At 68.8% G+C, this 226,498-nt stretch carries 217 protein-coding genes, 1 tRNA gene, 1 pseudogene and 2 riboswitches (2 of these 221 running past the window's edge); of the genes and pseudogenes, 135 read left to right on the top strand and 84 right to left on the bottom strand.

Annotated elements, in window-relative coordinates:
- Both ACIRG5_RS16650 and ACIRG5_RS16645 read right to left on the bottom strand, forming a co-directional pair.
- A protein-coding gene (locus ACIRG5_RS16650; RefSeq protein ID WP_402905467.1) for an LON peptidase substrate-binding domain-containing protein crosses the window boundary here: on the bottom strand, positions 1–120 show its start. 561 nt of this gene lie to the left of the window's left edge; 120 of the gene's 681 nt are visible here — the first part of the coding sequence; the start codon lies at positions 118–120; its stop codon lies beyond the left edge, outside the window.
- A gap of 10 nt (positions 121–130) precedes the next feature.
- Entirely contained in the window at positions 131–826 is a 696-nt protein-coding gene (locus ACIRG5_RS16645; protein ID WP_402905465.1) for an NUDIX domain-containing protein, read from the bottom strand.
- A 73-nt stretch (positions 827–899) separates the two neighbouring features.
- Here ACIRG5_RS16645 and nadA point away from each other — a divergent pair, with 73 nt between their 5' ends.
- Genes nadA through nadC form a run of 3 tightly spaced genes read left to right on the top strand, consistent with a single transcriptional unit; the run spans position 900 to position 4,365 of the window.
- Positions 900–1,919, top strand: a complete 1,020-nt coding sequence (gene nadA / locus ACIRG5_RS16640; protein WP_093597348.1) for a quinolinate synthase NadA — start codon at positions 900–902, stop codon at positions 1,917–1,919.
- Positions 1,919–3,532, top strand: coding sequence for an L-aspartate oxidase (locus tag ACIRG5_RS16635; RefSeq protein ID WP_402905464.1), 1,614 nt, complete (start codon positions 1,919–1,921; stop codon positions 3,530–3,532). The genes nadA and ACIRG5_RS16635 overlap by 1 nt, the downstream gene beginning before the upstream one ends.
- Positions 3,529–4,365: a carboxylating nicotinate-nucleotide diphosphorylase gene (gene nadC / locus ACIRG5_RS16630; RefSeq protein WP_402905462.1), complete on the top strand. Its 837-nt coding sequence runs from the start codon at positions 3,529–3,531 to the stop codon at positions 4,363–4,365. Before ACIRG5_RS16635 ends, nadC begins: the two co-directional genes overlap by 4 nt.
- On the opposite strand, the gene ACIRG5_RS16625 is transcribed toward nadC, so the two are convergent.
- Positions 4,336–4,761, bottom strand: coding sequence for a hypothetical protein (locus ACIRG5_RS16625; RefSeq protein ID WP_402905460.1), 426 nt, complete (start codon positions 4,759–4,761; stop codon positions 4,336–4,338). The two genes, nadC and ACIRG5_RS16625, sit on opposite strands and share 30 nt — an antisense overlap.
- Positions 4,762–4,784: 23 nt before the next feature.
- On the bottom strand, positions 4,785–5,564 hold the full coding sequence (locus tag ACIRG5_RS16620) for a carbon-nitrogen hydrolase family protein (RefSeq protein ID WP_402905458.1): 780 nt from the start codon (positions 5,562–5,564) through the stop codon (positions 4,785–4,787).
- Positions 5,565–5,587: 23 nt separating this feature from the next.
- Here ACIRG5_RS16620 and ACIRG5_RS16615 point away from each other — a divergent pair, with 23 nt between their 5' ends.
- Positions 5,588–7,087, top strand: coding sequence for an ABC transporter substrate-binding protein (locus tag ACIRG5_RS16615; RefSeq protein ID WP_402905456.1), 1,500 nt, complete (start codon positions 5,588–5,590; stop codon positions 7,085–7,087).
- Here ACIRG5_RS16615 and ACIRG5_RS16610 read toward each other — a convergent pair.
- Entirely contained in the window at positions 7,080–7,571 is a 492-nt protein-coding gene (locus ACIRG5_RS16610) for a hypothetical protein (protein ID WP_402905454.1), read from the bottom strand. The genes ACIRG5_RS16615 and ACIRG5_RS16610 overlap by 8 nt on opposite strands.
- Before the next feature lie 10 nt (positions 7,572–7,581).
- Positions 7,582–8,019: a hypothetical protein gene (locus tag ACIRG5_RS16605; RefSeq protein ID WP_402905452.1), complete on the bottom strand. Its 438-nt coding sequence runs from the start codon at positions 8,017–8,019 to the stop codon at positions 7,582–7,584.
- Positions 8,020–8,097: 78 nt separating this feature from the next.
- On the opposite strand from ACIRG5_RS16605, the gene ACIRG5_RS16600 reads away from it, so the two are divergent.
- On the top strand, positions 8,098–9,219 hold the full coding sequence (locus ACIRG5_RS16600) for an aminotransferase class V-fold PLP-dependent enzyme (RefSeq protein WP_402905450.1): 1,122 nt from the start codon (positions 8,098–8,100) through the stop codon (positions 9,217–9,219).
- On the opposite strand, the gene ACIRG5_RS16595 is transcribed toward ACIRG5_RS16600, so the two are convergent.
- Complete coding sequence (locus ACIRG5_RS16595) at positions 9,203–10,498, bottom strand: M14 family metallopeptidase (protein WP_402905449.1); 1,296 nt, start codon at positions 10,496–10,498, stop codon at positions 9,203–9,205. The genes ACIRG5_RS16600 and ACIRG5_RS16595 overlap by 17 nt on opposite strands.
- Positions 10,499–10,631: 133 nt before the next feature.
- Between ACIRG5_RS16595 and hisD the strand changes: the two genes are divergently transcribed.
- From hisD to ACIRG5_RS16575, 4 genes are read left to right on the top strand one after another with little or no spacing between them, the layout of a single operon-like run.
- The gene (gene hisD / locus ACIRG5_RS16590) at positions 10,632–11,948 is read left to right on the top strand and encodes a histidinol dehydrogenase (protein ID WP_402905448.1); all 1,317 of its coding nucleotides are present in this window, start codon (positions 10,632–10,634) and stop codon (positions 11,946–11,948) included.
- Positions 11,945–13,051 carry a histidinol-phosphate transaminase gene (locus ACIRG5_RS16585; protein WP_402905446.1) on the top strand — a complete coding sequence of 369 codons (1,107 nt, stop codon included), beginning with the start codon at positions 11,945–11,947 and terminating at the stop codon, positions 13,049–13,051. Before hisD ends, ACIRG5_RS16585 begins: the two co-directional genes overlap by 4 nt.
- Positions 13,048–13,647, top strand: a complete 600-nt coding sequence (gene hisB, locus ACIRG5_RS16580; protein WP_053733046.1) for an imidazoleglycerol-phosphate dehydratase HisB — start codon at positions 13,048–13,050, stop codon at positions 13,645–13,647. Before ACIRG5_RS16585 ends, hisB begins: the two co-directional genes overlap by 4 nt.
- A complete protein-coding gene (locus tag ACIRG5_RS16575) occupies positions 13,647–13,802 on the top strand; it encodes a hypothetical protein (protein ID WP_319977279.1) in 156 nt (51 codons plus the stop codon). Before hisB ends, ACIRG5_RS16575 begins: the two co-directional genes overlap by 1 nt.
- On the opposite strand, the gene ACIRG5_RS16570 is transcribed toward ACIRG5_RS16575, so the two are convergent.
- Both ACIRG5_RS16570 and ACIRG5_RS16565 read right to left on the bottom strand, forming a co-directional pair.
- Complete coding sequence (locus ACIRG5_RS16570) at positions 13,799–14,404, bottom strand: class I SAM-dependent methyltransferase (protein ID WP_402905444.1); 606 nt, start codon at positions 14,402–14,404, stop codon at positions 13,799–13,801. The genes ACIRG5_RS16575 and ACIRG5_RS16570 overlap by 4 nt on opposite strands.
- On the bottom strand, positions 14,401–14,925 hold the full coding sequence (locus ACIRG5_RS16565) for an RNA 2'-phosphotransferase (protein WP_319977277.1): 525 nt from the start codon (positions 14,923–14,925) through the stop codon (positions 14,401–14,403). Before ACIRG5_RS16565 ends, ACIRG5_RS16570 begins: the two co-directional genes overlap by 4 nt.
- Positions 14,926–14,979: 54 nt before the next feature.
- Between ACIRG5_RS16565 and ACIRG5_RS16560 the strand changes: the two genes are divergently transcribed.
- Complete coding sequence (locus ACIRG5_RS16560) at positions 14,980–15,855, top strand: alpha/beta fold hydrolase (RefSeq protein WP_402905442.1); 876 nt, start codon at positions 14,980–14,982, stop codon at positions 15,853–15,855.
- Here ACIRG5_RS16560 and soxR read toward each other — a convergent pair.
- Complete coding sequence (soxR, locus tag ACIRG5_RS16555) at positions 15,799–16,245, bottom strand: redox-sensitive transcriptional activator SoxR (protein ID WP_402906177.1); 447 nt, start codon at positions 16,243–16,245, stop codon at positions 15,799–15,801. The genes ACIRG5_RS16560 and soxR overlap by 57 nt on opposite strands.
- 73 nt (positions 16,246–16,318) lie before the next feature.
- Here soxR and ACIRG5_RS16550 point away from each other — a divergent pair, with 73 nt between their 5' ends.
- The 6 genes from ACIRG5_RS16550 to priA all read left to right on the top strand — a co-directional run bounded on the left by ACIRG5_RS16550 (position 16,319) and on the right by priA (position 21,711).
- Positions 16,319–16,981: a thiamine pyrophosphate-dependent enzyme gene (locus ACIRG5_RS16550; RefSeq protein ID WP_402905440.1), complete on the top strand. Its 663-nt coding sequence runs from the start codon at positions 16,319–16,321 to the stop codon at positions 16,979–16,981.
- The gene (locus tag ACIRG5_RS16545) at positions 16,981–17,874 is read left to right on the top strand and encodes a transketolase family protein (protein ID WP_402905438.1); all 894 of its coding nucleotides are present in this window, start codon (positions 16,981–16,983) and stop codon (positions 17,872–17,874) included. Before ACIRG5_RS16550 ends, ACIRG5_RS16545 begins: the two co-directional genes overlap by 1 nt.
- 196 nt (positions 17,875–18,070) lie before the next feature.
- Positions 18,071–18,883, top strand: coding sequence for a hypothetical protein (locus ACIRG5_RS16540; RefSeq protein ID WP_402905436.1), 813 nt, complete (start codon positions 18,071–18,073; stop codon positions 18,881–18,883).
- Positions 18,884–18,893: 10 nt separating this feature from the next.
- Positions 18,894–19,529, top strand: a complete 636-nt coding sequence (gene hisH / locus ACIRG5_RS16535; protein ID WP_402905435.1) for an imidazole glycerol phosphate synthase subunit HisH — start codon at positions 18,894–18,896, stop codon at positions 19,527–19,529.
- The gene (locus ACIRG5_RS16530; protein ID WP_402905433.1) at positions 19,526–20,983 is read left to right on the top strand and encodes a hypothetical protein; all 1,458 of its coding nucleotides are present in this window, start codon (positions 19,526–19,528) and stop codon (positions 20,981–20,983) included. Before hisH ends, ACIRG5_RS16530 begins: the two co-directional genes overlap by 4 nt.
- Positions 20,980–21,711: a bifunctional 1-(5-phosphoribosyl)-5-((5-phosphoribosylamino)methylideneamino)imidazole-4-carboxamide isomerase/phosphoribosylanthranilate isomerase PriA gene (gene priA, locus ACIRG5_RS16525; RefSeq protein WP_319977268.1), complete on the top strand. Its 732-nt coding sequence runs from the start codon at positions 20,980–20,982 to the stop codon at positions 21,709–21,711. Before ACIRG5_RS16530 ends, priA begins: the two co-directional genes overlap by 4 nt.
- On the opposite strand, the gene ACIRG5_RS16520 is transcribed toward priA, so the two are convergent.
- Entirely contained in the window at positions 21,677–22,387 is a 711-nt protein-coding gene (locus ACIRG5_RS16520; RefSeq protein ID WP_402905431.1) for a Clp protease N-terminal domain-containing protein, read from the bottom strand. The genes priA and ACIRG5_RS16520 overlap by 35 nt on opposite strands.
- A 304-nt stretch (positions 22,388–22,691) precedes the next feature.
- Complete coding sequence (locus tag ACIRG5_RS16515; protein WP_402905428.1) at positions 22,692–23,072, bottom strand: PPOX class F420-dependent oxidoreductase; 381 nt, start codon at positions 23,070–23,072, stop codon at positions 22,692–22,694.
- A 45-nt stretch (positions 23,073–23,117) separates the two neighbouring features.
- Between ACIRG5_RS16515 and hisF the strand changes: the two genes are divergently transcribed.
- Genes hisF through hisI form a run of 3 tightly spaced genes read left to right on the top strand, consistent with a single transcriptional unit; the run spans position 23,118 to position 24,579 of the window.
- A complete protein-coding gene (gene hisF / locus ACIRG5_RS16510) occupies positions 23,118–23,876 on the top strand; it encodes an imidazole glycerol phosphate synthase subunit HisF (protein ID WP_319977265.1) in 759 nt (252 codons plus the stop codon).
- The gene (locus tag ACIRG5_RS16505; protein WP_402905426.1) at positions 23,873–24,232 is read left to right on the top strand and encodes a hypothetical protein; all 360 of its coding nucleotides are present in this window, start codon (positions 23,873–23,875) and stop codon (positions 24,230–24,232) included. The genes hisF and ACIRG5_RS16505 overlap by 4 nt, the downstream gene beginning before the upstream one ends.
- Positions 24,229–24,579: a phosphoribosyl-AMP cyclohydrolase gene (gene hisI / locus ACIRG5_RS16500; RefSeq protein WP_402905424.1), complete on the top strand. Its 351-nt coding sequence runs from the start codon at positions 24,229–24,231 to the stop codon at positions 24,577–24,579. The genes ACIRG5_RS16505 and hisI overlap by 4 nt, the downstream gene beginning before the upstream one ends.
- Positions 24,580–24,583: 4 nt before the next feature.
- Here hisI and ACIRG5_RS16495 read toward each other — a convergent pair whose 3' ends face one another.
- Positions 24,584–25,195: a TetR/AcrR family transcriptional regulator gene (locus ACIRG5_RS16495; protein ID WP_402905422.1), complete on the bottom strand. Its 612-nt coding sequence runs from the start codon at positions 25,193–25,195 to the stop codon at positions 24,584–24,586.
- A 38-nt stretch (positions 25,196–25,233) separates the two neighbouring features.
- On the opposite strand from ACIRG5_RS16495, the gene ACIRG5_RS16490 reads away from it, so the two are divergent.
- From ACIRG5_RS16490 to ACIRG5_RS16465, 6 genes are all read left to right on the top strand, one after another.
- Positions 25,234–26,772: an anthranilate synthase component I gene (locus ACIRG5_RS16490; protein WP_402905418.1), complete on the top strand. Its 1,539-nt coding sequence runs from the start codon at positions 25,234–25,236 to the stop codon at positions 26,770–26,772.
- Complete coding sequence (locus ACIRG5_RS16485; protein ID WP_402905416.1) at positions 26,762–27,163, top strand: hypothetical protein; 402 nt, start codon at positions 26,762–26,764, stop codon at positions 27,161–27,163. Before ACIRG5_RS16490 ends, ACIRG5_RS16485 begins: the two co-directional genes overlap by 11 nt.
- A 132-nt stretch (positions 27,164–27,295) precedes the next feature.
- Positions 27,296–28,105, top strand: coding sequence for an indole-3-glycerol phosphate synthase TrpC (gene trpC / locus ACIRG5_RS16480; protein WP_093597267.1), 810 nt, complete (start codon positions 27,296–27,298; stop codon positions 28,103–28,105).
- 35 nt (positions 28,106–28,140) lie between these two features.
- Entirely contained in the window at positions 28,141–29,361 is a 1,221-nt protein-coding gene (trpB, locus tag ACIRG5_RS16475; protein ID WP_319977259.1) for a tryptophan synthase subunit beta, read from the top strand.
- The gene (trpA, locus tag ACIRG5_RS16470) at positions 29,361–30,149 is read left to right on the top strand and encodes a tryptophan synthase subunit alpha (RefSeq protein WP_402905413.1); all 789 of its coding nucleotides are present in this window, start codon (positions 29,361–29,363) and stop codon (positions 30,147–30,149) included. The genes trpB and trpA overlap by 1 nt, the downstream gene beginning before the upstream one ends.
- 248 nt (positions 30,150–30,397) lie before the next feature.
- The gene (locus ACIRG5_RS16465; protein WP_402905412.1) at positions 30,398–30,958 is read left to right on the top strand and encodes a Uma2 family endonuclease; all 561 of its coding nucleotides are present in this window, start codon (positions 30,398–30,400) and stop codon (positions 30,956–30,958) included.
- Here ACIRG5_RS16465 and ACIRG5_RS16460 read toward each other — a convergent pair.
- A complete protein-coding gene (locus ACIRG5_RS16460) occupies positions 30,955–32,103 on the bottom strand; it encodes an FAD-dependent monooxygenase (RefSeq protein ID WP_402905410.1) in 1,149 nt (382 codons plus the stop codon). The genes ACIRG5_RS16465 and ACIRG5_RS16460 overlap by 4 nt on opposite strands.
- 602 nt (positions 32,104–32,705) lie before the next feature.
- Between ACIRG5_RS16460 and lgt the strand changes: the two genes are divergently transcribed.
- The 3 genes from lgt to ACIRG5_RS16445 are packed head-to-tail and all read left to right on the top strand — an operon-like array spanning position 32,706 to position 35,792.
- Positions 32,706–33,704 carry a prolipoprotein diacylglyceryl transferase gene (gene lgt / locus ACIRG5_RS16455; RefSeq protein WP_402906175.1) on the top strand — a complete coding sequence of 333 codons (999 nt, stop codon included), beginning with the start codon at positions 32,706–32,708 and terminating at the stop codon, positions 33,702–33,704.
- A gap of 3 nt (positions 33,705–33,707) precedes the next feature.
- Entirely contained in the window at positions 33,708–34,370 is a 663-nt protein-coding gene (locus ACIRG5_RS16450) for a response regulator transcription factor (protein WP_402905408.1), read from the top strand.
- 48 nt (positions 34,371–34,418) lie between these two features.
- Positions 34,419–35,792 carry an ATP-binding protein gene (locus ACIRG5_RS16445; RefSeq protein WP_402905406.1) on the top strand — a complete coding sequence of 458 codons (1,374 nt, stop codon included), beginning with the start codon at positions 34,419–34,421 and terminating at the stop codon, positions 35,790–35,792.
- Here the strand turns inward: ACIRG5_RS16445 and ACIRG5_RS16440 are convergent.
- Positions 35,761–36,660 carry a TAXI family TRAP transporter solute-binding subunit gene (locus tag ACIRG5_RS16440; protein ID WP_402905404.1) on the bottom strand — a complete coding sequence of 300 codons (900 nt, stop codon included), beginning with the start codon at positions 36,658–36,660 and terminating at the stop codon, positions 35,761–35,763. The genes ACIRG5_RS16445 and ACIRG5_RS16440 overlap by 32 nt on opposite strands.
- Before the next feature lie 111 nt (positions 36,661–36,771).
- On the opposite strand from ACIRG5_RS16440, the gene dctA reads away from it, so the two are divergent.
- The 3 genes from dctA to ACIRG5_RS16425 all read left to right on the top strand — a co-directional run bounded on the left by dctA (position 36,772) and on the right by ACIRG5_RS16425 (position 44,697).
- Positions 36,772–38,133, top strand: coding sequence for a C4-dicarboxylate transporter DctA (gene dctA / locus ACIRG5_RS16435; protein ID WP_402905402.1), 1,362 nt, complete (start codon positions 36,772–36,774; stop codon positions 38,131–38,133).
- Between the two features lie 542 nt (positions 38,134–38,675).
- A complete protein-coding gene (gltB, locus tag ACIRG5_RS16430) occupies positions 38,676–43,199 on the top strand; it encodes a glutamate synthase large subunit (protein WP_402905401.1) in 4,524 nt (1,507 codons plus the stop codon).
- Positions 43,192–44,697 carry a glutamate synthase subunit beta gene (locus ACIRG5_RS16425; RefSeq protein ID WP_402905399.1) on the top strand — a complete coding sequence of 502 codons (1,506 nt, stop codon included), beginning with the start codon at positions 43,192–43,194 and terminating at the stop codon, positions 44,695–44,697. The genes gltB and ACIRG5_RS16425 overlap by 8 nt, the downstream gene beginning before the upstream one ends.
- Positions 44,698–44,766: 69 nt before the next feature.
- Here ACIRG5_RS16425 and ACIRG5_RS16420 read toward each other — a convergent pair whose 3' ends face one another.
- Entirely contained in the window at positions 44,767–46,836 is a 2,070-nt protein-coding gene (locus ACIRG5_RS16420) for a TIR domain-containing protein (protein ID WP_402905397.1), read from the bottom strand.
- A gap of 249 nt (positions 46,837–47,085) precedes the next feature.
- On the opposite strand from ACIRG5_RS16420, the gene ACIRG5_RS16415 reads away from it, so the two are divergent.
- The 3 genes from ACIRG5_RS16415 (at position 47,086) to ACIRG5_RS16405 (ending at position 49,376) form a co-directional block, all read left to right on the top strand.
- Positions 47,086–47,403, top strand: a complete 318-nt coding sequence (locus ACIRG5_RS16415) for a hypothetical protein (protein WP_402905395.1) — start codon at positions 47,086–47,088, stop codon at positions 47,401–47,403.
- Positions 47,404–47,559: 156 nt separating this feature from the next.
- Entirely contained in the window at positions 47,560–48,033 is a 474-nt protein-coding gene (locus ACIRG5_RS16410) for a carbonic anhydrase (protein WP_402905393.1), read from the top strand.
- Positions 48,034–48,047: 14 nt separating this feature from the next.
- The gene (locus tag ACIRG5_RS16405; protein WP_402905391.1) at positions 48,048–49,376 is read left to right on the top strand and encodes a SulP family inorganic anion transporter; all 1,329 of its coding nucleotides are present in this window, start codon (positions 48,048–48,050) and stop codon (positions 49,374–49,376) included.
- 55 nt (positions 49,377–49,431) lie between these two features.
- On the opposite strand, the gene ACIRG5_RS16400 is transcribed toward ACIRG5_RS16405, so the two are convergent.
- Complete coding sequence (locus tag ACIRG5_RS16400; RefSeq protein WP_402905388.1) at positions 49,432–50,667, bottom strand: CHRD domain-containing protein; 1,236 nt, start codon at positions 50,665–50,667, stop codon at positions 49,432–49,434.
- Positions 50,668–50,832: 165 nt separating this feature from the next.
- On the opposite strand from ACIRG5_RS16400, the gene ACIRG5_RS16395 reads away from it, so the two are divergent.
- The gene (locus tag ACIRG5_RS16395) at positions 50,833–51,270 is read left to right on the top strand and encodes a hypothetical protein (protein WP_402905386.1); all 438 of its coding nucleotides are present in this window, start codon (positions 50,833–50,835) and stop codon (positions 51,268–51,270) included.
- Positions 51,271–51,354: 84 nt separating this feature from the next.
- Entirely contained in the window at positions 51,355–52,167 is an 813-nt protein-coding gene (locus ACIRG5_RS16390; RefSeq protein WP_402905384.1) for a DNA/RNA non-specific endonuclease, read from the top strand.
- Positions 52,168–52,185: 18 nt separating this feature from the next.
- Here the strand turns inward: ACIRG5_RS16390 and ACIRG5_RS16385 are convergent, their stop codons facing one another.
- Together ACIRG5_RS16385 and ACIRG5_RS16380 are read right to left on the bottom strand one after the other, a co-directional pair.
- Positions 52,186–55,050: an NACHT domain-containing protein gene (locus tag ACIRG5_RS16385; RefSeq protein WP_402905382.1), complete on the bottom strand. Its 2,865-nt coding sequence runs from the start codon at positions 55,048–55,050 to the stop codon at positions 52,186–52,188.
- A gap of 52 nt (positions 55,051–55,102) precedes the next feature.
- Positions 55,103–57,022: a helicase-associated domain-containing protein gene (locus tag ACIRG5_RS16380; RefSeq protein ID WP_402905380.1), complete on the bottom strand. Its 1,920-nt coding sequence runs from the start codon at positions 57,020–57,022 to the stop codon at positions 55,103–55,105.
- 75 nt (positions 57,023–57,097) lie between these two features.
- Here ACIRG5_RS16380 and ACIRG5_RS16375 point away from each other — a divergent pair, with 75 nt between their 5' ends.
- Positions 57,098–57,748 (top strand): DUF2461 domain-containing protein, encoded by a 651-nt coding sequence (locus ACIRG5_RS16375; protein ID WP_402905379.1) that lies wholly within the window; start codon positions 57,098–57,100, stop codon positions 57,746–57,748.
- On the opposite strand, the gene ACIRG5_RS16370 is transcribed toward ACIRG5_RS16375, so the two are convergent.
- Positions 57,693–58,040: a VanZ family protein gene (locus ACIRG5_RS16370; RefSeq protein WP_319977241.1), complete on the bottom strand. Its 348-nt coding sequence runs from the start codon at positions 58,038–58,040 to the stop codon at positions 57,693–57,695. The two genes, ACIRG5_RS16375 and ACIRG5_RS16370, sit on opposite strands and share 56 nt — an antisense overlap.
- A gap of 64 nt (positions 58,041–58,104) precedes the next feature.
- On the opposite strand from ACIRG5_RS16370, the gene pyk reads away from it, so the two are divergent.
- The gene (pyk, locus tag ACIRG5_RS16365; RefSeq protein WP_402905377.1) at positions 58,105–59,529 is read left to right on the top strand and encodes a pyruvate kinase; all 1,425 of its coding nucleotides are present in this window, start codon (positions 58,105–58,107) and stop codon (positions 59,527–59,529) included.
- Positions 59,530–59,638: 109 nt separating this feature from the next.
- On the top strand, positions 59,639–60,556 hold the full coding sequence (tesB, locus tag ACIRG5_RS16360) for an acyl-CoA thioesterase II (RefSeq protein ID WP_402905375.1): 918 nt from the start codon (positions 59,639–59,641) through the stop codon (positions 60,554–60,556).
- Between the two features lie 143 nt (positions 60,557–60,699).
- On the opposite strand, the gene ACIRG5_RS16355 is transcribed toward tesB, so the two are convergent.
- Positions 60,700–61,206, bottom strand: coding sequence for an Lrp/AsnC family transcriptional regulator (locus ACIRG5_RS16355; protein WP_402905373.1), 507 nt, complete (start codon positions 61,204–61,206; stop codon positions 60,700–60,702).
- 60 nt (positions 61,207–61,266) lie between these two features.
- Between ACIRG5_RS16355 and ACIRG5_RS16350 the strand changes: the two genes are divergently transcribed.
- Positions 61,267–61,860, top strand: coding sequence for a LysE family translocator (locus ACIRG5_RS16350; RefSeq protein WP_402905371.1), 594 nt, complete (start codon positions 61,267–61,269; stop codon positions 61,858–61,860).
- Here ACIRG5_RS16350 and ACIRG5_RS16345 read toward each other — a convergent pair.
- A complete protein-coding gene (locus ACIRG5_RS16345) occupies positions 61,843–62,145 on the bottom strand; it encodes a DUF2218 domain-containing protein (protein WP_330273382.1) in 303 nt (100 codons plus the stop codon). The two genes, ACIRG5_RS16350 and ACIRG5_RS16345, sit on opposite strands and share 18 nt — an antisense overlap.
- 121 nt (positions 62,146–62,266) lie before the next feature.
- Here ACIRG5_RS16345 and gndA point away from each other — a divergent pair, with 121 nt between their 5' ends.
- Positions 62,267–63,697 (top strand): NADP-dependent phosphogluconate dehydrogenase, encoded by a 1,431-nt coding sequence (gene gndA, locus ACIRG5_RS16340; protein ID WP_402905369.1) that lies wholly within the window; start codon positions 62,267–62,269, stop codon positions 63,695–63,697.
- Positions 63,694–65,229, top strand: a complete 1,536-nt coding sequence (dacB, locus tag ACIRG5_RS16335) for a D-alanyl-D-alanine carboxypeptidase/D-alanyl-D-alanine-endopeptidase (RefSeq protein ID WP_402905367.1) — start codon at positions 63,694–63,696, stop codon at positions 65,227–65,229. Before gndA ends, dacB begins: the two co-directional genes overlap by 4 nt.
- A gap of 55 nt (positions 65,230–65,284) precedes the next feature.
- Here the strand turns inward: dacB and ACIRG5_RS16330 are convergent, their stop codons facing one another.
- A complete protein-coding gene (locus ACIRG5_RS16330) occupies positions 65,285–67,498 on the bottom strand; it encodes a SulP family inorganic anion transporter (RefSeq protein ID WP_402905365.1) in 2,214 nt (737 codons plus the stop codon).
- 388 nt (positions 67,499–67,886) lie between these two features.
- The gene (locus tag ACIRG5_RS16325; protein WP_093597178.1) at positions 67,887–68,204 is read right to left on the bottom strand and encodes a hypothetical protein; all 318 of its coding nucleotides are present in this window, start codon (positions 68,202–68,204) and stop codon (positions 67,887–67,889) included.
- A gap of 166 nt (positions 68,205–68,370) precedes the next feature.
- Here ACIRG5_RS16325 and ACIRG5_RS16320 point away from each other — a divergent pair, with 166 nt between their 5' ends.
- The 11 genes from ACIRG5_RS16320 to ACIRG5_RS16270 all read left to right on the top strand — a co-directional run bounded on the left by ACIRG5_RS16320 (position 68,371) and on the right by ACIRG5_RS16270 (position 84,401).
- Positions 68,371–69,216 carry a helix-turn-helix domain-containing protein gene (locus tag ACIRG5_RS16320; protein ID WP_402905363.1) on the top strand — a complete coding sequence of 282 codons (846 nt, stop codon included), beginning with the start codon at positions 68,371–68,373 and terminating at the stop codon, positions 69,214–69,216.
- A gap of 23 nt (positions 69,217–69,239) precedes the next feature.
- Positions 69,240–69,431, top strand: coding sequence for a DUF397 domain-containing protein (locus ACIRG5_RS16315; protein WP_402905361.1), 192 nt, complete (start codon positions 69,240–69,242; stop codon positions 69,429–69,431).
- A 323-nt stretch (positions 69,432–69,754) separates the two neighbouring features.
- Complete coding sequence (locus ACIRG5_RS16310) at positions 69,755–72,589, top strand: AfsR/SARP family transcriptional regulator (RefSeq protein ID WP_402905359.1); 2,835 nt, start codon at positions 69,755–69,757, stop codon at positions 72,587–72,589.
- Between the two features lie 70 nt (positions 72,590–72,659).
- Positions 72,660–72,809 carry a hypothetical protein gene (locus ACIRG5_RS16305; RefSeq protein ID WP_402905357.1) on the top strand — a complete coding sequence of 50 codons (150 nt, stop codon included), beginning with the start codon at positions 72,660–72,662 and terminating at the stop codon, positions 72,807–72,809.
- Positions 72,810–72,826: 17 nt separating this feature from the next.
- Positions 72,827–75,799, top strand: a complete 2,973-nt coding sequence (locus ACIRG5_RS16300) for a helix-turn-helix transcriptional regulator (protein ID WP_402905356.1) — start codon at positions 72,827–72,829, stop codon at positions 75,797–75,799.
- 119 nt (positions 75,800–75,918) lie between these two features.
- The gene (locus ACIRG5_RS16295; protein WP_402905354.1) at positions 75,919–76,671 is read left to right on the top strand and encodes an ABC transporter ATP-binding protein; all 753 of its coding nucleotides are present in this window, start codon (positions 75,919–75,921) and stop codon (positions 76,669–76,671) included.
- Positions 76,672–76,678: 7 nt separating this feature from the next.
- Complete coding sequence (locus ACIRG5_RS16290; RefSeq protein ID WP_402905353.1) at positions 76,679–79,195, top strand: ABC transporter permease; 2,517 nt, start codon at positions 76,679–76,681, stop codon at positions 79,193–79,195.
- 718 nt (positions 79,196–79,913) lie between these two features.
- Positions 79,914–81,176 (top strand): extracellular solute-binding protein, encoded by a 1,263-nt coding sequence (locus ACIRG5_RS16285; protein WP_402905351.1) that lies wholly within the window; start codon positions 79,914–79,916, stop codon positions 81,174–81,176.
- A 74-nt stretch (positions 81,177–81,250) separates the two neighbouring features.
- On the top strand, positions 81,251–82,150 hold the full coding sequence (locus tag ACIRG5_RS16280; protein ID WP_319977842.1) for a sugar ABC transporter permease: 900 nt from the start codon (positions 81,251–81,253) through the stop codon (positions 82,148–82,150).
- A 2-nt stretch (positions 82,151–82,152) separates the two neighbouring features.
- Positions 82,153–82,977, top strand: coding sequence for a carbohydrate ABC transporter permease (locus tag ACIRG5_RS16275; RefSeq protein ID WP_402905350.1), 825 nt, complete (start codon positions 82,153–82,155; stop codon positions 82,975–82,977).
- Positions 82,974–84,401, top strand: a complete 1,428-nt coding sequence (locus tag ACIRG5_RS16270; protein ID WP_402905348.1) for a GH1 family beta-glucosidase — start codon at positions 82,974–82,976, stop codon at positions 84,399–84,401. Before ACIRG5_RS16275 ends, ACIRG5_RS16270 begins: the two co-directional genes overlap by 4 nt.
- A gap of 77 nt (positions 84,402–84,478) precedes the next feature.
- On the opposite strand, the gene ACIRG5_RS16265 is transcribed toward ACIRG5_RS16270, so the two are convergent.
- Positions 84,479–85,678, bottom strand: a complete 1,200-nt coding sequence (locus tag ACIRG5_RS16265; RefSeq protein WP_402905346.1) for an esterase-like activity of phytase family protein — start codon at positions 85,676–85,678, stop codon at positions 84,479–84,481.
- Positions 85,679–85,750: 72 nt separating this feature from the next.
- Between ACIRG5_RS16265 and ACIRG5_RS16260 the strand changes: the two genes are divergently transcribed.
- Both ACIRG5_RS16260 and ACIRG5_RS16255 read left to right on the top strand, forming a co-directional pair.
- Positions 85,751–86,773 carry a GNAT family N-acetyltransferase gene (locus tag ACIRG5_RS16260; protein WP_402905345.1) on the top strand — a complete coding sequence of 341 codons (1,023 nt, stop codon included), beginning with the start codon at positions 85,751–85,753 and terminating at the stop codon, positions 86,771–86,773.
- A 75-nt stretch (positions 86,774–86,848) separates the two neighbouring features.
- Positions 86,849–87,877: a LacI family DNA-binding transcriptional regulator gene (locus ACIRG5_RS16255; protein ID WP_402905344.1), complete on the top strand. Its 1,029-nt coding sequence runs from the start codon at positions 86,849–86,851 to the stop codon at positions 87,875–87,877.
- Between the two features lie 56 nt (positions 87,878–87,933).
- Here ACIRG5_RS16255 and ACIRG5_RS16250 read toward each other — a convergent pair whose 3' ends face one another.
- Together ACIRG5_RS16250 and ACIRG5_RS16245 are read right to left on the bottom strand one after the other, a co-directional pair.
- Positions 87,934–88,326: a hypothetical protein gene (locus tag ACIRG5_RS16250; protein WP_402905342.1), complete on the bottom strand. Its 393-nt coding sequence runs from the start codon at positions 88,324–88,326 to the stop codon at positions 87,934–87,936.
- Between the two features lie 140 nt (positions 88,327–88,466).
- The gene (locus ACIRG5_RS16245; RefSeq protein ID WP_319977219.1) at positions 88,467–88,817 is read right to left on the bottom strand and encodes a hypothetical protein; all 351 of its coding nucleotides are present in this window, start codon (positions 88,815–88,817) and stop codon (positions 88,467–88,469) included.
- 89 nt (positions 88,818–88,906) lie between these two features.
- Between ACIRG5_RS16245 and ACIRG5_RS16240 the strand changes: the two genes are divergently transcribed.
- Together ACIRG5_RS16240 and ACIRG5_RS16235 are read left to right on the top strand one after the other, a co-directional pair.
- Positions 88,907–89,440 carry a DM13 domain-containing protein gene (locus ACIRG5_RS16240; RefSeq protein ID WP_402905340.1) on the top strand — a complete coding sequence of 178 codons (534 nt, stop codon included), beginning with the start codon at positions 88,907–88,909 and terminating at the stop codon, positions 89,438–89,440.
- A 214-nt stretch (positions 89,441–89,654) separates the two neighbouring features.
- Positions 89,655–90,605 (top strand): AraC family transcriptional regulator, encoded by a 951-nt coding sequence (locus tag ACIRG5_RS16235; protein ID WP_402905338.1) that lies wholly within the window; start codon positions 89,655–89,657, stop codon positions 90,603–90,605.
- Position 90,606: 1 nt separating this feature from the next.
- Here ACIRG5_RS16235 and ACIRG5_RS16230 read toward each other — a convergent pair whose 3' ends face one another.
- From ACIRG5_RS16230 to ACIRG5_RS16215, 4 genes are all read right to left on the bottom strand, one after another.
- The gene (locus ACIRG5_RS16230) at positions 90,607–90,735 is read right to left on the bottom strand and encodes a hypothetical protein (RefSeq protein ID WP_319977216.1); all 129 of its coding nucleotides are present in this window, start codon (positions 90,733–90,735) and stop codon (positions 90,607–90,609) included.
- A gap of 60 nt (positions 90,736–90,795) precedes the next feature.
- Positions 90,796–92,775, bottom strand: a complete 1,980-nt coding sequence (locus ACIRG5_RS16225; RefSeq protein WP_402906173.1) for a 3-hydroxyacyl-CoA dehydrogenase NAD-binding domain-containing protein — start codon at positions 92,773–92,775, stop codon at positions 90,796–90,798.
- 66 nt (positions 92,776–92,841) lie between these two features.
- On the bottom strand, positions 92,842–94,044 hold the full coding sequence (locus ACIRG5_RS16220; protein ID WP_319977214.1) for an acetyl-CoA C-acetyltransferase: 1,203 nt from the start codon (positions 94,042–94,044) through the stop codon (positions 92,842–92,844).
- Between the two features lie 55 nt (positions 94,045–94,099).
- Positions 94,100–94,534, bottom strand: a complete 435-nt coding sequence (locus ACIRG5_RS16215; RefSeq protein ID WP_402905335.1) for a GNAT family N-acetyltransferase — start codon at positions 94,532–94,534, stop codon at positions 94,100–94,102.
- Between the two features lie 106 nt (positions 94,535–94,640).
- Here ACIRG5_RS16215 and ACIRG5_RS16210 point away from each other — a divergent pair, with 106 nt between their 5' ends.
- The 8 genes from ACIRG5_RS16210 (at position 94,641) to glyA (ending at position 101,662) form a co-directional block, all read left to right on the top strand.
- On the top strand, positions 94,641–95,777 hold the full coding sequence (locus tag ACIRG5_RS16210) for an acyl-CoA dehydrogenase family protein (RefSeq protein ID WP_402905334.1): 1,137 nt from the start codon (positions 94,641–94,643) through the stop codon (positions 95,775–95,777).
- The gene (locus ACIRG5_RS16205) at positions 95,774–96,898 is read left to right on the top strand and encodes a CaiB/BaiF CoA transferase family protein (protein WP_402905332.1); all 1,125 of its coding nucleotides are present in this window, start codon (positions 95,774–95,776) and stop codon (positions 96,896–96,898) included. Before ACIRG5_RS16210 ends, ACIRG5_RS16205 begins: the two co-directional genes overlap by 4 nt.
- A gap of 337 nt (positions 96,899–97,235) precedes the next feature.
- Positions 97,236–97,415, top strand: a complete 180-nt coding sequence (locus ACIRG5_RS16200) for a hypothetical protein (protein WP_330273407.1) — start codon at positions 97,236–97,238, stop codon at positions 97,413–97,415.
- Between the two features lie 164 nt (positions 97,416–97,579).
- Positions 97,580–98,071, top strand: a complete 492-nt coding sequence (locus ACIRG5_RS16195; RefSeq protein WP_090012227.1) for a transcriptional regulator — start codon at positions 97,580–97,582, stop codon at positions 98,069–98,071.
- 222 nt (positions 98,072–98,293) lie between these two features.
- Positions 98,294–98,647: a hypothetical protein gene (locus ACIRG5_RS16190; protein WP_402905330.1), complete on the top strand. Its 354-nt coding sequence runs from the start codon at positions 98,294–98,296 to the stop codon at positions 98,645–98,647.
- A gap of 14 nt (positions 98,648–98,661) precedes the next feature.
- Positions 98,662–98,964: a DUF3817 domain-containing protein gene (locus ACIRG5_RS16185; RefSeq protein ID WP_093597120.1), complete on the top strand. Its 303-nt coding sequence runs from the start codon at positions 98,662–98,664 to the stop codon at positions 98,962–98,964.
- Between the two features lie 45 nt (positions 98,965–99,009).
- Positions 99,010–99,100: riboswitch (glycine riboswitch) on the top strand.
- Positions 99,101–99,192: riboswitch (glycine riboswitch) on the top strand. It abuts the riboswitch before it with no gap.
- A gap of 96 nt (positions 99,193–99,288) precedes the next feature.
- Positions 99,289–100,383, top strand: coding sequence for a glycine cleavage system aminomethyltransferase GcvT (gene gcvT, locus ACIRG5_RS16180; RefSeq protein WP_402905328.1), 1,095 nt, complete (start codon positions 99,289–99,291; stop codon positions 100,381–100,383).
- Positions 100,384–100,396: 13 nt separating this feature from the next.
- On the top strand, positions 100,397–101,662 hold the full coding sequence (glyA, locus tag ACIRG5_RS16175) for a serine hydroxymethyltransferase (protein WP_360041396.1): 1,266 nt from the start codon (positions 100,397–100,399) through the stop codon (positions 101,660–101,662).
- A 166-nt stretch (positions 101,663–101,828) separates the two neighbouring features.
- Here glyA and ACIRG5_RS16170 read toward each other — a convergent pair whose 3' ends face one another.
- Positions 101,829–102,506 carry a hypothetical protein gene (locus tag ACIRG5_RS16170; protein WP_402905326.1) on the bottom strand — a complete coding sequence of 226 codons (678 nt, stop codon included), beginning with the start codon at positions 102,504–102,506 and terminating at the stop codon, positions 101,829–101,831.
- Between the two features lie 154 nt (positions 102,507–102,660).
- Here ACIRG5_RS16170 and ACIRG5_RS16165 point away from each other — a divergent pair, with 154 nt between their 5' ends.
- The 3 genes from ACIRG5_RS16165 (at position 102,661) to ACIRG5_RS16155 (ending at position 106,988) form a co-directional block, all read left to right on the top strand.
- Positions 102,661–103,887: a class I SAM-dependent methyltransferase gene (locus ACIRG5_RS16165; RefSeq protein ID WP_402906171.1), complete on the top strand. Its 1,227-nt coding sequence runs from the start codon at positions 102,661–102,663 to the stop codon at positions 103,885–103,887.
- Positions 103,884–104,654, top strand: coding sequence for a DUF1295 domain-containing protein (locus ACIRG5_RS16160; RefSeq protein ID WP_402905325.1), 771 nt, complete (start codon positions 103,884–103,886; stop codon positions 104,652–104,654). The genes ACIRG5_RS16165 and ACIRG5_RS16160 overlap by 4 nt, the downstream gene beginning before the upstream one ends.
- Before the next feature lie 285 nt (positions 104,655–104,939).
- The gene (locus ACIRG5_RS16155; RefSeq protein ID WP_402905323.1) at positions 104,940–106,988 is read left to right on the top strand and encodes a prolyl oligopeptidase family serine peptidase; all 2,049 of its coding nucleotides are present in this window, start codon (positions 104,940–104,942) and stop codon (positions 106,986–106,988) included.
- A 58-nt stretch (positions 106,989–107,046) separates the two neighbouring features.
- Here ACIRG5_RS16155 and ACIRG5_RS16150 read toward each other — a convergent pair whose 3' ends face one another.
- The 4 genes from ACIRG5_RS16150 to ACIRG5_RS16135 form a co-directional block, all read right to left on the bottom strand.
- A complete protein-coding gene (locus ACIRG5_RS16150) occupies positions 107,047–107,862 on the bottom strand; it encodes a spermidine synthase (RefSeq protein WP_402906169.1) in 816 nt (271 codons plus the stop codon).
- A 29-nt stretch (positions 107,863–107,891) separates the two neighbouring features.
- Entirely contained in the window at positions 107,892–108,287 is a 396-nt protein-coding gene (gene speD, locus ACIRG5_RS16145) for an adenosylmethionine decarboxylase (RefSeq protein ID WP_319977204.1), read from the bottom strand.
- Between the two features lie 34 nt (positions 108,288–108,321).
- Positions 108,322–109,488 carry a type III PLP-dependent enzyme gene (locus ACIRG5_RS16140; RefSeq protein ID WP_402905321.1) on the bottom strand — a complete coding sequence of 389 codons (1,167 nt, stop codon included), beginning with the start codon at positions 109,486–109,488 and terminating at the stop codon, positions 108,322–108,324.
- A gap of 108 nt (positions 109,489–109,596) precedes the next feature.
- Entirely contained in the window at positions 109,597–110,775 is a 1,179-nt protein-coding gene (locus ACIRG5_RS16135) for a metallophosphoesterase (RefSeq protein WP_402905319.1), read from the bottom strand.
- Between the two features lie 90 nt (positions 110,776–110,865).
- Here ACIRG5_RS16135 and ACIRG5_RS16130 point away from each other — a divergent pair, with 90 nt between their 5' ends.
- The 3 genes from ACIRG5_RS16130 to pabB all read left to right on the top strand — a co-directional run bounded on the left by ACIRG5_RS16130 (position 110,866) and on the right by pabB (position 114,300).
- A complete protein-coding gene (locus tag ACIRG5_RS16130; protein ID WP_402905318.1) occupies positions 110,866–111,363 on the top strand; it encodes a SigE family RNA polymerase sigma factor in 498 nt (165 codons plus the stop codon).
- Entirely contained in the window at positions 111,360–112,220 is an 861-nt protein-coding gene (locus ACIRG5_RS16125) for a hypothetical protein (RefSeq protein ID WP_402905316.1), read from the top strand. The genes ACIRG5_RS16130 and ACIRG5_RS16125 overlap by 4 nt, the downstream gene beginning before the upstream one ends.
- Positions 112,221–112,314: 94 nt before the next feature.
- Positions 112,315–114,300: an aminodeoxychorismate synthase component I gene (gene pabB / locus ACIRG5_RS16120; protein WP_402905314.1), complete on the top strand. Its 1,986-nt coding sequence runs from the start codon at positions 112,315–112,317 to the stop codon at positions 114,298–114,300.
- Positions 114,301–114,410: 110 nt separating this feature from the next.
- On the opposite strand, the gene ACIRG5_RS16115 is transcribed toward pabB, so the two are convergent.
- A complete protein-coding gene (locus ACIRG5_RS16115; protein WP_030476951.1) occupies positions 114,411–114,752 on the bottom strand; it encodes an Lsr2 family protein in 342 nt (113 codons plus the stop codon).
- A gap of 324 nt (positions 114,753–115,076) precedes the next feature.
- On the opposite strand from ACIRG5_RS16115, the gene ACIRG5_RS16110 reads away from it, so the two are divergent.
- The 6 genes and pseudogenes from ACIRG5_RS16110 to ACIRG5_RS16085 all read left to right on the top strand — a co-directional run bounded on the left by ACIRG5_RS16110 (position 115,077) and on the right by ACIRG5_RS16085 (position 119,509).
- Entirely contained in the window at positions 115,077–115,358 is a 282-nt protein-coding gene (locus ACIRG5_RS16110) for a metal-sensitive transcriptional regulator (protein WP_319977198.1), read from the top strand.
- A 53-nt stretch (positions 115,359–115,411) separates the two neighbouring features.
- Positions 115,412–115,485 (top strand) — tRNA-Leu (locus ACIRG5_RS16105).
- Positions 115,486–115,728: 243 nt separating this feature from the next.
- Positions 115,729–116,204: pseudogene (locus ACIRG5_RS16100) on the top strand (PTS system mannose/fructose/N-acetylgalactosamine-transporter subunit IIB).
- A gap of 6 nt (positions 116,205–116,210) precedes the next feature.
- Positions 116,211–117,818, top strand: coding sequence for a PTS system mannose/fructose/sorbose family transporter subunit IID (locus ACIRG5_RS16095; protein WP_402905312.1), 1,608 nt, complete (start codon positions 116,211–116,213; stop codon positions 117,816–117,818).
- 9 nt (positions 117,819–117,827) lie between these two features.
- Positions 117,828–118,214 carry a PTS sugar transporter subunit IIA gene (locus tag ACIRG5_RS16090; protein WP_402905310.1) on the top strand — a complete coding sequence of 129 codons (387 nt, stop codon included), beginning with the start codon at positions 117,828–117,830 and terminating at the stop codon, positions 118,212–118,214.
- The gene (locus tag ACIRG5_RS16085) at positions 118,211–119,509 is read left to right on the top strand and encodes a hypothetical protein (RefSeq protein ID WP_402905308.1); all 1,299 of its coding nucleotides are present in this window, start codon (positions 118,211–118,213) and stop codon (positions 119,507–119,509) included. The genes ACIRG5_RS16090 and ACIRG5_RS16085 overlap by 4 nt, the downstream gene beginning before the upstream one ends.
- On the opposite strand, the gene ACIRG5_RS16080 is transcribed toward ACIRG5_RS16085, so the two are convergent.
- Positions 119,473–120,312, bottom strand: a complete 840-nt coding sequence (locus ACIRG5_RS16080) for a GntR family transcriptional regulator (protein ID WP_402905306.1) — start codon at positions 120,310–120,312, stop codon at positions 119,473–119,475. The two genes, ACIRG5_RS16085 and ACIRG5_RS16080, sit on opposite strands and share 37 nt — an antisense overlap.
- Before the next feature lie 79 nt (positions 120,313–120,391).
- On the opposite strand from ACIRG5_RS16080, the gene ACIRG5_RS16075 reads away from it, so the two are divergent.
- The 6 genes from ACIRG5_RS16075 to ACIRG5_RS16050 all read left to right on the top strand — a co-directional run bounded on the left by ACIRG5_RS16075 (position 120,392) and on the right by ACIRG5_RS16050 (position 124,410).
- Positions 120,392–121,291, top strand: a complete 900-nt coding sequence (locus ACIRG5_RS16075; protein WP_402905304.1) for a cellulose binding domain-containing protein — start codon at positions 120,392–120,394, stop codon at positions 121,289–121,291.
- A gap of 75 nt (positions 121,292–121,366) precedes the next feature.
- Entirely contained in the window at positions 121,367–122,134 is a 768-nt protein-coding gene (locus tag ACIRG5_RS16070; protein WP_402905302.1) for a hypothetical protein, read from the top strand.
- Positions 122,131–122,313 (top strand): hypothetical protein, encoded by a 183-nt coding sequence (locus tag ACIRG5_RS16065; protein ID WP_402905300.1) that lies wholly within the window; start codon positions 122,131–122,133, stop codon positions 122,311–122,313. The genes ACIRG5_RS16070 and ACIRG5_RS16065 overlap by 4 nt, the downstream gene beginning before the upstream one ends.
- Positions 122,310–123,134: an SMP-30/gluconolactonase/LRE family protein gene (locus tag ACIRG5_RS16060; protein WP_402905299.1), complete on the top strand. Its 825-nt coding sequence runs from the start codon at positions 122,310–122,312 to the stop codon at positions 123,132–123,134. The genes ACIRG5_RS16065 and ACIRG5_RS16060 overlap by 4 nt, the downstream gene beginning before the upstream one ends.
- Positions 123,135–123,208: 74 nt before the next feature.
- Positions 123,209–123,823, top strand: coding sequence for a ClpP family protease (locus tag ACIRG5_RS16055; protein ID WP_402905297.1), 615 nt, complete (start codon positions 123,209–123,211; stop codon positions 123,821–123,823).
- On the top strand, positions 123,820–124,410 hold the full coding sequence (locus ACIRG5_RS16050) for a ClpP family protease (protein ID WP_402905295.1): 591 nt from the start codon (positions 123,820–123,822) through the stop codon (positions 124,408–124,410). Before ACIRG5_RS16055 ends, ACIRG5_RS16050 begins: the two co-directional genes overlap by 4 nt.
- On the opposite strand, the gene ACIRG5_RS16045 is transcribed toward ACIRG5_RS16050, so the two are convergent.
- Positions 124,407–124,766 carry a helix-turn-helix domain-containing protein gene (locus tag ACIRG5_RS16045; RefSeq protein ID WP_402905293.1) on the bottom strand — a complete coding sequence of 120 codons (360 nt, stop codon included), beginning with the start codon at positions 124,764–124,766 and terminating at the stop codon, positions 124,407–124,409. The two genes, ACIRG5_RS16050 and ACIRG5_RS16045, sit on opposite strands and share 4 nt — an antisense overlap.
- Positions 124,767–124,913: 147 nt before the next feature.
- Here ACIRG5_RS16045 and ACIRG5_RS16040 point away from each other — a divergent pair, with 147 nt between their 5' ends.
- Positions 124,914–125,717: a calcium-binding protein gene (locus ACIRG5_RS16040; RefSeq protein ID WP_402905291.1), complete on the top strand. Its 804-nt coding sequence runs from the start codon at positions 124,914–124,916 to the stop codon at positions 125,715–125,717.
- Between the two features lie 99 nt (positions 125,718–125,816).
- Positions 125,817–126,548 (top strand): hypothetical protein, encoded by a 732-nt coding sequence (locus ACIRG5_RS16035; protein ID WP_402905289.1) that lies wholly within the window; start codon positions 125,817–125,819, stop codon positions 126,546–126,548.
- Here ACIRG5_RS16035 and ACIRG5_RS16030 read toward each other — a convergent pair.
- A complete protein-coding gene (locus ACIRG5_RS16030; protein WP_402905287.1) occupies positions 126,520–129,504 on the bottom strand; it encodes a BTAD domain-containing putative transcriptional regulator in 2,985 nt (994 codons plus the stop codon). The two genes, ACIRG5_RS16035 and ACIRG5_RS16030, sit on opposite strands and share 29 nt — an antisense overlap.
- A 110-nt stretch (positions 129,505–129,614) precedes the next feature.
- On the opposite strand from ACIRG5_RS16030, the gene ACIRG5_RS16025 reads away from it, so the two are divergent.
- Together ACIRG5_RS16025 and ACIRG5_RS16020 are read left to right on the top strand one after the other, a co-directional pair.
- Positions 129,615–130,406 carry an SDR family NAD(P)-dependent oxidoreductase gene (locus tag ACIRG5_RS16025; RefSeq protein WP_402905285.1) on the top strand — a complete coding sequence of 264 codons (792 nt, stop codon included), beginning with the start codon at positions 129,615–129,617 and terminating at the stop codon, positions 130,404–130,406.
- Positions 130,407–130,416: 10 nt separating this feature from the next.
- Positions 130,417–131,007: a TetR/AcrR family transcriptional regulator gene (locus ACIRG5_RS16020; protein WP_402905283.1), complete on the top strand. Its 591-nt coding sequence runs from the start codon at positions 130,417–130,419 to the stop codon at positions 131,005–131,007.
- Here ACIRG5_RS16020 and ACIRG5_RS16015 read toward each other — a convergent pair.
- The 3 genes from ACIRG5_RS16015 to ACIRG5_RS16005 are packed head-to-tail and all read right to left on the bottom strand — an operon-like array spanning position 131,004 to position 133,955.
- Positions 131,004–132,500 carry a tripartite tricarboxylate transporter permease gene (locus ACIRG5_RS16015; RefSeq protein WP_402905281.1) on the bottom strand — a complete coding sequence of 499 codons (1,497 nt, stop codon included), beginning with the start codon at positions 132,498–132,500 and terminating at the stop codon, positions 131,004–131,006. The genes ACIRG5_RS16020 and ACIRG5_RS16015 overlap by 4 nt on opposite strands.
- Positions 132,493–132,984, bottom strand: a complete 492-nt coding sequence (locus ACIRG5_RS16010) for a tripartite tricarboxylate transporter TctB family protein (RefSeq protein WP_402905279.1) — start codon at positions 132,982–132,984, stop codon at positions 132,493–132,495. The genes ACIRG5_RS16015 and ACIRG5_RS16010 overlap by 8 nt, the downstream gene beginning before the upstream one ends.
- A complete protein-coding gene (locus ACIRG5_RS16005) occupies positions 132,981–133,955 on the bottom strand; it encodes a Bug family tripartite tricarboxylate transporter substrate binding protein (protein ID WP_402905277.1) in 975 nt (324 codons plus the stop codon). Before ACIRG5_RS16005 ends, ACIRG5_RS16010 begins: the two co-directional genes overlap by 4 nt.
- Before the next feature lie 141 nt (positions 133,956–134,096).
- Between ACIRG5_RS16005 and ACIRG5_RS16000 the strand changes: the two genes are divergently transcribed.
- Together ACIRG5_RS16000 and ACIRG5_RS15995 are read left to right on the top strand one after the other, a co-directional pair.
- Positions 134,097–135,668: an ATP-binding protein gene (locus tag ACIRG5_RS16000; protein ID WP_402905275.1), complete on the top strand. Its 1,572-nt coding sequence runs from the start codon at positions 134,097–134,099 to the stop codon at positions 135,666–135,668.
- A complete protein-coding gene (locus tag ACIRG5_RS15995) occupies positions 135,665–136,336 on the top strand; it encodes a response regulator (protein WP_402905273.1) in 672 nt (223 codons plus the stop codon). The genes ACIRG5_RS16000 and ACIRG5_RS15995 overlap by 4 nt, the downstream gene beginning before the upstream one ends.
- Here ACIRG5_RS15995 and ACIRG5_RS15990 read toward each other — a convergent pair.
- Complete coding sequence (locus ACIRG5_RS15990; protein ID WP_402905272.1) at positions 136,321–137,463, bottom strand: FAD-dependent oxidoreductase; 1,143 nt, start codon at positions 137,461–137,463, stop codon at positions 136,321–136,323. The two genes, ACIRG5_RS15995 and ACIRG5_RS15990, sit on opposite strands and share 16 nt — an antisense overlap.
- Complete coding sequence (locus ACIRG5_RS15985; RefSeq protein ID WP_330273438.1) at positions 137,463–138,050, bottom strand: PadR family transcriptional regulator; 588 nt, start codon at positions 138,048–138,050, stop codon at positions 137,463–137,465. The genes ACIRG5_RS15990 and ACIRG5_RS15985 overlap by 1 nt, the downstream gene beginning before the upstream one ends.
- Positions 138,051–138,178: 128 nt before the next feature.
- On the opposite strand from ACIRG5_RS15985, the gene ACIRG5_RS15980 reads away from it, so the two are divergent.
- From ACIRG5_RS15980 to ACIRG5_RS15965, 4 genes are read left to right on the top strand one after another with little or no spacing between them, the layout of a single operon-like run.
- A complete protein-coding gene (locus ACIRG5_RS15980; RefSeq protein ID WP_402905269.1) occupies positions 138,179–138,709 on the top strand; it encodes a DUF4232 domain-containing protein in 531 nt (176 codons plus the stop codon).
- Entirely contained in the window at positions 138,706–139,179 is a 474-nt protein-coding gene (locus tag ACIRG5_RS15975; protein ID WP_402905267.1) for a GNAT family N-acetyltransferase, read from the top strand. Before ACIRG5_RS15980 ends, ACIRG5_RS15975 begins: the two co-directional genes overlap by 4 nt.
- A gap of 58 nt (positions 139,180–139,237) precedes the next feature.
- Positions 139,238–139,846 carry a LysE family translocator gene (locus ACIRG5_RS15970; protein ID WP_402905265.1) on the top strand — a complete coding sequence of 203 codons (609 nt, stop codon included), beginning with the start codon at positions 139,238–139,240 and terminating at the stop codon, positions 139,844–139,846.
- Positions 139,847–139,865: 19 nt separating this feature from the next.
- Positions 139,866–140,474 (top strand): LysE family translocator, encoded by a 609-nt coding sequence (locus ACIRG5_RS15965; RefSeq protein WP_402905263.1) that lies wholly within the window; start codon positions 139,866–139,868, stop codon positions 140,472–140,474.
- Here the strand turns inward: ACIRG5_RS15965 and ACIRG5_RS15960 are convergent.
- The 4 genes from ACIRG5_RS15960 to ACIRG5_RS15945 form a co-directional block, all read right to left on the bottom strand.
- On the bottom strand, positions 140,471–142,633 hold the full coding sequence (locus ACIRG5_RS15960; RefSeq protein ID WP_402905261.1) for an ATP-binding protein: 2,163 nt from the start codon (positions 142,631–142,633) through the stop codon (positions 140,471–140,473). The two genes, ACIRG5_RS15965 and ACIRG5_RS15960, sit on opposite strands and share 4 nt — an antisense overlap.
- Before the next feature lie 64 nt (positions 142,634–142,697).
- Entirely contained in the window at positions 142,698–145,148 is a 2,451-nt protein-coding gene (locus ACIRG5_RS15955; RefSeq protein WP_402905259.1) for a phosphatidylglycerol lysyltransferase domain-containing protein, read from the bottom strand.
- A complete protein-coding gene (locus ACIRG5_RS15950) occupies positions 145,145–146,437 on the bottom strand; it encodes an alpha/beta hydrolase-fold protein (protein WP_402905257.1) in 1,293 nt (430 codons plus the stop codon). The genes ACIRG5_RS15955 and ACIRG5_RS15950 overlap by 4 nt, the downstream gene beginning before the upstream one ends.
- 91 nt (positions 146,438–146,528) lie before the next feature.
- Complete coding sequence (locus tag ACIRG5_RS15945) at positions 146,529–147,467, bottom strand: maleylacetate reductase (protein ID WP_402905255.1); 939 nt, start codon at positions 147,465–147,467, stop codon at positions 146,529–146,531.
- Between the two features lie 101 nt (positions 147,468–147,568).
- On the opposite strand from ACIRG5_RS15945, the gene ACIRG5_RS15940 reads away from it, so the two are divergent.
- On the top strand, positions 147,569–149,419 hold the full coding sequence (locus tag ACIRG5_RS15940) for a Xaa-Pro dipeptidyl-peptidase (protein ID WP_402905253.1): 1,851 nt from the start codon (positions 147,569–147,571) through the stop codon (positions 149,417–149,419).
- A gap of 39 nt (positions 149,420–149,458) precedes the next feature.
- On the top strand, positions 149,459–151,384 hold the full coding sequence (gene recQ, locus ACIRG5_RS15935; RefSeq protein WP_402905251.1) for a DNA helicase RecQ: 1,926 nt from the start codon (positions 149,459–149,461) through the stop codon (positions 151,382–151,384).
- A 5-nt stretch (positions 151,385–151,389) separates the two neighbouring features.
- On the opposite strand, the gene ACIRG5_RS15930 is transcribed toward recQ, so the two are convergent.
- The 3 genes from ACIRG5_RS15930 to ACIRG5_RS15920 all read right to left on the bottom strand — a co-directional run bounded on the left by ACIRG5_RS15930 (position 151,390) and on the right by ACIRG5_RS15920 (position 154,476).
- Positions 151,390–152,088, bottom strand: coding sequence for a hypothetical protein (locus tag ACIRG5_RS15930; protein WP_402905249.1), 699 nt, complete (start codon positions 152,086–152,088; stop codon positions 151,390–151,392).
- A gap of 52 nt (positions 152,089–152,140) precedes the next feature.
- The gene (locus tag ACIRG5_RS15925; RefSeq protein WP_402905247.1) at positions 152,141–154,177 is read right to left on the bottom strand and encodes an NACHT domain-containing protein; all 2,037 of its coding nucleotides are present in this window, start codon (positions 154,175–154,177) and stop codon (positions 152,141–152,143) included.
- 98 nt (positions 154,178–154,275) lie between these two features.
- On the bottom strand, positions 154,276–154,476 hold the full coding sequence (locus ACIRG5_RS15920; RefSeq protein WP_093596979.1) for an antitoxin: 201 nt from the start codon (positions 154,474–154,476) through the stop codon (positions 154,276–154,278).
- Positions 154,477–154,875: 399 nt separating this feature from the next.
- Between ACIRG5_RS15920 and ACIRG5_RS15915 the strand changes: the two genes are divergently transcribed.
- On the top strand, positions 154,876–155,571 hold the full coding sequence (locus ACIRG5_RS15915) for a peptidylprolyl isomerase (RefSeq protein WP_402905245.1): 696 nt from the start codon (positions 154,876–154,878) through the stop codon (positions 155,569–155,571).
- Here the strand turns inward: ACIRG5_RS15915 and ACIRG5_RS15910 are convergent.
- The 6 genes from ACIRG5_RS15910 to ACIRG5_RS15885 form a co-directional block, all read right to left on the bottom strand.
- Positions 155,568–156,110: a TetR/AcrR family transcriptional regulator gene (locus ACIRG5_RS15910; protein ID WP_402905243.1), complete on the bottom strand. Its 543-nt coding sequence runs from the start codon at positions 156,108–156,110 to the stop codon at positions 155,568–155,570. The genes ACIRG5_RS15915 and ACIRG5_RS15910 overlap by 4 nt on opposite strands.
- A gap of 103 nt (positions 156,111–156,213) precedes the next feature.
- The gene (locus ACIRG5_RS15905; protein ID WP_402905242.1) at positions 156,214–157,374 is read right to left on the bottom strand and encodes an acyl-CoA dehydrogenase family protein; all 1,161 of its coding nucleotides are present in this window, start codon (positions 157,372–157,374) and stop codon (positions 156,214–156,216) included.
- Between the two features lies 1 nt (position 157,375).
- Complete coding sequence (locus ACIRG5_RS15900) at positions 157,376–158,461, bottom strand: CaiB/BaiF CoA transferase family protein (RefSeq protein WP_402905241.1); 1,086 nt, start codon at positions 158,459–158,461, stop codon at positions 157,376–157,378.
- Complete coding sequence (locus ACIRG5_RS15895) at positions 158,458–159,576, bottom strand: Glu/Leu/Phe/Val dehydrogenase (protein WP_402905239.1); 1,119 nt, start codon at positions 159,574–159,576, stop codon at positions 158,458–158,460. Before ACIRG5_RS15895 ends, ACIRG5_RS15900 begins: the two co-directional genes overlap by 4 nt.
- A gap of 8 nt (positions 159,577–159,584) precedes the next feature.
- Positions 159,585–160,682 carry an NAD(P)/FAD-dependent oxidoreductase gene (locus tag ACIRG5_RS15890; RefSeq protein WP_402906167.1) on the bottom strand — a complete coding sequence of 366 codons (1,098 nt, stop codon included), beginning with the start codon at positions 160,680–160,682 and terminating at the stop codon, positions 159,585–159,587.
- A 43-nt stretch (positions 160,683–160,725) separates the two neighbouring features.
- Complete coding sequence (locus ACIRG5_RS15885; protein WP_402905237.1) at positions 160,726–162,210, bottom strand: aldehyde dehydrogenase family protein; 1,485 nt, start codon at positions 162,208–162,210, stop codon at positions 160,726–160,728.
- Positions 162,211–162,291: 81 nt separating this feature from the next.
- Here ACIRG5_RS15885 and ACIRG5_RS15880 point away from each other — a divergent pair, with 81 nt between their 5' ends.
- Complete coding sequence (locus tag ACIRG5_RS15880; RefSeq protein WP_402905235.1) at positions 162,292–163,209, top strand: LysR family transcriptional regulator; 918 nt, start codon at positions 162,292–162,294, stop codon at positions 163,207–163,209.
- A gap of 85 nt (positions 163,210–163,294) precedes the next feature.
- Here ACIRG5_RS15880 and ACIRG5_RS15875 read toward each other — a convergent pair whose 3' ends face one another.
- Complete coding sequence (locus tag ACIRG5_RS15875; protein WP_402905233.1) at positions 163,295–163,468, bottom strand: hypothetical protein; 174 nt, start codon at positions 163,466–163,468, stop codon at positions 163,295–163,297.
- 62 nt (positions 163,469–163,530) lie between these two features.
- On the opposite strand from ACIRG5_RS15875, the gene ACIRG5_RS15870 reads away from it, so the two are divergent.
- The 3 genes from ACIRG5_RS15870 to ACIRG5_RS15860 all read left to right on the top strand — a co-directional run bounded on the left by ACIRG5_RS15870 (position 163,531) and on the right by ACIRG5_RS15860 (position 165,745).
- Positions 163,531–164,025 (top strand): RHS repeat domain-containing protein, encoded by a 495-nt coding sequence (locus ACIRG5_RS15870; RefSeq protein WP_402905231.1) that lies wholly within the window; start codon positions 163,531–163,533, stop codon positions 164,023–164,025.
- Complete coding sequence (locus ACIRG5_RS15865) at positions 163,995–165,026, top strand: RHS repeat-associated core domain-containing protein (protein WP_402905229.1); 1,032 nt, start codon at positions 163,995–163,997, stop codon at positions 165,024–165,026. The genes ACIRG5_RS15870 and ACIRG5_RS15865 overlap by 31 nt, the downstream gene beginning before the upstream one ends.
- 65 nt (positions 165,027–165,091) lie before the next feature.
- Positions 165,092–165,745, top strand: a complete 654-nt coding sequence (locus tag ACIRG5_RS15860; RefSeq protein WP_402905227.1) for a hypothetical protein — start codon at positions 165,092–165,094, stop codon at positions 165,743–165,745.
- Positions 165,746–165,749: 4 nt separating this feature from the next.
- On the opposite strand, the gene ACIRG5_RS15855 is transcribed toward ACIRG5_RS15860, so the two are convergent.
- From ACIRG5_RS15855 to ACIRG5_RS15835, 5 genes are all read right to left on the bottom strand, one after another.
- On the bottom strand, positions 165,750–166,235 hold the full coding sequence (locus tag ACIRG5_RS15855) for a DinB family protein (RefSeq protein ID WP_402905225.1): 486 nt from the start codon (positions 166,233–166,235) through the stop codon (positions 165,750–165,752).
- Entirely contained in the window at positions 166,232–166,402 is a 171-nt protein-coding gene (locus ACIRG5_RS15850; RefSeq protein WP_402905223.1) for a DUF397 domain-containing protein, read from the bottom strand. The genes ACIRG5_RS15855 and ACIRG5_RS15850 overlap by 4 nt, the downstream gene beginning before the upstream one ends.
- A gap of 13 nt (positions 166,403–166,415) precedes the next feature.
- Positions 166,416–167,249, bottom strand: coding sequence for a helix-turn-helix domain-containing protein (locus ACIRG5_RS15845; protein WP_402905221.1), 834 nt, complete (start codon positions 167,247–167,249; stop codon positions 166,416–166,418).
- Between the two features lie 110 nt (positions 167,250–167,359).
- Entirely contained in the window at positions 167,360–168,739 is a 1,380-nt protein-coding gene (locus ACIRG5_RS15840; protein WP_402905219.1) for an ArnT family glycosyltransferase, read from the bottom strand.
- 29 nt (positions 168,740–168,768) lie between these two features.
- A complete protein-coding gene (locus tag ACIRG5_RS15835; protein WP_402905217.1) occupies positions 168,769–170,355 on the bottom strand; it encodes a thiamine pyrophosphate-binding protein in 1,587 nt (528 codons plus the stop codon).
- A 484-nt stretch (positions 170,356–170,839) separates the two neighbouring features.
- Here ACIRG5_RS15835 and ACIRG5_RS15830 point away from each other — a divergent pair, with 484 nt between their 5' ends.
- From ACIRG5_RS15830 to ACIRG5_RS15815, 4 genes are all read left to right on the top strand, one after another.
- Positions 170,840–171,196 carry a PLDc N-terminal domain-containing protein gene (locus tag ACIRG5_RS15830; RefSeq protein WP_402906166.1) on the top strand — a complete coding sequence of 119 codons (357 nt, stop codon included), beginning with the start codon at positions 170,840–170,842 and terminating at the stop codon, positions 171,194–171,196.
- Positions 171,197–171,252: 56 nt separating this feature from the next.
- Entirely contained in the window at positions 171,253–171,795 is a 543-nt protein-coding gene (locus ACIRG5_RS15825; RefSeq protein WP_402905215.1) for a hypothetical protein, read from the top strand.
- 203 nt (positions 171,796–171,998) lie between these two features.
- A complete protein-coding gene (locus ACIRG5_RS15820) occupies positions 171,999–172,820 on the top strand; it encodes a hypothetical protein (RefSeq protein WP_402905213.1) in 822 nt (273 codons plus the stop codon).
- Between the two features lie 42 nt (positions 172,821–172,862).
- Entirely contained in the window at positions 172,863–173,474 is a 612-nt protein-coding gene (locus ACIRG5_RS15815; protein ID WP_402905211.1) for an ANTAR domain-containing response regulator, read from the top strand.
- A 49-nt stretch (positions 173,475–173,523) separates the two neighbouring features.
- On the opposite strand, the gene ACIRG5_RS15810 is transcribed toward ACIRG5_RS15815, so the two are convergent.
- Positions 173,524–175,155 carry a hypothetical protein gene (locus tag ACIRG5_RS15810; RefSeq protein WP_402905209.1) on the bottom strand — a complete coding sequence of 544 codons (1,632 nt, stop codon included), beginning with the start codon at positions 175,153–175,155 and terminating at the stop codon, positions 173,524–173,526.
- 225 nt (positions 175,156–175,380) lie between these two features.
- On the opposite strand from ACIRG5_RS15810, the gene ACIRG5_RS15805 reads away from it, so the two are divergent.
- From ACIRG5_RS15805 to ACIRG5_RS15785, 5 genes are all read left to right on the top strand, one after another.
- Entirely contained in the window at positions 175,381–176,607 is a 1,227-nt protein-coding gene (locus ACIRG5_RS15805) for a branched-chain amino acid ABC transporter substrate-binding protein (protein ID WP_402905207.1), read from the top strand.
- A gap of 77 nt (positions 176,608–176,684) precedes the next feature.
- Positions 176,685–177,599: a branched-chain amino acid ABC transporter permease gene (locus tag ACIRG5_RS15800; protein ID WP_402905205.1), complete on the top strand. Its 915-nt coding sequence runs from the start codon at positions 176,685–176,687 to the stop codon at positions 177,597–177,599.
- Positions 177,596–179,308 (top strand): branched-chain amino acid ABC transporter permease, encoded by a 1,713-nt coding sequence (locus ACIRG5_RS15795; protein WP_402905203.1) that lies wholly within the window; start codon positions 177,596–177,598, stop codon positions 179,306–179,308. Before ACIRG5_RS15800 ends, ACIRG5_RS15795 begins: the two co-directional genes overlap by 4 nt.
- Positions 179,305–180,126, top strand: a complete 822-nt coding sequence (locus ACIRG5_RS15790; RefSeq protein WP_402905201.1) for an ABC transporter ATP-binding protein — start codon at positions 179,305–179,307, stop codon at positions 180,124–180,126. The genes ACIRG5_RS15795 and ACIRG5_RS15790 overlap by 4 nt, the downstream gene beginning before the upstream one ends.
- Positions 180,123–180,839, top strand: coding sequence for an ABC transporter ATP-binding protein (locus ACIRG5_RS15785; protein ID WP_093596901.1), 717 nt, complete (start codon positions 180,123–180,125; stop codon positions 180,837–180,839). Before ACIRG5_RS15790 ends, ACIRG5_RS15785 begins: the two co-directional genes overlap by 4 nt.
- 53 nt (positions 180,840–180,892) lie before the next feature.
- Here ACIRG5_RS15785 and ACIRG5_RS15780 read toward each other — a convergent pair whose 3' ends face one another.
- Both ACIRG5_RS15780 and ACIRG5_RS15775 read right to left on the bottom strand, forming a co-directional pair.
- Positions 180,893–182,065: a lipase family protein gene (locus ACIRG5_RS15780; RefSeq protein WP_402905199.1), complete on the bottom strand. Its 1,173-nt coding sequence runs from the start codon at positions 182,063–182,065 to the stop codon at positions 180,893–180,895.
- A 76-nt stretch (positions 182,066–182,141) separates the two neighbouring features.
- Positions 182,142–182,501: a hotdog fold thioesterase gene (locus ACIRG5_RS15775; RefSeq protein ID WP_090067725.1), complete on the bottom strand. Its 360-nt coding sequence runs from the start codon at positions 182,499–182,501 to the stop codon at positions 182,142–182,144.
- 106 nt (positions 182,502–182,607) lie between these two features.
- On the opposite strand from ACIRG5_RS15775, the gene polA reads away from it, so the two are divergent.
- From polA to ACIRG5_RS15755, 4 genes are all read left to right on the top strand, one after another.
- Positions 182,608–185,280 (top strand): DNA polymerase I, encoded by a 2,673-nt coding sequence (gene polA / locus ACIRG5_RS15770; RefSeq protein ID WP_402905197.1) that lies wholly within the window; start codon positions 182,608–182,610, stop codon positions 185,278–185,280.
- A gap of 337 nt (positions 185,281–185,617) precedes the next feature.
- Positions 185,618–186,775: a glycosyltransferase gene (locus ACIRG5_RS15765; protein WP_402905195.1), complete on the top strand. Its 1,158-nt coding sequence runs from the start codon at positions 185,618–185,620 to the stop codon at positions 186,773–186,775.
- A 41-nt stretch (positions 186,776–186,816) separates the two neighbouring features.
- Positions 186,817–187,446 carry a SecDF P1 head subdomain-containing protein gene (locus ACIRG5_RS15760; protein ID WP_402905193.1) on the top strand — a complete coding sequence of 210 codons (630 nt, stop codon included), beginning with the start codon at positions 186,817–186,819 and terminating at the stop codon, positions 187,444–187,446.
- A gap of 191 nt (positions 187,447–187,637) precedes the next feature.
- Positions 187,638–188,702 (top strand): Hsp70 family protein, encoded by a 1,065-nt coding sequence (locus ACIRG5_RS15755; RefSeq protein WP_402905191.1) that lies wholly within the window; start codon positions 187,638–187,640, stop codon positions 188,700–188,702.
- On the opposite strand, the gene ACIRG5_RS15750 is transcribed toward ACIRG5_RS15755, so the two are convergent.
- Together ACIRG5_RS15750 and ACIRG5_RS15745 are read right to left on the bottom strand one after the other, a co-directional pair.
- Positions 188,686–189,900: an aminotransferase class V-fold PLP-dependent enzyme gene (locus ACIRG5_RS15750; protein WP_402905189.1), complete on the bottom strand. Its 1,215-nt coding sequence runs from the start codon at positions 189,898–189,900 to the stop codon at positions 188,686–188,688. The genes ACIRG5_RS15755 and ACIRG5_RS15750 overlap by 17 nt on opposite strands.
- On the bottom strand, positions 189,887–190,333 hold the full coding sequence (locus ACIRG5_RS15745) for a DUF1453 domain-containing protein (RefSeq protein ID WP_402905187.1): 447 nt from the start codon (positions 190,331–190,333) through the stop codon (positions 189,887–189,889). Before ACIRG5_RS15745 ends, ACIRG5_RS15750 begins: the two co-directional genes overlap by 14 nt.
- A 63-nt stretch (positions 190,334–190,396) precedes the next feature.
- Between ACIRG5_RS15745 and ACIRG5_RS15740 the strand changes: the two genes are divergently transcribed.
- Complete coding sequence (locus ACIRG5_RS15740; RefSeq protein ID WP_402905185.1) at positions 190,397–190,999, top strand: TetR/AcrR family transcriptional regulator; 603 nt, start codon at positions 190,397–190,399, stop codon at positions 190,997–190,999.
- Positions 191,000–191,088: 89 nt separating this feature from the next.
- Positions 191,089–194,079 carry an AfsR/SARP family transcriptional regulator gene (locus ACIRG5_RS15735; protein WP_402905183.1) on the top strand — a complete coding sequence of 997 codons (2,991 nt, stop codon included), beginning with the start codon at positions 191,089–191,091 and terminating at the stop codon, positions 194,077–194,079.
- Between the two features lie 4 nt (positions 194,080–194,083).
- On the opposite strand, the gene ACIRG5_RS15730 is transcribed toward ACIRG5_RS15735, so the two are convergent.
- Together ACIRG5_RS15730 and ACIRG5_RS15725 are read right to left on the bottom strand one after the other, a co-directional pair.
- Positions 194,084–195,544, bottom strand: coding sequence for an alkaline phosphatase family protein (locus ACIRG5_RS15730; protein ID WP_402905181.1), 1,461 nt, complete (start codon positions 195,542–195,544; stop codon positions 194,084–194,086).
- Between the two features lie 86 nt (positions 195,545–195,630).
- A complete protein-coding gene (locus ACIRG5_RS15725; RefSeq protein WP_319977087.1) occupies positions 195,631–196,077 on the bottom strand; it encodes a helix-turn-helix domain-containing protein in 447 nt (148 codons plus the stop codon).
- Positions 196,078–196,154: 77 nt separating this feature from the next.
- Here ACIRG5_RS15725 and ACIRG5_RS15720 point away from each other — a divergent pair, with 77 nt between their 5' ends.
- The 3 genes from ACIRG5_RS15720 (at position 196,155) to ACIRG5_RS15710 (ending at position 198,785) form a co-directional block, all read left to right on the top strand.
- Positions 196,155–196,667, top strand: a complete 513-nt coding sequence (locus ACIRG5_RS15720; RefSeq protein ID WP_402905179.1) for a GNAT family N-acetyltransferase — start codon at positions 196,155–196,157, stop codon at positions 196,665–196,667.
- A gap of 24 nt (positions 196,668–196,691) precedes the next feature.
- The gene (locus ACIRG5_RS15715; protein ID WP_402905177.1) at positions 196,692–197,153 is read left to right on the top strand and encodes a hypothetical protein; all 462 of its coding nucleotides are present in this window, start codon (positions 196,692–196,694) and stop codon (positions 197,151–197,153) included.
- A 165-nt stretch (positions 197,154–197,318) separates the two neighbouring features.
- A complete protein-coding gene (locus ACIRG5_RS15710; RefSeq protein ID WP_402905175.1) occupies positions 197,319–198,785 on the top strand; it encodes a hypothetical protein in 1,467 nt (488 codons plus the stop codon).
- On the opposite strand, the gene ACIRG5_RS15705 is transcribed toward ACIRG5_RS15710, so the two are convergent.
- Positions 198,778–199,683, bottom strand: a complete 906-nt coding sequence (locus ACIRG5_RS15705; RefSeq protein ID WP_402905173.1) for a nucleoside hydrolase — start codon at positions 199,681–199,683, stop codon at positions 198,778–198,780. The genes ACIRG5_RS15710 and ACIRG5_RS15705 overlap by 8 nt on opposite strands.
- A 69-nt stretch (positions 199,684–199,752) precedes the next feature.
- On the opposite strand from ACIRG5_RS15705, the gene ACIRG5_RS15700 reads away from it, so the two are divergent.
- The 6 genes from ACIRG5_RS15700 to ACIRG5_RS15675 all read left to right on the top strand — a co-directional run bounded on the left by ACIRG5_RS15700 (position 199,753) and on the right by ACIRG5_RS15675 (position 204,503).
- On the top strand, positions 199,753–201,018 hold the full coding sequence (locus ACIRG5_RS15700; protein WP_402905171.1) for a Gfo/Idh/MocA family protein: 1,266 nt from the start codon (positions 199,753–199,755) through the stop codon (positions 201,016–201,018).
- 331 nt (positions 201,019–201,349) lie between these two features.
- Positions 201,350–202,396: a Gfo/Idh/MocA family protein gene (locus tag ACIRG5_RS15695; RefSeq protein ID WP_402905169.1), complete on the top strand. Its 1,047-nt coding sequence runs from the start codon at positions 201,350–201,352 to the stop codon at positions 202,394–202,396.
- Positions 202,397–202,433: 37 nt separating this feature from the next.
- Positions 202,434–202,949, top strand: coding sequence for a hypothetical protein (locus ACIRG5_RS15690; protein ID WP_402905167.1), 516 nt, complete (start codon positions 202,434–202,436; stop codon positions 202,947–202,949).
- A gap of 181 nt (positions 202,950–203,130) precedes the next feature.
- Positions 203,131–203,334, top strand: a complete 204-nt coding sequence (locus tag ACIRG5_RS15685) for a cold-shock protein (protein WP_086665400.1) — start codon at positions 203,131–203,133, stop codon at positions 203,332–203,334.
- Between the two features lie 87 nt (positions 203,335–203,421).
- Positions 203,422–203,994, top strand: a complete 573-nt coding sequence (locus ACIRG5_RS15680; RefSeq protein WP_402905166.1) for an AAA family ATPase — start codon at positions 203,422–203,424, stop codon at positions 203,992–203,994.
- Positions 203,991–204,503: a hypothetical protein gene (locus ACIRG5_RS15675; RefSeq protein WP_402905164.1), complete on the top strand. Its 513-nt coding sequence runs from the start codon at positions 203,991–203,993 to the stop codon at positions 204,501–204,503. The genes ACIRG5_RS15680 and ACIRG5_RS15675 overlap by 4 nt, the downstream gene beginning before the upstream one ends.
- 4 nt (positions 204,504–204,507) lie before the next feature.
- Here ACIRG5_RS15675 and ACIRG5_RS15670 read toward each other — a convergent pair whose 3' ends face one another.
- Complete coding sequence (locus ACIRG5_RS15670) at positions 204,508–204,975, bottom strand: hypothetical protein (RefSeq protein ID WP_402905162.1); 468 nt, start codon at positions 204,973–204,975, stop codon at positions 204,508–204,510.
- Between the two features lie 120 nt (positions 204,976–205,095).
- On the opposite strand from ACIRG5_RS15670, the gene ACIRG5_RS15665 reads away from it, so the two are divergent.
- Positions 205,096–205,602: a hypothetical protein gene (locus tag ACIRG5_RS15665; protein ID WP_402905160.1), complete on the top strand. Its 507-nt coding sequence runs from the start codon at positions 205,096–205,098 to the stop codon at positions 205,600–205,602.
- On the opposite strand, the gene ACIRG5_RS15660 is transcribed toward ACIRG5_RS15665, so the two are convergent.
- The 5 genes from ACIRG5_RS15660 to ACIRG5_RS15640 form a co-directional block, all read right to left on the bottom strand.
- Positions 205,599–206,174, bottom strand: a complete 576-nt coding sequence (locus ACIRG5_RS15660) for a TetR/AcrR family transcriptional regulator (RefSeq protein WP_285639208.1) — start codon at positions 206,172–206,174, stop codon at positions 205,599–205,601. The genes ACIRG5_RS15665 and ACIRG5_RS15660 overlap by 4 nt on opposite strands.
- On the bottom strand, positions 206,171–208,087 hold the full coding sequence (locus ACIRG5_RS15655) for a YhgE/Pip family protein (RefSeq protein WP_402905158.1): 1,917 nt from the start codon (positions 208,085–208,087) through the stop codon (positions 206,171–206,173). The genes ACIRG5_RS15660 and ACIRG5_RS15655 overlap by 4 nt, the downstream gene beginning before the upstream one ends.
- Positions 208,084–208,713 carry an ABC transporter ATP-binding protein gene (locus ACIRG5_RS15650; protein ID WP_402905156.1) on the bottom strand — a complete coding sequence of 210 codons (630 nt, stop codon included), beginning with the start codon at positions 208,711–208,713 and terminating at the stop codon, positions 208,084–208,086. Before ACIRG5_RS15650 ends, ACIRG5_RS15655 begins: the two co-directional genes overlap by 4 nt.
- Positions 208,714–208,791: 78 nt before the next feature.
- On the bottom strand, positions 208,792–209,712 hold the full coding sequence (locus ACIRG5_RS15645; RefSeq protein ID WP_402905154.1) for a GNAT family N-acetyltransferase: 921 nt from the start codon (positions 209,710–209,712) through the stop codon (positions 208,792–208,794).
- 11 nt (positions 209,713–209,723) lie between these two features.
- Complete coding sequence (locus ACIRG5_RS15640) at positions 209,724–210,557, bottom strand: class I SAM-dependent methyltransferase (protein WP_402905153.1); 834 nt, start codon at positions 210,555–210,557, stop codon at positions 209,724–209,726.
- A gap of 179 nt (positions 210,558–210,736) precedes the next feature.
- Here ACIRG5_RS15640 and rpsA point away from each other — a divergent pair, with 179 nt between their 5' ends.
- The 3 genes from rpsA (at position 210,737) to coaE (ending at position 214,614) form a co-directional block, all read left to right on the top strand.
- Positions 210,737–212,227 carry a 30S ribosomal protein S1 gene (gene rpsA / locus ACIRG5_RS15635; RefSeq protein WP_319977070.1) on the top strand — a complete coding sequence of 497 codons (1,491 nt, stop codon included), beginning with the start codon at positions 210,737–210,739 and terminating at the stop codon, positions 212,225–212,227.
- 772 nt (positions 212,228–212,999) lie between these two features.
- Entirely contained in the window at positions 213,000–213,455 is a 456-nt protein-coding gene (locus ACIRG5_RS15630) for a hypothetical protein (protein ID WP_319977069.1), read from the top strand.
- Between the two features lie 10 nt (positions 213,456–213,465).
- Positions 213,466–214,614, top strand: a complete 1,149-nt coding sequence (gene coaE / locus ACIRG5_RS15625; RefSeq protein ID WP_402905151.1) for a dephospho-CoA kinase — start codon at positions 213,466–213,468, stop codon at positions 214,612–214,614.
- Here coaE and ACIRG5_RS15620 read toward each other — a convergent pair.
- Together ACIRG5_RS15620 and ACIRG5_RS15615 are read right to left on the bottom strand one after the other, a co-directional pair.
- On the bottom strand, positions 214,590–215,108 hold the full coding sequence (locus ACIRG5_RS15620; RefSeq protein WP_093596810.1) for a DUF402 domain-containing protein: 519 nt from the start codon (positions 215,106–215,108) through the stop codon (positions 214,590–214,592). The genes coaE and ACIRG5_RS15620 overlap by 25 nt on opposite strands.
- Positions 215,109–215,196: 88 nt before the next feature.
- Positions 215,197–215,706 carry a DUF402 domain-containing protein gene (locus ACIRG5_RS15615; protein ID WP_402905149.1) on the bottom strand — a complete coding sequence of 170 codons (510 nt, stop codon included), beginning with the start codon at positions 215,704–215,706 and terminating at the stop codon, positions 215,197–215,199.
- A 50-nt stretch (positions 215,707–215,756) separates the two neighbouring features.
- On the opposite strand from ACIRG5_RS15615, the gene ACIRG5_RS15610 reads away from it, so the two are divergent.
- From ACIRG5_RS15610 to ACIRG5_RS15590, 5 genes are all read left to right on the top strand, one after another.
- Complete coding sequence (locus tag ACIRG5_RS15610) at positions 215,757–216,863, top strand: DUF5685 family protein (protein WP_402905147.1); 1,107 nt, start codon at positions 215,757–215,759, stop codon at positions 216,861–216,863.
- Between the two features lie 55 nt (positions 216,864–216,918).
- On the top strand, positions 216,919–219,081 hold the full coding sequence (uvrB, locus tag ACIRG5_RS15605; RefSeq protein WP_402905145.1) for an excinuclease ABC subunit UvrB: 2,163 nt from the start codon (positions 216,919–216,921) through the stop codon (positions 219,079–219,081).
- A gap of 147 nt (positions 219,082–219,228) precedes the next feature.
- On the top strand, positions 219,229–219,786 hold the full coding sequence (locus ACIRG5_RS15600) for a DUF6193 family natural product biosynthesis protein (protein WP_402905143.1): 558 nt from the start codon (positions 219,229–219,231) through the stop codon (positions 219,784–219,786).
- 168 nt (positions 219,787–219,954) lie between these two features.
- Positions 219,955–220,386 carry a MarR family winged helix-turn-helix transcriptional regulator gene (locus tag ACIRG5_RS15595; RefSeq protein WP_319977063.1) on the top strand — a complete coding sequence of 144 codons (432 nt, stop codon included), beginning with the start codon at positions 219,955–219,957 and terminating at the stop codon, positions 220,384–220,386.
- Positions 220,387–220,394: 8 nt separating this feature from the next.
- Positions 220,395–220,742, top strand: a complete 348-nt coding sequence (locus ACIRG5_RS15590; RefSeq protein ID WP_093596799.1) for an MmcQ/YjbR family DNA-binding protein — start codon at positions 220,395–220,397, stop codon at positions 220,740–220,742.
- Here the strand turns inward: ACIRG5_RS15590 and ACIRG5_RS15585 are convergent.
- Complete coding sequence (locus tag ACIRG5_RS15585) at positions 220,739–221,119, bottom strand: VOC family protein (protein WP_319977062.1); 381 nt, start codon at positions 221,117–221,119, stop codon at positions 220,739–220,741. The two genes, ACIRG5_RS15590 and ACIRG5_RS15585, sit on opposite strands and share 4 nt — an antisense overlap.
- A gap of 56 nt (positions 221,120–221,175) precedes the next feature.
- Here ACIRG5_RS15585 and ACIRG5_RS15580 point away from each other — a divergent pair, with 56 nt between their 5' ends.
- Positions 221,176–221,568, top strand: coding sequence for a VOC family protein (locus ACIRG5_RS15580; protein WP_330273506.1), 393 nt, complete (start codon positions 221,176–221,178; stop codon positions 221,566–221,568).
- Between the two features lie 3 nt (positions 221,569–221,571).
- Here ACIRG5_RS15580 and ACIRG5_RS15575 read toward each other — a convergent pair whose 3' ends face one another.
- Genes ACIRG5_RS15575 through ACIRG5_RS15565 form a run of 3 tightly spaced genes read right to left on the bottom strand, consistent with a single transcriptional unit; the run spans position 221,572 to position 225,345 of the window.
- Complete coding sequence (locus tag ACIRG5_RS15575) at positions 221,572–222,498, bottom strand: ABC transporter permease (RefSeq protein ID WP_402905141.1); 927 nt, start codon at positions 222,496–222,498, stop codon at positions 221,572–221,574.
- Positions 222,495–222,683 (bottom strand): hypothetical protein, encoded by a 189-nt coding sequence (locus ACIRG5_RS15570; protein WP_402905139.1) that lies wholly within the window; start codon positions 222,681–222,683, stop codon positions 222,495–222,497. The genes ACIRG5_RS15575 and ACIRG5_RS15570 overlap by 4 nt, the downstream gene beginning before the upstream one ends.
- Positions 222,676–225,345, bottom strand: a complete 2,670-nt coding sequence (locus ACIRG5_RS15565; protein ID WP_402905137.1) for an alpha/beta fold hydrolase — start codon at positions 225,343–225,345, stop codon at positions 222,676–222,678. Before ACIRG5_RS15565 ends, ACIRG5_RS15570 begins: the two co-directional genes overlap by 8 nt.
- Positions 225,346–225,873: 528 nt before the next feature.
- Here ACIRG5_RS15565 and ACIRG5_RS15560 point away from each other — a divergent pair.
- Positions 225,874–226,498, top strand: partial view of a TerC family protein gene (locus ACIRG5_RS15560; protein ID WP_402905135.1) — the 5' portion only. The gene runs 380 nt beyond the window's last position; only the first 625 of its 1,005 coding nucleotides appear in the window; its start codon is at positions 225,874–225,876; the stop codon falls past the right edge of the window.

Genomic DNA, 226,498 nt, shown 5'->3' with positions numbered 1-226,498 from the left:
CGAGCCCGTCATCAGGTCGACGACGAGCTGGCGGTAGCGCGGTTCGAAGATGTGCAACGGCAACGACGCCCCGGGCAGCAGCACGGTGCCCAGCGGGAACAACGGAAGCGTCTCTGCCACGCGCCCAACGTTACGTGGTGCCTCCGCCGCCCGCCGGACGGCCGGATCCAGGTGGTCTGAGCACGGCGAACGGATCGGTGACCAAGATTCCCTTGGCGCTGAACCGGAACAGGGCCGCCGGGCGGCCGCCGGACGGGCCGGGGGGAGCGGTGCCACCCGTGGGCTCCAGCAACAACCGGCGCGAGAGCACGCGTTGCAGGTTCGTGGCGGACACGCGGTAGCCCAGCGCCGCCGAGTAGTGGTCGCGCAGCAGGGAGATCGTGAACTCCGGTGGCGCGAGGGCGAAGCCGATGTTCGTGTACGACAGCTTCGAGCCCAGCCTGTGCCGCGCTCGCTGCACGATGGAGGCGTGGTCGAAGGCCATCAGCGGAAGCTTCTCCACGCAGTGCCACTCGGTGTCCGCCGGTCGCTCCGGATCGACGTCCGAAGGGACCAGTCCGAGGAACGCCGTCGCCACGACACGGGGACCGGGAACGCGGTCCGGGGCGCTGAAAACGGCCAGCTGCTCGACGTGTGACAACTGTCGCACGTCGACTTTTTCCGCCAGCTGACGCCGGATGGAGGACTCGACGTCCTCGTCCACCCGCAGCTCCCCACCGGGCAGCGACCAGCGGTGAGCGTGCGGTTCCCGAGCGCGCTCCCACAGCATGACCTGGAGTGACGCACCTCTCACCCGCAACACAGCGGCCAGAACTTCGTGCCCCACACCTGCCACCTGGCTGATACTATCGGCCACGTTTTCGACCAGTAGGCGAAAACCCCGGATCGAGGAGGCAGTGATGGTCGCTACCGCAACCGTGGAGCGAACCGCGTCGGGTGTGTACGGCGGAGTCGAGCCGAACGCCGCGTGGCGAGACGAGGTGCTGCGCCTCGCCGAGGAGCGCGACGCCGTCATCCTGGCGCACAACTACCAGCTGCCCGAGATCCAGGACATCGCCCACCACACCGGCGACTCCCTCGCGCTCAGCCGGATCGCCGCGCAGTCCGACGCGCAGACGATCATCTTCTGCGGCGTGCACTTCATGGCCGAGACGGCGAAGATCCTCGCGCCGCAGAAGACCGTGCTGATCCCGGACGAGCGCGCGGGCTGCTCGCTCGCCGACTCGATCACCGGCGCGCAGCTGCGCGAGTGGAAGGCCGAGCACCCCGGCGCGGTCGTCGTGTCGTACGTGAACACCACGGCCGAGGTGAAGGCCGAGACGGACATCTGCTGCACGTCCTCGAACGCCGTCGACGTCGTCAGGTCCATCCCGGCGGACCGCGAGGTGCTGTTCTGCCCGGACCAGTTCCTGGGCGCGCACGTCAAGCGCGAGACCGGCCGCGAGAACATGCACATCTGGGCGGGCGAGTGCCACGTCCACGCCGGCATCAACGGCCCCGAACTGGCCGAGCGCGCCGCCGCGAACCCGGAGGCGGACCTCTTCATCCACCCGGAGTGCGGCTGCGCGACGTCGGCGCTCTACCTGAGCGGCGAGGGCATCGTCCCCGCGGAGAAGGTGAAGATCCTCTCGACCGGCGACATGATCACCGCGGCCCGCAGCACGAAGGCCACCAAGGTGCTCGTCGCGACCGAGATCGGCATGCTGCACCAGCTGCGCAAGGCCGCCCCGGAGATCGACTTCCGCGCCGTGAACGACCGCGCGTCCTGCACCTACATGAAGATGATCACGCCGGCCGCGCTGCTGCGGTGCGTGCGTGACGGCCTGGACGAGGTGCACGTGGACCTGGAGACCGCCAAGCGCGCCCAGGGCGCCGTGCAGCGCATGATCGAGATCGGCAAGCCCGGCGGCGGTGAGTGATGGCCGCGCGCTGGGAGGCGCGAGCCGACCTGATCGTGGTCGGCACGGGCGTGGCGGGTCTCACCGCCGCGCTGCGGGCTCGTGAGCTGGGACTTCGGGTCCTGGTCGTCACGAAGGCCGCGGGCGACGACGGCAACACCCGCTGGGCTCAGGGCGGCGTCGCGGTCGTCATGGAGGACCAGCACGATCCCGGCGACTCGGTCGCACGGCACATCGGGGACACGCTGACGGCAGGCGCGGGCCTCTGTGACGACGTGGCCGTCGCGGCGATCATCTCCGACGGTCCCGCGGCCGTCGCCCGGCTGCGCGAGCGCGGCGCCGTGTTCGACGCGAAGCCGGACGGCCTGCTCGAACGCACCCGCGAAGGCGGCCACAGCGCGTTCCGCGTCGTGCACTCCGGTGGCGACGCGACCGGCGCCGAGGTCGAACGGGCGCTGCTCAAGGCCACTGTGGACGGACGGGTTCCCCTGCTGGAGAACCACGTCGCGGTCGATGCCGTGAAGACCCCGCTCGGCGCCGTCGCGGGCCTGCTGGTGCTGGACGGCAACGGCGTACCCGGCGTGCTGACCGCGCCCGCCGTGTTGCTGGCGACCGGTGGCCTCGGCCAGATGTACCAGGCGACCTCGAACCCCTCGGTGGCGACGGGCGACGGACTGGCACTGGCCCTGCGCGCCGGGGCGGTGGCGGCGGACGTCGAGTTCATCCAGTTCCACCCGACCGTCCTCTACACGGGCCGTGGCGCACGTGGCCGCTGCCCGCTCGTCACGGAGGCCGTGCGCGGCGAGGGCGCCGTGCTGATTGACGCGACCGGCGCCCGCGTGATGAAGGGCGTGCACCCGCTGGAAGATCTCGCCCCACGCGACGTCGTGGCGGCCGCGATCACCCGGCACATGGCGCTGGAGCCCGGTGGCGTCGACGACCACGTCTTCCTGGACGCGACGGCGTTGCACGACATGGCGACCCGCTTCCCGACCGTGTTCTCGGCGTGCGTCTCGGTGGGCATCGACCCGGCCGTGGACCCGATTCCCGTTGCCCCGGCGGCACACTTCGCCTGTGGCGGCGTGGTGTCCACCGTCGACGGCCGCACCGGTGTCGCCGGGTTGTACGCGGTCGGCGAGGTCGCCCGCACCGGCCTGCACGGCGCGAACCGCCTGGCCTCCAACAGCCTGCTCGAAGGCCTGGTCTGCGGCACCCGTGCCGCCGAGGCCGTCGCCTCCGACCTCGCTGTCGGCCTGATCGCGCCTGCTCGTGCCGTGGAGATCTCGCTGCCCACCGCGCCGGTGGCGGACCGCGACCTGCTTCAGCGCGTGATGTCCCGCTACGTCGCGATCGGCCGTGACGCGGAGGGTCTGGCCGTCGTCGGCTCGGTCCTCGACGTGTCCACGGTGGACAAGCAGCTGGAGTCGCGCGAACTGGTCGAGGACGCGGCGCTGACCATGGCCGCCCGCGCCCTGATCGCGGCGGCTCAGCAGCGCACCGAGTCGCGTGGCTGTCACGTCCGCACGGACTTCACCGAGCGTTCGGTTGCGTGGCAACGCAGTCAGCTCGTCCGGCTCACCCCGACCGGTCAGCCCGTGCTGGCCGATCCTGTTCTCGCGGAGGGTGTCGCATGACCATCGACTGGGACGACGCGAACAGGGTCATCCAGCTCGCGTTGGAGGAGGACCTCCGCTACGGCCTGGACGCCACGACACTGGCGACCGTGCCGGAGAAGGCGGTCGCGACCGCCGAGATCACTCCTCGCGCGGCCGGCGTGCTGTGCGGGGTTTCCGTGGCACGCACCGCTTTCCAGCGCTACCTGCCCGAGATCGAGGTGCTGTCCGAGGCCGCCGACGGCGACAAGGCGGTTCCCGGCGAACCCGCCCTGGTGCTCACCGGCCCTACCCGCGGCCTGCTCACGGTCGAGCGCACGGCGCTGAACCTGATCTGCCACCTGTCGGGCATCGCCACGCAGACCGCTCGCTGGGTGACCGCGATCGAGGGCACGGGCGCGTTCGTGCGCGACTCGCGGAAGACGTTGCCGGGCCTGCGGTTGTTGCAGAAGTACGCGGTGCGGGCCGGCGGCGGGGTGAACCACCGCATGGGTCTCGGCGACGCGATCCTGATCAAGGACAACCACGTCGCCGCGGCCGGTTCGGTCGGTGCCGCGATCCGGGCGGCCCGTGCGCACGCGCCGGAGCTGCTGATGGAGGTCGAGGTCGACAGCCTGGCGCAGCTCGACGAGGCACTGGCCGAAGGCGCGGAACTGGTGCTGCTGGACAACTTCACGCCCGAGCAGTGCGCTCAGGCCGTGAAGATCCGCCCGGACGGCGTGAAGCTGGAGGCGTCCGGCGGGCTCACGCTGGACGTGGCCCGCCAGTACGCCGAGACCGGCGTGGACTACCTCGCGGTCGGTGGCCTCACGCACTCCAGCCCGTCACTCGACCTCGGCCTGGACCTTCGCTAACGGCCGGAACCGCTCGACGCTCACGTGCTGGACGCCGGGGAAGTTCCGCACCCGGCGCCAGTCGGCCGTCGCCGAGCCGACACCGCCGCCGCTCGACACCGCGTCGACGTGGTCCTCGGCGCTGACCCACTCCGCGTAGTTGATCACACGCCTGCCGTCGTCCCGGATGTGGAAGGCGGCGGAGATGCCGCCGGTGTGCGGGTTCGGCTCGCTGGCGAGCGCGACGAACACCGAGTCGACCCACGCCCGCGCGGTCACCTCGCTGTCGGTGTCGACGGTGACGAGCACGACGCAGCCCGGCTCCCGGCGGTCACGCGGGTCGCCGGAGCGGTAGAGCGTGAAGCCGTCGAGGTTCTTGCGGTCGTGGACGAAGGAGGGCAGTTCGGGAAGCGTCATGCCCTCGATCCTGTGGTCTCGACCTAACTGGAGGTCAAGCGCCGGTTCGCCAGCACGGGCAGGACTTCACGAGCCCGTGCCACGGAGTCGAGATCCAGGTCCACGATCGTGTCGGACGGCTGCTCCGACAACTGCACGACGACGTTCCCGAACGGGTCGGCGACCGTCGAGTACCCGATCCCGGTGGGCGCGGACGACCCGAGATCACCGGGATAAGCCTGTCCACAGGCCACGACGAACGACGTGCAGTCCAGAGCGCGGGCCCGCACCAGCAGTTCCCACTGCTCCTTCTTGCCCGGCCCGGCACCCCACGACGCCCCGACCAGCACGGCCGAAGCGCCCTTGTCGGCCAGCTTCGTGAAGAGTTCGGGGAAGCGGATGTCGTAACAGGTGGCGACGCCCAGAGTGACGCCGTCCACCTCGAACACCACCGGCTCGGCACCCGACGCGACCGTCCGGGACTCCTGGAACCCGAACGCGTCGAACAGGTGAATCTTGTCGTAGCCGACGTGGATGTCCGGCCCGGTCACCAGAAGCGTGTTCGTCACCCGGTCACCGGAAGGCGTGAACATCCCCGCCACCACCACGACGTCGTGCGACGCCGCGATCTCGTGCACCGCCGAGGCCCACGGCCCGTCCAACGGCTCCGCAACGGGCCCGAGAGGCACGCCGAAGCGGCACATCGTCGCCTCAGGCAGCAGAACGACCCGTGCGCCCTCGGCCCTGCGCACCGCGTCGCGGACGAGCTCCAGGTTGGAGCGGGGATCGGTGGTCGAGCTGATCTGACTCACGGCGACGCGCATGGGGATCACTGTAGGGTCCGATCGTGCGTTCCCCACTGCTTCTAGTCGTGTTGCTGGCCGTCGCGGGCTGCACCGAGACCCCTGCACCCCGCCCGGACGGTGGGCAGAACGGCACGTCGATCGTGCTGGCGGACCGCGACGAGCCCACGACGCTGAACCCGCTGCTCGGCTACGGCGCGCAGGGTGTGTCGAAGATCTACGACGGGCTCGTCGAGCACCGCCAGGACGGGTCGCTGACCCCGCGGCTCGCGGCCGATCTGCCGGAGCCCGCGATGGACGGGCTGAGCTGGACGGTGAAGCTGCGCGGCGACGTGAAGTTCACCGACGGCAGCACGTTCGGCGCCGAGGACGTCGTCGCCACGTACACCGCCGCGTTGCAGAACCCGGTCAAGGAGCGGTTCAGCACCCTCAAGGGCGTCGAGCAGGTCGACCCGTCGACGGTCCGCTTCACGCTGACGCAGGTGCACGCCGCGTTCCCGCACCTGCTCGTGCTCGGCGTCCTGCCCAGCGAGCAGGCGAAGCCGGACGGGCAGCCGATCGGCACCGGCCCGTACAAGGTCACGGAGTGGAAGAAGGGCGACCGGCTGCTGCTGGAGTCCAACGACGGCTACTTCGACGGCGCGCCGAAGGTCAAGAAGGTGACGGTCGTCTTCGTCACCGACGACAACCAGCGCGCCCGCCGCATGCAGGACGGCGAGTTCGACGGCACGGTGCTGCCGCCCAAGATCGCCACGCAGTTCGCCGCGAGGTCCGGCCTGCAGGTGAACTACCACCGCAGCGCCGACTACCGCGCTGTGCGGCTGCCCTCGTCCGGACCGGTCACCGGCAACGCCTCCGTCCGGCTCGCGCTGAACTACGCCGCGAACCGCCAGGGCATGATCGACGGCCTCCTCGAGGGCAAGGGCACCCTCGCGTACACACCGGTGCCGGACGCGCTGGCCGAGGAGTTCGACCCGACCGCGAAGTTCCGCTTCGACAAGACCGAGGCGACGCGGCTGCTCGACGTGGGCGGCTGGGTGCCCGGCGCGGACGGCATCCGGGTCCGCGAGGGCGTCGCGGCCCGTTTCACGCTGATGTACCCGCTGGGCGACGACCTGCGCGCCGACCTGGCCACCGCGTTCGCGGCCGACGCCAAGGCCGTGGGCGTCGACGTGCAGCTCGCGGGCCTGTCGTGGGACGCGATCCGGCCGCGGATGGACCAGGACGCGCTGCTCTACGGCGAGGGCTCGCCGTTCGATCCCGACCTGATGCTCTACGACCTGCGCGGCCAGGGCAGCCCCGCTGCCGACGCCGCGCTCGAGAACGGCCGCAGGATCATCGACCCGGCGCAGCGCGCGGTGGCGTACAAGCTCTTCCAGCAGGCTTTCATCGCCACGCCGTCGATGGCGGTGCTGGTCTTCCCCGAGCACGCGTACGTGATGCGCGACTCGTGGAACGGCTACCAGCCCGTGGTCGACCCGAACTCCTACGGCGCGCTGGCCTGGGGCCCGTGGTGGAACCTGGAGAAGTGGGAGCCTAAGTAGTACGGGCGTTGATCTCGCGGACGGCGCGGTCCGGGTCGTCCGCCCAGAACTCGACGCGCTCGACCCGCCGCACACCCGTCTTGCCGAGGTTCACGAGCTGCGGCTCGTGGAACGGCACCGACACGTTCGTCCTGGTCAGCGACTGGATGACGAGCGCGTCACCGATCACCTCGACGCTGCGCTGCCCCTTGTGGGTGCGCTCGGCGACCTGCGCCGCGCCGATGTCCGAGGTCGGCAGGCGCCAGTCGAAGAACCCCAGCTGACGCAGCCGCAGTTCTTCCTCGGACACCGTGTGCGGCTGCTTGGCCAGCACGTAGAGAGCGCCCACGCACACGACCGCGTTCAGCACACCCAGGACGATCAGCGTGATGAGCAGCCACGGGATGTCCAGGGCGAACGCGACCAGCGCGATCCCGACCGCCGTGATGATCAGGAACCGCAGGTACCTCGGCCGCATGCGCTTGCCGTAGGGGATCTCCACCATGCCGGTGAGCCTATTTTCGCAGCGCGCGAACCACGCCATCGGGGTCGTCGGCCCAGAACTCGACCTTCGTCACGTCGTGCGCGCCGCGCCGGCCCAGATCGATCACCTGCGGTTCGCTCAGCGTCAGTGAAACGTTGGTGGAGCCGGAGATCTCCAGCACCAGCGTGCCGTCCACAACGGACCGCGTCCGGTGCGACGTCCGGCTCGTCGTGCCCTGCGTCACGCTTTCGATGGCGTCCAAGGGAATCCTGTATTCGAACTCACGCGCGTACCGCAGCCAGAGGTACCGGTCGTCCACCGAGTGCTTGAACCTGTGGAGCATCCACAGCTGCCATCCGAGCAGCAACGCGCTCAGCACCCCGAACGCGAGCAGCACGGCCCGCAGCCAGAACCACGGCACGATCAGCTCCACGAGCAGGATCTCCAGCGGTGTCACCACGATGAACACCCAGAGAAACGGTCTTATCTGTGCGCTGTAACCGAACGAACGAGCCCCCATGCGTTCGATGGTGGCACAGTGGGGCGGGTGAGCGACCTGATCTTCTTGGACAGCGCCGGTTCCTCGATCCCGTCGGCCGAAGTGGTCGACGAGGTGGTCGGGCACCTCCGCAGGGAGACCGAGATCGGTGGCTACCGGGCCGCCGCGGAACGCCGTGACGACATCGAGGCGGGCTACGGCGTGCTGGCCGCGCTCTTCGGCTGCGAGCCCTCGGAGGTCGCGTTCACCGACAGCGCGACCCGGTCGTGGCTCACGGCCTTCGACGCCGTCCCGCTGGCGAAGGGCGACCGCATCCTGGTCACCGAGGTGGAGTACGGCGGCAACGCGGTGCCGATGCTGCGCCGCGCCGAGGAGACCGGCGCGACCGTCGAGGTGATGCCGTCCGACCGGCACGGGCAGCTCGACGTCGACGCGCTGGAGCTGGACGAGCGGGTCAAGCTGATCTCGCTCGTGCACGTGCCCACGAACGGCGGCCTGGTCAACCCCGTCAACGAGGTCACGGCCAAGGCCCGCGAGGCCGGCGCGCTGGTGCTGCTCGACGCCTGCCAGTCGACCGGCCAGATCGATCTGCGCGCCCACGACTACGACATGCTCGTCTGCACCGGCCGGAAGTGGCTGCGCGGGCCACGCGGAACGGGCGCGCTCGTGGTGCGGAACGAGGTGCGGCGCAGGCTGAAGCCGCGCCTGATGGACCACAGCGCGGCGGAGTGGGTCGCGCCCGACCGCTACCAGCCGCGGGACGACGCGCGGGTGTTCGAGCTGTGGGAGTACAGCGTCGCGGACCGGCTGGGCATGATCGCCGCCGCGAAGTACGCGCTGGCCAAGGGGCTGGACGTCATCGAGGCCGAGGTGGGGGACCGCGCCAAGCGCTTGCGCACGGGTCTCGCGAGCATCCCCGGCATCACCGTTCAGGACCTCGGCGAACGGCAGTCCGGCATCGTCACGTTCACGAGCGACCGGGTGCCGGCGATGGAGCTCAAGGACCGGCTCTGGCAGCGCGACGTCGCCGTCACGGTGTCGCAGAGCGGGTCGACGCTGATCGACATGACGAGGAGGGGCCTGGACGAAGTAGTGCGGGCCTCCCCGCACTACTTCGTCACTCCTGAAGAGATCGATCAGGCGCTGGACCGGATCAGCAGCTCACGTTGATGACGCGCTTCACGCAGTCCGAGTAGCCGACGAACAGGTCGACGGCGCGGTCGTTGCGACTGGTCTGCGCCGCGATGACCGTGTCACGCGGGTAGAAGCTGTCGAGGCCACCGCCGCTCGGGTACATCTCGAAGGTGTACGACCAGATCTTGTGCTGGCCCCACATCCAGTCGTCGATGCTGCCGTCGGTGATGTACAGATCGCTCGCCTGCTCCGGCGAGTAGCCGTTGGTGGCGGCCATCTGCTGGCCGAGCGTGCGGAACGCGCGTTCCTCGGTCGCGTCCAGGCCCGGCGCGGTGTTCGCGGTGGTGTAGCCGAACGGCCACAGCACGAGCTCCGAGAACGAGTGGAAGTCGATGTTCGTCTTGATCTGCTGGACGCCGCCGATGACGCGCGAGTCCACGAAGTTCTTGATGACGGTGGTCTCCGGCGCCGAGAACGCCGCCGTGCCGCGGTAGGTGTCCGACGTGCTGGAACCGCTGGAACCGCCGCAGCAGCCCCACTTGTAGCCCCAGTTGCGGTTGAGGTCGGTGCCGTTGCCCTGGCGGTTCTTGCGCCAGCCGCGGAACGACCCGGTGGCGATGTCGTACTCGACGCCGTCCGGGTTGACCATCGGGACGAACCAGATTTCGCGCGTGTCGACGAGGTTCTTGATCGCCGAGTTCGCGTAGTTGTCGGTGTAGCGCTTGATGATCTGCAGGCACTGCTCGACCGTCAGGTGCTCACGGGCGTGCTGGTTGCAGGTGAAGATCACCTCGGGTTCGTTCTCGTCGGTCGCGACGTTGTCGCTGACCTTGAGCGCCCAGATGTCCCGGTTCTGGTAGCTCTTGCCGATGCTGCGCAGGCTCGCGAGCGTCGGGTGGTCGCGGACGGTCTGCTGCAGCTCCGCGGTCATCTCCGCGAAGTTGTGGTAACCCGTGTACCCGGACGGGAAGTCCTGGGTGCCGACCTGACCCGGCTGCGGGTCGGAGAAGTCGACCTTGCCGAGGCTCTTGAGCTCCTTCTCGAAGTCGCCGACGTACTTGAGCGGCAGACCGGTGGCCTGCAGGGCCCGGTACTGCGCCTTGTCCGCGACGACCGAGATCGTGGTGAGCTTCGTCGCGCCGAGCACGTCGACGCCGATCTGGGCGACCTGGGTGCGTTCGGCGGACGTGTTCGCGGTGACTTCCAGCAGGTAACGGCCGGAGTCGGCGTTGCTGGGTGCCGCCATGCCCGCGACCAGCACGGGCAGACATAGGGCGAGCACTGCGGCGATCTTGCCGCGGCGCTTGGTGAACATGGGTCCTCCATCATCAGCAGGGGTTTGCGACGGAGTGGTGCTCGACCGAGCGTGGCCGTGGTGTCACAGGCTGAGGTAGCGCCGTTCGCGGGCTGACCGTTGACAGATTTCCGCAGGAACTAGGCTGTCGGACATGCTCAGCCGCATCGACCTGCGAGGTCGCACCACGACCCCTGCTCAGCTGCGCGCCGTCGTGCCGCGCGCCGAGGTGGACGTGGACGCGGTTCTGCATCATGTTCGTCCCGTGGTGGAGGCGATCGCGGAGCGCGGCGCCGACGCGGCGCTCGACTACACGGAGAAGTTCGACGGCGTTCGTCCTGCTTCTGTCCGTGTGCCCGCTTCGGAGATTTCATCCGCTTTGTCCTCGCTGGACCCGGCCGTGCGCGAGGCGTTGGAAGAGGTCATCGCGCGCACCCGGCGCGTGCACGCCGACCAGCGCCGCACGGAGACGACCACGCAGGTCGTGCCCGGTGGCACCGTCACGGAGAAGTGGGTGCCGGTCGCGCGCGTCGGCCTGTACGCGCCCGGCGGCCTCGCGGTCTACCCGTCGACGGTCGTCATGAACGTCGTGCCCGCGCAGATCGCCGGCGTGGAGTCGCTGGTGGTGGCCTCGCCGCCGCAGGCGGAGTTCGGTGGCCTGCCGCACCCGACGATCCTCGCCGCCGCCGCGTTGCTCGGCGTCGACGAGGTCTGGGCCGTCGGTGGCGCCCAGGCCGTGGCCCTCCTGGCCCACGGTGGCGTGGACACCGACGGCGGCGAACTGGCCCCGGTCGACATCGTCACCGGCCCCGGCAACATCTACGTGACGGCGGCCAAGCGGCTGCTGCGCGGCCTGATCGGCATCGACTCCGAGGCGGGGCCGACCGAGATCGCGATCCTCGCCGACTCGACGGCCGACCCGGTGCACGTGGCCGCCGACCTGATCAGCCAGGCCGAGCACGACCCGCTCGCGGCGTCGGTGCTGGTGACGGACTCGGAAGAGCTCGCGGACGCCGTGGACGCCGAGCTGGAGGAGCGCGTCGGTGCCACCAAGCACAGCGAGCGCGTGCGCACGGCGTTGAGCGGCAAGCAGTCCGGCATCGTGCTCGTGTCCTCTGTGGACGAAGGTGTGCGGGTCGTCGACGCCTACGCCGCCGAGCACCTGGAGATCCAGACGCGCGACGCACGCGAGGTGGCGGCGCGGATCCGGTCCGCGGGCGCGATCTTCGTCGGTGCGTATGCGCCGGTGTCGCTCGGCGACTACTGCGCCGGCTCGAACCACGTGCTGCCGACCGGTGGCTGCGCGCGGCACTCGTCCGGGCTGTCCGTGCAGACGTTCCTGCGCGGCATCCACGTGATCGACTACTCCGAGGAAGCACTGCGCGAGGTCGCGGACAAGGTCGTCGCGCTCGCCAACGCCGAGGACCTGCCCGCGCACGGGCAGGCTGTCACAGCGAGGTTCTCTCGATGAAGCCAGTCGTAGGCGCACGGGTGGAGCTGTCCGATCTGCCCCTGCGCGAGGATTTGCGCGGCCGCACCCCCTATGGTGCGCCGCAGCTCGACGTCCCGTATCGCTTGAACACCAACGAGAACCCGTACGCGCCGACCGACGCGCTGGCCGCTGACGTCGTGGCGGCGGTGGCCGAGATCGCCGGCGAGCTGCACCGCTACCCGGACCGTGACGCGGTGGCGTTGCGCGAGGACCTGGCGGCGTACCTGACCGAGGCCACCTCGGTGACACTGACGTCCGAGAACGTCTGGGCCGCCAACGGGTCGAACGAGATCCTCCAGCAGATCCTGCAGGCGTTCGGCGGCCCGGGCCGCGTGGCGCTGGGCTTCGAGCCGTCGTACTCGATGCACCCGATCATCGCCGCCGGCACGCGCACCGAGTGGTCGCCGGCCCCGCGCCGTTCGGACTTCTCGCTGGACGTGGAGAAGGCCGCCGCGGTGATCGCCGAGACGCGGCCGGACGTCGTCTTCGTGACGTCGCCGAACAACCCGACCGGCCAGTCGATCCCCCTGGACGATCTGCGCCTGCTGATCGCCTCCACCACCGGCATGATCGTGGTGGACGAGGCGTACGCGGAGTTCTCCCCGCAGGAGAGCGCGATCAAGCTGCTGGACGAGTTCGGTTCGCGCCTGATCGTCTCGCGCACGATGTCGAAGGCCTTCGCGTTCGCCGGCGGCCGTCTCGGCTACCTGGCGGCGGCTCCGGCCGTCGTCGACGCGCTGCAGCTGGTGCGCCTGCCGTACCACCTGTCCGCTCTGACGCAGGCGGCCGCGCGCGCGTCGCTGAGGCACGGCCCGGAGACGCTGGGTTCGGTGGCGCGCCTGTCCGCGGAACGCGACCGGGTGTCCTCGGCGTTGGCGCACATGGGTTTCCAGGTCGTCCCGTCGGACGCGAACTTCGTGCTGTTCGGCTGGTTCGAGGACGCGCGTGAGGTCTGGAAGTCCTATTTGGACCACGGCGTGCTCATCAGGGACGTCGGAATCGCGGGTCACCTGCGGGTGACCATCGGAACGCCCGAGGAGAACGACGCTTTCCTCGCGGCCAGCAAGGAGGTCAGCCGGTGAGTCGTGTCGGCAAGGTGGAACGCACCACCAGGGAGTCGTCGGTCTACGTGGAGATCGACCTGGACGGCACCGGCCAGGTCGAGATCAGCACGGGGGTGCCGTTCTACGACCACATGCTCACCGCGTTCGGGGTGCACGGCTGCTTCGACCTGATCGTCCGCGCCACCGGTGACACGCACATCGACGCCCACCACTCGGTCGAGGACATCGCGATCGTCCTGGGCCAGGCGCTGCGGGAAGCGTTGGGGGACAAGAAGGGCATCCGCCGCTTCGGCGACTGCTGGATCCCGATGGACGAGACCCTCGCGCACGCCGCGGTGGACGTCTCGGGCCGCCCGTACACCGTGCACCGCGGCGAACCGGAGCAGTTCAACAGCTTCGTGATCGGCGGCAACTACCCGTTCGTGCTCAACCGGCACGTCTTCGAGTCGCTCGCCTTCCACGCCCAGATCGCACTGCACGTGCGCGTCGAGTACGGCCGCGACCCGCACCACATCGCGGAAGCCGAGTACAAGGCCATCGCCCGCGCCCTGCGTGCCGCTGTGGAGCCAGACCCGCGCGTCGGCGGCGTCCCGTCGACCAAGGGCGTTCTCTGATGCCGAAGGAAGTCGTCGTCATCGGCCTGCTGGCCCTCGCGGGCTTCCTGGCCGGTGGCGTCTACACCACCTGGAAGACCGCCAAGTTCATGGCGATCATCCTGCTGGTGCTGACCGTCGTGGCGGTGGGCGGCGCCGTTCTCTGGCTCATCTAGCTCTTGCGGGCGAGGACCCAGTGGAACGTCGCCGGGGCCGGCTCGTGCATGGTCACCAGGTCGTCGATGACGATCTCCAGGTGTTGCGCGAGCAGGTCCCGGTTCACGTCGGGTGTGTTGCTGCCGAAGAACATCTCGACGCCGAGCCAGGTCTCGGTGACGTCCGGCGTGCCGACGCCGAGCGAGGCCAGGAACAGGCCGCCGGGCTTGAGCCAGCGCGCGATCTTCGCGATGAGCGCGGGCTGTTCGGCGCGCGGCACGTGCAGGATCGAGTAGAACGCCGCGACGCCGTCGAACTCCCCGTCCGGGAAGTCGAGCGCGGTCATGTCCGCCTTCGTGAACTGTCCGGCCGGCACGTTCGCGCGGGCGAGCTCGACCTGCCGCTGTGACAGGTCGACGCCGAGGACGTCATGCCGTTCGGCGAGCTTCTGACCGCACGGAACGCCCGCGCCGCAGCCGAGTTCGAGGACCTTCGCCCCATCGGGCAACCGCTCGTCGAACTGGGCGAGATAGCGCAGCCGGGGGTCGTCCGCGATCTGCGCGGACCAGTCGAGGTACCGCTGCGCGATGGCGTCGTAGCCGTCCTCGACGGTCCGTTTCACGTCGTGGCCAGGTAGCCGGCCGGAACGTGCTGCGCGAGCCACACCCCGTTGGCGCTGAGGCGGAACTCGTGCCCGTCCGCGTGCATCGCCCTGGCGTCGACGGTCAGGATCAACGGCCGCCCACGCCGGGCCCCGACCCGCCGCGCGGTCTCGCGGTCGGGCGAGAGGTGCACGTCGTGGCGTGACATGGGGCGCAGGCCGTCGCGCATGATGTCGTCGAGGTACTGCGCGACGGTGCCGTGGAACAGCTGGTCCGGCGGGATCGCGGTCGGCAGGCCGAGGTCGACCTCGATGCTGTGGCCCTGGTTCGCGCGGATGCGGTCGCCGTCGATGCTGAAGCGCTTCTTGTCGTTGCGGTCCACGACCTCGCGCAGGTCGGCCTCGGAGATGCCGAGCGCGGTCAGGAGGTCGGCCACCGGCACCCAGCCCGACGGGTCGAGGGTGAGGCCGACGCGCTCGGGCTGGTGCCGGAGCGCTTTGGACATCCGCTTCGAGAGGCGGATCATTCGTTCGTCTTCCATTTCCTGACCAGGAAACCACAGCGCGTCCACCGGTTTTGCGGTTTCATGGGCCGGGTGTGGCGTGAGCGGCGGGTTCCCGGCGAGACCGAGATCTTCGTGGCCTGGCAGGAGGGCACCGGAGACGGGACGTTGCTCGCGATCCACGGCGGCCCCGACTGGGACCACAGCTACCTGCGCGATCCGCTCGACCGGTTGGACTGCCGGCTGCTGATGCCGGACCTGCGCGGGTGTGGCAGGTCAGGGCGAGCGCCGGAGTACCACCCGGACGGCGTGGTGGAAGACCTGGTGCGAGTGCTGGACGCGTTCGAGGTCGAGCGGGCGGACGTCCTCGGCCACTCCTACGGCGGCATGGTTGCGCAACGGTTCGCGATCACTCACCCGGAACGCGTGCGCAGCCTGATCGTGTCGGGCAGCAGCGTGTTGCCGGTGCCGCCGGACGCCTTCGACGGATGGGCGGAGCGGGACGAGGTCCTGGCTGGCCAGGAGGATCCGTGGCAACGCGAGGACCTGACGCCGGAGCAGTGCGTGCGGGCCGACGCGTTCGCGGCCGTGGAGGCCAACGTCCGGCGTGCGCGGCAGGTGCCGGGCTACCTGAAGCGGCTGGGACAGGTGCGGTTCGGCGCGGAGTGGGTGCGCCAGCTGCAGACAGGCGGCCTGACCTCACCGAGGCTTCCCGATGCCGCGCACCGGATCGCCGAGCTGGGCATTCCGGTGCTCCTGCTGCACGGCCGGCAGGACATGACGTTCCCGGTCGGCCTGGTCGAGCCCACCCTCGCACTGATCCCGCGCGCACGTGCCGTGGTGCTCGACGACGCGGGCCACATGTTGCACGTGGACGAGCCCGATGGCTATCTACGTGCGGTGCGGGAGTTCCTAGACGGTGCCGCCTTCGAGGGCGGGCTTGAGCTTCGGAGCCCCCGGCCCGTGTGAGGCCTGCTCGTCGTCGATGTTCTGCAACGCGCAGCTGCGCAACGACAGGCAGCCACACCCGATGCAGCCGGTGAGGCGGTCGCGCAGCCGGTACAGGGCGTCGATGCGGGCATCGAGCTCGGTCTTCCACGAACGGGAGAGGCGTTCCCAGTCGGACTTCGTCGGTGTGCGGCTGTCGGGAAGTTGGGCGAGGGCGTCGCGAACGTCCTCCAGGGTGAGGCCGACGCGTTGCGCGGTGCGGATGAACGCCAGCCGGCGCAGCACCGAGCGCAGGTAGCGCCGCTGGTTGCCCGCGGTGCGGACGGAGGTGATCAGACCCCTGTCCTCGTAGAAGCGCAGGGCGGTGTGGGGGACGCCGCTGCGCTCGGCGACCTGGCCGATGGTCAGCATTTCCGGCAACTTGCTCACCGGATCATGGTAACCGCTTGACCTCCAGCATGGTCGAGGTTGAACAGTTGTCGGCATGCAGCGGCTACCAGAGCTCTTCGCGAGGATGACCGGGGACGAGAAGCACGAGTGGGCGGCGGCTTCCACGATCGACGTGCTCTGGGTCCTCTACGACAAGGTCCTCAACGTCACGCCCGCCACCGTCGCCGATCCAGACCGCGACAGGTTCCTGCTCTCCAAGGGACACGGCCCGATGGCCTACTACGCCGTGCTGGCGGAGAAGGGGTTCATCGGGGAGTCCACTTTGGACGGCTGGACGTCCTGGGACAGCCCGCTCGGCCTGCATCCCGACCGGGTGCTCGTGAACGGCGTGGAGATCAGCAGCGGCTCGCTCGGCCACGGGCTGCCCATCGCGGTGGGCACGGCGATCGGGCAGCGCGTCGCGGGGAGCCGCGGCCGCACGTTCGTGCTGGTCGGCGACGGTGAGCTGGACGAGGGCAGCAACCACGAGGCGATCGCCGTGGCGTCGCGGCTCAGGGTCGCGAACCTCACCACGATCGTGATCGACAACCAGTCCGCGATGTACGGCTGGCCCGGTGGCATCGCCCAGCGCTTCGCCGTCGAGGGCTGGCAGACCGCCGAGATCGACGGCCGCGACCACGAGGCCGTCTTCACCGCACTGACCGCGCCGCACGACCGCCCGTACGCGGTGGTCGCCAAGATCGAGAAGAGCTACTGATGACCACCATGCGCCAGGCCTTCGTGAAGGCGGTCAACGACGAGATCGCCACCGACCCGCGCATCGCCGTGGTGACCGCGGTGATCTCCAGCAACGAGTTCCCTCAAGAGAACGAACGCGTCGTGGACGTCGGGATCCGCGAGCAGACCATGGTGGGCGTGGCGAGCGGTCTGGCGTTGGCGGGGCTACGTCCTGTCGTGCACAGCTACGCGCCGTTCCTCGTCGAACGGCCGTACGAGCAGATCAAGCTCGACATCGGACATCAGGACGTGGGCGCGGTGTTCGTGAGCATCGGCGCGTCCTATGACGACCCGGCGTGGGGCCGCACGCACCAGTCACCGGGCGACGTCGCGTTGTTCGACACGCTGCCCGGCTGGACCGTTCACGTACCTGGGCACCCGGAGGAGGTGACGCCGCTGCTGCAGCAGGCGTTGAAGGACGACAACCGGGTCTACGTGAGGCTTTCGCTGCACGAGAACGCCCAGGCGCATCCGGTGGGGGAGGGGGTCACGGCACTGCGCCACGGAAAGCGCGGCGTGGTGGTCGCCGTCGGGCCGATGCTCGACCGCGTGCTCAAGGCCGTCGAGTCCGAGAACGCCGACGTCACCGTGTTGTACGCGGCCACGGTCCGACCGTTCGACTCGGACGGACTGCGCAAGGCGGTGCAGGACACCGATCACGCCGACGTGATGGTGGTGGAGCCGTACCTGGAGGGAACCTCGTCTCATCTTGTGTCCGAGACACTGCAACAAATCCCGCACCGTGTTCGTTCTATAGGTGTCAAACGACACGCAGAGCTCCGCAACTACGGCACGGCCGAGGACCATGACGCAGCGCATGATCTCGACGTGGTCGGGCTGGGGAGCGCTGTGCGGAGTTTCTTCAGGGGGTGAAGAAACATGTTGGCAGTCATGGGGGATGACTGGACCGGAGCGCCTTCGCGCACGGTGTGATTGTGAGCCGGAAGGGTGCGATCGGGCCGGATGCCCGGCGCACCCTTCCGCCGTTCGCACCCCTGCCCGTCTCGAAACGCGAAAACCTTGGCATGTCTGCACGGACGTGCGAGACGGACCAGGAATGATGTTGAGCGTGAGAATGCTGATCTGGACCCCGTTGAACGCCGCCGAACTGCAGAAGGCCATGCACAGCGGCAACGTGGGCCCCGCGGCACTCGTCCCGGTCCCGTCCGGCACGGTGCTGCTGCCTCCTCCGGCCACCAAGCTCAACGAGGCCGCGTACATGACGAACAGGGTGCGCAAGCTCGGAGGCGGCGCCGCGCTGGCCATCTGGAATGACGACGCCGCGTTGCTCTACATGTTCACCACCACCCTCGGCCGCGCTTCGATGTGGGGCTCGCGCGAGGCGGTGCTGCGGTTGTCGGCGCAGGCGAAGCAGTCGGGGCCCGTCGGACTGGCCTTCGACCGCATGACCGCGGGCATGGTCAACCTGCGGGAGAAGGAGAAGTGGCAGCTCGACGCCATCGACAAGCTCACCGCGCTGTACCCGGCGGCCAGTCGCAAGGGCACGCTCGAACGCATCCGCGACTTCGGGAACGGCCACGCGGCGATCCCTGACTTCTTCCGGGCGGCGGGGCTGCAGGAGGTCGCGCGGGTCGCCGAGCTCACCGAGGAGGGCCGGGCGGACTTCGTGCTGCGGACGCTCGAACCGCCGCGCGCGCAGATGTGGCCGCTCGCGCTGATCTTCCCGTTGATCGTGCTGACGGCGTTGGTGACGGTGCTGCTCAACATCCCGGCGTTCGTGTACTACGTCGTCGGCGGTCTGCTCCTCGTGGTGATGTGCGGGCTGCTGGTCATGCTCAGGCGCCGGCTCGTGCGCACGAAACCGATCAACACGGTGTTGCCGGTCATACCGGTTACGCAGGGTGCGGTCCCGACCGACTAGCCTGGTCGTCGTGGCACGCGTCGTCGTACTTGACTATGGATCCGGCAACCTGCGCTCCGCCGAGCGCGCGCTTCAGCGGGTCGGCGCCCATGTCGAGGTGACGTCGGACCAGAAGGCCGCCCGTGAGGCGGAACTCCTCGTCGTGCCCGGCGTCGGCGCGTACGCGGCGTGCATGGAGGGCCTCAACTCGGTGCGCGGCGCCCGGATCATCGGCGAGCGCCTCGCCGGCGGCCGTCCGGTGCTCGGCATCTGCGTGGGCATGCAGATCCTGTTCGAGCGCGGCATCGAGCACGGCGTGCTGACCGAGGGGTGCGGCGAGTGGCCCGGCACCGTCGAGCGGCTCGAAGCGCCGATCGTGCCGCACATGGGCTGGAACACCGTGCGTGCGCCCGAGGGCTCGAAGCTCTTCGCGGGCCTCGACAAGGACACGCGGTTCTACTTCGTGCACTCCTACGGCGTGCGCCGGTGGGAGCTGGAGCCGGCCGAGCACCTCAAGCCGCCGCTGGTGACGTGGGCGGACCACTCGGGCGACGAGTTCGTCGCGGCCGTCGAGAACGGGCCGCTGTGGGCGACCCAGTTCCACCCGGAGAAGTCCGGCGATGCCGGAGCGCACCTGCTGCAGAACTGGTTGACTAGCTTTTCGTGATCACCCGACTCCTGACGGTAGCCGCGATCGTGGCTGCCGGCGTTGCCGTGTCCGGGGGCGCGCACGCCGCACCGGCACCGTTCCACGACAACTTCGACAACGCCGTGGGCCTCGAACCCACGTACGGCCTGAACGACAACCTCAAGCATCGCCAAGGCACCGGCGCCGTCACGTACAGCCGGGTGTCCGGGCGGACGGACACCGGTGACGTGCCGCCTCCGTCGTCCGCGCGGGCCGGCCAGCCGAAACACCGCGGCAAGCTGTCGCTGCACCTCGGCACGACGGCCGTGCGGCTCGACGCGCCGTCCACCGGCTCCTCGCTCTCGGCTTCGCTGACCCCGGTCGCGGGCGACCGCACGTCCGGCGACTGGTCTTCGATCGCCCTGGCGCGTTCGGCCAACAGCCGGGGTCATGTGTCCAATCAGGACATCGACCTCGGTTTCCTGGTGCGCGCCAACGGAGGCGTGCAGGTCCTTCAGCAGGGCAAGCCCATCGTGACGTTGCCGGCGTTCGCCTCAGCCAAGGACGACGGCTCGTTCGAGGTGACGCTGAAGCTCGCCGGGACCGAGCTCGACGTCACGGTCAACGGCAAACGCAAGACGATCACGCTGGGCACGGAGGTGCCGACCGAACGGCTGTGGGTCTACCTCGGGCGCCAGTCCGGCAACGACAGGTCCGTCAGCCTCGTCGACGACCTCCGCATCGAGCAGCTCAACTCCGACGACCTGCGCAAGTCGCCGGGTTCCCAGCTGCGCTACTACGGTTACCTCGGCGCGCGGCTGGCCGGCTACCTGCCCGTGGTGCGCGGCCGCAGCAACCTGAACTCGGTCCGGATCAGCGACGGCGACCGCGCCGAGGTGCTGCGGGACTGCACGCCCGGCGGCTGCGTCGTCGAGACCGACGGCGAGCGCTGGCAGGTCCTCGCGGAGAAGGTGCGTCCCCATCTCGGCCGCGTCGCCGGGTTCGTGGTGCGCGGCGGGACCTTCGCGGACGTCGAGTCCGCCGCCCAGCAGATCAAGAACACCTTCCCCGCCGAGAAGGTCATGCTGATCGAGGCGGGCGTCCGGGTGGACGACGACTTCCACGTGCCCGCCGCCGTCGACTGGGTCGGCTTCGAGGAGTACTGCGCCGGGTACGACGAGCTGGAGGCGCGCATGACCAAGCTGGAGGAACGCGCGCCGGGCAAGGAGCTGTTCCTGCTGCCGGAGGGCGCGCCGCAGACGGCGTGCGCGGACAAGACCGACGCGGACCTCGAAAGCACCCAGTACCTGTACCTTGCGCTGGCACGGCAGCACCCCGCGTTCGTCGGAATCATGGTCTTCGGTCCGTGGACGGGCGTCGGACCTGCCGCGACGGGGCCTGGCACGCCGGTCCCGTCGAAGTTCCCGCGCGCCACCGAGGCCCAGGAGCGCGTGGCCGCCCTCGTGCTGGGGGACGCTAGGCTGCTCGGGTGACGTTCACACTCCTCCCCGCTGTTGACGTGGCCGACGGTCGTGCCGTCCGGCTCGTGCAGGGCGAAGCCGGTACCGAGACGAACTACGGCGAGCCGCTCGACGCGGCCCTGCAGTGGCAGCGCGACGGAGCGGAGTGGATCCATCTCGTCGACCTCGACGCGGCGTTCGGCCGTGGCTCCAACCGCGAGCTCATCGCCCGCGTCGTCGGCGAGCTCGACGTGAAGGTCGAGCTGTCCGGCGGCATCCGCGACGACGCGTCGCTGGAGGCCGCCCTGGCCACCGGCTGCGCCCGCGTGAACCTCGGCACGGCGGCGCTCGAAGACCCGGAGTGGTGCGCGAAGGCGCTCGCGACGTACGGCGAGAAGATCGCGGTGGGCCTCGACGTCCGCATCACCGAGCAGGGCCACCGGGTCAAGGGCCGCGGCTGGACGTCGGACGGCGGCGACCTCTGGGAGGTCCTCGACCGGCTCGACCGCGACGGCTGCACGCGTTACGTGGTCACCGACGTGTCGAAGGACGGCACGCTGACGGGCCCGAACGTCGAGCTGCTGCGCGAGGTCTGCGCCCGCACCGACGCCCCGGTGATCGCGTCCGGCGGGGTGTCCACTGTGGATGACCTGGTCGCGCTCGCGAAGCTGTCGCGCGACGGCGTCGAGGGCTCGATCATCGGCAAGGCCCTGTACGCCGGCGCCTTCACGCTCCCGGAAGCACTCGCTGCGGTCCGTTGACCACGGTCTCAATGTGAGCGGCCGCGGCCGCGTGCGTCACACCCGTGTTGTGCAGCACGTCGGCCGCGGTCCCATCCGCTTCGAGCAGCACGCCGAGCAGGATGTGCTCGGTCCCGATGAACATGTGGCCCATCCGCAGCGCCTCGCGCACGGCCAGTTCCAGGGCCTTCTTGCAGTGCGTCGTGTACGGCTGCTTCTCGGGCCGCTGCTTGGCCTCGGTGTCGAGCCGGTTGAGGGTCGCGATGCGCGTGCTGCCGTCGCCCGACTCCAGCTTCGCGATCGTCTTGGCCGCGAGCCCCGCCGACTCGTCGAGCAGTCCGAGCAGCAGGTGCTCGGTGCCGATCCGCTCGCTGAACCGCGCGTGGTGCCGGGCCAGCGCGATCACCCGGCGCGACCGCTGGGTGTAGCGCTCCGTCGAGGGCTTGGAGGGCTTGGACAGCTCCGGCGACTCCCTGGGCACGAACCGCTTCTGCGCGGCCTGCTTCGTCACGCCGAGGCTCTCGCCGATCTCCGCCCAGCTCGCCCCGCCGCGACGTGCCTCGTCCACGAAGTGGCCGATCAGGTGGTCGCCGAGTTCGTTGAGCTGACCGCTCAGTTCGACTGCCTTTGTCAGACGCACCAGCGCGTCGTCGGCCTCTCGGGCGACGGTGACGATGAGGTCGGTCAACTGGATCACGCGTCAACTCTAGGTTGACGATCAGCGCTGGGTCAACTTCGGGTTGACGCACTCATGTTGACTCAATGTTGACGTGCTTGATCCACGTTGACTCAACATGGACGCGAGGGAATCAACGTTGACTCGTCCGGTCAACATGCACGGAACGAGCCGAAGACAACGTTGTCATCGGCGTGGACGACATCCACTTCGGGGTTGAGCGGGTCCACTCCACGTTGATCCGGCCGCGTCCACGTTGAGTCAACGTGGACCGGCGCCCGTCAACGTTGATCGGTCGAATCAACGTTGACTCGACGTGGATCGCTCAGCTCGCCGCCGTGATCCGGATGCCCACCGACCCGGTCCGCCCGCGCCGCAGCTTGCTGCCGGCCACGGTGAGCCACCCGAACAATCCGTACTTCTTCGTGATCCGCGACCGCACGTCGTCGCTCGCCTCGTCGTCGAGCAGCGCCGCGTGGGCCTTCACCGAGTCGCCCTTCGGGTTGCCGCGGACGTCGCACGGCCCGATCTCGACGTCACCGCTGCGCCTGATCCGCTTGACCTTGCCGGTGTCCCTGCCGCTCCAGGCGTAGATGACGCCGTCGCTCTCGCCCGGCACGACCCACACCGGCGTGGGCACCGGGGTGCCGTCCTTGCGGAACGTCGTCAGCAGCAGGTACTTGCCTTCGCCGAGTTCGGTGATCATGGCCGCGCAGCGTAGTCCTCGCACGCCCCTTGTAGGCTTTCCCGCATGTCAGTCGCGGTCCGTGTCATCCCCTGTCTCGACGTCGACCGGGGCCGGGTGGTGAAGGGCGTCAACTTCACGAACCTCGTCGACGCGGGCGATCCGGTCGAACTGGCCAGGGCCTACGACGCCGAGGGTGCCGACGAGCTGACGTTCCTCGACGTGACGGCCAGCAGTGGCGACCGCGAGACGACGTTCGACGTGGTCCGCCGCACCGCCGAGCAGGTGTTCATCCCTCTCACGGTCGGTGGCGGCGTGCGCAGCCCCGAGGACGTCGACAAGTTGCTGCGCGCCGGTGCGGACAAGGTCAGCCTCAACACCGCCGCCATCGCACGTCCCGAGCTGCTCAAGGAGTGCTCGGAGCGGTACGGCGCGCAGTGCATCGTGCTGTCGGTCGACGCCCGGCGCGTGCCCGGCGGCACCGGCTTCGAGGTCACCACGCACGGCGGCCGCACCGGCACCGGCATCGACGCCATCGCGTGGGCCGCGAAGGGCCAGGAGCTGGGCGTCGGCGAGATCCTGCTGAACTCGATGGACGCCGACGGCACCAAGGCCGGGTTCGACCTCGAGCTGATCGACCTGGTGCGCCGCGAGGTCGACGTGCCGCTGATCGCGAGCGGCGGCGCCGGCGCGGTCGACCACTTCCCGCCGGCCGTCGCCGCGGGCGCGGACGCCGTGCTGGCCGCGAGCGTCTTCCACTTCGGGCAGCTCCGCATCGGCGAGGTCAAGGACGGCCTGCGCCAGGCGGGTGTCGTGGTGCGATGAAGCCCGTCGAGGTGCGGGTCGCCTCGGCGGTCGCGTTCGGCGGCGCCCTGGTGTTCTTCGTGGTCGGGTTGATCCTGTGGCGCTCGACCGGCGATGCGGACGTGCTGAAGCTGCCGTCGTTCCTCGCGGTCGTGGAACTGCCCGTGGCGGCCGCCCTGTTGCTGCGCCTGCGTTTCGTGCACTACCCGGCGATGATCGTCTTCATCCTCGTCGGGCTGCTGCACCTCGTCATCGTGCTCGCCGAAGGACCGGCGTGGGCCCGCGTCGCGTCCGGGGTGCTGTCCGCCGTGCACATCTACGGAGTGGTCCTGCTCAACACCGGACCTGCTCGTGAACACCTGGGAGGTCCCCGTTGAGCAACGCGCTCGATCCCGCCATCGCCCAACGGCTCAAGCGCACGCCGGACGGCCTGGTGTGCGCGGTCGCCCAGCAGCGCGGCACCGGCGAGGTGCTCATGGTGGCGTGGATGGACGACGAGGCGCTGCACCGCACCCTCACCACCCGCCGCGCGACGTACTACTCGCGCAGCCGCCAGCAACTGTGGGTGAAGGGCGAGACCTCCGGGCACACGCAGTACGTGCACGAGGTGCGGCTCGACTGCGACGGCGACACACTGCTGCTGAGCGTCGACCAGGTGGGCGCGGCCTGCCACACGGGCGACCGCACGTGCTTCGACGCCACGGTGCTGCTCGCCGGCGCGTGACCGGTCAGTCCAGGTCGCCGGTGAGGTAGCGCTGGAGGTTCGGGCCGATCGTCCTGACCACGGTCTCCACGTCGGCCGACGCCAGCGGCTCGAACCGCACGACGTACCGGACGATGCCCAGCCCGACCATCTGGGTCGCGCACAGCGTGGCTCGGAGCTCGCGGTGCTCGGCGCCGATCTCCGTGAGCACGTTCTTGAAGATCGCGTTGATGAGGAACGACTTCAGCGCGCCCGCCACCTCGGGCTGACTGGTGACGCTGCGGATCAGGGCCGCGAACGTGCCGCCGCCGGTCGCGTCCCACACCGTCACGAAGGTGCGGACGATGCGTTCGCCCGCGTCCTCCACCGCGCCGTCGAGCAGGCGTTTGAGGAGCTCGGCCGGATCGAAGGGGAGTTGCAGCACCGCCTGCGCGAACAGGCCTTCCTTGCCGCCGAACCAGTGGTTGACCATGGCGGCGTCCACGCCCGCCTTGGCGGCGATCGCGCGTACCGTGGCACCGTCGTAGCCCTTTTCCACGAACACCTCGCGGGCCGCGGCGACGAGCGCTGCCCTGGTGTCCTCGCCCGCGGCGCGACGGCCTCGGCGTTTCTGGTTCACTTGCTCCACACGGGCCATAGTTCAACAGTTGTTGAATTTATGCAACAATCAACGGCATGGTGAGCGTCATCGGGGCTGTGGCCGCCGCTGGTCTTGGGGCCGTCAGCCCAACGCGTGAGGAGTTCCGCGAGCTCGCGGTCAACCGCCGGGTCATCCCGGTGGTGCGCAAGCTGCTCGCGGACGCGGAGACCCCGGTCGGCCTGTACCGCAAGCTCGGGGCCAATCAGCCGGGCACGTTCCTCTTCGAGTCGGCGGAGAACGGCCGCTCCTGGTCGCGATGGTCGTTCATCGGCGTGCGGTCCACGGCGGCGCTCACGGCGACCGGCGGCGAGGCGTTCTGGACGGGCACGCGGCCCGTCGGCCTGCCCGACGGCGGCGACCCGCTGCAGGCGCTGCGCGAGACCATCGAGGTGCTGCGCACCGACCCGTTGCCCGGCATGCCCCCGCTGACCGGCGGCATGGTCGGCTACATCGGCTACGACGCGGTGCGGCGGCTGGAGCGGCTGCCCGTCATCGCCGAGGACGACCTGAAGATCCCCGAGCTGGTCATGTTCCTGGCGACCGACCTCGCCGCGCTCGACCACCACGAGGGCACCGTCACGCTCATCGCGAACGCGATCAACTGGGACGACTCGTCCGAGCGGGTCGACGCCGCGTACGACGACGCGGTGCGCAGGCTCGACGAGATGACGGCGGCGCTGCACACGCCCGCGCCGCCGACCGCCGCGGTGTTCTCGCGGCCCAAGCCGGAGTTCCGGCGCCGGCGCTCGCAGGCCGAGCACTTCGCGGCCGTCGAGAAGGCCAAGGAGGCCATCCGCGCGGGCGAGGCGTTCCAGATCGTGGTGTCGCAGCGGTTCGAGATCGAGACGGACGCCGACGCGCTCGACATCTACCGGGTGCTGCGCGCGACGAACCCCAGCCCGTACATGTACCTCCTGCGCCTGGACGGGTTCGACATCGTCGGATCCAGCCCGGAGTCGCTGGTCACGGTGCGCGACGGCAAGGCGACCACGCACCCCATCGCGGGCACCCGCTGGCGCAGCGAGGACCCCGAGGAGGACGCCCTGCTCGAGAAGGACCTCCTCGCGGACCACAAGGAACGCGCCGAGCACCTGATGCTCGTCGACCTCGGCCGCAACGACCTGGGCCGCGTCTGCAAGCCGGGTTCGGTGCACGTCGTCGACTTCTTCAAGGTCGAGCGGTACAGCCACGTCATGCACATCGTGTCGACCGTGACCGGTGAGCTGGCCGAGGGCAAGACGGCCTACGACGCGGTCGCCGCGTGCTTCCCGGCCGGAACCCTGTCCGGTGCGCCCAAGCCTCGCGCGATGGAGCTCATCGAGGAACTGGAGCCCACGCGCCGCGGTCTCTACGGCGGCGTCGTCGGCTACTTCGACTTCGCCGGGGACGCCGACACCGCCATCGCCATCCGCACCGCCCTGGTGCGCGAGGGGGTGGCGTACGTGCAGGCCGGCGGCGGCATCGTGGCCGACTCGGACCCGCTGTCCGAGGACAACGAGTGCCTGAACAAGGCGGGCGCGGTGCTGGCCGCGATCGCCACCGCCCAGACGATGGCGCCGGCAGTTGAAAGCTAACTCTCCACTGTGGACCGCCGCGCTCCTGCTCGTGGGCGCGGCGGGAGCCTTCTGGGGCGCCGGCTCGGTGCCCGTCGCGCTGCTGTGCCTCGCGGCCGTCGCGGCGGTCATCGCGCTGAGCGGGGTGGCGCGCCGGGCCCTCGGCGCGTTGCTGATCGTCGTCGGCATCGTGGCGGCGGCCTCCGGCCACTGGCTGGCGGCCGCCGGCGGCGTGCTCCTGGCGGGTTCCGGCGCGCTTCAGGTCGCGCTGGGGGCCCGGATGCCGAAGATCGGGATGGGCGGGCAGAAAGCCCGCACGCAGGACCCCGAGACGGACCTGTGGCGCGCGCTGGAGCGCGGGGACGACCCGACCGACGATAAGACCCCCGGCGGAAGTGCCTCGAACGAGTGAAGATCATTCATCCGCGTTCACGCATGTGACAGGCGCACAGCCTCGGTTAGCTGCGTGGACACTTGAACCCCGGTGGCGGAGGCGTTACTCCGGCGGGGTTAGCATCCCCGTAGCGGGAAGGGGAGCAACACTGTGACGGTTCTCGAGTCGATCCTCGAAGGTGTGCGTGAGGATCTCGCCGCTCGCGAGGCTCAGTTGTCCTTCGAGGTGGTCAAGGAGCGCGCGACCAAGACCGCTCCGCCGCTCGACGTGCTGTCGGTGCTGCGCGGGCCGAACGTGGGTGTCATCGCGGAGGTCAAGCGCCGCAGCCCCTCCAAGGGGGCGCTGGCGGAGATTCCGGAGCCTGCCGACCTCGCGTCCGCGTACGAGGCCGGCGGCGCGTCGGTGATCAGCGTGCTGACCGAGCAGCGCCGCTTCGGCGGGTCGCTGGCGGACTTCGACGCGGTGCGCAGGGCGGTGAAGATCCCGCTGCTGCGCAAGGACTTCATCGTGTCGCCGTACCAGGTGCACGAGGCCCGCATGCACGGAGCGGACCTGGTGCTGCTGATCGTGGCGGCGCTGGAGCAGAACGCGCTCGTGTCGCTGCTCGATCGGGTGGAATCGCTCGGCATGACGGCGCTCGTCGAGGTGCACACCGCGGAAGAGGCGGACCGTGCCCTGGAAGCGGGTTCGTCGGTGATCGGCGTCAACGCGCGCAACCTCCACACGCTGGAGGTCGATAAAGACGTTTTCGGCAGGATCGCTCCGGGACTACCCTTCGAGACGATCAAGATCGCCGAGTCGGGCGTGACCGGGCCCGGCGACCTGATGTCGTACGCCGGCGCCGGTGCCGACGCGGTGCTCGTCGGCGAAAGCCTGGTGACCAGCGGAGACCCCAAGGCCGCCGTGAACAAGCTCGTGACCGCGGGCTCACACCCCGCGTGCCCCCGGCCGAGCCGGTAGGGCACGGTTGATTACAGCGTTAGAGGAGCTACCCGATGGGCCAGTTCACGCCCACACCGCATGATCCAGACGCACGTGGCCACTTCGGCCCGTGGGGCGGCCGGTTCGTCCCGGAGGCCCTGATCGCCGCGGTGGACGAACTGGCCGCCGAGTACGACAAGGCGCGGCTCGACCCGGAGTTCGTGAACGAGTTCCAGCGCCTCCTTCGCGACTTCGCGGGCCGTCCGTCCCTGCTGACCGAGGCTCCGAAGTTCGCGGAGCACGCCGGTACGCAGGTGTGGCTCAAGCGCGAGGACCTCAACCACACGGGTTCGCACAAGATCAACAACGTGCTCGGCCAGGCGTTGCTGACCAAGCGCATGGGCAAGCAGCGCGTCATCGCCGAGACCGGCGCCGGCCAGCACGGCGTGGCGACGGCGACGGCGTGCGCGCTCCTCGGCCTCGACTGCGTCGTCTACATGGGCGAGGTCGACACCGAGCGGCAGGCGCTGAACGTCGCCCGCATGCGTCTGCTGGGCGCCGAGGTCATCCCGGTGAAGTCCGGGTCGCGCACCCTGAAGGACGCGATCAACGAGGCGTTGCGCGACTGGGTCACCAACGTCGACGACACGCACTACCTGCTCGGCACGGCCGCGGGCCCGCACCCGTTCCCGCTGCTGGTCCGCGACTTCCACCGGATCATCGGCATCGAGGCGCGCGAGCAGATCCTCGAGAAGGCCGGCCGCCTGCCCGACGCCGTCGTCGCCTGCGTCGGTGGCGGCTCGAACGCGATCGGCATCTTCCACGGCTTCATCGACGACCTCGACGTCCGTCTCGTCGGTGTCGAGCCCGGCGGCTCCGGTCTCGACAGCGGCAGCCACGGCGCGACGCTGACGGCCGGCACGCCCGGCTCGTTGCACGGAGCGATGTCGTACGTCATGCAGGACGACGACGGCCAGATCACCGAGGCGCACTCGATCTCCGCCGGTCTCGACTACCCCGGCGTGGGCCCCGAGCACTCGCACCTCAAGGACATCGGCCGCGCCGAGTACTTCCCGGTCACCGACGCCGAGGCCATGGAGGCGTTCGCCCTGCTCTCGCGCACCGAGGGCATCATCCCGGCGATCGAGTCCGCGCACGCTCTGGCGGGCGCGCTGAAGCTCGGGCCGTCGCTCGGACCGGACGGACTGCTCGTCGTGAACCTCTCCGGACGTGGCGACAAGGACATGGACACCGCCGTGAAGTACTTCGGCCTCGCTGACGGGGGACAGGCCTGATGTCGTTGTCCGACGTGTTCTCCGCCGCGCGCGCCGAGTCGCGTGCCGCGCTGATCGGCTATCTGCCCGCGGGTTTTCCCACGGTCGAAGGTTCCAAGGACTACCTCCGTTCGATGGTCGAGTCCGGGTGTGACCTGGTCGAGGTCGGCCTGCCGTTCTCCGACCCGGTGATGGACGGCCCGACGATCCAGGCCGCCGCCGAGCAGGCGCGAGCCGCGGGCTTCCGCGTGCGCGACCTGTTCGACGTGGTGTCTGCCGTGACCGACGCCGGTGGGCGTGCGGTCGTGATGACGTACTGGAACCCGGTGCTGCGCTACGGCGTGGACGCGTTCGCACGCGACCTCGCCGCCGCCGGCGGTCTCGGCATCATCACGCCCGACCTCGTTCCGGACGAGGCCGAGGACTGGATGGCCGCTTCCGAGGCGCACGGGCTCGACCGGACCTTCCTGGTGGCACCGTCGTCGACCGAGGAGCGCATCGCGATGACCGCGCGTGCGTCCTCCGGCTTCCTCTACGCCACCGCGGTCATGGGCGTCACGGGCGCCCGTGACGTCGTGTCGTCCGCCGCCCCCGAGCTGGTTGCACGGGTGCGTGAGCACACCTCGTTGCCGATCGGTGTCGGGCTGGGTGTGCGCTCTGGTGCGCAGGCCGCCGAGATCGCCGGGTTCGCGGACGGCGTCATCGTCGGGTCGGCTTTCGTGTCGGCCGTGAACGAGGGCGACGCAGCGGTGCGCGCGCTGGCCGCCGACCTCGCCAAGGGTGTGCGGTCGGCTCCTGCGACCGTCTGAACCTCCTCTGCTCGGTGAAGCCGCTCGGCCTTCTGGCCGGGCGGTTTTGCTTTGCCGGGAAGTCGTTGATGTTCCTCCAAGAGCATGACATGGATTCGAACACCTGATCGAGTGAATCTGCGTCGGTTGGGGCCAAAACCCCGGTTGACTGTCGGTCTGAGCTGCGATCGTGGGCTCATGCACAAGCCAGCCATCCGCTCGGCGTGCCACACTGGTACTCGCCGGGCGGTTTTCGGAGGTGATGCCCAGTGGCAGCTCCAGCAGAGACGGCGCCAGCCCAGTACCTGTTGCCGAGGCACGTGGGCCCTTGGTCGCTCGATGACGTCATGTCGCTGCCCGAGGACAACAGTCAACGCATCGAACTCGTTGACGGGATGCTTCTCGTGAGCCCGCTGGGGTCCTACCGCCACCAGCAACTGGTGGGGCGTGCGTACGGGTCGTTGGTGGGCGCCTGTCCGGCTGATCTCGAAGCGACGATCGAGCTGAACGTCCTGCTCTCCAGCGGACGTTTGGTGATCCCGGATTTCACCGTCGTGCGGCCGAGAGAAGCCGGTGTCATGTTCCCGGTCTCTGATGTCGTGCTCGTCGGTGAGGTGTTCTCACCGAGCACGCGGCTGAACGACGAGGGCCTCAAGCGCGGCCTGTACGCCAGCGCGGGCATTCGGTACTACCTGATGGTCGACCCGAGCCAGCAGGTCGTCGAGGCCACGTTGCTCGAACTCCAGGGCACCGACTACGTCGAGATCGCCACCAGTGAGGACGGCGTGCTGGAGATCGAGCGGCCGTTCCCGGTCACCATCAAGTTCTAGCCGTAGAGCCACTCCAGCCGTTCGTGCAGGTCTGTCGCGGTCCACGACGCGAACATCGCGTCACGGACCGTCGCCGCCTCGCCAGCTGGGTGGTAGACCTCCCGCCCCATCCATCGTGACGCGTGGTGGACGCGCGCGGTCCGCTCCGAGCGGAGCGCCACGTACCGCGCAAAAGAGCCGGCCACGTCACGGGGGTCGAACACGGACGAGAGGCACACGGCGTCCTCCAACGCCTGACAGGCGCCCTGAGCGGCGTACTGCAGCACGGGATGGGCGGCGTCACCGAGCAGCACGACCCGCGAGTCCTGCCAGTTCGTGATCGGCGCGCGGTCGCACAGCACCCATGCCCGCCACTCGTCGGCGAGCTCCATGATCCGGGTCGCGTCGTCGCACAACGGAGTGAAGTGCTTCATCACCTCGGCGTGCTCGACGGGCTTGCCGGTCATGGGGTCCGTGGCGCCGTTGTCCGTAGTGGCCACGAGATTCACGTACCGTCCGCCCGCGATCACGTACCAGACGACGTGATAGCGCGGCCCCGCCCACAGCGTGACGACGTTCTCCTTCAACGACCGCGGCACGTCCTGAGCGGGAATGACCGCGCGGAAGGTCGTGTGCCCGGACACCTGCGGATCCCCGTCGCCCACGAGCTGCCGCCGCACCGCCGACCGCAACCCGTCAGCGCCGATCAACGCCTCCCCGTGCACGAGATCGCCCGACCGCAACACCGCGGTGACCCCGCCCGCGTCCTGCGTGTAGGCCTCGACGCCGCTGCTCACCCGGAGGTCGATCCGCTCGTCGTTCTGGCACGCGTCGAGCAACGGCGTGAGCACGTCGTTGCGATGCACCACCGCATAGGTGCCGAACCGCTCCCGGAAGCCCTCGTCGACGGGCAACCCGGCGATCTGCCGCCCGGACACCCCGCACCGCAACCGCAACTCGTCCACGTGCACGGCGCGAGCCCGCACAGCGCCACCCACACCCACCGAGTCGAGCATGCGAAACCCGTTGGGCCCGACCTGGATGCCCGCGCCGATCTCCTCGAACACCGCCGCGGCCTCCAGCACCGTCACGCGTTGCCCGGCCCGTGCGAGCCCGAGCGCCGTCGCCAGCCCGCCGATACCGCCGCCGACCACCAGGACCGTCATGTCCGACCTTTCGGGAGTCCGCCCAGACCGCGTCCGAGTATCTCGGTTCAGCGATCACGAACCCCCTAAGGTCCCGGGTTCTGGACGTCGCCCGCCCAGGGGGAGAGGCTCGCGCAGCGGAAACCGGTCACGAACATCCTTGAGATCCGCTTCAAGGTGGCGTGCGGCTGTCGGTCGCGGCTGTGCTCCGACGGGCGTTGGCTCAGAGGAGGTGCCTGCTACGCCGACTCGGTCGGGACTGTGCGGTCTCCGCGATCACGAACACCTTCGAGGTTCCGAACCGAACCCGGCGGGGAGCGGAACGGACGAACGGGCACGGCTCCGCTCTCCCGGTGAGCTGGTCACGTCCGGTGCACTCGCTCAGCTGAAGTCATGAGACTCACGTGCCTTTGGCTGCGCCCCCACGCGCCCGACCGGGTACCTCGTTTTCGCTTTCGGCGGCTTCGCCCGGCACGTTGCCGCAAGGCGCCATGCGGAGCGTGAATCACCCCGTCGGTGTACCGAGCACGCCACCGGAGATCGGCACCGACAGGGTTCGGGCCGATAACGATCGCGCGTCCCCACGAGACGCTCACAAGCCGACCGGTACGGTGGGCGCCGTGTTGGACGCCCTCCTGGCCACGATCCCGAGTCCCGACCGCGGTGTTTGGTACCTCGGTCCCCTCCCGCTCAGGGCCTACGCGCTGTGCATCATCGCCGGCATCATCGTCGCCATCTGGTGGGGTGAGCGCCGCTGGGTCGAACGCGGCGGCATCAAGGGCGAGGTCACGGACATCGCCGTGTGGGCCGTGCCGTTCGGCCTCGTCGGCGGACGGCTCTACCACGTCATCACGGACAACCAGAAGTACTTCGGGCCGGGCAAGAACCCGCTCGCGGCGCTGGAGATCTGGAACGGCGGCCTCGGCATCTGGGGCGCCATCGCGCTCGGTGCCGTCGGCGCGTGGATCGGGTGCCGGCGCAAGGGCATCCCGTTGCCCGCGATGGCGGACGCGCTGGCGCCCGGCATCGTCGTGGCGCAGGCCATCGGACGGCTCGGCAACTACTTCAACCAGGAGCTTTACGGCGGCGACACGACGTTGCCGTGGGGTCTGGAGATCTACCGCCGCGTGACGCCGGAAGGGCGTGAGGACGCGCTGGCCGGTATCGCCATCGATCACACGCCGATCCAGGTCGTGCACCCGACGTTCCTCTACGAGCTGCTGTGGAACCTCGGTGTCGCGCTGCTGATCGTGTGGGCGGACCGGAAGTTCCGGCTCGGTCACGGCCGGGTGTTCGCGCTGTACGTCGCGGGCTACACGGCCGGTCGGTTCTGGATCGAGCTGATGCGCACCGACGAGGCGACGCTGATCCTCGGCACGCGGGTGAACGTCTTCGTGTCGGCGCTGGTGTTCTTCGGCGCGATCGCGTACTTCGTCATCGCCAGGTCCCGCGGTGAACGTGAGGACGTTGCCGCGCTGCGAGGCACGACCGAGGTGCCGGGCGAACCCCAGGTAGCCGCTGAAGAAGCGGCAGAGGACAAGAGCGTCACCGAGGACGGCAGCGAAGGTGACGTCGCCGAGAAGGACAAGAAGAACTCCCCGGAGTCCGTCAAACCGGAGTGATCTGTGCGCGTGCTCGTCGTCGAGGATGACGACCGGGTGGCCAGAGGCCTGCTGACCGCACTGCGGCATGCGGGCTACGAGGTGCATCGGGTGGCCACGGCCGCTGACGCGCTGCGTGCCGCACCTGCCGACGTGGTGTTGCTCGACCTCGGCCTGCCCGATGGCGACGGTCTGGACGTGCTGCGCGAGTTGCGGCACCGGCCGGGCACCGCCGTCATCACCGTGACCGCGCGTGGCGAGGAACGCGAACGCGTTCTCGGTCTGCGTGCGGGTGCCGACGACTACGTGGTGAAGCCGTTCGGCACGTCCGAGCTCCTCGCACGGATCGAGGCCGTCCTCAGGAGAACGCGCACGCACCGCGCGGAACCGGAGAGCGAAGGGCCGTTTCGGATCGGGCCGCTGCAGATCAACACGTCGACGCGTGCGGTCACTTTGGACGGTGAGCCGCTCTCGTTGACCCGCAAGGAGTTCGACCTGCTCGCCCTCCTCGCGGCACGCAAGGGCGAGGTCGTGAGCCGCGACTTCATCGTGGACCAGGTGTGGCAGGCGCACTGGGAGGCGCCGTCGCGGACGCTGGACACGCACATCGCGGCGTTGCGCGGGAAGCTCGGCGGTCACGTCAAGATCGAGACGGTCCGGGGCGTGGGTTACCGGCTCGCCACGTGACGAGTCTCCAAGAGACATCCACAGGTGCGTGCGGAACAATCGCAACCGATGCTCCGCCGACTGCTCGTCATCACGGTTCCGCTGCTCGTCGCCCTCGTGGCGTCGCTCGGCATCCCTTTGGCGTCCGCGGTCGTGCAGCGCGAGACGCAGACGACCTATCTCGACCGCCTCGGTGACGCCAGCAGGTTCGCCTCGCTCGGCGAGAGCGCGTTGCAGTCGGACCGGCTGGAAGCACTGAGCCAGGAGATCCAGCGCTACGACACCCTCTACGACATCCCGGTCGCCCTGGTCAGCGCCGACCGGCGGATCCTCATGTCGTCGCGGCAGGGGTTCAACCCCAGCAACGACCCCGAGGTCACGAAGGCCCTCAACACGGCGTTGAACGGTGGCGTGCGGCCCGAGCCCGAGTACACGGGCTGGCCGTGGCGCACGGGGCCGATGGTCGTGGTCGAGCCGGTGGGACGGGACAGCGAGGTGGTGGCCGCCGTCGTCACCATCTCCCAGACGCGCGGCCTGCGCAACGAGGTGCTGCGGCAGTGGGGACTGATGGCGCTGGCCGGTCTCGCGCCGATGCTGGCCGTGGTCGCCGCCGCCTGGCCGATGTCGCGGTGGGTGCTCCGGCCGGTCGGCAGGCTCGACGAGGCCACCGCGGCGGTGGCCCAGGGCAACCTCGACGTGCGGGCGGACGAGGTCGGCGGGCCGCAGGAGCTTCGCCGGCTCGCACGCAGTTTCAACATCATGGTCGACGTCGTCGGCAAGGCCCTGAACAGGCAGAGGGCGTTCGTGGCGGACGCGTCGCACCAGCTGCGGAACCCGCTGGCCAGTCTGCGGCTCGCCGTCGACAACCTCGAACCGCACGTGGACGGCGAGCTCGCGCGGGAAGCGCACCAGATCGCGGTCGAGGAGGCCGAGGAGATGGGACGCGTGCTCGACACGCTGCTCGCAGCGACCCGGCTCGACAGCGCCCGGCAGACCGAGCCCGTCGAGATCGACCAGCTCCTCACGACGCACCGCGCGGCCTGGCAGGCGCTCGCGACCAGGTCCGGGATCACGCTGAAGATCGACGTCCCGGCGGGCCTGACCATGCAGGAACCGCCCGGCGGCCTCGGCAGCGTGCTGGACGAGCTGGTCAGCAACGCCATCAGGCTCGCCAACGCCACCGAGGTCGTGGTCACCGGCAGGCCCGGCGAGCTGCACGTCGTCGACGACGGCGACGGCCTGAGCGCCGAGGAACGCGAACTGGCGCTGCAGCGGTTCTGGCGCGCCACCAAGCACCAGAACGTCCCGGGCACCGGCATGGGGCTCGCGATCTGCGCCGAGCTGATCGAGTCGGCCGGCGGCACGCTCACCCTGCACGACGCGGGCCCGGGCCTGGACGTGAAGGTCGCCCTCAGCGCTTCACGGAACGGAACCAGCGCATAGCGCCGTCGTGCAGCGGCACGAGACCGGTCGCGATGCCGGTGCGGACGTTTATCCGCGACGCCTCCGGGTGCCCCTCCACGATCCGCGCGGTCTCGGTGAACACCGTGCGCGTCACGACCTCCACGACGTCCGCGCTCAGCGACTCGCGCGCCAGCAGCAGGTTCGGCACCGCGAACGTCTGGTTCGCCGCCACGTTCTCGTAGGTGGTGCTGGGGATGGTCGCGGGGATGTACGGGCCCTTGTACTTCTCGGCGAGCTTGATCGCCTCGTCCGGGATGTTGATCAGCCGCACGTTGCCCCGCAGATCGGTTATCGCGGGCGTCGGGATGCCGGTCAGCGCCAGCATCGCGTCCAGCGACCCGTCGGCGACGCGGCGGGAGGCCTCCGCGTGCGCCATGCGTTCGTCCAATGCGGACAGACCGAAGAACTCCAGCATCCGCTTGGCGGTGAACTCCGTGCCGGAACCGATGGGCCCCAACGAGATCCGCTTGCCCGCCAGGTCACCGAAGGTGTGAATCGGGGACGCCGCCGGCACCGCGATCTGCATGAAGCTGTCGTAGAGCCGGCCGACCGCGCGGACGCTCTGCGGGTCGTCGATCGGGTCCAATGAGGACAGCGCGAGCTGGGCTTCACCTGATCGCAACAACTGCAGGTTCTCAACCGATGCGGCTGTGGGGATCGCGGTGACCTTCGTGCCGGGCAGCTGCTCGGCCAGCGCGGCCGCCAGAGCGCCCCCGACCTCGCGGAACACCGCCCCCTCAGGCCCGGTCGCGAGCACCAGCTCAGCAGGCGCCTCGACCCTGCGCGGGGTACACCCGGCGAGAGCCAGTCCGGCCCCTAGCAGAAGCGTGCGACGACGAAGCGACACCGATGAAGCCTAGCTGTTACGTCAGGGCTGTCTGAAGTTTCCTCACGCCGGGTTGTCGGGTCAGGTGGCGCGGCTCACTCTCTCACCCAACACGTAGTTCAAGGAGGAACAGTGGCCACCACGACCACAGGGCGCAAACCGATCTACAAGCACCTCTACTTCTGGGTGCTGGTCTCCATCGTTCTGGGCGCTGCCGTCGGCTTCCTGTTCCCCAAACAGGCGTCCGAGATGAAGTGGCTCGCCGACCTGTTCGTGAACCTCGTCAAGGTCGTCATCGCGCCGACCATCTTCGCGACGATCATCGTCGGCATCGCGGGCCTCGGGAACCTCGCCAAGGCGGGCGGGCTCGCGCTCAAGACGATCCTCTACTTCACCGCGATGACCACGGTGGCGCTCGCCATCGGCCTCATCGTCGTGAACATCGTCCAGCCGGGTCACCACGGTGGTGAGATCACGCTGAACGCGAGCCAGGCCGACGCGACGCTCAAGTCCGCCTCGACCGCGGAGACCGGGGTCACCGGCTTCATCCTGAGCCTGGTGCCGAAGTCGTTCGTCAGCGCGTTCACCGACGGCCAGCTGATCCAGGTGCTCGTGGTCGCCATCCTCGTGGCCGTCGCGGTCGCCGGCATGGGTGAGCGCGGCGCCAAGGTCGTCTCCGCGATGGAGACGCTCTCCAAGGTGATGTTCGGCATCATCAAGATCGTCATGTACATGGCGCCGATCGGTGCCTTCGGCGGCATCGCCTACACCGTCGGCAAGTTCGGCGGCAGCGTGCTCGGCAAGCTGCTCTGGCTGATGGGCTCGTTCTACGCGACCTGCATCGTGTTCGTCGTCGTGGTGCTCGGCCTCGTGGCGAAGTTCGCGGGCTTCAGCCTCTTCAAGTTCCTGCGCTACATCAAGGACGAGATCCTGATCGTGCTCGGCACCTCGTCGTCCGAGTCGGTGCTGCCGCGCATGATGGTCAAGCTGGAGGCGGCGGGCGCCCAGAAGTCGGTCGTGGGCCTCACCATCCCGACCGGGTACTCGTTCAACCTCGACGGCACCTGCATCTACCTGACCATGGGCGCGATCTTCATCGCCCAGGCCACCGGTCACGACGTGTCGATCGGCGTCCAGATCGGCCTGCTGCTGTTCATGCTGATCGCGTCGAAGGGCGCGGCGGGCGTCACCGGCGCCGGCCTCGTCACCCTGGCCGCCTCGCTGCAGGCCTTCGAGGCGCACTCGGCCATCCCCGCGGTCGGCATCGCGCTGATCGTCGGCATCGACCGGTTCATGTCCGAGGCCCGCGCCATCACGAACGTGATCGGCAACGGTGTCGGCTCGCTGGTCGTGGCCGCCTGGCAGAAGGGTCTCGACAAGGACCGCCTGCGCGCGGTGCTCGACGACCCCGACAGCGTCGACGTCGACGACCTGCTGGCCCGGCAGACCGGCGCCGAGGGTGACGGCAAGAAGGAGCCGGTCGCGGCTCACTGAGAACGTCCGTGGCCGGAGGCGTCTCCTCGCCTCCGGCCACGAGACCTCAGACCTCCATGTATGCCGAGGTCCCGCTCTCCCCGCATGCGGCGTGGGGTGAACGGGGCCTCGGTCTCGTTTGGCAGGGAACAGTCACGGTCTGCCCCAGTGGACAGTGGCGCGGTGGCTGTGGCCGGGTTCGAGTGAGCGTCCGCTAACTGGGACGACAATGGCTCGACCAGCGAAAACATCTGGGTACCCAGCTCATCCAGTGGCAAACCGGGAATGTCGCGCAACTCTCATCCAGCTGGCCGAGGTTGAACGTTCGGTTACGCTTACCCGGCTGTAACGAACGCCGACGTTGGCCGCAATGTCGCTCCCCGCCCGGGAATCGTTACACATCCATGACCTAGATCACCCATTGGCGGGTGTCCCTGGGTTTCGCGGCTGTTAAAGTCGCGTCAACACGCGGGCCATCGTCGTCCCGTGCTCCCACCTGTTGGTACGAGGTCTGAGCACGAGGACATTGTTCTTTAGCGAGGACGACGAAGGAGGTCTGCGAAGTGATCTTCTCCGCCATCCCCGGCCCCCAGGGTCTTTACGACCCGGCTGATGAGCGCGACGCGTGCGGCGTCGCCATGGTGGCCGACATCCAGGGCAGGCGTTCCCACGGCATCGTCGTCGATGCCTTGACAGCGCTGGCGAACCTGGAGCACCGGGGTGCCGCGGGCGCCGAACCCACTTCGGGTGACGGTGCTGGCATTCTTTTGCAGCTGCCGGACGAGTTCCTGCGTGCTGTGGTCGACTTCGACCTCCCGGAACGCGACCAGTACGCGGCGGGAATCGCTTTTCTTCCGTTTGAATCCGAAGAACGCGTCACCGCGATGCAGGAGATCGAACGCATCGCGGAAGAGGAGAACCTCGTCGTTCTCGGCTGGCGCGACGTCCCGACCGAACCGGAGAAGGCAGGCGTCGGCCCGACCGCGATGTCGGTGGCGCCGCACTTCGCGCAGCTCTTCGTGAAGGGCACGCGCGAGGAGGCCGGGATCGCCCTGGACCGCCTGGCCTTCTGTCTGCGCAAGCGGGTCGAGCACGAGGGCAGCGTCTACTTCCCTTCCCTGTCGGCGCGCACGATCGTCTACAAGGGAATGCTGACGACCGAGCAGCTGCCGGCGTTCTTCCCCGACCTGCACGACGAGCGCCTCTACTCGGCGATCGCGTTGGTGCACAGTCGTTTCTCCACGAACACCTTCCCGTCGTGGCCGCTCGCGCACCCGTTCCGGTTCGTCGCGCACAACGGTGAGATCAACACCGTCCGCGGCAACCGCAACCGCATGCGTGCCCGCGAGGCGTTGCTGGACAGCGACCTCATCCCCGGCGACCTCGCCAGGCTGTTCCCGATCTGCAACCCGGACGGCTCGGACTCGGCGTCGTTCGACGAGGTGCTGGAACTGCTGCACCTCGGTGGCCGCAGCCTTCCGCACGCGGTGCTGATGATGATCCCGGAGGCGTGGGAGAACCACGCCACGATGGACCCGAAGCGCCGCGCCTTCTACCAGTTCCACGCGAGCCTCATGGAGCCGTGGGACGGCCCGGCCTGTGTCACCTTCACCGACGGTGAGCTCGTCGGCGCGGTCCTCGACCGCAATGGCCTGCGTCCCGCGCGCTGGTGGCAGACCGCCGACGGCCGTGTCGTTCTGGCATCCGAGACCGGTGTGCTCGACGTCCCGTCCGACCAGGTGGTCGCGAAGGGCCGCCTGCAGCCCGGCCGCATGTTCCTCGTGGACACCACCGCGGGTCGCATCATCGACGACGACGAGTTCAAGTCGGCGCTGGCCTCGGAGTCGCCCTACGACGAGTGGCTGCACGCCGGCCTGCTCGACCTGGCCGACCTGTCGGACCGCGAGCACGTGGTGCAGAGCCACGAGTCGGTCGTGCGCCGCCAGCTCACCTTCGGCTACACCGAGGAGGAGCTGCGGATCCTGCTCACGCCCATGTCGATCAACGGCATGGAGCCGCTGGCCTCGATGGGCACGGACACCCCGGTCGCCGCGCTCAGCCAGCGTTCCCGGTTGCTCTACGACTACTTCGTGCAGAACTTCGCACAGGTCACGAACCCGCCGCTGGACGCGATCCGCGAAGAGATCGTCACGTCCGTCAAGCGCGTGATGGGCCCCGAGCAGAACGTGCTCGACCCCGGCCCCGTCTCGTGCCGCCACGTGACGCTCGACTACCCGGTCATCGACAACGACGAGCTCGCCAAGCTCATCCACATCAACGACGACGGCGACCTGCCGGGCTTCGCCTGCACCGTCCTGTCCGGACTGTACGAAGTGGACGGCGGTGGCGAGGCGCTCACCGCGGCGATCGAGCGCGTGCGTCGCGAGGCGTCGGAGGCCATCGCGAACGGTGCTCGGACGCTGGTGCTGAGCGACCGCGACTCCGACCACCGCATGGCGCCGATCCCGTCGCTGCTGCTGGTCTCCTCGGTGCACCACCACCTGGTGCGCACCAAGGAACGCCTGCGGGTCGCGCTGGTCGTCGAGTCCGGTGACTGCCGCGAGGTCCACCACGTCGCGGCCCTGCTGAGCTACGGCGCCGCCGCGGTGAACCCGTACCTCGCGTTCGAGACGATCGAGGACCTGATCAGCCAGGGCGCCATTTCCGGCGTCCGCGCGCACAAGGCCGTGCGCAACTACGTCAAGGCGCTCGTCAAGGGCGTCCTGAAGATCATGTCGAAGATGGGCATCTCGACCGTCGGCGCCTACACCGCGGCGCAGATCTTCGAGGCGGTCGGCCTGTCGAACGACCTGCTGGACGAGTACTTCACCGGCACGCAGTCCAAGCTCGGCGGCGTGCACCTGGACGTGCTGGCCGAGGAGGTGGCGGTGCGTCACCGCCGCGCGTACCCGGACAACCCGACCGACCGCGCGCACCGCAGGCTCGAAGTCGGTGGCGAGTACTCGTACCGCCGCGAAGGTGAACTGCACCTGTTCACACCGGAGACGGTGTTCCTGTTGCAGCACGCCACGAAGACGCGCAAGGAGGACGTCTTCCGCCAGTACACGGCGGAGGTCGAGCGCATCTCCCGGCAGGGCGGCACGTTGCGCGGGCTGTTCAAGTTCCGGGGCGAGGGCCGCACGCCGATCCCGATCGACGAGGTCGAGCCCGTCAGCTCGATCGTCAAGCGCTTCAACACCGGCGCCATGTCCTACGGCTCGATCTCGGCCGAGGCGCACGAAACCCTCGCCATCGCGATGAACCGCCTCGGCGGCCGGTCGAACAGCGGTGAGGGCGGCGAGGACCGCGAGCGCCTGTACGACCCGGAACGGCGTTCCGCGGTCAAGCAGGTCGCGAGTGGACGGTTCGGCGTCACGAGCGAGTACCTCGTGAACTCCACGGACATCCAGATCAAGATGGCGCAGGGCGCGAAGCCCGGCGAGGGCGGCCAGCTGCCCGGCTTCAAGGTCTACCCGTGGGTCGCGCGCACCCGGCACTCCACGCCGGGCGTCGGTCTCATCTCGCCGCCGCCGCACCACGACATCTACTCGATCGAGGATCTGGCGCAACTCATCCACGATCTCAAGAACGCGAACGAGCAGGCTCGGGTTCACGTGAAGCTCGTCTCGTCGATCGGTGTCGGCACGGTCGCGGCCGGTGTGGCCAAGGCGCACGCGGACGTCGTGCTGATCTCCGGCTACGACGGCGGCACCGGCGCCTCGCCGATGAACTCGCTCAAGCACGCCGGAACGCCGTGGGAGATCGGCCTCGCCGAGACCCAGCAGACGTTGCTGCTCAACGGTTTGCGCGACCGCATCACCGTTCAGGTCGACGGCGCGATGCGCACCGGCCGCGATGTCGTGGTCGCCGCGCTGCTCGGTGCCGAGGAGTTCGGCTTCGCCACGGCGCCGCTGATCGTCGCGGGCTGCGTGATGATGCGCGTCTGCCACCTGGACACGTGCCCGGTCGGCGTCGCCACGCAGAACCCGGATCTGCGCGCCCGCTACACCGGTCAGGCCGACCACGTCGTGAACTTCTTCGAGTTCATCGCGCAGGAGGCCCGCGAGATCCTGGCCGAGCTGGGTTTCCGCACGATCGACGAGGCAGTCGGTCACGCGGAGCTGCTCGACAAGGACGAGGCGATCGAGCACTGGAAGACCGCGGGCCTGAACCTGGACCCGGTCTTCGAGGTGCCGGAGACCCCGTACCCGACGGCGAAGCGCAAGATCCGCGACCAGGACCACGGCCTCGACAAGGCCCTGGACCGCACGCTGATCCAGCTCGCCGAGGCGGCGCTGGAGGACGCGCACCAGGTCACCCTGGAGCTGCCCGTCCGCAACGTCAACCGCACGGTCGGCACGCTGCTCGGCGCCGAGGTCACCCGCCGCTACGGTGGCGAGGGCCTGGAGGACGACACGATCCGGGTCAAGCTGACCGGGTCGGCGGGCCAGTCGCTCGGCGCGTTCCTGCCTCGCGGCATCACGCTCGAGATGGTCGGCGACGCCAACGACTACGTCGGCAAGGGCCTGTCCGGCGGGCGGATCATCGTCCGGCCGTTCGAGGACGCGCCGTTCCGCGCCGAGGACCAGGTGATCGCGGGCAACGTGATCGGCTACGGCGCCACGTCCGGTGAGATCTTCCTGCGCGGCCGCGTCGGCGAACGCTTCTGCGTCCGCAACTCCGGCGCGCTGCTGGTGGCGGAGGGCGTGGGCGACCACGCGTTCGAGTACATGACCGGTGGCCGGGCAGTGGTGCTCGGGCCGACCGGGCGCAACGTCGCGGCCGGCATGTCCGGCGGTATCGCGTACGTGCTCGACCTGGATCCCCTGTCGGTGAACCAGGAGATGGTGAATCTGCAGCGCCTCAGCGCCGAGGACCTGCGTTGGCTCAAGGACGCCGTCACCAAGCACCACCTGGCGACGGGTTCCGCCGTCGCCGCGTCGCTGCTCGGTGACTGGACCCGGCGAGCCGGTGCGTTCACGAAGGTCATGCCCGGCGACTACCAGCGCGTTCTCGAGGCCATGCGCCTCGCGCGCGCCGAGGGCCGGGACGTTGACGCGGCTGTCATGGAGGCGTCTCGTGGCTGATCCACAGGGTTTTATGAAGCACACCCGTTCCGACGCGCCCAAGCGCCCGAAGCCGGAACGGTTGCAGGACTGGAACGAGGTCTACCTCCACGAGGATCCAGTCGAGCGCAACAAGGCCGTGCGCACGCAGGCCACGCGGTGCATGGACTGCGGCATTCCCTTCTGCCACAGCGGAACCGCGGGCTGTCCACTCGGGAACCTGATCCCCGAGTGGAACGACCTGGTGCGCCGCGGCGACTGGGAGCTCGCCTCGGACCGCCTGCACGCCACCAACAACTTCCCGGAGTTCACGGGTCGTCTGTGCCCGGCACCGTGTGAAGCGGCCTGCGTGCTGTCGATCTCGCACGACGCCGGCGGTGCCGTCGCGATCAAGCGGGTCGAGGAGACCATCGCGGACGTGTCGTGGGAGAACGGCTACGTGCAGCCTGCCCAGGCGACGGTGTCCTCCGGCAAGCGCGTCGCGATCGTCGGCTCCGGCCCCGCCGGACTCGCCGCCGCGCAGCAGCTGACCCGCGCGGGTCACGAAGTCGTGGTGTACGAACGGGACGACCGGCTCGGTGGCCTGCTGCGGTACGGCATCCCGGAGTTCAAGATGGAGAAGAAGGTCCTCGACCGGCGCCTGTCCCAGCTTCGCCGGGAGGGCACGAAGTTCGTGACCGGCTGCGAGGTCGGCGTCGACATCACGGTCGAGGAGCTGCGTGCGAAGTTCGACTCGGTCGTGCTCGCCGTGGGCGCGCTGCGCGGCCGTGACGACAAGACGACTCCTGGGCGTGAGCTCAAGGGCGTGCACCTCGCGATGGACCACCTGGTGCCCGCGAACCGCGCTGTCGAAGGCGACGGCCCGTCCGCGATCTCGGCCGAGGGCAAGCACGTCATCGTCATCGGCGGTGGCGACACGGGTGCCGACTGCTACGGCACCGCGACCCGCCAGGGCGCGCTGTCCGTGACGCAGCTCGACCAGTACCCGATGCCGCCGTCCGTCCGCGACGACGACCGTTCGCCGTGGCCGGTGTGGCCGCACATCCTGCGCACGTACCCCGCGCACGAGGAGGCCGGCGAACGCCGCTTCACCGTGGCGGTCAAGCGTTTCGTGGGCGACGACGACGGCCACGTGCGGTTCATCGAACTGCAGCAGGTGCGTGTCGAGAAGGACTCGTCCGGCCGCCGTTCCGTGGTGCCGCTGACCGACGAGCTCGAGGTCCTGCCCGCGGACATGGTGCTGCTGGCGATCGGCTTCGAGGGCGTCGAGCACATGCGTCTTCTGGACGACCTGGGCATCTCCCTGTCGGCGCGCGGCACGATCTCGTGCGGCTCCGACTGGCAGACGACCGCGCCCGGCGTGTTCGTCTGCGGGGACGCGCATCGCGGCGCTTCCCTCGTGGTGTGGGCGATCGCCGAGGGGCGGTCCGTGGCGAACGCCGTGGACAGGTTCCTCACGGGTTCCTCGAACCTGCCTTCGCCGGTCATCCCGAACCAGCTTCCGCTCGCTGTGGTCTGACAACGGCGTCAGACCAGCGGAGAGCAGCATGACGCCCCGGCCGACAACGACGTCGGCCGGGGCGTTCGCCTATGCGGCCAGGGCGCAGGTGTCGCGGTAGTCCAGTTCCGGGACGTACTGCTGCCATTCGAGCGGGCTGAGGCCTCCCGCCGCGACTTCGCAGGCGTGGGTGAACAGGTTGGCAGGCTCCCCGGACGACCCGTGCAACGTGGTGGCCAGTTCGGTTCTCGTGTTCTGGCTGGGCGCCAGCGCGTGCGCGGTCAGGCCGAGACGCAACGCCAGCCGTGGCGAGGAGGTGCGCGCGACCTGGGCCTGTGCCACGAGTGCGCGTGCCGTCGCCCTGTCACGGTCGACGCTGGCGTTGTGCCATTGGAAGGCTGCCAGCCCCGCCGCGCCGATGGCGGCCACCAGGAACACCGCCAGCCAGCTGACCGTGCGTCTGCGGTCGCGCCGGCGTTGCCCTCGCAGCGTGTGGATCCGGTTGCGGCTCACGGTGAGGAACCGGCGGGCGTCGGGGGAGAGGTCGTCGTTCGCCACCAGCGGCGCGACGGCGGCGAACGTGTCCTCGTTGAGCAGCAGGTGGTCCGCGCGTTCGCCCTCGATCCACTGCGAGGCGTCCAGCTCGACGGACCTGGCCGCGCGCAGGCCGATCTGCCGTTCCTCGATGGCGCCGCGCAACGGCCGCCACTCGGTGAACAACGCCTCGTGGGCCACACCGATCCAGCGGCCCTGCTTGTCGCCGCTCGCGGTGAGCAGGCGGTGCCGGACGAACACCTCCAGCGCGGCGCGGGCGTACGTGTCCAGCTGGGCCGGGCTGACGCGTTTGCGGGTCGGCCTGCCGGTGTGGTCGAGCGTGGCCAGGGCCGCGAGCCGGGCGAGCAGTTCCTCCTTGCTCATCCCGGTTTCCGCGACGGCGCTGTCGAGCACGTCGTCGGCGTGACGGGCGAGCGCGCCGTGTACGCCACCTAAGTGCTCGTACAGTTCGCTGGAGAGCGTGCCGCCCCTGGGGACGCCCATCGCCAGGTGCTGCAACGTGAACGCGAGCAACGGCAACGCCTCGCCGCTCGCCGTGTCCTCGACCAGCAGCGCGACGAGCTCCGGGTGCACCTTCAGCCCGGCCACGCGGGCGGGGCCGGTGATCACGATGTTGAGCACCTCGCGTGCGAGCGGCGCCAGCACGTAGCTGCCGAGGTGGACGCCGCCCAGTTCGGGCAACGTCCGCAGGTCGTCCAGGAACTCCGACCGCAGCGTCGCGACCACCCGCACGTTGTCCGCGAGCGCGTCCTTGAGCAGGCTCGCGACGATCTGACGGTCCTTCTCGCCGGCACGGGTGAAGAGCTCCTCGGCCTGGTCGATCGTGATCAGCAGTCTGCGGTCCTCGTCCACGAGCTCCTGGGCCACGCCACGCAGCCCGTCGAGGACGAGCCGGTCCTTGGTCTCCCGCAACGTCCAGCCGAGGCCGGCCCTGGCGGCGGTCTTGCGCACCGCGCGGGCGAGCGCGTCGAGCGGGTCGTTGCCCGGCAGCCACGGCGGCATGACGAGCCACCGCGGGTCGTCCGCCAGCTGGGCCAGCAGACCGGCCCTGACCAACGACGACTTGCCGCAGCCGGACGGGCCGACGACGGCGAGCAGGCCGGGGCCGCGGCGCACCTTGCGGGCCAGCGCGCGGGTCTCCGCGTCACGACCGAAGAACACCGCGCTCAACGCCGTGCTGAACGCGTCCAGGCCGGGGAACGGTTCCTGGTCCTTCGCGAGCTTGCGGCCACCGGTGTCGAACCGCCGCAGTGCTTTCTCGAGGTGCCCGCGGGCGGTGGCGTGCGGGATGTGGTTGAGGTGCCCGATCAACGGGTGGATGACGCCGTCGAGCTGCACGGGCAGCAGGAGTGTGCCCAGCGCGTCGGCGATGGCGATCTCGGCGTTGCACCAGCTCGACGTGACCGACGCCTGGCTGACGACGCACACGACGGCGTCCGCCCTGCGCAGCTCGTGGTGCAAACGCTCGCGCCACGCCTCGCCGACCTGAATCCCATCCTCGGGGTGAACCTCCAGGAAAATCTCGTGATCACCTTCGAGCCAGTTGCGGATATGTGTCGCGATCGCCACATTCTGCGTCGCGTGGCTGATGAACACCCTCGCCACGACCGTCTCCTTTGGCATTCCGTCACCGATTGTGCAGAGCTGGCAGGGATCGGCGGCCGGTTGTCCACTAATTGGCGCATCTACAACGCGGCAGGACCACTCTCCGCATACGTACGTTTCCGTGAAATGAGAAGCCCTTTCGGGTGAAACTAGTGTGTGATTCGGTCAAAGTCGGTCTCGTATATCGCGGAACTTGTCCACTTTGGGCGAAACTGATAGTCGTAGATCAACTCGGTCGGGGGTGTGAGCATGCGCAGCGTTCTTCTCGCTGTCGTCGTCGCCCTGTGCGCCGTGCTGACCCCGGCCGTGTCCACCGTGTCGATCGGCGCGCCGCCGCCGAAGTCGAAGACCTCCGTCCCCAAGGAAGAAGCTCCGCGCGAGGAGCGCGAGACGAGCCGCCTGCGCCTGCTGGTCACGTCCGTCGACCGCACGTCCGGCGTGGCCGCTCCGTCCTTCTTCACGGTGTTCACGCCGCGCGCGGTTCCCGGTGTTCTCGCGCTCGTGTCCAACGCCGAACCAATAGTGGTCTGGCGCACACCCCCTGCGCTGCAAGTGTTCCGAAACTGATCGGTCCCCACTCCCCGATCGAACCGAAACACTTTTCCTTAGCAGTGAGGGACTCCCGTGGACTTCCATCGCTTTGTTCAGCATGCCCGCGCACACGCCGCATCGCGTTCCCGCGCACTCGGCCGCAAGCTCGCCGCTGGTCAGCAACCCACCACGATGTTCATCACGTGCGCCGATTCGCGCATCGTGACGGCCGCGATCACGGGCGCCGAACCCGGTTCGCTGTTCGAACTCCGCACCGCGGGCAACGTCATCCCGCCCTACTCGCTGACCGCGCCGTCCAGCGAGATGGCCACGATCGAATTCGCCGTGCTGCAGCTCGGTGTCAGCGAGATCGTCGTCTGCGGCCACTCGCACTGCGGCGCGGTCGGCGCGTTGAACGGCGGCGGCATCGACCACCTGCCCGCGATGCGCGGGTGGCTGCGTCCCGGACGGCCGCGGAAGGCGTCCGATCCGGCGATGCGGACGGAAGGACAGGAACACGTGCGCGCCCAGCTGGAAACCCTGCTGGCGTACCCGTTCGTGGCCGAGAAGGTCGCTTCGGGTTCGTTGCGCGTCCACGGCTGGTTCTACGACATCGAGACCGGCGAGGTCTCCGCGTGTGCCGAGCACGCCTTCCTTCCGCTGTAGGGGTTTCTGACGTGATGAAGAAGTACTGGACCGATCTCGGCGCGTCGGTCGTCGTGTTCCTCGTGGCGCTGCCGCTGTGCGTGGGCGTGGCGGTGGCGTCCGGAGTGCCGGCCGAGCTCGGCATCGTGACCGGCGTGGTCGGCGGCATCGTCGTCGGCCTGCTGCCGGGCAGCACGATGCAGGTGAGCGGACCGGCCGCCGGGCTGACGGTGCTGGTGGCGGACGCCGTGTCCCGGCACGGAATCCAGGCGCTGGGCGTGATCGTCCTCGGCGCCGGCCTGCTGCAGGTGGCGCTGGGCTTAGCCAGGTGCGGACGGTGGTTCCGCGCGATCTCCCCGTCCGTGGTGCAGGGCATGCTCGCGGGCATCGGGCTGGTGCTGATCTTCGGCCAGCTCAGGCACCTGATCGTGTCCCCGGTCGCGCTGGCGCTGGGCCTGCTCACCGTGCTGATCATGTTGCTGTGGCAGCGAACCCCGCTGCGGGTCGTGCCGGGCATCCTGGTCGGCGTGGTCGTCTGCACCGCGCTGGCGGCGGTGTTCGCGTCGGACGTCGAACGCATCACGGTCGGCACGCTGTCCACGGACGTGCACCTGCCGAACTTCTCCCTGCTGGACACCGGAGTCATCGGCACCGCCGTGGTGTTCGCCCTCGTCGCCTCGGCGGAGTCGATGTTCAGCGCGGCCGCCGTCGACCGCATGCACAGCGGCCCGCGCACGCAGTACAACAAGGAACTGGTCGCGCAGGGCGTCGGCAACACGATCTGCGGCCTGCTCGGCGCTTTGCCCATGACGGCGGTGATCGTGCGCAGTGCGGCGAACGTCAACGCCGGGGCCCGCACCAGGGCCTCCAGGGTGCTGCACGGCGTGTGGCTGCTGCTGTTCGTGGTGCTGCTGCCGGGGTTGCTGACGCTGATCCCGGTCGCCGTGCTGGCGGCCGTTCTGGTCCACGCGGGCTGGAAGCTGCTGGGCCTGCGGGAAGTCGTCACGTCGTGGCGCACGGACAGGACCGAGAGCTTCGTCTTCGTGCTGACGGCCGGGCTCATCGTGGCGACCGATCTGCTGACCGGCACCGTGGCCGGTCTGCTGGCCGCGGTGATCAAGACGGCCTGGGACGTGTCCAGGCTGCAGGTGACCGTGACGCCGGAGGGTGTGGCGTTGCGCGGCAACGCGACGTTCCTGAAGCTGCCGGTGTTGCTCGACGAACTGGACCGCGTGGACCGGGAGCACGTCCGGATGGATCTGAGCGGGGTCCGGCACCTCGACCAGGCCTGCGGGCAGGCGATCGACCAGTGGGTGGACGAGTCGCGGCGGGCGGGTAAGACCGTCGACCTCGTCGGCAGGTAGCGGAAGGCGCCGCGACCGTGGGGGTCGCGGTCGCGGCGCCTTTCCATTCAGTTGGCTAGTGAGTGGTGAACTGGCCGCGCACCGCACCACCGGGGAACGCCGCCGTGTGGATGTTGGAGTAGAAGTCCTTCGGGGACTGCTTCAGCGCGTCCAGCGTGGCCTTGTCGGCGGTGGCCGTGCCCGAGACCGCGAAGATGCCGTTCGGGACGGCCGTGCCGAAGAACGTGATCTTCACGGCGCCGTTCACGCCCTTCGCGCCCTGGTGGACGTGGCCGAGCGTCGGCGCGTCGACGTTCACCCACGCCAGCGAGAAGTCGACGCCGGTGGCGGTGGGCCGCACGAACGTGATGGCCTGGCCGTCCGGGTCGCCGACCTTCGGGCCGTCCTGCACCGGCACCTCGTTGCGGCCGTTGGAGAACGCGCGGAGCTTGCCGCCCTTGATGATGTCCAGCGGGTTGATCTGCTTGCTCAGCGGCTTGAGCTGCCCGCGGACCGCGCCACCGGGCTTCTCGGTGCTGTGCAGGTTCACGTAGAAACCGGCCGGGTTCCTGCGGATGTCCTCGGCGAGCTTCGCGTCGATCACGGTCTGACCGGCGGCCGCGCCCAGCGTCTCCGGCATCGCGGTGGTGAAGAGACCGACCTTCACCGCGCCGTTCTGGCCCGCCGCGCCCTGGTGGATGTGGCCGAGGGTGAGCTGGGCCGTCTTCTTCCACTCCAGCGCGAACGTCACGCGGTCGCCGCGCACCTCGACCAGCGCCTTCGCCGAGGCGTCCGCGTCACCCACGGCGGGACCACCGGCGGTCGGGACCTCCTGGCGGCCGTCCAGTTCCGCGGAGAAGAACACGGGCTTGCCGGTGGCGGGCTTGACCGGCGGGGTCTGGTCCGGCGCGGGCGGGGTCGTGTCCTGGCCGCCGTGCCCGGTGCCGTGGTCCTGCGCGCCGCCGGACTTCGTGGCGGTCGGCTTCTGCGCGGAACCACCGGCGTCGATGTTCAGCGTGGGGCCGTCGGCGGTGAAGAACTCGAAGGCAGAGCCGCCGTTCTTCACGACCACGCGGACCTCGATCCGACCACTTCCGGGCTTCACGGTGAAGGTGCGCGACTCGCCCTTCTTGGCGCCGTCGAGGCAACGGCCTTCCAGCTGGTCGGCGGCGCAGAGGCTCGCTTCGTACCCGGCCGTGTTCGTGATCTTCACGGTGACGGTGTCCTGGGCGGCGGACGCCGGTGTCACCACGGCGAGTCCGAGCGTGGCGCCCAGAAGGCATGCGGCAGCGACGTTCTTGTTGACAGACATGGGATGTGCTCCAAGGCTCCGCTGTGGGAGTCGGGGGGTCTGGCGGACCCGACATGACCAACACGGACGTCGATCAGATTCGGTTCAGGGAATCTTCCGATGAACCGAACTGCGTCTCATTACGTGTCAACGTCGGAACAGGACACACCCCGCTAGGAGACGAAGATGCGCGCACGTAAGGGAATTCTGCTGCTGCCGGTGTTTCTCGCCGGACTCGCTGCCTGCGGAAACGAGGCACCGCAACAGGATGCTCCCGCGAAGGTCGAGGTGAAGATCGCGCAGTCCGGCCTGGGCCCGATCCTCGTCGACCAAACGGGACGGACGCTCTACGCCTTCACCAAGGACGAGAACAAGTCCAGCGCGTGCGATGCCGACTGCATCGCCGTGTGGCCCGCGCTCACCGCCGAGTCCAAAGTAGACGCCAAGAACGGCGCCGACGTGCAGCTCGTCTCGCGGCTCGACGAGAGCTCGCAGGTCGTTTACGGAAAGTGGCCGCTCTACTACTACGTGGGAGACCAGGTCGCCGGCGACGTCAACGGCCAGGGTGTCGACGACGAGTGGTTCGCGATCGCCGCGGACGGGAAACTGGTCAAGAAGAGCTGATGAACATTGGGCCGTTCGGGTGTATGAGGCTAACGGCCCCGTGGGAGATGTCGACCCTCAAGATGAACCAGTAGGGGGCGACACATGACCAGCGCAGGCTTCGACTCGAAGTTCCTCGGCACGACCGCCGGGATTCCGGTCCTGACCGACTCGGGAGCGGCCGACGCGGTCGAGCTCGACGGCTCGACCACGATCGACTACACGCACTTCTCGCTCGCGATGAGCAAGTCGCGCAAGTTCGCGAGCTGGGTCGCGTGGAACATCGACGGCGGCGAGATGAAGGCGCTGAGCCGCACCGGCATCCCGTTCGTCAAGGACCCGCGCGTCCCGGCCGAGTTCCAGACCGGCGACGAGCTCTACCGCGACAACCGGCTCGACCGCGGCCACCTCGCCCGCCGCGCCGACCTGTGCTGGGGCACGAAGGCCGAGGCGCAGAAGGCGAACAAGGACTCGTTCTTCTTCACGAACATCACGCCGCAGATGGACGACTTCAACCAGAGCACCAAGGAAGGGCTCTGGGGCCGGCTCGAGGACGCGGTGCTCGCCGACGTCGACGTCGACAACCTCAAGGTCAGCGTCTACGGCGGCCCGGTGTTCAACGCCGACGACAGGGTGTTCCGCAGCGTCGCGATCCCGCGCGAGTTCTACAAGGCGATCGCGTTCGTGGTGGACGGCGAGCTGCGCTGCAGCGCGTTCCTGCTCACCCAGAACATCGTCCTGGCCGAGGCGCTCGACCTGGACGAGTTCCGGGTGTTCCAGGTGTCGCTGACCGAGCTGGAAAAGCGCCTGAGCCTCACCTTCCCGGCCGAGCTGCACGCGGCCGACACCGCGTCGGTGCAGCTGCTGGAAGAGGCGGAGCGCAAGCCGTTGGGCAGCCTCGACGACATTCAGTGGTGATGTCTCCTCAGGCAGCGGTCACGTCGTGATGCGCACCCCGGGCAGCTGACCGCGCAACTCCTCCAGCCGGGCAACCGACTCCGGTTGGTGCACCACCAGGTGTTCCAGCACCGGCAGGAGGCGCAGGTCGTCCGCTGAAGGCACGCCGAACACCTCCAGCGTCGTGATGGTCGGCCACCGCTCCAGCCCCGCCAGCGGGTAGGGCGGGCGGTGGTCGATCGCCAGCTCGCGCAACGCGGGCAGGCCGGGCAGCGCCTCCAGTCCCTCGTCGGTGGCCGAGTCGCGGATCTGCAGACGCCGCAGCGCACCGCCCTCCAGCGACTCCAGCTCCACCCGGCTGAAGTGCAGGTGCAGCTCGTCCAGGTCCCTCATCGGCGACAGATCGATCCGCCCGAGCGGACGGCAGCGGCTCAGGTGCAGCTCCTTCAGCGAGCGCGACCCGGCCAGCGGTGAGAGATCGCGCATCACCTCGTTCTGCCACAGTTCCAGCCGGTGCAGCGACGGCATGGCGCCCAACGGGTCCAGCGGGTTGATGTTGCCGATGCACCGCACGTACCGCAGCTTCTCCAGGTGCATGATGAACTGGATCCGGTGCCAGCCGCGGACGTCCACCCGCCGGTCGCCGAAATCCACTTTGGACAGCACGGACTTCGCGTACTTCTCCGCGTCCGGCGTGTTCCGCCACGCCCGCAGCAACTCGTCGATGACCATCGCGTGGTCGACGGCCACGAACTCCGCGATCCGTTCCCAGGCGGCCTCACCGCCGATGTTCGCCAGCGTCCGCACGATGTACGCGGCCTCCTCGGATGCTTCCGGCCCTGGCAGCAGGTCGACCACGAACGACCCGGCCTCGGACAACGCGTCGGCGTGCGCGAAGCTCTTCGGCGGGATCAGCGCCGCGGCGGCGGCCGTCACCTGGGCCCGCGCGGTCTCCGGTTCGATCACGTCGGCCTGGTCGAGGCACGCCAGCGCGAGCAGCCGCAGCTTGTCCCGCCCGCGTTCGTCCTTGCGCGTGTCGTCGTTGCCCGCCAGCAGGTCCATCAGCACGCGCGCCCGTTCGCGCGGCCGGGCGTGCGCCACCGCCATCACCACGACGTCGTGCCACTCGTCCAGATGTGCCCTGTCCACCAACAGGTTCAGGTCGCCGGCGTCCACGACCTCCTTGGCCGCCAGATAGTCCCGGAACGTCCGGTGCACGAACTGCACGCGTTCGGAAGCGACCTCCCGCAGCAGCCCTGCCCGTTCGAGCAGCCGCTGCATCGCCTCGTCCGGGTCGATGTCGTGCGACCGCAGCCCGCGCATCGCGTTCCCGAGCCGGTGCACGGCCTCCTCGCGGGGCACCATCAGCTCGCGGTTGCGCACCAGCGAGTACGCGAACCGTTGCAGCAGAACGAGCTGCTCCTCCTTGGAGAACGACGGCAGCGCGAGCCCGCGGTCCTCGTCCCACCGGACCAGCAACAGGTCCAGCGCGGCCTCGTACAGCGACCGGCGATCGCGCGGCAGGTGCATGTTCCGGTCCTGGTGCAGCGCGCACAGCAGCCCGGCCAGCAACGGACTCGACGCCAGCCGCCGCAGGTCCGGCCGCTTCGCGAGCGTCGCCACCAGCCGTGCCTCGCACTCGGTCAGCCACACCCGAGCGTCCCGCGTCAGCCCCGGTTCGTCGCGGGCGGCGGTGTGCCAGGCCTCCACGAAGTCGCGCACGCCCTTGTCGCTCAACGGCAACAGGTCGAACGCGCTGAAGCCGACGTCCTCCAGCCAGTCCTCCGGCACCGCGGCCGGCCGGGTCGTGATCGCGTACCGGGCTTCGGGGTAGGCGTTGACCAGCTTCTCCAGCCACAGCCGTGCCTCGGCCCGCCGTTCCCACACGAGCTCGTCCACGCCGTCGACCAGGACGAGCGCCCGCCCCTCCCTGAGCCGCGCGGTGACCCACCCGGACGGCTTCTCCTCCTCGATCATCGAGGCGGTCGGCGAGATGAACTCCTCCGGCTTCGGCAGCGTCGTGTACTGCCGCAACGGCACGAAGAACGGCACCAGCCCGAGCCACTCGTCGCCCGAGGTCCGCGTCTCGCCCAGCGCGTTCATCGCGAGCCAGCGCAGGAACGTCGTCTTGCCCGCGCCCGCGCCGCCCCGGATCAGCACCCGAGGCGTGTCCGCCAGCGCCGCCGCCACCGGCAGCCCGGCCCCGGTCAGCTCGTCGGTGTCCCCGACCCGCGCCACCGCCAGCGACACGTACGAGGTGTCGAACGACTGCCGCCGCGGCGCCCGCCCGCGTGACACCCCGAACAGCTCCAGCCCGCCCAGCGCGTGCGCGACCTGCTCGGCGTAGCGGTCCTCGAAGTCCCGGTGCGACGCCGTCAGCGCGAGTTGCCGCTGGTCCGCGAGCCGCGCCACGGCATCGGCGGTCGCCCGGCCCATCCGGAACATCTCCACCGCGAGTCGCCGCGCGTACTCGGGCTGCGACCACACCAGTTCGACGACCGCGACGCACACCCGCAGCAGCAACGCGTCGTAGACGGCCGTCGCCTGCTCGGACAGCCCCGCCGCGCGCCGGATCTTCTCCGACCCGGACATCACGTGGGCGCGCAACGACTCGGGCGTCAGCATCACCCGCAGCGCTTCCTCGGGGCGCAACGGCAGCGAGGCCTCGATGGACTCGCGCACCGCGTCCACGGCGGCCCGCCACTCGTGCTGCTCGACGGCGCTCAGCTCACCGCGCGCGAGCTCGGAGCTGACCCGCTCGACCAGCGGTCCCGGCCTGGTCAGCTCGCGTTGACGCTTCTTGTCCTTGGCACCCTTGTGCACGACGTCGAAGAGACCGAGCAGCACGCGCTCCAGCACGGTCTCGAGCACCATCAGCAGTCCGGCGGAAAACGGATCGGCCACACCTCCAGTATCGGCAGGTGATCACCGCACGCCGGGGGACTTCACCAGCTGTTCATTCCGGCAGCGCGACCTCGCGGACGTGCCCGATGTCGAACTCCCTGCTCGTGCCGTCCTCGCAGTCCGCGCTCAGGACGCCTTCGAGGTGTTTGGTCGGCACGATCACGTGCGTGTCGGTCCTGCGCGGCCCGGTCGCGTACTTGATCTCGACGCGGCTCCCGTCGACCAGCGCCGACGACAGCAGCACGACCTCCTCGTCGCGCAGGAAGACGTTCTGGTCGCGCAGCATCCGCGCCGCGTTGGCCCGTGGCGCGCCGGGCCCGACGCTCGGCCGTTCCTGCTCCACCAGCCGGACCGCGAGCTGGGTCAGCTCCAGGTCGTTCATCTCGGTGCGCCACCACCGCTCCGGCTTGCGCTCACCGCGGGCGGAGGCCCGCAGCCGGCCGATGCTTTCCACAATGGACTTGTCGCCGGCGTCCAGCCCGGTCGGCGCGTACCCGCACCGGCGCAACGCCGCGAGCGTCTCGGCCATCGGCTGGGCCGACGCCAGCACCGTCGGCGCGAGGAACCGCAGCTTGAGCGACGCGAGCCGCTTCGACCTGGCGATCTCCTGCAGCAGCGTGGGATCCGAGCCCCGCACGCAACTCACCACGTCCGTCACGGTCAGCTGTCCGTGCCGTCGCGCCACGTCCTGCACCTGGTACTCGATCACCTGCGGCAACGGGGCCTCCGACACGGCGTTCAGCCGCGCGAGCACCTCGTCGGCGGACAGTCCGGAGTCCAGCGCACGCCGCACCGACCCGGCGGACAGCCGCCACACCCGTGCGGCGTCGTTGTCCTCCAGGTCCGCCACCAGGTTCAGGGTGGCGCTCAGCTCGGGCGACGGCAGGCCGTTCACCACGGCGGTCATGTCCGTCTGGAACGCGGCTTTCTCCGTCGCCGGGGGCATCAGCTCGCCGGCCGCGGTGTCGACATCGCCGTCGTGCCGCACCGCCACTCCCAGCGGCGTGAGCGCGCCGCCCGCCACCAGTCCCAGCGACTCCATCTCGCTGATCACCGCCATGGTCGCCCTCGGGTCGTGCACGGCGGGGCGTTCCCAGACGAGGTCGTCGACCAGCTCGTTGATGTTCGTGAAGGCCTCCTCCGCCGAGAACCGCTCCAGCGCGCTGCGGCGCAGCAGCAGCCCGGCGGCACCGGTGTAGTCGCGCAACGCCGCGCGCGCCTGGTCCGGTTCCGGCCGCCAGTCCATCCGCCGCCACGCCGCGACCAGCGCCGCGAGCCGCGGACCCGGTTGCGAGTCGAGCCACGCGTCGCCCTGGTTGGTCGGCAGCAGCCGCGACCGTTCCACGCCGACCAGCTGGGCCTCGGCCGCGAGCTCCAGCCACAGCCGCAGCACGCCGTCCGAGACCCGCAGTGCCCGCGCGACCCGCCGGATCTCCACGGTCGCCACGCCACCGGTGTAGCGGGCGTCGAACGTGTCCTGCTCGCAGTACGCCAGCAGCCGCGCCACTCCGTCCACAGTGGACATCGCGGACACGATGGGTGAGACCTGGGACGCCTTGCGCCTGCCCGGGGTCTTCGGCCGCAACGTCAGCTCGCCCTGCGCCGCACCGCTCGTCCGCACCGAGTTCACCGCGATCAGCCGTGACCCCTCCGGCCAGGCCAGTGCCCGTTGCTTCAGCTCACCGAGCGCTCGTTCGAAGTCACCGACCGTGCAGTGCAGTTCGGCGCACACCGTGTCGACGGTGCCGGTGTTGTTCTGCGCCACGATCGCGCCGAGCACGTCGAGCGCGCCCTGGTCCAGCGTGTCCTCGACGGCGTGCACCGAGTCGGAGTCGGTCAGTTGCGTCGCGAGGTCCTTCAACGTCCGGATGAAGCGGTCGGCGACGTCGCGGCGGTACAAGAGTATCGCGGCCACCTCGTCCGGCCCGAGTTGGAGGAGCCAGGTCGCGAGCGCGTTGATACGGCGTGGCATTCACCGGATTATGGCCTGATTGTGTGTTCTCAAACGAATTTTCACGCTCATGGGCGATCCGCCTAGGCTGACTCGGTGACGTTCGACGGTTTCGGCGAGTACGCCATTGACTTCTACGACGGCTTGGTCCTGGACAACTCGAAGGCGTACTGGGACGACAACAAGGAGACCTACCTGCGCGACGTGCGGGCCCCGATGGAGGCGCTGCTGCTCGCACTGGAGAAGGAGTTCGGCGAGGGCAAGGTGTTCCGGCCCTACCGCGACGTGCGGTTCGCCAAGGACAAGACGCCGTACAAGGACCACTGCGGCGCTGTCATCGAGAAGGGACGCGGCGGCGGCGCGTACTACGTGCAGCTCAGTCCCGAGGGCCTGATGACCGGCGGCGGCTCGTTCCACATGCAGTCCGACCAGCTCGCCCGCTACCGTGCCTCGGTCGGCGCGCACGGCGTTCTGCTGCGCAAGATCGTGGACAAGCTGGTCGAGCAGGGCTGGCAGGTGGCGGGCGACGTGATGAAGTCGAAGCCGCGCGGGTTCGACGACGACCACCCGCACCTCGACCTGCTCAAGCACCGGTCGCTCTACGTCCGCAAGGTCTGGGAGCCGGACGACGTGCTGCACGAGCCGGGCTGCCTCGACCGGGTGCGCAAGTCGTGGAGGCAGCTCAAGGACCTCAACGCGTGGTGCGCGGACCACGTCGGCGTGAGCGAGACCACCAGGTCGCGGTAGCCCACCCCAGACCGATCCCGAGGACGTCCACCAGCGCGTCGAGCACGTCGCCGCTGCGGTGAAGAGGCGTGACCAGCTGCTGGAGCACCTCCGAAACGCCTGCGTAGACCACCAGCAGCGGCAAAATGCGAGGAAGTTTCGCGTACAGGCCGGTGAACGCGAGCAGGGCGAACAGCAGCGTGTGGACCACCTTGTCCGTACCAGGTGGCGAGCTCGGCACACCTGACTCGGGGGTGAACAGAACGACGACACTGAGCGACGCCGCGATCACAAAAGGCAGTACTCGACCCATGGTCCGAACATTACTGACTGGTAGTTCGGGATCGGTCCAGGAACGGGGTCTACTCTCTCTACACGTGAGTCGACGCGCAAAGATCGTCTGTACCCTCGGTCCCGCCACTGGCACGCCGGAAAAGGTCCGTGACCTGGTAGCGGCCGGTATGGACGTGGCCAGGATGAACTTCAGCCACGGCAGCCATGCCGACCACAAGCAGGTTTACGACATGGTCCGCGCGGCAGCCGACGAGTCCGGCCGCGCCGTGGGAATCCTCGCCGACCTCCAGGGCCCCAAGATCCGCCTCGGCCGTTTCGCCGCGGGTCCGGTGGACTGGAACACCGGCGACATCGTCCGCATCACCGTCGAGGACGTCGAGGGCACGCACGACCGCGTGTCGACGACGTACAAGGAGCTCGCGAAGGACGCCAAGGTCGGCGACCGCATGCTCGTCGACGACGGCAAGGTCGCGCTCGTGGTCGTCGAGGTCGAAGGCTCCGACGTCGTGGCCGAGGTGACCGAGGGCGGTCCCGTCAGCAACAACAAGGGCCTCTCGCTGCCCGGCATGGACGTCTCCGTGCCCGCCATGTCCGAGAAGGACATCGAGGACCTCGAGTTCGCGCTCTCGCTGGGCGTGGACTTCATCGCCCTGTCGTTCGTCCGCTCGCCGGCCGACATCGACCTGGTCCACCAGGTCATGGACCGCAGCGGCGGCAAGCGCCTCCCGGTGATCGCGAAGATCGAGAAGCCGGAGGCCGTGGACAACCTCGAGGCCATCGTGCTGGCCTTCGACGGCGTCATGGTCGCCCGCGGTGACCTGGGCGTCGAGCTCCCGCTGGAGCACGTGCCGCTGGTGCAGAAGCGCGCGATCCAGATCGCCCGCGAGAACGCCAAGCCGGTCATCGTCGCGACCCAGATGCTCGACTCGATGATCACGAACTCCCGCCCGACCCGTGCCGAGACGTCCGACGTCGCGAACGCGGTGCTCGACGGCGCGGACGCCCTGATGCTGTCCGGCGAGACCTCGGTCGGCCGCTACGCCATCGAGTCCGTGCAGACCATGGGCCGCATCATCGAGGCCGTCGAGACCGAGTCGGTCGTCGTGCCGCCGCTGACGCACGTCCCGCGCACCAAGCGCGGCGTGATCTCGTACGCGGCCCGCGACATCGGCGAGCGCCTCAACGCCAAGGCCCTGGTCGCGTTCACGCAGTCCGGTGACACGGTCCGCCGCCTCGCCCGTCTGCACACGCACCTGCCGCTGCTGGCCTTCACGCCGGAGCCGGCCGTGCGCTCGCAGCTGTCGCTGACGTGGGGCACCGAGACGTTCCTGGTGCCGCGCGTCGAGTCCACCGACGAGATGGTCCGCCAGGTCGACGTGGCCATGATCGAGATCGGCCGCTACTCCGCCGGTGACCTCATGGTCGTCGTCGCCGGATCGCCTCCCGGCACCATCGGGTCGACGAACCTCATCCGGGTGCACCGCCTGGGCGAGGACGACCACGCGTAAGTGCTCTGACTCTCAGTCAGGCCTGTCGTGATGCCGGCCCTGCTCCCGCATACTGGACGTGTGCCGGGAGCAGGGCCGGTGCCTTGCCCAGACCGAGGAGAGTTCCGCAGTGACTGAGGCCGCCCGTGCCGCCGCTTCGAGCCCGTCGGGCCTGAGTGGACAATCCGCAGTGGACGACCTGGTCGCGTTGCTCGACCTGGAACGCATCGAGGAGAACATCTTCCGCGGTGTGTCACCCGCCGAGTCGCCCGTGCGCGTCTTCGGCGGCCAGGTGGCGGGCCAGGCCCTGGTCGCCGCGGGCCGCACCGTCCCGGTCGAACGCAGGGTGCACTCGCTGCACTCGTACTTCATCCGCCCCGGCGACCCGCGCGTGCCGATCGTGTACGAGGTGGACCGCATCCGCGACGGCCGCTCGTTCACCACCCGCCGCGTCGTGGCCGTGCAGCACGGCAAGGCCATCTTCTCGCTGTCCGCATCCTTCCAGCTGGACGAGCAGGGCGTCGAGCACTCGTCGGAGATGCCCGACGTGCCGGACCCCGAGTCGCTGCCGACGTGGAGCGAGTCCGCCAAGAGCTACCCGCTGGTGAACCTGAAGTTCCCGCGCCCCATCGACGTCCGCTACGTGACCGAGCCGCCGTGGGAGTCGCGTGAGGACGGTCCGGGCCGGGCCGCGTCACAGGTGTGGATGAAGGCCGACGGCAAGCTGCCGGACGACCCGATGCTGCAGCTCTGCGTGATGACGTACGCGTCGGACATGACGCTGCTGGACGGGGTTCTGGCGCGGCACGGCGTTTATTGGGGACTGGACAAGGTTCTCGGGGCCTCTCTGGACCACGCCATGTGGTTCCACCGGCCGTTCCGGGCCGACGAGTGGTTGTTGTACGACACGTCTTCGCCTACCGCGTCCGGGAATCGTGGGCTGGCGACCGGTCGGTTCTTCACCCGGGACGGGCAGCTGGTGGCGACCGTGGTGCAGGAAGGGCTGATCCGGGTGATCAAGTCTTCCGGTGACGACGAGCAGGCGTAGTGGTTGACGCCGGTGCTGTGACAGCTCGGTGTGAACAGACGAGTCGGAGCGGTGACGGCAGGACTGCTGGCGTTCCGGACAACACCGCCCTGGAACAGCAGGTGCGTGAGTCGGGCGTGTGGAGGATCGACGACTGCGGCTGATCAGGCCTTGCGTCGCCGGTGCGTCGGACGCAGGGTCGCCGGCGGCGTCAGCGCACGGGTCTCCACCCGCTCCAGCACCACCGAACTGGTCAGGTTCCGCACCTCCGTCCGCGAGGCGATCTTGTCCATCAGGAACGCCTGCAGGTGCGTGGACCCGGCGACGGCGATGTGGATCAGGAAATCGGCCTGCCCGGACACGTGGAAGATCGACCGGGTCTCCGGCTGAGCCATCACGAACGCCCGGAACCCGGCCACCACGGTCCGGGTGTGCGGCCGCACGTTCACCGAGATCACGGCCTCCAGCGGCAGCCCTGTGGTGGCCGGGTCGACGACGGCGTGGCACCCCGTGATCACGCCCAGATCGCGCAGCCGCCGCACCCGCTGCAAACACGACGACGGCGCAAGACCCACGATCTCCGCCAGCGCCCGGTTCGGCAGGGTGGCGTCGTTCTGCAACTCCTCCAGGATGTGCCAGTCGACCGAATCCAGTTCGGCTTGTTCGCGCATAACCGAACATCGTACTGACCTGCTGGAACTCGCACGAACAAACCACGGACGATCTGCGCCATGCACATCGCGTGGACGTCGTTCCTGCTGGCACTCGTGGTGATCACGGTCGTGCCCGGTCCCGACTTCGTACTGGTCATGGGGAACGCGGTCCGGAGCTTCAAGAAGGGCGTCGAGGCGGCGCTCGGTGTGCTCACCGGGCTGCTGATTCACGCGACGCTCGCGACGGTCGGGTTGTCCGCGCTCGTGGCGGCGGCTCCGGCGGCGCTGTTCGTGGTCAAGGCGATCGGCGCGCTCTACCTCGCGTACATCGGCTTCATGACGCTGAGGTCCGCCAGCAAGCCGCTGGCCGAGCAGCCTCAGCAGAAGAACGTGTTCCTGCGCGGCATGTTGTGCGACCTGTTGAACCCCAAGGTGATGCTCACGTTCCTGAGTCTCATCCCGCAGGCGATGGACCCGAACGCCGCGCCCCTTCCGCAGGCGGCCTTGCTGAGCGCCGTCACGGTCGGGGTGTTCGCGGTGTTCTGGGTCATCGTGGTGCCGTCGGCGCGTCAGCTGGGCAGGCTGTTGAGCAGGCCCAGGACGCGCGCAATGTTCGAGAGGGTCTGTGGGACCGCTCTCATCGGACTGGCGGCGTCAGTTCTCGCTACCTGAGTCCCACGTGACGGACAGCTCGTCGCGCGTCCCGAAGCGGACGAGGTGCCGTTCCACGACGTCCTGCAGCCGGGCCACGTCCTCCTCCGAGGTGCAGACCACGCGCATGATCAACGCGTCGTCCGCGGCCTCGAACTCCGCGAGGCCTGCCGAGAAGCGGACGAAGCCGCGGGTGTCCTCCCAGGACCCTTCGAGGTCCTTCGCCGTGAAGTGCTTCACCAGCTGCGATCCGTACCTGGGGGCACGGTCGGTCGCCGAGCGTCCCACGCTCGTGAATTCCGTCATGAAGCCAACTTACGCCTAGCAATACGTACCGGCACGTGACGCGGTTCACCTGGCAAAACGGAGTCTGAGAACACCCTGTGACGTCTCGCGTAAAGGCGCGGAACACGGCAGGCTGTCGCGTATGACGGAAGGCAAAGCACGTATCGCGGTCACCGGTCTTGCCACCATGGGCAGCAACCTCGCGCGGAACCTCGCGCGGCACGGTTTCAAAGTGGCCGTGCACAACCGGACGCCCGCGAAGATGAAGGCTCTGCTCGACGAGCACGGCCACGAGGGCGACTTCGTCGGCGCCGAGACGCTGCAGGATCTGGTCGACAGCCTGCAGACGCCGCGCCAGATCATCATCATGGTCAAGGCGGGTGGCCCGACCGACGCCGTCATCGACGAGCTGAGCGGGATCCTCGAACCCGGCGACATGGTCATCGACGGCGGCAACGCCCACTTCAACGACACGCGTCGCCGTGAGGCCGCGCTGAAGGAGAAGGGGCTGCTGTTCGTCGGCGCCGGCATCTCCGGTGGCGAGGAGGGCGCGCTCAACGGCCCGAGCATCATGCCGGGCGGTCCCGCGGAGTCCTACAAGCACGTCGGGCCGGTCTTCGAGGAGATCGCGGCCAAGGTGGACGGTCAGCCGTGCTGCGTGCACGTCGGGCCGGACGGCGCCGGGCACTTCGTGAAGATGGTGCACAACGGCATCGAGTACGCCGACATGCAGCTGATCGCCGAGGCGTACGACCTGCTGAGCCGCATCGGCGGGCAGACGCCGTCGGAGATCTCCGAGGTCTTCACGCAGTGGAACTCGGGCGACCTGGAGTCGTACCTGGTCGAGATCACCGCCGAGGTCCTCAAGCACGTCGACGCGGACGGCACGCCACTCGTGCAGGTCATCGAGGACGCGGCGGAGCAGAAGGGCACCGGCCGCTGGACCGTGCAGGAGGCGCTGGAACTGGGTGTGCCGGTCACCGGTATCGCCGAGGCCGTGTTCGCGCGCAGCCTGAGCGGCCACACCGACCAGCGCAAGGCCGTGCGCGAGGCGTTCGGCGCCAGCGAGGTCGTCGCGAAGCCGGACGCCGAACTGGTCGACGACGTGCGCCAGGCGCTCTACGCGTCGAAGGTCGTCGCGTACGCGCAGGGCTTCGACATGATGCGCGAGGCGTCGAAGAACTTCGACTGGAACATCGACCTCGGCGCGATGGCGACGATCTGGCGTGGTGGCTGCATCATCCGCGCGCAGTTCCTCAACCGCATCCGCGAGGCGTACGACGCGAACGCGGACATCGAGTCCTTGTTGGTGGACAACTACTTCCGCGACGCGGTGCAGAACGCCGAGGCCGCGTGGCGCCGGGTTGTGGTGCGAGCAGTGGAATCCGGCGTGCCGACGCCGGGGTTCGTGTCCGCTTTGGCCTACTACGACGGACTTCGGTCGGAACGTCTGCCTGCCGCGCTCGTCCAGGGACAGCGGGACTTCTTCGGGGCGCACACCTACAGGCGCATCGACAAGCCCGGTAGCTTCCACACGTTGTGGTCGGGTGATCGATCAGAGGTGGAAGCGTGAAATTAGGTGTTCTGGGGGCGGTCGTCGCTGTGACGGCAGGGTTGACCCTGACGTCCAGCGGCGGCGCCGTGGCGGTCGGCAACGAGGCCCTCACGGCTGATCTCGACACGATCCTGGCCGACAACGCGCTGAAGGGCGCGGATGTCGGCCTGGTCGTGCGGGACGCCAACTCGGGTGAAGTGATCTACACCAGGCAGAGCAGCAGGCGTTCCCAGGTGGCGTCGAACATGAAGCTGCTCACCACGACGGCGGCGCTGGAACTGCTGGGCCCGGACTACCGCTGGAAGACCGAGCTCGTGTCGGCCGGGACGAAGACCGGGACGGCGCTCGACGGCGACCTGGTGCTGCGCGGTGGCGGCGACCCGACGATGTCCCGGCTGCGCTACCAGCAGCTCGCGGACACGTTGAAGTCCAGCGGTGTCACCACGGTGAACGGCGCGCTCGTCATCGACGACACCAAGTTCGACGCGCAGCCGTACGGCACGGGCTGGGCGTGGGACGACGAGCCGTTCTCCTACAGTGCGGAGACGTCGGCGCTCACGCTCTCGCCGGACGCGAAGTTCAGCGCGGGCACCGTGGTCGTGCGCGTCAAGCCGGGCGCCGCGGCGGGCGCCCCGGCTGTCGTGACGACCGAACCGGCGAACGACCACGTGCAGATCGTGTCCACGGCGACCACCGGCAACGGCGGCGTCTCCGTGGAGCGTGAGCACGGCACGAACCGGATCTTCGTCAGCGGTTCCACGACCGTCGAGACCGCCAAGCTCTCGACGGTCAAGGACCCGACCGGCCTGGTGACGTCGGTGTTCCAGAAGGCGTTGCAGGCCAACGGGATCACCGTCACCGGTGGGGTGAAGAGGCAGAAGGCGCCAGCGAACGCCGCCGTCCTCGCGACCGACACGTCGATGAAGCTCAGCGAGCTGATCGTCCCGTTGCTCAAGGACAGCAACAACATGCTGGCCGAGGTGCTGGTCAAGACCGCGGGTGGCTCGTTCACCAACGGCGTCAACCAGCTCAGCACCAAGTGGTCCGGTCTGGGCGTCGACCCGAACGCGGTCGAGGTCTTCGACGGTTCCGGCATGTCCCGGCTCGACCAGTTCTCGCCGGACGACCTCACCTCGGTGCTGGTCAAGGCGAAGACCAAGCCGTGGTTCGCCGCGTGGCAGGCGTCGCTGCCGGTCGCCGGTGTCGACGGCACGCTGGTCAACCGCATGAAGAACACCCCGGCCGCGGGCAATCTGAAGGCCAAGACCGGGTCGCTGTCCGGCGTCTCGGGCCTGTCCGGCTACGTGAAGACGCAGGCGGGCCGGGAACTGGTGTTCTCGGTGGTGCAGAACAACGTCCTGTTGTTCAACAGCCCGAAGAACATCGAGGACAGGATCGCCGTGCGCCTGGCCTCCGACGGCGGCACGCAGCTGGTGTCGCCGCAGGTCCAGTCCGTGCCGCAGCAGCGCAAGGCTCCGGCGCAGGACCGCACCGAGGTTCCCGCGAAGGAGCGCTTCGACGTGGAGTGCTCCTGGATCGGCACCTGCTAGCCAGAAGCGACAAAGGAGCCGCCCCGAGAACTTTTCGGGGCGGCTCCTCGCTTTTCTACGCCGGTGCCGTCACCGGTTCGAGCCCGTTGCGGTCCGGGTCGACCAGGTACACGCGGGCGTTCGAGATGTCGAAGTACATGCCCTTCAACGTGAGCGTGCCCGCCGCGATGGCCTCCCGCACGCTCGGGTGGGAGAGCAGGTTGTCCAGCTGCTGCGCGACGTTCGCGACGGCGAGCCGGTCGGCCACCGGCAGGTCCGTGCAGCCGGGCGACGTCGGCGCGTGGAAACGGATCAACGACGGTTCGGCGTTGCGCAGCCACGAGTGCAGGTGCGAGCCGCGTGACGCGGACCCGTTCACCAGGGCCTTCATCGCACCGCAGTCGGAGTGTCCACACACGACGATCGTGCTGACGTTCAGGATCTCCACGGCGTACTCGATCGCCGCCCCGACCGAGCTGTCGCCCGCCGACGGCATCGGCACCAGGTTGCCGATGTTGCGCACGCAGAACAGGTCGCCCGGTCCGGACGTGGTGATCAGGTTCGGCACCACGCGGGAGTCCGCGCACGTGATGAACAGCTGCTGGGGCCGCTGCCCGTGCACCGCCAGCTCGTGCAGGAACGGCCGCACCAACGGCGCGGAACGACGTTCGAACTCGTGCATCCCGCGCAGCATCGGATCGCCTTCCGCGGACGACCGCTGCTCCGGCAGCGTCACCGGGCCGGGCGTGCCCTGCCAGTGCGACCACGGTGCGAACCAGCGCGGCAGCGGGCCGGGCAACGTCTTGCGCCGCCCCGGTTTGCCCTGGTTCGCCCGGTCGTACCAGGTGTCGTGCACCTCGTCGACCTGAACCCGGCCACCGAGTCGTTCGTAGCCCTCGCGCCAGTCGTTGATCGCCTCGTAGGACGCGTGGTCCAGGTAGTCGACGTGCAGTTCCAGCACGACGGTCTCGCCCTGCGGCATCCTGCGCAGCTCCCGCACGAGTCGCCCGACTCCCAGGAACACCAACGATCCCCGCACGTACACCCGGTTGCTCTCGACCCGCACCGAGCAGTGCGTCAGCCGGTACAACGCGCGCAGCAACGCGATGGCGAGCCCGGCGACCACGCCCTCCAGCAGTCCGAAGAGGACGACGCCGAGCACGGTCGCCGCGTAGACGAGGAACTCCCGGTGCTGCACCAGGTTCCGCATCCGGGCGACCGACACCAGCCGGAGTCCGACGACGAACAGCACACCCGCGAGCGCCGACAACGGGATCAGCTCCAGGGCGGGGGCGAACGCCAGCACCGCCACCGCGATCCACACGCCCTGGAAGATCGCGGCGTAGCGGGTCTTCGCGCCCGCCGCGACGTTCGTGGAACTGCGTGCCAGGCCACCGCTGATCGGGAACCCGCCGAGCGCGCCCGCGAGCACGTTGCCGGTGCCCTGCGCGATGAGCTCCTTGTCCAGCCGGGCGCGCGGCCCGTCGTGCAGCCGGTCCGTGGCGACGGCCGACAACAGCGACTCCATGCTCGCCACCAGCGCGACCGTGACGATCGCCGTGAGCACGGTGCCGACGCTGCCCCGCGGCATCTCGGGGAACACCAGCGCGTGGCTGTCCGGCAGGTCGACCCTGGCGACGTCGAGGCGCAGCACGAACGCCAGCGCGGTGGCCGTGGCGACGGCGACCAGCGGCGCCGGAATCAGCGAGGCACGCGGAACACGGGGCCACAGCAGCAGAACCGCGATCGCCACGGCGCCGGCCAGCACCGGTCCGAGGTGGGCGCCGACCAGTTCTCCCGGCAGCAACGCGAGGTTCGCGGGCGCCGTCGACGCGGCCGTGCCGCCCAGCACCACCACGAGTTGCCCGACGGCGATGGAGATGCCGATGCCCGCGAGCATGCCGTGCACCACTGCGGGGGACAGCGACATCACCAGGCGGCTGATCCCGGTGAGCCCCAACGCGAGTTGCAGCACTCCCGCGGCCAGCGTGATCGCCGCGGTGGCCGCCCACCCGAACTGCGCGACCAGTCCGGCCACGATCACCACGAGCCCGGTTCCCGGCCCGCTGATCTGCAACGGCGCTCCGCTGATCGCGCCGACGACCACGCCGCCGATGACCGCGGAGATGATCCCGGCCATCAGCGGCGCGCCCGTGGCGTGCGCGATGCCGAGCGACAACGGGATCGAGATGAGGAACAGCACGAAGCTCGCGGGCAGGTCGTGCTTGAGGATCAGCGGTGGACCGTGCGGGGTGTGGTCGCCGGTGTTGGACCTGGGCTGATGGTTCACGAGATTTTCCTTTGCTGAATAGCGGCATGGCCCTGTGCGACGGCTGCACAGGGCGGGGAGGGGGAGCGAGTTCAGAAGATGGCGCTCTGGAGGCGCTCTAAAGGCAGCATGCGGCGCGGCCGGACGGCTTCGAGCTCGTCGGCGCGGTCATGCGGGGTCGGCACGGGAACACCTCCGTGTCGGCACAGGCATCATGGGGCGGGATCAGGCCGCGTCGCCCTCAATGATGAGGCCGGAATCGGTGCTGTGACAGATCTTTCAGCCAACCGTGTTGATCTTGGGTGGCGTCGTCACGCGAGGTGATCACGAAGAAGGGCCGGCTCCGGTCGGGGGGTGCGGAGCCGGCCCAAGTCGGGTCGGAACTGAAGAACTATCGAGTTCGGAGAATTCAGCCTACCGAGCGCAGATGCTTGCCGTGCGCAGTCTCCTGGCCGACGACGGTCAGAATCAGCTGCGCCGAGAGATAAGCACGGCACGGTGCGGGCATCCGCCGTGAGAACCAGCCGCGCTTGCAGGTCGCGCACCGGCCGTGCTCGTCGGGCTGGTGCTCGTCGAGCAACGCCTTCACCACCGCGACCACCCTCGGCAACTCAACCCTGGCGAGTACGAGAGCGGTCTGGTCGTCGCCACGTGCGGCGAGGTCGGTGAGTGTGGCCAGGTGGGAGTGCAGCGACTTGTCCAGTTGGCTGAACACCGTGACGGCCATCAGGCTCAGAGCTCCAGTCCTTACGTAAGCAGCCCCAGCAGACTGTCGCGTCGAACCTGCGATCTGCAAGTTGCAGTACACGAATGGATGACGTCTCTTTGCGACGAGCTCCTTTGCTCTCAAACTGGGTACGGCCAGGAGGTGTGGATGCCGTCCAGGAGGAGTCATGCGGGGTAGCAGCCCGACTCTGCGCAAGCGCCGGCTCGTGAGCGAGCTCCGGCGACTGCGCGAAGTGGCAGGGCTGACGATCGAGGAGGTGGGCGAGCGCCTGGAGTGCTCGGCCTCCAAGATCAGCCGCATCGAGACCGGCCGTGTGGGGGTGAGCCCGCGTGACGTGCGGGACATGCTCAACGTTTACGGCGCGGACGCCGCCACCCTCGAGGAACTGGTTCAGCTGGCAAGGGAAGCCCGTCGCAAGGCGTGGTGGGACGAGTTCGGCGACATCGTGCCCGGTCGTTACGTGGGGTACGAGGCCGACGCGGACTCGATCAGGACCTACCAGGGGCTGATGATCCCGGGCCTGCTGCAGTGCGAGTCGTACACGAGGGCGTTGATCTCCCAGGTGCTGCCGGACGCGCGCACCGCCGAGATCGACCGCCGCGTCCGGTTGCGCAAGGCCAGGCAGGCCCTGCTCAGCGAGGACGACCCGTTGCGCCTGCACGTCGTGATCGACGAAGCCGCCCTGCGCAGGCTCGTCGGCGGCGCCGAGGTGATGCGCGTGCAGATGGCGCGTCTTCTCGAAGTCGGTGCGTTTCCGAACGTCACGATGCAGGTCGTGCCGTTCAGCGCCGGAGGTCATGCTGCGATGGACGGCCCGTTCGTCATCCTGAGCTTTCCCGAGCAGCTCGACTCCGACGTCGTCTACATCGAGAGCACCAGAAGCGGCGTCTACCTGGAACAACAGTCGGACGTCCATTCCTACGCCGAGATGTTCGAGCGGCTGGTGAGTTCCGCCCTGACCCCGCGGGAATCGGCAACGTTGATCACCGAGATCGCTCGCACTCTCGCGTGACCGCGAACCGGGGAGTGAACAGAGTGGAAACCTTGCGTTGGCGCAAGAGCAGCAGATCATCGGCCGGTGGGCCCGAGTGCGTCGAGATCGCGCTCGTCCCATCAGGTGCGGCCGTTCGTGACAGCAAGAACGCGGACGGGGCGCGGCTGAGGTTCGGCGGTGCGGGATGGGACACGTTCCTCACCGCCGCGAAGACGGGCTCTTTTGTCAGCTGATCGAAAGACGAGAACGAGGAAGGCCCCGGCTGGATCAACCAGCCGGGGCCTTCTCGCGTAAGGGGACGTGGGCCGGCCGGCGTTCCGCCGCCGCGGGCTGGATGCCCCTTGCACGCCGGCCGACCCACGTCGATCATGGGGAGCAGCGGGTGTTCCGCTGTCCGGTCCAACCTGCTCAGACTCGCTGATCTTCGGTTTCCGTTGATCTCGCGGTCTGTGGTTGGTTGGACACGCTAAGCGTAAGAATGGCTTCTACAGCACGACTGGAGCCCGACTGAAGTGATCTTCAAGCTCCAGGTGGACCACAGGCGAAGGACAGATCGGTGACGCACGGCGAGGAACCCCTTCGGTTCGAGGTTCTCGGCCTTCTCCGAGTCGTTCGCGCAGGTCAAGAGGTTGATCTCGGTGCGGCGAAGCAGCGCGCCGTCCTCGCGGTCCTGCTGCTGGAGCGCAACACACCGGTCAACCGCGGGCAGATCATCGAGGCCGTGTGGGGCGACAACGTGCCCTCGAGTGCAGTGAACCTGGTTCAGACCTACGTCGCCGGACTGCGCAGGGCGCTCGAACCGACCCGTGCGCGCAGGGCTCCCGCCGAGCTGCTGACCTCGGTCGGCGACGGCTACCTGATGCGTGTGGAGCCCGGCGCCCTCGATCTCGACGTGTTCGAACGTCAGGTCCTGCTCGCGAACCGCATGCGCGCCGCCGGTGATCTCGCCGGAGCCGCGGTCGAACTGGACGACGCGCTGGCGCTGTTCCGCGCCGAACCGCTGGGCGGTGTCTCCGGCCTGCACGCCGACGTCGAACGCGGCCGTCTCGTGGAACGCCGGCTGGCGGTGCTGGAGGAACGCGCCGAGCTGGGCCTCGCGATCGGGCAGGGCCCGGAACTGGTCTCGCAGCTCGGGTCGATGGTCGCCGAGCACCCGTTGCGCGAACGCGGCCACGGCCTGCTGATGCGAGCGCTGGTCCAGGCGGGCCGTCAGGCCGAGGCGCTGGCCGCCTACCGGGAGGCCCGCGCCGTGCTGATCGAGGAACTCGGCGTCGAACCGGGTCCCGAACTGCGCCGGGTGCACCAGGCCGTGCTGGCGGGGGACAGCCCCGAGCCGGAACGCGCGCCGGTCCGCGTGCCGCACCAGCCGAGCGCTCCCGAACCCGCGCCGATGACGATCCCCGCCCAGTTGCCGCGCGCTCCGGTCGCGCTGGTCGGCCGGGACCCCGAGCTCGGCCTCATGGACGCGTTGCTGCGCGGCCACGACGGCCCGGTGATGCTGGTGACCGGTCCTGCGGGGGTGGGCAAGACCGCGCTCGCCCTGCACTGGGCGCACCGGGTCCGCGAGGAGTTCCCGGACGGCCAGCTCTACGTCGACGTGCACGGCTACGACCCGAACCGGGAGCCGCTGGAGATCGGCGAGGTGCTCAACCGGTTCCTGCGCGCACTGGGCGTTCCGGCCGGTGACACCCCGGTCTCGGTCGACGAACGCTCGGCGCTGCTGCGCACGTTGCTGGCCGACCGCCGGATGCTCGTGATGCTCGACAACGTCCGCAGCTCGGCCGACCTGCTGCCGTTGCTGCCGGGCGCGCCCTCGTGCGTCGTCGTGACCTCGCGCCGCCGGTTGGTCGGGCTGGTCGCGCAGGTCGAGGCGAAGCTGATCGAACTGGACATGCTCGACCCGGACGCCGCCGTCGACGTGCTCGGCCGCATCGCCGGCCGGACGGACATCGAGGCCGGTGCGCTGCGTGAACTGGCCGAGCTGTGCGACGGCCTGCCGCTGGCGTTGCGGATCGCCGCGGCCCGTCTCGCCGTGTCCCCTCGTCTGCGCGTGGCCGAACTGGTCGAAGAACTGCAGGACGAGCAGGGCCGCCTGGCCGCACTCGGCCTGGAGGACGGTGAGGGCACCGTACGAGCCGCCCTGGACGCCTCACGCCGTGCGTTGCCCGCGGAGCCATCGCGGTTGCTGGCGATCGTCGGCCTGCACCCCGGCGCGGACCTGACCCCGCACGTGGTCGCGGCGATGGGCGACGTGGCGTTGCTGGAGGCCCAACGCGCGCTGGACGCGTTGACCGCCGCGAACCTGCTGTCCGTCAGCGAACCCGGCAGGCACGTCGCCCACGACATCGTCCGCGTCTACACGAAAACGCTGGCCGGAGAGCTGTCCGAACCGGAACGCCGTGCCGCCACCGGCCGGATGCTCGACTACTACCTGCACTGCGCGGACCTCGCCGACGGGTTGTTGCCGATCAACCGCGGCAGCGTCCTGGTCGCGCCCGAGCACCGGCCCGTCCACGTTCCGGCGATCTCCGGTGCCGCGGACGCGACGGCCTGGTTCGACGCCGAGCGCGCCAACCTGATCGCCGCCGCCGAGCTCGCCTCGGGTTCCGGCTGGCACGTCCACGCGTGGCAGCTGCCGTACACGTTGTCGCGGTACCTCTGGCTGCGGACCGAGCGCGAGACCTCCCTGCGCCTCACCGAGGCCGCGTTGCAGGCCGCCATCGCGCTGAACGACGACGACGCCCGGTTCGTCATGCAGTTCAACCTCGGCGTCGCGTTGTTGCAGTTCGAACGCTTCGAAGAGGCTCTGCAGGCTCAGCAGGGAGCGCTGGAAGTGGCCCGCCGCAAGGAGGACGTGCATCAGCAGGCACGTGCCCTGACGACGGTCGCCGGCACGTTGCAGGACCTGGGCCGGGCCGCCGAGGCCGAGGCGCACTACCGCGAGGCCATGGAGATCTCGCGCATCGCGGGCTCGAAGTGGGCCGAGGCCAACGCCCACCACCACCTCGGCCTGTTGTACCTGAGCACCCAGCGCTTCGACGACGCGATGCCGTGGCTGCGCGTGGCGTTGCGGATGTACCACGAGGTCGGCGAGCAGTGCGGGGAAGCGGCCTGTCACGTCGACATCTCCACGGCTCTGCTGGAGACCGGTGACACGGACGGTGCGCTGTCCTCGGCCCGTACGGCGTTGGCAGTGGCGTGCGATGCCGTCTCGCCGTACCACCAGGCGTTGGCGCATGACCGGCTCGCGGCGGTGTTCGAGCAGCTGAACGCGGCGGGGGCGACGGCGCACTGGCAGCGCGCGCTGGCGTTGTTCAGCGAGCTGGGAGCGCCGGAGGCCGACGGGGTAAGGGCTCGGCTGGCTCGCGCACGTGCGGTGACGGTCGGGTAAGGGATCCGGCGGGCAGGACTGCGTGATCGCCCGATGCCTGAGGCGAGGCCTCAGGACGAACCTCAGGTCCATGACCGAATGGACCCCTGAGGCGATCAAGGCAGAAATCGACTACCGACGTGGCACCGCTGTCTGCAACTGGCAGCGTTCGAACCGCGACATGCCGTCGTGGATGAGCCGAGTGATCCACCGCACGACCCGGAAACTCGGCAGCAACTAGCACGGGGCTGTGAAACCATGCCTCTTGTGGCGCGCCTTGGTTCCGGAATTCCGTTGGTCGCACGCGATCGGGAACTGGACCGGTTGCGTGCCGCGCTGGCGCAGGCAGGGGAGGGCACCGCGGGGGCGGTGCTGCTCGCCGGTGACGCCGGTGTGGGCAAGACGCGGCTGATCGACGAACTGGCCGCGAGCGCCGACGACACCCTCGTCCTCATGGGACGGTGTCTGGACGTCGGCGAGACCGGCCTGCCGTACCTGCCGTTCGCCGAGGCGCTGGGCAAGTTGAAGAGCGACGTGGCGAACCGGCCGGCGCTCGCGATGTTGCTGCCGCAGCTGACGTTGCCCGCCGAACGCGAGCCCGGCACCGAGGGCATGATCGCGCCGAGCCTCATTCCAGGCCGCAGGCCCGAGCAGGACGTCGGACAGCTTCAGCTGTTCGACGCCGTGCTCGGGCTTCTCGGCGATCTCTCCGAACGACAGCGCGTGCTGTTCGTGGTCGAGGACCTGCACTGGGCGGACGCGTCCACCCGGTACCTGCTGTCGTTCCTGTTGTCCCGCCTGCGTTCCCAGCGCCTGCTGGTGGTCGGCACCTACCGCGCGGACGACCTGCACCGCAGCCATCCGTTGCGCCCCTTGCTGTCCGAGCTGGTCCGGCTGCCCGCCGTCGACCGCCTGGACCTCTCGCCGTTCAACGCCGCCGACGCCCGCCGGTTCGTCGAGGCCCTGTCCGACGACCTGCCGGAGGACGTCCTCCAGCAGGTCGCGGAACGCTCCGAGGGCAACGCGTTCTTCGCGGAGGAACTGATCGCGGTGGCCACCTGTGACGACGCCAGGTCGCTGCCTTCCGCGCTCGCCGATGTGCTGCTCAGCCGGGTCGAAAGCCTTGGGCCAGAGGCACAACACGTCGTCCGCGTCGCGTCGGTCTGGGGCCGCCGGGTCCGCCACTACCGGCTGCACGAGGTCGCGGGCATGGCGGACATCGCGTTCGACACCGCCCTGCGCGAGCTGATCCAGCACCACCTGCTCGTCGTGAACGACGACGAGGTCTACGCCTTCCGCCACGCCCTGGTCCGGGAGGCGGTCTACGGCGACCTGCTGCCCGGCGAACGGGGCCGGCTGCACGCCGCCTACGCACATCACCTGGCCCAGCGGCCGGACGAACGCGGTGGCGCGGCGGCACTGGCCCACCACGCGTTCGAGAGTCACAACCTGCCGCTGGCCCTGGAGGCCTCGATCAAGGCGTCGAAGGAGGCCGAACGCGCCGGCGCGCCCGCGGAGTCGTTGCGGTACCTGGAGAAGGCGCTCAACCTGTGGAACGCCGTCGCCGAGGCCGACCGTCCGTCCGATGTGGACGAGTCGGTGCTGCTCCGGCGTGCCTCCTGGGTCGCGGGCACGGCCGGGCAGCCGGAACGCGCCGTCGCGTTCGCCCGCAGCGCCACCAAGGCCATCGGCGCCGAGCAGACGCCGGAGGAGGCCGCCGAGGTCTGGCTGCGGCTCTCGCAGGCGCTCTCGATCCTCGACGGCAACGAGGAAGAGCACTTCCTGATCCTCGGCAAGGCGCTCGCCCTGGTGCAGGACCGCGAGCCCAGCCCCACCCGCGCCCGTGTGTTCGCGGGCAAGGCGTCTTCCCTGCGCCAGCAACGCGAGGACGCCAAAGCGCGGGAAGCCGCCGAACTCGCGATCGCGGACGGCCAGACGGCGAACGCGCCGGGTGCGGTCGCGGACGGGCTCGGCACCCTCGCGATCCTCGACGACCACGCCGGCCAGCCGGACGAGGCGAAGGCCAGCTTCGAGCGTGCGATCCAGTGCGCGCGCGAGGTCGGAGCGTTCAACAACGAACTGAGGGCTTGGTACTACTACGGCCTGATGCACTACGACCGCGGCGAACTGGCCGAGGCCGCCCGCGTCTACAACATGGCCGGTGATCGGGCCAAGGAGACCGGCCTGACGTGGAGCATGTACGGCCTGGAGATCCGCATCCTGCAGGTGCTCGTGCACTACTACATCGGCGACTGGGACTACGCGGCGTGGGCCAGCGAACCGCCCGGCATGTCCGTCTCGTCGACGGTGCTGGCCCGGCTGGCGTCGGCGAGCACGCACCTCACCGTCTCGCGCGGCGACCTGGCCGAGTCCGAACGGATGATCACGAAGCTGCGCAGCGACTGGCACCGCGACATCCAGATCGCGCTGATCAACGGCGGCACGGGTGCGGAGCTCGCGTTGTGGCGCGGCCGTCCCGAACTGGCCGTCGAGCGCGTCACAGACGCGTTGGCGTGGGCGCGCAAGCTCGGTGGTCCGTGGATGCTCGCGGGCATCAGGATCGGCGCGATCGGCATCGCGGCGCACGCGGAGATCGCCGCGAAGGCCCGTCGCAAGCGGGACGCCGACGCCGAGAAGAACGCGGTCGCGGCAGGACACGAACTCGCCGAGCACGTGCGGCTGACCGCGGAGAACGGCAAGCCGCGCGCCGGAGTGCTGGGTCCGGAGGGACGTGCCTGGCTGGCTCGCGCGCTCGCCGAGGAGTCCAGGCTGACCGGCGCGGGCGACCCGGAGCTGTGGCAGGCGGCCGTCGACGAGTTCGCCTACGGGGTCGTGTTCGAGCAGGCGCTGTGCCGGTGGCGGCTCGCGGAGGCGTTGCTGGGCGCGGATCGCCGCGAGGAGGCGGCCGAGCAGCTCCGCCTGGCCGACGAGGTGGCGACGAGGCTCAAGGCCGTTCCGCTCGCCGAGGCCGTGGCGTCGTGCGCCAAGCGGGCCCGCATCACCCTCAGGGCTGACGAACCGGTGCGCGAGCAGGTCGATCTCTTCACCCCGCGCGAACGCGACGTGCTCGGCCTGGTGGCCTCGGGACGGACGAACCGCGAGGTCGGCGAGGAGCTCTACATCAGCGAGAAGACCGTTTCCGTGCACCTTTCCCGGATCATGGCCAAGCTCGGTGCCTCGCGGCGCGCGGAGGCCGTGGCCATCGCGTACGACCGGGGTCTGCTGGAATAGCCCTGGTTGTCATACCTCAGGCTGACGCGCAACGCGTCGCCGAGTTGATGTCCGCGCACTCAGCTTCCTCATAGCTTCTTCCTCGTCGAGGAACATCCCCTGTGAGGAAGGCAAGTCACATGTCTGCACTGGTGTCCGAGGTCGGCACCCGGACCGCCGCGGCGGCCCACAACCTGGTGAAGGTCTACGGCAAGGGTGACACCGCGGTGCGGGCGCTCGACGGCGTCAACGTGGCGTTCCAGGCCGGCCGCTTCACCGCGATCATGGGCCCGTCCGGCTCCGGCAAGTCCACGCTGATGCACTGCCTCGCGGGACTGGACACGGTGGACAGCGGCGAGATCCACATCGGACAGACCGAGATCACCAAGCTGAACGACAAGGACCTGACCAAGCTGCGCCGCGACCGCGTCGGCTTCGTGTTCCAGGCCTTCAACCTGCTGCCGACGCTGACCGCCGAGCAGAACATCCTGCTGGGCCTGGAGCTCGCCGGCCGCAAGCCCGACAAGGAATGGTTCGACACGATCGTCAACGTGCTGGGCCTGCGCGACCGTCTCACCCACCGCCCGACCGAGCTGTCCGGTGGCCAGCAGCAGCGCGTGGCCTGTGCCCGTGCCCTGGTCGCCCGTCCCGAGGTCATCTTCGCCGACGAGCCGACCGGCAACCTGGACTCCCGCAGCGGCGCCGAGGTCCTCGACTTCCTGCGCATGTCGGTCCGCAAGATGGGCCAGACCGTGATCATGGTGACGCACGACCCGGTGGCCGCGAGCTACGCGGACCGCGTGGTGCTGCTCGCCGACGGCCGGCTCGCGGGCGAGATCCACCAGCCCACCACCGAGTCCGTCGTCAACGCCCTCACGCACCTGGGGGCGTGAGCTACCGATGCTGAAGACGATCCTTGCGGGCCTGCGAGCCCGCACGGCGAGGCTGGTGCTGTCCAGCATCGCCATCGCGCTCGGCGTCGCGTTCGTGACGGGCACGCTCGTGCTCGGCGACGCCGTCGGGGAACAGACCAGGGACAACTTCGCCCGCAGCGCCCGCAACGTCGACGCGGCCGTGCACATGGGCGAGAACAGCCCGGACCGGGAGAAGGGCATCCCGGCCGACTTCCTGCAGAAGATCCGCAACACCCCCGGTGTCGACGGCGCGGACTCGCGTGAGTTCGGCAGCGCCGCGTTGCTCAGCGGGGAGGGCAAGGCGCGCAGCGCGCTGGTGCAGCCGCTGCCCACGACGGAGAAGCTGCGCGACTTCAACCTCAAGGACGGCAAGTTCCCGGTCAAGGCCGACGAGGCCGCGATCGACACCAAGACCGCCCAGGTCGCCAAGCTCAAGGTCGGCGACAAGCTCAAGCTGCTCGACGAGGAGAACGCCGAGCACGCGTTCACCATCGTCGGCACCTACCAGCAGGGCGCCAGCAGCATCTCGATGTCCGGCAGCGACCACGTCCTGGTCTCGCCGGAGGGCCTGCGCACGGTGATCCCGGAGCAGCGGATCTACGAGATCGTCGCGGTCGCCAAGCCCGGTGTGTCGCAGCAGCAGCTCGTCGACAACGTCACCAAGGCGATCGGCACCGGCTACGAGGTGCAGACCGGTGAGCAGCTGACCCAGGCCACGCTGGCCCAGGTCGGTGACGCCGCGGGCGAGATCAAGACGTTTCTGCTCGCGTTCGCCGCGATCTCGCTCGTCGTCGCGGGCATGGTCATCTACAACACCTTCACGATCCTCGTCGCCCAGCGCACGAAGGAACTCGCGCTGCTGCGCTGTGTCGGCGCGAACCGCTCACAGGTGTTCCGCAGCGTGCTCGCCGAAGCGCTCTTCATGGGTCTCACGGCGTCCGTGCTCGGCCTCCTCGGCGGAGTCGGCGTCTCGGCGGGCCTGCAGGCGTTCATCAGCACCGTGGGCGGTCCCGGCGGCGAGGACGCCCCGATCCGCCTGCCGATCTCGTGGGTGACCATCGCCGCCGGCTTCGGTGTCGGCGTGGTCGTGACCGTGCTCTCGGCCGTGCTGCCCGCCCGTCGTGCCACGAAGGTCGCCCCGGTGGCCGCCCTGCGCTCGCAGCCGGACAGCTCCGACGACGTCGCCCGCACCGGAAAGCTGCGGATCATCATCGCGACGCTGATCGCACTGGCCGGTGGCGCCGCCGTCTACTTCGGACTCCAGCAGGAGAAGGAAGAGCCGGCGATGTTCATCACCGGCGCCGCCACGATGGTGCTGCTGCTGGCGGTGCTGCTGCTCGGCCCGCTCTACGTGCCGCTGGTGAACCGCCTGTTCGGCAAGGCGCTGCGCGGCGTCCCGGCGAAGCTGGCCTCGGCCAACGCGGGCCGCAACCCCAAGCGCACGGCCGCGACGACCGCGGCGTTGATGATCGGCGTGACCATCGTCGCGATGGTGACGGTCGTGGCCGGAAGTGGCCGCGCGACCATGAACGAGCAGGTCGACAAGCGGTTCCCCGCGGACTACGCGGTCAAGTCGAACGTCTACAGCCAGCCGCTCTCGCAGAAGTTCACCGACGACCTCGCCAAGGTGCGCAACGTCGAGATGGTCGCGCCCGAGCTCAGGGCGTACGGCGAGTCGCCGAAGCTCCAGTACGCCGACGTGACCGGCTACCCGGTGAACGCGATCGGGTCCCTGGTGCGCCCGGAGACGACCAGCGGCACGCTCACCGGTCTCAAGGACGGCGAGATCGCCATGCGCGAGAAGGAGGCCAAGGAGGCCGGCGTCGGCATCGGCTCCACCGTCCCGATCAGCGGCAAGGACTTCAAGGTCGTCGCGCTGATCAAGGACAACAGCTACGGCACCGGCCTCGTGACGCTCGCCTCGGCCCAATCGCTGCTCAAGGAGCCCGCGAAGGGCTACCAGAACGTGCTGATCAAGCTCGCGCCCGGCACGGACATCACGGTGGCCCGCGCCGACCTGGAGCGGTTCATCGCGACCTCGCCGGTGGCGGTGCTGGACTCCGCCGCCGAGACCAAGGCGGAGCTGAACGGCCAGATCGACCAGATCCTGATGTTCGTCTGGGCCCTCGTCGGCCTGGCGCTGATCATCGCCTTGTTCGGCATCGCGAACACGCTGACGCTCTCGGTGCTGGAACGGACCCGCGAGTCCGCCCTGCTGCGGGCACTGGGCCTGACCAGGGGCCAGCTGCGGCAGATGCTGGTGGTCGAGTCGATCCTGATGGCGCTGATCGGTGCGGTCGTGGGCGTGCTCCTCGGTGCCGGGTTCGGATGGCTGCTGGTCGAGGCGATCTCCAACTCGGAGTTCAGGATCAGCTTCTCGATCCCGTTCGGCCAGATCGGCATCATGCTCGGCCTGGCAGTGGTCGCGGCGATCATCGCGGCAGCCCTGCCCGCTCGGCGGGCCGCGCGGAACTCCGTGGTCGCGGGCATGGCGGAGGCGTAGGACACCCCGCCTGGCCCCGGCTGTCGGGGGCTGCGGCCAGGCGGGTTCGGGAGTGCGGAACAGGGGCCGCACGACCGGGGGATCGGTGGAGGTCCGGTGCTGTCGGGGCACCGGGCCTCCGCTGCGTTCGCGGTGGGGCGCGCGGTGCCACCCGGCGCCCGCCAACGCAAGGCGACCACGTACGAGTCCTGGCGTGGCGATGCGAAGCGAGCCGTGTGAACCTCTACCGCCTGGGTTGCGGTGAGCCCCAATCGCAACCCCGCACTTCATCACGACCTGATGGACCACTCTCGCAAGGCGACCACCCGCACGGAACGCGACCAACCCCGCTGGAACGCGACTGCCCGCACGCAACGGCCCACAAAAGTCCCAGTCGCGGTTCACCTGCGTGAACAAGCGCCCGCTACCCGTCAGAGAGCCCTCGAACCACGAGTTCGGAAAAAATCTTGGACGGCACGCGTCACTTTTGGCCCGCAACCCCCTCTACCTGGGGTGAGGGACGACCGGAGCGAGGGCCCGGTCGTCCCTCTTCGTCGTTCTCAGGGGCCCTGTGGCCGCCCCATCCGAGACGCTCGGCGTTTCGGTCCAGGTTTTTGTTGCCTGCCACGACAAAGTTACGGAACGATGTCGACCGCTTGACACCCGCGCCTCTCCGGTTGAGTGTGAGAGCGCTCTCATCACAGTTAAGCGCCGCTCACGGCGTCGTCGAGGAGGACGGATGAGCACAAGACTGGTCGGCAGCGTCGCTGCGACCCTCGCGATGGTTCTGGTCGCAGGATGCGGCGGGAGTTCCGGGGCCGACGGCAAGATCGAGCTGTCGCTGGGTCTGTTCTCCGACTTCGGGTACGACAAGCTCATCGAGGAGTACATGGCCTCGCACTCGAACGTCAAGATCGAGCAGCGCAAGGTCAAGATGGAGCAGCACAACACGCAGCTCGCGACTCAGCTCGCGGGTGGCCGTGGTGCCGCGGACATCGTTGCCCTCGAGGAGGGCGTGGTCTCGCAGTTCCGCGCCTCCAAGGACAAGTTCGTGAACCTGGCGGAGTACGGGGCCAAGGATCTGAAGGACCAGTGGGCCGGGTGGAAGTGGAACCAGGGCACGGCCGACGGCGGTGAGTTCGTGCTGGGGCTGGGCACGGACATGGGCAGCCTGGGGCTCTGCTACCGCAGCGACCTGTTCGCGGCGGCCGGTCTGCCCACCGACAGGGCCGAGGTCGCCAAGTTGTGGCCGACGTGGGCCGACTACGCGAAGGCCGCGGACACGTTCACGACCAAGACGCCGAACGTGAAGTTCGTCGACACCGCCCGCAACGTCTACAAGGCGATTCTCGACCAGACCGAGGAGGGCTACTTCGCGAAGGACGACTCGTACATCGCGGAGAAGAACGACAAGGTCAAGACGGCGTTCGACACGGCGGCGGCGCTCGGCACCAAGCAGCAGACCGGTGCCCTGGAGCCGTTCAGCCAGGACTGGAACGTCGCGCTGAAGCAGGGTTCGTTCGCCACCACCACCTGCCCGGCCTGGGCGCTCGCGCTGATCAAGGCGGGTGCCGGCGACGCGGCTGCCGGGAAGTGGGACGTGACGACGGCGCCCGGCGGTGGCGGCAACTGGGGTGGCTCGTTCCTCGCCATCCCGAAGCAGGGCAAGCACCCCAAGGAGGCCTACGAGCTGGCCAAGTGGCTGACGGCACCCGAGCAGCAGAAGCGGATCTTCAAGGAGACCGGCAACCTGCCGAGCCAGCCGAAGGTCTACCAGGACGCCGAGGTGCAGGCCACGGTCAACGACTACTTCAACAAGGCTCCGGTGGGTCAGATCTTCGCCACCTCCGCCGAGTCGTTGAAGCCGACCTACCGCGGCACGAAGGACTCGAAGGTCGGACCGGTGTTCGGCACCGCGCTGACCCGCGTCGAGCAGGGCAAGCAGTCGGCTGCTGACGCCTGGACCCAGGCGCTCAAGGAAGCGACGGACGCCGCCAAGTGACGGTGACGCGTCAGGAGACCGAGACGGCCCCGGCCGTCTCGGTTTCGCCTTCCAAGGAGCCGAAGCCCTTCCGGCTGAGCCACTGGGACGCCAGGTACACGCCGTACCTGATCATCGCGCCGTTCTTCCTGGTGTTCGGGATCTTCGGGCTCTACCCGCTGATCTACACGGCGTGGGTGTCGCTGCACGACTGGCAGCTGATCGACGGCAACCAGGGATTCGTCGGTCTCGCCAACTACGTCGAGCTGTTCGGCGACACCAAGTTCTGGAACGCGCTGTTCAACACGCTGAGCCTGTTCGTGCTCTCGACGGTGCCGCAGCTGCTCGCCGCGCTGGGGCTGGCCGCGCTGCTGGACCGGGGTCTGCGCGGCAGTGCGTTCTGGCGGGCCGGCGTGCTGCTGCCCAACGTCATCTCGGTCGCCGCGGTGGCGCTGGTGTTCGCGCAGTTCTTCGGCCGCGACTTCGGCATCGTGAACTTCCTGCTGGGCTTCGTCGGCATCGACCCGATCGACTGGCGCGCCGAGACCTGGGCCTCGCACCTCGCGGTGTCCACAATGGTCATGTGGCGCTGGACCGGCTACAACGCGCTGCTCTACCTGGCGGCGATGCAGTCGGTGCCCAAGGACATGTACGAGTCGGCCACTCTGGACGGTGCCGGTCGCTGGCGGATGTTCTGGTCGATCACCGTGCCGTCGATCAAGCCGACGATCCTGTTCACCGTCGTCACCTCGACGATCGGCGGTCTGCAGCTGTTCGCCGAGCCCGCGCTGTTCGACCCCGGGTTCGCCGCGAACAACTCGACCGGCGGCTCCGACCGGCAGTTCCAGACGCTGGTGCTCTACATGTACGAGAAGGGCTTCCGGTTGTTCGACGCCGGCTACGCGGCCACCGTCGCGTGGATGTTGTTCCTGGTCGTCCTCGTGGTCGCGGTCATCAACTTCACGCTGACCCGGCGCATCGCGGGCAAGGAGTGACCATGAAGAACGCCAAGGCAGGTCCGCTGCTCTACGGGTTCCTGGTCGCCGTGCTGGCGGCCTCGATCTTCCCGCTGTACTACTCGTTCATCGTCGCGTCGAAGGACAACTCCGTCCTCGGCGAGAAGGTCCCGCCGCTGATCCCCGGCGGCAACCTGGTCGAGAACATCACCCGCGTCTTCGACACCGTCGACTTCTGGCTCGCCATGCAGAACTCGTTCATCGTGGCGGCGAGCGTGGCGATCTCGAACGTCGTGCTGGGCACGCTGGCCGGGTTCGCGTTCTCGCGGCTGCGGTTCAAGGGCCGCGACTCGCTGTTCCTCGTCGTGCTCGGCACCGCGATGGTGCCGACGCAGCTCGGCGTGATCCCGCTGTACATGCTGATGTCCGACCTCGACTGGTACGGGACGCTGCAGGCGGTCATCGTGCCGGTGCTGATCGGGTCGTTCGCCGTGTTCTGGATGCGTCAGGCGTGCGAGGAGACCGTGCCGTACGAGCTGATCGAGGCCGCGCGCGTCGACGGCTGCTCGGTGCTGCGGACGTTCTGGCACGTGGGGTTCCCCGCGGTGCGGCCACAGGCGGCGGTGCTGGGCATGTTCACGTTCATGACGGCGTGGAACGACTTCTTCTGGCCGTTGATCGTGCTCGACCCCAACGACAGCCCGACGGTGCAGGTCGCCCTGTCGACGCTGGCCAGCGGGTACTACACCGACTACTCGTTGATGCTCGCCGGCGCCTCCATCGCGGTGCTGCCGGTGATCGCGATCTTCGTCCTGCTGTCGCGCCAGATCGTCGGCGGAATCATGCAGGGCGCGGTGAAGGGATGAGAATGACGACCGACTCGGACGTCGAGGTCGGGCGGGATGTGCTGACCTTCCCGCCGGACTTCCTCTGGGGAGCGGCGACAGCGGCGTTCCAGATCGAGGGCGCGACCACCGCGGACGGTCGCGGCGCCTCGATCTGGGACACGTTCGCCGCGACGCCCGGCAAGGTGCTGGCCGGCGACACGGGAGACCCGGCCTGCGATCACTACCACCGCTATCAGTCCGATGTGGACCTGATGGAGTCCCTGGGGCTCGCCTCGTACCGGTTCTCCGTCGCGTGGCCGCGGATCCAGCCCAGCGGCAGCGGCCAGGTCGAGGAGCGCGGGCTAGCGTTCTACGACCGGCTGGTGGACTCGTTGCTGGAGAAGAACATCCAGCCGCTGGCGACGCTGTACCACTGGGACCTGCCGCAGGTCCTGGAGGACTTCGGTGGCTGGCGCAACCGCGACACCGCCTACCGCTTCGCCGAGTACGCCGCCATCGTGCACGAACGGCTCGGCGACCGCGTGCAGGCCTGGACGACGCTGAACGAGCCGTGGGTCTCGGCGTTCCTGGGCTACGGCAACGGAATCCACGCGCCGGGCATCACCGACGCGGCGGCGTCCCTGGAGGCGGCGCACCACCTGCTGCTGGCCCACGGGCTCGCCACGCAGGCGTTGCGCGCGCAGGCACCCGACTCGCACCGGCTCTCGATCGTGCTGAACTTCAGCACCATCTGGGGCGACAGCGACTCGGAGGCGTCGAAGGAGGCCGTGCGCAAGGTCGACGGCCTGCAGAACCGCATCCTGCTCGATCCGATCCTCGGCCGCGGCTACCCGCTCGACGTCCTGCAGGACACGTCGTGGCTGGGCGACTGGACGAACGTGGTGCGCGACGGGGACATGGAGACCATCGCGACCCCGGTCGACTGGATCGGCGTGAACTACTACAACCCCACCCGCGTCGCGCCCGCCGATCCCGACTTCGTGCCGGCCGGTCCGCACGCGGGACTGCGCGGCGTGGCGTTGCAGCCGCCGCAGGGTGAGCTCACGGGGTTCGGGTGGGAGCAGAACGCCGACGCGTTCACCGAACTGCTGGTCCGCCTCTCCCGTGACGCGGGCGGGGTGCCGCTGGTGGTCACGGAGAACGGGTCCGCGTTCCCGGACGTCGTCGATTCCGCAGGCCGGGTTCACGACGTGCAGCGGAAGAAGTACCTGGTGGACCACGTTCGCGCGGTGCACAGGGCGATCTCCGAAGGCGCCGACGTCCGCGGCTACCTCGCGTGGTCGCTGCTCGACAACTTCGAGTGGGCGGCCGGATATTCGCAGCGGTTCGGGATCGTGCACGTCGACTTCGAGACGCAGCAGCGGACCGTGAAGGAGAGCGCGGCCGCGTTGTCCCGGATCATCGGGCAGAACGGGCTTCCCGCGCACGGCTACGCCGTGTAGCCGACAGGACGGGCCGAGGGGGCCTCAGCGCTCTCACCTGCGGATACTCGTGTCCACAGGTGAGAGCGCTCTCTTGTTCAGCGCCTGCGCAGGACCCTCGGGTCGGCGTGCAGGTTCTCCGCGAGCCTGATGGTGATGAACTCGTTGTCGTCCGGCTTGCCCGGCGTGCGGCCAGACGACGACGGGAAGTTGTTGTCGTTGAGCACCGCGATCGTGCGGTCGTCGAGGATCGTGACGTCCTCGATCGTGACGAACGGGAACTTGAACGGGTCCGCCTGCCCGCCGACGTGCTTCGGGTTGGCGAGGTTCAGCAGGTCGGCGACCATCGTCTTGTCGAGCTTGCCGTCGGAGTCCCTGTCGCGCTTGTCGGCCAGGTAGACGCGCTTGACGATCGCGTCGGCGCCCTGCGCGCTGTCCCGCTCGATGATCAGCAGCCGGTTGCCGTCGACCGCGATGGCGTCGCCGATGGCGAAGTTCGGGTCCTCCAGCTGGTAGCGCCACGTCGTGCCGGTGAACGAGCCGGACGCGATGTCGAACTCGTTGAGGCGCAGCGTGCCCGGCGTGTCACCGGCGACGGTGCCCTCCAGCAGCGCGTTGATCTTCTTGCCGTCCGGGGAGAGCGTGATGCCCTCGAAGCCCTTGCTGCCGCCCAGGTTCGGGTTGCCGGCGGGGTTCTCCGGAGCCCGCACGCCCGGCAACGGCGCCGGCGGGGCGAGCAGGCGGCCCGCGCGGTCGAAGTGCAGCAGGTACGGGCCGAACTCGTCGCCCATCCAGTAGCTGCCGTCGGCGCCCCTGGTGACCGACTCGATGTCGATGTCGGCGCCGGTGATCACCCGGTCGGGCCTGGTCAGGGGGAACGGGATGTGGCCGTTCGGGTCGGTCAGCGTGATGCCGCCGAGCACGTCGACCCTGCCCGTTCTGAAGTCCGGCGCGATGCGGTTGATGCGCAGGAGCCAGTCGGCGCTGTTGGCCTTCGTGCCGTAGCCGTTGTCGGAGATGGCGTCGAACGTGCCGTCGCTGTTGCGGACGAGGCCGCTGAAGCCCTGGATCGGCTGGTCCGCGAACGGTGGCGTGACCCCGTTGATCGGAGCCGTTCCCAGTGCCGCGCCGCTCGGTTCGCTGCCGGGCAGGAAGGTCAGCGCCGGGAGGAACGCGAAGTTCGTCAGCGTGGCCTGCCGGGGAGGCTTCTGGCCGGCCGTGGCGGGAGCGGCGCTGGTGGGCGTGGCCAGTGCCGTGACGGTGAGCAAAGTGAGGCCTACGGCCAGTGTTCTCCTCATGCGGCGACCCTATGAGAATCGTTTTACCCGTGGTTCGCCTCGCGGCAACAACTTCCATGAACTCTTGACGCCATGACGACGACCTGGCGCCTGCGCTTCGAACTCAGCGACAGCCCCGGCGCGCTCGCGCGCGTCACCGTCCGGCTGGCCGCCGCCGACTGCAATGTTCTCGCCCTGCACGTGATCCCCGTCCCCGGCGGGGTGCTGGACGAGATCGTCGTGCGGGCAGCGGCCGGCGTGCTCCCCGCGGACCTCGTCGAGGCCGTGCGCAGCGAGGGCGCCAAGTGCGTCGGGATCACCCGAGCCGACATCCGGGATCTGGTGGACGAACCGACCGCCGTGCTGCGCGCGGCCCGGATGGCGCTGACCGACCCGGACCAGACCGGGGAGGCGCTCCGCCAGGTGCTGGCCGCCGACTCCGTCACGGTGGGCGAGGCCGGCGACGGCCAGGTCCAGTTGGGAGAGTGGGCGGCCCGGCGCGGCTGGGCCCGGTTCACCCAGGTCGAACTCACCCGCGCCCAGGCGTTGCTCGATCTCGTGGACGCGCCGGCGCCGTCGATGCGAGCACTGCTCACCGATGACGGCGCGGCACTGGTCCTGCGCCCCGGTTCCGCCGCCGACGAGGACGCCGTCGCCGGCCTGCACGCCCGCAGTTCGATGCGGACGATGTTCAACCGCTACCACTCCGGCATGCGCACCGTGCCCCGCCGCTGGCTGCACCGCCTGCTCAGCCCGCCCCGCGGCACCACGATCGTCGGCCAGTGCGGCGATCAGGTCGTGGCGCTCGGTCAGCTCATCCACACCGGCACACCGGACTGCGCCGAGGTCTCGCTGTTGGTCGAGGACGCCTGGCAACGCCGGGGTGTGGGCGCGGCCCTGCTCGACGCGCTGGCGGCGGACGCCCGCGCCGCCGGATTCTCGGAGCTCGTGGCGTGGTGCCTGCCCTCGGAGACCGCTCTCGTCCGGACCGCCGCCCGCGCCGGTCTCGCCACCACGACACGCCGGGAGGACGGTCTGCTGAGGGTGTCGATCACGCCACGCGAGCGTGCTCTGAAGACGCCGATCACGACGGACGTCGCCGAAAAAACACGATGAACAGCGCGGAGACCCTCCTCGGAGATCGCTTGGGGCTAAGCTGCTTAGCGACTCAAAGGTTTTCATCGAGGAGTGGTGGTGCTCGTGTCCAACCACGCGCGTCCGACGTTGGAAGACGTTGCCGCGAGGGCAGGGGTTTCCCGCGCCACGGCGTCACGAGTGCTGAACGCGTCGCCGCGGGTCAGCCCGGAAGCGCTGGAGGCGGTCAACGCGGCCGTGTCGGCACTGGGCTACCAGCCGAACCGCGCCGCGAGGGCGTTGGTCACCCGCCGCACCGGCGCCGTGGCCGTGCTGTTCTCCGAGCCCGAGCCCAAGATCTTCGATGACCCGCACTTCGCGCGCCTGATCCGTGCGGGCGCGCGTGCGCTGGCCGACGTCGACGTGCAGATGGTGCTGATGCTGGTGCACTCGCCGGACGATCAGGCCCGCGCGCACCGGTTCCTGGCGGGCGGCCACGTCGACGGTGCCCTGGTGTTCGCACCGCACCGCAACGACGAGGTCGTCTCCGTCGTGAAGAAGCTGCCGCTGCCGGTGGTGTACGCCGGCAAGCCCTGGGGGTCGTTGCGGGGGATGCACCTCGTGGACAACGACAACGAGGGCGGCGCCGTTCTCGCCACCGAGCACCTGAAGTCGCTGGGGCGCAAGAAGATCGTCCACGTCTCCGGGCCGTTGGACGAGCTGTCGGCCATAGATCGGCTGAACGGGTTCAAGTCCGCCATGTCGTTGGACGACAAGGGGGTCGCCCGGCTCACCGAGGACGGCGGGTTCACCCGCGAGGGCGGGCGGAAGGCCATGTCCTCGTTGCTGGCCAGGGTTCCCGCGCTGGACGCCGTGTTCGTGGCCTCCGACCTCATGGCCGCGGGTGCGCTGGAGTCGTTGCACGAGGCCGGGAAGCGCGTTCCCGAAGACGTCGCCGTCGTCGGGTTCGACGATCACGTGACCATCGCCGAGCACACCTCGCCGCCGCTGACCTCGGTGCGGCAGGACTCGGACGAGCAGGTCAAGCACATGGTCGAGCACCTGATGAAGCTGCTCAGGGACGAGACCGTGAAGCGCAAGCAGCAGATGCTGCCCACCGTGCTGGTGCGGCGCGAGTCCGCCTGAAGGTCCTGACCCCCGTCGCGCACGACGATCAACGCGTGCGCGACGGAGTGCTGGGACTAGTTGCCCATGTTCTTGCAGGTGGGCGGCGGCAGCGGGTTCAGCGGGCTGCACGGCCAGCCGGACGAGGACGGCGGCGTCGTCGTCGTCTGAGCCGGTGCGGGCGGGGCCTCGGCCGGGTTCGTCGCGGCCGGCGGCGGGGTGGTCTTCTTCGGCGTCTGCTGGGTGCTCGGGGTCGAGCTGCTCGGGCTCGATGACGCGCTGCTGCTGTTCGCGGCCGAGCTCTCCGTCGAGCTCGGCGCGGTGCCGGGGGTGGACGAGATCCAGGTGGACGCGGGCGGTCTGCCCGGCGGATCTTCGCCGGCCGCCCCGTGGATCGCCATGCCTACCAGCACGCCGAGCAACGCTGACCCGAGCACAGCGGAACCACCTGCGGCCCACAGTGCGCGCACAGCAGTCCTCCTAGTCAATGCTCACGGTGTGAAGTCGGGCGATCACGCTCCTCGGCAGATTACCGGGTAGCCCGGTCGCAGGAGAACGCTCGCCTGGATGCCTTATCGGCTCCTTGATGCCCCCGGTTGAGTGATCGCCGTCACTGATCTGTTATCCGGGCGAGCACCAAACTGGCCCCGGCAAGGCCTGCCACCAGCACGGTTCCGGTCAGATGCCACGTCGGAGCGTCACCCGAGCAGGTGAACACCTCGGTGAAGCGTTCCGAGGAGCAGGTGACGAACGGGACCGAGGAGAGGGCGATCGAGGAGGCCGCCACCCCGCCCAGCAGTGCCGAGCCGAACGTGCGCATCAGCGGGAACGCGGCGTTGGCCGTGCCCACCGCCGCGATGGCGAAGAGGAGCGGTACGGGTCTCGGGAACAGGCCTGTCAGCGCGCAGCCGACCATCAGGACGCCGAGCACGGCCTGGCCGATCCTCGCCTGTGTCGCCACGGCTAGGGACCCTAACAACTCCGTAAGCTCTTTTCGGTCCGGTTTGGGCCAGTATTTTCGGTATGCGTCATCGCCGATTCCTGATCCCCGTGTCAGTTTTGCTCGTCGTCGCGCTCGGGGTCGGGTTGTACCTGTTCCAGCCGTGGAGGCTGCTCACGGTTCGGGAAACGCACGACGCGTTGCTCGTGCCCCCCGCGCCGACTTCCACGTCCGTCTCGGCGCCGGTCTCCGCACCGGTGTCAGCGCCGGTCTCCACGTCCGTCCCGGCGCCCGTGGAAACGGCGAAAGAGGTCGCGACGGGGCAGTGGCGTTCACTTGAGCACGCGACCACCGGCAAGGCGAGCCTCATCAAGCTGCCGGGTGGCGGGCATTCGGTCCAGTTCGCCGCGCTGGACACGAGCGATGGCCCTGACCTGTACGTTTACCTGTCGCCGCACGCGTCGAACTCGTCGGAGAAGACGTTCGGGCAGGGATTCACGAGCCTCGGCAAGCTGAAGGGGAATCGTGGCGACCAGGTGTACGAAATTCCTTCCGGCGTGGATGTTTCCGGCATTCGGAGTGTCGTGATCTGGTGCCAGCGGTTCAGTGCGGGCTTCGCTGTAGCACCACTGGAACAAGCCTGAAACATCGGCACCCTGGCTGCTCTCTTCGCTCTATTGACTTTCTTGGTCTAGACCACATAGCGTTAACGTCAACGGACACAACGTCCCTTGTCGATGGGCGTGCGGAAGCCCCGTTGGCAAGGAGTACGGCTCACTGGGTGGGCCCGCCGCGGCGGTGACGCGACTCCTGCTCTCCCCGGAGCCGCGCCACCGCCTGTGGCGTTTACTGTGGGTCGTGCACACCAGGACCGTGGCGATCCATTACGTGCGTGCGGCGCTCCGCGCGTGCCCGGAGCCGTCCGCCGTCCTGCACGGCGCGGGCATCCCCTCAAGCCTTCTCGCGGACGACCGTGCGCGCGTGACTCCCGCGCAGTACACGAAGTTCATCCAGACGCTCTGGGAAGTCCTCGACGACGAGTTCATGGGCTTCGGGCCACGGCCGTCGAAGCGCGGCACGTTCGCCATGATGTGCCTGCTCGCCGTGCACTGCCCGGACCTCGAATCGGCCCTCAAACGCGGCCTCGCCTTCTACGCGCTCTTCGACGACCCGCTGGAGCTGTCGCTCGCCGACGGCCGCTTCACGCTCCACATCCCCGGCGACCCCGACCACTTCCTCACCGAGTCGCTCCTCGTGCTGTGGCACCGGTTCTCGTCGTGGCTCATCGGCCGCCGCATTCCGTTGCAGAGCGCCGAGTTCGGTTATCCGGAACCCGCGCACGCCGCCGAGTACCACCTGATCTTCGGCTGCCCGCTGCGGTTCGGCGCGGACGCCACCACGATCGCGTTCGACCCGAAGTTCGTGCGCATGCCGGTCGTGCAGGACGAGGCGGCGCTGAAGCGGTTTCTGCGGCACTCGCCGGCGGAGTTGTTGTCGCGCCGGGACCACGGCGCGGACACGGCGGGGCACGTGCGGCGGCTGCTCGGGCGAGGGGTGTCCGGGCTGGAGGCCGTGGCGGCGCAGCTCGGGGTGTCGGCACCGACGTTGCGCAGGAGGCTGGCGGGCGAGGGGACGTCGTTCCGCGAGGTGCGCGAGCAGCTGCTGCGCGACCAGGCCGTGGCGTCGCTGGTGCGGGGCGGGGAGTCGGTGGAGGAACTGGCGCTGCGCCTCGGGTTCTCCGAGGCGAGCGCCTTCCACCGGGCCTTCAAACGCTGGACCGGCTCGTCGCCGGGCTCCTACCGGGCCTGACTCACCAGTCCCAGGCGTCGCCGGCGGCGACCGTGTCGGTGGCCGGCAGGTACGAGTCGATCGCGGCCGGACCCGCCAGCGCCAGCATCGCGGCCGCGGCGGACACCATCGCAACGAAGAATTTTCTCATGTGAAAGAGAATGCGGCCGCCACGAGGACGGCCGCAAGCACTCCAAAACGTCCCAAAAGGTCAGAACCTGTCGCGCTCCCGCAGCGAGGCGGGCGGCCGGAACCGCTCCCCGTACGTGTCGGCGAGGTAGTCCGCGCGCTCCACGAACGCCTGCACGCCGTAGGAGTTGATGAACTGCAGCGTGCCACCGCTCCACGGCGCGAAGCCGAACCCGAAGATCGAGCCGATGTTCGCGTCCGCCACGGACGTCAGCACACCCTCGTCCAGGCAGCGCACGGTCTCCAGCGACTGCACGAACAGCAGCCGGTCGCGCACGTCCTGCTCGGACACCCCGGCGTCGGCCTTCGCGTACCGGGTGGTGAGCTCGGGCCAGAGGAACTTCCTGCCGCCCTCCGGGTACTCGTAGAAGCCCGCGCCCGTCGACTTTCCGCTACGTCCCAAGGACACCAGCTCGCGGATGAGGTCGTACGCCGGGCTCTCCGACACCAGCGACGGGTCGTCGGCGACGGTCTGGTCGTGGATCTTCAGCTGCAACGACAGCGTCACCTCGTCCGACACCGCCAGCGGGCCGACCGCCATGCCGGACTTCTTCGCCACGTTCTCGATCAACGCCGGCGCCACGCCCTCGGCCAGCATCGTGATCGCCTCGATCACGTACGTGCCGAACGTCCGCGAGGTGTAGAAACCGCGCGAGTCGTTGACCACGATCGGCGTCTTTCCGATCTGCCGCACGTAGTCCAGCGCGCGCTGGAGCGTCTCCTCCGACGTCTTCTCGCCGCGGATGATCTCCACGAGCCGCATCTTCGGCACCGGCGAGAAGAAGTGCAGGCCGATGAACCGCTCCGGCGCCGTCACCGCCGACGCGAGACCGGTGATCGGCAGCGTCGAGGTGTTGGACGCGATCACGGCGTCCGGCAACGCCTTCGCTTCGGCAGCCGGCAGAACCTTGTTCTTCAGCTCGCGGTTCTCGAAGACGGCCTCGATGATCAGGTCGCAGCCCGCGAGGTCGTCGTCGGAGTCGGTCGGCGTGATGCCTTCCAGGCCCTGAGCGCCCTTCTGGGCACCTTCGAGGCTGACGTCCTTCAGGACCACCTCGATGCCGGCCTTCGCGGACACCTCGGCGATTCCGGCGCCCATCATGCCCGCGCCCAGCACGCCGAGCTTGGCCACGCGCTGTCCCGTCGCGGACGCGCGGCCGTTGACCTCGTTGAGGTTGAACCAGAACGCCGTGATCATGTTCTTGGAGACCTGACCGGAGGCCAGTTCCACGAAGTAGCGGCCCTCGATCTGAAGCGCCGTGTCGAAGTCGACGTAGGCGCCCTCGACGGCCGTCGCCATGATCTTCTCCGGCGCCGGGTACACGCCGTGCGACTTCTTGCTCAGCACGGCGGGAGCCGCGGCGAGCAGGCCGTAACTGTTGGGGTCGCCGAACTTCAGGTCCGGCACGCCCGCGCCCTGCACGTCCCACGGCTGCGTCGGAGCCGGGTTCGCCAGGATCCACGCGCGTGCTTCGGAGATCAGCTCCTCGCGGGTGTCCACGACCTGGTGCACGATTCCGGCCTGCAGCGCGCGTTCCGGCCGCAGCTGCTTGCCCTCCATGAGCAACGGCAACGCCTTCTGCACGCCCAGCAGGCGCACCATGCGCGTGACGCCACCGCCGCCGGGCAGCAGACCGAGCGTCGCCTCTGGCAGGCCGACGCGGATGCCGTTGTCGTTCAGCACGATCCGGCGGTGCGAGGCCAGTGCGATCTCGAACCCGCCGCCGAGCGCGGTCCCGTTGATCGCCGCCACGACCGGCTTGCCGAGCTTCTCCAGCCGGCGCAGCTGCGACTTGAGCTCCTCGACGCCTTCCAGCGCCTGCGAGGCGTTCTCCGGCGTGATCGCGATCAGCACGTTGAGGTCGCCGCCCGCGAAGAACGTCTTCTTGGCGGACGTGATGATCACACCGGAGATGTCGTCGCCCTCGAGCTTCGAGACGGCGTCGCCCATCAGCTCGCGGTACTCGTCGTTCATCACGTTGGCGGAGCCGGACATGTCCATCGTCAGGGTGACGATGCCGTCCTCGCCCTTGTCGTAGTGGAACGTGCCAGAAGAGTTCGACACAGCTCAGACCCTCTCGATGATCGTCGCGATTCCCATGCCGCCGCCCACGCACAACGTGGCCAGGCCGCGGCGCAGGTCCCGGCGCTCCAGCTCGTCCAGCAGCGTGCCCAGGATCATGCAGCCGGTGGCGCCCAGCGGGTGGCCCAGCGCGATCGCGCCGCCGTTGACGTTGACCTTGTCCTCGGGGATGTCCATGTCCCGCAGGAACTTCAGCACGACCGACGAGAACGCCTCGTTGACCTCGAACAGGTCGATGTCCTCGACCGAGAGCCCCGCCTTGTCCAGCGCCTTGCGCGCGGACGGCGCCGGTCCGGTGAGCATGATCGTCGGCTCGGTGCCCACGACGGCGACCGAGACGATGCGGGCGCGCGGGGTCAGTCCGAGAGCCTTGCCCGTCGCCGCGGAGCCGATCAGCATCGCGGCGGCGCCGTCGACGATCTGCGAAGAGTTGCCCGGCGTGTGCACGTGGCTGATGCGTTCGACGGTGGGGTAGCGGTCGATCGCGACGGTGTCGTAGCCGAGGTCGCCGTGGAACTGGAAGCTGGGCTTCAACCGGCCCAGGGACTCCACGGTGGACTCGGGACGGATCGTCTCGTCCTCCTTGAGCACCACCGTGCCGTTCTGGTCGACGACCGGCACCACGGACCGCTCGAACCGGCCGTCCTTCTGCGCCTCGAACGCGCGGGCGTGCGACCGGGCGGCCCACGCGTCGACGTCCGTGCGGGAGAAGCCCTCCAGCGTCGCGATCAGGTCGGCCGACACGCCCTGCGGCACGAACGACAGGTCGAAGTTCGTCGCGGGGTCGATCGCCCACGCGCCGCCGTCCGAGCCCATCGGCACGCGCGACATCGACTCGACGCCGCCCGCCACCACCAGGTCCTCGAACCCGGACGCGACCTTGGCCGCGGCGAGGTTCACCGACTCGAGGCCCGACGCGCAGAACCGGTTGAGCTGCACCCCGGCCGGACGCTGGTCCCACCCGGCGGCCAGCACGGCGGTGCGGGCGATGTCACCGCCCTGCTCACCGAGCGGAGACACCACGCCGAACACGACGTCGTCCACCGCGGAGGTGTCGAGAGAGTTGCGTTCGGACAGCGCGCGCAGCACACCGGCGGCCAGATCGACGGGCTTCACGCTGTGCAGCGATCCGCGCTTCCCCTTGCCGCGCGGCGTGCGCACCGCGTCGAAGATCAAGGCTTCGCTCATGACACCACGCTAGGCCCGCGCGCAGGAGCTGGCCATGACCGTGAAGGGTGACCGATTAGCTCACCCGGAACTCCATGTGCTCCGGCTCTTCGACGTCGACGAAGCCCAGGCGTTCGTAGAGACGGCGAGCAGGCAGGTTGTGGTCGTACACCTGCAGCCGCACGACCTTCCAGCCTTCCTCGGCCGCCCACGCCTGCACCGTTCTGACCAGCGCCTCGCCGACGCCCCGGCCGCGGTGGGAGTCGCGCACCCACATCGAGTAGAGGTAGAGGCCCTCTGGCTGCGCGGTGGCGGCGACCAGGGCGACGGGACGGGCGTCGAGCGCCACGAGCTTCAGGCCCTCCGCCGCGCGGTCACGCCACTCGTTCTCGGTGTACGTCCGCTCGCGCGCCAGGGTGGAGCCGAACTCCTCGGGGTCGCTGGCCAGCGCGTCCAGGCGGACGTCACGCCAGAGCTCCCACTCGTCCGGCATGACCTGGTGGATCTGCATGTGAAGCAGTCTGGACGACCGGGGTGGGAATTTCGCTCAGTTTTTCGGGCCCGTGCAGGCGCGGCGGTCATGGCGTGGATCACCGCCCGGTGGTTACGTGGACCGCATGGCAGAGCGTCGATCGCGGTGGATGGACAGCGACCTGGACCAGTTGCGCCAGCTCGCCCGCACGTTCATGGAGAAGGAGGTCGCGCCGCACCAGGAACGCTTCGCCGAGCAGAAGCAGGTCGACCGCGACCTGTGGCGCAAGGCCGGTGAGCTCGGGCTGCTGTGCATCAGCATCCCCGAGGAGTACGGGGGCGGTGGCGGCACGTTCGCCCACGAGGCCGTGTTGCTGGAAGAGCAGGCACGGGCCGGCGACAGCTCGTGGGGCAACAGCGTCCACAGCGGCATCGTGGCGCACTACCTCAACTCCTACGGTTCCGAGGAGCAGAAGCAGCGCTGGCTGCCCAAGCTCGCGTCCGGCGAGTACGTCGGCGCGATCGCGATGACCGAACCCGGCGCGGGCTCCGACCTGCAGGGCATCCGGACGAAGGCGGTCAGGGACGGCGACGAGTACGTCATCAACGGCTCGAAGACGTTCATCACGAACGGCGTGCACGCCGATCTGGTGATCGTCGTGGCCAAGACCGACCCGGCCCAGGGCGCGCAGGGCATCTCGCTGCTCGTCGTGGAGAACGACATCCGGCGCGGCCGCGTGCTCGACAAGGTCGGCATGAAGGGCCAGGACACCGCCGAGCTGTTCTTCGACGACGTCCGCGTGCCCGCCTCCAACCTCCTGGGGGACGCCGAGGGGCTCGGGTTCGTCCAGCTCATGCAGCAGCTCCCGCAGGAACGGCTGATCATCGGCGTCTGCTGCATCGCGGGCATCGAGGCGGCCGTCGACGTGACGCTCAAGTACGTGAAGGAGCGCACGGCGTTCGGCAAGGAGCTGATGAAGTTCCAGAACACCCGCTTCAAGCTCGCCGAGTGCGCCACTGAAGCCGCTGTCACCAGGGCGTTCATCGACGAGTGCGTCGAGAAGCACCTCAAGGGCGAACTCGACATCCCCACGGCCGCGATGGCGAAGTGGTGGGCCAGCGACCGGTTGGGCAAGGTCGTCGACGAGTGCGTGCAGCTCTTCGGCGGCTACGGCTACATGAACGAGTACCCGATCGCGCGTGCCTGGTCCGACGCCCGCGTCCAGCGGATCTACGGCGGGACGAACGAGATCATGAAGGAAATCATCGCGAGGTCCCTGTGACCGGGCCCCTCGCAGGTCTGAAGGTCGTCGAGCTCGCGGGTCTCGCGCCCGCGCCGTTCGGTGCCATGGTGCTGGCCGACCTCGGCGCCGACGTGATCCAGGTGCACAAGCCGGGGAGCGTGCAGACGATCCCCGGCGACTTCCTCGGCCGCAACCGGCGCTCGGTCGCGATCGACACCCGCACGCCAGAGGGCGCTGAGCTGGTTCTCGGCCTGGTCGAACGCTCGGACGTGCTGATCGAGGGCTTCCGGCCGGGGGTGACCGAACGGCTGGGCATCGGGCCCGCGCAGTGCCTCGCCCGCAACCCGCGCCTTGTATATGGACGCATGACCGGGTGGGGCCAGGACGGGCCGCTCGCCGACCGCGCCGGCCACGACATCAACTACATCGCCGTCGCGGGCGCGCTGGAGCCGCTGGGACGTGCCGGGGGGCCGCCGTCGTTCCCCATCAACCTCCTGGGCGACTTCGGCGGGGGAGGGCTGCTGCTGGCGCTGGGCGTGCTCGCCGCGCTGTACGAACGGGAGCGCTCCGGACGCGGCCAGGTCGTGGACGCCGCGATGGTCGACGGGGCGGCGTTGCTGACGACGTTCCTGCACGGGATGCGGTCCGCGGGCATGTGGTCGGGCGGGCGCGGCGAGAACATGCTCGACGGTGGAGTGCCGTTCTACGACGTCTACGAGGCCGCCGACGGGCAGTACGTGGCGGTGGGCGCGCTGGAGGAGCGGTTCTACGCCGACCTGGTGCGCGTGCTCGGCCTGGAGGACGCGCCCTCGCGCAACGATCCGGCGAACTGGCCTGAGCTGCGGGAGCGCATCGCGGCGGCGGTGAAGACCCGGCCGCGGGACGAGTGGGCGGACCTCGCGCGGGACACGGATGCCTGCCTGGCTCCGGTGCTGACCCCCGCCGAAGCGGCGCGGCATCCGTACAACGAGGCGCGTGCCGCGTTCGTGGACGTGTCCGGTGCTCCGCACCCGGCGCCGGCACCTCGGTTCGACCGGACTCCCGCGGCGGTTCCGACGGCCCCGGTTCCCGTCGGGGTGAACACCGGGGAAGTGCTTGCCGACATGGGTGTGGCGGACGGCCGAATTATGGAACTGCGGCGGTCTGGAGTAATTGGATGAATGCTCGGGTGCGCATTAATAGCGCCACGAAGGCGTGACGGTGCGTGATGGGGTGAGTTCGGCATCCGGGTGAGCCCCGGTGCAACAGTCTCTCTTCCAAGCTGTGGGATGCGAGGGAGTCCGTGTTCACCTCGTGCCCAGGACATCGGCGCTGTTGAGGCCTGTCTTTAGCCGCCATTCGGGTGACGTTGGCCGCCCTGCAGGCGTGCGTCCCTGGTGGATCCTGGGACGAGTTGGGCGTGGTCGTTGTTCATCGCAAGGGTGAATGAGGGACCATGACGGGTGACACGGGCGGTCCGCCGCCTGACCGGTGAACCACACGGACGGAGAGGTACCTGTGAACCTCAAGAAGGTGCTAGTGCTGGCGGGCGTCGCGCTGGTGCTGTTCCTCCTGATCACCCGGCCAGAAGAGTCCGCTTCGGCGGTCCAGACGGCTCTCGGCTGGCTGCGGGACGGCGCGGAGTCGATCATCACCTTCGTCAGGAGCCTCTTCGGCACGGCCACCCCTCTCAACTAGTGACGTTCGGTGATCCTCGGCCGTCTGCGTTGAGCCGGATGGGTGGAATGAGGCCAATCACGCACTGGTAACGGGTGTTCTGGGGATTCAGGGTCTGGCGATTGTCAGACCTACCGAATACCTTCCGCTGCAATGGCCGATCCCCGACCGACGAGGAGGCACATATGGTCGAGGACTCCGGGGTCCACGAGCTGTTGCAGCAGTGGGCGGCTGAACGGTCTGACGACGCAGAGATGCAGGAGGTGAACCGGATCAAGAACGCGTGGCTCGCGGAGGCTCCCCCCTCGGCGCCAGGCATCCCCGTGCAGCGGGGAGGCAGGAGCGGGTCGCGTGGCTTGGTCAAGGTCGACTCGGCGGATCCGGCCTACGTGGCCGCGATGCGCAAGCGGGCGCCGGAGGCACCCGAGGCACTGCTCGCCGCCGCGGCGAGCTACTGGCAGCTGGTGGGCGACGTCGCCGAAGCCGAGCAGTGGTGGGACGCGGGCATCAGCCCGTTGGACCAGCGCGCGCTCGACTACCGCGCGGCCGGCCTGTCTCCTGCCGATCTCGGGAGGCGCCTGGGACCGATGACGGTTCTCCAGCACCTTCGCCGCGGTTCTGCCGCAGCCTGGTGCGTTGCTCGTCTGCAGAGGCAGCGCCGGGACGGCGTGGCGTAAGTAGGAACGGGCTGCCGGAGGCGGCAGCCCTACGTCAGCGGTGCGGCGCGCTCGCGGAGCGCGCTCGCCAAAGCTGACTTCGGAGTGTTTTTCGCCGGGGGCGGCCCCCAGACCCCCGGAAGGGCTCCCCAAGTCCCCGGGGCCCCCGCAAGGGCTCCCGGACTCCCGGGACAACTCCCCAGTAGTGTGGAGGTCGTGCGCGGCCTCCTTACCCCCCAACGAGTGCTGATCGCGTTCGCCTGTCTGGCGGCGTTGGTCGCCTGTTGCGGACTCGCGTGGTGGCAGTGGCAGCGCTTCGAGTCCGCCAGCGGCACGTTCCAGAATCTCGGATACGTGCTCCAGTGGCCGCTCTTCGGCCTCTTCCCCCTCTTCATGGTGTGGCGGTTCCGTCGTTTGGCGCGCCAGAACCGTGAGGCGGATCTCGCACCCGAGCCGGTTGCGGCCGCCCCGAAGCCGATGGCTACCGTTGACGCCGTCAAACCCGCGCCTGTCGAGCACTTCGACGACGAAGAAGACGCGGAGCTCGCGGCCTACAACCGCATGCTCGCGAACCTCAACGCGCGGGACGGTCGTTGAGCGAAGGCGGGCAGATGAAGGGTGCGTTGACCCGGTTCAGGGTCATGGCTTACGTGGTCGGAGTCTTCCTGCTGCTCCTGGTCGTGGCCATGGTGCTCAAGTACGCCGCGGACATGGGCGGCGCGATGAAGGTCGTCGGCCCGATCCACGGCTTCCTCTACGCCATCTACCTGGTGATTTCCGTCGACCTGGCGCTCAAGCTCCGCTGGTCGATCAAGGGCACCCTGCTGGTGCTGCTCGCCGGCACGGTCCCGTTCCTGTCGTTCTGGGCGGAGCGCAAGGTGGTCGAGAAGACGGCGCAGGGCGTGCCGCTGTGACGTTTGGCCTGCTAGCGTCTGGGGCTACCAACTGAACACGGCCGTCGATGTCGCGCGGAAGAGACCCCTCCAGCAGGGGCGCCGAAGGAGCAATCCCTCCCCGGAATCTCTCAGGCACAGGTACCGCGCGACGAAGGCAACTCTGGAAAGCAGGCTGCTCGGCAGCCTCGCCCACGGTGCAAGCCACCTCGGTGGTGAAGCTCTCAGGCTCATGACAGAGGGGGAGGCTCGCTCTAGTGAGGAGTCTCCGATGGACCGTGTCATTCTTCTGATGCCTCAGCCGGCCGCGTCCGGCTCTTCGGCGCACCCTGGAGGAGCGTTCTGATGTCCCGCCTCACGCCTCTGAACGCCGAGCACGAGCAGCTCGGCGCGATGTTCACCGACTTCGCGGGCTGGCGGATGCCGCTGCGCTACTCGTCCGAGCTCGCCGAGCACCACGCGGTGCGCACCACCGCGGGCCTGTTCGACCTCACGCACATGGGTGAGATCGTCCTGACCGGACCGCAGGCGGGCGAGGCCCTCGACCACGCGCTGGTCGGCCACATCTCCGCGCTGGCCGTCGGCAAGGCCCGCTACACGATGATCACCCAGGCCGACGGCGGCGTGCTGGACGACCTGATCGCGTACCGCCTGGGCGACCAGGAGTTCATGGTCGTCGCGAACGCTTCCAACGCTCTGGTCGTCGCCGAGGCCCTCGTCGAGCGCGCCGCCGGTTTCGACACCGTCGTCACGGACAGGTCGACCGACTACGCGTTGATCGCGATCCAGGGCCCGAAGTCGGTCGAGATCCTGTCCGGCCTGACCGAGACGGATCTGGCGTCAGTCAAGTACTACGCCTCGTACCCTTCCACCGTGGCCGGTGTCGACGCGTTGCTCGCGCGCACGGGCTACACGGGTGAGGAGGGCTTCGAGCTCTTCGTCGCGCCCGCCGACGCGCCGGCCGTCTGGGCCGCGCTGCTGTCCGCCGGCGAGGCGCACGAGCTCAAGCCGTGCGGTCTCGGTTGCCGCGACACGTTGCGTCTCGAAGCCGGAATGCCCTTGTACGGCAACGAGCTCACGACGTCGCTGACGCCGTACAACGCGAACCTGGGCCGGGTCGTGAAGCTCGACAAGCCCGGCGACTTCGTGGGCCGCGACGCGCTGGCCAAGGTCGCCGAGTCCGGGGTGGACTCGGTCCTGGTCGGACTGAAGACCCCCGAGCGCCGTGCCCCGCGCCACGGTTACGCGGTGCTCAACGGTGACGAGGTCGTGGGCGAGGTGACGTCGGGCGCGCTGTCCCCGACCCTCGGCTACTCCGTCGCCATGGCCTACGTGACCAAGGCCAGTGCCGAGCCGGGCACCCAGTTGCTGGTCGACGTCCGCGGCAAGAAGCAGCCGGTCGAGGTCGTCGCACTTCCGTTCTACAAGCGCGCCAAGTAGGGAGATTCTCCAGATGTCCGACCAGTTCAACGCTTCCCTCGCGGAGTACGACCCCGAGGTCGCCGAAGCCGTTGCGGCCGAGTTGGCGCGCCAGCAGGGCACTCTCGAGATGATCGCCTCGGAGAACTTCACGCCCGTCTCGGTGCTGCAGGCCCAGGGCTCCGTCCTCACCAACAAGTACGCCGAGGGCTACCCCGGCCGTCGCTACTACGGCGGCTGCGAGCACGTGGACGTCGTCGAGCGTCTCGCCATCGAGCGCATCAAGTCGCTCTTCGGCGCGGGCTTCGCGAACGTCCAGCCGCACTCGGGCGCGCAGGCCAACGCGGCCGCGATGTTCGCGCTGCTCCAGCCCGGCGACACGATCCTGGGCCTGGACCTCGCGCACGGCGGTCACCTGACGCACGGCATGCGCATCAACTTCTCCGGCAAGCTCTACAACGTCGTGCCGTACCACGTCGCGGACTCCGACGGCCGCGTCGACATGGCCGAGGTCGAGCGCCTTGCGACCGAGCACCGCCCGAAGCTGATCGTCGCCGGCTGGTCCGCGTACCCGCGCCAGCTGGACTTCGCCGAGTTCCGCCGCATCGCGGACTCGGTCGAGGCCTACCTGATGGTCGACATGGCGCACTTCGCCGGCCTCGTCGCCGCCGACCTGCACCCGTCGCCCGTGCCGCACGCGCACGTCACGACGACCACGACCCACAAGACCCTCGGCGGTCCCCGTGGTGGCGTGATCCTGTCGAACGACGCCGACATCGCGAAGAAGATCAACTCGGCGGTGTTCCCCGGCCAGCAGGGCGGTCCGCTGGAGCACGTCATCGCGGCGAAGGCCGTGGCGTTCAAGCACGCCGCCTCGCCGGAGTTCGCCGACCGTCAGCGTCGCACGCTGGAAGGTTCGCGGATCCTGGCCGAGCGGCTGTCGCAGGCGGACGTCGCCGCGGCCGGCGTGAAGGTGCTGACCGGGGGCACCGACGTGCACCTGGTGCTGGTCGACCTGGTGAACTCCGAGCTGGACGGCAAGCAGGCCGAGGACGTGCTGCACCAGATCGGCATCACGGTCAACCGCAACGCCGTTCCCAACGACCCGCGTCCGCCGATGGTGACGTCCGGTCTGCGGATCGGTACGCCGGCGCTCGCCACCCGCGGGTTCGGCGAGGTGGACTTCACCGAGGTCGCCGACGTGATCGCGGAGGCCCTGAAGCCGGGCGCGGCGATCGACGAACTGCGTGCGCGCGTTGAGGTTCTGGCGGCGAAGCACCCGCTGTACTCCACGCTCTGATCCGAGAAACCGAAGGGGCGCCACCGGAGATTCGGTGGCGCCCCTTCGGCTTTGATGACCCTGGAGCGAAACGACGGGAACCCCGGCCCCTTCCCCAGGGCCGGGGTTTCACCGTGTCAGGGTGATGTGTGTCTCAGATGGACCGTCCTAACGGGATGCTGTGGGGTTACGCGGCCGGCGCCGTCACACCAGGCGGGAGGCACTCGACGTTGCGCTTGCCGTTGGGCTGGATCACGAACCACGTGCCGCCGATGCCCTGGCCGGCCCACTTGCCCGGCGCCGGGTCCTTCGAATACGTGTAGAGAGCCCAGCCGTCGATGGCGACCTGCTTCTTGCCGTCAGCGCGGGTGATCAGCGAGACCAGCTTCGAGTCGACGCCTTCCAGCTGCGGGATCGTGTCCGAGATCATCGGCGGCCACGTCACGGCGCACTGGTCGTTGCAGTTGGACTTGCCTTCAGGCTTCGGGACGTCCTTGTCGAAGCGGTAAAGGGTGCGGCCATCGCCGTCCTGGACGACCTGGCCCATCTTGTCCACGCTCTTGCCGACCAGCCTCAACGTGCTGACCGGGGCTGCTGCGGGGGGCTGCGCCGCAGGGGGCTGCGCGGCCGGAACTTCCGGGGCCTGCTGCTGAACTGGGGCTTCGGGGGCCTGTGCGGGCTCCTGGAGTACCGGGGGCTGACCCACGTCGCCGTAGTCACCGAGGACGCCCAGATCGGTTTCGGTTTGTGCCACCGGCTTGGAGTTCGTGCCACTGCCAGTGGCGCTCCAGACACCCAGACCCAGCACAACTGCCAGTCCCGCGGCGAGCCCGATGGCAATGCGGTTACGTCGGATCACACTCATGTCCTCCTCGTCCATCCGTTCGCTCTATCCAGGCCATACGGCCGGGGTTGCGTCTCGGTTCAGAAACGAACCGAACCTCGTCCTGTCTCGAACGTCTGGCGGAGCCAGGTCACGCAGGAGGTGCAGGGTGGTCGTCGCAGGTCAGCTGGCGGGAATGGCCGAAAGGGTGCTGGGCGCGCCGTTGCCAATCGGATTTCGCGCCTGGGACGGAAGTGTGGCCGGGCCGCAGGACGGCACGGTGCTCGTGATCCGCTCCCGCGACGCGTTGCGGAGGCTCGTCTGGAGTCCGAACGAGCTGGGGCTCGCCCGCGCGTACGTGAGCGGGGAGCTCGATGTGGAGGGTGATCTCGCGACCGGTCTCTCCCAGATCTGGGGGCTCGTCCGGCGGGGAGTGACCCGGCGGCCCCGGCTCTCGGAGGTCGCGAAACTCGCATTGCGACTGAAGGTGCTGGGGCCGAACCCGGACGCGCCGAAGGAGGAGGCACGGCTGCGGGGCGCGCTGCACACGAAGAGCCGCGACCGTGATGCCATTTCGCATCACTACGATCTGAGCAACGACTTCTACCGGCTCGTGCTCGATCCGAGCATGGCCTACTCGTGTGCGTACTTCACGTCCGAGGACGAGTCGGTCGCTCAGGCGCAGCACAACAAGCTGGACCTCGTGTGCCGCAAACTCGACCTGCGGCCGGGCATGCGCCTGCTCGACGTCGGCTGCGGATGGGGTTCGATGATCATCCACGCCGCGAAGCACTACGGCGTGCACGCGACCGGAGTGACGATCTCCGCTCAGCAGCGCGCGCACATCCTCGGCCGCATCGAGGCCGAGGGTCTGACCGGTCGCGTCGAGGTGCGGTTGCAGGACTACCGCGAGGTGAGCGGCGAACCGTTCGACGCGATCTCCACGATCGAGATGGGCGAGCACGTCGGCGAGAGCAACTACCCCGAGTACGCCTCGACGCTGTACCGGTTGCTCAAGCCGGAGGGGCGCCTGCTGCTGCAGCAGATGTCGCGCGGCCACAACGCACCCGGTGGCGGGGCGTTCATCGAGTCGTACGTGGCGCCGGACATGCACATGCGCCCGGTCAGTGCCACTACCGGCTTCCTCGAAGGCGCCGGCCTGGAGATCCGCGATGTGCACGCGTTGCGCGAGCACTACGTTTGGACCGTGCGGGCATGGGCGCAGACGCTCGAAGAGCGGTGGGACGAGGTCGTCGCCCTGGTCGGCGAAGGACAGGCGCGGGTCTGGCGGCTGTACCTCGCGGGCGGCGCGCTGACGTTCGAGGAGGGCAGGATGGGCGTGGACCAGATCCTCGCGGTGCGCAGGAGCGAGAACGGCCGCAGCGGCATGCCGCGAGTGCGTCGTGAGCTGGTGGCCCGATGAGCTTCCTGATCAGCTTCGTCGTGGTCTTGTTGTTGCTCAGCGGCCTGTTCCTGTACGCGGACTCCCGCAAGCGCTACGACCTGATCGACTCCGTGTGGGGCCCGGGATTCGCCGTGATCGCGGTGATCACGCTCCTGTTCGCGGAGGGCGAACCGACTCGGCAGTGGGTGGTCACCGCGCTCACCGTGGTGTGGGGAGTACGCCTGGGCGTGCACATCCACTCCCGCAACCGGGGCAAGGACGAGGACCCGCGCTACCAGGACATCCTGAGGCGTGCCAAGGGAAATCCGCGCCTGCGGATGTACCGCGTCTACCTGCTCCAGGCCGTGCTGATGTGGATCGTGTCGCTGCCGGTCCAGGCCGCACAGCATCTTTCGGCCCCTTTCGGGGTGCTGGATTGGGTGGGCGCTGGCGTGTGGACGGTCGGCTTCGTCTTCGAGGCCGTCGGTGACTGGCAGCTCTCCCGGTTCCGTGCGGACCCGGCGAACAAGGGCGCCGTGATGGACCGCGGATTGTGGCGCTACACAAGGCATCCGAACTACTTCGGCGACTCGGTCGTGTGGTGGGGCCTGTACCTGTTCGCACTGCACTCGTGGCTCGGCGCGCTCACGATCATCGGCCCGGTGATCATGACGTGGCTGCTTGCGAAGGGCAGCGGCAAACCGTTGCTGGAGAAGGACATCGTGTCGCGCCGGCCCGGCTACGCCGAGTACGTGCGGCGCACCAGCGGCTTCTTCCCGTTGCCTCCCAAGAGCAAGGTGGGCTAGGCGGCACGGCGTTCGGCCGCGCTGGGCGGGCATTCCGCTCGGCGCGGTCGGCGTCAGGCTCGCGGCGCACTGCTAGTGCGCCCCGTGCTCCGCGCCACTGACCCGCACCCGCCACCCGTTCGCGTCTCGCACCGTCCGCCCGCAACCCTCGCCACCGTGGCGCGGACAGGAGGCCGCGGCGCACGCCCGGCCATGACGCTCACAACCCCCACCCGATCTGTATCGCACCAGGCAGTGCACGTCACAGCCCCAGTGCGGCACGCGTGCGCGGGTTAGTGTTGGTGGGTGGGCAACGACATCTCCTTCCCGCGCCAACAGGCGCGCACCCAGCGGTTCACCGTCGGAGCACCGAGGACCTTCGCGGTGTCAGCGGACGGCGAACGTGTCTTCTTCCTGCGCCCGGCCACGGCCACCAGCCGTGCGAACGGGCTCTGGGAGCTGAACACGTCCACCGGCGTCGAACGGCTGCTCGCCGACCCGGCGACGCTGCTGTCCGATCCGGAGGATCTGCCCGCGGAGGAGAAGGCACGCCGCGAGCGCACGCGTGAGTCCGGTGCGGGCATCGTCGGCTACGCGCTCTCCCGGGACGCCTCGGTGGCCTCGTTCGCGCTGTCCGGGCGTCTGTTCGTGGCCGACCTGACGGACGGCGCCGTTCGTGAACTGCCGACGCGCGGTGGCGTCATCGATCCGCGCGTCGACCCGACGGGCCGGCGCGTGGCGTACGTCACGCACGGCACTCTGCGGGCGGTCGAGCTGTCCTCGGGCGAGGACTACGCCGTCGCCGAGCCGGACGGCGAGGACGTGACGTTCGGCCTGGCCGAGTTCATCGCGGCCGAGGAGATGTCGCGCTACCGCGGCTACTGGTGGGAGCCGAACGGCGACCGCCTCATCGTCGCGCGCGTGAACAACGCCGAGGTGCGGCGCTGGTACATCGCCGACCCGGCGAACCCCGCCACCGCGGCCACCGAGATCGCCTACCCGGCGGCGGGCACGGCCAACGCCGCGGTGTCGCTGCACGTCGTGTCGCTGGACAGCACCTTCGTGCCGGTCCTGCTCGACTTCGACTACCTCAACGACGTGCACTGGTCGTCCGGCGGCGCTCCGCTGATCACCACGCAGACCCGCGACCAGCGCACCCGCAGGATCTACACGCTGGCCCCCGAGACCGGCGCCGTCACCGAACTCGCGGCCGAGACCGACCCGACGTGGCTCGAGGTCACCGACGGCGCTCCCGCCTGGACGCCGGACGGCCGGCTCGTGCGGATCGTGGAAGAGGGCGACGAGTACGCGCTCCGGGTGGGCGACGACGTCCTGACCTCCGGCCTCCAGGTGCGCCGGGTGCTCGACATCGCCGACGACTCGATCCTGGTCACCGCCTCGGCCGACGACCCGACGCAGGTGCACGTCTACTCCGTCGGCGAGACCGTCGAGCGACTGTCCTCTGAGGACGGTGTGCACTCCGCGGTTCGAGGCGGCAGAACGGTTGTCCTCGTATCGGCCACTTTGGACACTTTCGGCGCGCGGGCGCGAGTCGGCGACCACGTGATCGAGTCGTGGGCGGACACGCCGGTCCTCAAGGCGTCCCCGCGCATGCTGACCCTCGGCGAACGCTCCCTCCGCGCCGCCCTGCTGCTGCCCACCGGCCACGTTCCCGGCACCAAGCTCCCGGTGCTGATGGACCCGTACGGCGGCCCGCACGCCCAGCGCGTCATCTCGGCCCAGAACGCCTTCCTGGCCTCGCAGTGGCTGGCGGACCAGGGTTTCGCGGTCATCGTCGCCGACGGCCGCGGCACGCCGGGCCGAGGCCTCGCCTGGGAACGCGCGATCGCGTTCGACTTCGCGGGCGCCACCCTCGAGGACCAGGTGGACGCGCTCCACGCGGCCGCCACGATCGAGCCGGACCTCGACCTCACGCGAGTGGCGATCCGAGGCTGGTCCTACGGCGGCTACCTGAGCGCCCTGGCGGTCCTGCGCCGCCCGGACGTCTTCCACGCGGGCATCGCGGGCGCCCCGGTGACCGACTGGCGCCTCTACGACACCCACTACACCGAGCGCTACCTCGGCCACCCGGACGACAAGCCCGAGGTCTACGACTCGAACTCCCTCATCGCCGACGCGGACAAGCTCTCCCGCCCGCTGATGATCATCCACGGCCTGGCGGACGACAACGTGGTGGCGGCCCACACGCTGCGCCTGTCCAACGCCCTGCTGGCCGCCGGCCGCCCGCACACCGTGCTGCCGCTGTCCGGCGTCACCCACATGACCCCGCAGGAACAGGTGGCGGAGAACCTGCTCCTCCTGCAGGTCGACTTCCTCAAGCGGTCACTCGCCTAGGAGACAGCGAAAGGGGCGCCTCCCACGAACGGGAAGCGCCCCTCTCGGAAGCCTTCGATCAGGCCAGCGACTGCCGCACCCGGTAGGGCGGAATGCTGTTGCCCACCAGTGCCAGGTCGTCGATCGACTCCGGCTGGTACCCGGCCGTCTTCAGGCGCTCGACCATCAGCGCGGTCGGGTCCTCGACGACGTCCGCGCGGCCGAACAGGTACGCCCACTCGTGCTCGTCGGAGCCGTAGTAGGCGACGGTGTCGAACACCTCGTTGAACCGCTGCCAGGAGCGGATCAGGGTGGTGTTGCGCCACATCGTCTGGCAGCCGGACTGGTTGACGACGACGCCGCCGGGACGCAGCAGCGCCTTGCACATGCGCAGGAAGTCCGCGCCGTACAGGCGGTTGTGCTGCGCCTCCTCCTCGCGCTCGTCGGGCAGGTCCACCAGCACGATGTCGTACTTCTCCGACGTCGTGCGGATGTACTCGAACCCGTCGATGTACTGCACGCGGATCGGGCCGTCACCCTTCTCCGCGGCAGCCAGCTCCGAAGACGTGTAGCCGTACGGCAGGTGCTCCGCGCACAGCTTGACGGCCTGCTCGTCGATGTCGATGTGGTCGACGACCGTAGCGCCGTGCTGCACGGCCATCTGGCACACGACGCCCTCGGAGGAGCCGATGACCAGCACGCGCTCGACGGTGTCGGCCAGCAGCAGCGCCGGCACCATCAGGGCCTCGTGGTAGGTCAGCTGGCTGAACTCCGTCGACTGGCGGTCGTTGTCGCAGAACAGCGACAGACCCTGGGCCGTACGGGCGATCACCAGGTGCTGGAAGTCGGTTTTGGTGTCGACCAGCACCTCGTCCACCTGCCAGTGGCGGGTCATGCCATCGGCGAGCGGCTCGTTGATCGTGTTCACGCGACATGCTCCTTGACGCCACGAGTGACGAGGTCCGTGCTCACGTGAGCAGCGCCCAGAGCGTCAGCGAGTAGTTGGACGGCCAGCGCTGGTTTCGCACGGGTACCGCAGGTGAACACGTCGACGAACACCGAACCCACTTCGGGATAAGTGTGGATCGACGCATGGGATTCCGACAGCAGGGCCAGCACGGTGACTCCTTGGGGATCGAACTTCTTGGAGATCACCTCCAGCACGGTTGCGTCGGCCTGCGTGAGAACCTCACCAAGGGCGTGCCGCAGGAACTGCTCGTCGTCGAGCAGATCCGCGCTCACACCCGAGAGCTCTGCAAGTACGTGCTGTCCCGCGAACAAACCGACGGTCTCCTCGGTCTGACAGGGCGCTTCGGACATCAATCACTCCAAACTATGTGAATTGCGAACAGGCTTAGACGCAGTACGTGGCCAACGGCGGGAAGCCGTTGAAGCACACGGACGAATAGGAGGAGGTGTAGGCGCCCGCGTGGAGGATGTCCACGTGGTCACCCGCCTTCAGGTCGAGCGGCAGGTCGTAGCGGGTGTGCTGGTAGATGACGTCGTCCGCGTCGCACGTCGGACCCGCGAGGACGATCGGGCCGACCGGGCCGCCGTCGCGCGAGGTTCGCAACGCGTAGGCGATCGCCTCGCCCTCGGTCTCGGCCAGGCCCTGGTAGCGGCCGATGTCGACGTACACCCAGCGGCGTTCGTCCGAATAGGACTTCCGCGACACCAGCACGACCGACGAACGGATCATCCCGGCCTCGGCGGAGATCGCGCGGCCGGGCTCGATCATCACCCTGGGACGCACGGCGCCGAAGTGGCGGGCGATCGACGCCTCGATGGCGACGGCGAAATCGTCGAGGGAAGGCGTGGAAGCCTGGTACACGGCGGGAAGCCCGCCGCCCAGGTTCACCGTCGACGTCTCGATGCCTTCCGCACGCAGCTTCGCGGCGATCAACGCCGCGTCGGCGATGCCGGAGTCCCAGCCCTCGATGGAGAGTTGCTGCGAGCCCGCGTGGAACGCGATGCCGAGAGGAACGAGTCCCAGCTGGTGCGCGAGCCGCAAGAGATCCGTCGCCATCTCCGGATCGCAACCGAACTTGTTGCCGAACGGGTAGGTGGAACCCTTGCTGTGGACAAGAATCCGCACCAGTACGGACGAACCGGGCGCGTGCTCGGCGACGAACCGCACGTCCTGCTCGCTGTCCGACACGAACATCCGCACACCACGTGAGTGGGCGTACGCGATGTCAGCGGCCTTCTTGATGGGGTTGCTGTAGGAGATCGACGACGGCGCGGCGCCGCGCGCCAGGCACAGGTCGATCTCCGCCGGTGACGCCACGTCGAAGTGCGAACCCTCCACGACCAGCGTGGCGACCACGTCGGACTCCGGGTTCGACTTGACCGCGTAGAAGATGTCGATGGACGGCAGTGCCGCGCGAATCGCCTGGTAGCGCGCGCGAATCGTCTCGAGGTCGATCACCAGACACGGTGTCGACGGGTTCTCCTGGTCCAGGAAACGCCGAATACGAGCCTCTGCCTCGTAACGCCGGTCGACGGCGAAGCTCTCGGTCATTTCCCCAGGGTTCCCCCTTCATCCGCCTCGCGGTCCGTACGCGGGCACGGCCGACCACTCTACGGCCTTGACACCGCAATCGCGCAATCCAGTACAGCCGAGTGTGATTTAGCCAGCAGAACGCAGCTCGATCATCGTGATGTCCGGGGGCGCGCCCACGCGCACCGGCGGACCCCAGAAACCCGCGCCACGACTGGTGTAGAGCCAGGTGCCGTCCACCTTCGACAGCCCGGCGGTGCTGGGTTGCTGCAGCGGCACAAGGAAGTTGAACGGCGCCATCTGTCCACCGTGTGTATGACCGGACAACTGGAGGTCGACGCCGTGTGAAGACGCGTCGGCGACCTGAACGGGCTGGTGTGACAAGAGGACTACGGGGTTGTTTCGGTTTCGTCCCGCGAGCGCGCGGCCGAAGTCCGGGCCGTCGTCGTAGGACTTCCCGGTCACGTCGTTCACGCCCACGACCTCGATGCCGCCGGCGATGGTCAAACCCTCGTTGCGCAACGGGTTCACGCCGAGCCTGTCCAGCTCCGCGATCCACTGCTCGTGCCCGGAGAAGTACTCGTGGTTACCGGTCACGAAGAAGCTGCCCTGCTTCGACACCAGGTCCCGCAACGGCGCCGCGGCCTCGCCCAGTTCGGCGACGGTGCCGTCCACCAGGTCGCCGACGATCGCGACCATGTCGGCCTGCTGCTCGTTGATCATCCGCACGATCCGCTCGGTGTGCGAACGCCCGAGCAGCGGTCCGAGGTGGATGTCGCTCACGACCGCGATCCGGAAGCCGGACAACGACGACTGCAGCTTGTTCAGCGTCACCGGCACGTTCAGCAGCTGCGGGTCGCCCAGCGCCTGCGTCATGCCGTACCCGACGACACCGCCCGCCGCGACGCCGGAACCGATCGCCACCGAGCGCGCGATGAACAGCCGCCGCGACGGGTCCGGCACGACCTCCACGGGCTCGGCGGGACCGGCGCCGGCGGCCACCGGCGTGAGCGCGGCCCGCTTCAGCAGGATCCGGCGTGGGATCTCCGCGACGCCGAGCGCGATCGCCAGGTAGAACAGCACGGCCAGCCACACGAACCCGGGCCAGGCGAAGAACTTCCCGTACTCCGGCGGCACCCTGCGCGTCACGACCAGGGCGCTCATGAGCGTCACGAACGCACCGACGATCGCCACGGTGCCGATGCGGCGCCCGAGCGTGCGGGGGAGCGTCGTGTCCACGACCAGCCGCCGCCACAGGTACAAATGGCCCAGCGCGACCGGGACGCCGAGGATCAACAGGAAAATCACGACATCAGTATGCGTTTCGCGAACCTCGTGCAACCCGCCAGGCCCCAGGTGGCGTGACTAACCCGGCACCGCAGATTAGGGGGAAACCTGATGAGTGATCGGGACGCCGCGTTCCAGGAGTACTTCGCGGCCCGTTCCGACGTCATGCGCGGCACGGCGTACCTGCTGTGCGGCGATTGGCATCGCGCGGAAGACCTCGTGCAGCAGGCCTTCACCAAGCTGTACCTGGCTTGGCGGCGGATCGAGCGGCACGAGGCGCTGGACGCCTACACCAGGCAGATCGTGGTGAGGACGTTCCTGTCCGAGCGACGGCGCGGGTGGTTCCGGTTCGAGTCGGCGAGTGACGACCTGACCGACTCGGCGGCTCCGCCGGGCGTCTACCCCGAGGAACGGATGGTGCTGCTGGAGGCGCTGGCGAAGGTGCCTCCGAAGCAGCGTGCGTGCCTCGTCCTGCGGTACTGGGAGGACATGTCCGTCGAACAGACGGCCTCCGTTCTCAAGTGTTCGGAAGGAACCGTGAAGAGTCAGGCCGCGCGGGGGCTGCAGACGCTGCGCGGTCTGCTCTCAGAGCAGGAGAGGGTTCGATGAACGAACAGGACCTCAAGCGAGCTTTCCAGGACGTGGTGGTGGCGAGCAGCCCGCCGCCGTCGATGGATCCGGGCGTCGCGCTCGACAGGGCGCACAAGGCCCGGTCCAAGCGGCGGGCGTCCATCACCGGGGCCGCGGTCGCCGTGCTCGTGGTCGGCGTGGGGCTCGGGTCGGCGTTCGCGCTGAACCCGCAGAGCACGAAGGACTACCTGATGGGCGCGGGGCAGAGCAGCAGCTCGAACCCCGGCAAGCCCGGCATGCCGGACACGCAGTGGGGCGAGGAGTGGCCGGCCGGGCAGTCCGACCGGACGGCCACCAACGGGCCGCAGGCCGACCGCGGCACGCAGCTGCTGAACCTGGCCAAGGCGTCCTTGCCCGCCGGGTACGACGCGCCGGATCTGAAGTACAAGGATCCCGGCACGTACGGCGGCATGCTCCGAGCCCAGGCGCAGGTCTCCAGCAACAAGGGCGAGACGCCGGAGGTCTGGGAGTACACGGCGTACGTGCCGGTGCGCAAGGACGACAAGGTCGGTCAGCTGACCGTCATCGTGACCATGCCGAATCCGAATCGCCCGACGAATCCGTGTGCGGTGCCCAACGGTATGCACGGCATTGCGGGCTCCGACTGCAAGATCTACGAAGTCGCGGGGAACCAGGTCGGGGTCGCCTCTCCCGTGAACCCCGCCCAGGGCAATGCGACGACGGCGTCCTACCGGGCGGCCAACGGCTGGACGGTGACGATCACGCAGGAGGAGGAGTACTCCTACAGCGGTTATCCGAAGCTGGACAGGCAGCCGTTCTTCGCGCCGGAACTGGCGGCGCTCACGGCGGATCCGAAGTTCCTGCTCGGTAGCTGAGTTCGCGTTCGAGTCCGGAGGGCGGTCACGATTTGTGGCCGCTCTCTCTCATTGCTCCGATCGGGTGTTTTGCCAGGTAGAGTGCCGTCCTGGAATGCGAACCCTGCTCATCGACAACTACGACTCGTTCACGTTCAACCTCTTTCAGCACCTCGCTGAGGTGAACGGCGCCGAGCCCGTGGTCGTCCACAACGACGACCCGCGCTTCCGGCTTGCCTCACTGCGGTCGTTCGACAACGTGGTGATCTCTCCCGGACCCGGCCGGCCCGGCAATCCCGCCGACTTCGGCATCTGCCGCGCGGTGATCGACCACGCCACGATTCCGTTGCTGGGCGTGTGCCTGGGCCACCAGGGCCTGTGTCAGTCGTACGGCGCTGTCGTGGGGCCTGCGCCCGTGCCGCGCCATGGGATCGTTTCCGCTGTTGCGCACACGGGCGTCGACGTGTTCGCCGGGCTGCCCTCGCCGTTCGACGTCGTGCGGTATCACTCGCTGGCTGTCACGGATCTGCCTTCTACTTTGGAAGCCATCGCGTGGAGCGAGGACTCCGTGTTGATGGGTGTGCGCGCTCTCGACAGACTCGCGTGGGGTGTGCAGTTCCATCCCGAATCGATCTGCACCGAATTCGGTCGCGAGATGCTCGCGAACTTCGCCGCGCTGACCCCGACCCGGACGGCCGCGGTGCCGGAACCGGTGCTGGTTCGCTCAACGCCTCAGAAGCGCCCTGTGCACGTCCGCCGGTTGGGCGTGGCCGTGGACGCGGAACAGGTGTTCGCGGCGCTCCACGGGGCCTCTGAGGCCGCGTTCTGGCTGGACAGCGGGTCCGGCGGCCGGTTCTCCTTCATGGGCGACGCCTCCGGGCCCCTCGCCCGCGTCGCGCAGTACTCCGTGCAGGACCAGGTGCTCACCCTCGACGGAGTGCCGCGACCCTGTCCTTCTTTCTTCTCCTGGCTGGACGACGACCTGGCGGCGTGGGGCGTCGAGCAGCCGGACGTGCCGTTCGACTTCGCCCTCGGGTGGGTCGGGTATCTCGGCTACGAGCTGAAAGCGGAGTGCGGCGGCGACTTCACGCACCGCGCGGAGCAGCCCGACGCGTCGTTCGTCTTCGCGGACCGTGCCGTGGTCATCGATCACGTTGATGATTGCGTCTATTTGCTCTCGCTGACCGACGACACCTGGTTCGGCGAGGTTTCGGCTGTTCTGCGACAGCTCAGGCCATTGCCGGAGCCTTCCCGGCCGGTCGTGTCGGAGGTGACGTTGCGCCATCCGCGCGCTCACTACCTGAAGCTGATCAGCGCGTGCCAGGAAGCGATCACGGCGGGGGAGACCTACGAGGCGTGCCTGACGAACATGATGTCGTGGCGTGCGACGCTCGACCCGTGGGACACATATCGGCTGCTTCGCGCCGCTAATCCCGTTCCGTTCGGGGCGTTGATGCGTTTCGGTGACCTCTCCGTGCTCAGCACGTCACCCGAACGATTTATCCGGGTGGGCCGAGATCGCGTCGTGGAGTCATCGCCGATCAAGGGGACGCGGCCGCGAGGTGTTGATGCGGCGGACGACGAGATGTTGCGCACAACGTTGGCGCGATCGGTCAAGGACCGCGCGGAGAACCTGATGATCGTGGACCTCGTCCGCAACGATCTCGGTGCGTGCGCGGAAGTGGGTTCGGTCGAGGTGACGCGGTTGTTCGACGTCGAGACCTATGCGACCGTACACCAATTGGTGAGCACCGTGCGGGCCAGGCTTCGGCCGGACAGTTCTGCCGTCCGATGTGTTCGAGCCGCGTTTCCCGGCGGTTCCATGACCGGTGCGCCGAAGATCCGGACCATGCAGATCCTTGATGGCTTGGAAGCCGGTCCACGTGGGGTGTACTCGGGAGCGCTCGGTTACTTCTCGCTCAACGGAGCCGCGGACTTCAGCATCGTCATCCGAACGCTGGTCGCGAACGGGGACCAGGTGAGTTTCGGAGTCGGCGGAGCGGTCATCTCACTGTCCGACCCTGACGAGGAATTCGAGGAGACAGCGGTCAAGGCCGCCGCGGTGTCACGCCTGTTCGGAGCACACTTTCCAGGTCGTTGATCCCGCGTTCCGGGGATAGTGTGAACGAACCGGGATGTGTTAGATCTTTGGGGTTAACACGTCGGCCGGCGACCCGGCCGACGTGTGGAAACCTCGCTTGTTCACGCAGGTCAGGAGGCGTGCGCTTCCTGGAACTGCACGACCAGGTTCTGCGGAATACGACCGCGGTCCGAGATCTGGTGCCCCTGCGCGCGGGCCCAGTCACGAATGCGCTGCGCCTCAGCCTTGTCGGTGGCCTTGACCGTGGACTTGCCGGTGCCCTTGCGCTGCTTGCGGCCACCCGCACGACGGGCCTTGCCGACGAAGTCCGCCAGCGACTCGCGAAGCCGCTCCGCATTTCCCTTCGACAGGTCGATGGCGTACTCGACACCGTCAAGTGCGAAGGTCACGGTCTCGTCGGCTTCTCCGCCGTCGAGGTCGTCGATGAGTTGGACGACGGTCTGCTGTGCCACTGTTCCTCCGTTGGGTACTCACATAGCACGCGGATCCTCGACGTAACCACGTGCTTCGACAACACCATAGTCCACACGAGGAAAAACGGCGAACCTTTCGCCGCTAAAATGTGACCGCAACCGCCCGGTCGGGGCATTTACCCGGTAAACCACACGGGTGTTATGGGTCCAAAATGTGGTGCTACTCGTCTCACTTCGACCCGTTGCTGGGCTTGCCGGACGCTTCCCCATTCCAGCCGACGGAGCAGCGTCGCACATAACGCACCCCCATCCGGTGCGGGTATCCTCGACATACCCGCCAGGGGTAGGGAAGGTCAGGGGCCGATGCACGGGTACACCGCGGACAAGGACGCATACCTCAAGCGACTGCGCCGCATCGAGGGACAGATCCGTGGTCTCCAGCGCATGGTCGAGAACGACGAATACTGCATCGACGTCCTCACCCAGATCTCCGCGGCCACGAAGGCCCTGCAGGCGGTGTCGCTGGGGTTGCTCGACGAGCACCTGAAGCATTGTGTGGCCCAGGCCGCCGCGGAAGGTGGTCCGGTGGCCGAGCAGAAGCTGGCGGAGGCGTCGGCGGCGATCGGCCGACTCGTTAAGTCCTAGGGGTCCCCAGCAAGAAACTCGGTTGGGTGATCCGCTACAGTTCACCCAGCTACGCCCCCCTAGCCCAATCGGCAGAGGCAGCGGACTCAAAATCCGTCCAGTGTGCGTTCGAGTCGCACGGGGGGCACGTACTTCGGGCGAGGTGTGTTCGCGAAAAGCGCGAACCCAACCTCGCCCGTGGTGTTTTCTGGGGGCCGAGCCCCCAGGCCCCAGCCGGGGCGCTGCGCCCCCGGATCCCCGCATTGCGCCGGGCTCGGAATATCCACTGTGGAAACGACGGCCCTGCTGGGTCGGTTCGGTGCTGCCCGTTGACAGCCGATACTGGTTTGCACCAGTATCGAGGCACGTCGGCTGACCAGGGGGAGTGGGCATGGCGGGAGTGCATCTGCGGGTCGACAACCGGTTGATCCACGGCCAGGTGACCGTCGCGTGGACCGGGGGGTTGCGCGTACGGAAGCTGGTCGTGTGCAACGACGAGGTCGCCGGTGACGAACTGCAGCGGATGTTGCTCCCGCAGGCAGCGAGGGGCTGCCGACCGAGGTGCTCACGGTCGCCGAGGTGGTGGAACGCGTCTGGGGAGAGGACGTGATGCTGATAGCGAAGCATCCGGCCGACGCGTTCCGGCTCGTCGAGGGCGGGGTGCGGCCAGGGGTGGTGAACGTCGGGAACGTCGCACCCCGCCCCGGCGAGCAGTACACGATGGTGACCAGGTCGATCGCGGTGACCGCGCAGGACGCGGAGGGGTACCGCCGGCTCGCCGCCGAGGGGATTCCCGTTGTCGCGCAGATGATGCCGCGGGACAAGGCCGCCGACTTCACCGCGTTGCTCGACAAGAAGGGGCTGTAGAAGCCGATGCTCGTGGCACTGGCTTTGACGCTGTGGGCTGTCATCTGCACCTACGACGTGCTCGGGCCCTTCCTCATCTTCGCGGGCCGGCCCCTGGTGGCGGGGTCGGTCGCCGGTCTCATCACCGGTGACCCGCTGCTCGGCATGGCGATCGGCGCGACGCTCGAACTGGTGGCTCTGGGGGTCTACCAGTACGGCGGCGCGACGATTCCGGACTACCAGACCGGGGCCATCGTCGGCACCGCGCTCGCGGGAAGCGCGGCGGGACCGCTGAGCGCGCAGGTGGCGGTCGGCATCGCGGTGGCGCTGCCCGCCGCCGTGCTTCTGTCCACTTTGGACCCAGTCGGCAAGATGATCACGACCGGCATGGTGCATCGCGCCGATCGCTACGCGGCCGCGGGGGACGCGCGCGGGCTGGCCAGAATTCACTGGCTCGGTCTCGTGCCGTGGTGCGGAGTCCGGGCGGTGCCGACGTTCCTCGCGGCGCTGACGGCGTCCAGTGGCGTGGTCGAGAACCTCACCAAGGGGATTCCCGCGGGCTTCGTGAACGGCATGACGCTCGCCGGGTCCTTGTTGCCCGCGGTGGGATTCGCGTTGCTGCTGTCGATGATGCAGCTGTCGAAGTACTGGTACCTGTTGCTCATCGGGTTCGTAGCGTTCGCGTACATGAAGGTGCCGTTGCTGGGCATCGCGTTGCTGGGTGTCGCGATCGCGTTCCTGGTCGTCGGCCGGAGCGAGCAGGCGCCGGTGGCCGCCGAACCGGCCGAGGAGTCCGATGTGGACCGTCGGCTCACCGACCAGGACCTCAGGAGGGCCTACCGGCGGTACTTCTGGTCCAGCCAGGTGTCGTGGAACTACGAGCGGATGCAGGGGCTCGGGTTCGCGTACGCCATGGAACCCGTGCTGCGCAGGCTTTACCCGGACGCGCATGACTACGCGCTGGGGCTGCAGCGGCACATGCAGTTCTTCAACACCTCGGTGCTGGTGGGCGGGCCATTGATCCTCGGGTCGGCGATCGCGATGGAGGAGGCGCGCTCACCGGAGTCCGCGGAGAGCACGAAGGTCGCGTTGATGGGGCCGCTGGCCGGCATCGGCGACACGCTCGTCTTCGCACTGTACAACAGCATCGTCTTCACCATCGGCGCCTCGCTCGCCCTGCAGGGCAACTGGCTCGGGCCGGCGTTCGCAATGGTCATGGTGCTGGTCCCGTACGCGCTGGTGCGCCGCTGGCAGTTCCGCCTCGCCTACCGCGAGGGCAAGAGGCTGGTCTCCCGCTTCGCCGCCGGAACGCTGAACCGCCTCTCCCAGGGCGCGACCGTGCTCGGGTTCGTCGTGCTCGGCGGGTTCATCCCGTTGATCGTCAAGGTCGTCACCACGCTGACGTACCGGCAGACCACGACGGTCGACGGCGAGCAGGTCACCCAGACCGTGTCGATCCAGGAGCGGCTCGACGACCTGCTGCCCCACCTGCTTCCCGTGCTCGTCACCGCCGCCGCGTACCTGCTGCTGACCAAGGCCAGGCTGAAGCCCGTGCTGGTCATCGGCATCTTCGTCGTGGTCGGCGTGGCGCTGGGCTGGCTCGGCTGGTTCGCACCCGCCGCGCCCAAGAGTTAGGAACGAGCGATGACCACACCCGTCCTGCTGGCCGGGCACGGCGCACTGCCGTCCGGCGCCGCCGACGCGGCCCAGCTCGTGGTCGGCCCGCAGTCCCGGCTCCTGGTGTGTGAGCTCGGCCCGGCGGAAAGCCCGGACTCGTACGGCGAACGGCTCGCGGACCTCGTCGGCGACGCGCCGGAAGTGCTCGTGCTGGCCGATCTTCCCGGTGGCACGCCCGCCAACGCCGCGAAGCTGCTGGCCGCACGCCGGGGTGGCGTGCGGATCGTGACCGGTCTCAACCTGCCGATGTTGCTGGAGGTGCTGGTGCGCGACGGTGATGTGGACGAGTTGGCCGCGCTCGCGCAGACGGCCGGACGGGGTGGGGTCCTGACCGAACCGGTGCTGACTCGATGACGCTCCTGCTCGCGGCCGGCCGCACGGTGATCACGCCGGGCTCCGGCCACCCGATGGGCGGCTACCTGTCCAGGGAGGGCGTCGCCACCGGCGTGCACGACGACCTGGAGGCCACGCTGGTCTGGTTGTCGTCACACGACGATCCGGGCGTGGTGTGGGTGACGCTCGACGCGCTGGCCACGGACGTCTCGCTCACCCACGCGCTGGCGGCGGTGGTCGCGCAGGAGACCGGAGTTCCCGCGAACCGCGTCCTCGTCTGCGCGTCGCACACGCATTCCGGGCCGGACGGGTGGACCGGGGCGATCCATCCGGGAATGCCGGCGCAGCGGGAACCCGAACTCGTCGAGCGGCTGATCGAACAGGTCGGGGCGGTGGCCGGCGGCATCCGTCCACATCGGACACCGGTGAGCGCTCGCTGGCACGAGGGCGCGGCGGCGCGGGTCGGCGCCAACCGCAACCGGCAGGACGGGCCGCACGACGGATCGGTGGGCGTGCTGACGTTGCACCACCCGGACGGCACGGTGGCGGCGTTGCTCTTCGACTACGCCAGCCACCCGACCGTGCTGGGCGCCGACAACCTCGACTGGTCGGCGGACTGGCCGGGCGCCACCCGCAGGGAGCTGGCCGGGCTCGCCCCGGTGGTCGCGTTCCTGCAGGGTGCGGCGGGCGATGCCAGTTCGCGGTTCGTCCGCCAGGGACGTGGTCACGCCGAGGTGTCCGCGCTCGGCGGCAGGCTCGCTGAGTCGATCACGGGACTGCTGTCGTCCGGTCGGCCCGTCGAGGAACCGATCCGGCTGACGCGGACCGTGCTGCGACTGCCTCACCGCTCGCTGCCGTCGCCCGCCGAGTGCCGGCAACTGCGCGAGGGTGCCGAACGTGGATGGCGGAAGATGTTGCCAGCCAAGGAGAACGACCCCGCCGTCCGCATCGCGCAGACCCGGTACGAGGGAACGCTGATGCTCAGCACCCTGGCCGCCGCGGGACTACCCGGTGAGGCGGAGGTGCCGGTCACCGTCGTGTCGCTGGGCGAGGTCGCCTGGCTGCACACGCCCTTCGAGTTGTTCTCCTCGATCGCGTTGCGCATCAGGGCCGCCAGCCCGTTCGCGCACACGAGGGTGATCGGCTACACCGACGGGTACGCCGGCTACCTGCCTGACCACGACGCCTACCGCGAGGGGCTCTACGAGTCCTACATCGCGCTGGTGGAACAGGGTGCGGCGGACGTGCTGGTGGACCGCTGCGCCGAACTGCTGCGCGCTCATCGCGATCGGCGCGCGGTGGTGAACACGGTGTAGCGGTCGGCCCGGTAGAGCGACCGCCCCGCCTCGATCACCCGGCCGTCCGCCGCGTGCAGCGTGCCCTTGAGCACGAGACACGGCTGGCTCGGCTCGATCCCCAGCAACGCGGCGTCCTGCGCCGGCGGCAACACGGCGTTGATGGCCGTGTCATTCCAGTCCGGCACCACGCCGAACCGTTCGGTGAGCGTCTTGTGCAGTGAATGCGTCGACCAGTCGAATTGGTCGATACCGGGGAAATGGTCGAGCGAGAGGTTCGTGCGCTCCAGTGCGAACGGTTCGCCGTCGACCGAACGGAGCCTTTCCAGCCGGAAAATCTGTGCGCCCGGAGGAATGTTCAGACGTCCGGCGATCTCGGCACCCGCGGATTCCACGAGGGCCAGCAGCACCTTGGCGCCCGCCACCGAGCCACGTGCCTCGACATCCTGGGTGAACGACGTCAGCATGTCGATCTGCGTGGGAGGACGTTCCGCGGTGAAGGTGGCGTTGCCGTGCTGGCGGTACAGCAGCCCGTCCGCCACCAACCGGTTGATCACCAGCCGGACGGTGCTCCTGGAGATCTGATAATGCTCGGCCATGAATCGTTCCGACGGAATCAGCCTGCCCGGCCCCGCGTCGGTCGCGACGGCCTCCAGAATCTCCCTGAGCTGGTCGCCTTTCGGGCGGTCCGGATCCAGCTCCGCGGGGAATTCCAGATCGTCCGCGGGAACATGCTTGGGGCGGGGCACTTTGCCATTATGCCCCAGTGGGACGGCGAAACGCCGCGACGCCGACGCGGTGACGGCCGTTCCGCGGTTGATCAAGGCCGAACGGCGGATGTGAGCGGGGCCGGGAGACCGCTACGGTCGTGCAGGTTTGCATGAACGCGCGCGGGAGTCCTTGGTGTTGCGGAAGTCCTTGTCTTTTCTCCTGGTTCTTTTGGCGTGCGCGTGCACGGTCGAGGGCCAGTCGCGTCCCGTCGCCGCCCCGGTGCAGGTGCGTCAGCCGACCTTGGTCAACGAGGCGACCGGTGACGTGTCCGCCGTCGTGCGTGCGGTGATCGACGGCCGCACGGTCGAGCTCGACACCGGCCAGCGCGTCGAGGTCTCGTTGCTGGCGCCGCCCGCGGACTGCTGGGCCGGCGCGGCGCGCACGTTCACTGAGAAGTCGTTGCTGGGCAAGGCTGTCCGCGTCAGCTCGCTCACGCCCGGCGAGGTGAACCTCCGGCTGGAGGACGGCACCGACTACGCGCTGCTCGCCGTGCGGGAGGGCGTGCTGAGGGCTCAGGCCGCCGCCGGTGCGCTCGCCGACGCCGAACTCGGTGCCGCCCGCGAGGACCGCGGCCTGTGGGGAGCGCCCTGCAACGGCATGGACGCCACGACAACGACCACTGCTCCTCCTCCCGCGCAGCGCGTCGAGCCGCCGAAGTCCTTGCCCACGACCACTCCTCCGCCTCCCGTGGTGACGACCACTCCGCCGCCGCCACCCTGCGCGGTCGCCTACCGGCTCGACGGCCAGTGGCAGGACGGGTTCCAGGGGAAGATCACGATCAGGAACACCGGCGGCGCCGCGATCAACGGCTGGACGCTGAAGTGGTCGTTCGCCGACGGGCAGACCGTACGGCAGATGTGGAACGCGTCCGTGTCCCAGCGGGGTTCGGCCGTCACCGCGACCAGCGTCGAGCACACGAGATCGATCTCGCCCCGCGGTGAGGTGGAGATCGGGTTCCTGGGCTCGGTCCGCAGCCGGAACACCGCGCCCGCGTCGTTCACGCTCAACGGAACGGCCTGCTCGACGAGCTGACTGTTGGTCCTGACGGCGACCCGTGGCAAGATAAATTAGTAATTAACTACTGATTGATCATGTCAGGGACGAACCGTGCAGGTCAACAGGGTTGTGCCGCTGTCCGTCGAGGTCGATCACGGCCTCGGCGGACGCTGGACCTCGCTGCGCACAGCCGACCGCGAGTGGCTGTGGCACCGGGCCGATCCCGCGCGTGCCGAGGTGACGCCGGGCTCCGCGTTCGTCGACGCGGGCGGCCTGGAGGAGTGCGTTCCGACGGTGCGCGGCCTGCCCGATCACGGCGACGCGTGGAGCAGGCCGTGGCATCGGACCGGTGTGGACTGCCCTGACTTCACGTTCCGCCGCTCGATGTCGTCCGCCGGTGGCGCGATCGTCGCCGACTACGAACTGATCGCCGAGCCCGGTTACCGGTTCGTGTGGGCCGCGCACGCCCTGCTCGACGTCAGCCCGGATGCCCGTCTGGACGCTCCGGCCGGCACCTCCGTGCTGATCGCCGATCCGGTTCCGAAGTTGTGCGAGTGGCCCGCCGGCCTGGACTCGCTGGGACCCGACGACGGCACGGCGACCGGCGCGGTGCTCGACCGCGGCCAGATCCGCGTGATCGACGGAGACCAGCGGCTCGACCTGCGCGTCGAGTGCGCCGACCAGCCCGTCTCCATCGCGTTGTGGCGCAACCTGAAGGGCTGGCCGGAAGACGATCCGTACCGCAGCGTCGGCGTCGAACCCATGCTCGGCCGCACCTTCGACCGCCACGACACCACCCGTCCGGTGGCGGTCGTGCCCGCTTCGGGCTCAGTGCGCTGGCGCCTGACGATCACCGCCCACAGAGGAGGAACGGCATGACGGAGGTGCTCACCCCGGGCGAGACCATGCGAGCGTTCCGCGCCGCCGCCCCGTTCCGGCAGGGAGGAGCGGCGGAACTCACCGCCGTGGCCGCGTTCGCCGTCGTCGCCCCTGGCGACTGGCAGGGCCTGCCCACCCAGGCCGACCTGGATCTGCGAGCAGGGAGCACCGTCCGATGACGCTGACCCAGTGGAACTTCGAGCAGCTCGAACTCGGCGAAGGCGCCCGCTGGATCAACGGCAGGCTGGTCGTCGTGGACCTCCTGGCCGGCCGCGTGCTGGAGACCCGAGGCGACGTTCCCGCGCCGTTCAAGGAGATCGCCGCCCTCCCCGTGCCTGTCGGTGCCGTGGCACCAGTGCGGGACAGCGACGAACTGATGGCCGCGTTCGGTACCGGCGCGGGCCTGCTGAACGGCCCGCAGCAGGAAACCTTCGCGGACGAGGGCATGCGCGTCAACGACGCCGTCGCCGACCCCGCCGGCCGCTTCTGGGTCACGACAATGACGTACGACACCGAACCCGGCACCGGCGCCCTGCACCGCCTGGGATCGCCCTCACCCGTCCTCAAAGGACTGACGATCCCGAACGGCCCGGCGTTCTCCCCCGACGGCAGGCACCTGTACCTGGCCGACAGCGCACGGGGAGTGGTCCACCGCTTCGACGTGGGCCACGGCGGCGAACTGGGCGCCCGCCGAGTCTTCCTGCACACCCCGCACCAGACCCCGGACGGCATGACCACCGACGTGGTCGGCAACGTGTGGATCGCCTTCTGGGGAGCGTCCGTCGTGCGCCGCTACCGTCCGGACGGCCGTCTGGACCGGGAGGTCACCCTTCCCGCACGCCAGCCCACGAGCGTCTGCCTCGGTGGCCCGGACGTGGCCCGCCTGTTCATCACCACCGCCAAGTACGGCCTGCGCCGCCCTTCGCTGCACGACGGCGCGGTGTTCGCGATCGACGTCGACGTGCCTGGCCGTCCGGCGGACGACTTCGTGCCCAGGTGAGGGCTGCTGTGAGCTGATCTGCCCACAGCAGAGAAAGAGGCGGACCGGTCGTACGGCCCGGCATCGTCGGTGCCATGACGAACAACGAGAAGCTCTTCAGCCCAGGGCTGCGGGAACGGTTCTTCGGTCAGCGGGTGCTGATTCTCGACGGCGCGCTCGACGACGACAACGGCACGGTGCTGGCCACGCAGATGTTGTCGCTGGCGAGTGATGATCCGCGGCAGGACATCGCGTTGTGGATCAACTCGCCGGGTGGGTCGGTGCCGTCGATGCTGGCCATTCGTGACGTGATGCGGTTGGTGCCGTGTGATGTGGCGACGTTGGCGCTGGGGTTGGCTTGCAGCGCCGGGCAGTTCCTGTTGTCCGCCGGGACGCCGGGCAAGCGGTTCGCGTTGCCGCACGCGCGGATCCTCATGCACCAGGGGAGTGCGGGCATCGGCGGGTCCGCTGTCGAGGTGGAGGTGCAGGCGGACGACCTGCGGCACACCCGTGACACGGTGCTCGGGCTGATCGCGGAGGACACCGGACAGCCGTTCGACCGGATCTTCACCGACTCGCTGCACGACCGGTGGTTCACCACGGCGCAGGCACGGGAGTACGGGTTCATCGATCACATCGTCAGCGACCTGGGGCAGGTCGTTCCCGTCCGCACGCACAAGCTGGGACTGCACTCGGGAGCCGTCGCATGAGCACCTACACCATTCCCAACGTCATCACGCGGGACGCTCGCGGCGAGCGGGTCATGGACGTCTACTCGCACCTGCTGTCCGAACGGATCGTGTACCTGGGCACCGGAATCGACTCCGGTGTCGCCAACGCGTTGATCGCGCAGCTGTTCCACCTCGAGGCCGACAACCCCGACATGGAGATCAACCTCTACATCAACTGCGAGGGCGGCGACCCGTCGGCGATGCTCGCGCTGTACGACACCATGCGCTACATCAAGGCGCCGGTCGCCACGACCTGCGTGGGGCAGGCGGTCGCGGCGGGCGCGGTGTTGCTGGCCGCGGGCGCGGAAGGGCGGCGGTCCGTCCTGCCGCACTCCAGGGTCGTGCTGCACCAGCCGGCGGCGCAGGGGCGGGGCACGATCCCGGACCTCATCCTCGCGGCGGACGAGGTGGTGCGGGTGCGCACGCAGCTGGAGGCGATCCTGGCCCGGCACACCGGCCGGACCGTGGCCGAACTGCGCCACGACACCGACCGGGACCGCGTGTTCGACGCGGCGGGAGCGGTCGAGTACGGGCTGGTCGACCGGGTGCTGGACCAGCGGGCCTAGGCGGCGAACGCCATCGCCACGGGACCGGAGGGGCGGCCCGTCGGGCGTGAGGTGTGGAAGTGGCCTCCGCTCTGGAACGGGCCGGCGGCGCGGAGGTTGCGGACCTGGCCGGCGATGCCGATCAGCAGATCGGCCAGGTCGATGCCGAGCGCTCCGGCGACCGCCGCGATCATCTCGCTCGACGGCTCCTTGCGGCCGCGTTCGATCTCGGACAGGTACTGCACCGAGATGCCCGCCCGTTCGGCCACGTCGACCAGCCGGTCGCCGCGCTCCTCCCTGGTCTCGCGAAGCTTCCGGCCCAGGGCTTCCCGCCACAGGGGCTCCGGGGTGCGCTTGAAGTCCAGGATCTCCGCCATGTCGTCATGGTGACAGCATCGGGACGGCCGCAAAGGGGCGTTCTGCTACCAGCAGAAAGACGGCCCTAAATCGACCCGAAGATGACCGAAAGAGCGCTGAGCAGGCTGTTCCCCGCAAGGCAACGACCACCAAGGGGAGAACACAGCATGAGAATGCTCATCGGTCTGGGCGCCGCCGCTCTCGCCGCGATCGCGATGCCCGCCGTCGCGCACGCCGCACCGCACACCACCGTCTACGTGCAGAACAACGTGCTGATCGTCGAGGCGGAACCCGGCAAGACGAACAACATCACGGTCGGCCTGGACACCGCGCTGCACCGCCTCACCATCACCGACTCCGGTGACCTGCTGGCCGTCGGCGCCGGCTGCACGCTCAGCGGTGCCAACGTGAACTGCGTCTACGAGTCCGGCGCCACGAAGCTGATCACGTCGATCCAGATCCGGGCGAACGACCTCAACGACCGGGTCAACGTCGCCTACGACAACACCAACGCCGACGCGATGCCGGCCCACGTGTACGGCGAGGCGGGCAACGACGTCATCGAGACCCGCGCCAGGGGCACGATCAGCGGCGGCGACGGCGTCGACCAGCTGCGGCCCAAGCGCGGTGGCGTGAACGTCTACGGAGGCACCGGCATCGACCGCGTCGACTACAGCATCGGCAGCTCGCTTCACCCGAACTCCGGCGTCTCGGTGACCATCGGCTCCGGCACCGACGACGGCTACGACACGCTGGCGCTCAAGGACTACGTCGCGAGCGACGTGGAGAACCTGACCGGCACCAACTTCGTCGACCACCTCGTCGGCAACGCGCTGGCGAACAGCATCACGGCGTTGAACGGCAACGACCTCATCTGGGGCGCGGCCGGCAACGACACGCTCAACGGCGGCCTCGGCGTGGACACCTGCCTCGACGCCACCGACGGCGACGTCCTGATCAGCTGCCCCTGAAAGCCGACGGCCTTAAGACGGCTTTAAGCGAGCGCGGCATCCTTCGGGTCCGCGGGCTGACCAGGCCCGCGGACCCGAAGGGGGATGAACGTGAAGGTGATGAGCACGGCCCTGCTCGTGCTGGCTCTGGCGAGTCCGGGCGTGGCGAACGCGAGCACGGAGGTCGTGACGGTGCAGGCCACCAGCGCGCCCACGTCGGCGGGCAAGACGGTCTCGGTCGACTGCCCCAACGGCACGAAGGTCGTCGGCACGGGCGGCGCGGTGACCGGTGAGCGGACCACGATCACGCGTGTACGGCCGAGCGACGACCTCACGAGCGCCGAGGTCACGGCGGTCGAGCACGGCGCGGGGACCGTGCTGCCGTGGACGGTGACGGTGCGGGCGACCTGTGCGCCCGGTGAGTTCACGCTGGTGTCCAAGAGCGGCACGAACAACGCCGAGGCGGCCTGCCCCGGCACCAGGAAAGCGCTCGGCGTCGGGGGAGAGACCGCCGGCGGGCACTTCACGAAGATGGCGCCCAAGAGCAACCTCAAGAGCGGCCTGGTCGAGACCCCCGGTGGCGACGTCACGGCGCACGCGATCTGCGGCACGCGGCCGGGACTGGTGCTGCGCGGCGGCACCCCGACGGTCGTGGTCACCAAGACCGCCTCGAAGTCCGTTGCCTGCCAAGGTGACGAGCAGGTCGTCAGTGCCGGCGGCGCGGTCGGCGGCGGGATCATCGAGGACGTCACCCCGGCCGGCGCCGGCGCGACCGTCACCGGTGAGGGAACGGACGCGCAGGGCCAGGCCATCCGCTGGTCGATCACGCCCTACGTCGTGTGCTCCCAATGAGAACTCCGGGGTACGGATGCGGGTCGACCTCGATCTCCCGCATCCGCGTGACGTAGGTCTGGTAGCTCCTCCGGGCCTCGCCATGACTCCCTGCCGCGGCGAGGACGCGCACCAGCATCAGGTGCGCCGGCTCGTCGTACGGGTCGCGTTCGAGCACGCGAAGGCAGTACCTGCTCGCCAGTGCGTGCTCCCCACCCGACTCGGCCCGTGCGGCGAGCACCGCCACCACCTGCAGGTAGATCAGCCGGGCCTCCTCGCGCAGCCGGGCCGCCCAGTCCTCGTACGGGTCCTCCTCCAGGAAGTCCCCGTGGTACGCGGACTCGGCGGCCGCGAGCAGTGACCGCGCCTCGGACGAGTTCCGTTGTGCGGCAGCGAGTCCGGCCCGCGCGTCGGCCAGGAACGCGGCCACGTCGACGGGCAGCACGTCCGGGTCGAGCCGGATCGCGTCGCCCTCGGCCACGATGCCCGTGCCCGCCCGCAACACGCTGCGGGCCGTGGACAACGCCACCGCCAGCCGGTTCGCGACCTTCTCCGGTTCCTCGTCCGGCCACAGCAGGTTTCCCAGCGCCTCACGGGTGATCGGCCGCCCGCGCCGCGCGATGAGGATCTTCACCAGGTCCCTGGCCTTGCGCGACTGCCACGCGGCGGGCGGCAGCGGTTCGCCGTCGCGCAGCACCCGGAACCCGCCCAGCGTCTGGATGAACAACGCCGGTCTGGCCGCCTTCCGGCACGTCTCGGCGACGCCGGCGGCGGCTTCGGCGAGCACCCGCGCACCGAGATCCGCGGCCTGCCGCCGTGCCTCCAGCGCCAGCTGTTCTCCCGCCGCACCACCGATCAGCGCCGCTTGGGCCGTGCGCACCCGGACCTCGCCGAGCGGGTTGCCGATCTCGCGCCACAACGTCAGTGCCTGGTCGAGCAGCACCGGGTCGCGTTCCAGCACTCCCCGCAGCCGCAACGACCGCGCGAACCCTGCCCGGTCACCCCGCCGGGTCGCGATCTCCGCCGCCTCCTGGCACAGGCCCTTGTCGTGGTCGAGCCACCCCAGCACGAGCAGCGCCGCCACGCTTTCCCCCAGCTCCAACGCCTTGCGGGCGTGCTCACGAGCCAGGTCGGGGTCGTCGCCGGAGAACAGCTCGGCGAGCCCGACATGAGCGAGGACCAGGTGCGGCACGGTGTTCTTGGCCGCCGCGAGCCTGAGTGCCTCGTGCAACGCGAACGCCGCCAGCGCACGGTCGCCGCGCAACCGGTGCACCTCACCCAGGTAGACCAGCGGTGCCGCCGCGAGCCAGCTCCCGGCCTGGTCGAAGACCTTCTGTGCCGCGTGGAAATCGGCCGCCGCCTCGTCCAGCCTGCCGAGGCCGAGCAACGCCTCGCCGCGGTTGTGCAGCCCGATCGCCCGGTAGGTGGCGAACCCGGTGACGTCCGCGAGCGGCAGCATCTCCTCGATCTCCCGCAACGCCGCCCCGTGCTCACCCGCCTCGACGTGGTGCGACGCGCGGTTCGAGCGGATGCGGATGACACCGAGCACGTCGCCGGCCTTCTGCGCGTGGTCGAGCGCGATGTCGTAGTGCTCGGTCAGTTCGTCACGTTTTCCTTGCGCCGCGGCGACCATCGCGAGAACGGTGTGCGCGGTGCCCATGCCACCGTCGCTCGTGGCGATCTCCAGCGCGGCAACAGCCTTTCCCGCGGCCGACTCCAGATCTCCCAACGCCCAGTGCGCACTCGCGGCGGTGCTCAGCAGCATCGACTCCGCCTCGGGATGGCCGCCGTCCGGCACGTACTCGTCGCAGATCTTCAGCGCGTCCTGGGGTCCGCCGCGCAGGTGCTGGATCCACGCCATGCGCCAGGCCAGTTCTGCGGTGAGGCCGTCCGCGGTGGCCTGGGTGAACCGGTCCGCCGCCGGCAGCCACTCGCCGCGCAACTGGTGCGCGACGCCTTCGAGCTGCCAGACCTCGGCCGTGCGTTCTTCTTCTGGCACAAGGCTTGTCGCGGTCAGCACGGCGTCCGCGCCGCGCGTTCGCAGCACGTCGCCGAGCAACGCCGTGACGCCGGGCCAGTCTTCCAGTGCCGCAAGGGAATCCACCGCGCGGACGTACTCTCCCCTTGAGGTGAACCAGCGCGCTGCCGCCGCGTGCACGCCTGCCGCCGGTTCCAGGAACTCCCGCGCCAGCGGCACGAGCGCGAACCAGCCCGGTTCGGCCCGGACGTGTTCGACGAACAGCCCGCGCCGGGCCAGATCGGGCAGGATCACCGCGGCCTCGGTGTGCCCCAGCGAGGTCAGCAGATCGATGGTGAACCGATCGAACGCGGCCGCGGTCCTGAGCAGCTCGCGGGTCTGTCGTGGTTCTCTGCCCACGACCTCGTCGACCAGGTCGCCGAGCTCCTCGACCGTTCCCGTCTCCGCCACCAGCCGCACCGCGATCGGCCATCCGCCGGTGACGTCGTGCACGTCGTTTCCAGCGACCACAGCGGTTTCTTCCGTCGTGAACGCGAGCTGTGCCGCGGTGATCTCGGTCAGTTCGCCGTCGACCTTCAGTCGCCGCAACGAGAACGGCGCGGGCGTCCGTCCGGACAGCACCAGCCGGGCACTCGGCGGCAGCTGCAGGCAGAGCGCCTCCAGCAGCTGAACGGCCGAATCTTCCTGTCTCAGCACGTGAATGTCGTCCAGGACGATCAGCACGTCCTCCGGCCAGGCGTCGGCCAGCAGCCCGGCGAGGGCGTGCGCGCGTCCGGACTCGTCCTCCCCGGACACCGACGGCACGCTGGTCCACCCGGCTGCCAGGGCGGACGCCATCGATTGCACCAGCCGATGGCCTTCCTGGCAGGTGTGCCACACGACCGGACGGTCGGTGTGCGCCTGCGTCAGAAGTGTCGTTTTGCCGTACCCGGCGGGGGCGACGAGCGTCGTGAGCCTCGTCGTGCAGAGCAGCCCTTCGAGCCGGGGCCGCCGGATCACCGTTGTCCTCCCACGCCCCAAGATCGTCGCTCCTCCGGCAACGTTACGGACGTATTCAGGCAGAAAAGGACAGCTTGGCAGTGACTGCCAGGTAGGCGTACGGTGTCGGCATGGGAGTCGACTTCAGGAAGCAAACGGTGCTGGTCACCGGAGCGAGTTCGGGCATCGGCGCGGAGTTCGCGCGGCGGCTGGCGGCACGGGGATCGAGCCTCGTGCTGGTCGCGCGCCGCAAGGACAGGCTGGAGGAACTGGCCGAACAGCTGCGGGCGGCGCACGGCGTGACCGTGCACGTCGTGGCCGCGGACCTCGCCCAGCCGGGTATCGGCGAACGGCTGGCGGCGGAGGTCGCCGAGTTCGGGGTCACCAGCGTGATCAACAACGCCGGGTTCGGGAACTTCGGGGCATTCCACGAGGAGGAGCCCGAACGGCTGCGGCAGGAGGTCGCGGTCGACGTCAACGCCGTCGTCGAGATCAGCAGGGCGTTCATCGAGTCGTTGCGCGCCAACGGTCACGGCTTCCTCGTGAACGTGGCGAGCATGGCGGCCTACCAGGCGACGCCCTGGTCCTCGGTCTACGGCGCGACGAAGGCGTTCGTGGTGAGCTTCACCGAAGGCCTGTGGGTCGAGTCGCGCGGCACTGGCCTGCGCGTCATGGCCCTGTCACCCGGCGCGACCCGCACCGAGTTCTTCGAGGTCTCCGGCAGCGAGGACATGACGGGAGGCCTGCGGATGCAGACCTCCGGCGAGGTCGTCGAGACCGCGTTGCGCGCGCTGGACCGCCGGGTCACGCCGGTCGGGGTGATCTCGGGCCGGATGAACCGGGTGCTGGCGTTCGCCGGACGTCACCTGGCCTCCCGGGCGATGGGCGCGCGGATGATCGGGCGGATGGTGCAACGCGGATAGAGTGGGGTTCATGGAGAAGTCGTCGACGCTGTGGGACCGGTCGCGTCAGGCCGTGGTCGCCGAGATCGTCGACACGGCGCTGACCCTGTTCGCGGAGCAGGGGTACGAGGCGACCACCATGGCCCAGGTCGCCACGAGGGCGGGTGTGTCGCAGCGCTCGCTGTTCCGGTACTTCGGCACCAAGGAAGATCTCGTCTGCGGCGAGCAGGACGCGCTGGGCGAGTTGCTGGTCGCCACGGTCGAGGCCCAGGATCCCGAGATGTCCACCTGGGACGCTCTGCGGGCCGGGTTCACCACGCTGCTCACCGCGGGCAACCACACCCCGCAGCGGGTGCTGGAGATCTCCGGGCTGATCTTCACCAACCCGTCGCTGCACTCCAGGTACCTGGAGAAGCGGCTGAGGTGGCAGCGTTCGCTCGTGCCCGTGATCGAGAAGCGGATGGGCATCGAGTCCGGCGAGATCCCGGACGCCCGCGCGATGGGTGTCATCGCCGCGGTGTTCGCGTGCGTCGACACCGCGACGGAACTGTGGGTCCGCCACGGCGGCAAGGCTGATGCGTTCGAACTGTACGAACAGGCGCTTGCCGCCGTGCGCGGTTAGACGGTGACTTCAGCCTTCTTGCGGCGCAACCGAAGCACCACGGTGATCGCGAGCAGCAACACCAGGATGCTGTAGGCGATCGCCGCGAACGGGCTGGCGACGAGCGCGCCGAGCGAGCCCTCGCTGATCTGCAGGGTGCGCCGGACCTGTTCCTCCGCCATCGGCCCGAGGATCAGGCCGACGACCAGCGGCGCGACCGGATATCCGTGGCGCCGCATGAAGAAGCCGATCACACCGATCACCAGCAGCACGATCAGGTCGTCCACGACGAAGTTCACCGCGTAGGTGCCCAGCGCCGCGAACAGCAGGATGCCCGCGTAGAGGTACGGCCGCGGGATCTGCAGCACCTTCACCCAGATCTTCACCAGCGGCAGGTTCAGCACGAGCAGCATCACGTTGCCGATGTAGAGCGACGCGATCAACGCCCAGACCATCGGGCCGTTGTTGGTGAACAGCAACGGTCCCGGCTGGATGCCGTAGCTCTGGAACGCCGCCACGATCACCGCGGCTGTCGCGGTCGTGGGAAGCCCGAGCGTCAGCAACGGCACCAGAACGCCTGCCGCGGCGGCGTTGTTGGCCGCCTCCGGACCCGCCACGCCCTCGATCGCGCCCCTGCCGAACTCCTCCGGCCGTTTCGCCAGCTTCTTCTCCGCCGCGTACGACAGGAACGTCGACACGTCCGCGCCACCGGCCGGCACCGTGCCGATCGGGAAGCCGATGAACGTGCCACGCAGCCACGGTTTCCACGAGCGCGCCCAGAACTCGCGCGTCATCCACCTGCCGCCGATCGGGATGACCTCGATCGGCCCGTGCCGCAGCCGCGACGCCACGTACAGCGCCTCGCCGACCGCGAACACACCGACCGCCACCACGACCACGTCGATCCCGTCGGCCATCGTCGCCACCCCGAGGGTGAAGCGCTGCTGACCGGACAACGTGTCGGTGCCGACGAGACCGATGAACAGACCGAGCCCCAACGACGCGAGGCCGCGCACGGGGGAGGACCCGAGCAGTGCCGCCACGGTCGTGAACGCCACCACCATCAACGCCACGTAGTCGGCCGGGCCGAGCTGCACCGCGACGTCCGCGATGGTCGGGGCCAGCAGGGTGAGCAGCACCGTGGCGATCGTGCCCGCCACGAACGAACCGATGGCCGCAGTGGCGAGCGCGGCCGCACCGCGCCCGGCTTTCGCCATCTTGTTGCCCTCCAGGGCAGTCACGATGGACGCCGACTCGCCCGGGGTGTTGAGCAGGATCGACGTCGTCGAGCCGCCGTACATGCCGCCGTAGTAGATGCCCGCGAAGATGATCAGCGCGGCGGTCGGTTCCAGCGTGTACGTCAGCGGCAGCAGCAACGCCACCGTCATCGCCGGTCCGATGCCGGGGAGCACGCCGACGGCCGTGCCGAGCGTGACGCCCAGCAGCGCGTACAGCAGGTACTCGGGCTGCGCGGCGGTCGCGAAACCCTCCAGCAGCATGGTGATGCTATCCATCGAGGAACGGCACCCCTTCGAAGATCCCGGCCGGCAGCGAGAGGCCCAGGCCGTACGCGAACACCACCTGCACGACGAGAGCCAGCACGATCGCGATCGGCAGTGCCTTCCACCAGATCGCGCCCAGAGACCAGGCAGCGCCGAAGAACAGCAGCGCCGCCGCGACGGGCCAGCCGATCAGGTCGATCAGCACCAGGTGCGCGATCAGCACGGCCACCAGCTTGCCCACGGTGACCCAGTCGGTGCGGACGTTCTCGTCGACGTCCTCACCCTCCTCGGCGTGGCCGAGCTTTCCGCGGGCGGTCGCGATGATGGCCGCGATGCCCGTCGCGACGAGCAGAATGCCCACGGCGTAAGGGAACGCGCGCGGTCCTACGGCGTTGTCATCGCGCGCGGCGATCGTGCCCGCGTCGATCAGGGTGAAGACCCCGATCGACGCGACCAGACCGCCGAACGCGTACTCCTCGATTTTTGCGGCAATCACTTGACGAGCCCGATGTCCTGCAGTGCGGGCTTGACGCGGCCGATCTCCTTGGCCATGAACGTGGAGAACTCGGAACCGGTCAGGAACGTGTCCGTCCAGCCCTTCTTGGACAGCTCGTCCTTCCACTGCTGGCTCGCGTGCATGTCGGTGACGAGCTTGGTGAGGCGGGTCTTGGCCTCGGCCGTGATCGACGCGGGCGCCACGACGCCGCGCCAGTTGATCAGCTCGACGCCCAGGTCCTTGAACGTCGGCGTGTTCAGGTCGGGGACCGGGTTCGGGCCGGACGTGCCCAGCGCGCGCAGCTTGCCCGCCTTGATCTGCTCCTTGTACTCGCCGATGCCGGAGATGCCCGCGTCGACCTTCTTGCCCAGCAACGCCGCCAGCGACTCGCCACCGCCGGAGTACGGCACGTAGTTCAGCTTGGACGGGTCGATGTTCTTCGCCTTGAGCAGCATCCCGGCGAGGATGTGGTCGGTGCCGCCGGCCGAGCCGCCGGTGATCGAGACGCCCTTGCCCTTCTCGTTGACGGCGGCCAGCAGGTCGTCGATCGTCTTGTGCGGCGAGTCGGCCGGCACCACGACGACCTCGTCCTCGGCCGTCAGCCGCGCGATCGGCGTGGTCTCCTCCAGCCGGGCCTGCGACGCGTTGGTCTCCACCGCGCCGACCATGACCAGGCCGGTGATCATCAGGAACGACTCGGAACGCTCGTTGAGGAGCTTCTGCAGGCCGACCGTGCCGCCGGCGCCGCCGACGTTCGTGACCTGCACGGAGTTCGCGAGCTTGGCGCCGCTCACCGCCGACTGCATCGCCCGTGCCGTCTGGTCCCAGCCACCACCGGGGTCGGCGGGTGCCATGATCTCCAGCTTCGTGATGGAGTCACCGCCGCTCGCGCTCTTCGCCCCCTGACCGCACCCCGCGAGCACCAGTCCGGCGGCGGCGACCGCCACCGCTCGTCTCCATGCCGTACCCATCGAGTACTCCTCGCTTCGTTGCGAACGTTGGGCGGGGACGCTAGGTAACTGGTGGGCGCCTCGTAAGGGTTAGGTCGTAAGTTCCGTATTGGTCGTTTAGTTCGTGACCTGTTTCACAGCTGATGCGTCAGAATTCCATCCATGTTCCGTCGGTCGGTGTCGTTTGGAGCCTTGCTGCTGGCATTGCAGGTGGTCATCGTGCTGATGACGACCTGTGCCGCCGGTCTGCTCGCGGCCAAACTGCAGAGCGACCGGATCCGCGACTCCTACAAGGACCGGATGTTGTCCGTCGCGGAGAGCGTGGCGCGGCTACCCACGGTCATCGAGGCGTTCGATTCCGTTGACCCACCCGCGACGATCCAGCCGTTGGCCGAACTGATCCGCAAGGCGTCCAACGTGACGTACGTGGTGGTCACCGACCACAACGGCGTCCGCTACGCCCACCCCGACCCGAAGCGCATCGGCGAGCGCGTGTCGACCGACCCGAGCACGCCGCTGTCCGGTGAGGTCTTCGTCGGCACGGAGACGGGCACGCTCGGCACGTCGTTGCGCGCCAAGGTGCCGGTGCGCGCGGCGAACGGCCGGATCATCGGCATCGCGTCGGTCGGCATCCTGGAGAGCCAGCTGTCCGACGACCTCGCCGAGGACCTGCCGGAGCTGATCGGCTGGCTCGCCGCGGCCGCGCTGGTCGGCGTGCTCGGCGCCGCGTTGATCACGCAGCACGTGCGGCGGCGGACGTTCCGGCTCGAACCCGCCGAGATCGCGCAGCTGCTGAAGACCAGGGACGCGATGCTGCACGGCATCCGCGAAGGCGTTGTCGCCGTGGACGATCAGGAGAAGCTGGTATTGGTCAACGACGAGGCCATGCGGCTACTGGGCCTGGCGGAGAACCCGAGCGGGCAACCGGCGGCGGAGGTGCTCGACGACGGCCTGCTCGACCTGGCGCGAGGCGACGACGACGTCGCGGACCGGCTGGTGCTGGCAGGCGAACGGGTCCTGGTCGCGAACCGGATGACGGCCAAGACGGACGACCGCGCGGTCGGCGTCGTGCTGACGTTGCGCGATCGGACCGAACTGCACGACGCGTTGCGCGAGCTCGACGGCCAGCGCACCGTCACCGAGGTGCTGCGGGCGCAGGCCCACGAGTTCTCGAACCACCTGCACGTCATCGGCGGTCTGCTGGACCTCGACCGCGGCCCCGACGCCGTCGCCTACATCGAACGGGTCGGTGGCGCGGGGTCGGTCACGGCCGACATCATCGACGGAGCGAACGCGGACCCTGCGCTCGCGGCGTTGTTGCTGGCAAAATCCTCCACCGCGCACGAAAGAGGTGTGGAGCTCCGGCTCGATCCCGGCAGCTCCGTCGACATTCGTGCGGGCGACGACGCGTTGACCGTGCTGGGAAACCTGGTCGACAACGCGGTCGACGCCGTGGAGACCGGTGGAACCGTGCGGGTGCTGGTGCGCTCGTCGGTCAGCGGAGTGCGGGTGGTCGTGGACGACGACGGGCCGGGAGTGGCGGAGTCGCAACGCGGCCGCATCTTCGACCTGGGTGTCAGCTCGAAGGACGTCCAGGGCGCGCACGGCAGAGGAATAGGTCTCGCATTGGTGTCGAGGGTGGTGACCCGGCGCAGCGGCCGGGTGGCGATCACCGACTCGGAACTCGGCGGCGCGTCGTTCGACGTGTGGCTGCCGGAAACGGGGAACCGATGAGCGTGCGAACGCTCGTTGTCGATGATGATTTCGCCGTGGCCGCGATCCACCGCGGGTTCCTGGAGGCGATGCCCGAGTTCGAGGTCGTCGGCGAGGCGCACCGCGGCGGAGAGGCGTTGCGAGCTGTGGAGTCGTTGCGGCCCGACCTGGTGCTGCTCGACATCCACCTGCCCGACATGTCCGGGCTGGAGGTGCTGTCACGGCTGCGCGCTCGTGGCGGGCCGCCGGTCGACGTCATCGCGGTGACGGCGGCCCGCGAACGGGAGACCGTGCGGCAGGCCATGTCCCGCGGCGTGGACAACTACCTCGTGAAGCCGTTCACGCGCACGGCGTTCCTCGATCGGATGCGGGAGTACCTCGCCCAGCGCATCGAGGTGCAGCGGCTGGGGCAGGTGCTGGACCAGGACGAGGTCGACTCGCTGATGCACCACCGGCCCCGCGCCCTGGCCATGCCCAAGGGGTTGTCCGCGGTGACGCTGCGGCTGGTGACGGAAGCGTTGCGGGACAGCCAGAGCGATCTCTCGGCCCAGGAGGTCGGGGATCGGGCGGGGCTGTCCCGCGTGAGCGCGCGCCGTTATCTGGAGCACCTGGTGACCATGGGCAAGGCGGAGGTGCAGCCGCGGTACGGCATGGCGAACCGCCCGGCGCACGGCTATCGGCTGACCTGAGCGTCCCAGTCGATGCGGTAGTTCTGGTCCTTAGTGAACGCCTTGGCGCCGAAGGTCTTCATCACGAGCGGCATGAGCAGCCGGGTGATCGGGCCGATGCCGCGCTTGTTGCTGTTGGTGCGTGCCGCGCGTGCCGCGATCCGTTCGACCCTGGGACGCCGGAGCCGTTCGTAGGTCGCGAAGGCCTCGGTCAGGTCCGGGATGTCACGCAGGCAGCGGGCCAGTTGCACCGCCGACTCGGCCGCCAGTGACGCGCCCTGCCCGGAGCTGGCGCTCGGGGCGTGGGCGGAGTCGCCGACCAGCACCACGCGACCGCGGTGCCAGCACGGCACGCTCGGCATGATCTCCAGCGGGCCGCCGCCGATGACAGTGCTGCTGTGCGCCAGGAGCTGCTTCGCCGGCATGTCGTCCCCGTAGGCGTCACGCAGCCGGTCCAGCCAGGTGGCGGCGGGGATCGCGGCCATCTCGGCCGACGTCAGCGGTTCGGGGACCGCGAGGTTGTTGAACCACGCGATGGTGCCGTCGGGTTGTTCCCAGTAGCCGAGGAACGAGCTGCCGAACACGAAGTACATCGTCTCCGGATCGCCGTGCACGCCGCTGTTCTCCGCGTACGAGCCGAATCCCAGCAGGCCGACGTACTCGGGTTCCGGAGCGTCCGGATCGATGATCCCGCGGACCACCGAGCGGATGCCGTCGGCGCCGACCAGCAGGTCACCCGACTCGCTCGTGCCGTCCGAAAACGTCGCCGTGACACCGTTTTTGTGGTCTTCCACGTCCACCAGGCGCTTGCCGTACTCCACTTTGACCCGCTGGGCGACCGTCAGCTCGCGCAGCCGTTGGTACAGCTCGGCCCGCGTCACGACGCGGCTGGCGTCCCCGGTGATGCGCCCGAGCGTCCTGCCCTGGGCGTCGGCCATCACCATGTGACGCAAGGGATCGCCGAAGTCCGAACCCAGACCAGCGATCTTCAGCGCCGCCAGTCCGTTGGGCGCCACGGTCAACATGCCACCCACGCCGTCCGCGGTCGTGTCGTACGCCTCGAACACCACCGCGTCGATGCCGGCCTTCTGCAACGCCAGCGCGGTGACCGGGCCCGCGATGCCGCCCCCGATGACTAAAGCCTTCATCATTCCCTCCCGAAGATTTCCCGCCACAAGTGCTGGTACTCGGCCTTCGCCAGTTCCCCCGTGAGCTTCTCGACCAGCCGCAGTTCGGCCTCCACCAAGGACATCCGGTACTCCTCCTCGACGAGGAAGATCCACTGGACGCCGTCGGCGGTCGCCTTGCCGACCATCGCGCGCGTCTCGTCGAGGTCCTTCGTCAGCGCGTCGGCCCGGGCCTTCAGCAGCTCGACGGACTCCACCGGGTCCAGCACCGAGATGAGCGACAACGCCACGCCGAACTGCGGGTACTCGTGCGCCGGATCGCGGACGAGCTCGCGCATCCAGTCGTGCAGCTCGTCGCGCCCGGTGTCGGTCAGCGCGTAGATCGTGCGTTCGGGCCGTTGGGTGTCCTTGACGGTCTCCTGCTCGGCGACGAACCCGGCCTTCCGCAGCTGCTCGACGACCATGTAGAGCGAGCCGCGGTTGAACTTGATGTTGCGGTCCTTGCCGGTGTCCTTGAGCTGTTTGCCCAGCTCGTAGGGGTGCATGGGGCCCATCACGAGATGTGCCAGCACTGCCAGCGCCAGCGGGTTCGACACCTTGCGCCGCATGCGTCCTCCTTGGTTGGTGTCGACTATCCGACTCTAACTAGTCGATGTCAACTATTTTCGGTGAGGGCCTGTCCTCCGCTTGTGAAGGTTTCGGCGGACCATCCCAGGTCTGTGGCAGCATCGGCCGCATGAGATCTGGGGGCAGACTTCTGGTCGTCTTCGCCGCGCTCGTCGGCCTGGTCGCGTGCGGAACGGGTGCGCAGGCGACGGAAACTCCGTCGTGCGACACCGGTTTGCGGTTCGTCACGAACGTCACGGACGCGGCCATGGGCCTGCGCGTGATGTCCGTCGAGGCGGTCAACTGCGGTGTGGAACCGTTGCAGCTCAACGGATATCCACAGGTCAGGCTGTTCGGCGAGGAGCGGGAGCCCTTGGACGTCGAGATCCTCGACGGTTCGGGCGGCATCGCGTTGCTCGAAGGCTTCGACGACGCGCCGCAGTCGATCACCGTGCAGCCTGGTGAGAGGGCGAAGAGCGCGTTCGTGTGGCGGAACACGCACGCGTCGGTCGACCCGCCGCAGGTCGGCAAGCACGTCGACATGGCGGCCGCGCCGGGTGGCACGTGGCAGCCGTTGGTCGCGACGACGTCCGAGGGGCGCATCCTCGTCGACCTCGGCAGCACCGGGCGTCTGGGCGTTCGCGCCTGGTACCGCCCGTGACGGAGATCAGGCGCGCCACCTCGGACGACGCCGCCGCGGTGGCCCGGATCTGGTATCCGGGCTGGTGCGACGCGCACCTCGGCAACGTGCCGCAGCGGATCGTCGACGCACGGCCGGAGGAGACCTTCGAGCCACGCGCGCGGGAGCACGTCGGGCACACCACGGTCGCGACGGTGAACGGCGAGGTCGCCGGGTTCGTGATGGTGATCGGGGACGAGGTCGAACAGGTCTACGTCTCGGCCGGCCATCGTGGATCCGGTGTCGCGCAAGCACTTCTGGCCGCCGCGGAGAGCGAGGTGGCGGCGAGCGGGTACGCCCGCGTGTGGCTGGCCGTCGTCGCCGGGAACGCTCGGGCACGCCGGTTCTACGAACGACAGGGCTGGGTCGACGAAGGCCTGTTCGACCACCAGGCACCGCATCCGGACGGCCCGATCCCGGTTCCGGCTCACCGCTACACCAAGTCCGTGTGATCGTGTCACGTGTGTTAAATCTTCTGGTGGCGCTGGGCTTCCGTGTTCTCATGACGGCATGTCGACCACCGCGCTCCTGAGCTTCACCTTCGTCGCGCTGCTGACCGTCGTCACGCCGGGCCTGGAGACCCTGCTGGTGCTGCGGACGGCGTTGCTGGTCGGCCGCCGTGCCGCCATGGCCGTCGTGGTGGGCAGCACGCTGGGCTGCCTGGTGTGGGCGACCGCGGGACTGGTCGGCCTGACGGCGTTGCTGCAGGCGTCCGAACTGGCCTACGACATCGTGCGCTGGCTCGGCGCCGGATACCTGATCTACCTGGGTGTCAAAGCTCTGTGGAACTCGAGGCGCCCGGTCGAGATCGACGAACCCGCACCGGTGCCGTCGGTGCGCGCGGCCATCCGGGTCGGGCTGCTGACGAACCTGCTCAACCCGAAGCCGGGCGTCTTCTACATCTCGTTGCTGCCCCAGTTTCTGCCCGTCGGCCAGCCCGCGTGGGGCGGCGTGCTCGTCGCGATCCACCTCGGCCTCGGGCTGGTGTGGTTCCCGATCCTGATCACGGTGGCCGGCCGCGCCCGTGCTTTCCTGCTGCGGCAACGGCTTCTGCTGGACCGCCTGTCCGCTTCAGCGCTGATCGCGTTCGGCTTGAAGACCGCTGCCGACGCGCGCTGACGTGTGATCTGATGCCGTCATGTCGACCGCCGCACTCCTGAGCTTCTCGCTCGTCGCGCTGCTCACCGTCCTCACGCCCGGCCTGGACACGGTGATGGTGTTGCGCACGGCGTTGCTGAGCGGCAGACGTGCGGCGATGGGCGTGGTACTCGGCATCACGCTCGGGTGCCTGGGCTGGGGCGTGGCGAGTCTGGCGGGCCTGACGGCGTTGCTGCGGGCGTCCGAACTGGCCTACGACGTCGTGCGCTGGCTCGGTGCCGGATACCTGATCTACCTGGGCGCCAAGGCGTTGTGGAACTCGCGCGAAGCGGTGTCGCTGGAGGACTCTCGTCCGGTGCCGGGCGCCGGGGCCTCGTTGCGGGTGGGACTGCTGACGAACCTGCTCAACCCCAAGGTCGGCGTGTTCTACCTGTCGCTGCTGCCGCAGTTCATGCCCGCCGGTCAGCCGGCGTGGGGAGCGGCGCTCGTCGCGATCCACCTGGGACTCGGGCTGGTGTGGCTGCCGATCCTGATCGCGGTGGCCGGTCGCGCCCGTGCTTTCCTGCTGCGCCAGCAGGTTCTGCTGGACCGGCTGACGGCGTCGGTGTTCGTCGCGCTGGGGCTGAAGCTGGCGTTCGAGGCGCGTTAACGCTCGCCGGAGGCCGAACGGTGCCAGGCCGCGAGCGCCATCCTGTTCGGCAGCCCCAGTTTCACGCGGATGTTGACCACGTGCCGGTCCGCGGTCCGCGGCGAGATGTACAGCCGTGCGGCGATCTGCTTCGACGTGAACCCGTCCGCGACCAGGCCGGCGATGGTGAACTCCTGCCTGCTCAGGCCGCCGGGCAGCAGTGGCTTCACCGGCCGGCGTTCGGAGTCCGGCACCGGTTCGAGCGCGAACGCCATCACCTGCTCGGGGCGCAGGTCGGCGCCGAGCGTCGTGATCACCTGGTAGTCGTCGCCGAGCGAGCGGCGGACGGTCCGGTCGGCGCGGTCCAGCAGCCGGCGGAACGGGCTCATGCCGCTGAACGAGATCCGCGAGATCCGTTCCTGCGACCGCAGCGCGCCGAGCAGCCGTGCCGCGCGGTCGTTCGCTCCGAGCTCGGCGCACGTGCAGGCGAGCAGCCACAGGCTGAACGGGGCGCTCCAGGTGTCGCCGAGCGTCAGCTGGATCCGCAACGCCTGGATCGCCAGCGGATGCACCTGTGCCGGGTCGCCGTGCAGCAGTTCGTGGAGGCCGCGATGCCACAGACCCCAGGCGTGCGCCCAGCTCACGCCGTTGCTCTCCGCCTGTCTGGCCAACGCCGTCGTGGCCTTGTCCGCGGCCTCGGCGTCCAGCAGGAAGCACGAGGCCATCGCGTGCATCAGTTCGGTGATGTAGGTGTCGCCCGGCGACGAGTGCTCCCGGCACAACTCCACGACGTGCGCGTACAACGGCACGCAGTCCGGTGAGCCCTCGACGAAGAAGAGATGCGTGGCCTCGGCGAGAACCAGGTGCACGTCGGTGATGGGCAGCCGCGGCAACGCGCGTGCCTCGCTCATCAACGGGAACGCCAGCGCCGAGTCGCCCCGCACCTGAGCCATGTACGCGCAGTGCGCCAGCAGCGATGTCCGCAGCGGGGCCTCGGTGATCACCTCGCGGGCGGCCGTGAGCAGGTCCCACGCCTGGCCGAGCATGCCCGCGAACGACGTGAAACGCGCCCGCTGCACGTTCATCGCCACGGCCGCGCCGGCCGCGGCCAGATCAGGGGTCCGCAGCGCGTGCCCGACCGCCGCGCGGACGTTCGGCCACTCCTCCCACAGCCTGCCCATCCACCGCGCTTCGCCGGGCGAGAACCACGAGCGGGCAGCCTCTTCCACGAACTCGCTGTAGTGCACCGCGTGGCGACGTAACGGCTCGTCCGCGTTCGTCAGCAGACGAGCACCGAACTGCGACACGGAGTCCAGCAACCGATAGCGGGTCTCCCCGGTGACCGGGCTCGTCGTCGTCGCCACGATCGATCTGAGCACCAACGCGGACAACGGTTTCCGCACGTCCGCGTCCGCCACCGCCTCGGCCGCGGCGAGGTCGAAGTCCGCGGGGAACACCGACAGCTGCGCCCACGAACGGCGTTCCTCGTCCGTGCACTGCCGTGCCGACCATTCGAGCACCTGCTCCAGCGAGGCGGGTTCGGGGTGCTTGAGCACCTCGGACCGCACGCCGCCCGGCTGCGCGGCCAGGAGTTCGATCGCGAGCGGCAGCCCGTCCACCGCCTCGCACAACGCGGTGATCTCGGCCAGTTCCGGCGCCACCTCCGCCCGTTCCCCGAACAGCGACACCGCGTCGTCCAGGCCCAGCGGCGGAACCCGCAGCAGATGTTCGCCGTAGACGCCGAGCGGCTCCCGCGAGGTCGCGAGGATCGTCAGCCCCTCACAGTCGCGCAACAGGTGGTGCACGAGATGCCGGACCGCCTCCAGCAGGTGCTCACAGTCGTCCAGGACGAGCAGCAAGTGCTTGTCGTACAACGATTCCACGAGTCGGCCGAGCCCGGCCTCCGGTGCGTTGTCGACGATCCGCAGTTCGGTCGCGACGGTGCGGGCCAGCGCCGCCGGGTCCTTGAGGTCGCCGAGCCGCACCCGCCAGGCCCCGTGCTGGAACGCCTGAGCCAGCGCACGCCCGGTCTCCACGGCGATCCGGGTCTTGCCGACCCCGCCCGGTCCCGCCAGCGTGACCAGCCGTGCCCGGCCGAGGAGCGCCTCGGTGTCGGCGAGCACGGCCTGGCGGCCGATGAACGTCGTGGTCTGGGCAGGCAGATTGCCCCGCACGGTCATCGGCGCATCTTCGCCTAGCCGCGCGGAAGTGTGAGGAAGAGGATCTCCTCACCACCCTTTCGGACTAGCGAGTTCGACCAGGCGTGGTCACGCGCTCGCGGGTCCGGATGATCATCTTGCTCGCGAGCCGAAGTCCCTGCCGTGCGTTGAGATGTGGGAGGTACGCGCGGCTGACCGCGTTCGCGATGCGCGGCAGTGCCGCCGAGTCCGGATACGCCATGAACATCGGCTGGTAGGTCGGCTGGAACTTGGCCTTGAACGCGAACAGCGAGCGGAACCCGTACACCGGCTCCAGCACCTGCCCGGTGAAGTCCAGGACGCGCTGCAGCGCCCGCGGGCGCTCACCCCGGTCCAGCCGGGCGAGCGGAGCCCCGGACAGGCTCAGGAACCGCGCCCCCTCGGCCTGGAGCTGTTGTGCCGCCGAGGCGATCAGGAACTCCATCGAGCCGCGGAAGCCGTGCGTGCGGCGGCGCATGAAGTCGAGCGTCCACCCGACGACCTCGCCGTCCTCGTACACCGGCAGCCAGCTCGTGATGCCGTGCACCGTGCGGTCGCCGTCCACCGCCAGCAGGCAGCGCACGCCGTCACCGGCCAGTTCTTCCAGGCCGCCCAGCGTGAAGCCCATCTCCGGCAGGCCCTTGTCCGCCACCCACTCCGCCGAGATCGAGCGGATCTGGTCCGTGATCGCGTACGGCGCGTCGGCGTACGTGCACCACTCGGCGGTGATTCCGGCCTTGGCGGCCTTGTTCAACGCCGTGCGCACGTCCTGCCACTTCTTGCCGGTGAAGCTCAGCTGGTCCAGCTCGATCATCGTGTCCTCGGCGACCTGCACCGCGGACCACCCGAGGCCCTCCACCGCTGCCCGCGTCTCGGCGCCCACGCTGTAGAGACACGGCGTCCAGCCGTTCTGCGCGCAGAACTCGGCGAACCCGCGCACGGCGTCCACCCGCGCCGGACCGATCGGATCGCCGACCGTCAGCGCGATGGTCGCCACCACGCGGTACGCGATGGCCGTCTCGCCGTCGGGCGTGAACCAGTACTGGTTGCCGCGCCACGTCGTCATGTACGACAACGACGAACCGCCGTGGCGCTGCATCAGCTCACGGGCGTGCGTCGCCGCTTCCTCGCACGACGACGGCCACGTCCGCCACGACGCCATCAGCAGACCGGCCAGCACGATCAGCCAGAACACCACGCCCGTGTACTCGAACAGCAATGCGCCGACGAACCCCTCGGCGGAGAACTGCAGCGGCACCAGGTCGAGGTAGCCGGGCGGCAGGAACCGCGTCGGCAGGTCCGCGAGCAGCGCGCCGAACCCCGGTTCCGGCGTGAACTGGTCGCGGACCAGGTACCCGCCGAAGACGTACAGCGCCGACAGCAACGCGACGCTGATCGCTGTGAACCGCCAGAACTTCACGACGGCATGCCGAGGTAGACGCACGTCGAAGTGCCTGCGCGTCAACAACAACACCACGATGATCGCGAGCGGTGCCAGCATCGGCACACCGAACGAGACCGACAGCTCCAGCAGACTGGCGTCCGGGAACTGCGCGACGTACACGACGTACGAACCGATGAACGCCGCGAACGCCACGTTGAACACGAGCGCCGACCGCCACGCGAACCGCCGTCCTCGCCGCAGCCCTTCCGCCAGCACGAGCAGCAGCAACGCCGGAAGCAGCGACATCACGAGCGCGGGGAACCGGCCGTAAGACAGCTGGACCACCATCGTCCGGCACAGCTCGACCATGTCCGAGGAGCACATCGCGTCGACGTCATCCTGCGACGGCTGAGCGACCGCCACGACGTCCGCGAACCACCAGAGCGGTCCGTTCGGGTACGGCGACATCATCGACACCACCGGCCCGAGCGCCGACGCCGCGAGCAGCAGCGCCACCAGCACTCGCGTCTCCTGCAGCGAGCGCGCCTTCTGCACCGGCCCGCTCTTCAGGAACAACGCCCCGATCAGCAACCCGGCCACGCCACCGGACAGTCGGAGCAGGTCTTCAAGCCAACCTGACCACAGGGTAAGGACCAGCACCGACAAGATCATCATCAGCCGGACGCGGCGCCTCCACAGCGGTGGCATCCGGAACGTCAGCGCGAGCACGAGCCCGACCCCGCCGATCGACGGCCCCGCCGCGACCTCGCCCACGAGCGACTCGAGCCAGCCGAAGTGCAGGTCGCGCCCGATCAGAACCAGTCCGAGTCCCAGGAACGAGCCGAGCACGTGCGTGGCCAGGAAGATCGCCGCGGTCCGCGCCGCGCCGAACGAGCGTTCGGCCAGCGGCCCGGCGACGAGCAGCAGCACGGTGGTCGCGGCGTAGCCCAGCAGGTCCATCGACCACAGTGCCGAGCTCAGGACGGTCCACAACGGACTTCCGGTGCCGAACCCGGTGAGCGCCAGCAGGTCGTCGCTCGCGCCGGTGACCGCACCGGTGAGCGCGCCGACCGTCCAGAAGACGATGAGGAACGCGCAGGTCAGCGGCGCGGTGCGACACAGTCTGGCGATCATCTGACCAGCCCTGTCCGCTGCGCGAGCCACGGCAGAGTGCCGTAGAGGCCCGGCCGCCAGACGTTCCAGTCGTGTCCTCCCGGTAGTTCCTTCCACTGCACGTCCATTCCGGCCTTGCGACAGGCCTCGAACACCTCTAGTCCCGCCGGGCGGTACTGACCGTCGTCCTTGCCGGCCACGATCACGCCCGAGGTCTGCGGGAACTGTTTTTTGGCAAGGACGTCCAGCGGGTTGACGCGGACGAACGCCGCCTCGTCGCCGCCGAACGCGGCTTTGACCGTCTCGGCGCGCGTGCCGAGCGTGGGCTCGCGCTGGCCGGACAGGTCGATGAAGTTGCCGTACACGTCAGGCGCGCGCACTGCTAGCTGCAGAGAGCACGTGCCGCCGTGTGAGAGGCCCGCGACCGTCCACGCTTCACGGCGTTCGTCGACCGTGAGGCGCTCTTTGATCCACTTGGGCACGTCGCGGGTCAGGTACGTCTCCGCCTGCCCCAGCTTCGAGTCGAGGCACAACGGGTTCGCCGTGAGGGAGCCGATGGAGTCGGGCATGACGACGATCGGCGCGAGACCCTGGTGGGCGCGCGCGAACTCGTCCATGTTGTCGGAGATCCGGCCGGCGTCGTACCAGTCACGAGGGGAGCCCGGCTGACCTGCCAACAGGACCAGCACCGGCAGCCGCGGCCGGGGTTTCACGGCGTACGCGGGCGGCAGGTAGATCCACGCCGGACGCGTCTTCATCGAGCCGGGGATCTCGATCTCGGACAGCGTGCCCTTGTCCGGCACGCCGGCACCGGTCCAGACGTCGGCCAGCTTCTTGCCGGCGGGCAGGTCGAGCACGTCCGCGACCGGAACGCTGTCCGGCAGGTCGACGCTCGGGTTGTTGAACACCTCCAGCGCGGCCCGCGACGTCGGGTACAGCCCGTAGTACGCGTTGGTGGCCGTCAGTGCGCTTGAGATGACGACGACGGCGGCGATGACGGTGAACACACGCCCGTACCACCGCGACGGCCGTAGCCTCGCCACGGCGAGACTGAGGGCCACGAGCGCCGCGCCCAGCCACACCATCAGGATGATCGGCATCGGCTCCGGCCACGGTTTCCACACGTGGTTGATCACGAGCGTCAGCCCGGTCACCAACAGCGCGCACGCCAGCACGACGATCGGCAGCACGCGGACCCACCAGGTCCGGTTCTTCCGAATTGCCAGGTACGTGAGGGCGAGCGCGGCCGCGACCGTGGCGGCCATGGGGATCGGTCCATTTATCAGGGACAGATCCAGCGGGCTGAGCATGCTCCAGATACTTCAGGAAGTCTTCAGGAAGCACATCGGAGATTCGTCTGAGTTCAGAGCTGCGAACATCAGCCTTAAGAATGACAACCCGTCAGCCGGATGTTGCGTCGCGCCAGGCGTTGGTCAGGACCCGCAGGGCGTCCGGATGCTCGGCGATCTCCGCAGCGCGGGACAAATCGGACTCCGTCATCCCCAGCTCGCGCAACGAGGTCGCCGCACCGAACCGCGTGGCCGTGTCGTGGATGCGACCGGCCAGATCGGACGGTGCCGTGTGCGGCAGCAACGCCGTGTGCGTCGCGGCATGCGGCAATCCGAACGAACCACCTAAAACGTGCGCCAGCTTGTGGTGCAGTCCCATGGGGACGGACGCGAGACACGTGCCCGCGAGCCATGCCGAGGACAGCAGCTCGGTCCGGGCATCCACAGTGGACGGGTTTCCGCTCAAAGCGTGCAAAACACCCTCGACCGCCCTGGTCGCGATGGCGTCGATCAACGGGTTCTCGTTGCCTCGGGCGGCGACGGCGTGCGCGAGAGAGTTGAGCGCGCTCGTCACCGTGACGTCGAGCGGCAGGTCCAGCGTGAGGTCGACGTCGTAGATGACGGTGCCGGGCTGGATCGCCGCGTCCCGCCGCGTCTTCTTCAGCCCGTCCGCCGTCTCGCCGAGTACCTGCGTGACCTCGGAGCCCGCGTAGGTCGTCGGGATGATGATCTGCGGCACGCCCGCGCGTACCGAGAGAGCCTTCGACAGCCCCGTGCTCGATCCACCGCCGACCGACACGATGCAGTCCGCGCCGTGCTCGCGCAACGACACAAGCGCGCGCTCCGTGACCTCTACCGGCGTGTGCATGGCCGCGCCCGTGAACCGGGTGACGAGCAACGGGCCGAGTTCGGCCGCCACCTTGTCGCCGCCGTGCCGGGCGATCAGCAGCACCCGCGTCGCGCCGAGCCGTTCGACCTCGGCGCGCACGGAGGAGACGGTGCCGCGGCCGAAGACGACGCGGGTGCGGCCGGGTTCGAAGGTGAAGCTCACGAAGAACGAATATTCGTGAGGGGAGTGCCGGGCGCAACAGCAGAGGGTCAAGCCTTTCGGCTCTGACGGGGCGACTTCGTCACTCCTTAGCGTGAATCTTCATGAAGCGTGTTCGTGTTGTAGTGGCGTTAGCAGGGGCCCTGACCCTGACGCCAATCCCTGCCACAGCGGCGACACCAGCGTTCAGCCTGTCCGGCGGCGTGTCCGCGCCGATCCACTCGATGGCCGACGCGGTCCGGGAGACGGTCTACGTCGACTCCGGGCTCGATCTCGACGGCGACGGCACCCGTGACCGGGTGACCGCCGACATCATCAGGCCGTCCACGACCGGGCGCGTGCCCGTGATCATGGACGCCAGTCCCTACTACCAGAGCGCCGGGCGCGGCAACGAGAGCGAGGTCAAGACCTACGACTCCGCCGGGCTGCCGGTGAAGTTCCCGCTCTTCTACGACAACTACTTCGTCCCGCGCGGCTACGCCGTCGTGCTGGTCGACTTCCTCGGCACGAACCGGTCGCGTGGCTGCGTCGACGTCGGCGGTCAGTCGGAGATCGCCTCCGGCACGGCCGTGATCGACTGGCTCAACGGCCGCAAGACCGGCTACTCGACCCTGACCGGCACCACCACGAAGACCGCCTCCTGGTCGACCGGTGCCGTCGGCATGATCGGCAAGTCGTGGGACGGCTCGATCGCGAACGGCGTCGCGTCGACCGGGATCGACGGGCTCAAGACCATCGTGCCGATCGCGGCCATCAGTTCCTGGTACGACTGGTTCCGCTCGGACGGCGTCGCGTACCCCGGTTACAGCTCGCCGACCGGACTGGGTTCGCAGTTCGAGAACTCCAACGCGCGCTCTCGGTGTGGTGCGGTGCGCACACAGATGACGAACGGTTCTCCCGCCAACGGCGACTACACGGCGATGTGGCAGACACGGGACTTCGTGCGCAACGCGTCGAACGTGAAGGCGTCCATCTTCGCGATCCACGGGCTGAACGACCTCAACGTGAAGACGTTGCAGTACGGCCAGTTCTGGGACGCGGTGCCCGCCTCCGTGCCGAAGAAGCTCTGGTTCTCGCAGACCGCGCACGTCGACCCGTTCGACTTCCGGCGCAGCGAGTGGGTCCCGACGCTGCACCGGTGGTTCGACCGCTGGTTGCTGAACGTGCAGAACGGGATCGAGAACGAACCGCAGATCTCTTCGGAACGTGCGCCCAACCAGTGGGTGGACGACCAGACGTGGCCGCCTTCAGGCACCGTCAGCACCGTGCTGCGTCCTTCTTCTTCGGGACTCGGCACGGCGCCAGGCACCGGCACAGCCGCATTCACCGACAACGGCAACGCGACGCCGTCGACCTGGCTCTCCGGCTCGAACACCGGCCGGGTGCTCTACTCGACGGCCGCGCTGACCTCTGACCTGCGCGTAGCGGGCACGTCGTCGATCACGGTGGGGGTGTCGTCGTCGACACCGACCGCGCACCTCACGGCGTACCTCGTCGACTACGGACCGGCGACGGTGCGTACGGGCGAGGGCATCCGGACCCTGAGCACGGAGTCGTGCTGGGGCGAGAGCCGCACGGGCGACGACGCCTGTTACCGCAACACGGAGGCCACGACGGGCAACGTCGACGCGCAGATCATCGCGCGCGGCTGGGCGGACCTCGCCAACTACCAGTCGCTCTCGACTCCGCGCACGATCACGCCGGGAACCAAGTACCGCATGACGTTCCGACTGTCCACAACGGACCACGTGATCCCGGCGGGGCACCGGCTGGGCCTGCTCATCGGCGGCACCGACTCGAGCGCGATCGTGCGCCCGAGCCAGCTGCCGAGGCTGACCGTCGACCTGGCGGACACCTCGGTGCGGATCCCGTTGCAGGGCTCGGTGCCGGCCGCCTCCACGGCTCCGCTGATCGCCGGCAGCGTTTCCGCTGGTACGAAGAGCGAGCTGGGCTAGCACACCGGAGTGTCGGTGCTGCTCGCTAGCATCGGCGCCATGGGTTCAACCGACCACGGAGATGCGCTGCAGGTCCTGCAGCGCATCTTCGGGTACCCCGAGTTCCGCGGCGATCAGGCCGCCATCGTCGAGCACGTGGTCGCGGGTGGCGACGCGCTCGTGCTCATGCCGACCGGCGGCGGCAAGTCCCTGTGCTATCAGGTGCCCGCCCTGGTGCGGCCCGGCACGGGCGTGGTGATCTCCCCGCTCATCGCGCTGATGCAGGACCAGGTGGAGGCGTTGCGCGCCCTGGGCGTGCGCGCGGGCTTCCTGAACTCCTCGCTGTCCTGGGACGAACGCCGGATGGTCGAGGCCGAGTTCGTCAACGGCGAGCTCGACCAGGGCGAGATCGCGCTGTTCGCGATCGACGAGGCGCACTGCGTCTCCCAGTGGGGCCACGACTTCCGGCCCGACTATCTCTCGCTCACGCACCTGCACGAACGCTGGCCGAAGGTGCCGCGGATCGCGCTCACCGCCACCGCGACGGAGGCGACGCGCAAGGAGATCCTCACGCGCCTGGAGCTGAACGAGGGGCGTCAGTTCGTCTCCAGCTTCGACCGGCCGAACATCCAGTACCGCATCGTCGGCAAGAAGGAGCCGAAGAAGCAGCTGCTGGACCTGTTGCGCAGCGAGCACCAGGGCGACGCCGGCATCGTCTACTGCCTGTCCCGCTCGTCGGTCGAGAAGACGGCGGAGTTCCTGGTGGCCAACGGCATTCCCGCGCTGCCGTACCACGCGGGCCTCGACTCGTCGGTCCGTCAGCGCAACCAGGCCCGGTTCCTGCGCGAGGACGGCCTGGTCATGGTCGCGACGATCGCGTTCGGCATGGGCATCGACAAGCCGGACGTCCGTTTCGTGGCCCACCTCGACCTCCCGAAGTCGGTCGAGGGCTACTACCAGGAGACGGGCCGCGCCGGCCGCGACGGTCTCCCGTCCACGGCCTGGCTCGCCTACGGCCTGCAGGACGTGGTGCAGCAGCGCAAGATGATCGAGTCCTCGGAGGGCGATCTCGCGTTCCGGCGCCGGTCACAGGCTCACCTCGACGCGATGCTCGCCCTCTGCGAGACCATCACGTGCCGCCGCACCAGGATCCTCGAGTACTTCAACGAGTCCGGCGTCCCCTGCGGCAACTGCGACACCTGCCTCACGCCGCCCGAGTCGTGGGACGGCACGGTTGCCGCGCAGAAGGTCCTCTCCACGGTCTACCGGCTGCGCAAGGAGCGCAACCAGAAGTTCGGCGCCGGTCAGATCATCGACATCCTGCTGGGCCGCAAGACCGCCAAGGTCATCCAGTTCGACCACGACCAGCTCAGCACGTTCGGCATCGGCGAGGACCTGAACGAGAGCGAGTGGCGCGGCGTGGTCCGCCAGCTCCTCGCCCAGGGCCTGCTGGCCGTCGAGGGCGAGTACTCGACGCTGGTGCTCACCGAGGCGAGCACCGAGGTCCTCGGCCGCAAGCGCGAAGTCAAGATGCGCAAGGATCCGACGCCTGTCCGCTCGACGACGCGCACGGCGTCCTCCTCCGGCGCGGCCAAGGTGAAGGTGGATCTCCCGGCCGACGCGGGCCCGCTCTTCGAAGCGCTGCGCGAGTGGCGGGCCCAGCAGGCCCGCGAGCAGAGCGTCCCCGCCTACGTGATCTTCCACGACGCCACGCTGAAGTCCATCGCGGCGTCACGTCCCGGCTCGCTCGCTTCGCTGGGCGCGGTGAGCGGCGTCGGCCAGGCCAAGCTCACGAAGTACGGCGAGCAGATCCTGGAGGTCGTGGCGGCCGGCGGGCCCGCACCCGCCGCGGCCGCGCCTGCCGCCGCCCAGCCCCCCAAGTCCAAGCCGAAGACCACGACCACCGGCGGGGCGGCGTGGGGCTCCGGCGACGCTGTGGACGAGTGGCCGGAACCGGAGGAGCCCGACGAGCCGATGGACTGGTGACCGGGTCAGGTCACCCTCTCGATCTGGGCGCGCTTGATCACGTTCTTCCCCGATTCCCCGACCAGGTCGAAAGCCGCGCTGTTCAGCACGACGCAGCCCGTTCCGACACCGACGATCTGCACGGTCGTCTGCTTTCCGTTGTCCAGATTGGTCACCCGCACCGAAGTCCCCACCGGAAGCTGCGACGAGAACGCCCCGGGAGCTCCGCCGACGGCCGACAATCCGACGGTCGCGCCGTCGCAGACGACCTGGCCCACAGTCCCGGAAGCCCGCACGCGGGAAGTGGGAGTCCGGGTGGTGGGTGTCGGAGCCGGCGCGTTTCCGACGATCTCCACCCGAATGCGCCGAAGAACGCTGTCCACTCCGTTCTGACCTGTTTCGGCGGACCAGAGTGAATCGAACGCCGCGGTGTTCAGCACCGCGCAGCCTGTCGACGTCCCGGTGACCGAGGCGGTGATAGCCCGCCCGTTGGCGGGATTCGAGAGCCGCAACAACGTCCCGACCGGGAACTGGTCCGACAGCACACCGGCGGGCCCTTTCGAGTTCGCTGTTCTCACCTGCTGCCCGGAACACACCTCTTTGCCCGCCACCCCCGACTGCGACGTGGAGCCGCCGGAGCCGGCAAGGGCGAAGGCCGTACCTCCGATCGCCGCGACGACCGAAAAAACCCCGGCCCCCGCGATCCAGCCCTTCGACCAGCGCATGCGCAACACCCGACCTCTCTGTCAGGCCGTACGGCCCGCAGATGGTGAAGGTTCAACGACGCGTGGCTCGAAGCAGCGCTGTCGGGTCGCACGACGCCAAATGGTCGCGCAGGGCGACGTGGGCGAAGCGGTACTCGCCGTCGACACGGGTGAGCAGCAGCCGGTCCTGTGCGAGGTGGAGCAAAGCCTTGCGGCGGAAGGACAACTCGCCCAGTGAGAGGGGGCGCGTGACACCCTCCGCGGCGACCTCGGCGAGCGCGTCGAACGGCCAGACGTAGTCGCGGGCGGCAGTCGGGGTTACCAGCAATCCCAGTGCCACTCCCAGTGCGGTTCCCCAGGACCCCACCGCGCCGATCCCACCCAGCAGACCGACCGTGCCGAGGACCGGAACAGCCGGCTGCACCCACCACGGGCGCCCCAGACGCATGCGTTGCTGTTGCACCGGGCGCACCGTGCTCCACACACGTCCGACGGCTGCGGCGAAAACTCCGCCCGCCACGCCTGCGGAGAAGCCGACGCCCATGCCCGCCAGCACCACGTACGGGCCGGTCCAGATCATCGAGACACCCGGAGCGGCGGCGATCAGCACCGCCCACGGCACAGGAGCGGAACCCGGTACAAAACCCAACGCCAAGAAGAATGACGCCACCACCACGAATACATACGCCACGAGGTAGGGCCACGGCGTGCCGATTCCGCCCAGCCACAAACCAGCGAGCCCTACCAGCAATCCCGCGAACGCTCCGGCCAGGAATCCCAGTGCGGCAGTCAGAATGCCGTGTGCGCGTCCCGGCGGGTGAAAGACGTGCGGCAGTCTGTTGACCAATACGAGCAACGAAGACGCGGCGACCACGAACACCAATGCGGGCCACAATCCGAGGCGCAGTCCCGTCATGAACGCAACGGCGCACACCCCACCGGCATATGCGGCAGGCACCGCGCGCACGAACAGCAACCACAACGGACGCGTCGGCAGCAGCGGAAGCCACACACGGCGGTGAGGCATGTGCACGGGTGCGCCGAGGTCCGGCCGCCCCAACCGTGCGAGGAGCTTCAACGCGCGAATGGTGGGGCCCGCGCCGCGTTGGCTGGAAAGCCTTTCCACGACGAACGAACCCACGAAGTCGGTGCCGATCGCGTCGACCTGCTTGTCCAGGTGCGTCAGCGCCAGCAGGTTCAGCGCCAGCGGCGAGTCCAGCCGCTCCCAGATCGCCGGGGTGAGCGCTGCCTCCAGGCTGTCGAGCCTGGGGCTGACCGAAGCGATGTACTCGAGAACCTGACCGCGCGACAGCGGCTCGACGAACACCGAGGGCAGGTTCTCGATCGGGTCCGTCGAGGTCACGACCGAGGCGAACGGCGCGAGTTCGGACTCGCAGAGCGCGCGGTCGACACGCGGCACCTCGTCCAGACCGTCGATGAGCACGGCCACGCGCTCGCGGCGCAGCCAGATCGTGCCCGCCGAGCGGCTGATGCCGTAACGGCGGTTCAACTCCTTCAACAACCACGCGGTGAACTCCGTGGGCTTGCGAGTGCCGTACGCACGCCACGTCGCCAAGTCCACGACCACGGGAATCGGCGCCTCGGGGTCGTTGCGCGCCCGCTCGACCAACACCAGACACAGTTCGCGCAACAAAGTCGACCGCCCGCTGCCGACCGGTCCGATCAGAACCATGCTGTGGCCGAGGCGGTCGTAGACGGCTTCCAGATTCGGCGAGGAGATTTCCTCGCCCTCGACCCGCACGGAGAGCTTGGGCTGCTGCAGGACACCGAGCTTGATCTGCGTCTGGGCGGCCAGCGAGGCGGTCAGCAGCGTCTTCACCCGCGACTCGACCCGGTCGAGCGCGGCGGCGCGGTTGCTGGTCTCGTGACCGCGGACACGTTCCCAGAGCGCGAGACCGATCGCGACGAGCACCATCGCGCCCACCGCGGGCCACAACCACCGGCCGAAATCGCCGAAGAACCCCGGGACGGGCCCACCGGTGCTCACGCTGATTGCGGCCGGGAGCAGTAACACAACGGTGACCAGGCACAACGCGGCCAACGCTGTCAGCCGTGCCGCCCTCGTCACCCCGCTCGGATCCACCGTCACCTCCGCGATCCCGGCGAACGACGGTAACCGGGTCGCCGGGATCGCGGAAGTGATTCCAATCCGGCGTAACTCACACGCGAACCACGCTGCTCGCGTGACTACTGCTGTTGCTGCTGCTCGCCGCCGAAGTTCCGGAGGCCTTCCTTGAGCTTGTCCTCGCCCTTGTCGATGTGCTCGCTGTGCTTGCCGCCGGTCTTCTCGTCGGCGAACTGGCCCGCACGCTCGACACCCTGATCGACCTTGTCACCGTGCTGGCCGATGAGGTCCTTGGCCTTGTTCTTCAACTCGTCGAATCCCATGACTGCATTACCTCCCTATGTAGTTCGGGTACCCGGTCTTGGATCCGATACACGTCGCTGGATCGAGTGAAGTGCGACCACCGGGCTCACCGCGCCGCGCCGACGCCCTCGCACTCGCCATCTCGGCCTTTCCCAGCCCCTGCAACGTGTTCGCGCCCGTCAGTGTGGCGATGATGAGACTGACTCCCAGTGCCCCGGCGGTGCGTCCTAGTCCGAGACCGTGGACCTGCCGGTGAAGGACCGCGCCATGCTCGCCAACGCGCTCGGCAGGATCACACTCACGGTGAAGCCACAGACGGCCAGCCGACGTACAAGCATTGCGTCGAGAAGGAAAAGGGATCAGGAACGTGTGATCCGTTAAAACTTGCCCGGCCACCAATGCTGCACTAGGAAACGCGCATGAGGCGAATCGCAGCTGGACTGGCAGTGGCAGCGCTGGCCGTTGGTTTCATCACGACGGGCACCGCGTCCGCCGAGGTTCAGACGGCCCGGCCCGACTGCGGCTACACCGCGACCCCGGAGGAGCCCGCGGCTCGCCCGGTGTCGATCCCGCAGGACCCGTGGTTCACCAAGGGCAAGGTCCTGGTGAAGGTGAAGACCAGTCAGGGCGACATCCCACTGGTGCTCGACCGCGCCAAGGCGGCGTGCACCGCGCACAGCTTCATCCACCTGGCGCACCGCGGCTTCTACAACCAGACCGAGTGCCACCGGCTCACCGCCTACCCGACGCTCAAGGTGCTGCAGTGCGGCGACCCGTCCAGCACGGGCGAGGGAGGCCCCGGCTACAAGTACAAGGACGAGCTGCCGACCGACCTGCAGCCCGCGCCGAACGACCCGACCGGCCTGCGCCGCATCTACCCGCGCGGCACGCTCGCGATGGCGAACGCCGGCCCCGACACGAACGGCTCGCAGTTCTTCCTGGTGCAGTCGGACTCGATCCTGCGTCCGAACTACACGGTGTTCGGCCAGATCCTGCCCGAGGGCCTGAAGACCCTGGACAAGATCGCGGCCGGTGGCATCGCCGGTGAGGACCCGCTCGACGGCCGCCCGAACGTCAAGTCCGAGCTGAAGTGGGTGCTCCCGCTCGGGATCTAGTGCGAGGCCCAGCCCGTGAGCGCGCCGTAGAACGCGTCGGAGAGCCGCCGGACCACCTGCTCGTCAGGTAGTCCGGCGGTTTTCGTCAGGTCGAGGATCTCCCGCGGGGCGAACAACGCGTTGTGCAGAAACCGTGCCACGTTCAACAAAGCGTCCGGCAGCGCCAGGTCGATCAGCACACCGCGCAACGCCTGGTCCCACGCGCTGCACGACAACGCTGCCGTGGCCTCGCCGCACTGCAGCCGTTCCAGAAATCCTCGCTGCGACGAGAACCGCGCTATCACCGGGCCGTGCAGGTTCTGCAGCTTCACCCAGCGCGTGGCTTGGTGTTCGAACAGTTCCTTGCCGGTCTTGCGAGACCGTTCGCCGTGTTCGACCAACGACGCCATGACGTCTTCGTGGTAGGCCACCACGAGCGCTTCCACCGACGGAAAGTGCCGATACGCCGTCGCTTGCGAAAGCGCGGCCTTGCGCGCGATCGACTGCATCGTCGCCGTTGCTGGTTCAGCCCGCAGGACGTGCGTCGCGGCATCCAGCAATCGCTTGCGGTTGCGACGCGCGTCACTGCGGCTGTTTGTCTCCTCCGGCAGAACGTCCTCCCACCCGCGAACCCCGTTGCGGAGTGCAGGATAGGGCGAACGATCAACGAAATGATGCGATTCCGGTCAACGCGTGGCCGATGGATAGCAGGTGGATGTCGGAAGTGCCCTCGTAAGTAAGTACGGATTCCAGGTTGTTCGCGTGACGCAAGGGCGAGTACTCCAGTGAGATGCCGTTCGCGCCGAGGATGGTCCGGCTTTCCCGCGCGATCGCGATGGCCGACTCGACGTTGTTGTACTTGCCGACGCTGATCTGCTCGGGCTTGAGCGTGCCGGCCTCCTTGAGCCTCGCGAGGTGCAACGCCAGCAGCATCGAGTTGCTGACCTGCACCGTCATGCTCGCGAGCTTGCGCTGGGTGAGCTGGAACGCGGCGATCGGCTGGTCGAACTGGATACGCGTGCCGGCGTAGCGCAGCGCCGCCTGCAACGAATCCCGCGCGGCGCCGACAGCGCCGAACACGATCCCGAACCGCGCCTCGTTCAGACATGTGAGCGGGGCGCGCAAGGAAGTCGCGAGCGGCAGCCGGGCACTTTCCGGCAGCCGCACGTCCTCCAGGATCAACTCGGAAGTGACGGATGCTCGCATTGACAGCTTCTGCTTGATGTCCCGCGTCGAGAATCCCGGGGTGCCGCGAGGAACGAGGAATCCTCGAATTCCGTCCTCGGTCCGCGCCCACACCGTCGCCACGTCCGCGAGACCACCGTTGGTGATCCACATCTTGGTGCCGTTGAGCACCCAGTCCGCGCCGTCGCGCACGGCCCGCGTGCGCATGCCCGACGGGTTCGAGCCGAAGTCCGGCTCGGTCAGTCCGAAGCACCCGATCGCCTCACCGGCGGCCAGGCGGGGCAGCCACTCCTGCTTCTGCTCCTCCGACCCGTACTTCCAGATCGAGTACATCGACAGCGAACCCTGCACGGACACGAAGCTGCGGATGCCACTGTCCACTGCCTCCAACTCCAGGCAGGCGAGCCCGTACGCGAGCGCCGACGTGCCCGCGCACCCGTAGCCCTCCAGGTGCATGCCCAGCACGCCGAGCTTGCCGAGTTCCTGCGCCAGTTCGCGCGGCAGGATGCCCTCCTCGAACCACGAGGCGATGTGCGGCCGGACGTGGTCGGTCAGGTACTGCGCGACGGTGGCCTGGATGTCGCGCTCCTCGTCGCCCAGCAACGACGGGATGTCCAGCAACTGCAACGGGTCCTGCACTTCACTGCTCCAGCTTCGGCGGGCGCAGCCGGTAGGTCACCGGCGTGCGCGACAGGCGGATGGGGTTCGCGACGAGCGTCATGTCGTCGATCGTCGCGGTCGGGGCGAGGTCCAGCGACTCCGCCAGCGCGAACGCGCGCGCGACATCGTTGACGGGACCGCACGGAACGCCCAGCGGCGTCAGCGTCTCGAACCAGTGCTGCGCCGGGCGCGTCCGCAGCCGTGCCGCGAGCACCTCGAACAGCTCGTCCACGTGCTCCACCCGGTCGGAGTTCGTGACGAACCGCGAGTCCGTGGCCAACTCCGGCACGTCCAGCACCGAGCACAACCGGCGGAACTGCCGGTCGTTGCCCACCGCGAGCACGATCGGCTGGTCGGCCGTCGGGAACACCTCGTACGGCGCGATCGACGGATGCCGGTTGCCCATCGGTTTCGGCACCGAGCCGGCCAGCGTGAAGCCAGCGCTCTGGTTCACCATGCTCGACAGCAGCACCGTCAGCAGGTCGAGCTCGACGAGCTGGCCCAGCCCCGTCGCCTCCCGGTGCCGCAACGCCGCCAGGATCCCGACGCACGCGTGCAACCCGGTCAGCACGTCGACCAGCGCCACCCCGGTCTTCACCGGCTCGTACGGACCGGGCCCGGTCACGCTCATCAACCCGCCCACGGCCTGCACGAGCAGGTCGTAGCCGGGCAGGTCCGCGCCCTTGCCCGCACCGAACCCCGAGATCGAGCAGTAGACGAGGTCGTCCCGCCCGAGCGACTCGTAGTCCAGCCCGAACTTCTTCATCGTGCCCGGCTTGAAGTTCTCGACCACGACGTCCGCCCGCGCGATCAACTCGCGCGCCTTCTCCCGGCCCGCCTCCGTCGACAGGTCGATCTGCACCGACGTCTTGTTCCTGTTGACGGACAGGAAGTACGTCGCCTCGTCCTGGTAGTGCGGCGGACCCCACGTGCGGGTCTCGTCGCCCCTGCCGGGCCGCTCGACCTTGACCACCTCGGCGCCGAGGTCGCCCAGCATCATCGTCGCGTAGGGCGCCGCCAGCACCCGGCTGAAGTCCGCGATCACCACGCCTTCGAGCGAGCTCATGCGACCCGCCCCCGCAGCCTCATCGCGGCCAGCACGCGTTCCTGCGCCAGCTCGCGCGCCGCCACATGTGTCGTGGTGCCACGACTTCTCGCCTCGACGATGACGTTCGCCGCGTTCGCCCTCAGCTTCGAGGACACGGCCTCCAGCACCGTCGCGGGGTTCACCGGGAACGGCGAGTACCGCGCGTCCATGGCGAACGCCGCCGCGACCACGCCGCCGGCGTTCGCGATGAAGTCCGGCACGACCGCGATCCCGCGCTCCGCGAGAACCTCCTGCGCCGCAGCGGAAGTCGGCAGGTTCGCGCCCTCGACCACCAGGGTGGTGTCGAGCTCGCCCGCGAGTTCCGCGTCGATCACGTCCTGCAGCGCCGCCGGCACCAGCACGTCGCACGGCACACGAAGTTCGGCGCCGAGTTCGCGGACTTCGCCGTACTCCCTGACCGCGAGATCACCGAACTCGTCCCGCAGCTTCAGCAGTCGTGCGACGTCCAGACCGCCGGCGTCGACCAGCGCTCCGTGCACCGAGGACACGGCGACGACGACCGCGCCGAGTTCGGCGAACCGCTTCGCCGCCGCGGCGCCGACCGCGCCAAAACCTTGTACCGCCACGCGTTTACCGCGCAGCTCCATCAGTTCGTCCGCCACCTCGGCCACGCCGTACCCGGTGACGCCCAGCTCGTCGTACGGAAGACCGCCGAGTTGAGCCGGTGCGCCCATCATAGCGCCGCGGTCCGACAGTTCGTCCTGGACGATCGCGGCATCCCGTTCGGTGAGGCCCATGTCGAGCCCGAGCACGTACTCGCGCGGCACCTCGTTGGAGAGCTTGCGCGCGAACGCCCGCAGCGCCGCTTCCTTGCCAGGAGAGGAAGGATCGAACACGATCCCCGCCTTCGCGCCGCCGAAGAACAGGTCGACCCCGGCCCACTTCCACGTCATCACGCGCGCGAGCCGGGCGATCTCCGCGACCGTCACGTTCGGAGTCATCCGCGTGCCGCCCTTGCCCATGCCGCGCGCGGTGTTGTCGATGACGAGCACGCCTTTCATGCCGGTGCGCCGGTCGGACACGCAGACGACCTTCTCCGGCCCCCACTCGTCCATGAGCTCGAGTACGTCCATCACAGTCCTCACACGCAGTTGAGTTCCGGCCGAGCCTGGTCGGCGGCGAATCTGGAGGCGTCCAAACTGGACACGTCGACGAAGGGCTCGCGGCCGAGCACGAGGTCGCGCACGACCTCGCCGACCGCGGGGCCCTGCAGGAAACCGTGCCCGGAAAAGCCCGTGGCGTAGAAGAACCGGCCTGCCGAGCCGATCAGCGCATTGTGGTCCGGCGTCACCTCGTACAGCCCGGCCCACCCGTCGCGCACGCCCACGTCCAGCAGCCTCGGCGCGCGTCTTCCGATCGCCTCGGTCAGCCTGGGCAGCCACGCGTCGGACATGTCCAGCTTGAAACCCGGTGTCTCGTCCGGGTCGGACATGCCGAACAGCAGCCCCCGGCCCTCGCGGTGGAAGTAGAAGGTGCTGCCGAAGTCGATGGTGAACGGCGTCACCCGATCGTGTAGCTCCGGCATGGCCTCGGTGAACATGATCTGTCGTCGCAGCGGGGAAACCGGCAGGTCAACGCCCACCATCTCGCCGATCTCCCGCGACCACGCGCCCGCCGCGCAGACCAGATTCGGCGTCGAGACGGCGCCGCGGTCGGTTTCGACGCGAAAAGTGTCAGACCCCGTTCCTACGATCGATCTCACGGTGGTTCTGGTGTGCAGACGGGCACCGAATCGGCGGGCCGCGGTGGCGTAACCGAGGACGACGGACTCAGGCGTGCAGTGCCCGTCGTCTGGAGAGAAGGTCGCCGCGAGCAGGCCGTCCGTCTCGATCAACGGCGACATCCGCCGGGCTTCCTCGACAGTCAGCATTCGACTGCGCACGCCGAGGGAGTTCTGGAGGTCGACGTTGCGCTCGAACGCCGTCACGTCGTCGTCGGAGGAGAGGAGGAACAGATAGCCCACCTGGTGCAGGTCGATCTCCTGCCCGGGGCGCTGCGGAAAGCGCTGGAACAGTTCGATGGATCGAGCTCCGAGCCTGATGTTCAGTTCGTCGGAGAACTGGGCGCGCACTCCACCCGCTGCCTTGCAGGTGGAGCCGGACCCCAGGTCATCCCGCTCCACGACCACGACATCCCGGACTCCTGCCTCGGCGAGGTGAAAAGCGATGGATGTGCCCATCACCCCGCCGCCGATGACGACGACCTCCGCTTGAGCAGGCAGCTCAGGCGAGGCGGTAGTCAAGGTTCGCCTCGATCGCGAGAGTGTCCATCTGCGCCTTCTGCAGCTTCCCCGAGTAGTCCCAGTTCATGGACTGCCAGCGGGTGAACTGATCGAGCACCCACACGCCCGACTGCCGGGAGCCGTTGCCGCTCTTGCCGTTACCGCCGAACGGCAGGTGCGCCTCGGCCCCGGACGTCGAGTTGTTGACGCTCACCATTCCGGCGGAGATGCCGGCGCGGAACCGGAAGGCCTTGTTCGGGTCCGTGGTGTAGATCGAGCACGACAGGCCGTAACCCGGCTTGTTGCCCAGCTCGATCGCCTCGTCCAGGTCCGAGTACTTCATGACGCCGACGAGCGGCCCGAACGTCTCCTGCAGGAACAGTTCGTCGTCGTCGTGCACACCGGAAACGATTGCGGGGTGGTAGAAGAAGCCGTTCTCGCCAGTGAAGCCGTCGCGCGGGCTGGCAGCCGAGATGCGGCCGGTCGGGCCGTGCACCGTGTGGTGCTCGCCGATCCAGCCCAGGTACTTCTCGTACGCCAGTGCGAACTTCTCGTCCAGCAACGGTCCATAGAGGACGTCGGTGGCCGGGTCGCCCACGGCGGCGCCGGCGACGGCCTCGACGAACCGGGTCAGGAACTCGTCGTACACCGACTCGTGCACGATCGCCGTGCCGAGCGAGGTGCAGCGCTGGCCCGCGGAACCGAAGCCGGCGAACAGCGCGCCCTGCACGGCCAGGTCGAGGTCCGCGTCCTCGGTGACGACCATCGGGTTCTTGCCGCCCAGTTCCAGGCACGGCGTCTGGAGGTGGCGTCCGCACAGTTCGCCGATGCGCACACCGACCTCGCTGGACCCGGTGAAGCCGACCTTGTCGACGAGGCCCTGCCGCAGCGACTGTTCAAGGCCGTCGAACGTCTCCGAGCCCTCGGCGAAGACGATCTCGAACACGCCGGCCGGAATGCCGGCGGCCTGGAACACGTCGTAGAAGGCCTGGGCCGACGCGGCGGAGTACTCGGCGGGCTTCCACACGACCGAGTTGCCGCAGAGCAACGCCGGGATGATGTACCAGGACGGCACGGCGACCGGGAAGTTGCCGGCGGTGATGATCGCCGCGACGCCGACCGGGTTGCGGAACGTGAAGAGCTGCTTGTCCGGCATCTCCGAAGGGACCGTCTGCCCGTAGAGGCGGCGGCCCTCGCCGACGAAGAAGTTGGCGGTGTCGACGATCTCCTGCACCTCGCCGCGGGCCTCCGCGATCGGTTTGCCGATCTCGCGGGTCACGAGCTGGGAGAGGGGTTCGAAGTTCGCCTCGACGAGCCGGCCGATGTTGCCGATGACCTGGCCGCGCACGGGCGCGGGCACACGTGCCCAGGCGCGTTGTGCGGCCTTGGCGCGTTGTGCGGCGGCCACGAAGTCGCGGCTGGTCCCGAGCTCGATCTCGGCGACCACGTCGGAGGTGTTCGACGGGTTCGTGGAGATGTAGGGCATGCATCCACCCTGGTAGGCGCGCTGCCGATGCGCCAGAGGTTGCAGAATGAAACCTCGCGACGGCGAGCATAAGCTGACCTGGTGCTCAACCCGGTTCATCTCCGCACGCTCGTCGAGGTCGTGAAGGCGGGGTCCTTCGCCGAGGCGGCCCGCCGTCTCGGCTACACGTCGTCGGCCGTGTCACAACAGATCTCGGCGTTCGAGCGTGCGGTCGGCGTGACGCTCTTCGAACGCGAGGCGCACTCGATCAGGCCGGCCGCAGCCGCCCTGCTGATCGCCGACCGCGGCGGCGAACTGCTCGCCGCGTTCGACGGGTTCGAGCACGAGGTGAAGGCGATGGTGCAGGGGCTGCGAGGCCGCCTGCGGATCGGCACGTTCCCCACGGCGAGCTCGCGGGTGGTGCCGAAGGCGCTGGCGAGGCTGCAGGCGGAGCTGCCGGGTGCCGAGATCCGCCTGGACGAGGCGGAACCGGACGACGTGCTGCCGCTCGTGCTGGCCGGTGAGCTCGACCTCGCGCTGGTGTACGCGTACGACCTGGTGCCGCGCACGTGGCCGGAAGAACTGACCGTGGTGCCGTTGCTGGACGAATCGCTCCTGGTGATGGTTCCGGCGGAGCACCCGGCCGCGAAGAACAACGTCAGGCTCGAAGACCTCAAGGACGAACGCTGGATCGCCTCGCGTGACGGCACCTCCGGCGCCGTCTGCCTCACCCGCCTCTGCGCGGCGGCGGGGTTCGCGCCCAAGATCGCCTTCCGCAGCAACGACTACGAGGTCGTGCAGTCGCTCGTGGCGGCCGGCGTCGGCGTCGCGCTCGTGCCCGCGCTCGGCTACCGCGAGCTGGCAGGCACGCACGCGATGCCGTTGCGCCACAAACCTTTGCGCAGGCACGTGCACGTGGTGCACCGCACCGCGAACACCAACCCGCTGCTGCGCGACGCGGTGACCGCGCTGCGGGAGGTCTGCCAGAACACCGTGGGTGGCTACATAAGCCAGCCATGACGGATGGACGGTCCGGTGATGCTGGCCCGGCGCGCTTGTTGCCAGCCGGATGCGACGAACCGGTCAGGCACGCGAGCACGACCTACTACGAGCGTGGCCGGATCGTCTCGATGAAGTTCCCGGCGAACTCGGCGGCGGGCGAACGGGTCGTCACGACCAACCACGCGGTCAACGGTGATCCGCTGGCGTCGACGGTGACCGACCACAACGGCACCGTCACGACGAAGGTCGACCTGCTCGGCCGCACCGTCGAGTACACCGACGTGCACGGCGCGGACGGAGACCAAGTACGACCAGGCCGGTCGCTCCACTTCCGAGAAGGTGAACCTGCCCAACGGCGGTGCGCAGACCACGACGTCGACGTACGACGACTCGGGCAAGTTGCTCGCCGTGTCGCTCGACGGCGAGACTCTCACGTCGGTCACCTACGACGCGGCGGGTGAGATCTCGTCGGTCGACTACGCCAACGGTTCCTCGCTGGTGTCGATCGGCAAGGACGCCGCCGGCCGGGCGACGTCGAACAGGTGGCGGACCAGCACCGGCGCTGAGATCGTGTCGGCGGTGACCCGCACCCGTGCGGGCACCATCGTCGACGAGAGCCTCGGTGGTGTGGACGCACGGCCTGGCGGGCCGAACTGCGTCTACGACTTCGCCTCGAACGCCCCGACCGGGTGCGTGGCAGGTGCGGCCGGCAACGCGGGTCTCAACGGCAACCCGCGTGCGATTGCTGGATCAGACGACGGCAGGTGTCCAGGAGACCTGTTACTGCTACGACGGCCGATCGCTTGCTCGGCACAGTCGGCGCCAACGCGGTGACGAACGTCAAGTACGACAAGCACGGCAACACGACCGAGTACACCGTTGCCGACTCCACGACGCACCTTTCGTGGGACACGGTGGCCCGCAACCTCGGCGTGAAGTCGGTGGGCGCGGACCCGGCGGACCTCGTGCTCGACACGAACAAGCAGCTGCTGACGCGGTCTATCTTGCTGCCCGGCGGTGTGCTGCTAACGATCAAGGGTGACGACAGGTCGTACGACCAACCGTCGGTGCGCGGCGACCTCAGCCTCACCACCGGCAAGACCTGCGCCCAGGTCGGCGCGTTGCGCACGTTCACGCCGTTCGGCGAGCCGTTGACGACCGAGGGCACCGTTGACCCCGACAACGTGCCGGACAACATGCCCGGCCAGATGGACAACGGCTGGCTCGGTCAGCACCAGCGGTTGTACGAACACGCGGGTGCGCTCGCCATCGTGCAGATGGGCGCCCGTCCGTACAGCCCGCTGCTCGGCCGGTTCCTGTCCGTCGACCCGGTCGTTGGCGGATCCGCCAACGACTACGACTACGCCAACGGCAATCCGATCAACGAGCTGGACCTCGACGGCAAGTGCTCGTGGAGCCCGTTCTCGTGGGGCAAGTGCATCCGGAAGGCGGCTGGTGCGGCCAAGCGGTTCTACCACCGCAACGAGGACACGATCCGCCTGATCGGCAAGGTCGGGGCGTATGTCGCGGGTGCTGTCGGTGTCGCGGCCTGTGGTGTCTCGGTCGTCTGCGGTATCGCGGTCGGTGTGGCGGCCGGGTTCGCGGGCTATGCGTCCACGAACGCCGGAAAGAGCAGCTGGTCGTGGAAGGAGGCCGCGGTCGACACCGGCCTCGGTGCGATCGGAGGTCGTGGAAGCGTCTGGGGGATCCGTCGCCTCAACGCGGCGGCTCCGGGGAGACACGCCAACGTCGCGAAACATGCCAAGAAGGGACCGTATGTCGTCTACCGCAACCACAAGTGGGGTCAGAAGAACTGGCACCGCAGGTGGTGGTGAGATGGTCGGGCGATAGGTGACAGACAGACAGTCGCGGCACCGGAGTTGGAGGTAGGGAGCCCTTGTTGCCGAAGATGACGGTGCTGCGACTGTTGGTCTTCGCGGCCTTGGTGATCGGTTGCACGCTGGCGTACGAGGCGCTCCCGGCGCCGGAACGTTCGCTGACCGTGTTCGTCGTGATGTTCGCCGGACCGATTCTGTTGCGCTACTGGGCGAACCAGGATTCGGTCGGGCGGAAGCCCGCGGACGGCTCACGGTCCGAAGCGCTCATGGCGCCCGGCGTGGGTCGTCAGGTCTGGCGCGTCCGGCTGTGGGTTCGGATCGTCGCCGTTGTCGTGCCGCTGGTGGGGCTGCTGTTCGTGTTCCAGCCGCGGTTGCTCAATCCCGAGTGGACCGACGGTCTGCCAGTGGTGGAACTGGTCGTCGTGGTGCTGTTCTACGTGGCCTTCGGGTTCGCGGCGTGGGCAGCGTTCCGATCCCGGCTCGAGCTCGACGAGAGCTGGGTCCGCGTCACGAATCCTTGGGAGAGCAAGGTGTTCCTGCGTTCGGCAGTGAGGAGCGCACGGCAGGGTTCACGCGGCGTGGAGTTCGTGCTCGACGACGGCAGCGTGGTCACGGCGTTCGCGTTGCAATGCGTCGGTTCGCCGGATGCCGACCCGCCACCTCGGTGGGTCGCGGCCGCCAGGGCCGTCACCGGGCGGGATCCGGTGACGGAGTAGGTGGCTACTCGCCGGTCTGGCCGTCCGCGAGTTCGCGGAGCAGGTCCAGATGGCCCACGTGGCGCGCGGTCTCCTGTGCCACGTGGGCCAGGATCCATCGCACGGTGCGCTCGCCGTCCGCCGCCGTGGCGTCGGGATCGAGCTTCTTCAGCGCCTCGGCGTTCGCCCATTCCTCGCGGTAGGCCTGGATGAGCGACGCCGGGGTGTCGTCGTCCTCGAGGTTCCAGGACGGGTCCGGGTCGCCCTTCCACAGCGACGGCAGGTCGAGGCCCGCGCCCGCGATGCACAGCCAGTAGCGCTCGACGGCCGTGAGGTGTTTGAGCAGGCCCAGCGCCGTCAGCTTCGGGGACGTGGCGATCAGGGCTGCCGCCGCCTGGTCGCGGGTCAGGCCGTCGACCTTGAGCACGGCGGTCTTGCGGAGGAAGTCCAGGAACTCCCAGGCGAGCGTGCCTTCGTCGGTGGCGAGCTTCTCGGGCCAGGTTCGGGTCACCGGGCGAGTTTCTCAGCCTTCGTCGCCGCGAGGAACGCGGTCCACGCATCAGGTCCGAGCGTGATGTGGGTGGCCGGAGCCTTGCTGTCCCGCACGCCGACGCCTTGACCGACCTCCACGCAGTCCGTGCCGTTGACGCTGTAGGTGCTCTTCCGCCACTCGGTCATCTGACGTGCCCCCTCATGAGGTCATGCGTTCGATCAACTCCTTCGATTGTTCCGCATCCAACGCGGCTCGGTCGAGGGAGCTCACGATGGTCTTGTACGCCTTGGCAGAGTCCTTGTCGTCCAGGAAGACGGCGTGGTTCTCGGCGTCGATGAACACGACCGGTTCCAGCTTGTCGAACGTCATGAGGGTGAACGATCCCGCCAGACCCGCGTGCGCCCCCAGCGACGTGGGTAGGACCCGATAGGTGATGTACGAACGGACTCCCATGGTCATCAGATGGTGCAACTGGTCGGACATGACCTCGGAACCGCCGACGGGCAGGCGCAGAGCCTGCTCGTGGATGTAGAACGTCATGGTGCAGCGGCGCCTGAACAGTTGCTGTTGGCGAGCGGCCCGAGCTGCGACGCGTTCGTCTGCCTCCGTCTGCGGTGTGTTCGGATTGCTCTCGATCAGCGCGCGGAAGTAGTCCGGTAGCTGGAGCGGTCCGGGGATCAGGTTCATGCTCCAGCAGATGATTTCGGTGGCGACTGCTTCGTGCTCGCTGAGCGTGCGAGGCAGAACCGGTTGCCTTTCGCCGTGGACCTGGAGCCAGCCGGAACGGTCGGCCTCGCGGAACATCGTCACCAGGTGGTCGGACTCCTCCAGCGGGGTTCGGCAGATGCCCAGCAGGCGGATGAGGTCGTGCTCGCTGATGCCGCCTTTGCCGTTCATCAGGTCGGACAGCTTGGCGGGATCCCAGCCGGCGAGTTGCGAGGCGCCGCGTCCGGTCAGGCCCGCGCTTTCGATGGCCGCGCGTATGCCCGCGCCGAACTCTCGCCCTCGTACCGTGGAGTCTCTCTTTGGCATGAAATGAAGCTAGGGCCAGACATCGGTTATTTCCAACAGGTTCGGCCGAATTCAGCCGAAGAGGGGTCGGTGTTGGAACTCGTCCAACGTCCTAAGTGGTCAGTGGTGTTTCAGTAGTAGTGGCGCAGCTTCGGCCAGAAGGATTCCCATGGTTCCGTTGGGGCCGTGCACAGCTTTATCTCCGTGCCGTCTTCCTCGTTCTCCACGGGGTTGTGGTGCTGGGCGACGACCTGGCAGTCGTCGAACGGCGGTTGGCTGAAGCCGACCAGCAGGACCTTGGTGCTGGTGGGCTGCGGCGGTCCCCAGTCGTAGAAGGACATGTGGCCGGAATAGGTGTGGATCTCGGTGTAGGCCTCGATCGCGCCTGCCTGGCCGTAGTTGCGGGTGATGACGACGGGGCGGTCGTTCTCGAACCACGCGTCCTGGACGGTGAGGGCCAGTTCGCGCCAGCCGACCTGTTCGCCTTGTTCGGGGTTGATGGCGATGACCGGGCCCAGTGCGCTGGGCGGCAGGATCGGCAGCGAACCCACCAACGCGGGAATGACGCTCAGGGCCACCAGGACACTGCCGATCGCCCTGCGGCGCAACAGCCATTCCTGCGCTTGGCGCGCGCCCGCCGCCATCAGCACCAGAAGTAGCGGGACGGCGTAATAGGGCTTGCCTCCGGTGACGAGGCACAGCGCGCAGAGGATCGGGTAGGCGAGGGCGATCGAGCGGAAGGTCCTGTCGCGCCACAGGTTTCGGAAGCCGACCAGCCACACCGGGACCAGGAGCGGTGACAGCATCACGATCTGCATCGGGACGAACATGATCCGGTTCTCGGTGCCGTCGTCCTCGCTGATGCCGCGGGCGACGGTGAGCAACGGGAAGTCGTGCAGCGCCTGCCACGCCACGACTGGAGCCGCGATCACGGCGCACGCGGCGATGCCCGCGGCCAGCCACCAGGTGCGCAGGACGGTGCGCGGGCCGACGGCCAGCAGTGCGATCGCCATGGCTGCCAACAGCAGGAGCAACAACCACTTGTTGGCCAGGCCCACGCCGGCGGTCGCGCCCAGGGCGAGCCACCAGCGGCCGTCGCCGGTTTTCAGGAGCTTGATCGCGAAGTAGCCGATGAGCGTCCAGATCAGCAGGTCGACGGTGGCGGTGGAGAGCATGTGGCCCACGGCCAGGACGAACGTCGACGTTGCCGAGGCTGCGGCCGCGAACGTGGAGCCGCCGCCCAGTTCCTTGGCGATCAACGCGACCACGACCGTGATGGCGAGGGCCAGGAGGGTCGCTGCCACGCGGAGGCCGACCGGGGTTTCGCCGAACGCCGCCGTCGTCAGGCGGGCGAGGATCGGGGTGATCAGGGGCTGGTCGACGTAGCCCCAGTCGGGGCGTTTGCCCGCCGCGATGAAGTAGAGCTCGTCGCGGTGGAAGCCGTAACGGCCCGACAACGCGGTCAGCACCACCGCCTGCACGGCGAGCACGATCCCCAGCCCACGTCCCATGAACGGGAAGGTACTCAGGGGGTGCCTGATCAGGTGGCGTTTTTGCGGTACCAGCGCGGGGAGGTGGTGATCGGTGGTTTGAGGCTCGCGTTGACCACGATCATGGACGGGCCGGAAGCCTCGTCCAGAGCGGACCTGAGGTCGTCGAAGCCGTTCAGGGTGACCGCGGGGATGCCGAAGCTCTCGGCGAGCTTGGCGAAGTCCGGACGGGTCAGGTCGACGCCGCTGATGGTGTGGTTCGCGATCTGCTGGTCGTAGCGGAGCATGCCGTAGCCGCCGTCGTCCACGAGCACGACGGTGAGCGGCAGGCCTTCCTGTTTGAGGGTGGCGAGGTCGCCGCACGCGAAGAGGAAGCCGCCGTCGCCGACCACCGCGATCGTGCGGTGGCCGACGGCCGCGCCGATGGCCGCCGGGAAACCGAAGCCGAGCGTGCCCCAGCCGACCGGGTAGGCGAGTCCGCGAGGCTTCGTGACGTGGTGGAAGCCGCCGATCCAGTATCCGGGGATGCACATGTCGGCGACGATCGTGGCGTCGGTGCCTTCCAGTGCCCGCAACAGTTTCATGGCTTCGGGGGAGTCGGCCTCGGCCAGCGCGCGCACCTCGGCGTTGACCGCGTCGACGTCGACGGTGGCGTGTTTGGCGGTCACCTCGGCCACGAGTGCGGCGGTGACGGTGGCCGCATCACCTTCGATCGTGACGTCCGCCGGGTAGTTCTTGCCGGCCTCTGCCTTGTCGATGTTGACGGCCAGCAGGGCGCGCGGCTTCGGCTGCGACCAGTTCTGGGTCATCATGCCGTCGAAGTCGGTGCCGATCGCGATCACGAGGTCGGCGTCGTCCCACAGCTTCCCAACGGGCGGTGCGTGCACTGGGCCGCGCACGACGTGAGGGCTGTCCGTCAGGCCGCGTGCGCCGTACGTCGTGATGATCGGTGCTTGGAGTTTGGCGGCCAACGCGCCGATCGCGGGTCCGGCGCCGGATCGTGCCGCACCGCCGCCTGCCCAGATCAACGGCCGCTCGGAACGGGCGATGAGCTTCTCGGCTTCGGTGAGGTCGGCCGACGCGTGAGCGGGCGTGACTTTCGTGATGGTGTGGTGCGGGACCTCGGCGGACAGGAAGTCCGTTGGGACGCCCAGGTAAACCGGGCCGTGCGGGTTTTGGGTGGCCTGCTGGACGGCCCTGTCGGTGTAGGCGGCGATCTCCGGTGCGGACGGCACGTCGAACGACGCCTTGGTGACCGGCGTGAACATGGCCTTCTGGTCGCGCGTCTCGTGCAGCACGCCGCGGTACACGCCGGGCTGCCGGAGCGTCGACGGGATGTCCGTCGCGATCACGAGCACCGGGCTGCCCGACGCCCAGGCCTCGCCGGTGGCGCCCAGCGTGTTCGCCGCGCCGGGGCCGGTGGTCACGACCGCCACGCCGAGCTTGCCCGTGGCACGTGCGTAACCGTCCGCCGCGTAGACCGCTGTCTGTTCGTGGCGCACACCGATCATGCGGATGCCAGGGTGCTTCCCCAGTGCCTCCCAGATGGCGAGGTTGTGGACACCAGGCAGGCCGAACACCACCTCGACGTCGTGCGCGGCCAGGACGGTCAGCAAGCTCTCGGCACCCTTGGGCATGCGTCCGACGCTAAGGCTCGCTTACTGCCTGGACAACGGGTGCGCAGCAGGTCTGGTGCTCAGGGTCAGGCGCGGAACGGCTCGATCCGGAGTTCCGTCACGTTGTCCAGTCCACCTGGGACGGTGTGAACGTTCCGGTCCGCGAAACCTCGTTCGAATCGAGCGAAACGCAATTCGGGCCGGTGCGGCAGGGCACCGAATTCGGTGTGGTCGCCGCGTCTTTTCCTCCCGCGGGAGGATTTGGTTGCGCGGGTCGGCCGACAGTCGAGGTAGACCTGACGGCCGAACGGGACGTGCTGCGCCCGAGGTTCCGTCTGGTACGGCCCGGCCGCCGCTGGACGGCATTTCCTGCCTCCGCGCGGCTTTTGTTTCGAAGGATTCACGGCATCGTGAATTGGTCCCCGGTTGATTGACAGTTGAACTGTGTTCAGGGAGTGGCCCCTTGTGCCACGATGTGCGGCGACCGCACGACCTGGGGGTGGAGATGCTGTACTTCGGTGGGCTGTTCGGAGTGCTGATGATAGGACTGACGATCTTCGCTGTCGTGGACGTGATCACGACCGACGAAGGCTCGGTTCGCAATCTGCCGAAGATGATGTGGCTTCTTCTAGTCTTGCTGTTCCCGTTGGTGGGATCGATCGCGTGGCTCGTGGCGGGCCGTCCGGTGGTGGGGGCCGGACGTGCGCGTTTCGCGGCCTACGAGCGCGATGCTTCTGCTTTTCCCGAGTACGAACGGCCGGGACGGTTCGCGGCCACCGATGCTGACGACGATCAGGAGTTCCTGCGCCGCTGCCGTGAGCGCGCGGAGGAACAACGACGCAAGGGACGCGAGAACCAGTGAGGATTGTCCTGCTGTTCTTGGTTGTTCTGCTCGCCGGTTGTGGCGGAAACGCGCAAATGGCGGCACAACCCCCCGCAACTCAAACGTCCACTTCGGACAAACTGGCGCCCGCCGATTTCCAGGCGCGCTGGTGGACCTGGGCCTCCCAGCCCTCGAACAGCAACCCGGTGTCCGACACCTCCGGGCGCTACTGCATGCGCGACCAGCCCGTCGAGGTCTGGCTGCTCGCCGGGTCGCTCGGTGAGGGCCCGGTCGAGCGGCAGTGCCGCGTCCCCGCCTCCAAGCCGCTGCTCGCGCCCGTCGTGAACCTCGCGACCGATGTCGCGGGCTGCGAGAAGTTCATGAAGAACGCTCAGGGCGAGGTGCTGATGGACGGCTCGACGCAGGCGCTGACGAGGGTGTCCGCCACGCCGTTCACCTACGAAGCGCGCGCGGGCAACCCGTACGGCACGTCGGCGGGCCGGATCAACTCGGTCGGCTGCGGTCTGTACGCGTGGATCGCCGCTCCCGCCTCCGGTGAGCACGAGCTGGTGATCCGGGGCTCCGCGAACGGCAGGGACGTCGACGTGAAGTACAAGCTGATCGTGGGCGCCGACTAGCGCGGAAACCAGGTGCGCCGGTCCGGTAACGTGGTTCGTGGCGTCCGAGCAGACGTGAGGCTGGAGCCGCTCCCCGGCAGTGAGCGGCACTCTCCGCCGCAGTGTTCAGCAACTCCTGCTCGCTGAAGCGAACTGACCACGTAGACGCGTGACACATGCGTCCTTGTCGGCCGAGCCGGGCGGCGGAAACGAGGACTGCTGTCATGGCACGTCTGTCCACCACGGACCAGCTCGCCGATCTGCGGCGCACCTACACGGGCGAGAACCTGTCCCAGGCGGTCCCGGCCGTCCGCGACGGTGACTCCGTGTTGCCCGAGGCCGCCAGCGAGGCCCAGCGCCAGCTTGAAGCCAAGGTGCTGGTCGCGGGTTGTGCCGCCGCGAGCATGCTCCAGTTGATGCCGCCCGCGAGCATCATCAGGCCCGCCCACGCGTTCCGGACCGTGGAACCAGGGGAGCCTCTGAAGGTGCACCTGAGCGACAGGGCTCTCGGCCCGCTGCTGTTCGAACTGCTGCCGCGCACCGAGGGCGGGTTCGGCATGGGCGTCGCCGGTCTCGAGCACCGGCAGTACCGGCGGTCGGCCGAGCTGACCACCGGGGACGCCGGCGTCGTGCTGACCGGGGTCGACGAGCAGGCGTGGGAACTCGGCATGCGTTACGTGCGCTGGATGCACGAGCACCGCGGCGTCGAGTACACCGACGGCGGTGGCAACGACGACGAGATCGCCGAACCGGCCACTGGGAGCGCTCTCCTGCGCCGGGTACACCTGTGGCATGACGCGAGCTGGTTGCGAGCACTTCCGATGGGCGGAGCCTGGTTCGTCGAGTGGGCCGGTGGGCCGTCCGAGGACGAGATCAGGCAGAAGCTCGGCCACCCGGACTTCGGGACCACCCGCGAGATTACGCCGCGCCGCATCGACGCGCCGTCCGAGGACGTCGAGGAAGGCCTGCGGACCTATCCGTGGCCTGATGAGTTCGTGTCTGCCGTCACGGCTGGTCAGCCCGATCAGCGACCTGACCGCCGGTAGACTGCGCTTTCGCCCGCAGGAACGATCGTCAGGAGGACCCCGGTGACCCAGCAGGCTGCCGAGGCCCAAGCCGAAGCCACGCGCAAGGCCCCTCGCGTCCTCGTCGCCGAAGACGAGGCGCTGATCCGTCTCGACCTCGTCGAGATGCTGCGCGAAGAGGGCTACGACGTGGCGGGCGAGGCCGCAGATGGTGAAGAGGCCATCAAGCTCGCGACCGAGCTCAATCCGGACCTGGTCATCCTGGACGTCAAGATGCCCAAGGTCGACGGGATCGAGGCGGCGCAGCACATCGCCGGCAACAGGATCGCGCCGGTCGTGATCCTCACCGCGTTCAGCCAGCGCGATCTGGTCGAGCGCGCCCGTGACGCCGGTGCGATGGCCTACCTGGTCAAGCCGTTCGCCAAGCGGGACCTCGTGCCCGCGATCGAGCTGGCGATGAGCCGGTTCAGTGAACTGGCCGCACTGGAGCAGGAAGTCGCCGGGCTCACCGAGCGCCTGGAGACCCGCAAGGTCGTGGAACGGGCCAAGGGCATTCTCATGACCAAACAGGGTCTGAGCGAGCCGGAGGCGTTCAGGTGGGTGCAGCGCACCGCCATGGACCGCCGCACGACGATGAAGGCCGTCGCAGAGGCCGTCATCGAGAACTTCGGCTAGTGCTGTGGCCCGGCAGGTTGCTGCCAACGGGCCGGGCCACAGCACTTCGTCAGGTTCGGCGCAGCTCCAGCCACACCGAGTCCGTCTGCCGTCCCGGATCCTCGGGACGCAGGCGGACTTCGACGTTGTGGCTGCCTTTCAGCGAGATCTCCAGTTCGTGCCGGCCCCCTATGCCGCCGGGCATCGGCACGGTCGCCGCGAGAGAGGTGTCGACGTACACCTCGAAGCCCGCTATCGGCGCCACTGACCGTGCGTGGGCCGCGTCGAGGGCGATCACCAGTGCCGCGTCGTTCGGGCCCTTAGCGTTGATCTCAGCGGTCATGACGGGCAAAACGGGCGGTGGCTCGTCCGGTGCGTTCTCCAGCTTCACCGAAGACCGGCCGGGCACCTCCAGGTAGCTCTCCAGCACCTGGGCCTGCGACGCGCCGGGCATCCGCAGCACGAACGGCGTCAACGCGTCCGGCCCGTCCGTGGTGAGGAGCTCTGCGGGCACGTTCCCGATCAGCGTCAACTCGCTGTCCTCCGCCGCGGACCAGCCGTTCACCGCCGGCCGCAGCGGCACCTTCGCCGACCCGAGCTGCGCGACCAGGCCGTTCGGGTCGCCGCCGTCGCCGAACCGGACCGTTGCTCGTAAGCGCGCCGAAGAGACCCCACGCAACGGTGCGCGCGCCACGCCGATGCCCGGTGCCTCCTCTTCGGGTTCGAGCACGCGCAGCGTCCCCGCCACGAGCGGTGTCTCGATCACCTCGTCCACGGGGCCATGCGAGCCGGAGATGCCGATCGCGTCGATTTCCACGCGTCCGGGATAGCTGATCGGAGGCGTCACGCCGATCAGCACGCTCGCCTCTCGCCACTGCGGCACGACGGGTGAAGTCGCGATCTCGGTGCCGTCCTGGAGGACCCGCACGCCGTTATCTGTCAGCACTACTTCGAATCGATGCAGAACGCCCGCACCGCGCGTTCCGGGAGCCACGGAGTCGTCCACCACCACGTGAACCGCATCAGCGGGAGGTATGGGTCCGAGTCGATCAGGCGTTCCGGGCGCCAGATCGACCACGAGTTTCCCGCGCGGTCCTGCCGCGTCCGTCACGACGACCACGCGGCCCAGTTCAGCCGATCCCTTCAACAGCAGTGGCGCCCGTGAGCGCAGCACGGCCGTGTCGTTTCCACACGGCATGTCGATCACCAGGCGGCCGCCGGAGCCCGAGCCGGGGTTCACACACCCGCGCCGGCCGCTCAGGTGGTAGCGGCGGTCGAGGAACGTGTCGTCGAAGTCGTCCAGCCAGCCGCCGACCGCCCGCCGCCAGCCGTCGTCACTCGGCCGCTCCTCGGCCCTGACCGGCGAAGATCGCTGACCGAAGGCGTCCACCGCGCGCACGTCCGGCCGTCCGGAGCCCGTGATCTCGGGCGACGCGACGAGTTTTCCGAGGACCTCGTACCCGGCCGCACCCGGCACAGGTGCCCATTGGACTCGTCCGTCGCTGCTCCATACGGAGGACGGCGGGCCGGGCGGAGGTGGCGTCGCCGAAACCCTGACGAAATCCGCTGTGTACTTAGTTAAGCGAACGGCCTCTGAACTGGGCTTCTTCAGGGCATCATCGGACTCGCGCAGAACCAGCACCGCCGCGACGATGATCGCGACAGCGCCCACCGCGGTGATCACTCGACGACGCGGAGTCATACGTCCACGTTATGGCAGCCGTCCAAAGAGTGAACGAAGGTTACCGTCTGTGACATTGCTTAAGTGAAACATAACGCCGCGTTGCGTTATGGTCACGAGCCCATTGGCTTTGATGACTGCGGTCACAGTCATCGCCTAGGTTCCGGCCATCCCTCAGGAGAGGGTGATGGAGCGGTGCGCGGAGATCTCGCGTAGCCGGGAGCAGGGATATAGGAGGGACATCACGTGCGTAAGCACTCTGTGAAGTCCGCAGCGATCGTCGGCGCCTCGCTGCTTGTTCTTGCAGCCTGTGGCTCGAACAAGACCGAGGGCGGCGGCACCACCGGGGGCAGCTGCGACACGTCGAAGGGCACTCTGACCGTCGGTGTTGTCGCCCCGTTGTCCGGGAACCTGTCCGCTCTCGGCGTCGGCATCAAGCAGTCCGCCGAGCTCGCCGTGGACGAGGCGAACAAGAAGTGCACGGTCAAGGGCTACAAGCTGACCGTGTCCGCCCAGGACGACGAGGCCAACCCCGCCAAGGGTGCCCAGGCCGCCACGAAGCTGTCGACCGACCCGAACGTTGTCGGTGTCGTCGGCACGCTGAACTCGTCTGTGGCCCAGACCGTGCAGCCGATCCTGCGGGACAAGAAGATCCCCCAGGTGTCGCCCGCCAACACGAACCCGTCGCTGACCAGGGGTAACGACTTCCTGACGGCCCCGAAGCGGCAGTTCGACAACTACTTCCGCGTCTGCACCACCGACGACCTGCAGGGGCCGTACGCGGCCAACTACCTCGTCGAGAAGGCCGGCAAGAAGAAGATCGCCATCGTCACCGACGGCAAGACCTACGGTGAGGGCCTGGCCGCCGAGCTGTCCAAGCAGGTCAGCAAGAAGGGCGGCACGATCGTCGGCTCCGAGAAGGTCGGCGAGAAGGACACCGACTTCTCCGGCGTCATCGCCAAGATCAAGGCCCTCGGCCCGGAGGCCGTCTACTACGGCGGTGAGTACCCGGTCGCCGGCCCGCTGTCCAAGCAGATGAAGGACGCCGGTCTCGACGTTCCGCTCATGGGCGGCGACGGCATCTTCGACGGCAAGTACATCGAGCTCGGCGGCAAGGAGGGCGACCTCGCCACCTCCGTCGGTGCCCCGACCGAGTCCCTGGCCACGGCCAAGGCCTTCGTCGACGCGTACAAGGCGAAGTTCGGCAAGGAGGACTACGCCGCCTACGGTGCGTTCTCCTACGACGCCGCGAACGCGATCATCGGTGCCCTCGCCAAGACCGTCGACGGCGCTGCCTGGGACGAGTCGAAGCGTGACGCCATGCTGACCAACGTCGGTGCCTACGCCGGCTCCGGTGCCACCGGTGAGGTCAAGTTCGACCAGTACGGCGACAGCACGAACAAGGTGCTGACCGTGTACCAGGTCACCTCGGCGAAGTGGAAGGACGTTCAGACCGGCACCTTCACCGGCTGACGACTACCTAATCACTGATTGAAGCCACGGCGGGGGCGGGCGTTGTTTGCTCGCCCCCGTTGTTTACGGAGGTAGTCGTGTCAGTCCTGCTTCAACAGCTGGCCAACGGGGTCATTCAGGGTGCGTTGATCGCCCTGATCGCCCTGGGGTACACGATGGTGTACGGCATCATCCAGCTGATCAACTTCGCCCACGGCGAGGTTTTCATGGTGGCCTCGTACGGAGGCCTCGCCACGTTCACGCTTCTTCCTGACGACCTCAAGAAGTCGCCTGCCGTGGCACTGCCGCTCATGTTCGTCGGCGGCATCGTGGTGGCGGTCGTCGTGGCCGTGATCATGGAACGGTTCGCCTACCGGCCCCTGCGCAACGCGCCTCGGCTGGCTCCGCTCATCACAGCGCTCGGCGTGTCCGTGTTCCTGCAGGAGGCCGTGCGCGTCTTCTACCCGAACGCGAAGTCCAACCTGCCGTACCCCAAGGTCTTCCCCGAGGGCAACCTCTCGATCGGCTCGGTCAACATCTCGTGGACCGGTGTGCTGCTCGTCGTGCTCTCGGTCGGTCTCGCGATCATCCTGCAGACCTACATCAACCGCTCGCGCATGGGCCGCGCGATGCGTGCGACCGCGCAGGACCCCGACACCGCGAAGCTCATGGGCGTCAACCCCGACCGCGTGATCGTGCTGACGTTCATCATCGGCGCCGTGCTCGCCGGTGTCGCCGGCATCATGTTCGGCGGCTACCTGAACAACATCAACATCGACATGGGCTTCCAGAACGGCATCTTCGCCTTCACGGCGGCCGTCCTGGGCGGCGTCGGCAGCATCCGCGGCGCGGTCATCGGCGCGTTCATCATCGGTCTGATCAAGACCGTTGCCGGTCAGTACATGCCGGGCGGCACCCAGTACGACTACGTGTGGATCTTCGTCGTGCTGATCCTCGTGCTCGTCTTCCGCCCGCAGGGTCTGTTCGGTGAGCCGGAAAGGGTGCGCGCATGAGTACGGTCGACACTTCTGCGAAGCGTTCCGCGCTCGCACCCCTCGGCAAGCCGTTCGCGGCCGCCGGTGGTGTTCTCGGCATCGTCGCGGCGTTGCTGCCGTGGGTCACGTTCAGCCTCAACGACGGCAACTGGCCCGACAAGGCGACGCTGCAGTTCTTCGACGCGCCGTTCCTGGTCACCGGGTTCCGCTGGCACGTCCTGCTGCTGGGCGTCCTCATCCTGGTCGCGGCGTTCGCGCCGACCCCGTCCAAGGGCCGCGTCGTCCGGGCGCTCGGCTGGGGCCTCGCCCTCGTCTCGTTCGTCAACGCCGCGTACATCACGGTCAAGGGCGGTGGCCTCGGTGCCATCACGGCTCTCGACGGTGCCACCGCGTTCGGTGCGGTCGTAGGCCTGGTCGCCGGTGTGCTGGCGATCCTCGCGGGCTACGGCATCGGCATCGGGCCGGTGGGCGAGTGGAGGTTCAAGGTCTCCACCCCGGTCGCGTACCTGGTGCTGCTCGTGTCGTTCGGTGCGGTGCTCTACGCCGTCGCCGCGATGCTGACCACCGGTGGCGTCGGTTCCGCCAACCCGTACGCGGGCGCGATCTTCCTGTCGTTCCTCGGGTTCGCCGCCGGTGTGCTCGGCGCGCTGAGCGGCGTCGGTTTCGTGCGCTGGCTCTCGGCGCTGTCCGAACAGCACCGCGTGTTCAGCGTGATCGTGCTGGCGGCGTGCGCGCTGTTGCTGCCGTTCACCGAGGCGGGCAACGAGTACTGGATGACGGTCGCGGCGAACATCGGCATCTACGCCGCCACCGCGATCGGCCTGAACATCGTCGTCGGTCTCGCGGGTCTGCTCGACCTCGGGTACGTGGCGTTCATGGGCATCGGTGCCCTGGTGGCAGCGAACTTCTCCGGTGCCGCGACCGCGCACTTCGGCATCACGCTGCCGTTCCCGATCGCCGCGGTCATCGCGGCCGTCGTGGCCGGCATCTTCGGCGCCATCGTCGGTTCGCCGACGCTGCGGGTCCGCGGTGACTACCTCGCGATCGTGACGCTGGCGTTCGGTGAGATCTTCACCCGCTCCGCGCAGAACGACATCGGTGGCATCACCAACGGCTCCAACGCGATCCCCGGTGTTCCGGCGCTGTCGCTGTTCGGCGCGGAGTTCAACAAGTCGATCTCGATCGGCGCCGTGAAGCTTCCCGCCGGTGTCCTCTACTACGTCCTCATCGTGCTGCTCGTCGCGGCGACGATGGCGGTGTTCGCGAACCTCAAGTTCAGCCGCATCGGCCGTGCCTGGATCGCGATCCGCGAGGACGAGGACGCCGCCCGCGCGATGGGCATCCGCACCGGCAAGATGAAGATCCTCGCGTTCCTCATCGGTGCCATGCTCGCGGGTCTCGCGGGCGCGGTGTTCGCGCACAAGAACGGCACCGTGTCCTACGAGTCGTTCAAGTTCCTCGAGTCGGTCACGCTGCTCGCGGCGGTCATCCTCGGCGGCATGGGCTCGATCCCCGGCGCCGTCCTCGGTGCCGCGCTGCTGTTCGTGCTGCCCGAGAAGCTCCGTGACTTCGAGGACTACCGCCTCATGATCTTCGGCCTCGCGCTGATCCTGATCATGCGGTTCCGGCCGGTCGGCCTGATCCCCGATGCGCACAGGCGCGCTGAGATGATCGAGCGCGCTGATGAGAACGCCGAAGAGGCGCATGTGGAGGCGAAGAAGGCATGAGCACGCCTGTACTGGAAGCGCGTGACGTCTCGATGGTCTTCGGTGGCCTCAAGGCGTTGAAGGGCGTCACTCTGACGCTCGAAGAAGGCAAGATCGTCGGCCTGATCGGTCCGAACGGCGCGGGGAAGACCACGTTCTTCAACTGCCTGACCGGTCTCTACACGCCGACCACGGGCGAGGTGCTGCTCAAGGGCAACGTCCTGCCCGGCGACCCGGCGAAGGTGACGGACGCGGGCGTGGCCCGCACGTTCCAGAACATCCGCCTGTTCCCCAGCATGTCCGTGCTGGAGAACGTCATGGTGGGCCGCCACGTCCGGATGAAGCAGGGCCCGCTGGCCTCGCTGTTCCACGGCCCCGCCTACCAGCGTGGCGAGAGGGCGGCACGGGAGCGGTCGCGGGAGCTGCTCGCGTTCGTCGGCCTGAACAACGTCGACGACGAGCTCTCGCGCAACCTCCCGTACGGCGACCAGCGCCGTCTGGAGATCGCGCGCGCGTTGGCGACGGACCCGGCGGTGCTGCTGCTGGACGAGCCCACCGCGGGTATGAACCCGCAGGAGACGGAAGCGACGCAGCAGCTGATCTTCCGCATCCGCGAGACGGGTGTGTCCGTCGTCGTCATCGAGCACGACATCAAGTTCATCTTCGGGCTGTGCGACTCGGTCTCCGTGCTCGTGCAGGGCGAACTGCTCGTCGAGGGCAGCCCCGAGGTCGTGCGGGCGGACCCGCGGGTCGTCGAGGCCTACCTCGGCAAGCCGCCGGAGGAAGTCGCGCACGAAGTCGAGGCCGCCGCTGCTTCTGCTGAGGAGGAGCAGGCATGACCGCGCTGCTCGAAGTCCGCAACCTCTCGGTCGCCTACGGCGCCATCGAGGCCGTCCGCGACATCTCGTTCACCGTCGAGGCCGGCCAGATCGTGTCGCTGATCGGCTCGAACGGTGCGGGCAAGACCACGACCCTGCGCACCATCTCGGGTCTGCTGCGTCCGGCGTCCGGCGAGATCCTGTTCCAGGGCAAGCCGATCCACAACGACCCGGCGCACGCGATCCTCGGTGAGGGCATCGCGCACTGCCCCGAGGGCCGCCGGCTCTTCCCGCGGATGACCGTGGAGGAGAACCTGCAGCTCGGCGCCTACGTCCGCAAGGACGACGGCGTCGAGGCCGACATGCAGCGCGTGTACGACCTCTTCCCCGTGCTGGGGGAGCGCCGCCACAACAAGGCCGGGCTCTTCTCCGGTGGTGAGCAGCAGATGCTGGCCATCGGCCGCGCCATGATGTCGAAGCCCCGCCTGCTGATGCTCGACGAGCCCTCGATGGGTCTCTCGCCGATCATGACGCAGAAGATCTTCGACACCATCAAGGAGCTCCAGTCGCTGGGCACCACCATCCTTCTGGTGGAGCAGAACGCCCTGGCGGCGCTGGCGTTGTCGGACCACGGGTACGTGATCGACCTCGGCAGGACCACCTTGGACGGTCCGGGGCACTCGCTCCTGGCCGACCAGCGGGTGCGCGACGCGTACCTGGGTGAGGCTCACTGAGGTTCTCGGTTGTGGGAGCGGGGCGGAGGACTTTCCTCCGCCCCGCTTTCGTTTCAGCTGCCGTCGAAGTCGGCCAGGATGCGGGGCAGGGCGAGTTTGGCCGCCCTGCCGTGGTTCACGTCCGCGCCCAGGTCGATCAGCGTGCTGCGGGCGTGGTGCTTTTTCAGGCGTTGGTCGCAGTACGCCGAGGTTTCCAGGAGCGTGTCCCTGTCCCCGGCGGACGAGTAGATCGTCACCGGGACCGTGGGGCGCCAGTCGCAGTAGCCGTCCGCCTCGTGGAGCTTGGCACGCAGGATGCCCTCGGGGTGCTTCACACGGTCGAAGTAGGTCTCGGTCAGGAGCTCCCGCATGGTGGCCGGGAGGTGCGGGAAGATGTCCTCGTTGCGGTGGTCGCCGTCGAACAGGGACTCGATCGACGGGTCGCGGAAGGCCTCGGCCGGGTCGTCGTAGAGGTGGTGGAGGCGGTTCCACGCCACCGTCCAGTACGCCATGTACGCGACGCCGTTGGAGATCTCGTCGTTCGTCGCCTTGGCCACCAGCAGGCTCGGTTTGAACGGGCCGCCGATGGGAGCGAGTGCGCCCACCTTCAGACGGCGGTCGGCGCCCGACTGCAGAGCCTGGCCCAGCGCCATGGCGGCGTGGCCGCCCTGCGAGTGGCCGGTGATCATCACGCGCGAGTCCGGGCGTAAGCCCTTCGACGCGGCGTACTCACGGGCCGCGCGCAAGGCGTCGACCGACGCCGTGACGGTGGACGGGGCGTCCACGTACGGGTGGTAGCCGGGGCCGGTGCCCAGACCCAGGTAGTCCGGAGCGGTGGTCAGGTAGCCGGCGGAGGCGAAGAGCAGGGCCGCGGCCCGGTCGTTGCCGTCCGCCACCGACGCCACCGAGCCTCGGTAGCCGGTGGTGCCGTGCAGCCAGGTGGCCTGGCGGGGTGTTCGGTTCCCGTTGCGCGGTAAGGCGATCAGGGCGCTCGCCGTCGTCGGTTTCCCGAAGGCGTCGATGGTGCGGTAGGTGATTCGCTTCGCGTCCACGGCGAAGCGGACGCGCGAGGCGTCCAGGTCGTGGTCCCCCAGGTAAGTGACCAGCTGGTTGGTGTCCATCGTGGACACCGGGACGACGTCGAGGAGCTCGCCGCGGGCCGTCTGGGCCGACGCGGTGGCCGGGACCGAGGCCGCGACCAGCGCGCCGCACAGGACTGCCGCTGTGAGTCGAGTCGTGAAGGTCATGGCCCAACGATGTCGGGCTGATCTTGGTCGCACACTGGGGCAAACCGCACAACGAGGGTGTGGTTTACCCCAGTGTTCAGGCGCCGGGAGGCTTCGGGCGGATGAGGCACGTGAGGCGGGCGGTGCAGGTGCGCTTGCCCTCCTCGTCGGTCACCACGATCTCGTACGTCGTCGTGCTGCGACCGAGGTGGATCGGGCGAGCCACGCCGGTGACGGTGCCCTCGCGCGCCGCTCGATGATGGGTGCAGGACAGCTCGAGCCCGACGGCGATGCAGTTGAACTGGGAGGCGTGCATCGCGGACGCGACGGACCCCAGCTGTTCGGCGAGCACCGCGTTCGCGCCGCCGTGCAGCAGGCCGAACGGCTGGCGGTTGCCCTTGACCGGCATCGTGCCGATCATTTCCTGAACATCCCATTGGGTGATTTCGATGCCCATCCGAACATGCAACTGCTCGTCGGCGAACTCGATAGGCAGGTCGGGGGTCACGCAGGCTCCAAGGGCTCAAGCAAAACTGTCAGACCCCCACCCTAGACTCGGGACCGTGACTACCTCAGACGTGAAGCGGCTCCTGCTCATCGACGGTCACTCGATGGCCTACCGAGCGTTCTACGCCCTGCCCGCCGAGAACTTCGTGACGAAGACGGGCCAGGTCACGAACGCCGTGTACGGGTTCACGTCCATGTTGATCAACATCCTGCGGGACGAGAAGCCGACGCACGTCGCGGTGGCGTTCGACGTGTCGCGCAAGACGTTCCGCTCCGAGCAGTACCCCGAGTACAAGGCCGGTCGCTCCAAGACGCCGGACGAGTTCCGCAGCCAGGTCTCCCTGATCAAGGACGTGCTGGCCACGCTGGCCATCCCGACCATGGAGAAGGAGAACTACGAGGCGGACGACATCATCGCCACGCTGACCACGCAGGCCGTGGCGCAGGGCGTCGAGGTGGAGATCGTCACCGGCGACCGCGACGCGTTCCAGCTGGTCAACGACAAGGTCACGGTGCTGTACCCGGTCAAGGGCGTCTCGGAGATGGGCCGCTTCACCCCGGCGTACGTCGAGGAGAAGCACGGCGTGCGTCCCGAGCAGTACGCGGACTACGCGGCGGTGCGCGGCGACTCCTCGGACAACCTGCCGAACACCCCCGGCGTCGGCCCGAAGACGATCATCAAGCTGCTCAACCAGTTCGGCGGCCTCAACGAGCTCGTCGACCGCATCGACGAGGTGCCCGGCAAGGTCGGCGAGGCGCTGCGCGGCAACCTGGCGAACATCATCATGAACCGCCAGCTCACCGAGCTGATCAAGGACGTCGAGCTGCCGTACGCGATCGACGGGCTCGAGGTGCAGCAGTGGGACCGCGACGCCGTGCACCGCCTGTTCGACGAGCTGGAGTTCCGCGTCCTGCGCGACCGTCTGTTCCAGACGCTGACGACCGCGGAGCCCGAGGCCGAGGAGGGTTTCGAGGTCTCCGGCGGCGCGATCCCCGCGGGCACGCTCAAGAAGTGGCTCGACGCGAACGCGCGCAAGACGCGGGTCGGCGTCGCGTTGCGCATCACGACCGACCTGGAGGGCGTCGCGCTGTGCACCGCCACCGGTGAGGGCGGGTACGTCGACGTCACGGAGCTGAACGAGGCCGACGAGCAGGCGCTCGCCGCGTGGCTGGCCGACGAGTCGGTGTCCAAGGCGGGCCACGACCTGAAGCTGCCGCTGCGTCGCGTGCGCGCCCGCGGCTGGAAGTTGCGCGGCCTGTCTTCCGACACGGCGCTGGCCGCCTACCTGGTGCGTCCCGGCCAGCGGTCGTTCGCCCTGGACGACCTGGCGCTGCGCTACCTCAAGCGCGAGCTGCGGGCCGAGGAGTCGGGTGACGGTCAGCTGTCGCTGCTGTCCGACGAGTCCGAGGAAGCGCAGAAGGTCGCCACCAGCACGATCCTGCGGGCGCGTGCGGTCGCCGAGCTCGCCGACCGCCTCGACGAGGAACTGGTGACCATCGGCGGCACCGACCTGCTCGCGAACCTCGAACTGCCGCTGATGAACGTGCTCGACGAGGTCGAGGCCGTCGGCATCGCGATCGACGTCGACCACCTCTCGGAACTGGAGGCGCACTTCGCGGCCGGCGTGAAGCAGGCGGCGCAGGACGCGTACTCGGTGATCGGCAAGGAGATCAACCTCGGCAGCCCGAAGCAGCTGCAGACGGTCCTCTTCGACGAGCTGAACATGCCGAAGACGAAGAAGACCAAGACCGGCTACACCACGGACGCGGACGCGCTGCAGAACCTGTTCGAACAGACCGAGCACCCGTTCCTGCAGCACCTGCTCTCGCACCGCGACGTCACGCGGCTGAAGTCCACTGTGGACGGCCTGCTGAAGTCGGTGGCCGACGACGGCCGGATTCACACGACGTTCCACCAGACGATCGCCGCCACGGGCCGGCTGTCCTCGACGGACCCGAACCTGCAGAACATCCCGATCCGCACGGACGAGGGCCGCCGCATCCGGCAGGCGTTCGTCGTGGGCGAGGGCTACGCGGAGCTGATGACCGCGGACTACAGCCAGATCGAGATGCGGATCATGGCCACGCTGTCCGGCGACGAGGGCCTGATCGCGGCGTTCAACAGCGGCGAGGACCTGCACACCTACGTGGCCTCGCAGGCGTTCTCGATCCCCACCGCCGAGGTGACGGGCGAGATGCGCCGCCGCATCAAGGCGATGTCGTACGGCCTCGCGTACGGCCTGTCGGTGTTCGGTCTGTCGCAGCAGCTCCGCATCCCCACCGAAGAGGCCCGCGAGCAGATGGAGGCGTACTTCGCCCGCTTCGGCGGCGTGCGCGACTACCTCAACGAGATCGTGAAGAAGGCAGGCAAGGACGGCTACACCGAGACCGTTCTCGGCCGCCGCCGCTACCTGCCGGACCTCACGTCGGACAACCGCCAGCGCCGCGAGATGGCCGAGCGGATGGCGCTCAACGCCCCGATCCAGGGCAGCGCCGCGGACATCATCAAGGTGGCCATGCTCGGCGTCTACCGCGCGCTGGAGTCGTCCGATCTGCGGTCCCGGATGCTCCTGCAGGTCCACGACGAACTGGTGCTGGAAGTCGCGGAGGGCGAGCGCGAGGCCGTCGAGGCCCTCGTGCGCGACCAGATGGGCAACGCCTACCAGCTCCTGGTGCCGCTGGAGGTCTCGGTCGGCGTGGGGCGCTCCTGGGACGACGCGGCCCACTAGTGCGGTGGCCACTAACCTTTACCCGGTATTTCGCCGGTCAGACGGGTGCATCGCGGTGCCGTCCCCGCGTCCCGAGTACTGGACGTACGGTGGCGCGGGGACGGCGCCGCGAGGCGCCCTGCTGAGCGCCGGAAGACCCGGTGAAGGTTCGTGGTCACCGCACTAGGGCCCGCAACGCGAATCAGCCCGTCCGAGCCGAGTGCTCGGGCGGGCTGTGTCGTGCAAAGCCGAGAATCATTTCCCCCATTGGAACTTATAACGCAGCGGGGGACTTGCCGCAAGACCCAGGGCCGCCCGCACAATTCGTGGCCTGAACAGGGGATTGAGGTGTTTCACCATGCGATTTCTCGTGTCGACGATCGGGTCACGAGGAGAGGCGCAGCCGGTCACCGCACTGGCCGTGCGACTCAAGGAACTGGGCAACGACGTCAGGGTCGTGGCGCCGCCGGACTTCGAGGAACTCGTCACCGGCAACGGGATCGACTTCACGCCGGTCGGCCCGAACCTGCGCGACGCCACCGCCATCAAGACCACACCCGACGAGCTGCGCAGACTGGCCGAGGAGTCGGTCAGGGAACAGTTCCGCGTCGTCACGCAGGCGGTCGGCCAAGCCGACGTACTGGTGGCAGGCGGGGCGTTGCAGCACGCGACGCGTTCCGTGGCGGAAAGCATCGGCGCGCATTACGTGTACGCGAGCTTCTGCGCGAACACGCTGCCGTCGCCGCACCACGCGCCGCCCGCGTTGCTGGGCCGCGTTCCAGTGAACGGAACGCCCGAGGAAAACCTCGCGCAATGGGACCGGCAACGTCATTACTTCACGTTCTCGCGCGACACCCTCAACGCTGAGCGCGCCGAACTCGGCCTCGACCCGATCGACGACGTCCGCGACCACATCTTCGGCGACGCCCCGTGGCTTGCCGCGGATCCGGTGCTCGGCCCGTGGCCAGGTCCCGGTGACCTCGTCCAGACCGGCGCCTGGCTGACCGACGACCAACGCCCGCTCAGCCCGGAACTCGCAGCGTTCCTGGACGACGGCGAACCACCGATCTACTTCGGACTGGGCAGCATGCGCGGCGGCCGGGACGCGGCGAACGACGCCGTCGACGCCGCCCGCGAGCTGGGCAAACGCGTTGTCCTGCAACGAGGCTGGGCAGACCTGAAGCTCACCGACGACGCCCCGGACTGCATCGCGATCGGCGAGGTGAACCAGCAGGCGCTGTTCCGCCGCATGGCCGCGATCGTGCACCACGGCGGCGCCGGCACCACGACGACAGCCGCCGCGGCAGGCAGGCCGCAGATCGTGCTGCCACACATGTACGACCAGTACTACTGGGGCAGCCAGGTCGAACGGCTGAACATCGGCCGTTCGACGAGCGCCGTGACGGCAGAGGTCCTGGCCGAGACACTCCAGCTCTCCGACCAGGCCGCGAAAGTCGCCGTGCAGGTCCGCACGGACGGTGCGAGAGTCGCGGCGGAACGGCTGATGGCGCTCTGATTCGCCTGCTGCGGGCGGTGGCCGCGTGGTAAGTCAACGGCATGAAGATCCTTGCCGTGGTGCTGCTCCTCGCCGTCGCCGCCTGCACGGCCACCGAGCCGGACACACCCGCCAGGGAGGCGTGGCTCATGGGCAAGCTGACATTCCGCAAGGTGGAGAGCGTCGCGCCGTCGTCCAAGCCGTCGTCCGGCCACCCGGCGCCGCAGAACGAGGCAGACGACCCGGCCGTCAAGGCGGCGCGAGCGACCCGGCAGAGCACGGACGCCACCACTCGAGAGCAGGCGCTCGGCACGTTGGACTGCGGCGCCCCCGACCCGCTGGCCGGCCACGACGACGCGGCCGCCCCGCTGGTGACCTGCGACGCAGGCGAGTTCAAGTACGACCTCGGTCCGGTCTTCCTCGACGGTGACCGCGTCGGCAAGGCCAAGGCCAGTCCCAGCGAGTACGGCACCGATCACGTGGTGACGGTCGAGTTCGACGCAGAGGGCGCACGGACCTGGAGCGACTTCACGACCGCCAACGTGGGGAACCAGATCGCGATCCTGATCAACGGGCGGGTGCTCAGCGCACCCAGCATCCAGTCGCCGATCACCGGTGGCACCACGCAGATCACCGGCCGGTTCACCGCGGACGAGGCCGATCAGCTCGCGAGGCAACTCGTCGGCCGATGATCCAGGACTACGACGAGACGAGCCCGCCCACGTCAGGATCGCCGAACATGATCGCATGACCTGCGCCGCGTCGGCGGCTCCGGCCGGAGTGGGTGTGCGTCTGCGGCGCCGAGCACCGGCGGTGAGAAGAAGTGAACCGGCCCAACTGAGACGTACGTGTTGTGGGTGTCCGCAGTGAGGGGTGACCCGCAATGTCGTACCAGGTTGGGCTCGATCTCGGATCCGCAGGCATCACCGTCGCGACCGGCAGCGGCGTCACGACCAACGGCCGGCGTCAGCAGGCGACGGCCATGGAGATCGCGAACGTTCTCGACGATCTCGCGCATCGGTACGGGGAGTCGCCGAGCCGCGTCGCCATGACGCATCCGCTGTGCTGGCCGCACGAGCGTCTTGAGCAGTTGCGTCATGACCTGATCGAGGCGGGGCGTGCGGACGTGTTGTTCGTGCCGGCGCCGCATGCTGCCGCCATCGCGTTCGACGCTGACGCGCAGATGCCCGAGCACAGCACGGTGGCGGTGTTCGACTTCGGTGCCACCGGGTGTGACATCACGGTGTTGCGCAAGCAAGGTGTGTTGTTGCTGGCCGGGGTGCCGGAACGGGTCGAGGTCGGTGGCTTCCACCTGGACGAACTGGTCGCGGAGCACGTGATCGCGAAGATCGGTGCGCACAGCCGTGAGCTCGTGCGGAGCTGTGTCGAGGCCAAGGAGTTGCTCGGCAGCTACCCGGAGGTGCGGATTCCTTGTGTCGCAACGAACGGGGAGGTGCGCGAGGTCAGGCTGAGCCGGTTGGAGTTCGAGGCGATCATCCGGCCGTCGGTCGAGCTGGCGGTCGACGCGCTGGAACGGGTGGCGGGCAGCGCCGGGTTGTGCCTGCCCGACGTCGTGCTGCTGGTGGGCGGGTCGTCGCGGATTCCGTTGGTGGTCAAGGAGATCGCGCAGCGCTTGCACATCCCGGTGTTGAGGGCACCGGACGGCGCGGCTGCGACGGGTGCGTACCTCGAAGCCAGGCAGTTGGAGCCCGAACCCGCGGAGCAGGCCACCGTCGAGGTGCCGAAGCCTCGTGTGGAGGAAGAGCCGAAGCAGCGGGTTCTGACCACGCCGTTCATCGCGGCCGGGTTGCTCGTGCTCGTTCTCGGTGGTGGGTGGTTCGCGCACGACGCGATGAACCAGCCTCAGGTGAAGATGGAGAACACCAGCGTGCAGCTCGAAGCGCCCGGGACGGCCGAGCTGCCCCGGCTCGTCAAGCCAGTGCGCTGATCTCGCGCAACGTCCGGTCGATCTCCTCCGGGGTGTTGAGGATCGACGTGCCGACCCGCGCGTACGGGATGCGGTAGGACGCCGTGGTGATCTGGATCTGCTTGCGCCCCAGCAGTTCCACGACCTCGGGGCCGGTGTGGCCTGGCACGTCGAAGCACACCATGCCCGCGGACGTCGCCGGGTCGCGCGGCGTGTGGACGACGACGCCGGGGATCTCGGCGAGCCCGTCCTTGAAACGGCCGGCCAGTTCGGTGATCCGGGACGCCACCCGGTCGCGGCCGAGGCGTTGGTGGAACCGCACGGCTGCCTGCACCGCGAAGTAGTGCTCGAACGCGTGGAAGCCGCCGGGCCCGAGCGCCGCCGTCTGGCTGCGGTCGCTCAGGTTCGGCAGCAGCGGCACGATCTCGCCGCTCACCTCGGGGTTCACCCACACCATGCCGGTGCCGCGTGGTCCGAACAGCCACTTGTGCGTGCCGGCGACGAACACGTCCGCACCCATGCGCGCCGCGTCGTCGTCGACCGCCGCCAGTCCGTGCACGCCATCAACGATGAGAAGGCAGCGGTCTTGCGGTGCGCGCCCCTTGTTGGCCTCAGCGACGACGGAAGCGCACGCCCGCACGGGCATCCGCAGGCCCGTGCTCGACTGCACCCACGTGATGCCGACGGCACGGGTCTGCGGCGTGATCGAGTTCCGCAGCCGCACAGCGATCTCGTCCTCGGTGGCCTTCGCCGGGTTCTCGTAGAGCGTGCCGATCCTGACCTTCGCACCCACTCGTGACGCCGCGAGCCTGGCGGCCTGCTGGTGCCACGCGTGGTCCTGGTCGCCCAGCAGCAACTCCTGGTCGGCGCGCAGTTTCAGGCCGCCGTAGACGATCGAGAGTCCGATGGTCGTGTTGGGCGCGAACGCGATGTCGTCCGCAGCGCCGCCGACGTACTGCCCGAGCGCGATGGCGACCTGTTGTGCCTGGTCGGGCATCAGGTCGTGCGAGTTGGCGTCGAGCCGGACCTTGAACTCCTCGACCGCGTCCCGCACCTCGCGCGGGTTCGACGCGAGGTAGAACAACCCGAGGTTGGTCAGGCCGGGGTCCAGCCGGAACTCGCGGCGGACGGCGCCCCAGTCCGCTCCCCGCGCGGCCGACGACGCGGTCGGTGCGACGGCGAGCAGCCCGGCCCCCACGAGGAAGTCACGACGATCCATGCCGTCCATTGGACAGCTTCTCCGGCGCGAACGGCAGCCCGGTGTTCAACGCCTTGGCTCCCACGGTGCACAGCTCGCCGAGCATGCTCACGCCGATGGACAACTGCGTCGGCGCGTGATGGTCGAGCAGCAACGCGAAGCCGAAACTCGCGCCGATCGACGTCACCCACACGAGCAACGTCCACGGTGTGTACCGCTGCCACAGGTGGCCGTCGCGCTCGAACAACTTGATCGTCATGCCCCTGAACGCCCCGAACGCGAACCCGGCGGCGAGCGGGAGCAGGTAGATCAGATGGAACTCGTCGACCGCGCGGACGCCGAAGAACAGCAGGAACGCGGGCGGCGCCAGCAGGTCCCTCGCGTTGAGCGGTTCCCCCATGAACCGGCGCACGAGCACGTACAGCACACCGGCCGCGATCAGCGGATATGTCATTGCGTCCCCCTAAGTAGCATGACTCTGCTACTTAAACTAGCAGGGTCATGCTACAAAAGGGAGGTGTCACCGAGAGTCGTCGATCCCGTCGCCCGCCGCCAAGCCGTCGCCGAGGCGGTGTTCCGCGTGGTCGTGCGCGACGGCGTCGAACAGGCCTCGCTGCGCAACGTGGCGGTGGAGGCAGGGCTCGCGATCGGCTCGATCCGCCACTACTTCGACAGCCACGACGACATGATCATCTTTGCCGTCGAGGCCCTCATCCACTCGACAGACCAGCGCGTCATGGCCCACGTGCAGTCGCTCGAAGATCGAAGCGACCCGCGTCGCCCGGCCGAACGCGTGCTCTCCGAGGTGCTCCCGCTCGACGAACGCAGGCGTGACGAGGCCGTGCTGTGGCTGGCCTTCGTCACCGCGTCCCGCACCCGCCCGTCGCTCGTGCCGCACGCCGAACGGCTCTACGACGGCCTGCGCATGCTCTGCCGCCGCGCGCTGACGGTGATGACCGAGGCGGGGACCGTCGCGGCCACGCTCGACGTCGCCCTGGAGTCCGAACGGCTGGCGTCGCTGCTCAACGGCCTCACCGTCGACGGGGTGCTGCATCCGGACCGGATGACGCCGGACCTCACCGTGTCTCTGTTGCGCAGGCACCTGGACTCGCTGCGCTGACACTTGGCGTCGCGGAAACGTGTCGCGATCAACTGAAATGAGGCAGTCTCCTAGACACAGCTCAGTTCTGGGGGGATGGGGGTGTGAGCGTGCGAGCGCTCGTACTGGGGCCGATCGAGGTCTGGGTCGGCGACAGACAGGTCGGTCTGGGTGGGCCGAAGCCGCGGACGCTGCTGGCCGCGTTGCTGTTGCAGCCGCGTCAGGTGGTGCCGGTGGAACGGCTGATCGACCTGATCTGGGGAGAGTCACCGCCGCAGACCGCGGGTGCGCTGGTGCACACCTACGTGTCGTCGTTGCGGCGCGCGGTCGGTACGGCGCTGGTCACCAGGGCGCCGGGGTACCTCCTCGACCTGGACAGCGACGTCGAGCTGTTCCAGAAACACCTGACGACGGCGCGGCAGGCCGAACGGGCCGGCGACCACGCCACCGCGATCACGCACTACCAGCACGGACTCGCCTTCTGGCGCGGGCCGGCGTTGCACGGCGTCGACGCGCAGTTCGCCCGTGGGCACGCGCTGTCGCTCGAGGAGTCCCGCCTGAGCGCCGAGGAAGGGCTCGGCCGCTGCGAGCTCGCGCAGAACCGGGTCGAAGACGCGATCACACGGCTGTCGGCGCTCGCGAACGCCCACCCGACCCGGGAGGAGACGCGTGAGCTGCTCATGCGGGCCTTCCACCGCGCCGGACGGCAGGCGGACGCGCTGCACGTCTACCGCGACGCCCGCGAGCACCTGCTCGACGAGCTGGGCATCGAACCCGGCGAGAAGCTCAGGGACCTGCACTCGGCGATCCTCACCGGCACCCTGGAGATCGCTCCGCCGAAGCTGACGGTGACGCCGCCCCCCGCGGCGGTGACGACGCAGCAGGTCGTCCCGCATCACCTGCCACCCGACATCAGCGACTTCATCGGCCGTCAGGAGGCGTTGAAGCAGGTCCTCGGTCTCACCGAGGGACGGGAGGCGGACACCGCGACGCCGATCGCGGTCGTGTCCGGGTTCGGTGGCGCCGGCAAGTCCGCGCTGGCCGTGCACGCCGCGCACCTGCTGCGGAAGTCGTACCCGGACGGGCAGCTGTTCGCGGACCTGCGCGGTGGCGGGCGGAACCTCGAACCGCAGGAGGTCATCGGCCGGTTCCTCGCCCTGCTCGGCATCCCCGGCCAGGACCAGCCCACCGCTCCGGACGAACGCGTCGAGCTGTACCGGCGCACGGTCGCGGATCGGCGGCTGGTGATCGTGCTCGACAACGCCCGCAGCGAGGCGCAGGTCCGGCCGTTGTTGCCGGGCAACGCGAACTGCTTCGTGATCATCACCAGCCGCAGCCGGCTCACCGGGCTGGAGGGCGCCGAGCCGGTCGAGCTCGGGTTCCTCAGCGACGAGGTCAGCGAGGAGATGCTGCGACGGATCGTCGGCGACGAGCGGATCGACGCGGAACCCGAAGCGGCGCAACGGATCGCGCGGCTGTGCGGCGGCGTTCCGCTGGCGTTGCGGGCGGCGGGCGCGAAGCTGCTGGCGCGGCCGCACTGGCCGTTGAAGACGCTCGCGAAGCGGTTGTCCGACGAACGGCGAAGACTCGACGAGCTGGAGATGGGCGACCTCGCGATCCGCTCGTCGCTCAAGCTGAACTACGCCGAGCTGGACACCTTGCACCGCAAGGCCTTCCACCTGTTGTCGGTGCTCGACCTGCCGGACTTCGGCGCGTGGGTCGCGGCGCCGTTGCTGGACATTTCGCCGTACGACGCGGAAGACGTCGTCGAGCACCTGGTCGATCTGCGGCTGGTGGACGTCGCCGGCGTCGACCAGATCGGCAGGGTGCGTTACCGGTTCCACGACCTGGTGCAGCTCTTCGGCGCCGAACAGGCCTCGGGCGAACCCGCCGCGGAGGCCGTCTCGCGCCTGCTGGAGACGTGGCTCTCGCTGGTCGAGACCGGGGCGAGGAAGCTGCCGCGGGTGACGCTGGGGCTGCGGCCCCGGCTGCACGCCGAGATCGAGGTGGACCCGCGGCTGGAGGAGGACGTCGAGGAGGATCCGACCGGCTGGCTGCAGTCCGAGACGGACGCCGTCGTGCGTGCCGTCGAACGCGCGCACGACCTCGGTGTCGACGAGCTGACCACGGCCGTGATCACGTCGCTGCTCTCGTCGCCCTTCGCGGCACGCAACCAGTTCGGCAACTGGCAGCGCACTCACGTGGTCGCGCTGCGGTCGGCGCGAGAACGCGGCAACCGGCGGGCCGAGGCCGTGCTGCTCGCCGGCCTCGGGCAACTGCGCTACGAGCAGGACGACTTCGCGGCGGCGCTGGCGAACTTCCAGCAGGCGGCGGACATCGCGGCCGACATCGACGAACCGGAGACGCTCGCCGTCGCCTACGTCGGCATGGGCACGGTCCGGCGCGACCTGGCCGAGTTCGACCTGGCCCGCGACCTGCTGGACAAGGCGATCGCGCTGGGGGACGACGGTGTCGTCGCGGCCGCGAGCTACGGCGTCGGCGCGATCCACCGCGACCACGGCGATCCGGCCGAGGCCACGCAGGCGTTCGAACGGTGCGTGGAGCTGTACCGGGCGCTGGAGGACAGGCGCGGCGAGGCGCTGGCGTTGCGCGGCCTGAGTCTGTGTCACCGGGCGGCGGGGGCGTTCGCGGAGGCGGTGGAACTGAGCAGGGAGGCCGAGCAGGTCCTGCGCGAGGTCGGGGACGAACTCGGTGCCACGTATGCGGTTCAGGCACTGGCGAAGGCGTTGCTGCGGACCGGCGAACTGGACGGTGTGGACGACCTGCTGGCCGAGTGCCTGGACGTCTGCACACGTCAGCGCGACCGGTTCGGGGCCGCGCTGATGACCAGGACCCTCGGCGAACTCGCGCTGGCGCAGGGTCGTGAGCAGGCGGCTGCGGACCTCCTGCAGGACGCGCTGAACCAGTGGACCGTGCTGGGGCTGCCGATCTGGCAGGCCCGCACGATGCGTGACCTGGCGGCGGCGACCGCGGACGACGAGATGTGGTCGCGTGCCAGGGAGTTGTTCGCGTCGCTGGGCGCGCGGGAGGCGAGGGAACTGGCGGGGCTGAGCGCCGGCGAGTGGCGCTCAGCCCTGTAGCCGCTTACGACAGGCGCGGGGCGTCGACGGCCCAGTACCAGTTGTTGCCGGCGTCGAAGAGACGCCAGGAGACGCGCGCCGTGCGGGCACCGGACGGGACGGTCACGTTCAGCGAGATCTGCTGGGCGAGGCCGTTCGCGTCGTGGGTGCGGACGACCTGCTCCGCGCCGCCGTCGAACGACACGCTGACCGTGCCGCGCTGCGTGCCCTCCTGCAGGTAGTGCGAGAAGTAGTCCAGCTTCACGCTCGACCTGCCCGTCACGTCGTACGCGGGCGAGGTCAGCGTCGAGTCGAACTTGCCGCGCGAGGCCGGTGCGCCCTTGTCGTCCCACTCGTCGGGGTCGGCGACGGCGAAGACGCCCCGTGCGCGCACGTTCGCCTCACGCGACTGCGAAGGCGCGGTGCGGGTCCAGAAGTCGTCGGTGGTGAACGACCAGCCCTGCCACTCCGCGACACCCTGCGGCATCGACGACGCCGTGGTGACCGTCCAACCGGCCGGACCCTGGTGTGTCCACCCCAGCACCGAAGCAGGCACCCCGGTCTCGTCCTGGCGCGGCTTCAGCGTCACCGAGTCGAACGGGTCGACCGGCGCGGTGCCGAGCGCGTAGCCGTCGAGCGAGACGGAGACACCGAGGTGCTTCAACGCGGACGCGGCCACGTCCACCAGCTTCGGCGCCACCGCCGGTCGCGCCGAGCCGGTGGAGATCACGAACGTCATCCGCTCCTCGGGCGAGTCGCCGCCGTGGCCGCCCGCCGCCGTGTGGCCGTGGTCGGTGGTGACCATGATCAGCCAGTCCTCGGACGCGTACGACGGCCGCGACTCGATCGCGCGCACCAGACGGCCGACCTGCGCGTCGTTCGCGCGCATCGCCGCGTCGTACTGGGAGGAGTCAGCGCCGTTGCTGTGGCCCGCGATGTCGATCTGACCGAGGTAGACGAACGACGCGTCGGCGGCGTCGGCCTTCAGGTGCTGCTCGGCGTCGACGGTGATCTTCTCGTCCGAGCCGGTGTAGCCCGCCGTGTCACCGTCGAGCACGTACTTGCGGTCCTGGCCGGTGCGCAGGATCTGGTCGCTGATCGGCTTCCAGTCCACCGCCGCGTACGTCGACAGGGCCGGGTTCGCGGTGTTCGCGCGCTCCAGCCAGCTCGGGTACGACGTGAGGGCGTTGCCGGAGAAGGAGTTGTCCTTCACCTTGTGCTTGTCCGGCCACACGCCCGTGAGGATCGTCGACCAGCCCGGTCCGCTGGAGGTCTGGGCCATGCCCGACCCGTACAGCGCGCTGCGGGCGCCGTAGCCGCGGTTCAGCAGCGCCTTGATGTTCGGGGTGTCGGCGCCGACCAGCTTGTCGTACCGGGCGCCGTCGAGCCCGATCACGAGCACCTTGGGCGTCTTCGCCGGGGCCGCGACGGCAGCCGGGGTTACCAGCAGAAGAGGCAGCAGCAACGCAAGAGCAGCTCTTGTCATGACAGGCAGACTTGCTGCCTGCAACCGTCTTCAGCAATGGGGTGCGTCTTGAGTTCACCCGGACTTCGACAGTTGTCAGTACAAGTTCACTGCTTGGCCGTCACCTGCACGTCGCGCGCGGTCAGTTCGGCGGCGCACTCGGTGCACTCGACCTTCGCCCGCACGCCCCCGCCGCAGTCGCGGTGGTGCAGGTGGAACGACTCCTCTTCTTCCGGGGCCATCCACTTCTCGCCCCACGTGCGCAGCGCCATCAGCACGGGATAGAGGTCGCGGCCCTTCTCCGTGAGGCGGTATTCGTGCCGTGTGCGGCCATCTTCGTGATAGGGCACGCGCTTGAGCACGTTCTCCTGCAACAGCACGTTCAGCCGGTCGGTCAGGACGCTTCGCGAGATGTCCATCGTGGCCTGGAAGTCCTCGAAGCGGCGGGTGCCCAGGAAGATCTGGCGGAGCAGCAGCAGCGTCCAGCGTTCGCCCAGCAGCGCCGCGGGGCGGCTCAGCGTGCAGGGCATGCTCGCGAAGTTCGAGTACGGCATGACTCCAGGATATCCCTTGCGTTCGATTTTCGAACTCAGCTACAGTTCGGATTCCGAACTCAGAGGGGTCGATCCTCATGCGCGTCACCGAGCTCAACCGCGACACCGCTCCGGAAGCTGTCGACGCGGTGTTCGAAGGACTGTCCGCGCGAAGCCGCTACCTGCGCTTTCACTCGCCGACGCCTCGGCTGACCGCGTCCGCCCGCCGGGTGCTGGTCGACGTGGACGGCGAACGTCACGCGGCTGTGTGCGCCCGCGTCGGCGGCGACCCGATCGGCATCGCCCGCGTGATCAGGACCGGCGAGTGCGGCGCGGAGATCGCGGTCGCCGTGGTCGACCTGTGGCAGCGCCGCGGCGTGGGCCGCCTGCTGCTGGAGGAGCTGACCTCGATCGCGGCGCGGATGGGTGTCGCGCAGTTGCACGGCGACGTCCTGCCCGACAACCACGCGATGCTCGCGCTGGTGCGCAAGGTGCTGCCCGGTGTGCGGCTGACCAGGGAGATCGACACGATCCAGCTCAGCTACCCGCTGGCCTGGGTGACCGCCGAGATCAGCGACGCCGACCTTATAGAAAGCTTGCAGGAGATTTAGAGACCTCACCTCGACGATGGCCGGGTGACCACCGCACGTGCCGCCGGCCGCCTCATCCTCCGCTCCGAGATCGTGGAGCGCGCGTGTTCCTGGTTGCGCGACTCGGTCCCCTACAGCCAGACGAGATTCCACCAGAACGAACACGGCATCTACCGCGCCGACTGCTCGGGGTTCGTGTCGATGGCGTGGGGCCTGCCGGGCAGGCCGGAGGACCGGCACGGCGGCCTCGACACCCCTGGCCTCGCCGTGGTGAGCAGTCTGATCACCGCGCCCGAACTGCGGGCGGGTGACGTGGTCATCCGCACGGACGGCACCAACCTCACCCGGCACGTCGTGATCTTCGCCGCGTGGGCGGAGGAGCCCGGCCGGTACTGGGCCTACGAGCAGGCCGGTGAGAACCGCACGCGTCTGCGCGCCGTCACCTATCCCTATGAGAACGGGGAAGAGCTGTACGTGCCGCGCCGGTATCTGAGCGTGGTGGAGTAACCGCTTGGGCCGTTTCTCCGATGGAACTGGCATCGAGACCCCGTCAGCGCTCCGGAAGGACAGGCCGACCACGTGAGCAACCGCCACTCCGACCGTGCGCAACCGCAGGAACATCCGACGTTCGACCGGACCGAAACTTCACACCGCCTTGCTAACGTGACCGGCATGAAACGGTGGGGGATGCTGGCGGTCGCAGCGGCGGCCATCACGTTCGGTTCGACGCTGGCCATGCCGGACGTCGCCGTCGCCGCCGAGGGCGGGGTGATCTGCGGGACGTACGAGGCGAACTCCAAGATCACGCGCAGCGAGATCCTGGCGCGCTCGCGCACGTGGATCAGCGCTCGTGTGCCGTACAGCCAGAGCGACTGCTTCGGCAACAAGTACGGCGCCTACCGCACGGACTGCTCCGGCTTCGTGTCGATGGCCTGGGGCCTGCGCATCTCCTACACCACGCACATCCTCGAGCAGGTCGCGCACCGCATCGACTGGGCGGACCTGCGCCCCGGCGACGCGCTCAACGACCGCCTGAACCACGTCGCGCTGTTCATCGGGTGGGCGGACGCGGCCAAGACGCGGCCCATCGTGCGCGAGCAGGCAGGGCCGGACGGCAGCAGGCCCGTGCAGCGCGTGTGGAGCGCCGCCACGGCTCGCCAGTACGTGCCGCTGCGCTACAACAACATCCTCGAGGCCGGCAGCGGTGGCTCCGGCAGCGAGACCCCGGTGACGGACAAGCTCGTCGTCAGCGCCGGCCCGCAGATCTCGAACACCGGGCAGCAGCAGCTCGAGATCTTCGCGCGCGGCACGGACGGCACGATCATCACGAACTTCCACAAGACGAGCCGCTGGAACGGCTGGCAGCAGCTCGGGTCCGAGGCCTTCGCCGGCGACCCGGTCGCGCTGATGAACCCGCAGACGAAGATCGTCGAGGTGTTCGCGCGCGGTACGGACGGCAGGATCTACCGCCGCGTCGACGGCCAGTGGCTCGCCCTGGGTGACACGGCCGTGGCGGGCGACCCGACGCTGGTGTGGAACGACAGCACCAAGGCCGTCGAGGTCCTGGCCCGCGGTGCGGACGGCCTCCTGCTCCGCTTCACCGACAAGTGGGCGCCGGTCGGCGACCGCAAGATCGAGGGCGATCCGGCCGTTGCCGACAAGGACGTCTACGCGCGTTCCGCCGACGGCAAGCTGATCAAGTGGGACGGCAGCACCTGGGCGGACCAGGGAGACAAGAAGATCGTCAGCGACCCGAGCGTCGCCGTCGACCAGGTCTTCGTCCGCACCGAGTCCGGCAGCGTCGAGCAGTACGCGGCGGGCGTCTGGACCACGTTGGGCGGCAAGGGCACCGGCGCTCCGTCGGCGGTCTTCAACTCGACGACCGGCTCCATCGACGTCGTGCAGCTCGGTGAGGGCGGCATCGTCGAGCACGCCCGCGCCAGCGACAAGGGCTGGACCACGTGGGCCAAGCTCGGCACCACCAAGGTCTCCGCGCCGCCGACCGCGATGTACCACGCGCAGACGAAGACCGTCGAGGTCTTCGCCCGCACCGACGAGGGCAAACTGGTCCGCCGCTTCTACAAGGAGAAGGCCGGCTGGAGCCAGTGGGCCGTGCTCGGCGACAAGAGCGTCAGCTGAGTCGTTTCACGGCGTCCAGCACGACTTCGAAGAACCGCTCCACGTCCAGGCCGACGGCCACCCGGGCGTTGGGCGGTTCTTTCGTTCGGCCGTGCAGGTCCACGACGGTCGCGCCGCGCGTGAACGTGCCGGTGGTCTCGATCCCCACGAACGCCTCGACGCACGTCACCAGCGACGGGTCGATCACCCGCGCCATCGCCACCGGGTCGTGCAACGGCGGCGCCGCGAACCCGAACACCTCGCGATAGGTCGCGGCGAAGAACGTCATCAGCTCCCCGCACATCCGGCCGAGCGACCCCAGGGCGTTCAACCGCGCCACGATCTCCGGCGTCACCAACGCCTGATGCGTCACGTTCAGCCCGATCATCGTGATCGGCACGCCGCTGGAGAACACGATCTGAGCCGCTTCGGGATCGACGTAGATGTTGAACTCCGCGTACGGCGTGGTGTTGCCGCGCTCGGTGGACCCGCCCATGAGCACGATCTCGCGCACCGCCGAAGGCCCGTACCGCCGCAGGTACAGCGCCACGTTCGTCAACGCGCCGGTCGCCACCAGCGTCGCCGGCATGTGGGCGTGCATCACGTCGATCGCGTGTTCCTCCACCACGCCGACGGTCAGCGCGCCGAACGCCGGGCCGTCCATTCCGGACTCGCCGTGGATGTCCTCCGCCACGTGGAGGGGGCGCACCAACGGCTGGGCCGCCCCGCGGGCGATCGGCACCGAGATTCCGGCGGCCGAGCAGACCCGTTGTGCGTTCGAGGTGACCTTGTCGAGCGTCTGGTTCGCAGCCACGGTGGTGATCGCGCGCAGGTCGATCTCCGGTGAGCCGGCCGCGAGCAGGATCGCGATCGCGTCGTCGTGGCCGGGGTCGCAGTCGAGCACCACAGGAGTCGGCATGAATCCATCCTGCCGTTCCCGTCCCTCCAGCGGCTACCGTGAGGAAAACGTTTGCAGGGGAGGCCGGAGATGGCTCGCAGGCGCTATGCGGTGGTCGGCACGGGATCGCGGGCGGAGCGGCACGTCCACGCCATCGCGGTCGAACACGCGGCCACCTGCGAACTCGTCGCGTTCGCCGACGTGAACCGCACCAGGATGAACGTCCACAACGACCGGCTCGCCGCTCTGGGGGTCGAGCCGGTGCCCACGTACGACGCGGCCGACTTCCTCAAGATGCTGGACGAGCAACGAGTCGACGTCGTCGTCGTGACCACTGTCGACCGTCACCACGACACGTACATCGTGGAGGCTCTCGACGCCGGGCGGGACGTCGTGACGGAGAAGCCGATGACGACGGACGTCCCGTCGGCGGGCAAGATTCTGGATGCGGTGCATCGCAACGACGGCAACGTCACGGTCACCTTCAACTACCGCTACAACCCGATCCACGAGAAGGTGCGCGCGCTGCTCGCGGACGGCGCTGTCGGCGAGATCGGGTCCGTGCACTTCGAGTGGCTGCTCGACACCCGGCACGGCGCCGACTACTTCCGCCGCTGGCACCGCGACAAGGCCAACTCCGGCGGACTCATGGTGCACAAGGCGACCCATCACTTCGACCTGCTCAACTGGTGGGTCGGTTCGGTGCCCGAGACCGTGTACGCGCACAGCCGGTTGTTCTTCTACGGCGAGGAAAACGGCAAACGCCACGGCTACGCCCAAGACGATCGGTTCGACATCAAGCTGGAGCAGAACGACTGGCTCAAGAAGCTCTACGTCGACGCACGGCACGAGGACGGCTACCGGCGCGACCAGAACCCGTTCGAGCCCGGTGTGTCCATTGAGGACGACATGTCGGTGCTCGTCCGCTACGCCAGTGGCGCGAACCTGACGTACCACCTCACGGCCTACTCGCCGTGGGAGGGCTACCGGCTGATGGTCAACGGCAGCCTGGGACGTCTCGAACTCGAAGTCGTCGAGAACTCCTGGGTGTCGGGCCAGGACCCGGCCGTGCACGGCGTCAACGCCAACCCGGAGCAGGGCTGGGCGAAGCTCTCCGTGCAGCGGCTTTTCGAGGAACGCGAGGACATCCTGCTGGAGTACGACCGGGACGGGCACGGCGGCGCCGACCAGCGCATGGTCGACGCGCTGTACGGACCGCCCGGGCAGGAAGACCCGTTGGGACGCAAGGCAACGCATTACGACGGCACGCTCTCGTTGCTGACCGGGTTCGCCGCCAACCGCAGCTTCGAGACAGGGAAACCGGTCCACGTCGCCGACGTCATCGACCTTCGCTGAGGCTGGACGCCCCTCTTCGTTCGGGGCCATGTGATCTTCGGGCCAGTCCAGGCCGTGCTCGCGGATGGCGCCCTCTTAGCGGTGACCGCGCTCCCGGCGCCATTGCCCGTTCGGGTGGCGGTGTTGACCGCTTCGGCCCCGTTGGAGCCTGGATGCTGTCGCAAACGTGTCTTGGTTGGCGCGGCGCATTGAAATTCCACCCACCTCGGCTGATGCTGATGGCCGCGTTGGTGGTCGCCGGTGTGCTGGTGTGGGCCCTGCCTCCGCTGGCGCTGGTGATCGGCGGACCCCTGGCGCCCGCGGCTGAGTCCACCCGAGAAGGGTGAGAGCGATGCGTGTTGCGCTGGTCGGCGCTCGTGGTCACGGGGCGCGGCACGTGGAGAACCTGGTCCGGCTCGGCCACGACGGCCTCGCCACGTTCGTCGGCGTGGTCGACGTCGTGGACGTGGACGCGCCGGTGCCGTCCTACCCGGACCTGCCGTCGCTGGCCGCCGAACTCCATCCCGAGGTCGTCGTGATCTCCTCGCCGCCCGCGACGCATCGCGACCTCGTCCTGGCCGCGTTCGAACTGGGCTGCGACGTGCTGGTCGAGAAGCCCGCGGTGCTGTCGACGACCGAATTCGACGACATCACCGCCGAGGCGCTCAAACGCGGGCTGGTCGGCCAGGTCGGGTTCCAGACGCAGGGGACGGGCTCGTACCGGCGGCTCTGCTCGTTGATCGGTTCCGGCGCGCTGGGCGACATCACCGGCATCGGCGCCGCCGGGCGTTGGGTGCGTTCGGACTCCTACTACGAACGCTCCGACTGGGCGGGACGGCAGGGCGAGGACGGGACGCTCGTCAACCCGTTCGCGCACGCACTGCAGAGCGCACTGCTGCTCGCCGATGTCGAGGAACGGACCGACATCGCTGTGGAACTGGAGCTGTACCGGTGCCGCGACACGATCAGTGCGGACGACACGGCCTGCGTGCGGGTGACGGCCGATGGCGCGCCACCGGTCGTCGTCGCCACCACGCTCTGTGCGACGACATCGTTGCCACCGGTCGTCCTCGTGCACGGAACGCTAGGCCAGGCCGTCTGGTGGTACGACGACGACAGACTCACGGTCAACGACCACCGCATGGCCGTGGCGCCGTCCGTCGATCTGCTGGAGAACCTCATCCGGCACCGGCAGACCGGCGAGCCCCTGGTCGCGCCGCTGGCCGCCGCGCGGGCGTTCACGTCGATCGCCGAGCAGTGCGGCAAGGCCGACGTGCCGCTGCTGCCCGCCCGCCGCGTCGGTGACCGGGTGGTGCTCGACGGCATCGACGAGGTCGTCGTGCGCGCCGCCGAGAAGCTCGCGACCTTCACCGAACTGGGCTGCGGATTCGGGCGGTAGTCTGCCGCGCAGTTCGCCGCGTTCGGGGAGTGTTGCGTTGGACACCTACATCGAGCTGAAGGACGTCCGGGTCACCGGTTACGTCAGCACGGGCCTGATAGGGCTGGTCGCCGCCGAGTCCGTCTGGGGCACGATCAACGACTGGCAGGGCGGATCGTCCTCGTGGAGCTTCCTGGCCATCATGATGGTCATCCCCGCGGGTGTGGCGTTCGTCATCTGGTTCCGCAGCGCCACCCACAACGCCGAGGCGATCGCGCTGCACGGCGTGCGCCTGGTGTCACAGGTGTGGAAGGCGAGCGACCCGGCGCAGCGCGAGGTGCCGTTCGCCCAGCGCGTGGCGAGTCCGCTGATCAGACCGTGGCAGCTCACGTTCCTCGCGATGGTGCTGTGTGACGTGCTGGAGTCGTTGCTGCTCGACACACCTCTGTACGTCGTGTTCTCGACGCTGTCGACCTTGTGCGCGATCGGGGCGGCCGGGCTCGCCTGCTACGTCATCTTCCGGATCTCGATCATGCAGCAGAGGTTCGCGGTTCCTCAACGCAGGCGTGGCTGAGTCCTGGGGGCATGCGGTAGACTTCTTCATTGGTTGCGGTTTTGTGTTCGTGTGCTTATCACGCTCGCCGAACTTCAGTTGCGAGCGCTTCTCCTTCTTCGCGGATGGGGCGGTCGGCTCTCGACCAACCACGGGGCAGTCGCAAAGTGCGGCTTGCTCTTCAGCATTGAAGGAGCAGTACATGGCAAACGGCACCGTCAAGTGGTTCAACGCCGAAAAGGGCTTCGGCTTCATCGCCCCCGAGGACGGCGGCGCTGACGTCTTCGTCCACTACTCGGCCCTCAACGGCGGCGGCTACCGCAGCCTCGAGGAGAACCAGAAGGTCTCGTTCGACGTCACGCAGGGCCAGAAGGGCCCGCAGGCGACGAACGTCACCGCTCTCTGACGTTGTTTCACACCCGCAGGGCCCCCGGGACTTCCCGGGGGCCCTGCGGCCGTTCTGGGACCTTGCGGCCGCCACTAGCCTGGCTCGATGCCGTTGCTCGGACCAGCCGATCCGCTGCCGCACGTGCCCCGGCGCATCCTCGTCGCCGGCAACGCCGGATCCGGTAAATCGACTCTCTGCCTGCGCATCGCCCGCCGGCACGACCTGCGGCGCGTGGAGCTGGACAGCCTCTACTGGGGTCCACGGTGGACGCCGCGGCCGGAGTTCCTGGACGAGGTGGCCGCGTTCGCGCGCGAGGACCACTGGGTCACCGAATACCAGTACAAGGCGGCGCGGCCCGCGTTGCTCGCGCGGGCGGACACCGTGGTGTGGCTCGACCACCGGTTCCCGGTCGTGATGGCACGGCTGGTGAGTCGCACGATCAGACGTCGCGCGGCAGGAGTGGAGTTGTGGAACGGTAACCGGGAGTCGTCGCTGTGGTCGGCTTTCACCGATCCCGGGCACATCCTGCGGTGGGGCTGGAAGAGCTACCGGCGCAACCGGGTCAGGGTGCTCGCCCTGGTCGACGACGTCGTGGTCGTGCGGCTGCGCGGGCAGGGACAGGTGGAGCGGTGGCTCTCCGGCCCGCTCGCCTCGGTCGGGGAGGAGCGTGCTCGGTGAGAACGGCGCTGGTGCTAGGCGGGACCGGCATGCTGGCCGGCTGCGCGGGACAACTCGTGGCACGAGGGTGGCGGGTGGTGCTGCCGTCGCGCACGCGGCCGCTGATGGCCGACGACGGTCCTGGACGGGCGGCGCGCGCGTCGATCTCGCGGGGACATCGGCCGACCTGGGTCAGGGCCGACTGGGAACAGCCCGCGAAGCTCGCGGCGGAGGTCGAGGACGAACTCGACGGCCGGCCGGTGAACCTGCTGGTGGCGTGGGTGCACGACAGCTATCGCGTGGGCGTGCTCAACGCCGTGCGGCACCTTCTCGCAGAAGACGCACCGGTGGTGGAGGTGTACACGTCCGTGCCCGTACTGGACCCCGTGCTTCCGCACCCGACGCAGCAGGTGTTGCTCGGCCCCTTCGCGCACGACGCGACGCTGCGCACGAACCGTGCGGTGCTGGAGGCCGTCGAGCGAGGACTGGCGGGACGGGCGCCCTCGTTGCACCACGAGGACGCCCGCTGACGCCTCAGCCCTGCCTGACCTCGGTCTTCTGCACCTTCGCGCGGCCGATCTCCGCCTGCACCTTGATGCCCGCCGCCACGTCCACGAGCTGGCGCACGACCACGTCCTCGTTGCGGATGTCCGCGATCTTCTGCTTGGTCTTCGTGACGAACTCGAACGCCGTGACCTCCGCCGCCTCGATCTCGGCGACCTTCTGGAAGTCCTTGCTGAAGTCCAGGATCACCTCCGCGTTGTCGAGGACCACCAGTTGGTAGTCCGACGGCGCGTCGGAGGCGAAGCCCTTCTTGAACTCGCCGGCGACCTTGATGCCGTCGGCTGTCTCCTCGAAGTCGAGGACACCGGCGACTGGGGTGAACAACGCTTCCTGGAAGTCGGCGGTGGCCTTCACGGGGTCCGGCGCGGCCAGCGCGGGGGACGCCGTGAGGGTGACGGTCGCGAGCAGGACGGTGGCGATGGTCAGCAGTTTCGGCATGTCTTCGTTCGTACCTGCGGGCACAGGGCCCTGCTCGGTCAAACGCATCGCTCGATCGGGCGTTGACGTCGTACGCTCAGTGCCGACGTCGGGGGACGTGTGCCTTCCGGGGGAAGTCGAATGAGCGCTCACATCGAACTGAGAGATGTCCGCGTCACCGGGTACGTGGCCCAGGGCCTGATCGTGCTGGTCGCCGTGGCGAGCGCGCTCGGCACAGCACTCGACCTGAGCACGGGTGAGGCGAGGCGCGACGTGCTCGCGTCACTGCTGTTGCTGCCCGCCGCGGTCGCGTTCGCGATCTGGGTCCGGCACGCCTCGGTCAACGCCACGGCCATCGGCCTGCGCGAGGCCAGGCAGATGGCGGACGTGTGGCGGGCGTCCGACGTGACGCAGCACGACAAGCCGTTCGAGGAACGGGTGCCCAGCCCGTGGATCAAGCCCTGGCAGTACGCGTTCCTCGCGATGATGCTCGCCAACGCGGCCGAGACGTTCGTCGACGACGGGCCCGCCTACCGCGCGGCGGCGGTGCTGTCCCTGGCGCTCACCGTCGTGGCCGCCGCTCTGGCCGTCGTCGTGATCGCCCAGGTCTCCGCTCTGCAACGACCGGAGCGGATCGCTCAGCTCTAACGCGCCGAGCGCATCCCCCGCACCAGCAGCATGACGGAGTCGCGCACCTCCGCGCGTGACCGCTCCGGCTGGAACACCTGCCAGTCCAGCGCGATCACGAGCAACGTGCCGAACAACGCCGCCGACGCGGTGCCGACCTCGACCCCTTCCGGCAGGCGGCCCGCGTCGGACAGGCGCTTCATCTGACCGCGCACGATCGACACGATGTCGTCGCGCAGCAACGAGAGAGTGCCGTGCCACTGGCCCGGCGTGCGCCACAGCTCCGAGACGAGCAGCTGGCCGAACGCCGGGTACTCGGCCCAGAAGCCGAGCATCTCGTCGACCAGCGCCTCCAGCGAGTCCTCCGACCCCTCCGCGGACCGCAGCCGGCCCGCGAGGATCTCCACGCCGTGGTGCAGCAGCGCTTCGACGAGGGCGTCCTTCGAGGCGAAGTTGTAGTAGATCGTGCCTTTGGCGACGCCCGCCTCCGCGGCTATCTCGTCGACCGTCACCGAGGCCGCGCCCCGTTCGCCGACCAGCTTCAACGCCGCGTCGAAGAGCTTCTGCTTGGTAGCTGTCGTTCGCGCGCTCACAGCACGAGCTCCGGCTTCAGCTTGGACGCTGTCCACACCCGCTGCTTGTAGGCCGCCACGGACGACAAGGCTAGGGCTCCGAGCAGCCAGGCGAGAAGGATCAGCGCGTCCTTTCCCACGCTGCCGAGGTCACCGCCGTACATCAGGTGGCGCAGACCGTCGACCGCGTAGCCCATCGGCAGGCCGTAGTGCAGCGGGTACAGCGGCACGGGGATCGTCTGCCACGGGAACGTGCCACCCGCGCTGACCAGCTGAAGGATCAGCAGGATCAGGCCCAGGAACTTGCCTACGGCGCCGAACGCGGCGTTCAGCGCGTGCAGGATCGCCACGAACGTCAGTGACATCAGAGCGAGGAACCCGAACGTGCCGATGGGGTTCGACGGCTCGATGTCGACCACGAACCGCACGACCGTGAACATCACCAGCACCTGCACGATGCCGAGCAACGCACCCGGCAGCCAACCGCCCACGGCGACACGCAGCGCTGACTGACCGGCGGCGAGCGCACGGCGTGAGAGCGGGCGCAGCAGAAGGAACAGCACGAACGCGCCGATCCACGTCGCCAGGCCCAGGAAGAACGGTGCCAGTCCGGCGCCGTACGTGGCGGCCTTCGTCTGGGACAGGCCGCGCACCGCCACCGGGTCACCGATCGCCTGCGCGATCGCGGCACGCGTCGGGTCGTCCTGGTCCGGGATCTTGTTGATGCCGCCGGACAGGCCGTCGCTCAGTTCCGCCGCGCCGGTCGCGAGCTTCGTGGCGCCGTCCTTGAGCTGCGGGGTGCCGGTGGCCGCCTTCTGCAGGCCGTCGCGGAGCTGCGCGTTGCCGTCGGCGAGCTTCGTGGCGCCATCGTCGAGCCTGGCGACGCCGGAGACGAGGCCGGGCATCTTGGACGAGAGCTGCTCGGCGCCGTCGGCCACCTGGTCCGCGCCGGTCGCGAGCTTGCGGAGATCACCGGCGGCGCCCTGGACCTTGCCGTTGGCGTCGTCCACCGGCTTGCGGACCTGACCGATCGTGCCCAGCACGTTCTGCACCTGCTCCTCGGTGAAACCCAAGGCGCGCAAGCGGGTCGCGATGTCGCCGTTGGCCTGGTCGAGCACGCCGACGAGCGCTTGGGCCTTCTTCGCGTACTCCTCGGCCTGGGTCGCGGCGGTCTCGTTGCCGGTGGCGACCTGGCGCGCGCCGTCCGCGATCTTCTTGGCACCTTCTGGCAGTGGTGCGGTCTGCGAACGGAGTTCGTGCGTGCCGTCGCGGAGTTGCGCGGCGCCGTTGGCCGCCGTCACCGCACCCGTGGAGAGCTGCTGGACGCCGCTGTCGAGCTCGCCGATCTTGTCGCGCAGTGTCGCGCTGCCGTCCGCGAGCTGCTTGGCGCCGTCGGCGGCCTTGGTGGTCTCCTGGCGGATCGTGGAGAACCCGAGCAGCAGCTTGTCCGCGGCCTCGGTGGAGACCTTCGCCGTGACCGCCCTGCGCACCTCGGACACGACCTGGTTCGCGATCGTGCTGCCCAGGTAGTTGTTGGCGTCGTTGGTCGTCAGGGTCAGCACGCCCTGGCGCGGCTTGTTCTGCTCCGCGGACGTGAGCGCCTCGGAGAAGTCCTCCGGCAGCGTCAGGGCGAAGATGTACTTGCCCTTGCGCACGCCCTCGTCGGCGTCGTCGACGACCTGCCAGTTGAACTTCTTGCCGTTCAGCAGTTCGTCCGCGACGTCCTTGCCGGCGTTGAGGTCCTTGGCGCCCTTGTCCTTCACGACCAGCGCGGCGGGGACGTGGTTGAGGTTCGCGTACGGGTCCTTGTTGGCGTACAGGTACAGCGACGCGTACAGCAGCGGCACGAGCGCCAGAGCCAGTACGGCGAGCTTGGGGAGCTTGCCGGAGGTGATCCGGCGGAGTTCGTTGAAGGCCATGCGAAGGGCGCTCATGCGGTGATCTCCATCTTGGTGTCGTTGTCCTCACCAAGGCGCGCGTGCGGGAGGTCGAGGATGTGAGCGGAGGAGTTCGAGCACAGGACGACGACGGACCGTTCGGGGGTCACGTGGTCGTGGGCCAGTGCGAACCACTCGCGCGGATCAGGGTGGTAGCGGTCGGGGCAGTCGAGGATCAGCGCCGTGACGCCGGGGCGTGCGGCGGCCAGGTCGAGCATCACGGCGCAACGCGTGCGTGCCGGGATGTGCTCGAAGCGTTTGGTCGCGTGCTCATCGGCGGCGTGCTCCACCAACCAGTCGTGCACTGCCTTCTTGCCGGAGGGCATGCCGTTCATCGCGAGCTCCTCGCCGACGACGGCGGACAGGGTCAGCGCCTCTTCCGGTTCGTTCACCTCGGGGGCGTCGATCAGCACGACGCGCTTGCGCAGCGTCTTCGCGTCCGGCGACACGGTGCCCGTGGACGGCTTCATGCGGCCGGACAGCAACAGGCCGAGCGCCGTGTGACCGGTGCCGGGCTCGCCCGCGACCAGCGTGAGCTCGCCGGGCTTCACGATCAGCGAAGTCGGCCGGAGCAGGGGACCATGGCCCCCGTTGACGCCTGCTCGACTTGCGTGGATCTCCACGGCTTTACCCTCCGTTTAAACTGACCGGTCAGTACAAATTCTCCCGCAGCCTTCGGCGCTCTGCAACTCGGACATTGGTCACCTAAGGGCGGAGGCGGGGCGTACTTCCCAGACGGTCCACAGCGGCCGGTAACCCTGACGCGGCCAGAAGACGCTGCTCAGCGGGTTCGGCGGGTTGTAGTAGAGGTAGGTGCCGACCGTGCCCATCCGGTGAAGTTCCTGGTGGGCGTGGGCGAGGAGCTGCTGGCCGATGCCGTTGCCGCGGGCGCCGGGGAGCACGGAGACGCAGTTCACATAGCCCCAGCGGCCGCGGGGGAGTCGCGCGGCCGCCATCGTGCCTGGTTCGGACGACACGATCGCGCACTCGGCGAGGGCCACCGCGATGCCGTCGCGTTCGGCGAGCCAGATGGGGCTCGCGTTCTCGAGCCGCTCGACCAGTGCCCGGCGTTTCACCGCCGCGGCCTCCGGGCGCACGATCGTCGAGCCGACGTGGGAGGAGTACTCCAGCTCCGCGAGCGACAGCTCCAGCACGGTCTCCAGGTCGCGAGGGGTGGCACGGCGCATCGTGAGCGTGCGGGAGATGTGCTGGGCCGGCGTTTTCAGGCGCACGGCGAGCACGGACAGCGGCACGAGGCCGTGATCCAGGAACGCCCGTGCGGCTTTGCTGTCGCGGCTCGGCCAGTGCACGACGCACGCCGTGTCGTCGCCGACCTCCTGCGAGTCGAGGTGCCGGCGGAAGCGGGTGAGCAGCGCGTCCATGCCCTGCGCCTCCCCGACCAGGGGGAGCATCTCCCAGACCTCGGCCGTCGACCACAGCCGCGTGATCGAGTGCGGTTCGAAGCTCTGGTGGCTGACGACCCCGGCCACGCGCGTGCCGTCCGCCAGCGCCGCCGTGATGACGTGGCCGTCCATCGGCGGTTCGGTGGCGGGCGGGAGCAACGGGTCCAGCGACGCGAAACGTGCCGACTGGGCCGCCACCAGTCCGCGTGCCGAGGTCATGGCCGTTGAGATTACGACGTCAGGCGGGTCCGGAAGATCGCGGTGCCGGGGAACAGCTTGCCGCGCAGTGGGCTCCACTGGCCCCAGTTGCGGGTGTGGCCCTTCGGCCATTCGGGTTCGACCAGGTCCTCGACCACGAAGCCGGTGTTCGTGAGCGCACGGACGTAGTCGCCGAGCGTGCGGTGGTGCTCCACGTAGGTGGCCCTGCCCTCGTCGTCCACCTCTACATAGGGGGTGCGGTCGAAGTACGACTGCGTGACGGTGAGACCGAGCGGGCCGGGGTCGTCGGGGAAGATCCACCGCATCGGGTGGTTGACCGAGAACACCCAGGGCGCGCCCGGCCGGAGCACGCGGGCGAGTTCGCGAAAAACTTCCTGGACGTCCGCGACGAACGGCACTGCGCCGAACGCGCTGCAGGCGGCGTCGAAGGAGTCGTCCCTGAACGGCAGCTGGTCGGCGCTGGCCTGGACGAGCGGGACGTCGATTCCGGTGGCCGCGTTGTTCACGCGGGCGTGCCGGAGCATGCCCTCGGAGATGTCGAAAGCGGTGACGTCCGCCTTGTTGTCCTTGAGCCAGCGGGCGCACGGGGCGCTGCCGCAGCCCACTTCGAGAATGCGCTGACCAGCGATTTCACCCAGGAACCGGACGTCGTCCTCGCGCACGCCCTCCGGGCACCAGACGAAGTCCGCCGCGCCCAGGAAGTCGCCGTGCGTCTCGTGGTAGTCGTCGGCGTCCGCGTCCCACCAGATTCGGTTCGCCACCCGCGACTCGGCGGCGTCCGCCCCGCGCTTGACGATGCCGGTGGTGCCGAGCGCGTGCTCCGCGCTCGCGTGCTGGTTGGACACACTGCTCCTTCACGTGGGGGCTGGTTTGCTTGCGCGTCTCGCGGCCGCGTACGATATCGCGTGCGTAGTGGGTTAGTGCTGCCCATGATCCAGAACCGCGGGATTCCAGGTCGCTGTGTCGCTGCGCGCGCACCACTACCAGCCAATCAATGCCAATCCGTACCGGAGCCACCTACCTAATGTCCACCGACACCACCACCGCCCCCGTTGCCGCTGCTCCCAAGCAGGTCGCGATCAACGACATCGGGACGGAGGAGGACTTCCTCGCAGCTATCGACAAGACGATCAAGTACTTCAACGATGGCGACATCGTTGAGGGCACGATCGTCAAGGTCGACCGGGACGAGGTCCTGCTCGACATCGGCTACAAGACCGAGGGCGTCATCCCCTCGCGCGAACTGTCGATCAAGCACGACGTCGACCCCAACGAGGTCGTCAAGGTCGGTGACGAGGTCGAGGCGCTTGTTCTCCAGAAGGAGGACAAGGAAGGCCGTCTGATCCTCTCCAAGAAGCGCGCTCAGTACGAGCGTGCGTGGGGCACCATCGAGGCCCTCAAGGAGAAGGACGAGCCCGTCAAGGGCACGGTCATCGAGGTCGTCAAGGGTGGTCTCATCCTCGACATCGGCCTCCGCGGCTTCCTCCCCGCCTCGCTCGTCGAGATGCGTCGCGTCCGCGACCTCCAGCCGTACGTCGGCCGTGAGCTCGAGGCGAAGATCATCGAGCTGGACAAGAACCGCAACAACGTGGTCCTGTCCCGTCGCGCGTGGCTCGAGCAGACCCAGTCCGAGGTCCGCAGCGAGTTCCTCAACCAGCTGCAGAAGGGCCAGGTCCGCAAGGGCGTCGTGTCCTCGATCGTCAACTTCGGTGCCTTCGTGGACCTGGGTGGCGTCGACGGTCTCGTCCACGTCTCGGAGCTGTCCTGGAAGCACATCGACCACCCGTCCGAGGTTGTCGAGGTCGGCCAGGAAGTCACCGTCGAGGTCCTCGACGTCGACATGGAGCGCGAGCGCGTGTCGCTGTCGCTCAAGGCGACGCAGGAAGACCCGTGGCGCCAGTTCGCCCGCACCCACGCGATCGGCCAGATCGTGCCGGGCAAGGTCACCAAGCTGGTTCCGTTCGGTGCGTTCGTCCGCGTGGACGAGGGCATCGAGGGCCTGGTCCACATCTCCGAGCTGGCCGAGCGCCACGTGGAGATCCCGGAGCAGGTCGTCCAGGTCGGCGACGACGTCATGGTCAAGGTCATCGACATCGACCTCGACCGCCGTCGCATCTCGCTGTCGCTCAAGCAGGCCAACGAGGGCTTCACGGTCGACACCGAGTTCGACCCGACCCAGTACGGCATGGCCGCCGAGTACGACGACCAGGGCAACTACATCTACCCCGAAGGCTTCGACCCGGAGTCGCAGGAGTGGGGCGAGGGCTTCGACAAGCAGCGTGAGGAGTGGGAGCGCCAGTACGCCGAGGCGCACACTCGTTACGAGGCCCACATGAAGCAGATCCGCAAGGCCGCCGAGGCCGAGGAAGAGGCTTCGGCCGAGGGTGCGGGCAACTACACCTCCGGTGGCGACGCTCCTTCCGCGTCCGTCGGTGCGCCGGCTCAGTCCGGTGGCACGCTTGCCTCCGACGAGCAGCTTGCTGCTCTTCGGGAGAAGCTGTCGGGCGGCATGTGAGTCCGGGATTCCCTGGCTCGCGCTAGCTGACTGAACGAAGGCCCCTGCACCCTTTGGGTGCGGGGGTCTTTGTTTGTCAGACCCTCTGAGTAGGTTGAGATGTAGGGGTTCCCGGATCGGGGGGACGCCTGCGTCAGCGTGTGTTCCGGTGCTGTGCGCGGTCTTCGCGGTCTTGCGGGTGGTCACCTTGCCAACCGCGACCTTGCGGGTGGTCACCTTGCGGGCGGCGACCTTGCGTTGGGTGCTTCCCCTGGGGGCTCTGCCCCCAGACCCCCGGCAATCTGATCGGGGGGTGGCGCCGTGGGTGGGTTGATGGCACGCCTGTTGCGTCGGGCGGCTGCGCGTTGCTTAGGGGGTTGCGTTGGCGGTGGGGCCCCGTCACGAGCCGCACCAGGAGCGGGCCACATGCGAGAAGGGGTGTCAACTCGACGAAAAGCGTGTCGAGTTGACACCCCTTCTCGCATGCAGCAGGAGCTGTGGTGCGACTCGTGACGGGACCCCACCGCCGGGCCCGCTCGGTAAGGACGGCTCGCCTTCGGCTTCGCGGTTGTCTGCGTACCCGTTCACTCTGTGGTGGAGGGTCAACCTCGTTGTGTAGGTTGACAAACCTATGCGTGGGAACAAGCTCGTCGTGGCGCTCGGTGCGGGTGTGCTGGTGGTTTGTGCGGCCTGTTCTGCTGCTGTGCCGCAGACTCAGGCGCCGCCGCCTCAGATTCCTCGGATCACGCCGCCCACTACGCCGTCTCGGGTTCCGGTGATGGTGGATCGGGCGTTGCCTGACGACTGTGAGCTCGTGGTGCCTGCTGAGGTCATGAACGCGACGCTCGGGCAGGAGCTTGGCGGGGAGCCTCGGATCATCGTCGGCATCAAGGAGCCCGGGATCGGGCGGACCGGGAAGATCGACTGTTACTACGGGATTCCCGAGAAGAAGAACCTGCCGGACGCCAAGATCGTCATCGGGCTGTCGACGTACACCGATGACCTGACGGCTCGTACTCGTGTCAACGAGAGTGTCGAGGCGGAGCGGGCCGAGGGGGCGAAGATCACCGAGGTCGACGTCGGCAAGCAGAAGGGGACGTTGGTCGAGGGCAAGGACGAGCAGTTGCTCATCGGGTCGCTCGGGAAGTCGACCTTCGTGGTGCGCAACCGGAACAACTTCATCCCCAAGGAGAAGTTGGTCGCGGTCCTGCCGGTACTCGCCCAGCAGTCGATGACGCCGCCCGTCTAACCTGACCCGCATGCTCAGGGTGGGGTTGACCGGGGGAATCGGGTCCGGCAAGTCGACGGTCGCGCGGTTGCTCGTGGAGCGCGGTGCCGTTGTCATCGACGCGGACAAGCTTGCGCGTGAGGTGCTTGAGCCTGGGACTGACGGGCTCAAGGAGGTCGTCAAGGCGTTCGGTGAGGACGTGCTCAACGCTGACGGCACGCTCGACCGGGCGGCGTTGGCCGCCAAGGCGTTCGCGAGTGAAGAGGCTCGGCAGACGCTCAACGGGATCACGCATCCCCGGATCGGGGCGCTGACCGGACAGCGGATGAGCGAGGCCGCCGAGGACGCCATCGTCGTGCACGACATCCCGTTGCTGGTGGAGCGGGACATGGCGGCCATGTACCACCTGGTGATCGTCGTGTACGCGGACTCCGCGACGCGGCTGGGGCGGCTGGTCGACAGTCGCGGCATGGATCGGCAGGATGCCGAGAACCGGATCGCCGCGCAGGCCACCGATGAGCAGCGGCGGGCCGTTGCGGACGTGTGGCTGGACAACAGCGGTGAGGTTCCGGACGTCACGACGTTGTGGGACCGGTTGGTGGGATTCGAGAAGAACCTGCGGACCGGGGCCTACGCGTCCGGCTCGCCGATCGTGGTGCCCTACGACGGGCGGTGGCCTGCTCAGGCTCGGCGGATCGCGCGGCGGATCAGCATGGCGGCAGGTGGGCGGCACGTCGAGCACATCGGGTCCACGGCGGTACCGGGGCTCGCGGCCAAGGACGTGCTCGACTTCCAGCTGGCCGTCGAGGACATGGAGACCGCGGACGATCTGCGGGAAGCGTTGGGGCAGGCCGGGTTCCCTTACCTCGGGTCGTACGAGGACACGCCGCGTGGCGAGGGTGACTGGAGCAAGCGGCTGCACGCCGGCGCTGACCCTGGACGGCGCGTGAACCTGCACCTGCGCGTCGAAGGCGCGGCGAGCTGGCGGTGGGCGATCGACTTCCGCGACTGGCTGCGGCACGACGCCGCGGCTCGTGAGGAGTACACCAACCTGAAGTTGGAACTGTCCCAACGTTTTGCGGCCGATACCACCGGGTTCGCCTACGGTGAGGCGAAGGAACCCTGGATGGAGGCGGCCGTGCAGCGCGTCGAGGCCTACAGGGGCGGCCAGGAGTCGTAGATGCCGTGCCACGTCAGCCACGACGTCAGGTTGTGGTTGACGTTGCTCAGCTCTTCGAGGGTGCGGTGGACCGTGCGCAACGCCTGGTCGGCGTCACCCGGCCGCAGCACGCGGCCCGCGACGGCGGCGGCGAACTCCTCGCTGCGCACGATGCGGGCCGTGGTGCCGCCGGGAACGGCCAGGCCCAGCAGCAGGTCCGTGGTCTGCCAGTGGCGGTGGTCGCGCTCGACGCGCACCGCGGACAGCACGCTCGGAGTGCTGCGCGCGTGCCGGGAACGCGGGCGGTAGGTCGTCAGGCGCACGCCCAGTTCGGGCATCAGCCAGGTGACCTCGGAGTCCGAGAACGGGTCCTCCGGAGTGGGATGCTCGATTCGCAGACCCCACCGTTCGACATTGCACGAACTGAGCGTTCGTGATCCACCGGACGAATAAGCGCGCACGCCCGAAATGGTGTCGACGACATCGACCAACTGAGGTGTAGTGACCGCTCCCACGCCGCCGAGCGTAGTCAAATATGTGCTCGCAGTTACACGCCGGGTCGATTTGTTACGTCACGGTCAGGTGACGAACACGCTCTGTGTACTAACGCCAGGACGTAGGACAACCCGAAGAGGTGAGCCACCTGACCACATCGTGACCGTGCGCTGAAATTCCGGACACCGCCGTGTAGGTGGTTTCCAGTGCCCATTGCGCGCGTTGCGGTGAGAGCAGGTTGTGCTGAACTGCGGAGATCAACTCGTCCGTGTCCAGAACGGTGACGCTGTGACCCGTTCGGACTATCAGGTCGAGGTACAGATCGGTTGTTTTCCAGACGCTGCCGATCGCGTTGATCTCCACGACGTCCACGTAGAAGTCGAAGTCGAGCTGATGACCCTGATGCCAGGACTGGCGCGTGACGCGGATGTTGAGCTTGGGCAGGAACCAGCTCTCGAAGTGGCTGATCTTCGGATGCCCCGCGAGCGGCCGGAACATGTAGAGGCCGGTCGGCGTGAGACGGAACTCGTCGACGCTGCGCAGCTGCCCCTTGGGATCGGTGTTGCTCTTGGCGTCCAGGTCGAAGTACTCGATCTTCGGCGGATGGATGTGTGCCACGTCCGCGATACTGCCATCGTTGGAGGCCGCGGCCACTTAGGATGCCGCGCATGTTCGGGATCATCCGCCCCTGTCGCAACAGAATGGGCGCTGAGCTGCGGTCCGCGTGGCTCTCACACCTTTGTGGAATGTGCCTGTCGCTGCGCGACGAGCACGGTCATCTCTCGCGTCTCGTCACCAACTACGACGGGCTGATGATCTCGGCCGCGGTGGAGGCGCAGTCCGGCGTCTCGCGGCGGACCGCAGGGCCGTGTGCGTTGCGCGGCATGAAGTCCGCCGACGTGGCCGTCGGTTCCGGGGCACGGCTGGCGGCCTCGGTGTCGCTCGTGCTGGCGTCGTTGAAGATCCAGGACCACGTGGACGACGGTGACGGCCTCGCCGGACGGGTCGGGTGGGCCGGCCGCGCGGTGGCGCGGCGCTGGGCCTCCAAGGGGCTGGGGACGGCGTCCGACCTCGGGTTCGACGCGTCGGTGATGGTGGACGCGGTGCGGCGGCAGCCCGAGGTGGAGGCCGGTGCCGGGCTCGGCAGCTCCGTGCTCGTGGTCACCGAACCCACGGAGACCGCGACCGCGTTCGCCGTCGGGCAGACCGCGATCATCGCCGGGAAGCCGCAGAACGTCGAGCCGTTGCGCGAGGTGGGCCGCCTCTTCGGACGGGTCGCGCACCTGATCGACGCCGCGGAGGACCTGGAGGAGGACCGCGCTTCGGGAGCGTGGAACCCGTTGCTCGCCACCGGAACACCCGTCTCCGAGGCGCATCGGCTTTGCCTGGACGCCGTGACGGGGATCAGGCTGGCTCTCGACGAGGTCGAGTTCACCGACGCCCGCCTCGTGCACAAGCTGCTGGTGCACGAGCTGGAGGAGTCGATCATTCGGGTGTTCGGCAAGCGCAAGCGGCACGAGCACCCGCCGGGCAAGCCGCGCTGGTCGGACCCCGGCAGCGGGCTGTGGTCCTATCCGAGGCTCAACTGGCAGCGGCAGCCGCGTGGGTGCTTCGAGGGCTGCGGAGCGTTCCTCTACATGTGCGGAACGTGTCAGTTCTGCTGCCGCGACCCGTTCCCCGGGCCGTGGAGCGACAAGCGGCGGGACGGCTGCGACCCCGGCCCCGACTGCGGCCCGAACTGTGACTGCGACTGCAACTGCTGCCCATGCGATTAGGCCTCTGAGCAGGCATAATCGGAAATTGTCAGACCTCCGGCGTAACGTGCTTCCCGTGGCTTTCGCAACCGAGCTCCCGCCAGAGGAAAGCACCGTCAAGGCGCACTCCGAGCACCGTCCCGTCGGCGACATCGTCCGGTCCGACGGGCAGTTCCGCGTGGTCAGCGACTACCAGCCCGCCGGCGACCAGCCGGCGGCCATCGCCGACCTCGAACGCCGCGTCCGCGCCGGCGAGCGCGACGTGGTGCTGCTCGGTGCCACGGGTACCGGCAAGTCGGCGACCACGGCGTGGCTGGTCGAGAAGTTGCAGCGCCCGACGCTGGTGATGGCGCCGAACAAGACCCTGGCCGCCCAGCTGGCGAACGAGCTGAAGGAGCTCTTCCCGCACAACGCGGTGGAGTACTTCGTCAGCTACTACGACTACTACCAGCCTGAGGCGTACATCCCGCAGACGGACACGTACATCGAGAAGGACTCCTCGATCAACGACGACGTCGAGCGGCTGCGCCACTCGGCCACGATGTCGCTGCTGACCAGGCGCGACGTCATCGTGGTCGCGTCGGTGTCGTGCATCTACGGCCTGGGCACGCCCCAGTCGTACCTCGACCGCTCGATCCCGCTGGAGACCGGCGTGGAGGTCGACCGCGACGCGTTCCTGCGCCTGCTGGTCGACGTCCAGTACACCCGCAACGACATGTCGTTCACCCGCGGTTCGTTCCGCGTGCGCGGCGACACGGTCGAGATCATCCCGTCCTACGAGGAGCTCGCGATCCGCGTCGAGTTCTTCGGCGACGAGATCGACAAGCTCTTCTACCTCCACCCGCTCACCGGCGACGTGGTGAAGGAGGTCTCCGAGCTCCGGATCTTCCCCGCGACGCACTACGTGGCGGGCCCGGAGCGCATGGAGCGCGCGATCCGCGACATCGAGGCGGAGCTGGAGACGACGCTCGCGCAGATGGAGCGCCAGGGCAAGCTGCTGGAGGCCCAGCGCCTGCGCATGCGCACCCAGTACGACCTGGAGATGATGAAGCAGGTCGGCTTCTGCAACGGCATCGAGAACTACTCGCGCCACATCGACGGCCGCGGTGCCGGCACCGCGCCGGCCACGCTGATCGACTACTTCCCCGACGACTTCCTGATGGTCATCGACGAGTCGCACGTGACGGTGCCGCAGATCGGCGGCATGTACGAGGGCGACGCGTCCCGCAAGCGCAACCTGGTCGAGCACGGGTTCCGGCTGCCGTCCGCGTTGGACAACCGCCCGCTCACCTGGGAGGAGTTCGCCGACCGGATCGGGCAGGTCGTGTACCTGTCCGCCACGCCGGGCCCGTACGAGATGGGCCAGGCCGGCGGCGAGTTCGTCGAGCAGGTCATCCGCCCCACCGGCCTCATCGACCCCGAGGTCGTCGTGAAGCCTACCGAGGGCCAGATCGACGACCTGGTGCACTCGATCCGCGAACGGGCGGAGCGCGACGAGCGGGTGCTGGTCACCACGCTGACCAAGAAGATGGCCGAGGACCTGACGGACTACCTGCTGGAGCTGGGCATCAGGGTCCGCTACCTGCACTCCGAGGTCGACACCCTGCGCCGCGTCGAACTGCTGCGGCAGCTTCGTCTCGGCGACTACGACGTGCTGATCGGCATCAACCTGCTCCGGGAAGGCCTCGACCTGCCCGAGGTGTCGCTGGTGGCGATCCTCGACGCGGACAAGGAAGGCTTCCTGCGCTCGGGCACGTCGCTGGTGCAGACGATCGGCCGTGCCGCGCGAAACGTGTCCGGTGAGGTCCACATGTACGCGGACCGCATCACCGACTCGATGCGGCACGCGATCGACGAGACCAACCGCCGGCGCGAGAAGCAGGTCGCCTACAACCTCGAGCGCGGCCTCGACCCGCAGCCGTTGCGGAAGAAGATCACCGACATCCTGGAGGCCGTGTACTCCGAGGTGGAGGACGAGGTCCCGGTCGGCGGCTCAGGCCGCAACCAGTCCCGCGGCAAGCGGGCCACCGGCGAGGGCGGTCGTTCCTCCGGGGTCGTCGCGTCGCACGAGCGGGCCGGGATGGCCCGGTCCGAACTGGCGGATCTGGTGCAGTCGCTGACCGACCAGATGATGAACGCGGCCCGGGATCTGCAGTTCGAGCTGGCGGGCCGGCTGCGGGACGAGATCCAGGACCTGAAGAAGGAACTGCGAGGGATGGACGCCGCCGGGGTCAAGTGACCGCAGGTAGCTTGGGGCGGCAAGGGGGAATCGCTGTACCAGGACGTGGTCGACGAGGGTGGCCTCACGGCTGTGCTTCAGGCGGCCTGTCCTGGCTGTGGCATCGATCTGCGTGACTCTCCGAGAGCCTTCGGCGGCTTCGTGGTCATGGCGAGCAAGGGTGATCGCGCCGTGCACGTCACACCTGTTGCGGCCGAGCGCCTGTTCTACGTGCGGCACCAACTGCGGGAGAAGTACCTGAGCCGGGTGACCACGACCGAACTGGCCGCGGTCACCGGATCCGCCGCGGCCTGGCTCGGCGGCGCCACCCCGCGAGAGCTGGCCGCTGCCTGGCCGTTCGCCGATTTCGTCGACGTCGCCGACGCGTACGAGAGCGGCGACCGGACCGAACTCAGCTGGCAGCAGTACCGCGCGAACAAGACGGACGGCCTGGGCGAGTTCGTCGAGGCGGCGATGCGGGAACCGCGGCTGCGGCGGATGTACCCGTTCAAGTCGATGTGGTGGATGTCGTTCCGGCCGACGGCGGATGAGTACTGGGTGCCCGGCCCGTGGGTGCGGCCGGCCGGCGACGGACGGTTCACGGTCGCCGAGAGTCGGCAGGTGGAACCCGAGGTCACCTACGACGCCGCCGAGGCGGTCCGGGTGTGCCTGGCCGAGATGGACCGGCTCGGTGTGCCGTCGCCCGAGGAGCTTCGTTCACGCTGAGCCGGGTGCTAGTTCGTCCATTATGGACGTCGCTCACGGTTAGATCGGTGACTGCGGCGGGTAATCCCGCGCGCTTGTAACGATTCGCGCGTCGCGCGTAAATCGCCCTCTGGGGTGAGATGTTCGCTGACAGCTTTCGTCAGGGCGCGGGACGGCCATGATCTCGGGGTGGATGTGGACTCCCACCTCGCCGCGGTGGAGCAGGCGCTGATCGCTGTGCGGCGCAGTCAGTCACGTCGGGCGCTGGCCGAGTTGGCTGTTCCGGCCTTTGACGTGCTCGATGTCGTGGAAACTGCGGAACGGACCGGGGCTCAGGCCACGGTTTCCAGTGTTGCCTTGGCTTTGCACGTCGATCAACCCCGGGCCAGCAAGCTCGTCACCAGTGCGGTCGATGCCGGGCTGGTGTCGAGGATCGCGGACAAGGCGGACGGCCGGCGGGTGTTGCTCGTGCGCACGCCGCGGGGGCGGGCCACGTCCGCTGAGCTGCACCGGGCCCGGCAAAGTGCTTGTGCCGCCGCCATGACGGACTGGAGCGAGGAGGAGCGGGCGGAGTTCGCCCGGTTGCTCACTCGTTTCGTCGCGGTGTTCGGCGCGCGATAATTCCTGTTGTGACACTGGATGAGTTGATCGTTTACTGCGCGGGGAAGCCTGGCGCGGAAGAGACGTATCCGTGGGGCGAGGCCGAGTTGGTGTGCAAGGTCGGCGGGAAGGCGTTCGCCTTCATCGGGCTTGACGTGCACACGGTCGGGCTCAAGTGCGGTGCCGACGCCGAGGCCGCCGCGGTGTGGCGAGAGCGCTTTCCCGGTGACGTCACGGTGAGCGGGTACGTCGGCCGGTACGGCTGGAACACCATCGCGCTCAAGGGGTCCGTGCCCGACGACGACCTGCTGGAGCTGGTCGACGGCTCCTACGAGGCCGTCGTCGCGCGGTTGCCCAAGCGGAAACGGCCCGCCTAGCGCTCTTCCGGCTGGAGGATGCCGAAGATGTTGTTCTCGGTGTCCTTGTAGTACGCGAGCAGGCCGACGCCGGGCATCTTGTCCTTGGGCAGCGCGACCGTGCCGCCGTTGACCTCGATGGCGGCGATGGCGACGTCGATGTCGATCACGCTGATCGTCATGACGTACCCGTGGATCGGCGCGTCCGGGTCGGGGTCGGGGCCCCGGCGGGGGAGCAGGCCTCCGTTCACGCCGGGCTGGTCGTCGTCGCCGGTGGTGATGACCCAGTAGGGGATGTCGCCCCACTGTTCGATCTTCCAGCCGAAGACGGAGGTGTAGAAGTTCCGCGCTCGCTCGGGATCTGCGGCGTGGATCTCGAAGTGCACAGGACGCGACATGAGACGGCACGCTACTCCGGACAGTGGTTGTCCGCATTGGCTTCTACGGTGGCGTCATGGCAATCGGAATCCAGGTCACGATGGACGCGGCAGACCCGGGAAAGCTGGCCGCCTTCTGGGCGGAGGCGCTCGGATACGTGCTGCAGCCACCACCTCCCGGCTTCGAGTCCTGGGAGGACTTCGCGGTCAAGAACAAGATCCCCTTCGAGTCGGTCAACGACTACTCGGCGATCATCGACCCCGAGGGCAAGGGCCCGCGGTTCTTCTTCCAGCGCGTGCCGGAGGGCAAGACCGCGAAAAACCGCCTCCACCTCGACGTGAACGCCGGGCTGGAGGCGGTTGATCGGCTCGTTTCCCTTGGTGCCACGCGGGTTCGCGAGTTCAACGACAACAAGGGCCACTGGGTCGTGATGCTCGACCCCGAGGGCAACGAGTTCTGCGTGCAGTGATCGCTAGCTGGTGATGTCCTTCGTCTTGAACTGGCGTGCCGCGAGCAGCGTGAAGACGCCGCCGTAGACGAGCGCGGAGAACGCTCCGCGGGTCATCTCCGACCAGTCGATGTCGGTCGAGAGCAGGTCGGCCCACGCCATCGCGTAGTGCGTCGGCAGGTAGTTGCGCAGGTCCCCGAGCGGCTCGATCTGGTCGAGGATCTGCGACAGGATCGAGACGAGCACCGTGCCACCGACCGCGCCGAGAGGTGCGTCGGTGGACACGGACAGGAACATCGCGAGGCCCGCGACCCAGAACAGGTTGATCGCGATGTACACGACCGCGAGCGCCATCCCAAGCACGCCGTCGCCGAACGGGGCGGCCTCGCCGGTCGGGCTCACCACCTCGCCGGCGCCGTACCAGGCCACGCCGACGCCCAGGGCCACCGCGGGAAGCAGGGCGAGGGCGAAGACGCTGAGGATGCCGCTGCTGACGGCCTTCTGCCGCAGGAGGCGGTGCCTCGGGATCGGTGCGGCGAGCAGGTACTTGAGACTCGACCACGACGCTTCGGACGCGATCGTGTCGCCGAAGAACAGCGCCACGATCATCGGCAGCAGGAAGCTGCTGCTCACGAACAGCGTGAGCACCACGAAGTTGATGCCGCTGGCGGTCGCGAGGTCCACGAAACCACCGGAGCGGCGGTTCGGGTCGGACTGACCGATCTCGAAGCTCGCCGCGAGGATGAACGGCAGCAGCACCAGGAAACCCAGCACGAGCTGGGTCCGCCTGCGACGGATCTGCCGTTGCAGCTCCACGTGGATGCGGAGCGTGCGGCGCGCTTTGTACCCGACCGACGAGCCGTCCGGCGCCACCTTGGTGTGCTGCAGGGCGGCCGCGTCGGTGAGGTCCTTGAGCGCGCCGGGGTCGGTGTGGACGCTGTTCTCGTTCACCTGTCCACCTCCTGCCGGATCGGTGCTTTCGTGCGGTTCGGGTTCGCGGTCCGCACGGGCGCGAACGCGGGCGTCGCCACGATCTCGTCCGTCACGTCGAGGCCGGCCTCGGCCAGCACCTCGACCGCCGCGGGGTTCGGGGCGTCCGCCGTGGCGGACGCCGCTGCCATCAGGAAGTCATTCACCGACCAGCTCCAAGAACGCGTCTTCCAGCCTGCGTCGCGGGCCCGCCTGATCCACTGCCACACCGGCCGCCACGAGAGCGGTCAGTGCGACGGAACGCGGGACGCCGTTCATCGACGCGTGCACGGCGTCCTCGTCCTCGTGCACGTCGTGCACGCCTTCGAGGCTCCGCAGGACATCGGCTGCCTTCGAGGGGGAGTCGACGCGGAACGTCGCCTCGCCGCCTCCCGCCGCGATGTCGGCCACCTCGCCGGCGGCGACGAGCTGACCCTTGTGCATCACGACCACGTGCGAACAGGTCTGCTCCACCTCGGCCAGCAGGTGCGACGACACGACGACCGTGCGGCCCGCCGCGGCGTAGCGGCGCAGGACCTCGCGCATCTGGTGGATCTGGGGCGGGTCGAGCCCGTTGGCCGGCTCGTCCAGGATCAGCAGGTCCGGGAGACCGAGCATCGCCTGGGCGATCGCCAGCCGCTGGCGCATGCCCTGGCTGTACGTGCGCACGCGGCGGTGCACCGCCTTGCCGAGGCCCGCGATCTCCAGCGCCTCGTCGAAGTGCGCCTCGTCCACCGGCCGGCCCGTCGCCGCCCAGTACAGGTGGAGGTTCGCGGCGCCGGAGAGGTGCGGCAGGAAGCCGGAGCCCTCGACGAACGACCCGATCCGCGACAGCACCGGAGCGCCTGGCGTGACCTTGTGCCCGAAGACCCGGATGTGGCCCTCGGACGGGTGGATCAGGCCCATCACCATGCGCAGCGTCGTGGTCTTGCCGGCGCCGTTGGGGCCGAGCAGACCGAGCACCATGCCGTGCTCCACGCGGAACGACAGGTCCTTCACCGCCGTCACGCCGCCGGGGTAGGCCTTCGTGAGATTGGTGATGACCAGCGGCACGTCGGCGAGGTCGGGGTCCGAGTCCTGCGCCATGCGCCGGCGGAACATCGCGATGATGCCGGAGCCGATCAGCACCAGCAGCGCGATCACGATGCCCCACAAGGCTTCCGTCGGGAAGCCCTCGGTGACGTTGCGGCCGGGCACCACGGGCACCGAGATCTCGTCGGAGGCCAGCGAGATCCGGTACGCGGCGGGCTGCTCGGCGTTCGCGAACGCCTGGTCCGTCGTGGACACCACGAGAGCCAGCATGTGCTCGCTCTCAACAGGACGGACGGTGCCGGGCAGCGTCACCGTCACCTCGGCGGCGGAACCGTCCGTCGGCAGCGCCACGCGGAACGGGGCGACGATCGAGCCCGGCAGCGTGCGGGTGCCGTCCGCGGCGACGTCGTAGAGCTTGGCGAACAGGATCGCCTCACCGGAGGTCTGGTCACCGCGCGCGACGCGCAGCTTCACCGTCGACGACCCGGTCAGCAGCACCTGCGAGTCCAGGGCGTCCGAGGTGAACACCGCGGCCTGGCCCGGCATGTCGAGCGACAGTCGCGACGAGATCGCCGCCGACCGCGACAGCGCCGAACCCAGGCCCGGCAGGTTGCTGATCGACGCCGGGTTGCCGCCCGCCGGGTTCACCACGACCTGCTCGCGTCCGCTGAGCTTCAGCGTCCTGCGTTCGGTGGAGGAACCCTGGGCGAGGCCGGGGTACGACGGCGCGACGACCGTGCGCAGCGACGGCTGGCCGGACGAGCGGAACGCGCCCTGAACCGTGTACTCGAAGCCGGCGCCGGGGTCGGTTCCCTTGCCGCGCAGGTGGAAGTCCATCCAGTCGGCGATCTCACCGCGCAGCGCGGTGCCGGGGTTGCCGCCGTCGTGGCCGCCCGCGTACCAGACCATCTTCACCTTGCCGCCGGCCGCCGCGATCTGACGCGCGGTGGCGTCGGACTGGTCGAGGCCGAACAGGGTGTCCTGCTCGCCCTGCACCAGCATCGTCGGCTGCTTGATCTGGTCGGTCACGGCGACCGGGGACGACTTGCGCAGCAGTTCGAGCGTCTGCTGCGAAGCGCTGCCCTTCGTGGCGACCTCGGTGTAGGCCGTGCAGACCTCGGGCGTGAACCGGCCGCACGCGCCCAGCGACGGCGTGGGCGGCTGGAGGCCCTGCGCGCCCGAGTTGCCGCCCGGCGCGGGCGCGGTGCCCTGCTGGTTCGACGACTCCCGCTGGCCCGTCTCCGGCGCGTCACCCGTGGGGGACGAGAGGTCGATCGACGTCATGCCCGCGGAGAAGAAGATGCCCGCCCACGACCGCTTGAAGACGCCGTCCTCGCCGAACGCGGTGGCGGACGGGGTGGCGTCCGCCCGCGGGGTCGCCAGCGCCGAGTTCGGCAGTAGCGACTGAGCGAGGTCGTTGTAGGTGATGACGGGGACGATGGTGTCGACGCGCTTGTCGACGCCCGCGAGCAGCAGTGACAACGCACCGCCGTACGACGCGCCTGTCACGCCCACGCGGGGGTCGCCACCGCTGTCCTTCTCCACCTCGTCACGTGTGCCGAGGAAGTCGAGGAGCTTCTGCGCGTCGCGGACCTCGCGGTCGATCGAGTTCAGCGCGATCTGGCCCGTGCTGCGGCCGAAACCGCGCGCGGACCACGTCAGAACGACGAAACCGCGCCGGGCGAACTCCTCGGCCTGGGTGTGCACGCTGCGCAGACTGCCGCCGAAACCGTGCGCGAGCATGATCGCGGGCGCGGGCGTCTGCTGGGGGAGGTAGAGGCGCGTCTCGATCGTCACCGTCTGAGCGCTGTCAGGGCTCTCAGGTGCGTCGATGTTCGCTTCTTTGAAGGAAACGGCTACGGGGTCGTCTCCGGATCGAGTGAAGTACACGCCACCAGCGACGAGGGCGAGGACCACGATCAATGCGGGGATCGTCCACCTGCCGCGAAGGCGGGATAGGCGGGACACGGGGATGACGATATGCGAGTTTTGCTGAGAACCGCCTGTCAGGATCCGCTCGCGGTCTCAGCATGAGTGGATCTTCAGCAGGGCTTCAGGTAGAGGCGGTTCCGGGCCGAACGACACGCGGCGTATTCCCGTTGCGCCTGGTTACGTGGGTCTGCTCACCCTGTGTGGCGCTAACCGCACTTCGTGGAGCACAATATTGACGCAGCATGGAGGGGAGTACTCCCTAAGCGGCGGTGTCGTCAATACGGAGCTCGGCGTGGAGCTCCCGGTGCCGTCGGTCGTTCGAGAGATCATCTCGGCGGCGGAGGAGACCTCCGGGTTTATCTGGCATGCGCTGAGAATCCCGGAGGTTGGGTTGTGAACGTCCCCGCATGGATGTGGCTCGCGACGATCGGTGGTCTGCTCGTTCTGCTCGCCGTGGACCTGGTGATCGTCGATCGGAAACCCCATGAGGTGACGATCGGTGAAGCAGCCCGCTGGGTGGTCTTCTACGTAGCGATGGCCGCGCTCTTCGGCCTCGGGATCTGGTACTTCTCGGGTGGTCAGTACGCCACGGAGTTCTTCGCCGGGTACATCACCGAGTACTCCCTGAGCGTCGACAACCTCTTCATCTTCTTGATCATCATGACGACGTTCAAGGTGCCCGCGATCCACCAGCACAAGGTGCTGCTGATCGGCATCCTGCTCGCGCTCGTCATGCGCGGCATCTTCATCGCGGCCGGCGCGGCGCTCATCAGCCAGTTCAGCTGGGTCTTCTTCATCTTCGGCGCGTTCCTCATCTACACCGGCTGGCAGCTGGCGCGGGAGAACCACGACGAGGAAGAGGAGTACAAGGAAAACCTCATGCTCCGCATGGTGCGCAAGGTTTTCCCGGTGACCGACGACTTCCACGGCTCGAACTCGTTCATCAAGATCGACGGCAAGCGCTACGTGACCCCGATGTTCATCGTGATGGTCGCGATCGGCTCCACCGACCTGCTCT

It is taken from the genome of Lentzea sp. NPDC102401 (assembly GCF_044765805.1).
GTDB classification, from domain to species: domain Bacteria; phylum Actinomycetota; class Actinomycetes; order Mycobacteriales; family Pseudonocardiaceae; genus Lentzea; species Lentzea sokolovensis.
The sequence above is the reverse complement of the archived record's forward strand: the minus strand, read 5'-3'. Positions and strand labels throughout refer to the sequence as shown.

Bases quoted from the DNA above. Each gene is read 5' to 3' on its own strand.
- ACIRG5_RS16370 (WP_319977241.1), bottom strand. From the start codon at position 58,040: ATGGGTCGAGTACTGCCTTTTGTGATCGCGGCGTCGCTCAGTGTCGTC.
- ACIRG5_RS16380 (WP_402905380.1), bottom strand. From the start codon at position 57,022: ATGCCACGCCGTATCAACGCGCTCGCGACCTGGCTCCTCCAACTCGGG.
- ACIRG5_RS15965 (WP_402905263.1), top strand. From the start codon at position 139,866: ATGTCGACCGCCGCACTCCTGAGCTTCTCGCTCGTCGCGCTGCTCACC.
- ACIRG5_RS16400 (WP_402905388.1), bottom strand. From the start codon at position 50,667: ATGTCTGTCAACAAGAACGTCGCTGCCGCATGCCTTCTGGGCGCCACG.
- ACIRG5_RS15895 (WP_402905239.1), bottom strand. From the start codon at position 159,576: ATGGACGTACTCGAGCTCATGGACGAGTGGGGGCCGGAGAAGGTCGTC.
- glyA (WP_360041396.1), top strand. From the start codon at position 100,397: ATGTCCGACCAGTTCAACGCTTCCCTCGCGGAGTACGACCCCGAGGTC.
- ACIRG5_RS15670 (WP_402905162.1), bottom strand. From the start codon at position 204,975: ATGCCGAAACTGCTGACCATCGCCACCGTCCTGCTCGCGACCGTCACC.
- gndA (WP_402905369.1), top strand. From the start codon at position 62,267: ATGACGGAAGGCAAAGCACGTATCGCGGTCACCGGTCTTGCCACCATG.
- ACIRG5_RS16020 (WP_402905283.1), top strand. From the start codon at position 130,417: ATGGAGAAGTCGTCGACGCTGTGGGACCGGTCGCGTCAGGCCGTGGTC.
- ACIRG5_RS15790 (WP_402905201.1), top strand. From the start codon at position 179,305: ATGAGCACGCCTGTACTGGAAGCGCGTGACGTCTCGATGGTCTTCGGT.
- gcvT (WP_402905328.1), top strand. From the start codon at position 99,289: ATGTCCCGCCTCACGCCTCTGAACGCCGAGCACGAGCAGCTCGGCGCG.
- ACIRG5_RS16290 (WP_402905353.1), top strand. From the start codon at position 76,679: ATGCTGAAGACGATCCTTGCGGGCCTGCGAGCCCGCACGGCGAGGCTG.
- speD (WP_319977204.1), bottom strand. From the start codon at position 108,287: ATGTCCGAAGCGCCCTGTCAGACCGAGGAGACCGTCGGTTTGTTCGCG.
- ACIRG5_RS16260 (WP_402905345.1), top strand. From the start codon at position 85,751: ATGACGACGACCTGGCGCCTGCGCTTCGAACTCAGCGACAGCCCCGGC.
- ACIRG5_RS16210 (WP_402905334.1), top strand. From the start codon at position 94,641: ATGGCAGAGCGTCGATCGCGGTGGATGGACAGCGACCTGGACCAGTTG.
- ACIRG5_RS15950 (WP_402905257.1), bottom strand. From the start codon at position 146,437: ATGCTCAGCCCGCTGGATCTGTCCCTGATAAATGGACCGATCCCCATG.
- ACIRG5_RS16550 (WP_402905440.1), top strand. From the start codon at position 16,319: ATGCAGCGGCTACCAGAGCTCTTCGCGAGGATGACCGGGGACGAGAAG.
- ACIRG5_RS16305 (WP_402905357.1), top strand. From the start codon at position 72,660: ATGACCGAATGGACCCCTGAGGCGATCAAGGCAGAAATCGACTACCGA.
- ACIRG5_RS15725 (WP_319977087.1), bottom strand. From the start codon at position 196,077: ATGCCGTACTCGAACTTCGCGAGCATGCCCTGCACGCTGAGCCGCCCC.
- ACIRG5_RS15890 (WP_402906167.1), bottom strand. From the start codon at position 160,682: ATGGGCACATCCATCGCTTTTCACCTCGCCGAGGCAGGAGTCCGGGAT.
- nadC (WP_402905462.1), top strand. From the start codon at position 3,529: ATGACCATCGACTGGGACGACGCGAACAGGGTCATCCAGCTCGCGTTG.
- ACIRG5_RS15600 (WP_402905143.1), top strand. From the start codon at position 219,229: ATGGCGAGCAAGGGTGATCGCGCCGTGCACGTCACACCTGTTGCGGCC.
- ACIRG5_RS15970 (WP_402905265.1), top strand. From the start codon at position 139,238: ATGTCGACCACCGCGCTCCTGAGCTTCACCTTCGTCGCGCTGCTGACC.
- ACIRG5_RS15705 (WP_402905173.1), bottom strand. From the start codon at position 199,683: ATGCCGACTCCTGTGGTGCTCGACTGCGACCCCGGCCACGACGACGCG.
- pabB (WP_402905314.1), top strand. From the start codon at position 112,315: ATGCGAACCCTGCTCATCGACAACTACGACTCGTTCACGTTCAACCTC.
- ACIRG5_RS16635 (WP_402905464.1), top strand. From the start codon at position 1,919: ATGGCCGCGCGCTGGGAGGCGCGAGCCGACCTGATCGTGGTCGGCACG.
- ACIRG5_RS16215 (WP_402905335.1), bottom strand. From the start codon at position 94,534: ATGCAGATCCACCAGGTCATGCCGGACGAGTGGGAGCTCTGGCGTGAC.
- ACIRG5_RS15745 (WP_402905187.1), bottom strand. From the start codon at position 190,333: ATGACATATCCGCTGATCGCGGCCGGTGTGCTGTACGTGCTCGTGCGC.
- ACIRG5_RS16505 (WP_402905426.1), top strand. From the start codon at position 23,873: ATGAAGCCCGTCGAGGTGCGGGTCGCCTCGGCGGTCGCGTTCGGCGGC.
- ACIRG5_RS16300 (WP_402905356.1), top strand. From the start codon at position 72,827: ATGCCTCTTGTGGCGCGCCTTGGTTCCGGAATTCCGTTGGTCGCACGC.
- ACIRG5_RS15995 (WP_402905273.1), top strand. From the start codon at position 135,665: ATGAGCGTGCGAACGCTCGTTGTCGATGATGATTTCGCCGTGGCCGCG.
- ACIRG5_RS16460 (WP_402905410.1), bottom strand. From the start codon at position 32,103: ATGACGGTCCTGGTGGTCGGCGGCGGTATCGGCGGGCTGGCGACGGCG.
- ACIRG5_RS15835 (WP_402905217.1), bottom strand. From the start codon at position 170,355: ATGCCCAAGGGTGCCGAGAGCTTGCTGACCGTCCTGGCCGCGCACGAC.
- ACIRG5_RS15720 (WP_402905179.1), top strand. From the start codon at position 196,155: ATGCGCGTCACCGAGCTCAACCGCGACACCGCTCCGGAAGCTGTCGAC.
- ACIRG5_RS16325 (WP_093597178.1), bottom strand. From the start codon at position 68,204: ATGGCCGTCACGGTGTTCAGCCAACTGGACAAGTCGCTGCACTCCCAC.
- hisF (WP_319977265.1), top strand. From the start codon at position 23,118: ATGTCAGTCGCGGTCCGTGTCATCCCCTGTCTCGACGTCGACCGGGGC.
- ACIRG5_RS15915 (WP_402905245.1), top strand. From the start codon at position 154,876: ATGAGGCGAATCGCAGCTGGACTGGCAGTGGCAGCGCTGGCCGTTGGT.
- ACIRG5_RS15585 (WP_319977062.1), bottom strand. From the start codon at position 221,119: ATGTCGCGTCCTGTGCACTTCGAGATCCACGCCGCAGATCCCGAGCGA.
- ACIRG5_RS15775 (WP_090067725.1), bottom strand. From the start codon at position 182,501: ATGGGCATCGAAATCACCCAATGGGATGTTCAGGAAATGATCGGCACG.
- ACIRG5_RS16390 (WP_402905384.1), top strand. From the start codon at position 51,355: ATGACCAGCGCAGGCTTCGACTCGAAGTTCCTCGGCACGACCGCCGGG.
- ACIRG5_RS15795 (WP_402905203.1), top strand. From the start codon at position 177,596: ATGAGTACGGTCGACACTTCTGCGAAGCGTTCCGCGCTCGCACCCCTC.
- ACIRG5_RS15955 (WP_402905259.1), bottom strand. From the start codon at position 145,148: ATGATCGCCAGACTGTGTCGCACCGCGCCGCTGACCTGCGCGTTCCTC.
- ACIRG5_RS15985 (WP_330273438.1), bottom strand. From the start codon at position 138,050: ATGCGGCGCAAGGTGTCGAACCCGCTGGCGCTGGCAGTGCTGGCACAT.
- ACIRG5_RS15850 (WP_402905223.1), bottom strand. From the start codon at position 166,402: ATGACCGAGTGGCGGAAGAGCACCTACAGCGTCAACGGCACGGACTGC.
- ACIRG5_RS15920 (WP_093596979.1), bottom strand. From the start codon at position 154,476: ATGGGATTCGACGAGTTGAAGAACAAGGCCAAGGACCTCATCGGCCAG.
- ACIRG5_RS15655 (WP_402905158.1), bottom strand. From the start codon at position 208,087: ATGAGCGCCCTTCGCATGGCCTTCAACGAACTCCGCCGGATCACCTCC.
- ACIRG5_RS15730 (WP_402905181.1), bottom strand. From the start codon at position 195,544: ATGACAAGAGCTGCTCTTGCGTTGCTGCTGCCTCTTCTGCTGGTAACC.
- ACIRG5_RS15750 (WP_402905189.1), bottom strand. From the start codon at position 189,900: ATGGATCGTCGTGACTTCCTCGTGGGGGCCGGGCTGCTCGCCGTCGCA.
- ACIRG5_RS15825 (WP_402905215.1), top strand. From the start codon at position 171,253: ATGGCGGCACAACCCCCCGCAACTCAAACGTCCACTTCGGACAAACTG.
- ACIRG5_RS16160 (WP_402905325.1), top strand. From the start codon at position 103,884: ATGAGCTTCCTGATCAGCTTCGTCGTGGTCTTGTTGTTGCTCAGCGGC.
- ACIRG5_RS15700 (WP_402905171.1), top strand. From the start codon at position 199,753: ATGGCTCGCAGGCGCTATGCGGTGGTCGGCACGGGATCGCGGGCGGAG.
- ACIRG5_RS16185 (WP_093597120.1), top strand. From the start codon at position 98,662: ATGAAGGGTGCGTTGACCCGGTTCAGGGTCATGGCTTACGTGGTCGGA.
- ACIRG5_RS16585 (WP_402905446.1), top strand. From the start codon at position 11,945: ATGAAGCCAGTCGTAGGCGCACGGGTGGAGCTGTCCGATCTGCCCCTG.
- ACIRG5_RS15845 (WP_402905221.1), bottom strand. From the start codon at position 167,249: ATGCCAAAGAGAGACTCCACGGTACGAGGGCGAGAGTTCGGCGCGGGC.
- ACIRG5_RS15930 (WP_402905249.1), bottom strand. From the start codon at position 152,088: ATGCGCTGGTCGAAGGGCTGGATCGCGGGGGCCGGGGTTTTTTCGGTC.
- ACIRG5_RS15610 (WP_402905147.1), top strand. From the start codon at position 215,757: ATGTTCGGGATCATCCGCCCCTGTCGCAACAGAATGGGCGCTGAGCTG.
- ACIRG5_RS16065 (WP_402905300.1), top strand. From the start codon at position 122,131: ATGACGGAGGTGCTCACCCCGGGCGAGACCATGCGAGCGTTCCGCGCC.
- ACIRG5_RS16110 (WP_319977198.1), top strand. From the start codon at position 115,077: ATGCACGGGTACACCGCGGACAAGGACGCATACCTCAAGCGACTGCGC.
- ACIRG5_RS16225 (WP_402906173.1), bottom strand. From the start codon at position 92,775: ATGGACATGTCCGGCTCCGCCAACGTGATGAACGACGAGTACCGCGAG.
- ACIRG5_RS16410 (WP_402905393.1), top strand. From the start codon at position 47,560: ATGTTCATCACGTGCGCCGATTCGCGCATCGTGACGGCCGCGATCACG.
- ACIRG5_RS16295 (WP_402905354.1), top strand. From the start codon at position 75,919: ATGTCTGCACTGGTGTCCGAGGTCGGCACCCGGACCGCCGCGGCGGCC.
- ACIRG5_RS15645 (WP_402905154.1), bottom strand. From the start codon at position 209,712: ATGACCTCGGCACGCGGACTGGTGGCGGCCCAGTCGGCACGTTTCGCG.
- ACIRG5_RS15810 (WP_402905209.1), bottom strand. From the start codon at position 175,155: ATGACTCCGCGTCGTCGAGTGATCACCGCGGTGGGCGCTGTCGCGATC.
- ACIRG5_RS16005 (WP_402905277.1), bottom strand. From the start codon at position 133,955: ATGGGTACGGCATGGAGACGAGCGGTGGCGGTCGCCGCCGCCGGACTG.
- ACIRG5_RS16195 (WP_090012227.1), top strand. From the start codon at position 97,580: ATGGTCGAGGACTCCGGGGTCCACGAGCTGTTGCAGCAGTGGGCGGCT.
- ACIRG5_RS15820 (WP_402905213.1), top strand. From the start codon at position 171,999: ATGGCACGTCTGTCCACCACGGACCAGCTCGCCGATCTGCGGCGCACC.
- ACIRG5_RS15665 (WP_402905160.1), top strand. From the start codon at position 205,096: ATGAGCGCTCACATCGAACTGAGAGATGTCCGCGTCACCGGGTACGTG.
- ACIRG5_RS15960 (WP_402905261.1), bottom strand. From the start codon at position 142,633: ATGACCGTGCGGGGCAATCTGCCTGCCCAGACCACGACGTTCATCGGC.
- ACIRG5_RS15765 (WP_402905195.1), top strand. From the start codon at position 185,618: ATGCGATTTCTCGTGTCGACGATCGGGTCACGAGGAGAGGCGCAGCCG.
- ACIRG5_RS16050 (WP_402905295.1), top strand. From the start codon at position 123,820: ATGAGCACCTACACCATTCCCAACGTCATCACGCGGGACGCTCGCGGC.
- ACIRG5_RS16220 (WP_319977214.1), bottom strand. From the start codon at position 94,044: ATGAGCGAAGCCTTGATCTTCGACGCGGTGCGCACGCCGCGCGGCAAG.
- ACIRG5_RS16090 (WP_402905310.1), top strand. From the start codon at position 117,828: ATGACCACACCCGTCCTGCTGGCCGGGCACGGCGCACTGCCGTCCGGC.
- ACIRG5_RS16620 (WP_402905458.1), bottom strand. From the start codon at position 5,564: ATGCGCGTCGCCGTGAGTCAGATCAGCTCGACCACCGATCCCCGCTCC.
- ACIRG5_RS16595 (WP_402905449.1), bottom strand. From the start codon at position 10,498: ATGTTCACCAAGCGCCGCGGCAAGATCGCCGCAGTGCTCGCCCTATGT.
- ACIRG5_RS16415 (WP_402905395.1), top strand. From the start codon at position 47,086: ATGCGCAGCGTTCTTCTCGCTGTCGTCGTCGCCCTGTGCGCCGTGCTG.
- ACIRG5_RS16395 (WP_402905386.1), top strand. From the start codon at position 50,833: ATGCGCGCACGTAAGGGAATTCTGCTGCTGCCGGTGTTTCTCGCCGGA.
- ACIRG5_RS16150 (WP_402906169.1), bottom strand. From the start codon at position 107,862: ATGACCCGCCACTGGCAGGTGGACGAGGTGCTGGTCGACACCAAAACC.
- ACIRG5_RS15785 (WP_093596901.1), top strand. From the start codon at position 180,123: ATGACCGCGCTGCTCGAAGTCCGCAACCTCTCGGTCGCCTACGGCGCC.
- ACIRG5_RS15940 (WP_402905253.1), top strand. From the start codon at position 147,569: ATGAAGCGTGTTCGTGTTGTAGTGGCGTTAGCAGGGGCCCTGACCCTG.
- ACIRG5_RS16345 (WP_330273382.1), bottom strand. From the start codon at position 62,145: ATGACGGAATTCACGAGCGTGGGACGCTCGGCGACCGACCGTGCCCCC.
- ACIRG5_RS16350 (WP_402905371.1), top strand. From the start codon at position 61,267: ATGCACATCGCGTGGACGTCGTTCCTGCTGGCACTCGTGGTGATCACG.
- ACIRG5_RS16515 (WP_402905428.1), bottom strand. From the start codon at position 23,072: ATGATCACCGAACTCGGCGAAGGCAAGTACCTGCTGCTGACGACGTTC.
- ACIRG5_RS16000 (WP_402905275.1), top strand. From the start codon at position 134,097: ATGTTCCGTCGGTCGGTGTCGTTTGGAGCCTTGCTGCTGGCATTGCAG.
- ACIRG5_RS16165 (WP_402906171.1), top strand. From the start codon at position 102,661: ATGGCCGAAAGGGTGCTGGGCGCGCCGTTGCCAATCGGATTTCGCGCC.
- ACIRG5_RS16040 (WP_402905291.1), top strand. From the start codon at position 124,914: ATGAGAATGCTCATCGGTCTGGGCGCCGCCGCTCTCGCCGCGATCGCG.
- ACIRG5_RS15755 (WP_402905191.1), top strand. From the start codon at position 187,638: ATGTCGTACCAGGTTGGGCTCGATCTCGGATCCGCAGGCATCACCGTC.
- ACIRG5_RS16495 (WP_402905422.1), bottom strand. From the start codon at position 25,195: ATGGCCCGTGTGGAGCAAGTGAACCAGAAACGCCGAGGCCGTCGCGCC.
- rpsA (WP_319977070.1), top strand. From the start codon at position 210,737: ATGTCCACCGACACCACCACCGCCCCCGTTGCCGCTGCTCCCAAGCAG.
- ACIRG5_RS15760 (WP_402905193.1), top strand. From the start codon at position 186,817: ATGAAGATCCTTGCCGTGGTGCTGCTCCTCGCCGTCGCCGCCTGCACG.
- recQ (WP_402905251.1), top strand. From the start codon at position 149,459: ATGGGTTCAACCGACCACGGAGATGCGCTGCAGGTCCTGCAGCGCATC.
- ACIRG5_RS16170 (WP_402905326.1), bottom strand. From the start codon at position 102,506: ATGAGTGTGATCCGACGTAACCGCATTGCCATCGGGCTCGCCGCGGGA.
- ACIRG5_RS16015 (WP_402905281.1), bottom strand. From the start codon at position 132,500: ATGGATAGCATCACCATGCTGCTGGAGGGTTTCGCGACCGCCGCGCAG.
- ACIRG5_RS16610 (WP_402905454.1), bottom strand. From the start codon at position 7,571: ATGGTGGAGATCCCCTACGGCAAGCGCATGCGGCCGAGGTACCTGCGG.
- ACIRG5_RS16270 (WP_402905348.1), top strand. From the start codon at position 82,974: ATGAGAATGACGACCGACTCGGACGTCGAGGTCGGGCGGGATGTGCTG.
- ACIRG5_RS16265 (WP_402905346.1), bottom strand. From the start codon at position 85,678: ATGAGGAGAACACTGGCCGTAGGCCTCACTTTGCTCACCGTCACGGCA.
- ACIRG5_RS16405 (WP_402905391.1), top strand. From the start codon at position 48,048: ATGAAGAAGTACTGGACCGATCTCGGCGCGTCGGTCGTCGTGTTCCTC.
- trpA (WP_402905413.1), top strand. From the start codon at position 29,361: ATGTCGTTGTCCGACGTGTTCTCCGCCGCGCGCGCCGAGTCGCGTGCC.
- ACIRG5_RS16490 (WP_402905418.1), top strand. From the start codon at position 25,234: ATGGTGAGCGTCATCGGGGCTGTGGCCGCCGCTGGTCTTGGGGCCGTC.
- ACIRG5_RS16035 (WP_402905289.1), top strand. From the start codon at position 125,817: ATGAGCACGGCCCTGCTCGTGCTGGCTCTGGCGAGTCCGGGCGTGGCG.
- ACIRG5_RS16575 (WP_319977279.1), top strand. From the start codon at position 13,647: ATGCCGAAGGAAGTCGTCGTCATCGGCCTGCTGGCCCTCGCGGGCTTC.
- hisD (WP_402905448.1), top strand. From the start codon at position 10,632: ATGCTCAGCCGCATCGACCTGCGAGGTCGCACCACGACCCCTGCTCAG.
- ACIRG5_RS15980 (WP_402905269.1), top strand. From the start codon at position 138,179: ATGAGATCTGGGGGCAGACTTCTGGTCGTCTTCGCCGCGCTCGTCGGC.
- trpB (WP_319977259.1), top strand. From the start codon at position 28,141: ATGGGCCAGTTCACGCCCACACCGCATGATCCAGACGCACGTGGCCAC.
- ACIRG5_RS15830 (WP_402906166.1), top strand. From the start codon at position 170,840: ATGCTGTACTTCGGTGGGCTGTTCGGAGTGCTGATGATAGGACTGACG.
- coaE (WP_402905151.1), top strand. From the start codon at position 213,466: ATGCTCAGGGTGGGGTTGACCGGGGGAATCGGGTCCGGCAAGTCGACG.
- ACIRG5_RS16125 (WP_402905316.1), top strand. From the start codon at position 111,360: ATGAACGAACAGGACCTCAAGCGAGCTTTCCAGGACGTGGTGGTGGCG.
- ACIRG5_RS15840 (WP_402905219.1), bottom strand. From the start codon at position 168,739: ATGGGACGTGGGCTGGGGATCGTGCTCGCCGTGCAGGCGGTGGTGCTG.
- ACIRG5_RS15695 (WP_402905169.1), top strand. From the start codon at position 201,350: ATGCGTGTTGCGCTGGTCGGCGCTCGTGGTCACGGGGCGCGGCACGTG.
- ACIRG5_RS15580 (WP_330273506.1), top strand. From the start codon at position 221,176: ATGGCAATCGGAATCCAGGTCACGATGGACGCGGCAGACCCGGGAAAG.
- ACIRG5_RS16285 (WP_402905351.1), top strand. From the start codon at position 79,914: ATGAGCACAAGACTGGTCGGCAGCGTCGCTGCGACCCTCGCGATGGTT.
- ACIRG5_RS16060 (WP_402905299.1), top strand. From the start codon at position 122,310: ATGACGCTGACCCAGTGGAACTTCGAGCAGCTCGAACTCGGCGAAGGC.
- ACIRG5_RS15685 (WP_086665400.1), top strand. From the start codon at position 203,131: ATGGCAAACGGCACCGTCAAGTGGTTCAACGCCGAAAAGGGCTTCGGC.
- soxR (WP_402906177.1), bottom strand. From the start codon at position 16,245: ATGCTGACCATCGGCCAGGTCGCCGAGCGCAGCGGCGTCCCCCACACC.
- ACIRG5_RS16565 (WP_319977277.1), bottom strand. From the start codon at position 14,925: ATGGAAGACGAACGAATGATCCGCCTCTCGAAGCGGATGTCCAAAGCG.
- ACIRG5_RS16140 (WP_402905321.1), bottom strand. From the start codon at position 109,488: ATGACCGAGAGCTTCGCCGTCGACCGGCGTTACGAGGCAGAGGCTCGT.
- ACIRG5_RS16320 (WP_402905363.1), top strand. From the start codon at position 68,371: ATGCGGGGTAGCAGCCCGACTCTGCGCAAGCGCCGGCTCGTGAGCGAG.
- ACIRG5_RS16355 (WP_402905373.1), bottom strand. From the start codon at position 61,206: ATGCGCGAACAAGCCGAACTGGATTCGGTCGACTGGCACATCCTGGAG.
- ACIRG5_RS16025 (WP_402905285.1), top strand. From the start codon at position 129,615: ATGGGAGTCGACTTCAGGAAGCAAACGGTGCTGGTCACCGGAGCGAGT.
- ACIRG5_RS15680 (WP_402905166.1), top strand. From the start codon at position 203,422: ATGCCGTTGCTCGGACCAGCCGATCCGCTGCCGCACGTGCCCCGGCGC.
- nadA (WP_093597348.1), top strand. From the start codon at position 900: ATGGTCGCTACCGCAACCGTGGAGCGAACCGCGTCGGGTGTGTACGGC.
- ACIRG5_RS16625 (WP_402905460.1), bottom strand. From the start codon at position 4,761: ATGACGCTTCCCGAACTGCCCTCCTTCGTCCACGACCGCAAGAACCTC.
- ACIRG5_RS16055 (WP_402905297.1), top strand. From the start codon at position 123,209: ATGACGAACAACGAGAAGCTCTTCAGCCCAGGGCTGCGGGAACGGTTC.
- ACIRG5_RS15710 (WP_402905175.1), top strand. From the start codon at position 197,319: ATGAAACGGTGGGGGATGCTGGCGGTCGCAGCGGCGGCCATCACGTTC.
- ACIRG5_RS16445 (WP_402905406.1), top strand. From the start codon at position 34,419: ATGCTCCGCCGACTGCTCGTCATCACGGTTCCGCTGCTCGTCGCCCTC.
- ACIRG5_RS15990 (WP_402905272.1), bottom strand. From the start codon at position 137,463: ATGAAGGCTTTAGTCATCGGGGGCGGCATCGCGGGCCCGGTCACCGCG.
- ACIRG5_RS16095 (WP_402905312.1), top strand. From the start codon at position 116,211: ATGCTCGTGGCACTGGCTTTGACGCTGTGGGCTGTCATCTGCACCTAC.
- ACIRG5_RS16545 (WP_402905438.1), top strand. From the start codon at position 16,981: ATGACCACCATGCGCCAGGCCTTCGTGAAGGCGGTCAACGACGAGATC.
- ACIRG5_RS15900 (WP_402905241.1), bottom strand. From the start codon at position 158,461: ATGAGCTCGCTCGAAGGCGTGGTGATCGCGGACTTCAGCCGGGTGCTG.
- ACIRG5_RS16230 (WP_319977216.1), bottom strand. From the start codon at position 90,735: ATGAGAAAATTCTTCGTTGCGATGGTGTCCGCCGCGGCCGCGATGCTG.
- ACIRG5_RS16130 (WP_402905318.1), top strand. From the start codon at position 110,866: ATGAGTGATCGGGACGCCGCGTTCCAGGAGTACTTCGCGGCCCGTTCC.
- ACIRG5_RS16085 (WP_402905308.1), top strand. From the start codon at position 118,211: ATGACGCTCCTGCTCGCGGCCGGCCGCACGGTGATCACGCCGGGCTCC.
- ACIRG5_RS16275 (WP_402905350.1), top strand. From the start codon at position 82,153: ATGAAGAACGCCAAGGCAGGTCCGCTGCTCTACGGGTTCCTGGTCGCC.
- ACIRG5_RS15885 (WP_402905237.1), bottom strand. From the start codon at position 162,210: ATGCCCTACATCTCCACGAACCCGTCGAACACCTCCGACGTGGTCGCC.
- ACIRG5_RS16045 (WP_402905293.1), bottom strand. From the start codon at position 124,766: ATGGCGGAGATCCTGGACTTCAAGCGCACCCCGGAGCCCCTGTGGCGG.
- ACIRG5_RS15780 (WP_402905199.1), bottom strand. From the start codon at position 182,065: ATGACCTTCACGACTCGACTCACAGCGGCAGTCCTGTGCGGCGCGCTG.